This is a genomic window from Streptomyces sp. NPDC045021 (genome assembly GCF_056432645.1).
Genome location: NZ_JBWKIQ010000006.1, coordinates 7,410 through 232,848 on the forward strand (window position 1 = coordinate 7,410; position 225,439 = coordinate 232,848).

Sequence of the window (225,439 nt, forward strand, 5' to 3'; positions counted from 1 at the left end):
AGTGCGAGGCCGGCCATGGGGAGGGGCCAAGCTGCTGGTGCAGCGGCGGTCTGTGTTCTTCTGAGCCGAAGGCGGCCGCGGCCGGACGTTCCGACGGCCGGAGGCCGGCGCAGGCGACCGAAGCCTGGGAGGCCCCTCGGGCCGAGCAGTGCGAGGCCGGCCATGGGGAGGGGCCAAGCTGCTGGTGCAGCGGCGGTCTGTGTTCTTCTGAGCCGAAGGCGGCCGCGGCCGGACGTTCCGACGAGTTCTTCCCTGATGTGAATGGGGTGGGTCCCGGCCGATGGCCGGGACCCACCCCATTCGGGTGCACGACCGCCGACTACTCCTTGGCGTCCTCCGCCCCGAGGCCGAGGCCCGGGAGGAGCCCGGGGAGCAGCGGGGGCAGGTTGACCGAGGGCGGGGTGGATGCCGCCGGGTCGGACGGGTTCTCGCCGCCGGTTCCCGGTGACGGGGGGAGCAGGCCGTCCGTGCCGCCGAGCAGATGGTCCTTGTCGGCGCCGGCGCTCGGGCTGCTGGTGGTGCCCGGTGCGCCGCTGTGGCCGTCCGCGGTGGCGGTGGTGTGCGGCGTCGGGTCGGCTGTGCCGCTGCGGCCGGTACCGGCGGAGCCGGGTTTGCCGGCCTGACGGTGCGCGGGGCCTTCGCTGCCCTGGGGTTTCGGGAGCTTGCCGGCGAGCGGCGCGACATCGTGCTCTATGGCGTCGAAGACCGACGTGACCTGGTTGCTCACATCGCCGAGCTGGGTGGGCAGCCGGTCGCGCAGCTGGGTCCAGCCTTCGCGGTGCGTGGCGTTGAAATCGTTCAGCAGCTCCATCGGTTGGAGCGAGCCGTCGCGCTGGTACGCCCCGGTGAGCAGCCGGTGGCCTTCCGCGGCCTCCTGGTGCATACCGGAGAGCGCCCGGCGGACCTCGCCGACCGATTCGCTGTCGAGCTCGCCCGAGCGGCCGCGCTCCATGAGGCGCCGGGCCTCCTGCATGCGGGTCGCGGCCATGTCCAGGTAGACGCCTCCTCGGGAAGCGTCGTTGTTGGCCATGTCCAGCTTGAGATCCTCCATGCCCCGTTTGAGGCCGTAGAGGGTGTCACCTGGCAGTGCGTTCGTACTGGCCGCCGCGACGCCGCCGAGGGCCCCGGCCGCGACTCCCACAGAGAGCCCGCCGGCGGCGAGCCTGCGGGACCAGCGGGAACGTGGCCTGAGTTTCCCGAGCCCGGTGGCGCGGTGCGCGCCGCCGGTGCGTTGCTCGGGGACCTTGGGGGAGACCTCAAGGCTGCCATCGGCGAGCGCGGTCTCCATCGCGGCGATCAGTTGGGCACGTTGCACCGTCTTCGCCTCGGCGCTCAGCACCGGCGGCTGCCGGTTGCCGATGGCGCCGACCAGAGCCAGCAGCTGCCCCTGATCGGGGTCGGCGTGCCGGTCCGTGGCATGGGCGCCGTGTTCGCCGGCGGGCTCCTGGGGTGCGCTGTCGGCGTTCCGGGGTTCTTCCCCCGAAAAACCGGCAGTCTCAAGGGCCTGGGCGAAGGCGTTCGCCCGACGGTGTGCCGTTGCTTGTCCGATCATGGGCGGCACCTCCTCTCGTCATCCACACTCGACTCCCGAAGCCGCCCGGAAGGTTGCATTCCTTGTTTCTGTCCACCCAATCGAGTGACTGGAAGCGGCCAGAGCGCGGCAGAGAGGTGTCTGCATGTGGTGCAACGAGCGCCGCGCCAGTTGGGTTACGCGGTCATGATGATCGGACCGGAGCGGCCGGGAAAAAGGCCGGAGAGGGTGGGGAAAAAGGGACAACTCGGTCTCACCGGGCGTCTTCGGGGAGAAGCCTGGCCAGGGTTCGCACGGCGCGGTACTGAAGGGTCTTGATCGCCCCTTCGTTCTTGCCCATGATGCGCGCGGTCTCGGCGACCGACAGGCCCTGCAGGAAGCGCAGCGTCACGCACTCCTGCTGCTGCGGGTTGAGTTTCCGGACCGCGACGAGAAGCGCCTCGTTGGAGAGCGATTCCAGCACCGAGTCCTCGGGGCTGCGCTCGACCTCGTTGGCGTCGAGCATCTCGCCGGTGGTGACTTCGAGTCGGAAGCGGCTGGACTTGAAGTGGTCGGCGACCAGGTTGCGGGCGATGGTGACGAGCCATGCGCCGAAGTCGCGGCCCTGCCAGGTGAAGGTGCCGATCCGGCGCAGGGCGCGCAGGAACGTCTCGCTGGTCAGGTCCTCGGCGGTCGCCTTGCCACCGACGCGGTAGTAGATGTAGCGGTAGACGGTGTCGGAGTAGTGGTCGTAGAGCCGGCCGAAGGCCTCGGTCTCGCCGGCCTGGGCCCGCTCGACGAGGTCCATCATCCGGCCGCTGTCACTGTCCGCGGCGGGACGGCGAGCGGTCGGTCCCCCGGCGGCATTGCTGCCGGAGCCGCTCTGAGGGTTGTTCCGGGTGCGTCTGCCTGCGGCGGTGCTGACTTCGGCCAGTGCGTACGCGGGGCCGGCGGGAAAGGGCGTGGCGAGGGCGGGCTCGGCGAACGCGGGGACAACGCGCAGGCAGTCGTTCACCAAAGCGCGCAGCGTTGCCAGGCCGGAGGTGTCAACCCCGTCGTGTGGGTACACGGGACTCCCAGAGGCAGAACTTCCATCACGTGCAGTACGGGACCGTGCACCCGCCGTGGTCGACGTGTGGGTTCCGATTGCGTCTGAGGAGAATAACGCTTCGTACAGGCGGCGCTACACCGTGTTGCCTAAATCGCCGGTTACGTCGGTTCCTTGGCGCATTGGTGATCGATCAATTATCGAACAATGAACCGAAGTTGACCGCATCTGTTCGTGAATTGCTCGCGGGGAGTGCGTGTTGTGGCTGTGTGGCAGTGCTGCGACTGCCGTGGGCCCAGAGGGGGTACGACGGACCACCGGAACGCGGTGACGTGGCCGCATGTGTCCGGACCGGCGACACGACCTAGCGGCGGCGTCGGTGTATCGCGACCGCGGCGACCGCTCCGCCCGCGACGGCGCCCACGCCGGCGGCGGCCGGGATGCCGATCTTCGCGGCCTTGCGGCCGGTGCGGTAGTCGCGCAGCCGCCAGCCCTGCGCGCGGGCGTGCTTGCGCAGCCGGGCGTCGGGGTTGATCGCGTACGGATGTCCGACCAGCGACAGCATCGGGATGTCGTTAGCCGAGTCGCTGTACGCGGCGCAGCGTGACAACTGCAGTCCCTCGGTGCTGGCGAGTGCCCGGACCGCCTCGGCCTTGGACGGGCCGTGCAGCGGTTCGCCGACGAGGCGGCCGGTGTAGACGCCGCCGACGGATTCGGCGACGGTGCCCAGCGCGCCGGTCAGGCCGAGCCGGCGGGCGATGATCGTCGCGGTCTCCACGGGCGCGGCCGTGACCAGCCAGACCCGCTGGCCGGCGTCGAGGTGGGCCTGGGCCAGTGCCCGGGTGCCCGGCCAGATCTTCTCGGCCATGTACTCGTCGTAGATCTCCTCGCCGATCGACATGAGCTCCTCGACGCGGTGCCCCTTGACGATCGACAGCGCGCTGTCCCGCGCGTCCTGCATGTGTTCGGGGTCCTCGGACCCGGCGAGCCGGAACCAGGCCTGCTGCCAGGCGAAGCGGACCAGCTCGCGCTTGTGGAAGAACTTCCGCTTGTACAGGCCGCGGCCGAAGTGGAAGATCGCGGCGCCCTGCATCACGGTGTTGTCGAGGTCGAAGAAGGCGGCGGCGTGCGGGTCCCCCACGACGGGGAACTCCGGAGCGGTGCCGTTCTTTTCCGGCTTTCCCGGTTTGCCGTTCTTTCCGGGCCCGGCGTCCGCCGTGGAAGCGTCGGTCTCCTGGGGCTGGGTGGGTCCGGCCGGCGCCGCGAGCGCGGCCTCGGCCGCGGCGGCCGCGGCCTCGCCTGCCAGGACGCTGCGCGCGGTGGCGGAGCGCCTACGGGGGGTGAGCCATTGCAAAGCGGCCATGCGGCGAGCATAGCCAGTTTGTTCGGCGCGTCCTGGCCGCGGAAGGAGCGATGGCGTGAACTCCTCGCGACGTACGTGTTACCCGCCGGCCGGGTCCGCCGCGGGGCACCCGGGGGCACAATGTCTCGGATGAGTCCTCTCCTGCGCCGTGGCGCCCGCAAGGATCCCGCCGATCGCACCGTGACGCTGATCGGCAAGCCCGGCTGCCATCTGTGCGACGACGCCCGCGCGGTGATCGAGAAAGTCGCGGGCGAGCTCGGCTCCCGGGTCGAGGAACGGGACATCACCCAGGACGAGGAGCTGTACCGCAAGTACTGGGAGCAGATTCCGGTGGTGCTGGTGGACGGCGAGCAGCACGACTTCTGGCGAGTGGACGAGCAGCGGCTGCGTAAGGCCCTCACCGGCTGAACCGCAGGTGGGGGGCGTGCTCGTCCGGCGGGTGATTTGAGCGCGTTACTCGTGGTGCGCGTATTCGATTACCATCGAGTTCGTTTTGTACACCCGGGGGCTAGGCGTGAGGAGTGTGGGCGCGTGCTCTCCGGACGGTTCCAGGGGTCTGGCGGCTATGCCGTCGTGGACCTGGAGGCCACCGGGTCCAGCTCACGGCGGCACCGGGTGATCGAGGTGGCGGTCGTGCTGCTCGACCGGGAGTGCGTCCCGCAGGGCGAGTTCAGTACCTTGATCGACCCCGAAGGGCCGGTCGGCCCGACCCACATCCATGGCATCGAGGGGCAGGACCTCGGCGGTGCGCCCACGTTCGCGGGGATCGCTCCGAGACTGCTGGGGCTGTTGCGCGGCAGGGTGCTGGTGGGGCACAACGTGGGCTGCGACCGGGCGTTCCTGGTCGCCGAGTACGCGCGGCTGGGTGTGACGCTGCCGGCCGTGCCGGAGCTGTGCACGATGCGGATGGCCACCTCGCGGGTGCCCGCCCCGCGCGGATTCTCGCTGGGGGCTTGCGTAGCGGACGCCGGACTGGGTGACTGGACGGCGCACACGGCGCTGGGTGACGCGCGGGCCACCGCGCGGCTGTTCGCCCATTACGCCGCGGAGTCACCGGACCGGGCCGACGTTCCCGGAGCGGTGGACGCGGCGCTGGGAGTGGAGTGGCCGGTGATCGCGCATCTGCCGGGGGCGGAGGCGCTCTGGCTGGGGCGACGTTCCGTCGATCGTCCTGCGGGTGGTTCGGCGGAAATACCGAACGACCCGAAGGGTTGGAACGATTCGGCGCAGCAAATGGTTCCTAATGTCCGGAATGGGAGTGCGTGATGCCGGTCACTTCTCCTGGACAAATCGGACACTATCTTTGTGCACGCGTTCACAAAGACATAGCCTGGCATGCACGGGGCGGCCCCAGGGACTGTGGTCGTCCGCCGCCCAGCTCTACCCGCAGGAGCATCGTGGCAACTGGCCGTTCTCACCGACCGGCGACCCGCAGCCGAGGTATCCCCGAGGCCACCGTCGCCAGGCTTCCGCTGTACCTGCGGGCTCTCACCACGCTCTCCGAGCGTTCGGTGCCCACGGTGTCGTCGGAGGAACTCGCGACCGCCGCGGGGGTCAACTCCGCGAAGCTGCGCAAGGACTTCTCCTACCTCGGCTCGTACGGGACCCGCGGCGTCGGCTACGACGTCGAGTACCTCGTCTACCAGATCTCCCGCGAACTGGGCCTGACCCAGGACTGGCCGGTAGTGATCGTCGGTATCGGTAACCTCGGCGCCGCGCTCGCCAACTACGGCGGCTTCGCCTCCCGCGGTTTCCGCGTCGCGGCCCTGATGGACGCCGACGCGGCCCTCGCCGGGAAGCTGGTGGCCGGACTCCCGGTCCGGCACATCGACGAGCTCGAAGCGATCGTCGAGGACAACCAGGTGTCGATCGGTGTCATCGCCACCCCGGCCGGCGCCGCGCAGGAAGTCTGCGACCGCCTCGTCACCGCGGGTGTCACCTCCATCCTGAACTTCGCGCCCACCGTGCTGCAGGTCCCCGAAGGCGTGGACGTCCGCAAGGTCGACCTCTCCATCGAGCTGCAGATCCTCGCGTTCCACGAGCAGCGCAAGGCCGGCGAGCAGGGCCAGGGCCCGGACGGGGACGTGCCCGCCGTGATGCCGGCATGAGTGTTCTCGTTGTCGGCCTGAGCCACCGCAGCGCACCGGTCAGCGTGCTGGAGCGGGCGGCGCTCACCGATGAGGCCAAGGCCAAGCTGCTGCAGGACGCGCTGGCCGCCGAGCCCGCGACCGAGGCGGCGGTGCTCGCCACCTGCAACCGCATCGAGCTCTACGCCGACGTGGACAAGTTCCACGCGGGCGTCGCCGAGCTGTCGATGCTGCTCTCGCTGCACAGCGGCGTCGGTCTCGAAGAGCTCACTCCGTATCTTTACGTGCACTACGAGGACCGGGCCGTCCACCACCTGTTCTCGGTCGCCTGCGGCCTGGACTCCATGGTGATCGGCGAGGGCCAGATCCTCGGCCAGATCAAGGACGCCCTCGCCCTCGGCCAGGAGCTGCACACCGCCGGCCGGCTCCTCAACGACCTGTTCCAGCAGGCCCTGCGGGTCGGCAAGCGCGCCCACAGCGAGACCGGCATCGACCGGGCCGGACAGTCGCTCGTCACCTTCGGCCTCGACCAGCTGGCCGCCACCACCGGCCCACTGGCCGGCAAGCGCGTACTGGTCGTCGGTGCGGGCTCCATGTCCTCGCTCGCCGCCGCGACCCTGGCCCGCGCGGGCGTCACCGAGCTCGTCATCGCCAACCGCACCGCGGACCGCGCGGAGCGGCTCGCCGCCTCGCTCGGCGGCCGGGCCGCCGACTTCGACGCCGTCGCCGGCGAACTGGCCTCGGCCGACCTCGTCGTGTCCTGTACCGGGGCGACCGGACTGGTCCTGGACCACGCCACCGTCGCCGCCGCGGTCGCCTCCCGCACCGCGACCGGCGCCGGCTCCGCACCGCTGGCCCTGCTCGACCTGGCCATGCCGCGCGACATCGACGCCGCCGTGCACGGCCTCGAAGGCGCCCACCTGGTCGACATAGAGTCGCTCGCCGAGGCCTCCGCGGACGCCCCGATGGCCGCCGACGTCGACGAGGTCCGCAAGATCGTCGCCGCCGAGGTCGGTGCCTTCGGCGCCGCCCAGCGCGCCGCCCGCATCACCCCCACCGTCGTCGCGCTGCGCGCGATGGCCGCCGACGTCGTCACCGGTGAACTCACCCGGCTCGACGGCCGGCTCCCCGACCTGGACGACAAGCTGCGCGCGGAGATCACCCAGACCGTGCGCCGCGTCGTCGACAAGCTCCTGCACGCGCCCACCGTGCGGGTCAAGCAGCTCGCGGGCGAACCCGGCGGCGCCGGGTACGCCGACGCGCTGCGTGAACTCTTCGACCTCGACCCGCAGGCGGTCGCCGCCGTCAGCAGGGCCGACGACCCGAATCGAGGGCGGCCATGAACGGCCCCACCGCATTGAAACTGGGCACCCGGCGCAGCAAGCTCGCCATGGCGCAGTCCGGCATGGTGGCGGAGCAGGTGCGCCAACTGACCGGCCGACCCGTCGAGCTCGTCGAGATCACCACGTTCGGGGATGTCTCGCGCGAGCACCTCGCGCAGATCGGCGGTACCGGAGTCTTCGTCTCCGCACTGCGGGACGCGCTGCTCACCGGCGAGATCGACTTCGCCGTGCACTCGCTCAAGGACCTGCCGACAGCTCCCCCCGAGGGGCTCACGCTCGCCGCGATCCCGGTCCGCGAGGACCCTCGTGACGCGCTCGTGGCCCGCGACGGACTGACGTTCGAGCAGCTCGTGGCGTCCGCCGCCGCACTGGGCCGGCCGGCCCGGGTCGGTACCGGATCGCCGCGCAGGATGGCGCAGTTGAACGCCTGGGCCCGCAGCCTGGGCGGCGAGGTCGAGACGCTGCCCATCCGCGGCAACGTCGACACCCGCATCGGCTTCGTCACCTCCGGTGAACTCGACGCCGTCGTCCTGGCCGCCGCCGGGCTCAGCCGTCTCGGCCGCCTCGGTGAGGCGACCCAGCTGATCCCCGTCGAAGCCGTCCTGCCCGCCCCCGGACAGGGGGCGCTGGCCATCGAATGTGCCGCCGGTAACGCGGCGGGACTGGCACTGGCCGCACAGCTCGCGGAGCTCGACGACCCGTTCACCCGGGCCGCCGTCACCGCGGAACGATCACTGCTCGCCGCCCTTGAGGCCGGCTGCTCCGCCCCTGTGGGCGCGCTCGCCGACCTGGTGGCCGACGGGCAGATTTCCGAGCTGCGCCTGCGGGGGGTCGTCGGCACGACCGATGGCACCCAGCTGGTGCAGATGTCCATCACTGGTGCAACCCCTGAGTCCGCGGATGACGCCGCGGTTCTCGGTCGTGAACTCGCGGCCGAGATGCTCGCCAAGGGCGCAGCCGGTCTTATGGGGGAGCGCGAACTTTGAGCCCCACCGCCGTCAATCACTCCGGCCTCGGCCACGTCACCTTCCTCGGTGCCGGGCCCGGTGATCCCGGGCTGTTGACTCTGCGCGCCGTCGAGGCGCTGGCCCATGCCGACCTGCTGGTCGGCGAGCCGAACGTGCTGGAGGTCGTGCGTACGCACGCCCGAGCAGATGTGGGCACGGCTGAACCTGCGGCAGGCGAGGGCGCGTTGGACGCTTCCGCTGCCGCCACCCAGCTTGTCATGGCGTCCGCGCGCACCGGCAAGCGGGTCGTCCGTGCGGTAGCGGGTGATCCCGGCCTGGACAATTGCACGGCGAGCGAGATGCTCGCCTGCGCGGCGGCCGGTATTCCCTTCGAGGTCGTCCCGGGCGTCTCCGCCGCCATGGGCGTACCCGCCTACGCCGGGGTCCCGCTCAGCGCCGACGTCCGTTTCGTCGACGCCGCCACCGCCTCCGACCGGTGCTGGAGCGAGGTCGGCGCGAGTGACGCCACGCTGGTCCTCACCACCACGCTGCAGACCGTGGTCGCCACCGCCACCGAACTGATGGCGGCGGGCCGCAAGCCCGACACCCCGCTGTCGGTCACGGTCGCCGGTACGACGACCCGGCAGCGCACCTGGACAGCGACGCTGGCCACGATCGCCTCCGAGCTCAAGGCCACCAAGGCGCTGCCGACACCGGAGGGCCCGATCGCGGCGATAGCCGTGGTCGGCCAGCGCAGCCTGCAGCGCGCCCAGCTGTCCTGGTTCGAGACCAAGCCGCTCTTCGGCTGGCGCGTCCTGGTGCCGCGTACCAAGGAGCAGGCCGCCTCGCTCTCGGACCAGCTGCGCTCGTACGGCGCGGTCCCGCACGAGGTGCCGACGATCGCCGTCGAACCGCCGCGCACCCCGCAGCAGATGGAGCGGGCCGTGAAGGGCCTGGTCACCGGACGCTACGAATGGATCGCCTTCACCTCCGTGAACGCGGTCAAGGCGGTCCGGGAGAAGTTCGAGGAGTACGGCCTCGACGCCCGTGCCTTCGCGGGGATCAAGGTCGCCGCGGTCGGCGAGCAGACCGCCCAGTCGCTGGTCGAGTTCGGCGTGAAGCCGGATCTCGTGCCGAGCGGTGAGCAGTCCGCGGCCGGACTGCTGGAGGACTGGCCGCCGTACGATCCGGTCTTCGACCCGATCGACCGCGTCTTCCTGCCGCGCGCCGACATCGCCACCGAGACGCTGGTCGCCGGGCTCGTCGAGCTGGGCTGGGAGGTCGATGACGTCACCGCCTACCGGACGGTGCGCGCCTCGCCTCCACCTGCCGACACGCGTGAGGCGATCAAGGGCGGCGGCTTCGACGCGGTGCTCTTCACGTCGTCGAGCACGGTCCGGAACCTGGTCGGCATCGCCGGCAAGCCGCACAACGTCACGGTGATCGCGTGCATCGGTCCCGCGACGGCGAAGACGGCGGAGGAGCACGGGTTGCGGGTCGATGTGATGTCGCCGGAGCCGTCCGTGCACGCGCTGGCGCAGGCTTTGGCCGACTTCGGCACGGCCCGCCGCGTGGCGGCGGAGGAAGCGGGCGATCCTGTGACGCGGCCGAGTGAGCGGCGGCCGGGGTCGCGGCGCCGGGCGCGCGTCTGACGCGTTTTTTGAGACGAGGGGTACGGTGCGGTCCGCTCTGATGAGGCGGGGCCGCGCCGGGGTGACTCCTCGGACAGCAAACGCTCGTGCCTGCTGCAAGGTGCCAGCCGGATTCGTTCGTCGTCCTGCGGGGACACCCCGCCACGTCCCCTCCGGTCGAGTGTGGGCACCGCCAGGGTTGTGCGCTCATCCGGCCCGCCATACCCCCCTCAGTTCGCTCCGGCCGACTTGTAGTCGGGAAGAGCATGCTGGGACCGGGCGTAGCGTGGACGTCTGGAACGTCTCCGGTGTTGGAGGAAGGCTCGGACATGACTGGCTACGGTGAATTCCCCGGAGCGCGCCCCCGCAGGCTGCGCACCAGCCCTGCGATGCGGCGCCTGGTCGCCGAGACCCGGCTGAACCCGGCCGAGCTGATCCTGCCGATGTTCGTGCGGGAAGGGCTCAGCGAGCCGGTGCCGGTCTCCTCCATGCCCGGCGTGTTCCAGCACACCCGCGACACGCTCCGTAAGGCGGCCCTGGAGGCGGCCGAGGCGGGGGTCGGCGGGATCATGCTCTTCGGGGTGCCGGCGGTGAAGGACGCGCTCGGCACGCAGGGCACCGAGCCGGACGGCATTCTGCAGGTCGCCATCCGCGATGTGGTCTCCGAGGTCGGCGACTCCGTCGTCGTCATGTCGGACCTGTGCCTGGACGAGTTCACCGACCACGGTCACTGCGGAGTGCTCGACGCGCAGGGCCGTGTCGACAACGACGCGACGCTGGAGCGCTACGCCGAGATGGCGCAGGTGCAGGCCGACGCGGGCGTTCATGTGGTGGGGCCGTCCGGGATGATGGACGGTCAGGTCGGCATCGTGCGCGACGCGTTGGACGCCGTCGGGTTCGAGGACGTGTCCATCCTGGCGTACACCGCGAAGTACGCGTCGGCCTTCTTCGGGCCCTTCCGCGAGGCCGTCGACTCCTCCCTGACCGGCGATCGCAAGACCTACCAGCAGGACCCGGCGAACTTCCGCGAGTCGCTGCGCGAGCTGGCGCTCGACCTCGCCGAAGGCGCCGACATGGTGATGGTCAAGCCCGCGCTTCCGTACCTGGACGTGCTGCGGAAGGTCGCCGACACGGTCGACGTACCGGTGGCGGCCTACCAGGTGAGTGGTGAGTTCGCGATGGTCGAGGCGGCCGCCGCGAACGGCTGGATCGACCGCGACCGCACCATCATGGAGACGCTGACCTGCGTCCGGCGGGCGGGCGCGAACATGATCCTCACGTACTGGGCGACCGAGGTCGCGCAGCGGCTGGGCCGCGAGGGCTGAGCTTCCTGACGCACTGAGGGCCCGTGTCGATCCGAGTGGATCGGCACGGGCCCCTTTCGTGCGGTGCGTCAGAGCTGCTCGGGGGTGCGGATGCCCAGCAGCGTCATTCCCTGCCGCAGGGTGCGGCCGGTCAGGGTGCAGAGGAAGAGCCGGTTCTCGCGGACGTCCGCGGGGGTCTCGGGCTTGAGGACCGGGCACTGCTCGTAGAACGTCGCGAAGGCCGAGGAGACCGTGTAGAGGTACGAGGCCAGCTTGTGCGGCTCGTAGGTGTCCGCGACGCCTGCGAGGGCGTCACCGAACTCGTCCAGCAGCAGGCCGAGCGCGCGCTCCGCGGGGGCCAGCGGCAGCTCCGGACGGGCGACGGCCTGGGCTTCTCCGGCCTTGCGGAGGATGGACTGGGTCCGGGCGAACGCGTACTGCACGTACACGCTGGTGTCGCCGGTCAGGGACACCATCCGGTCCAGGTCGAAGACGTAGTCGCGGCCCAGGGACGTCGACAGGTCCGCGTACTTGACCGCGCCGATGCCGACCTCGGTGCCGCGTTCCGCGACCTCCTCGTCGGAGAGCTCCTCGTTCTTCTCCCGGACGACGACGGTGGCCCGCTCGACGGCCTCGTCGAGCAGGTCGACCAGCCGGACCGTCTCGCCCTCACGGGTCTTGAACGGCTTGCCGTCCTTGCCCAGCACCGTGCCGAACGGCAGGTGCTTGACGGTGACCTCGTCGGTGAGCCAGCCGGCCCGCCGGGCGGTCTCGAAGACCATCCGGAAGTGCAGCGCCTGCCGGGCGTCGACGACGTACAGCAGGGTGTCGGCCTTCAGGTTGCCGGTCCGGTCGCGGATCGCCGACAGGTCGGTGGCCGCGTAGCCGAAGCCGCCGTCCGCCTTCTGCACGATGAGCGGGACCGGCTCGCCGTCCTTGCCCTTGATGTCGTCGAAGAAGACGCAGAGCGCGCCGTTGGAGCGCACCGCGACGCCCGTGTCCTCAAGGATCCGGCACGTCTCGACGAGCATGTCGTTGTACGCGGATTCGCCGACGATGTCCTCGTCCTGGATCGCGATGTCCAGCTTGTTGTAGACCGAGTAGAAGTAGATCTTCGACTCGTCCACGAACCGCTGCCAGAGCGCCAGCGTCTCCGGCTCCCCGGCCTGCAGGTCCACGACCCGCTTCCGGGCCCGGTCCTTGAAGGCCTCGTCGGCGTCGAAGAGCGTCCGGGCCGCCTTGTACGTCCGGTTGAGGCGGGACATCGACGCCTCGCCGTCCGTGTCGGACTCCGAGTGGTCCAGCTCGTGCGGGTGCTCGATCAGGTACTGGATGAGCATGCCGAACTGGGTGCCCCAGTCCCCGATGTGGTGCCGCCGGACCACCGTCTCGCCCTCGAACTCCAGGATCTTGGCGATCGCGTCACCGATCACGGACGACCGCAGATGGCCGACGTGCATCTCCTTGGCCACGTTCGGCTGGGCGTAGTCGATCACCGTGGTGCCGGGGTTCGCGGTCAGCGGCACGCCGAGCCGGTCGTCGGCGGCGCGGGCGGCCAGCGTCGAGGTGATCGCCGTGTCGGAGATGGTGATGTTGAGGAAGCCGGGGCCCGACACCTCGATCTCGGAGATCAGATCGTCGGAGGGCAGGCCGGCGACGACCTGGGCCGCGAGCTCCCGCGGGTTGGCCTTGTTCTTCTTCGCCAGGCCCAGCACGCCGTTGGCCTGGAAATCGGCCCGGTCGCTTCGGCGCAGCAGCGGGTCGGCGTCGGCGGCCGACGGCACGGCGGCCGCCAGGGCGGCCGAGACACGCTGCTGGACAGAGGCGGAAAGGGATGCGACCGAGGCCATGGGGTGGGTGCCATTCCGGTTGGGGGAGTGGGAAACCCTTCGAGTATCCCACGGGAGCGCATCCCCTTTTCGGTCTGTGAGAATGGGTGCGACATGCTGTCGAGGAAGGAAGTGCCGATCGTGGCTCAGAGCCCCGAGACCGACTGGGTCTCCCGTTTCGCGGACGAGGTCATTGCCGAGGCGGACCGTCGCGCCCCCGGCAAACCGATCGTCTGCGCATCGGGTCTCAGCCCGTCCGGCCCGATCCACCTCGGCAACCTGCGCGAGGTGATGACGCCGCACCTCGTGGCCGACGAGATCCGCCGTCGCGGCCGGGAGTGCGTCCACATCATCTCGTGGGACGACTACGACCGCTTCCGCAAGGTGCCCAACGGCATCGACCCGTCCTGGGCCGAGCACATCGGCAAGCCGCTGACCTCGGTCCCGGCGCCGGCGGGCAGCGAGTACGGCAGCTGGGCCGAGCACTTCAAGGCGCCGATGATCGCCGCGCTCGCCGAGCTCGGCATCGAGTTCCACGGCATCAGCCAGACCGAGCAGTACACGGCCGGCGCGTACCGCGAGCAGATCCTCTTCGCCATGCGCGAGCGCGCCGCCATCGACGCGATCCTCGACCGCTACCGGACGAAGGACAAGCCGGGCGCCGGCAAGAAGCCGCAGCAGAAGCAGCAGAAGCCGCTCGACGAGGCCGAGGTCGAGGCCGCCGCGGGCTCCGGCGCGGCCGACGAGGACGACGGCACCGGCGGCGCGGGCTACTACCCGTACAAGCCGTACTGCTCGGTCTGCAACAAGGACCTCACGACCGTCACCTCGTACGACGACGAGACCACCGAGCTCTCCTACACCTGCGCGTGCGGCCACGCCGAGACGGTGAAGCTCTCCGAGCACAACCGCGGCAAGCTGGTCTGGAAGGTCGACTGGCCGATGCGCTGGGCCTACGAAGGCGTGATCTTCGAGCCCTCGGGCGTCGACCACTCCTCGCCCGGCTCCTCCTTCGTCGTCGGCGGCCAGATCGTCCGCGAGATCTTCGGCGGCGAGCAGCCCATCGGCCCGATGTACGCCTTCGTCGGCATCAGCGGCATGGCCAAGATGAGCAGCTCGGCCGGCGGCGTTCCCACGCCGTCCGACGCGCTGGAGATCATGGAAGCGCCGCTGGTGCGCTGGCTCTACGCCCGCCGCCGCCCCAACCAGTCGTTCAAGATCGCCTTCGACCAGGAGATCCAGCGCACCTACGACGAGTGGGACGCCCTGGAGCGCAAGATCGCCGACGGCTCGGTGCAGGCCGCCGACGCCGCCGCGTACAGCCGCGCCATCCGCACCGCCGCCGGCGAGTTGCCGACTACACCGCACCCGCTGCCGTACCGGACGCTCGCCTCCGTCGTCGACATCACCACCGGTCACGACGAGCAGACCCTGCGCATCCTGCGCGATCTCGACCCCGCCAACCCGGTCACCACCCTCGACGAGACCCGGCCGCGGCTGGACCGCGCGCAGGCGTGGATCACCACCCACGTCCCGGCCGACCAGCGCACCCGGGTCCGCACCGAGCCCGACACCGAGACCCTCGGCAGCCTCCCGGCCACCGACCGGGCCGCGCTCGACCTGCTCATCGACGGACTCGACGACCACTGGTCGCTGGACGGCCTGACGACCCTCGTCTACGCCGTGCCCAAGCTCCAGGCCGGACTGGACGCCGACGCCAAGCCCACGCCCGAACTCAAGGTCGCGCAGCGGTCGTTCTTCGCGCTGCTCTACCAACTGCTCGTCGGCCGGGACACCGGCCCCCGGCTGCCCACCCTGCTGCTCGCGGTCGGCGCGGACCGCGTCCGTACGCTGCTGGGCGCAAGCTGACGATCACGACGATCCCCCGGTTGCCGAATTCTCCGGCGGCCGGGGGATCCCGCGTTTACGGGACCTGCTCGGTGTCCCATTCCGTCCGGTACTGGGACTCGAACTCCGTCAGATACCGGCGCAGCGTCCCCTCGCTGAGCGGGCCGCCGCTGCGGCCCGTGACGCCGTGGTTCTCCAGCAGATAACGGCCGAACTGGCGGGGGTTGGGGAACTCACCGAACTCGACGACGTAGCGGCGGAACGCCCCGTAGTACTGCTCCTCGCGCGGGACATCGGGCTCGATGTGCGGCGGGCGGCGGAGGGCGGGTTCCGCTTCCGGTTCGGCGTCGGGCGGCTCGGGGGTGTAGCTGCTGCTGACGGTCGCGGAGCCGTAGCCGTTGGCGAGGGTACGGACGCGGCCGGGGGCTACGGGGACCGTGGGGCGGCCGTCGGAACCCGGTATCGGTGCGGGCTCGGGCAGGGGAGCGGGTGCGGATGCGGGTGCGGGCGCCGGTATTCGGGCGCGGGCGGGCTCCGGAACCGGTTCGGGGCGGACCGCGGGCTCGGGCTGCGGCTCGGGCTGCGGTTGTGGCTGCGGCCGTGGTTCGGGCTGCGGCTCAGGGTGCACCGACTCCAGGGCCAGGGCTGCTACAGGTGCGGGCGCCGCTTCGTGGATGGTGATGCCGGCGGCGGCGAGGCCGAGGGCGGCGGTTTCGGCGAGGGGGATGCCGTAGCGCGCCAGTCGCAGTGGCATGAGGGCTTCGACGGGTGCTTTGCGGCGCCAGGCCCGGCCGTAGCGGGCTTGCAGGCGGGCCTGGTAGACGAGGCGGTCCTGCTCCAGGCGGATGACCTGGTCGTAGGAGCGCAGCTCCCACAGTTTCATGCGGCGCCACAGCTTGAAGGTGGGGAAGGGGGCCAGCAGCCAGCGGGTGAGGCGGACCGATTCCATGTGCTTGTCGGCCGTCAGGTCCGCGACCCGGCCCACCGCGTGGCGGGCCGCCTCGACGCAGACGACGAAGAGCACCGGGATGATGCCGTGCATGCCGACCCCGACCGGGTCGGGCCAGGCGGCAGCCCCGTTGAAGGCGATGGTGGCCGCGGTCAGCAGCCAGGCGGTCTGGCGCAGCAGCGGGAACGGGATCCGCATCCACGTCAGCAGCAGGTCCAGCGCCAGCAGCACCACGATGCCGGCGTCCACACCGATCGGGAAGACGTTCGCGAACCAGCCGAAGCCCTTGTTCTGCGCGAGCTCCCGCACCGCGGCATACGATCCCGCGAAGCCGATCGCGGCGATCACCACCGCACCCGCGACGACCACACCGACAAGAATCCGGTGCGTCCGGGTCATGCGTATCGCGGGCACCCGCGACCCCTCCCACCCTCGGCAACTGGACGGCCCAGCCTGTCATATGGGGGCGCGGCCAGGTCGTACAAAGGTGCTGAAACCGGTGCAGGTGCGACCGGAGTTGTTACGTGTTCGCCGCCGCGTTCGCCGCCGCGACCGAAGCCACGGCCTCCTTCGCCGCCGCGACCGCGTCCTTCTGCAGCTGATCGGCCGCCGGAGTCTTCGCGTCCTCGAAGCCCGCCCCGTTGTGCGACAGGATCACGATGACGTTCCCGGTCCGCGCGACGACCGTCTCGTCCTGGTACTGCCGCTTGTCCTTCTCCACCAGCGCGCTGACCACGGTCGCCTCGTCGCCGACGCCGTCCGCCTTCGTGGACGTGGAGCCCTTGATCTGGGCCGCCGCGGCGACCTGCTCCGTGAAGCGCTTCTTCGCCTGCTCCTCGCCGCTGCCGATGCCGTTCGCCGAGTCGAAGCGCTGCAGCGCCACATCCAGCCAGCGGAACTGGAAGCCGTCGAGACCGTTCCACGAGCAGCCACCCCGCGCGCCCGCGTCCGACGACTTCGCCGCCGTGCCCGCCGCGATCTTCACCTTGGGGACGAGCCGCGCCACCGTCGCCTGCGTGATCGACTTGCACGGGTCCGGCAGCTTCGCGAACTTCGCCGCGGCGGGCGTCGCGGAAGTGGACGACTTGGCCGAGCCGGTGCTGTCCGACTTCTTGGACGAGTCCGACCCCGAGGAGCAGCCGGCGATGAGCAGTACCGGCACGGCGGCACAGGCGAGAACTCGGGCGATTCGCGGTGCTGAACGGTGCATGGGTCCTTCGCTCACTTCGTTGCTCGGCTCGGCTGGGGCCGGCCGGGGGGCCGGGAAACGGACAGCCTACGGGGCGTCCCTTATCGGACGATCCGCTGTCACTTGATCGTCTTGACGAGGACGTCCGCCACTTGCTCCGCGCCCTGCTGCAGGTCAGCGCTCTGCGGGGCGGTGGCCTTGTCCGCCGACCACTGCGCGTACGAGACCGTCACCAGGACATTCGCCGTTCGGAAAACGAGAGTGATGTCACGGTGGATCCCCGAGTCGCGGGTCATCAGCTCGTCATCGATGAAGGCCGCGTTGCCGACATCGGGGAGCAGCCGCGGCGCGAGATCGGGGGAGGTCGTGGGAGAGGTGGCCGCCGTGGTGGTGGGCACCAGGCCCGGCACGCCGGCCGGGCTGCCGGGAGGCGCCACGGGCGCCGTCGTCCCGGGAGCGCCCGGCGTCGTCTGGATACCGGCCTGCAGCGCCTTGGCCTCGTAGTCCGACTCCGCCTGCGCCTCGTCGCTCACCCCGGGGTCGTACGACACGACCCGCTCGAAGTCGATCTGCAGATAGCGGTTGCCCTGCGACGTCTCACCGGTCCAGGTGCAGCCGACCCGACGGTTGGTGTCGTAGGTGAGCTCGGCATCACCCGCGTAGTCCGGCGCGTTCGGCACCAGCTTCTTGAGCGTGTCCGGGTCGAGCGAGCCGCACGGCTCCGGCAGCTTGCGGTACTTGCCGGGCGGCGCGGGGACGATCGACTGGTCGCCGGCGGCGGACTTGGGGTCCAGCGCCGCCGGGTCCGTATCGCCGTCCGCGGTGCAGGCGCTCAGCCCCGTGACGGCCAGTACAGCCGCGCAGACGATGCCCAGCAGTCCTCGCGATGGCTGCACTGGCCAGGCTCCTTCCGCCGGGGCTACCCGAAATCCCTTGGCGCGCGCGTACGCGCCGTGGACACAATGTCTATCGCACCTGCTGACGCGGCTGCGTGGCCGCATGCGGTTATCGGGCGTTTCGTCCACATTATTGATGTCGTCACGGCGCGATTCGTTGTGCCATTTTGTCCGTTCGAGAAGGGGGATGGAGATGTCCTACACCGAGGTGCCCGGCGTCCGGGTGCCGATCCGCATGTGGACCGACCCGGCCTCCGTCGAGGACGGCGCGATGCAGCAGCTCCGCAACGTCTCGTCGCTGCCCTGGATCAAGGGCCTCGCCGTGATGCCGGACGTCCACTACGGCAAGGGCGCGACGGTCGGCTCCGTCATCGCCATGCACGGCGCGGTCTGCCCCGCGGCGGTCGGTGTCGACATCGGCTGCGGCATGAGCGCGGTGAAGACCTCCCTCACCGCCAACGACCTGCCGGGCGATCTGTCCCGGCTCCGCTCGAAGATCGAGCAGGCGATCCCGGTCGGGCGTGGCATGCACAAGGAGATGGTCGACCCGCGCCGCATGCACGGCTTCCCGACGGCGGGGTGGGACGAGTTCTGGGCGGGGTTCGACGGTCTGGCGAAAGAGGTCAAATTCCGTCATGAACGGGCCACAAAGCAGATGGGAACGCTCGGCGGGGGCAACCACTTCTGCGAGGTAACGATCGCCGATGACAACTCTGTGTGGCTCATGTTGCACTCCGGCTCCCGCAACATCGGCAAGGAGCTCGCCGAGTACCACATCGGCGAGGCCCAGAAGCTGCCGCACAACCAGGATCTGGCCGACCGCGACCTCGCCGTCTTCATCTCCGACACTCCGCAGATGGCGGCCTACCGGCGCGACCTGTTCTGGGCGCAGGAGTACGCCAAGCGCAACCGCGCGATCATGATGGCGCTCTTCCAGGACGTGGTCCGCAAGGAGTTCAAGAAGGCCAAGCCGACCTTCGACGACGTGATCAGCTGCCACCACAACTACGTCGCGGAAGAGCGCTACGACGGAATGGACCTGCTCGTCACCCGTAAGGGCGCGATCCGGGCGGGCTCCGGTGAGTTCGGCATCATCCCGGGCTCCATGGGCACCGGCTCGTACATCGTGAAGGGCCTCGGAAACGCCGACGCGTTCAACTCCGCCTCGCACGGCGCCGGCCGCCGGATGAGCCGTTCCGCGGCGAAGAAGCGGTTCACGACCCGTGACCTGGAGGATCAGACGCGGGGTGTGGAGTGCCGCAAGGACTCCGGCGTCGTGGATGAGATCCCGGGTGCTTACAAGCCGATCGAGAAGGTCATCGAGCAGCAGCGGGACCTGGTCCAGGTCGTGGCCAAGCTGAAGCAGGTCGTCTGCGTCAAGGGCTGAGATACGTCAGTGCGGCAGTGGGGGCGGGTGTGATCACCCGCCCCCACTGGCATGTCCCGGGTCAGCCGGCGCGGTGGACCTTGTAGTTGGAGGCCTGGGCTCGGGGGCGGACGACCAGGAGGTCGATGTTGACGTGCGCGGGGCGGGTGACGGCCCAGGTGACGGTGTCGGCGACGTCGTCGGCGGAGAGGGGTTCGGCGACGCCCGCGTAGACCTTGGCGGCCTTGTCGGTGTCGCCGCCGAAGCGGGTGACGGCGAACTCGTCGGTCTTCACCATGCCGGGCGCGATCTCGATGACGCGGACCGGGTCGCCGCACAGTTCGAGGCGGAGGGTCTCGGCGATGACGTGCGCGCCGTGCTTGGCGGCCACGTAGCCGCCGCCGCCCTCGTAGCTGGCCAGGCCCGCGGTGGAGGAGAGCACGACGACCGTGCCGTCGCCGCTCGAGGTGAGGGCCGGGAGCAGGGCCTGGGTGATGTTGAGGACGCCGAGCACGTTCACCTCGTACATCGCGCGCCAGTCGGCGGGGTCGGAGGTGGCGATGGTGTCGGCGCCGAGGGCGCCGCCCGCGTTGGCGACGAGGACGTCGCAGCGGTCGAGGGACGCGGCGAAGGCGTCCACCGCGGCGCGGTCGGTGACGTCCAGGGCGTGCGCGGCGGCCGAGTGGCCGGCGGCGGTGAGCTCCTTGGCGAGCGCTTCGAGGCGGTCGACGCGGCGGGCCGTGAGCAGCACGTGGTAGCCGGCGGCGGCGAGCTTGCGGGCGGTCGCGGCACCGATGCCGCTGCTCGCTCCGGTGACCACTGCGGTACGGATGCTCATGTCACGGCGCCTTTCGACTGCGGGTTGGCTTGCCCACCGAGCATAAGTGGCGGGTCGGTGGCGTCCGCCGTCCGGATCGGATCTTCATTAGCATCGTGGTGCCCGGGTGTTCTGGCCGGGCCGGATCGTTCATGGAGGAATCAGTTCAGTGGTCAGCACAGGCACGGACGCCGCTTCGGCGCACGTGGCGGAAGCGGGAGCGCGCCCGTCGCGGCGGTTGCTGTGGCCGGTGGCCGTCTGGCTGCTGACGCGGCTGGTGCTGGTGACCGCGGCGCTGCGCCTCGGGCCGTTCAGCAGCAAGGACGGCCCCGACGTGTCGGTGTCGAAGGTGTACCGCGGGTGGTACGACGTGCTGAGTTCCGGCACCTTCCCGCACGACGACGTGTCCTGGCAGTACCCGCCGGGCGCCGCGCTGCCGATTCTCGCTCCGCGGCTGGTGCCGTTCCTGGACTACTCGCACGCGTTCATCGTGCTGTGCGCGGTGTGCGACGCGGCGGTGCTGGCGGCGCTGGTGTACGCGGCCCGGTACGCCGACGGGCGGCGCGGTGTCGCCGGGGCGTGGATGTGGGTGGCGGGGCTGCCGCTGCTGAGCACGGTGCCGTGGAGCCGGTTCGATGTGATGGTGACGGCGGTGGCGGTGGGTGCGCTGCTGGCGGCCGGTACGCGGCGGGTGTGGGCGGACCGGGTGTTCGGGGTGCTGGTCGGGATCGGCGCGGTGGTGAAGGTGTGGCCGGTGCTGCTGCTCGTGGGCACGGCGCGCGGGCGGCGTACCCGGCTGTCGTGGGTGGCGGCGGTGTTGTCGGCGGTGCTGGTGACGGCGGTCTTCCTGCTGGCGATGCCGGGCGCCCTGTCGTTTCTGACGTATCAGGGGGACCGCGGCATCGAGGTGGAGTCGCTCGGCGCGCTGCCGTTCCATCTGGCACGGCACCTCGGCTGGTCGGGGCACTGGGCGCCGCACGACGGGTCGATGGAGTTCATCGGCCCGTATGTGCGGGTGGTGGGGCGGGTGAGTGCGGCCCTGACGGTCGTCGCGTTCGGCTGGCTCGTGCTGTGGCGGGTGCGGTCGCGGGCGGGGCGTACGGGGGCCTGGGTGCTGCCGGACGCGGCGCTGACGGCCGTCCTGCTGTTCGTGGTGACGAGCCGGGTGATCAGCCCGCAGTACATGGTGTGGCTGGTGGGTCTGGCGGCGGTGTGCCTGCTGCACCGGGCGACGACGCAGCGGCCGGTGGCGTGGTTGGTGCTGGGCGCGTGCGTGCTGACGACGGCGGTCTTCCCGTACCTGTTCCGCGATCTGCTCGGCGGTTCGGTTCTGGCGGCGCTGCTGCTGGCGGCGCGGGATCTGATCCTGCTGGCGGCGGCGCTGCTGTCCGCGGCGCGGCTGTGGCGGGGGACGGTGCCGGGCGCCACGGGGGGACGCCCGGCACCTGCGGGGCGGGCCGGCTGACGTTGGTCCGCCGGTCCGCCCCGGGATCAGCGGGCCTTGAAGCCCTGTTCGGTGAGCCAGCGGAAGACGTCGGGGACCTGGGACTTCCAGACGGCGGTGCCGTGGCCGCCGGCGCCGGCCGCGATCTGGACCACCTTGACCTTCGTCGGTGCCTTCGCCGCCTTCCGCAGGGCCAGGCCGTCCTGGTAGCCGTCGCCCGAGGCGCCGGAGATGTAGAGGGACGTGTGCGGCGGGTGCGCGGCATGCTGCAGCATGAACAGCGGGTTGGCCTTCGTGCGCAGTACCGGGTCCTTGGCGGTGAGGGATTCCGTCTCGGCGGCGGGGTTGTTGTACCCCGACAGGCTGACACCGGCCGCGTAGCGGTCGGGGTGCTCGATGGCGAGGCGGGCGGCGCAGTGGGCGCCGGCGGAGTATCCGATGACGGCCCAGCCGGCGGCGTCGTCCTGGACGCGGAGGTTGTCGGTCACCATGCGGCGGACGTCGACGCTCAACCAGGTGTCGGCGTTGACCTTGCCGGGGATGTTGGCGCAGCCGGTGTCCTGGCCGCCGAGCAGTGTGGTGCGCGGTGAGATGAGGATGAAGGGGGCGATCTTGCCGCTCTGCATCAGCGGCTTGAGCTGCGACTGGACCTTGAGGGTGCCGTACCAGGCCTTGGCGGAGCCGGGGTAGCCGGGGAGCATCTCGACGACCGGGAACTTCTTGTCCTTGTAGGCGGGGTCGTTGTACTGCGGCGGGAGCCAGACGAAGACCTCGCCCTCGACGCCGGACACCCGGCCCTTCAGGTCGGCCTCCTGGACGTCGCCCATGTTCGGGCCCTTGGCCTGTTTGAACTTCTGCTCGATCTTCGGTTCGCGCTTGGCCTGCGCCGCGCCTCCGTCGGGACCGAGGTCCGCGGTGACCTGGACGTGGTTGCCGGTGCCGAGGAGGTCTTCCCAGTTGTCGTACAGGCTGTTGGCGTTGTTCACGATCACGAAGACCATGAGCACCGACGTCACCTGACACAGCAGCAGCATGCCGAACCTGGCCGCGTACCGTACGGCCCGCGGTCCGCGCAGCCGGCTCCACAGGGTGAGCGGCAGCGCCAGAGCGACCAGCACGAGCAGGATCGTGCACAGGAAGAAGGGGGTCCCCGTCAGGCTCATCAGACTCTCGATTCCCAATCTTGGGCGCAGTGCCCCGGCCCAGCGTTCCGCCCGCGTGTGAGCCTCTCGCCAAGACGAGACGGAAATCGGGCTGTCTGGGTTGCCCGGCTTCTCCCCGGTTCTGCTGGGACGAGGATCACGCCGGGCACAGGCAACTGCGGCGATGTGATCCACGGCACCTTGGCGGGCCGGAACGGTGGGTAGAGATCCGGGATCACAACAGGCGTAAGCGTTTTTGCGCCCTGTCGGGCCGGATGTAGAGGGGAACGACCCCGTGAAGCGTTGGCCCTTGGCAGTGGCCGCCGTCCTGGTGATGCTCCTCTTCGTGGGCTACGGCTCCCGGCCTGTCGTGTTCATCGGAAAGGGCGGCCCGGAGTTCCCGCACTCTTCGGCGGGGCCGGCCGCGTCGATCCTGAACGGCGGCTCGCACGCGCCGTTCACGGAGCAGCGGACGACGCTGGCGGGTGGCACCAAGATCGGTATGACGACGTACCGGGGGAAGAAGTCCGGCTTCACGGGCAAGGTCTGGGTGTGGGCGCCGCCGCAGTACTACGACGCGAAGTACGCGAAGAGCGAGTTCCCGGTGCTGATCGCGCTGCCGGGCAGCTACGGCTATCCGTACAACTACTGGATCCGCGGGGATCTGGGGCTGCAGGAGGATGTGGCGCGGTGGACGGCGCAGGGCAGCAGCCTGCCGTTCATCGTGGTCATGCCGGTGATGAATCCGGGGCCGCACTACCACGACTGCAGTGACATACCGGGGCAGCAGAAGATGGGCACCTGGCTGACGAGCGACGTCCCGGATCTGGTCCGGCAGAATTTCCGTACGTTCAAGGACCGCGACGGGTGGGCCTTCATGGGTTCGTCCTCGGGCGGTTTCTGCGCGCTGAAGAGCGTGCTCCAGCACCCGGAGACGTTCAAGGCGGCCATAGTGAGCGGCCCCGACATCGTGCCGGACTCCTCGCTGTGGCGCGGTCATCTCCAGGAGAAGCAGGCGAACAACCCGCAGGTGCTGGCGCAGCGGCTGATCGACCGGCGCGGGCCGGCGGTCTATCTCGCCTTCCAGGTCGGGACGGAGGAGAGCCGCGGGGAGATGGCGAAGGTCAAGCAGTTCATCGCGGGGTACGGGCACGGCCCGGTCAACACCCGCCTTCAGACCATCGTGGGCGGCCGTCACGACGGGCTCTCCTACCTGCGGGGCATGGGGCAGGGCTCCATGAAGTGGATCAGCGACCATCTGCGGGGCCCGACGCCGTCGGCGTGACGACGGCCCTCCCGGTGACGACGGCCCTCCCGCGGCGCGGCGTGGGCCTTCCGTCCGGCTAGCGCCGGAAGGCGAGGATGCGCCGGATCAGTGCGGTGGCCCGCCAGTACGCGTCCAGGGCGTATCCGACGGCGGCGGCGAGCATCAGCACGGGCGGGGCGAAGGGCTTGGCGGTGAGCTGACGGCCGGTCGCCATCGTGCTGGATGTCGGAAATGTTGCCATATTTCGGAACGGTAGCGACTGGTCCGGCCCATGTCCTGCCAGACGCACCCGAACGTCGTCAATGCATTCCGATGGACGTTACTCGCTGCGTGAGGCCAGATATGCCTTCGCTTTCACCAGCGCGGCCGCACGGGCGCCGAACGTCACGGATTCCCCGGGCCCGGAGATGTTCACCCGCATTCCGCCGTCCGGGTTCCGTTCCAGCGAGACGACGTCCTTGGGCGCGAAGGTCCACCCGTCGATCTCCAGCTCGGAAACGCCCGTGAACGACAGGAACATCTCGAATGCGTTGAGCCCTTTCTCCGTCCATTCGGGCAGCGGCCGGTCGGGCAGCCGGTCCAGTTCGAACCCGAGCGTGACGCCGGCATCCCGTTCGTCGATGTGGAGATAGAACAGGCCGCAGTCCGCCAGATCCGGGGCCGACGCGAAGAGATCCGTGACGGGACCGGGATCGGTGAGGAGCTCGGGCCAGTCAGACGCGCTCATAGAAAGTCTTCTCCCAGACGTCGGGGACGGTGGTCCAGCGGAACTGGTCGGTCCTGCCGACGAAATGCTGCTTCGCCGCGTCCACTCCGTCGTCGGACCGGCGGAACGCGCTCAGGTGCCCCACCGTGAGGGAATCGCTGCTGGTGAACGCCAACTCCGCGCCGTCGCCGCGCAGCCCGACCCGGATCCGCCGATTCTCCCGCTCCTCGATCACCACGTTCGCGGTCACCGGAGGGCGCCAGCCGTGCATGACGACATCCGCCACGGCGAGGAACCGCAGCTGGCACTGGAAGGTGTCGCATCCGGCGGCCACCCACTCGGGCAGCGGGGTGTGCGCAAACTCCGGCAGATCGAAGCGCAGCGTCAGCGTCGGCCCCCGCCGGTTCAGGTGCACCGAACGCACCGCGATGGATTCCAGCGGGGGGACCGGAGCGTAGAACGCCTCCAGCGCCGGCCTATTCACCAGGAGGCTTTCCCAGGCTCGGGTCATAGTAGTAATGCTCCTCACATCCGGGAAGCTGCCCGTTCCGTGGTTCGTCGGCGGGCCTGACGTGTACGTGCGGCTCCTGGCGGCCGGGATCGCCCGGCTCCCGGTGACCGGTGTGGTGGTCCTGGAATGTGATCAGGTCACCGGATTCGGTGAGGTGGTCCTCTTCCCTGAAGTAGATCGCGTTGTGTTCCGCGTCGAACAGTTGCGGACTGCCCTGCCATTCCGGGCCCGTCGAGGGTACCCATTCCCGCACTTCCCAGGGTTCCTGACCCTCGGGAACTCCCGCATCCCGCAATGCCTTGGCCTTCACCTCGGCATAGCTGGGCACCGGATCGCCGCACTGGAGGCCGAGCGGGTCGATCCAGGTCAGCGGATTGCTGATGTAGGCGTGGTGGTTCGGGGCGGGGGCCAGACCCAGCGGGTCGGGGCTCAGATAGGCGGCGGTCTCGGGGGAGTAGTACCGGAAGAGGTTGTAGTGCAACCCCGTCTCGTCGTCGTGGTACTGCCCCGGAAAGCGCAGCGGGCAGTCCGCCGCGGCACCGGAGTCGGAGACCGGCGCACCCCACAGGGTCGTGCGGTGCCGCCAGGCGATGGAGCCGTCGGGGTCGACGAGCTCGGTGGGCGTACCGACCACATCGGTGACGATGGCGTAGAAGCGCGCGTCGATGTCCGACTGGGGAGCGTCCGCGGCATCCGCCGGCAGCGAGCGCTCCGTCTGCGAGAGGACCCGGTGGGAGCCCGGGGCCCAGTCCCAGGTCGTCGTCCGGCCGTCCTGCGTCCGTTCGGCCAGCCGGCTGCCGTCCCAGCAGAAGTCGGTCTGCTCCAGGACGGTGCCGTCCGCCCCGAGCCGCTGCTTGGCGATCCGGCGGCCGAGCGCGTCGTACAGGTAGTGCCAGTGGCTGCCGTCGGGTGTGACGACATCGGTGAGCCGGTCGTCGGCCGACCAGGTGTAGTGCCAGTCGCGGCCGCCGCCGGACAGCAGCTTGACCCGGCGGCGGACGACGCGTCCCTGGTCGTCGTAGGCGTAGTGGGTGCGGCCGGCGCGCCGGATCAGGGTGCCGGTGACGGCGCGTTCTCCCGAGCTGTCCGGGGTGGCGGTGTCGTCGAGCCCGGCGTGGGTGACGTTGCCCGAACTGTCGTACGCGTAGCTCTCCGTCCAGCTGTCGGACCGTACGGCCGTCACCCGGCCGACCGCGTCCAGCTCGTACCGGCTGTCGCCCGAGTGGAGATCCTCCACCGCGGTGACGTAGCCGTCGGCCCGGTAGCTGTAGACCCGGCGCTGGAGCACCTGGGCCGGGTCGTGGACGTCGGAGCCGCCGATCCCCGCAACGCCGGTCGTGACCGTCTGCTCCGCCAGCCGGCGATTGCCGTCCCAGCTCTGGACGAGGGTGGCGGAGCCGCCCAGCCGGCGTTCGACCTCATGGCCTTCGGCGTCGTAGGTGAAGTCGAGCGTGCGCCCGGCGGTGCTCAGCGCGGTGGGCCGGCCGTCGGGCCGCCAGCTCCAGCTGCTGTCCAGGCCGGACGGCGTCCGGCGGCCGGTGCGGCGGCCCAGCGCGTCGTACGTGTTCGCCAGCGTCCGGCCGTTGCAGGACTCGGCGAGCAGCCGGCCTGCCGCGTCCCGCTCCATCGTGACGTCGGCGTCGGCGTTTACGGCCCGCAGGACCCGCCCGGCGGCGTCGTAGGCGAAGGACGTGACGGAGCCGCCGTGCTCCCGGCCCACGACGCGGCCCATGACGTCCCTGGTGAAGCGGATGGTCTGGCCGGAACCGTTGGTGCGCTCGACCAGCTGCCCCGCCTCGTCGTGGCGGTAGCTGAGCGTGCGGCCGTTGAAGTCGTTCTCACGGACGAGCCGGCCCGCCGGGTCGTACTCGTAGTCCCACGTCAGACCCTCCGCGTTCGCGACGGAGAGCAGCCGGAGCTCGGTGTCGTAGGCGAACCGCAGGGTGGTGCCGTCCGGGGCGGTGCGGGCCGAACGCAGCGCGAAGTGGGTGGAGTCGAAGCGCGTGATGCCGCCCGAGGCGTCACGGTGCTCGATCAGCTGCCCCTCCTCGTCGTACGTCCAGCTCTCGTCGGCACCGTCGGGGAAGGTGCGCCAGGACGGCTTCCCGTCGGCGGTCCAGCCGATCCGGGTGACGGCCTCTCCGGTGGCCCCGGCGGTCCGGTTGCCCGCGGTGGTCCCCGTGGTCTCGGCCACCTCGATCACCCGGCCGCAGAAGTCACGGGTGAAGCGCGTGACGGCACCGGCCGGATCCGCCAGCTCCACGACCAGGCCCGTCGCGTCGGCCCTGCTGTACCGGGTGTTGCCCGCCGGATCGGTCACCGCCGTCAGATGGCCGCGCGCGTCGTAGTCGTAGCGCTGGACGCCGCCCTGCGGATCGGTGGTCGTCAGCAGATTCCCGCGGTCGTCCCAGGTGTGCTCCCAGCGGGCACCGCCGGGGTAGAGGCTCGCGACCGGGCGGTTCAGCTCGTTGTAGCGGAACGAGACGGAGGTCCCGTCGGCGCGGACGACCGAGGTCAGATTGCCGATCTCGTCGTACGTGCGCCGGTTGGTGCGGCCGAGCGGGTCGGTACTGGCCAGCAGGCGGTTGTGCGCGTCCCATTCGCTGTGCGTGGCGCGGCCGAGCGGATCGGTCCTCGACGTGAGCTGGAGACGTTCGTTGTAGCGGTAGACGGTGGTCCGGCCGAGGGAGTCCGTGTAGGAGGTGGCACGAGCCTCGGGATCGTAGGCGATCGTGCAGTCGAGGAAGCCGTCCGCTCCCTCACCGCGGACGCAGCGGTCGGCCTCGTCGTACTCGAAGCGGTACCAGCTGTCGTTGCGGTCGATCCACCGGGTGATGCGGTGACCGGAGTCGTACTCCAGGTGCAGGGAACGGCCGGATGCGTTGACGACCTCGGTGAGGTCGCCCGCCGTGCTGTACCGGAAGCTGCGCAGCGGCGGATCCGACGCGGCGGGCCCCTGTTCCGTGCCGCTCCCGTCGGCGTCCTGGTCCATCCCGCCGTGCGGGCCGACCGGGTTCGCGGGGCGCAGCGCGGTGATGCGGCCCTGACTGGTGTCGATGGTCAGGTGGTAGCCGCCGGAGTGGCGGATCGCGGTGGGGGTGCCGTCGTCGGCGCGGTCGAACTCGATGCGATGGCCGTTGCGGTCGGATATGGCGCGCAGTGGCAGGGTGAAGCGGGCTTCGGGGGCGGGGGTCGCGACGGGGGCGAAGTGGCGCGTGTGGCCGGCCACCGGATCGGTGATGCGGATGGCGGATCCGGGTGTGCCGTCCCACTCCAGCGGCCAGCGCGGTCCCTGGGTGGGGAGCACGGCGACACCGGGCCCGGGGACGGGGTAGACCAGGATCATGCCGTCCTCGGCGGCGAACGTGATGCCCGTGCCGTCCGCTTCCAGCCGCTGGTCGATCGTCGAGGCCCAACTGGGCCCGAACCAACCGCCGGACCGGTAGCTGGACAGGTGGGTCCGCTTGAGGCTGAGCGGCAGCAGGCCCGGCAGCTCGACGTCCCGCTCCTGCCGGAGCATCTCACCGGTGATCATGTCGATCGGGTCACCGTTCAGGCACTTGCCGTCGGCCTGCCGGCCCGCCTTGGCCTCGTCCGCCGCGCCCTTGCGCAGCGAGGCGAAGCCGTCCTTGAGGTCCTTCCCGGCCTGCCGTATCGCACCCGCGCCCTTGCGGACGCCGTTGGCGAGGTTCTCCAGCGCCTTGCCGCTCTTGAGGAGCGCGGGCAGGCTCTTGGCCATCTTGAGCAGGCCGCCGGCGGTGGTCAGGCCCTTGAAGCCGGGTATGCAGTCCATCGCGGCGAACAGCACGTCCCACAACGACGCTTTGCCCTGGGCGTATTTGACGAGGGTGTCGGCGAGGACGACGAGGGCGGCGGCCAGCACGATCCAGGCCAGCGGCCCGCCGATGATCATCACCAGGATGCCGAGGACGGCGACGATGACCTTGCAGACCGCGACGATCTCGTCCCAGTGGTCGGCGACCCAGTCGACCGCCTTCTCCCACCAGTGCTTGTTCTTGATCCCCGCGTCCGACGCTTCGTGCAGGGCGTGTTCGGCGGTGCTCGCGGCGGTGTCCCGCAGGTGAGCTGCCTGCGCGGCCAGTTCCTTGGCCGCGTCCAAGCGCTGCTGCGCGTCGTGGACGGCGGTGTTCGCGGACCTCTGCGCGTTCGAGGCGTCCAACGCGTTACGGGTCGCGGTCCGGACCTCCTCGGCGGACGGCGGCTCCGCGCCGGGCTTGGGGTCGGCCTGGTACTCCTTGGACTTGTCCCCGGCCCGCTTCACCCAGTCGTTCGCGTTCGTCTGGGTCGTCTTGGCGGCATCCAGGTCCTGCCGGGCGGTGCGGCCCTGGGCCAGCGCCCGGTCCGCGTCCGACTGCGCCGTCTCCAACTTCGGCCAGTACGTGCCCAACGCCCCCGAGGCCAGCCGGTAGGACTTCTCCAACTTCTCCAGCTCGCCCGGCAGATCACCGAACTGCTCCCGGTAGGCGTCACCCGACAGACCCGCCCAGTCCTGCACCGCGTTGTTGCCGCTCAGCCCGCGCACCGAGCGCAGTGCGGAGGACACGTCGTCGGCGAAATCGCCCAGCTTGCGGGCGAGTTCCTTCACCTCGTACGGATCGCCCGGAACCGGATCGCGGTCCAGATCCAGGACGTGCCAATCCGTCGGACGATTCGTCATTCCGTGCCCCCCGTGCGTTGCCGACTCCCCGTGATTCTTTCACTTCGGTCACTTGCGTCACGGAGGGCCTCAGTGTTCACAGCAGGTAGGGACGCCGTCGGGCTCCGGCCGGTTGCGGGGTGTTACGCGGCGGGCGGGGTGAGGAGGGTGCGCAGATCGACGATCTCGTAGCCGCGGGCGCGGACGGCGTCGATGATCAGCGGGAGGGCCTGGGCGTCGAGGATGGTGCTGCGGCCGTTGGGGTCGCCGACGTGCATCTGGACGATCTCGCCCGGTGTCAGGGCGTCCAACGCGCGGGTGACGGCCTTCTGCACGGTCATCCCGCCCGCGGTCCCGAGGTAGCCGTTGGTGTCGGCGGCCCACTCGATGTCCGCGAAGCCCTCCGCGTTGACCTCGGCGACCTGCTGCGAGGTGGTCTCGCCGTAGGGGAACCGGAAGAACGGCAGCGGCGCCGTCCCGATCGCCTTGCGAAGGGCCTGGTCGGCGAGTTGCACCTCGCGCTCCCGCCCCTGGCACGTCAGATCGCCGAAGTGCGGGTGGCTGTAGCTGTGGCTGGCGACGCCGTGCCCGGCCGCCACCATCGACCGGGCCGCGGCCGGGTGCTGTTCGGCGAACTGCCCGGTCAGGAAGAACGTGGCCGGCGCCTTGTAGTCGCTCAGCACCTTCAGGACCGTGTCCAGCCCCGTCTCGTCCCAGGCCGCGTTGAACGTCAGCGCGACCACCTGGCGCTGGGTGGGCATCGTGCGGATCGCCTGACCGAGGACGTTCGCCGGCAGCGCGGTCGTCGCGGTCGCGGCCGACGGGCATACGGCCGCGGGCGCAGCGGCCGCCGCGACGGCTGCCACGATGCCGGGCGGGTCGGGCCGCTCGGAGGGAGCCAGCCCGGTTGCGGGGACGGCGGCCGACGCGACGATCGCCGCCATGGCGGCGATCGTGGTCAGCACTCGACCGATGATCCGGGGCGGCTGAAAGCTCGGGGGAGCGGTGCGCTGGTTCATATCGCGGCAGCGTAGGAGCGCCCGGCGCCGCGAGCGGGGCGGCGCGAGCCACGTGGTCCGTCGTTCGCCGGGGTGGCCCATCCCGGGCGCACAGGACCGATACCGAGACGGCAGATCGGCAACGATGTCGCCGATTACGCCCTACTTGTGACCTGGTGGGCGGAAACCTGCAGTGGCACGAACACGCATCTGCACATTGGGGAAGCTCTGCGCAAAGCGGGCAGCCCGACCCGGTTCGGCGCCCGACCGGAACGCGGAGCTCTCCCGGCATCTCGCCTTCGACCAGCGCTTCCGCCGCCGACGGCGGCCTGCGCGGAACCCGCCCGGGCGGGCATATTCACCGCGAAGGTGCCCCTTCGGGCCTCTTGGCGACACCGGGTGAAGCGGGAGGGTCAGGGCCAGACCAGGCAGTACAGCTGGTGGCCGGCCTCGTGGCAGCGAGAGGCGAAACCCTGCCATTCATGGAGCATCTGGTAGATGACGAAGGCATCTCGGGGGCCGCGGCGGTCCGGGACGGTGGACCAGATGAAGGCGGCGGCGCCGAGTTCTTCTTCGCCGGCCTTGCGGAGGGGTTCCACCACGCTCATGGGGAGCTTGACGACGGCGTAGTCGGGGTGGAGGACGACGAGTTCCAGCGGCGGGACCTTGGCCGGGGGTATGCCCTCGATGCCGGTGAGCACCATGGCGGCCATGGTCTCCGGCTTGACCTTGGTGTACATGCCGTTGCCGAGCTCATCGCCGCCGAGCTCCTCGGGGCGCATGGAGATCGGGACCCGGGCGGCTGTGGCGCCATCGGGTGCCCCGAAGTACTTGTAGGTCACCCCCACTCGGCCACCCCTGCTCCCACTCTCCGCGGCTGCTCTGCGATCGCGATCGGCGGACCGACGACGCCTGCCGGTAGGCCGGGCGTGTTGGGGCTCGTGGTCGCCCGTTCCCTCGCCCAGTTCGCCACCGCGCTGCATTTCACTACCCGACCATTCACAGACCCAACCGCGCAACCCGATCATCGTCTCAGATGCCGGGTCGAGACCTTCGCTCGCAACGCCCGGCGTTTGAGAGCATGTGCCTGTGAGCTATCCGTACGAAGCCCCAGTTTCGCAGGTTCTGTTCGACCGAGCTGCCGCCGTGACGCCCGGAGGTGTGAACTCCCCGGTCCGCGCCTTCCGCGCCGTGGGCGGTACGCCCCGGTTCATGGTGTCCGGGAAGGGTCCGTACCTGACGGACGCCGACGGCAGGGAGTATGTCGACCTCGTGTGCTCGTGGGGTCCGATGATCCTCGGCCACGCACATCCGGAGGTGATCGGCGCCGTCCAGGAGGCGGTGACGCGCGGTACGTCCTTCGGCACGCCCGGTGAGGGGGAGGTGCTGCTGGGCGAGGAGATCGTGGCGCGGATCGGCCCGGTGGAGCAGGTGCGCCTGGTGTCGTCCGGGACCGAGGCGACGATGTCCGCGATCCGCCTGGCGCGCGGCTTCACGGGCCGCGCCAAGGTGGTGAAGTTCGCCGGTTGCTACCACGGTCATGTGGACGCGCTGCTGGCCTCGGCCGGTTCCGGGGTCGCCACGTTCGGGTTGCCGGACACGCCCGGGGTGACGGGCGCGCAGGCCGGCGACACGATCGTGCTGCCGTACAACGATCTTGAGGCCGTGCGAGCGGCGTTCGCCGCGCACCCGGGCGAGATCGCCTGTGTGATCACCGAGGCGTCGCCCGGCAACATGGGCGTGGTGCCGCCGGCGGCGGGCTTCAACGCCGGGCTGAAGAGCCTGTGCGCGGAGAACGGCGCGCTGTACATCTCCGACGAGGTGATGACGGGCTTCCGCGTCTCGAAGGCCGGCTGGTACGGGCTCGACGGTGTCGAGCCGGACCTGATGACCTTCGGCAAGGTCATGGGCGGCGGCTTCCCGGCCGCCGCGTTCGGTGGCCGCGCGGACGTCATGGGCCACCTCGCACCGGCCGGCCCGGTCTACCAGGCGGGCACCCTGTCGGGTAACCCGGTGGCCACGGCGGCCGGCCTGGCGCAGCTGCGGCTCTGCGACGACGCGGTGTACGCGACGGTGGACGCGGTGTCCGAGCGGGTGTCGTCGCTGGTCAGCGAGGCGCTCACCAAGGAGGGCGTCGCGCACCGGCTGCAGAAGGCCGGGAACATGTTCTCGGTGTTCTTCACCGACGAGCAGGTGACCAACTACGACGAGGCGAAGCGGCAGCAGGCATTCCGCTTCACCGGGTTCTTCCACTCGATGCTGGCGCAGGGCGTCTACCTGCCGCCGTCGGCCTTCGAGTCCTGGTTCGTGTCGGCGGCGCACGACGACGCGGCGATCGAGCGCATCGCCGCGGCGCTGCCCGCCGCGGCGCGCGCCGCGGCCGAGGCGACGGAATGAACCGGGACGACGGAATGATGAGCGGCATGACTGACGACACAGAGATCACCGTTGTCCACCTGATGCGGCACGGCGAGGTGGAGAACCCGTCCGGCGTGCTCTACGGGCGGCTGCCCGGCTACCACCTGTCCGAGCTGGGCCGGAAGATGGCCGACCGGGTCGGCGAGCACCTGGCGGGCCGCGACATCACCCATGTGGTGTCGTCCCCGCTGGAGCGGGCGCAGGAGACGGCGGTGCCGATCGCGGCGCCGCACGGGCTGGAGATCGTGTCGGACCCGCGGCTGATCGAGGCGGAGAACGTCTTCCAGGGAAAGACCTTCGGGGTCGGCGACGGGGCGTTGAAGAACCCGTCGAACTGGAAGCACCTCACCAACCCGTTCAAGCCGAGCTGGGGCGAGCCGTACGTCGACCAGGTCGTGCGGATGATGGCGGCGCTCGGCGCGGCCCGGGACGCGGCGCGCGGGCACGAGGCGGTCTGCGTCAGCCACCAGTTGCCGATCTGGATCACCCGCAGCTTCGTCGAACGGCGCCGGCTGTGGCACGACCCGCGCAAGCGGCAGTGCACTCTCGCCAGTGTGACGAGTTTCACGTACCAGGGCGACAAGATCGTGTCGGTCGGGTACGCGGAACCGGCCCGCGATCTGGTGCCCTCGCATCTGCTGGCGGGCGCGAAGCCCGTGAAGGGCGGATCGAAGGGCTTCGGAGCCTAGGTCGCGTCGTCAACGTCGGGTCCGGCCGATGACGCTCCCTCGGTCGAGGGTCTGGTCATCCGCCGGGTCGGCCTGTTGGATTGACCGGAAGGGTCGGTCCAATGGGTCAATCCGGTGCTCCTTGGGGTCCTTGCGTGCGCCAATTGAGTTAACGGGCGGGATTTTTCTGACTTTTCGGTAACCGTACGGCTGTGACAGCCGTCCTGGATGGTGACCACTTTTTTCGTCATCGCCATCCATGAGGCCCGAGAAATGGGGATGTACATGCGCGCCATGACCCGCAGGAGTCTGCTCACCGCCACCGCCGGCGTCGCGGCCGGTGCGGCTGCCGGATGCTCCTCCGGGGGCGACGGTGGCAACACCGGTGGCGCGACCAAGCCGGGGACGGCCACCGGCCAGAAGGAGCCCGAGAAAACGGTTCAGCTGATCGGGGACGGCTCCACCGCCAACACCGGACCCCAGCCGGGCCAGCCGAAGGCGGAGCGCCTGGAGCCGGGGCAGACGCCGCCCCAATTCGTGATCTTCTCGTGGGACGGCGCGGGCGAGGTCGGTAACGGCCTGTTCCCGCGCTTCCGCAAGCTCGCCAAGGACCACGGCGCGTCGATGACGTTCTTCCTGTCCGGGCTGTACCTGCTGCCGGAGTCGAAGAAGCGGCTCTACGACCCGCCCAACAACAACCTGGGCGCGTCGGACATCGGCTACCTCACCGACGAGCACGTCAAGATGACGCTGGACAACATCCGTGAGGCCTGGAGCGAGGGCCACGAGATCGGCACGCACTTCAACGGGCACTTCTGCTCGGGCCACGGCACGGTCGGGAACTGGACGCCCACCCAGTGGCAGAGCGAGATCGACCAGGCCAAGTCGTTCGTCAAGAACTGGAAGACCAACACCGGGCTCAAGGACGAGGCCCCGCTGCCGTTCGACTACGACAAGGAACTCATCGGCGCCCGCACGCCGTGCCTGCTCGGCCAGGACAACCTGCTGCCGACCGCCCGCAAGCTCGGTTGGCGCTACGACGCGAGCTCGCCGGGCGGGCGGCAGGTGTGGCCCGTCAAGCGTGGCGGGCTCTGGGACCTGCCGCTGCAGCTCATCCCGTTCCCCGGCCACTCCTTCGAGGTCCTCTCAATGGACTACAACATGCTCGCGAACCAGTCGAAGAACGCCACGCAGAGCGACCCGAGCAACTACCCGGGCTGGCAGCGGCAGGCCACCGCCTCGTACATCGCGGGCTTCCAGCGGGCCTACGAGACCAACCGCGCGCCCTTCTACGTCGGCAACCACTTCGAGAAGTGGAACGGCGGGATCTACATGAACGCCGTCGAGGAGGCGTTCAAGCACATCGCGGGCCAGGAGAAGAAGGACGTCCGGCTGGTCTCCTTCCGGCAGTACGTGGACTGGCTCGACGCGCAGGACCCGAAGGTGCTGGGGAAGCTGCGCCGGCTGGACGTCGGCCAGAAGCCGACGGGCGGCTGGGCGTCGTACCTGGCGGCGGACGCGCCCGGTTCCCCGGCCACCGCGACGACGACGTCCGCCCTGTAGGCCGGCCCGGTCGAGGGCGACCGCTTCCGCTACCTGATCCTTACTTGGGGCAATTGCCGCTTTTGGCGTCGGTGTCGGGGGCGCGAAAGATCGCCGGACGACGCATGCGAAACTTTTCACATGAGTCCTACGCGCGCTCTCCGACGCCGCCCGCTCCGCAGTGCCGTGGCACTGGCCGGGGTCGCCGTGTCGGCGCTGGCGCTCTCGGCCTGCTCCGGCAGCGGCACGGCCTCCGGCGGCAGCGGCACCAACTTCGTCGGCGGCTCGGGTGAGATCTCCAGGGTGGCCAAGGCCGACCGGCTCGCCGCCCCCGCCATCTCCGGGGAGTCGGTCGACGGCAAGCCGCTGAACCTCGCCGACTACAAGGGCAAGGTGGTCGTCCTCAACGTCTGGGGCTCCTGGTGCGACCCCTGCCGGGCCGAGGCTCCGCACCTGGTCAAGGTGGCCAACGCCACCAAGGCCGAGGGCGTCGAGTTCCTCGGGATCAACACGCGCGAGTCCGCGAAGGTCAACGCGAACGGGTTCGAGACGCAGTTCGACGTCCCGTACCCGAGCTTCTACGACCCGAACGGGAAGCTCATGCTGAAGTTCCCCAAGGGCAGCCTCAACCCGCAGGGCATTCCGAACACCCTGATCATCGACCGGGACGGCAAGATCGCCGTGCGGATCCTCAAGGCCGTCGGCGAGGACAGCCTGCGCCAGGCGCTGGACCCGATCGTCGCGGAGAAGTGACGTGACCGAAACGGTCTCCTCCGGGGCGCTGCTCCTCGCGATCCCGATCGCGATGCTCGGCGGCCTGGTCTCGTTCTTCTCGCCGTGCGTCCTTCCGCTGGTGCCCGGCTACCTCTCCTACGTGACCGGCACCTCCGGCGCGGACCTCGCGGAGGCCAGGCGCGGTCGGATGGTCGCCGGCGCCTCGCTGTTCGTCCTCGGCTTCACCGCGGTCTTCGTCTCCGGCGGGGCGCTCTTCGGCTACTTCGGGCTGCGGCTGCAGGAGCACAAGGAGATCATTTCCCAGGTCCTCGGCGTCGCCACGATCCTCATGGGCCTCGCGTTCATGGGGATACTGGGCGGCCTGACGCAGCGTGACTTCCGCTTCCACCGCAAGCCCACGATGGGGCTGGTCGGCGCGCCCCTGCTCGGCGTGCTCTTCGGCGTCGGCTGGGCGCCGTGCGTCGGCCCGACGCTGGGCGCCGTCCAGGCGCTGGCGTTCAACGAGGCGAGCGCGGGGCGCGGGGCGCTGCTCACCGTCTTCTACTGCGTGGGCCTCGGCCTGCCGTTCATCGTCGCCGCGGTGGCGTTCCGCCGCGTACTGGGCGCGTTCGGCTGGGTCAAGCGCCACTATGTGTGGGTCATGCGGATCGGCGGCGGCATGCTCGTCGCGGTCGGCCTGCTGCTGCTCACCGGCGTGTGGGACGACATGGTCTTCTCCATGCAGAGCTGGTCCGCCAACTTCACCCCTGGGGTCTGATTCATGAGTACGGAATCCGGGCCGAAGGCCGCCCGCGACGCCGAGGAACGCGCCGACACGGAACGCGCCGCAGCCGAGCGTGTCGCCGCCGATCGTGTCGCCGAGGACCGTGCGACCGACGCGCGCGAGACCGGCAGCGGCGCCGACGGCGATCTCGGTTCCGCGGGCGCGCAGCTGTCGACGGCGCCGGTCGAGGAGCTCGGCCAGGTGGTGCCCGGCTCCTTCGGCGGTGTGCGCAGGCCCGGCTGGCGCGGCACGGTCGGCTGGACGCTGCGCGAGTGCGCCGGCTGGGTGCGCTGGATGTGGCGGCAGCTCACGTCGATGCGGATCGCGCTGATCCTGCTCTTCCTGCTCTCCATGGCCGCGATCCCCGGCTCGCTGGTCCCGCAGACCAGCGTCGACGAGGTCAAGGCGCAGGCGTGGAAGGACGTGCACCCCAACGCCACACCGATCTACGAGACGCTCGGGCTGTTCCACGTCTACAGCTCGCCCTGGTTCTCGGCGATCTACATCCTGCTGTTCATCTCGCTGGCCGGCTGCATCCTGCCGCGCAGCTGGCAGTTTGTCGGCCAGCTGCGCTCCCGGCCGCCGGCCGCGCCGCGCAACCTGACCCGGCTGCCGGCGTACGCGACCTGGCGCACCGCGGCGGGTGCGGACGAGGTGCTGGACGCCGCGCAGAAGCTGATGCGCGGGCGCCGGTTCCGTACCCACCGGGTCGGCGGCGCGGTCGCCTCCGAGAAGGGCTTCCTGCGCGAGGCCGGCAACCTGATGTTCCACCTGGCGCTCTTCGGGCTGCTGATCTCCTTCGCGGTCGGATCGCTGTGGAAGGGCGAGGGCGGCAAGCTGATCGTCGAGGGCGGCGGCTTCTCCAACAACCTCACGCAGTACGACGACTTCAAGCCCGGCACGTTCTACACCGCCGACGACCTGGACCCCTTCGGCTTCTCGCTCGACAGCTTCGAGGCCACGTACGCGCGGACCGGCCCGCAGAAGGGCACCCCGCGGACGTTCCGCGCCAACATCCACTACTGGAAGGGCGCGGACGGCAAGCCGGTCAAGTCCTCGATCGAGGTCAACAAGCCGCTGGAGATCGACGGCGAGACGGTCTACCTGATCGGGCACGGCTACGCGCCGGTCGTCACGGTGAAGGACGCCCGCGGCACGGTCGTCTACCAGGGGCCGACGCCGTTCCTGCCGAGTGACGGCAGCCTCACCTCGCGCGGCGTCGTCAAGGTCACCGACAACTACCGGAACAAGGCGGGCGGCAAGGACCAGCTGGCGTTCAGCGGGATCTTCGCGCCGACGATGGTGATCGACAACATCCAGGGACCGCACTCGGTCTTCCCCGCGCTCGACCGCCCCGCGCTGATCCTGACCGCCTACCACGGCGACCTGGGCATGGACAGCGGCCTGCCGCAGAACGTGTACCAGCTCAACGACAAGAAGATGAAGCAGTACAAGGCCGCCGACGGCCAGCCGCTCCGCCAGGTGCTGGCCGTCGGGGAGTCACTGCAACTGCCGGACGGCGGCGGCTCCATCACCTTCGACGGCGTCAAGACCTGGGCCAGCTTCCAGGTCTCCCACCAGGTCGGCAACGGCTGGGCGCTCGGCAGTGCGGTCGCCGCGATCCTGGGCCTGGCCGGCTCGCTGTTCATCCAGCGCCGCCGGGTGTGGATCCGCGCTACGGCGGGCGCGGACGGGGTGACCGTCGTGGAGCTGGCCGGACTCGGCCGCAGCGAGTCCGCGAAGATCGCCGACGAGATCGGTGACCTCGCCTACAAGCTCCTGCCGGACGCGCCCCAGCTAACGGACCCCAGCGGCCCCGGTGACGGCACCGCCACAGACCCCTCGGAAGAACCTCTCCTGCCAGACGAAGGAGCGCGCGCGTGACTATCGCGGCCGCGGTCAATGAGAACTTCGCGAACTACAGCAACTACCTGATCTACTCGGCCATGACGGTCTACACGCTCGCCTTCCTCGCGCATATGGCCGAGTGGGTGTTCGGCAGCCGCAGCCGGGTCGCCATCACGGCGGCGGCGCTCACCGCACCCGCGGCGGCTCCCGCGATCGAGGTCGTCCAGCGCGGCGGCGGCACCGCCACCCTGGAGCGTCCCAAGGTCGTCACCCGCTCCACGACGAGCGACCGCGGCATCCCGGACGGCCCCGGCGCCGCCGGTACCGACGCGGACGGCGACAAGTACGGCCGGATCGCGGTCTCGCTGACCGTGCTCGCGTTCGTGTTCCACCTGGCCGCCGTCGCGTGCCGCGCCGCCTCCGTGCAGCGCGTGCCGTGGGGCAACATGTACGAGTTCTCGACGACCTTCGGCATGGTCGCGGTCGGCATGTACCTGGCCCTGCTGGCGCTGAAGAAGCGGGTCCGCTGGATCGGGCTCTTCCTCGTGACCTCGGTGCTGCTGGACCTCGGCCTGGCCGTCGCGGTGCTCTACACCGACAGCGACCAGCTGGTCCCGGCGCTGCACTCGTACTGGCTGTGGATCCACGTCTCGTGCGCGATCATCTCCGGCGCGGTCTTCTACCTCGCGGCGGTCGGCACGTTCCTGTTCCTCTTCCGCGACTACTACGAAGCCGCGCTGACCGCCGGCCGCAGGGTGAACCCCACCTGGGCCAACATCATGGACCGGCTGCCGTCCGCGGCGACGCTCGACAAGTTCGCCTACCGGATGAACGCGCTGGTCTTCCCGCTCTACACGTTCACCGTCATCGCGGGCTCGATCTGGGCGCAGGCCGCCTGGGGCCGGTACTGGGGCTGGGACCCCAAGGAGACCTGGTCGTTCATCACCTGGGTCGCGTACGCCTGCTACCTGCACGCCCGCGCGACCGCCGGCTGGAAGGGCCGCAAGGCCGCCGCGCTGGCTCTCGTCGCCTTCGCGTGCTTCATCTTCAACTACTACGGCGTGAACATCTTCATCACCGGCAAGCACTCCTACGCCGGAGTCTGATCCCGAGTCTGATCCGAGCCGGAGTCCGAGTCCGAGCCTGAGCCTTGGCGGCCGCTCCCCCCCGGGGGCGGCCGCCGGGCGTTTCAGCTGCCGGACGGCGGTACGTCGTCCCGGCCGGACTCGCGGCGGCGCAGTTCCTCCTCACGGCGCCGGAGGTCGGCCTCCCAGTCCTTGAGGACCGCCTCGTCCTTCTTGTTCTCCTCTTTCAGCCCCTTGAGGAAGTCGGGATTGTCGTCCGGCGCGACCCACTCCTGCCGGGAGCGGTGCCACTGCGAGGGCGTGCTGCCGCCCGCCGGAGCCGGCCGGCGGTTGCGGCCCGCGACGAGCCAGGCGATGGGTCCGACGAGGACCTCGCCGAAGAGCAGGATGATGATCACCCACACCACCTTCGGCAGTCCGCGGACCTCCTCCTCCGGAGTGTTCAGGCAGTCGATGAACGCGTAGATCCACAGCGCGAGCACCAGAAGGAACGGCAGATACCTGATCATGGTGGAAGAGCCCCCCTGAGCCGGAAGACGGGCCGCGACAGGGGCCCGGTGACGGGTACAGGGTAGTGCGTGGCGGATACTGGACGGCATGGCTTACGACGATCTTCGATCCTTCCTGAGGGCCCTGGAGAAGGACGGCGACCTCAAGCGGATCAAGGCCGAGGTCGACCCGTATCTGGAGGTCGGCGAGATCACCGACCGCGTCAACAAGGCGGGCGGTCCCGCGCTGCTCTTCGAGAACGTGCGCGGGTCGTCGATGCCGCTCGCGATGAACGTGTTCGGGACCGACCGGCGGATGCTGAAGTCGCTCGGGCTGCAGGCGTACAGCGACATCAGCGACAAGATCGCCGGGCTGCTGAAGCCGGAACTGCCGCACGGCTTCACCGGCATGCGCGAGGCGTTCGGCAAGCTCGCCGGGATGACGCACGTGCCGCCGAAGAAGGTGAAGTCCGGCGACGCGCCCGTGCAGGAGGTCGTGCTGCGCGGCGATGACGTCGACCTGGACGCGCTGCCCGCGCTGTTCACCTGGCCGGAGGACGGCGGCTCGTTCTTCAACCTCGGGCTGACGCACACCAAGGACCCGGAGTCCGGGGTGCGCAACCTGGGGCTGTACCGGTTGCAGCGGCACGACCGGAACACCATCGGGATGCACTGGCAGATCCACAAGGACAGCCGCAACCACTACAAGGTGGCCGAGCGGCGCGGCGAGCGGCTGCCGGTCGCCATCGCCTTCGGCTGCCCGCCCGCCGTGACGTACGCCTCGACCGCGCCGCTGCCCGGCGACATCGACGAGTACCTCTTCGCGGGCTTCGTGCAGGGCAAGCGGGTGGAGATGGTGGACTGCAAGACCGTCCCTCTCCAGGTCCCGGCCAATGCCGAGGTGGTGCTGGAGGGCTGGCTGGAGCCCGGGAAGACGCTTCCCGAGGGCCCGTTCGGCGACCACACGGGCTTCTACACCCCGCAGGAGCCGTTCCCGGCGCTGACCATCGACTGTGTGACGATGCGCAAGCGCCCGCTGCTGCAGTCGATCGTGGTGGGCCGGCCGCCGACGGAGGACGGCCCGCTGGGCCGGGCCACCGAGCGGTTCTTCCTGCCGCTGCTGAAGATCATCGTGCCGGACATCGTGGACTACCACCTGCCGGAGGCGGGCGGCTTCCACAACTGCGCGATCGTCTCGATCGACAAGAAGTACCCGAAGCACGCCCAGAAGACGATGCACGCGATCTGGGGCGCGCACATGATGTCGCTGACGAAGCTGATCATCATCGTGGACGCCGACTGCGATGTGCACGACCTGCACGAGGTCGCCTGGCGCGCGCTCGGCAACACCGACTACGCCCGCGACCTGACCGTTGTCGAAGGGCCGGTCGACCACCTCGATCACGCCTCCTACCAGCAGTTCTGGGGTGGCAAGGCGGGCATCGACGCGACCCGCAAGCTCCCCGAGGAGGGGTACACGCGCGACGGCGGCTGGCCGGAGATGGTGGTCTCCGATCCGGAGACGGCCGCGAAGGTCGACCGGCGCTGGAAGGAGTACGGCCTCTCGTGACCACGGATTCCGCAACCCCGGACCTCTTCGCGCCGGAGCCCGCGCCGCCCGGCAGGATCAGGGCGTTCCTGCGGCTCGTCATGATCGAGCACTCGGTCTTCGCGCTGCCCTTCGCCTACATCGCCGCGCTCAGCGCGATGTTCGCCCTGGACGGCTCCGTCCACTGGTGGCGGCTGCTCCTCATCACCGTGGCGATGGTGGGTCTGCGGACCTTCGCGATGGCGTGCAACCGGATCATCGACCGCGAGATCGACGCCCGCAATCCGCGGACCGCCCAGCGTGAACTGGTCACCGGTGCGGTGTCGGTGCGCTCCGCGTGGACCGGCGCGCTGGTGGCCGTGGTCCTCTTCCTGGGCGCGGCGGCGCTGCTCAACCCGCTGTGCCTGGCGCTGGCGCCGATCGCCGTCATCCCGATGGTGGTCTATCCGTACGGCAAGCGGTTCACGAACTTCCCGCACGCGATCCTCGGCCTCGCGCAGGCGATGGGCCCGGTCGGCGCGTGGCTCGCGGTCACCGGTGAGTGGTCGTGGGACGCGGTGATCCTCGGGCTGGCCGTGGGTGTGTGGATCGGCGGCTTCGACCTGATCTTCGGTTCGCAGGATGTCGCGGCCGACCGCGCGGACGGCATCAAGTCCGTGCCGGCCCGCTTCGGCGTCGCCGCCGCCCTGTACGGCGCGCGCGGCTGCCATGCCGTCACGACGGTCCTGCTGGCCTGGTACGGGGTCGCCACCGGCGCGGGCGCGTTCTGGTGGGTGGGTCTGACGATCGTCGCGGGTGCGTTCCTGTACGAGCACTCGATCGTGCGGCCGCATGACCTGAGCCGGCTCAACCGGGCGTTCTTCCAGGTGAACGGGTTCATCGGCATCGCGCTGTTCCTGTGCGCGCTGCTCGACCTCGCGGTCCGCGGCCTCGGTATCTGATCCGCGGCCTCGGTATCCGGGAGCGGATACCGAGGCCGGGCGGCGCCTGTCGGGCGTTACGCGCCGAGGTCCTTCAGGTCCAGGTCCTTCATGTCCAGGCCCTTCAGATCAAGGTCCTTCATGTTCATGGCACCGAACATGAACAGGCCCATGAGGTCCTGCGGGTTGAGCGCCTTCGCGCCGGCCGGGGCCGTGACCGGGTCGCTGCCGCCCTGGAGGCCGATGGTCAGCGGGAGCTTTCCCTGGGGCTTGTCGTCGAACTGGGCGACGTCCAGGCTGATCCCGGAGAGCATGCCGTCCTTGATCGACAGGTCCACGGTGAGGTCCTTGGCCGGGACCTTGCTGACGTCCGGCGCCTTGAAGCCCGGGATCTGCTTCTCCAGCGGGGCGAAGCCCTTGGCGAGATCCTTCGCCGCCTGACCCGCCGGGACCGACATCGTGACGTGGTCCGCGCCGTTGCTGCTGCCCTTGTCGGTGAACTTCGCGTTCTGCGCGACCGCGCTCTTGACGGCGTCGATCAGCTGCTGCTGGGTCTTGGCGTCGAAGGACGGAACGCCCGGCACCGGCAGCGGCGACTTGCCCAGGCCCTTGTCACCGCCGAGGGTCTTGCCGAAATCGGTGAACGCCGCCGGGTCGATCGAGATCCACTTGCCGGCCAGCGCGTCCTTCACGACACCGAGCGAGGCCGGCAGCTCGTCGGCCTCGGGGAGGAACTGGTCGAGCGGCGGGCGGCCGCCCCCCTTGGCGGCGCCGTCGAGCGCGACCAGCGCCTTGATGTCGGCCCGGAGGTAGAGCTTCTTGCCGATGGACCGGACCTCGATCAGGTTCTGCTTGCCCTCGGCGTCCGAGGACAGCTGGAAGGAGATCGAGGACGTGTCGCTGCCGGCGTCCTTCGCGTCCTTGGTCGCCGTGGTGTCCTTGAGCGGCTTGTCCGAGCTGAGCCCGAGACGGGCGTGCAGACCCGCGAGCATCTTCGCGTTGTCCTTGGTGAAGCCGTCCGAGCCCTTCATCGCGGTCCAGATCTGGTCCGCGGTGGCGTCGAAGGCGACAGTCGCGGTGACGGCCTTCTGCTCGCCGAGCTTGTCCACGGCGTTCTTGACCTTCACCGCCGCGCCGACCTGCTGGACGGTGCCGCAGGCGGCGGAGGCGCTGGCTATGAGGGCGACGCAGCCGATGGCGGCCAGGCCCTTGTGTGCGGTGGTGATGTGGTGACTCCCGTAGAACAAGCGGCCTTCGGCCGGTGGCCTTCGACGCCGGGTGAGATCTTGAGACCTGAAGATTAGCTGTGGATGCCGCTCGGCCCGAACGGGATTTCCGGCGGGCCTGTCAGCCCGTCAGTCCACCCTTCTGGCAATCCGTCATCGCATCAATCCGTCGGGCGTGCGCGCGCGGAAGAAGAAGGCGGAGGCGACGCCGCCGAGGAGCCCGAAGAGGTGCCCCTGCCAGGAGACGCCCTGGGCGGTGGGGAGTACGCCCCACAGGATCGAGCCGTAGAGCACCGCGACACCCAGGCCTACGGCTATGTCCAGCAGCCGCCGGTCGACGAATCCGCGCACCAGCAGATAGCCGAAGAGACCGAAGACGACTCCGGAGGCGCCCGCCGTGTTGGTGTGGGCAGGTGCGACGAGCCAGACGCCGAGGCCGCTGGCCAGGATGATGACGAAGGAGACGCTGAGGAAGCGGCGGATTCCGCGCAGCGCGGCGATGAACCCCAGCACGAGCAGCGGCAGGCTGTTGGCCGCGACATGGGCGAAGCCGAAGTGCATGAAGGCGGCCGGGATGATGTCGCGCAGCTCGCCGGTCTCGCGCGGCACGATGCCGAAGGTGTCGAGCGAGTGGTTCGTCGCCACGTCGATGGCTTCGAGCAGCCACAGCAGCCCCACCCACGCCAGCATCAGTGCGGCCGCGGCCGTGACCCTCACTCCGCCGCGCAGCGGAGCCAGACCGACACTCGCCTGCGCGGAACGGTCCGCGATCGGTTCGTAGCTGTGACCCACCGAGGCCCCCCTCAGATCCGTGTGTCCCTACCGTAGACAACGCCGCCGACATGCGGGGTGGTTCCCGGCGAGAGGCCTCTCACGCCGCAGCCGCGCAGCCCTCTCCCGCCGCGGTCCTGGAGCCCTCTCCCGCCGCCGGCCGTCCCCGGGCGCCGGATAGGCTCGCCAGGTGGACACGAGCATGCGCAAGCCCTGGATCGTGGGGGTCTCCGGAGCATCCGGGACGCCCTATGCCTCCGCAGTGCTCCGGGGGCTGCTGAGGGCGGGCGAGGCGGTGGACCTGGTGGTCAGCCGGGCCGCCCGGCTGACACTGCTCGACGAGACGGGGCACGCGTTCCGGGACGCGCACTGGCGCGAGGACCTGCTCACCTGGCTGGCCCTCGGCGCCGACGGCAAGGACGGGCAGTTCGAACTGGAGCCGGCTGACCTGGCGGACGTGCGGTTCTGGTCCGCCGGGGATCTCGCGGCCGGACCGTCCTCCGGTTCGTACCCGGTCAAGGGGATGCTGATCGTGCCGGCCAGTACCGCCTGTGTGGCGGGGGTCGCGCTCGGACTGTCGAAGGACCTGCTGCAGCGGGCGGCGAGCGTCACGCTCAAGGAGCGCAGGCCCCTGGTGGTCGCGGTCCGCGAGACACCGTTGAACGGCCAGACCCTCAAGCACCTGGTGGCGCTCGACGAGGCGGGCGCGGTCGTACTGCCCGCGTCACCCGGTTTCTACGCGGGCGCCCGGCACATCCAGGACCTGGTGGACTTCGTGGCCGGGCGGGCGCTGGACGCGGCGGGAGTGCCGCACCAGCTGTACCGCAGATGGGAAGGCGAACTCGGCGCGGCCGGCTCCGGCTGACCGCCGTGGCAGGCGGGTGGCGGCATGGCCGGAAGCAGCGGACCAGCTGTCATCTGTGGCTCCTGTGACACCTGTGCGGGTGGTGTTTCCCGGCCGTTCGGCGGAGCCCGGCGGACCCTCAGCGGCTGATCCACAGCGGATTCACAGCCGCTGTGCGCGGGCTTCCCAGCTGATGCGCAGGCCGCAGGGTCGCGGATGCCTTAGATTCTTGTTCGCACGGCGCAATCGATGCATGAACGGGAGGGTCCAGGCATATGGACGCGGTGGACAGGCAGCTCATCCAGGCGCTGCGCGAGAACGGGCGGGCCTCGTACGCGGAGCTGGGCCGGCTGGTGGGGCTCTCCGGGCCCAGCGTCACCGACCGGATCAACCGGCTGGAGCAGGCCGGGGTGATCACCGGTTACCGGGCCACCGTCGCGCCCGTGGCGCTCGGCCTCGGCGTGACCGCCCTGGTCGGACTGCAACTCAGCGACGCGGCCGACCACGAGGACGTGGCACACCGGCTGCGCGACCTGGACGAGATCGAGGACTGCTGGTTCATCGCCGGCGACGACTCGTACATGCTCAAGGTCCGGGTCGGCGATGTGGACGGCCTGGAGCGGACGATCCGCCGGCTGTCCGGCACGAAGGGCGTGGCCCGTACCCGGACCACGATCGTGCTCTCCACGAAGTGGGAGAACCGGGTCGGGGCCCTGCCCGACGAGGCATAGGCGGGAACGGGGGCCCCTCCCGGCCGAAGGCTGGGGGAGTGAGTAGGCTCGATCGGGTCGATTCGGTCATACAGGAGGCGGCAGGAATGGGCATGGACGCTGGACTCAAGCGTGAGCTGGAGGAGAAGGTCTACGCGGGTGAGCGGCTGACCCGTGAGGACGGAATCGCCCTCTACGAGTCCGACGACCTTGCGTGGCTGGGTGGTCTCGCGCACCACGTGCGGACGGTGAAGAACGGCGATGTCGTCCACTTCAACGTCAACCGCCACCTCAACATGACGAACGTGTGCACCGCGTCGTGCGCCTACTGCTCGTTCCAGCGCAAGCCGGGCGAGAAGGACGCGTACACGATGCGCATCGAGGAGGCCGTCCGTCTCGCGAAGACGATGGAGGGCGAGAACCTCACCGAGCTGCACATCGTCAACGGCCTGCACCCGACGCTGCCGTGGCGGTACTACCCGCGCTCGCTGAAGGCCCTCAAGGAGGCGCTGCCGGACGTCTCGCTGAAGGCGTTCACGGCGACCGAGATCCACCACTTCGAGACCATCTCCGGTCTGTCCGCCTCCGACATCCTGGACGAGCTGATCGACGCGGGCCTGGAGTCGCTGACCGGCGGCGGCGCCGAGATCTTCGACTGGGAGGTCCGGCAGCACATCGTGGACCACCGCACCCACTGGGAGGACTGGTCCCGGATCCACCGCCTCGCGCACTCGAAGGGTCTCAAGACCCCCTCGACGATGCTCTACGGGCACATCGAGGAGCCGAAGCACCGGGTGGACCACGTGCTGCGGCTGCGTGAACTGCAGGACGAGACCGGCGGTTTCCAGGTCTTCATCCCGCTGCGGTACCAGCACGACTTCGTGGACATGAAGGACGGCAAGATCCGCAACACGCTGCAGGCCCGCACCACCATGGCCAGCGGCGCCGACGCGCTCAAGACGTTCGCCGTCTCCCGGCTGCTCTTCGACAACGTGCCGCACGTCAAGGTCTTCTGGGTGATGCACGGCCTGGCCACCGCGCAGCTGGCGCTGAACCACGGTGCGGACGACATGGACGGCTCGGTCGTCGAGTACAAGATCACGCACGACGCTGACGCGTACGGGACGCCGAACAAGCTGAACCGCGACGACATCCTGGACCTGATCCGCGACGCCGGGTTCCGGCCGGTCGAGCGCAACACGCGCTACGAGATCATCCGCGAGTACCCGGGGCCGAACGCCGACCGGCGCGAGTCCCCGCAGCCGATGCGCCTCTGACTTCCCGCAGTCCGACTGCCTGCCGGCTTGCTCAAGGCCCCGGCGACGCGCACATGCGCGTCGCCGGGGCCTTCGCGTTCTCCGTAACCCGTATACCGTTGCCGGGCGGCCGGGGTAATAGCTACTATCGCTCTATGACCCTTACCTTTACGCGCGACCCCGAGCTGTCCACCGGCCTCCGCGAAGAGATCCTCCGGATCTGGACCGACGCCTCCAACGCCGGCGGTGCGGTCGGCTTCGTCCCGCCGGTCACGGCCGAGGACGTACGCCCGGTCGCCGACGGGCAGTTCGAGGCGGTCGACGCGGGGACCCAGCGGCTGCTCGTCGCCCACGAGGGCGGGCGGGCGATCGGCACGGTCTTCCTGAAGCTCAACACCCACCGGCTGATGCGGCACTGGTGCACCATGGTCACCGTCATGGTCGACCCGGCCCTGCAGGGCGGCGGGCGCGGCCAGCGGATGCTGCGCGAAGGCATCGACTTCGCCCGCGACCTGGGCTTCGACGCGATCCGGCTCGGGGTGCGCGGCGGCACCGGCGTGGACGGCTTCTACGCCACCTGCGGCTTCAAGGAAGTCGGCCGCGTACCGGACGCGATCCGCGTCTCCGCCGACGACTTCCGCGACGACATCACTATGTGGCTCCCCCTGCACTGATCGTCGGGGGGCCGTGCTTCACTGGAACCATGTTCCGTTACACCGCCATGCGTTTTGGCCTCTTCGTCGGCTGCTTCGCGGTCATCTGGGGTCTGGTCTCCCTGCGGATCCTGCCGGCCGGACTCGGGGGCTCCAACCTCCTGTGGGTCGCGCTGCTCGCGCTCGTCATCTCCGCGCCGCTGAGCTTCGTGCTGCTGCGCGGCGCCCGCGATGCCGCGTCCGCGCAGGTCTCCGCGCGCGTCGAGCGCAGCCGGGCGAACTTCGCCAAGAGCCAGAGCGCGGAGGACGCGGCGGACGACGCCGCGCGCACCGCGTAGCACCGCTCGGCACACTCGGGCCGCAGGACCGCCGGGGGTCGGTGAGTAACCCTCGTCACACGCTTCGCCATGCCCTGCCGGGAACACCCTGTTCCCGGCGGGGCTTTGTGCTGTCCGCGCGCGGATCGGGCCGGTTCCGTTCATCGGAACCCAAAGAATGACTTTGGGTTTCTCAAAGCCCTGATGTTAGCGTCAGGAACATGCCTCATACATCCAGTCGCGTACGCATACCCAAGATCCCGTTCTGGGCCCAGATCCTCGGCGGTCTGGTCCTCGGTGTGTGTCTCGGCTGGATCGCCCGCAGCGGCGACATCGCCTGGCTCGGCAAGACCCTCGACGAGATCGGCTCGATCTTCGTCCAACTGCTCAAGCTCGCGGTCGCCCCGCTGGTCTTCTTCGCCATCGTGGTCTCCATCACCAACCTGCGGAACGTCTCCAACGCCGCCCGGCTGGCCACCCGCACACTGCTCTGGTTCATGATCACGTCGCTGATCGCGGTCTCCATCGGCCTCGCGATCGGCCTGCTCACCAACCCCGGCTCCGGCAGCGGCCTCACCCCGGCCGACGGCTCCAAGCCCAAGCACACCGGCTCCTGGCTGGACTTCCTCACCGGCATCATCCCGACCGACGTCATCTCGCCGTTCACCGAACTGAACGTGCTGCAGATCGTCTTCATGGCCGCCGTCGTCGGTATCGCGCTGCTCCAGCTCGGCGAGAAGGCCGAGCCGATCCTCACCCTCAGCTCCTCGGTCCTCGAACTGCTGCAGAAGGCGCTGTGGTGGGTCATCAAGCTCGCCCCGCTCGGCACGCTGGGCCTGATCGGCAACGCCATCAACACCTACGGCTGGGACCTGATCAAGCAGTACGCGACCTTCACCGCGGACGTCTACGTCGGCTGCGCCCTCGTCATGTTCGGCGTCTACCCGCTGCTGCTCGCCACCGTCGCCAAGGTCAGCCCGCTGCAGTTCTTCCGCGGCGCCTGGCCCGCCATCCAGCTCGCCTTCGTCTCGCGCTCCTCGGTCGGCACCATGCCGGTCACCCAGCGCGTCACTGAACGCCTCGGCGTCCCGCGCGAATACGCCTCCTTCGCCGTCCCGTTCGGCGCCACAACCAAGATGGACGGCTGCGCCGCGATCTACCCGGCCCTGGCCGCCATCTTCATCGCCGAGGTCTTCGGCGTGCATCTGGGCATCGGCGACTACCTGCTGATCGCCTTCGTCTCGGTCATCGGCTCCGCCGCCACCGCGGGCCTCACCGGCGCCACGGTCATGCTGACCCTGACCCTCTCCACCCTGGGCCTCCCCCTCGAAGGCGTCGGCCTCCTCCTGGCGATCGACCCCATCCTCGACATGATGCGCACCGCCACGAACGTCGCCGGCCAGTCCGTCGTCCCCGTCATCGTCGCGGCCCGCGAGAACATCCTCGACCGCGCCAAGTACGCCACGGCGCACGGCGCGGACATCGACAGCCTGATGGACGACGACGTGGACGCGGAGAACGAAGCGCGCGTCCCGGTAGCGGCGTAGCACCGTACACAGCAGTGCCCCCGATCCCTGGGCGAATTCCAGGGATCGGGGGCACTTTCATGTGCTCCGGAAAGGACACCGGCCCCCGGACGGATCAGCCCGAGGCGAGGCGGAAGTTGAGGCTGCCGAAGGCCACGTGGTCGCCGGGGTGGACGCGGACGGTGCCGGTGATGCGGAGGCCGTTGACGTGGGTTCCGTTGAGGGAACCGAGGTCGGAGAGGAGCCAGGCGTCGTCCTGGTAGCGGAGCTCGGCGTGGGTGCGGGAGACCGAGTCGTGGCCGAGGCGGAGGTCGCACACCGGGGCGCGGCCGATGCGCAGCGGCTGCGGTCCGGGCTCCGGCAGCCGCAGGCCCGGGAGTTGCTCGGTGCGCCAACTGCCGCGCAGCCGTACCGAGAGCGCCGAGACGCGGGCGACGGCGCGCAGCAGGAAGAGCTGGGGGGCGCGGCCGCGCGAGGGGAGGTCGGCGAGGGCTCCGTCGATCTCTGCGCGGCTGCGGGCGGTGAGCACGATGTGCATGCGGTGCATGAAGGTGTCGTGGGAGAGCCGGCCGTCGCCGGTCCCGGCACGCAGCACTTCGAGGGCGTGGTCCCGCTCGGTCTCCGACGGCCGTACGCCCGGGGCGCGGAACTCGGGGGACGTCATGGTGGGATTGTCGGCCCGTGAGTGGGGTCGTGTCCAGATTCACGGGAGGTGGCCGGTTCTCCCGGTCGCTCGGTCCGGTGCCCCCAGGTCGCCGGACCGGGGGAGACCCGCCCCGTAGGCTTACTTGCGGGTAGCGCTACGCGAGAGGTGGCACAGGGGTGGGCGGGAAGACCAAGCGGGTGCCGCGGCAGGTGCGCGAGCAGCAGATGCTCGACGCGGCGGTGGCGACGTTCGCGCGGCGGGGGTACCGGGCGGCCTCGATGGATGAGATCGCCGAGACGGCGGGGGTGTCAAAACCGCTCGTCTATCTGTATCTGAATTCGAAGGAAGAGCTGTTCACCGCGTGCATCCGGCGGGAGGCGGCGGCGCTCACCGCGGCGGTGCGGGCCGGCGTGGAGCCGGGGGGGGCGCCGGACCGGCAACTGTGGTGCGGGCTACGGGCTTTCTTCACGCACACGACGGAGCGCCCGGACGGCTGGACCGTGCTGTATCAGCAGGCGCGGACCCAGGGGGAGCCGTTCGCGGACGAGGTCGCGCTGATGCGCGCGGAGATCGCCGAGTTCGTACGGGAGCTGATCGCGGCCGCGGCCCGGGAGGCGAACTGCGAGGGTGAGCTCGCCGAGCGGGAGATCGCGGGGCTGGCGCACGCGCTGGTGGGCGCGGCGGAGTCGCTGGCGGGCTGGGGGTGCGGGCAGCCCGGCCAGTCGGGCAAGGACACCGCGGCGACGCTGATGAACTTCGCCTGGGCCGGCCTGGACAACCTCATGAACGGCCGGCGCTGGGAACCACCTCGCCCGTGAGGTGGACGCGGTCGCCGCTGCGCAGCTCGAAGGCACCAGGAGCGGCGTCGGCCGCGTAGGTCACCTGGCCCGGGAGCAGCACCGGTGCTTTGAACTGGGCTCGCACGGTGACCTGTTCGGCGTCCAAGGGGACCGCCTCGGCCGCGCAGCGGGCCACGGTCCACATGCCGTGGGCGATGGCGCGGGGGAAGCCGAGGGGTCTCGCGGTCCAGGGGTGGAGGTGGATCGGGTTGTAGTCGCCCGACACCCGGGCATGGCGGCGGCCGAGATCCGCCGTGAGCTGCCAGGTGGCGACGGCGGGGAGCGGGGTTCCCGCGGGCTGCGCCGCGTCATCGGGGCGCGGGCCGGTGGCGCCGCTGTGCCGGGCGAGGTACGTACTGCTGTCGGACCAGACGAGTTCACCGCCGAGGCGGGACTCGGTCACGATCACGGCTTCGGTGCCGCGGTGGTGCGGGCGGAGTGCTGACGTGTGGACGGTCAGTTCGGGACGGTCGGTCGCGTGCAGGGCGCGCCGCTGGGTGATCTCGATGGAGGTGTGCACCAGTCCGAGCAGGGGCAGCGGGAACGCGCGGTCCGCCATCAGCTGCGCGGCGAGCGGGAATCCGAGGATGTGCGGGTAGGTCAGCGGTACCGGGCCCGCGGTCTGGGTGAAGCCGCAGACCCGTGCGTATGCGGCGAGCCGACCCGGGTCGATGCGGGCGGCGGGCAGGACCAACCGGTCGGTGGGCGCCGCGGTGTCGCGCGGACGCCCGCGCTTGTGGCGCGAGCCGAGCGCGCCCCGGGCCAGGACGAGGGGCAGCCGCGGTGGCGCGGCGAGAGTGCGGGTGGGCACGTCGGGTCGTCCCTTCGATGCGGACTGCGGACTGCGGACTGCGGACTGCGGACTGCGGACTGCGGACTGCGGACTGCGGACCGCGGAATGTGGGATGCGGACTGCGGGCTACGTGATGCGGGGGGTGGGTCGGCGCGGGTTACGCGCCCAGCAGGCTCTGGCCGCAGACGCGCACGACCTGCCCCGTGACACCGCCCGACCCGGGATCCGCGAACCAGGCGATGGTCTCGGCCACGTCGACGGGAAGCCCGCCCTGGCCGAGGGAGTTCATCCGGCGCCCCGCCTCGCGGATGAACAGCGGGACGGCCGCGGTCATCTTCGTCTCGATGAAGCCGGGAGCGACGGCGTTCACGGTGATGCCGTGGCCGGCCGTGCGCGGATCCGCCGCGAGCGCGCGGACGAAGCCGATGACGCCCGCCTTCGAGGCGGCGTAGTTGGTCTGGCCGGCGTTGCCCGCGATGCCGCTGATCGAGGCGGTGGCGACGATCCGGCCGCCGTCCCGCAGGGTGCCGGACTTCAGCAGGTGGTCGGTGGTGCGGATGACGCTGCCGAGGTTGACGTCGAGGACGGAGTCCCAGCGGTCGGCGGCCATGTTGGCGAGCTTGCGGTCACGGGTGATCCCGGCGTTGTGGACGAGCACGTCCAGACCTCCGGGGAGTGCGGCGGCGATGCGTTCCCCGGCGTCCGGAGCGGTGATGTCCAGGGCGAGTGCGGTGCCGCCCAGCCGTCGCGCGACGTCGGCCAGGGCCTCCTCGGCCTGCGGGACGTCGAGGCAGACGACGTGGTGGCCGTCGCGGGCGAGCGTGGCGGCGACGGACTCGCCGATGCCACGCGCGGCGCCGGTGACCAGGGCGATCCGGGTGCCAGGGGCGGAATCCGCGGCAGCGGTGGCGGCAGCGGTGGCGGCAGCGGGAACAGCCGAAACGGCGTCGGCCGGGCCGATCTCGATGACCTGGCCGCTCACGTACGCGGACTTGGGGGAGAGGAGGAAGCGCAGCGTCGACCCGGAGTCCGCGCCGGGTGCCAGGCGCAGCAGTTGGACAGTTCGGCCGCGGCCGATCTCCTTGCCCAGGGAACGGACGAACCCTTCGAGCGCCTGCTGGGCGGCGGCCTGGTGGGGGTCGGCCGGATCCGGGACGGCGCCGAGGATGATCAGCCGGCCGCAGGGCGCGAGCGAGCGGACGACGGGGTGCAGCGCCGCGTACACGTCGTGCAGCGCGGCCGGTTCGCAGACGCCGGTGGCGTCCAGCACAACAGCGGCGGGCGCGGGCTCCGCGGCGGGCGTGTCCTCCGTACGCGGGGCACGCGCAGCCAGGCGCAGGACCGGTCCTTCCAGGTCGGGGTATTCCGGTGACCAGCGGCGCAGCGTGGTCGGTTGGGGGAGGCCGAGGCGGCCGGAGAGGAAGCGGCCGGGAGCCGTACCCGTGAAGCGGAGATAGCGATCGGCCATTGGCCTTCTCCTTACTCTGCAGTAAGTTTACCGCCGGTAAGGCTACTGGTGAGTCAGCACCCAGCCAAGGGAGAGCCCGCCGATGATCGATCGCAAGGACAGCCCGCGCCGGGTCGCGGTGGTGGCGGGCAACCGCATACCGTTCGCCCGCTCCGACGGGCCGTACGCCACCGCGTCCAACCAGGACATGCTGGGCGCGGCGCTGGCGGGCCTGGTGGGACGGACCGGGCTGGGCGGTGAGCGCGTGGGGGAGTTCGTGGCCGGGGCCGTCCTCAAGCACAGCCGCGACTTCAACCTCGCCCGCGAGGTCCTGCTGGGCAGCACCCTCGACCCCGCCACGCCCGCCTACGACATCCAACAGGCGTGCGGCACCGGGCTGCAGGCGATCATCGCCGTCGCCAACAAGATCGCGCTCGGCCAGATCGACTGCGGCATCGCGGGCGGCGCCGACACCGCGAGTGACGCGCCGCTCGGCGTCAACGAAGAGTTGCGGCGGATCCTGCTGGAGGTGCGCCGCGCGAAGTCCGCGGGTGCGCGCGCCAAGGCGCTGGCACGCGTCCGGCCACGTCATCTCGTACCGGAGATCCCGCGCAACGCCGAGCCGCGCACCGGTCTGTCGATGGGCGAGCACGCGGCGCTCACCGCCAAGCGGTGGGAGATCGCCCGCGAGGCGCAGGACGAACTGGCCTCCGCCAGCCACCAGCGGCTCGCCGCGGCGTACGAACGCGGCCTGTTCGACGACCTGGTGACCCCCTTCCGGGGACTGGACCGCGACCAGAACCTGCGCCCGGACTCGACGGCCGAGCGGCTCGCCCGGCTGCGGCCGGTCTTCGGCGTGCTGGACGGCGGCGCCACCATGACGGCCGGGAACTCGACACCCCTCACGGACGGCGCGGCCGTCGTCCTGCTGGCCGGCGAGGAGTGGGCGGCCGACCACGGGCTCGAGCCGCTCGCCTTCCTCACCGCGTACGAGACGGCCGCCGTCGACTTCGTCGGCAACCCCATGGGTGACGAGGAAGGTCTGCTGATGGCGCCCGCGTTCGCCGTGCCGCGCATGCTGGAACGGGCCGGGCTCGCCCTCGACGACTTCGACCTCTACGAGATCCATGAGGCGTTCGCCTCGCAGGTCCTGGCCACCCTCGCCGCCTGGGAGGACAAGGAGTTCTGCACCGGACGGCTGGGCCTGGCGGGCCCGTTGGGAACGGTGGACCGGGAGCGGCTGAACGTGGCCGGCTCGTCGCTCGCCACCGGGCACCCCTTCGCGGCGACCGGCGCCCGCATCGTCGCGACCCTCGCCGCGCTGCTCGCCGAACGCGGCGGGCCGGGGCGCGGGCTCCTCTCCATCTGCGCCGCGGGCGGCCAGGGGGTCACCGCCGTACTCGAACGTCCCTGAACCGCCGTCGGACGCTGAACGCCGCTGATCCGCCTAGCGAGAGCCGCCGTACGATTCCGCGAACCAGGAGAGCCCTGATGTCCCGTAAGAGCCCGATCGCGTCCCAACTCGTCGCTGTGGAACCGGATCTCGTCGTGTCGGGCGGTGCGGTCCGGCAGGCCTCCGTGCCGGCGCTCGTGCCGCCCGAGAGCTCAGGGAGCCTTGCGGACATCCCGTTCCGCAACGCCGCGGAGGCCCCGCAGGAGGCTGTTCTCAGCCGCAAGGACGAGCGCGGGCAGTGGCGCGACATCACGGCCGCGGCGTTCCGCGACGAGGTCGTCGCCGTGGGGAAGGGGCTGATCGCCGCCGGGCTGCGCCCCGGCGACCGGCTCGCGATCATGGCGCGCACGACGTACGAGTGGACGCTGCTGGACTTCGCGGCCTGGGCCGCGGGCCTGATCACCGTCCCCATCTACCCGACGTCCTCCGCCTCGCAGGCCGCCTGGATCCTCTCCGACTCGGGCGCGGTGGCCTGCGCGGTGGAGAGCGTCGAGCAGGCCCGGCTCATCAGCGGGCAGCGCCGCGCGCTGACCGGGCTGCGGCATCTGTGGCAGCTGGACGCGGGCGCCGTCTCCCAGCTGATCGCCGAAGGGCGGGAGCTGCCGGACATCCTCATCGAGGGCCGGCGCGGCGGCCTCGGACCCGACAGCGTCGCCACGCTCATCTACACGTCGGGCACCACCGGCCGCCCGAAGGGCTGCATCCTCACCCACGGCAACTTCTTCGCCGAGGTCGACAACTCCATCGAGCTGCTCCATCCGGTCTTCAAGTCGGTGAGCGCCGAGCCCGCCTCGACGCTGCTCTTCCTGCCGCTGTCGCACGTCTTCGGCCGGATGGTCGCCGTCGGCTGCCTGCGGGCCCGGGTCAAGCTCGGCCACGCCCCCAGCATCGCCACCGAGGATCTGCTGTCCGACCTCGCCGGCTTCCGGCCGACCTTCCTGCTCGCGATCCCGTACGTGCTGGAGAAGGTCTACAACACCGGCCGCGCCACGGCCGAGTCGATGGGCCGGGCCGCCTCCTTCGACCGGGCCGCCACGATCGCGCGGCGGTACGGCGAGGCCCTGGAGGCGCAGCAGTCCGGCACCGGTCGCGGGCCCTCGCTCGGGCTGCGGGCCGCCCACGCGCTCTACGACCCGCTCGTCTACCGGCGTATCCGCGCCGCCCTCGGCGGCAAGGTCCGCTACGCGATCTGCGGCGGCTCCCCGCTCGGCCGCCGCCTCGCCGCCTTCTACGCGGGCGCGGGCGTCGTGGTCTTCGAGGGCTACGGGCTGACGGAGACCACGGCCGCCGCCACCGTCACCCCGCCGCTGCGCCCGCGGCTCGGCACCGTCGGCTGGCCGCTGCCCGGCGCCGCCGTCCGGATCGCCGACGACGGAGAGGTGCTGCTCAGCGGTGGCATGGTGTTCGGCGGCTACTGGAACGGCCGGGTCGGCGCTTACCACCCGGTGAACGGCGGCTGGTTGGCCACCGGTGACATCGGTGAACTCGACGCCGAGGGCTATCTGACCATCACCGGCCGCAAGAAGGAGATCATCATCACCGCGGGTGGCAAGAACGTCGCCCCGGCTCCGCTGGAGGACCGTCTCCGGGCGCATCCCCTCGTGGGGCAGTGCATGGTGGTCGGCGAGAACCGTCCCTACGTGGCCGCCCTCATCACCCTCGAACCCGACGGCATCAGCCACTGGCGCCGTATGCACCACCGCGACGGCGTCCGTCCGGCGCAGCTGGCCGAGGACCCGGAGCTCCTCGCGGAGATCCAGCGCGCCGTCGACGACGCGAACGAGACGGTGTCGCGGGCGGAGTCGATACGCCGCTTCCGGGTGCTGCCGGTGGAGTTCACCGAGGCCTCGGGCCATCTGACGCCCTCGATGAAACTCAAGCGGGCCGCTGTCGCGAGGGACTTCTCGAAGGAGATCGACGAGCTCTACCGCGGGCGGTGACGGACGAGGAGAGACGTGCCGACGCCGGCCCGGACCGGGGAACCGGCCCGGTCGGCGACAGCGTCGCTGATCAGGGTCAGCAGTTGGCCGCGGTGGGGCGGCCGGCGAAGCGGTCGGCGAGCCACGCCATGGCGAACGGCGATCCCGCGATGGCGCCCGTGATGTGGCCGAGCGGCATGGACTGCCACTGGACGTTTACGCCCTTCGCGCACCAGTCGGTGCGCAGTTGCTGCCCCACGGTGTAGGGGATCAGCTCGTCGATGACGCCGTGGTAGAGGTAGACCGGCGCGTCGGGCGCGTGCGTGCCCAGCGCGTCGGCGCGCAGCGCGCTCTGCCAGTCGGCCTGGTAGAGCGGGTTGCTGACGGTGACCTGGTCGATGCGCTGGAAGAGACCGGCGATGGCGTCGATGGCGACGCACTGCGTCTTGACGATGTCCACCACCGACCGGCCCCTGTCGTTCAGGTACTTGGCGAGGTCGAGCGCCGGGTACGCGGCGTCGTGGCCGACGGCCGCGGCGAGGATCAGACCCGCGCCGACGCCTCCGTCGTTGAAGTCGGCGACCTTGAGGAGATCGGCCGGGACGCCACCGGTGGCGGTGCCCCTGACGTTCAGGTCGGGTGCGTAGGAGTCATGGATCTCGGCGGCCCAGCTGGAGGCCTGGCCGCCCTGCGAGTAGCCCATGATGCCGACGGGCGTGGCGGCGTTCAGACCGGTGCCGGGCAGCCGTTCGGCGGCGCGGGCCGCGTCGAGGACGGCCTGCCCCTCGGCCCGGCCGACGGTGTACGTGTGGGTACCGGGGGTGCCGAGCCCCTCGTAGTCCGTGACGGCGACGGCCCAGCCGCGTAGCAGCGCCTGCCAGATGAGGCTGCCCTCGGCGGTGGTCCCGGTCGGGAAGCCGCGGGAGGGCGCACAGCTGTCGGCGAGGCCGACGGTGCCGACGGCGTACGTGACGAGGGGGCGCTGTCCGGTGCGGCCGTCGTTGGGCACGAGGACGGTGCCGGAGACGGTGTTGGGCGCGCCGGTGGCGGTGGTGGACCGGTAGAGGATCTTCCAGGCCCTGGTGTCGGTGAGGACGAGGGGGTTGGGCATGAAGCGGCTCGGCTGGGCGCTGACGATGTCGCCGGGCTGTCCGGCGGAGGCGGCGCCGGCCGGGGAGTGAGCCGGGGCCTGGGCCGTGGCCGAAGCCTCGGCCGGGGCCGCGGCGGCGGTCAGCGCGGTCGTCAGGGCCAGGGCGGCCAGGGCCGCCAGGACGGTGTGCCGGATGCGTCGTACGGTGCTCTGCACTGCGGCTCTCCCATCAATACGGTGGAAGGTTGTGGGGTACAGGGACCGTAGTGACTCGCGGGTAGGCCCGGCGTTGACCACGCCGCTCACCTTTGCTGACCCGGGGCAGCATTCACTCCAAGGGGTTCAGCTCACCGTGTCCACGCCGGGAGATTCACTCCGACGGATGCGCCCCGGAGGCCGCATGGCGGTACGCGCCGGGGGTGGTCCCGGTCCAGCGGCGGAACGCCCGGTGGAAGGCGGTGTCCTCGGAGAAGCCGAGCCGCGCCGCCAGTTGGGCGATCGGTTCGTGCCCCTCGCTGAGCCCGGCGATGGCCGCGTCCCTGCGGACCGAGTCCTTGAGCCGCTGGAAGGACGTGCCCTCGGCCGTCAGCCGGCGCCGCAGCGTCGCGGGGCTGACCGCGAGCCGGGCCGCGATCTCCGGTGCCTCCGGCAGCCGGGCGCGGGTGGTCAGGGCGCGGGCCATCGTGCGGCGGATCTGTTCGGTGACGGTGGTGCCGTAGTCGCGCCGGCTGAGCAGGTCGGCGGGGGCCCGGCGCAGCAGTTCGCCGAGCGCCGACTCGTCCTGGATGAGCGGGGCGTCGAGCCAGTGCGCGTCGAAGGCGGCGCCGGTGCGCTCCGCGCCGAAGCGGACCGGACAGCCGAAGAGCAGATCGTACTCGGCCCGGTGCGGCGGCGCCGGATAGGCGAAGTCGGCGCGCAGCAGCGGTATGCGGCTGCCGACGAGCCAGCTGGAGAGCCGGTGCCAGATGACGAGCAGGCACTCGGCGAGGAAGTGGTCCGGGTCGTCGGTGAGCTCGCCGCGCACGGTGAAGCGTGCGACCTCGTCCGACGCCCGGACGGAGAGGTCGGGCCCGCTCGGGAAGAGCCCGTAGAACCGCACCGCCCGGTCCAGCGCGGCGCCGAGGTCACGGCCGCCCAGCGCCGTGCAGCACATCATGGCGAAGGTGCCGCGCGGGCTGGGCGCGGGGCCGAGGCCGAGGAACTCGTCGTTCGTGGCCCGGTGCAGTTCCTTGACGAGGCAGGTGAACTGGGCGTCGGTCACCCGGGCCCGGTCGTCGCCGAGCAACAGGGGTGCGATCTGGGCTCGTTGGAGCAACGGGGCGGTGTCGATGCCGAGCCGCTGGGCACCGCGTAACGCCGCTCTGACCCGGTGCACCGTGATCGTATGCGTGCCCATGACACTCAACGGTGCTCCTGCTGAGCGGCAGGGTCAACCCGCCTGACGGTTCGTGTCATCTTCGTGGGGCCCGGTGCTTCATAGCGTCATGGCTACACGACCAAGGGAGGCGCGCGATGGGCACCATGGCACCGCAGACCGATCGGCCAAGGACGCTGGCGTCGACAGCGGAATGGGCGGCGGCACGGCACGGCGACATCCCCGCACTGCGCTTCCGCGCCGGCGACGGCTGGCGCGACATCACCTACACGGAACTGCGCGACACCGTACGGCGGGCCGGCTGCGGGATCGTCGCGCTCGGCGTCGAGCCCGGTGACCGGGTGGCGATCCTGTCCGAGACCCGCCCGGAGTGGACCTACGCGCACCTTGCCGCGCTGACAGCGGGCGCCGTCATCGTGCCGGTCTATCCGACGGCCGGTGACGAGGAGGTCGCCTGGGTGCTGGGCGACTCCGGCACCTCCCTGATCCTCTGCGAGGACGACCGGCAGGCCGCCAAGGTGGAGCGGCTGCGGGACCGGCTGCCGCAACTGCGGCACGTGGTGGTGCTGAACGTGCTCGACGGGCTCGACGGGCTCGGGGCGGACGGCGCGTCCGGGACGACGGCTGCTCCGCCCGACGCCGACGCGCTCGCCGAACTGCTCGCCCGCGCCGAGGCACGCAAGCCCGAGGACCTGGCGTCCATCGTCTACACCTCGGGCACCACCGGGATGCCGAAGGGTTGCCGGCTCACCCACGGCAACTTCGGCGCCGTGCAGGACGCCACCGTGCCGCACATCGAGGGCGGCCTGCCCGGCGACACCACGTATCTGTATCTGCCGCTCGCCCACATGCTGGCCCAGCTGATCCAGTTCACGACGCTGCTGGTCGGCGGGGCGCTGTGCTTCTTCGGCGGGCGGATCGAGAACATCGTCGCGGAGCTCGCCGAGGTCAGGCCCACCCATCTGCCCTCCGTGCCGCGGCTGTTCGAGAAGGTGCACTCCCAGGTGCTGTCGCTCGCGGAGTCGCAGGAGGGTGGCAGGGAACGGTTCGAGGCGGCCGTCGCGCTCGGCGTGCGGGCGGCCGAGCTGCGGGACCGCGGCGAGGAGCTGCCGCCGGAGCTGCGGGAGGCCTACGACGCCGCGGACGCCGCGCTGTTCAGCCTGGTCCGCGCCGTCTTCGGCGGCCGGCTGCGCTGGGCGACCACCGGAGCCGCGCCGATAGCCCCGCAGACCATGGCCTTCCTGCGGGCCTGCGGCCTCGGCGTCCTGGAGGGGTACGGCATGACGGAATCCGGTGGGCTCATCGCCGTCAACCACGCCGACGACTTCCGGCACGGCACGGTCGGCCGGCCGATCGACGGCTGCGAGGTGCGGATCGCGGACGACGGGGAGGTGCTCGTCAGGGGCGCCAACGTCTTCCCCGGCTACCACGGGGACCCGGCGGCCACCTCCGAGGCGCTGGACTCCGACGGCTGGCTGCACACCGGGGACCTCGGCGCGTTCGACGCCGACGGCTATCTGACGATCACCGGCCGCAAGAAGGACATCGTGATCACGTCGAGCGGCAAGAACCTCACCCCGACACAGATCGAGTTCGCCGTCCAGCAGTCCCGCTACGTGTCCCGGGCGGTGATGATCGGCGACCGCCGCCCGTACCCGGTCGCGGTGCTCACCCTGGACCCTGACGAGATCATCGGCTGGGCGTCGCGCCACAAGAAGGTCCTGGGCGCCCGCCCGACCCGGCACCCGGCGGTGCACGCCCTGGTGCAGGAGGCCGTGGACGCGGCCAACGAGCTGGTCGCCCGGCCGGCGCGGATCCGGGGGTTCGTGATCCTCGACGAGGACCTGTCGGTGGAGTCGGGCGAACTCACCCCGACGCTGAAGATCCGCCGCTCGGTCGTCGCGGACCGGTACCGCGACCGGATCGACGCGCTCTACGCGGAACTGGCGGAACGCCCGGAGTAGCCGAGCAGGCAGGGGCCGCCGGGAAGGCCGCCGGGAAGGTCTCGGGAAAGGCAGGAGCCCCGCACCAGTGGTGCGGGGCTCCTTGGTCGTGCTTTTTAGGCGATCCCGTCGATCAGACCGGGGTTACGTTCTCCGCCTGGGGGCCCTTCGGGCCCTGGGTGACGTCGAAGTTGACCTGCTGGTTCTCCTCGAGGGAGCGGAACCCAGCGGCGTTGATCGCGGAGTAGTGAACGAAGACGTCGGGGCCCCCGCCGTCCTGGGCGATAAAGCCGAAGCCCTTTTCAGCGTTGAACCACTTCACGGTTCCGGTAGCCATAAAGCCCTCCTTGGGCCCAAAGGGTTGCCCTGCTCCAGAACCTGCAACTGCGAAGTCTGAAAACTACAAAAGCCTACGGGGTCACATGCTCCGCAGGCTCTGTACTGCAAGGGAAACCAAACTGCAACTTGCGAGGAGAGTAGCACGCAGGTTCAGGGGTGGGGAAGGGTCTCAAGATCGGCCTTTTGAGGCCCTTCCAGGGGCGGTTCCGCCGCCCGCCCGCAAGATCCGCAAGGACCAGGACTAGCCTCCTGATGTGGACAAATCTGCACCTCATGCCGAAAGCGGCCGGACCCGTCCGAGGGTCGGCCACATCCAGTTCCTGAACTGCGTGCCCCTGTACTGGGGCCTTGCCAGGACAGGGGCCCTCCTCGACCTGGAACTCACCAAGGACACCCCCGAGAAGCTCAGCGCCCAGCTGGTGCGCGGGGACCTGGACGTCGCTCCCGTCACGCTCATGGAGTACCTGCGGCACGCCGACGAACTGGTGGCGCTCCCCGACATCGCGGTCGGCTGCGACGGCCCCGTCATGTCCTGCGTCATCGTGAGCCAGCTGCCGCTCGACCGGCTCGACGGCCAGCGGGTCGCCCTCGGCTCCACGAGCCGGACCTCCGTGCGCCTCGCCGAGCTGCTGCTCACCGAGCGGTACGGGGTGAGCCCGGACTACTACAGCTGCCCGCCCGACCTGTCGCTGATGATGCAGGAGGCGCAGGCCGCCGTCCTCATCGGTGACGCGGCCCTGCGGGCCTCCCTGCACGACGCGCCCCGGCTCGGCCTGCAGGTGCACGACCTGGGCCAGATGTGGAAGGAGTGGACGGGGCTGCCGTTCGTCTTCGCCGTCTGGGCCACCCGCCGCGACTACCTCGCCCGCGAGCCCGAGGCCGTCCGCGAGGTGCACCGCGCGTTCCTCGCCTCCCGTGACCTGTCGCTGGAAGAGGTCGACAAGGTCGCCGAGCAGGCCGCCCGCTGGGAGGCCTTCGACGCCGAGCTGCTGAGCAGGTACTTCACCACGCTCGACTTCTCGCTCGGGTCCGGGCAGCTCAACGGCATCGCCGAGTTCGCCCGCCGGGTCGGCTTCCCCGAGGAGGCGCGCGTCGAACTGCTGTGACGGCGCGCGCCTCCCGGGTCCGGAGCGACTGCTGTGACGACCGGGTCGCTACAGCGCGGTCAACGGGACCTGGACGGTGCGGACCTCGCCGTCGCCCAGGTGCAGCAGGCCGCGGCCGGGCTGGATGGCCTGGCCGATGGAGCCGCGCTGCAGCCGGACGCCGACCAGGTCGCCGTCCGACATGTTCTGCGGGGACAGGAGAAGGCCGCGGCGGGCCTTCTTCATCTCGACCTGCCAGCCGTTGAACCCGCCGCAGATGTCGTCCGCGTCGCCCGCGATGACCAGGCCGATCTCCTTGCCCGTCGCGTTGCGGACCACGGACTGGAAGACCTCCCCCGCCTCGCAGTTACGCAGCAGCTCCGCATCGTCCACGATGATCACTCCGGGGCCGCTGAAGCGGGACAGCGCCTCCTGCAGCTCCGCCGTGGTGATCTCGTCGGTGCCGAAGAAGCCCACGACGCCCGGGGCGTGCTTGAGGCGGCGCAGCGGCGACTGACGGCGCGGGGTGGCCAGGATGATCTGGGTGCCGGCGGTCAGGAACGAGCGCGTCATCGTCAGCAGCGCGGTGCTGCGCCCGGAGCGGGCGGGGCCCCCGATGACGAAGCAGGGAGTGCCCTCGGCGAGGTTCGGGCCCAGCACGGTGAGCTGGTCGCCGCCGATGGCCGCCATGGACCAGAGCCGGCCGCCACCGCGCATCGCCTGCATCTCGTGCGGGTCGCGCATCTCCCACGCCTCCTCGAACTCGATCCGGGAGGGCAGCACATCGACCCGGAACGGCCGGCGGGCGCGGGGTACGGCGCTGTCCCGCTCCTTGGCCGCGGCGCCGATGGCGTGCAGGGCCGCGGACTGGGCCTGGCCGCTGGGGTCCTCGGTGAGCAGTGCCACATGGGTCTCGGTGGCGCCCTGGGCGCGGAACGCCCGGCCCGGCGGGATCTTCGCGGGGATCTTGCGCGGGTTGAGGCCGATGAGGGACAGGTCGCCCGAGTCGCTGAGCTGCAGCGCGATCTTGTTCTCGGTCAGGGTGGAGATCCGGCCGAGCAGCAGTGACCGGTCGCCCGTCATGATCACGTGGATGCCGACGGACGCGCCCTCGCGCATCAGCTGGAAGATCGTGTCGGTCAGCGAGCCGTTGTTCAGATCGCCGAGCGAGGGGGTGAAGCCCTCCCAGCGGTCGAGCAGCAGCACGATGTGCGGCAGTCGGTCCTGCTCGGCGACGCCCGTGCGCTGCTCGTTGATGTCGGTGAAGCCGCCCTCGCCGAGCAGGGCCATCCGGCGCTGCACCTCGGCGGCGAGCTTGCCGACCAGCCGGACCGCGCGGTCCGCCTCGTTGGAGCGGACCACCGCGCCGCAGTGCGGCAGCGCGGACAGCGCGAGGAGCGCGCCGTTTCCGCAGTCCAGCGCGTACAGGTGCACATCGGCGCAGGAGTTGGAGCGGGCCAGCGAGCCCGCGATGGTGCGCAGCGTCTGGGAGCGGCCCATGCGCGGGGCACCGGCGATCATCAGATGCCCGAAGGTGGTCAGGTCGATGGAGGCGGTGCGCCGCGCCTGCTCGCTCGGCAGGTCGTCGACCGCGTACGGGGCCGGCAGCAGGCCGTCGCGGGAGACGTTGACCGGGGTCTCCAACTCGTCGATGACCATGCGCTCGGTGAGCGCGGGCAGCCACGGGCTGTGCTGCGGTGGCAGCCCCAGCTGCTCGTTGGCGCCTTGGATGGCCTCGACGAGGACGGCGAGGTCGGTCAGCAGGTCGTCGTCGTTGGTGCGGGGACCGGCCGGCCGCTCGGGGACCGGGCGGCCGAGGCCGTCCCAACCGATCTGCACGGTCCACGGCGCGGGGGCCTTGGTGGCGACCTGGCCGGGCCGCCGGCCGCCGACGCGGCCGGACTGGAACGGCAGCAGCGACGAGGCGCCGAGCCGCACATAGGCCCGGCCCGGCGTGGACTTGGCGATGTATCCGGCGTCCGGGGCGTCGATGACGTCGGAGGATTCGCTGGCGTCGGTGACGCGCAGGGCGATGCGGAGGTTGGTGTTGGCGCGGATCTCGGGCGAGACCACACCCGAGGGGCGCTGGGTGGCGAGGATGAGGTGGATGCCGAGCGAACGGCCTCGCTGGGCGATGTTGACCAGGCCGGTGACGAAGTCGGGCAGCTCACGGGCCATCGAGGCGAACTCGTCGATGACGATGAGCAGCCGGGGCATCGCCGCGAGGCCCGGGTTGGTGCGCATCGCGATGATGTAGTCCTCGAGGTCCTTGGCGCCGGCGGCCGCGAGGGTGTGCTCGCGGCGGCGCAGCTCGGCGCCGAGCGACTCCAGGGCCCGCTCCACCAGGTGCGTGTCGAGGTCGGTGACCATACCCACGGTGTGCGGCAGCTTCACGCAGTCCTTGAAGGCCGCGCCGCCCTTGTAGTCGACGAGGACGAACGTCATCGCGTCCGGCCGGTTGGCGACCGCCAGCGAGGCCACGATGGTCTGCAACAGCTCGGACTTGCCGGAGCCGGTGGTGCCGGCGACCAGGCCGTGCGGCCCGTCGCGGACCAGGTCGATGGCGAACGCGCCGTCGAAGGACGAGCCGACCACGGCCTGGGTGGAGCGGCCGCCCATGCTCCAGCGGGCGGCGATCCCGCCGACGGTGGGCGGCTCCATCTCGATCACGTCCAGCAGCCGGCAGGCGTCCGGCAGGGCCGCGCCCTCGTCACCGCTGACGTCGCGGATCGGGGCCATCGCGCGGGCCATCTGCTCGCCCCACGCGGCGGTCACGCAGTCGGGCCGTACCGCGGAGACCGGCTCGACACCGGCCATCGAGACCTGCAGCAGCCCGTAGTAGTCCTCCTCGACGAGCGCGCGGCACTCCTCCGGGAGCAGTCGGCGGTCGGCGTCGAGGCAGATGAGGTGGATGCCGACGCGGGGGCCGTCGCGCAGCACCTGGGTGAGTCCGGGCAGCGCGCGCAGCCGCCGGGAGCCGTCGAGGACGACGAGGATCGTGGGGCCGCCCCAGGCCTGGTTGGGCTGGGAGCCGGCCTCGCGGGCCGCGTCCTGGCGGGAGGTGACCTGGGCGAGCAGCTCGCTGATCCGGCGGGCGACGCTGTCGGCGTCGGTGCCGATCAGGGCCAGCGCGGACTGGCCCTCGCGGGCCCTGGCGTGCGGCAGCCAGCGCACCCACTCCCAGCCCTCGCGGCCGCTGGGGTCGGTGAGCACGCAGATCTGCAGGTCGGCGGGGGAGTGCAGGGCGGCGGCCTGGGCCACCAGCCAGCGGCCGATGGCCCGCGGCAGTTCACCGCGCCCGGCGACGCCGAGTACGCCGTGCTGCTGCATGGGGACGGTCACCGGGACGTCGGACAGCTTCCGGGCCTCGTTGCGCTTGTGCTCCTCCTGGGCCGGGTCCGAGACCTGGACCTCGGTGGGGAGGGTTCCGGTGCCGACGCGCAGCATCCCGTAGTCCGGGTCGGAGCGCCGCCGTTCCCACAGCCGCTGGCTGGGCCCGGTCGCGGCGACCAGCACCTCGGCCGGGTCCGGGGCCTGGGTGCGGCGGGCGGCGGTGTCGGCGGCCATGGCCTTGCGGGCCTGCCGCTCGATCGACTCCTTGTGCGTCTCGTAGTCGGCGTTGGTCTGGCGGAACGACTTCTTGCCGTGCTTCTTGTCGTTCACGTAGTTGCCGACCATGGCGATCGGGCTGAGCACCGCCATGAACAGGAAGCGCGGCTGGTGCATCATCATCGCCATGACGACGGCGCCGAACAGCGGCACGACCGCCATCAGCCAGGGCATCGGCCGGTTCTCGGACTGCTTGGGCTTGCTCGGCAGCTGGAAGTTGGTGGGCCGCGGCGGCGGGGTGATGCGCGGCGGCCGGTTGTAGTCGAGACCGGTGCCGTCCTCGGAGGGCTTGAGGGCGGTGTCCGGGAAGCTGGGCAGGCTCAGTTCCAGCAGGGTCTGTCCGGCGGCGACGACGCTGCGCGGCCGCCACGGGCTCGCGTCGGTGAGCGGCTTGCCGTCGATGGTGGCGGAGCTGCCGAAGGACGGGTGGACGGTGACGGTCCCGTCGACCGCGACATCCACCTCCACCGCGGAGTGCGGCAGCGCCGGGTCGTTGAGCCGGATCCACGCGTCGGGTCCGCTGCCGACGACGGCGACGCCCGGGCCGAGCCGGTGCACGCCGCCCGCGTCGGGGCCACCCACGATCCGAACTTCCACGGTGCCCTGGGCGTCCGGCACCGGGCAGGCGTCGGGAGCGGACACGCTGACCACCGCGCCGTCGCGCACCGGCGAGGCGTCCAGGCTCAGATCGGGGTCGATCTGGAAGCCGTTGATGTGCAGGGCCGGCGGGCCCTGTCCGTCCTCCGGACGTCCGAGCAGCCGGCCGATCTCCGCCGCGAGCGCCCCGACGGGCGCCGCGGGGTCGGCGTCGACCAGCATGTCCGCACGGTCGTCACGGACCGGGTCGATCACGCTGAGCTGGAGTTCCACTGCCGTCCCCCTGCACCACTGAGCACTACTGGTATTTGCTGTTGACCATCATGCAACAGGTCGATGACAACGCACCGGCCGGACCGGCCGGAACCGGGCCCGCGGCGACAGGTGTCCCTGACGGTGGGAGGGTCAAGAGTGAGAGAATTGACGGGCATTGGACGCGGAAGCCGCGCGCGTGGGCGGCCGCAGAACCGACGGGGGAAGAATGGGTAATCCTGACCGATTGAAGGTGGATCTGGGCGGTTTGGAGGATTTTGCCTCCAACCTCGAGTCCGTACGGACCACGATGAACGGGACGCGCAAGCTCTTCGAGTCCTACGAGGCGAAGCTCGGCTCCGGGAAGGTCGCGGACGCGCTGGAGAGCTTCGAGCACAACTGGAAGGACGGCCGGAAGGAGATCGACGGGCACCTGGAGGGTCTGGCCAAGATGGCCAACACCGCGGTGCGCGAGATCCGGAAGGCGGACAAGCAACTCGCCGACGACTTGGCGAAAGCGGCAAAGGGTGAGGGCGACAAGTAGTGAGTGCGACTCCGCGGGTGATGCCGGTCGAGCGGGAGGGCTTCTCGCTCACCGTGCCGATGACATGGTGGGAATTCGACCTGCACCCGGCCAGCCGGGACGAGAGCATCCGCCGGCTGATGGCGCAGCGCGTGCAGGAGAACCCGGCGATCGGCGAACACCGCGACGTTCTGGCCAAGTTCCTGCGCAGGGCGGCGCGTGAGGCGTACGACAGCGGGGCGGTGTACGTCGGTTGCATGGCGCAGAACTTCGGCGGGGTGCCGCTGACCGCCTCCGTCACCGTGTCGCTGGTGGGGGCGCGGACGCCCGAAGGGCAGTTGCTGGCCACGGATCCGGCGTCGATCGTGGCGGGGCTGCGCGAGAAGCCGGCCCGGCGCGAGGGCGACGCGTGGCGGAAGGTGACCACGGTGGAGATCCCGGAGACCGGCGCCGCCGCCCGTACGTACGGGATCGAGGACATCGAGATCCCCGGTGACACCAAGACCGTGCGCACCGTGCTGATGCAGACGTTCATCCCGCTGCCGGGCAGCGCGGACCGGGTCGCACTGGTCGCCTGCAGCAGTCCGGTGCTCGATCTCGCGGACTCGTTCTTCGACGTGTTCGACGCCGTGACCTCGACGTTCCGCTACCGGGAACCGCAGGCTGCACCCGCGCCGTCCTCACCCGTAAGCTGAGACTTCTGCAGACCATCACATCAATCTGCGACCCAAAGGCCACGGGGGTCGGCCCTGCGGCAAGGCCAATGGAAGGTATTTCTCTATGTCTAATGTGAACGTTACATACCAGGACATGCGTGACGCGGCCACCAAGCTCAAGACGGGCCAGGCCGAGATCACGGAGAAGCTGAACACGCTGCACAAGTTCGTTCAGGGTCTGGTGAACGGCGGCTACGTGACGGACCGCTCCTCGAAGCAGTTCGACCAGTCGTACACCGAGTTCAACACCGGTGCCACCAAGACCATTGAGGGCCTTGAGGGCATGGGCAAGTTCCTCGAGAGTGCCGCGCAGGCGTTCCAGTCCGCGGACGAGGAGCTCGCCAAGGGCCTCGGCCACTGATCGAGCAGCAACGGATGCGCCGCAGCGGATCATCGCTGCGGCGCATCGTGCGTCACGGGCGCGGCCGGGGGGCACACTCCGCTCAGAGGAGGCTCTGATGCAGCCGTTGGCTACGACAGATCCGTCGTCGATCGGCCCGTACCGTCTGCTCGGCCGGCTGGGAGCCGGTGGGATGGGCCGGGTGTATCTCGGCCGCAGTCCCGGCGGGCGCACGGTCGCGGTGAAGGTGGTCCGTTCCGAGTTGGCCGAGGACACCGAGTTCCGTACCCGCTTCCGCCGTGAGGTGGACGCGGCCCGGCTGGTGGGCGCGGCGTGGAGCGCGCCGGTGCTGGACGCGGACACCGAATCGCCGGTGCCGTGGATCGCCACCGGGTACATCGCGGGACCCACGCTCGCCGACGCCGTCAGCGAGTTCGGACCGCTGCCGCCGAGCGGAGTACGGACGTTGGGCGCCGGGCTCGCCGAGGCACTGGACGCGGTGCACCGGCTCGGCCTGCTGCACCGCGACATCAAACCGTCCAACGTGATGCTCTCGCTCGACGGCCCGGTCCTCATCGACTTCGGTGTCGCCCGCGCCATGGACGCCTCCGGCGCGTCCGTCACCGGCAGCGGTGTGGTCGTCGGCTCACCGGGCTACATGTCGCCCGAGCAGGTGCTCGCCCGGCCGCTCGGCGCGGCCTCCGACGTCTTTGCCCTCGGCTCCGTGCTCGCCTTCGCGGCGACCGGGCACGGCCCGTTCAGCGGCGACAGCGCCGCCTCGCTGCTCTACAAGGTCGCCCACGAGGAGCCGGAACTCGACGGTGTACCGGCCGAGTTACGGGATGTGGTGGAGTCCTGCCTCGCCAAGGCGCCGGCCGTCCGTCCCACTCCCGCCGAGGTCGCGGCGCGGCTCTCGCCCGACGGCGCCGCAGCCCTCGTGCGCCAGGGCTGGCTCTCCCGGCCGCTGATGGCGCAGCTCGGCCGCCATATGGTCGAACTGCTGGACCTGGAGGCGGCTCCGCTGTCCGCGCGCTCCGAGGTGACGCCCGCCGGCGCGCCCCTGGGGTCGGCGTACGGCTCGTTCGGTCCGCCGCCCGCGCTGTCGCACTCCCTGGGCACGGAACGGACGGACGGGCCGCGCGACGCCGTCCCGGGAACCGTGGATCCCGGTGCGGGAGCCGCACCGGAACCTCCTGTACGGCGCGGGCGCCGCAGGCTGTTCGCCGCGGTGGCCGTGGTGCTGGCCGCCGCTCTCGCCGCGACCGCCGTCGTCCTGCTCCGGTCGGAGGACAAGCCGGCCGGCACCACCGACGGCGGGCCCGGGAGCGGCGCCCCGTCCACCGGCGCCGTCACCGGAACGGTCACCGGGTCGGTGCCCGCCGCGTTCATCGGCACCTGGCAGGGCAGCACCGTCTCCACGAACGGCGTGCCCAACGGGGTTCTGACGGTGACCGTCAAGGCGGGGCGGATCGGCGAGAACGTCGGCGACAGCAACGTGGACCTGCTGGGCGTGCTCAACTGCGCAGGCACGTGGAAGCTGGTCTCCGCGACCACCACAGTGCTGGTCTTCGACTCGACGGCCGGTGACCCGGGCGCGACGAGCGGCTGTTCCAAGGGCGCCACCGCGGAGCGGCTGACCCTCAAGGACGCCGCGACGGTGATCTACACCACCAACGACGCCGGGGCCGGCCGCCCCAGCGGTGACCTGAAGAAGATCAAGTAGCCCGAGGGAGCGGCCGGGTGGTGGTCAGCCGGTCGTCTTGCACAGCTCCTTGGACGGTGCGAACTGGAACTTGCCGTCCACCGAGATGACCGCGTTGACGGTGTAGCACGTGTCGGCCGTCACCGACCCGGCCGTGAACACCACCGCGGGCTCATTGCCGTTCGGCGTCTTCTGCAGCGGCTCGCCGCCACCCGGCACCACGGCCCGCACGACGTAGCCGGCGACCTGCGCGGCCTGCGTCGGAGGCTTCCACGTGATCTGCACATTTCCGTTGGCCTTCACGGCCTGCACGTTCTGCGGCATCAGCCCCGCCAGCTTGTCCGCCGGCACCTGCACCGGGGCGGCGCTCGACGTCGGGCCGGGAGCCGTGGAGGCGCTGGAGGACGCCTTCGGCTTGGGCTTCGAGCCCTTGTCGCGCAGTACCAGCGTGGCCGTGGTCGCCGCCGCGGCGAAGACCACCAGCGCGGTGGCCGCCGCGATGAGCCGCTTGCGCGACTGCCGCTTGGCCTCGTCCTGCGCCCGCGCGCCCGCCTGTTCGACGGCCGCCTGCTCCTCCGGCGTCAGATCGTCCGCCGGGTCCCAGCCCGGCAGCGGCGACTCCATCGCGGGCTCCGGCTCCAGCGCGGGCACCCTCGTCGCGGACGCGGGCGACAGCAGCGCCCGCAGGGAGCGGTGCACCTCCGTCAGCGGCGGCCGCCCCTCCGGGTTCGCCGACATCATCCGGCGCACGAGGATGAGCAGCGGGTCCGGTATGTCGTGGCGGTGTGCCGGGTACGGCAGCTCGCCGCGCAGCACCTCCGCGTAGAGCGCGGACCAGGACGTGCGGCCCGCGTCCGCGTACGCCGGTTCGCCGTTGAGCAGCGCGTACAGGGTCGCGCCGAGGCTGTACACGTCGGCCGCCGGGCCCGGCTTCTCCCAGCCGAACAGCTCGCGCGGCACGAACATCGGGTCGAAGACCGCACCCAGCTGCGGCGCGGAGCGCTGCAGGACGCGCGCGAGACCGTGGTCCGCGAGGAGCGCGTCGCCGTTCTCGTCGAAGAGGATGTTGGCCGGCCGGACGTCCAGGTGCAGCACTCCGCGGCGGTGCGCGGAGTGCAGCGCCAGCGCCAGGCGGGTGCCGATGACGATCGTGTCGTCGACGGGGAACGGGCCGGAGTTCGCGAGCTTCGCCTGCGCGTTGCCGCCGCGGCAGAACTGCTCCACCAGGTACGGGCGGTGGTCGGCGGTGAAACCGGCGTCCTCCACCGTCACCGAGCAGGGATGCCGGGCCGCGGCGCCCGCCGACAGGAGTTCGGAGTGCGCGGCCAGCCGGGTGCTCTCGTCGTCGACCGTGACGGCGAGCAGCTTGACGGCCACCTCGGCGCCGGTCGCCTCCTCGGCGCACAGCAGAACGGCACTGTGCCGCCCGGTGCCGACCTGCCGGAGCAGCTTGTACCCCGGCGGGAGACGGTATCCCTCCGACGAGGTCTGCTGGGGTACGGCGACGGAACCCTCGGCACTCTCCGAGTTCTCCGTCGTGCCCTGCCCGCGCCTTCCCGGCGTCCGGTCCACCGATGTCCTCCCGTGCCTCACGCGTCTCACGACAACCTACCGCCTCGGGCGGTCGGCCGGTTCGGCGCCCGTGCCCTGTGGTTTATGCCCCGTCCCGCCGCAGCCGCAGTGCGCGAGTGACCCGGTCGCGTCTGGGGATGGCGCGGATCACGACGCGTTCGATGGCGTCGCAGTGTGCCCAGGCGGCGTCGGCCGACGCCTGGTCGGGGGTGCGGCCGGCGTAGCCGACCTCGTTCACGAGGCGGGCGAGATCGGGGAGATGCTCGCCGGCGGCGCCGCCCACCCGGGTCGCCCCGAACGCGGCGACCTCCTCCGCGGTGTGCGCCCCGGTGGCGGGCAGCCCGATCTCGGTGAGCCGGTCGACGATCTGCTGCCAGGCGCCGAGCACCCGCTGCCGTACGTCGGCGGCGCCGCGCCGTCTGGCCCGCCGCCGCCAGGGCAGCCAGGCCGCGTAGAGCAGATAGCCGAGGACGAGGAGCAGCACGCCTGCCGCGGCGTAGATCCACCAGGGGGTGCCGGCGGCCGGTGCGGCCGTGGGCCGCGGTGTGGCGGCGGCCTTGGGTGGTGCGGACGGCCGCGGCTGGTCGGTGATCTGCTGGTCGACCGTCTTGCGGTCCTTGGTCTGGCCGGCCGGGGCGACCGAGGTGCCGTCCTTCGACGTGGTGCCCGGCGTCGGGTAGAAGGGGACCCAGCCGATGCCCTTGAACTCCACCTCGGGCCAGGCCAGTACGTCCTTGCCCGTCACCTGCCAGGTGTCGGCACCGGTCTTCGTGCCGGGCCGGAAGCCGACCACCACCCGGGAGGGCAGCCCCAGGGTGCGGGCGAGCACGGCGAACGAGGCGGCGAACTGCTCGGAGGTGCCGCGCTTGCCCTCGGTGAGGAAGAACTCCAGACCGCGGTAGGTGTGCCCGGGGATGGCCCGCGGGTCGAACTGGTAGGACTCGCGCAGCCAGTCGGCGAGCTTCACGGCCTGCTCGTACGGGAAGGAGCTGCCCTCGGTGGCCTTCGCGGCGATCTTCGTGAAGGACGCGACGGACGGGATGGGCTGGTCGGCCGCGTCCGTGCGCGGGAGTTCGACGAGCGCCGGGTCGTCGGCGGCCGGGGCGTACTGCAGCCGCTGGACGTCGTAGACCGGCAGCCGGGACACGGCGGTGTAGCTGAAGCCGCTGGGCGCCGTCCGGTCGGTGGCCAGCACGCCGGCCGCCGGGTCCACCGACAGGTCGGTGCGGTCCGGCAGCGTCACGGCCGAGGGCCGGTCGGCCGCCGGCAGCCAGATGCCGGGCAGCGACTGGACGGTGAAGCGCTGGGTGACGTCCTGCCGCTTGCCCGGGTCGACGCCGCGTTCCGCGGGGACCCGGCCGCCGGTGCGGGTCAGCTTCGCGGTGCTGGACCACGTGGTGCCGTTGTACGCGTCCAGCACGGCCAGCCGGTAGTTGGTCTCGGCGGCGGTGCGGACGATGAAGACCTTGGCGTCGCCGTTGCGCATCAGCGCCGCGACCTGGTCCAGCGGACTGATGGACTCCGGACGGACGGTGGGCGGGGTGATCGCGTCCCGTGGGTCGTACGAGGCGCCGAGCCCCGGCAGGTTGGGCCCGGTCAGCGCGGCGACGAGGGTGAGGCCGAGGACGATCGGCAGCCCGAGCGCCAGCCCGCGCAACGACAGGCTCACCCGCGAGCGGACCAGCGCCAAGAGCGCGGTGAGCGCGGCCAGCGCGGCGACCACCGGGTGGTTGGAGCCGGGGCCGTCCACGCCGAGCACCAGCGGGAAGCCGAAGGCGAGCACCGCGGGCAGCGCCGGGAGCAGCGGGGTGCGGGTGCGCAGCGCCAGTTCGGCGGAGGCGAAGGCGGCGAGCCACAGCACCGCGTGCGGCAGCACCAGCAGCCGCGCCTCACCGGGGACGGGAAGGATGGTGGTCAGGATGGCGTGCGGGGCGTCGAGCAGCGCGGGCCACATCGCGCGCGGCCCGCCGTCCCGGAACATCGTGAACCAGACCGTCCCGGTCCAGGCCGCGACGGTCAGCACGATCGACGGCCAGAGCGGGCCGGTGCGGCCCTTGCGGGACAGGGCACCCGACAGCACCGCGGACAGCGCGATCGGCGCGAGGACGGAGGTCGCGAGGACGGGGAGCAGGTCGCGGGTGTCGAACACCCGGTGCCAGCCCAGGCCGGAGGCGGCGAGCAGCGCGGCGACGGGCAGCAGCGACCACAGGCGACGGGCGCGCCCGAGGCCGTCGCCCCGGGTCGCGACCGGGGTCGTCGGACGTTCGGCGCGCGGCCCGGTGGGCGCGGGCGCGGCCCAGTCCCAGTTCGGGCCGCCGCCCTGCGGCGGCAGCGGCGCGGTGCGCGCGGGACGTGTGGTGGCGCTCAACGGACCGCCTCCCAGCGCCAGCCGGCCAGCAGCGCGTCCAGGGACGCGATGTGCAGTTGCGGAACGTCGACGGTGGCGCTGGACACGCCCTGCGCGTCGGGCGCGGCCATGTCCTGGCCGGCCCGCAGCATCGTGACGCGGTCGAAGCGCCGCCGGACCCGGCCGAGCGCCGTCAGCCCGTCGGTGTCGCCGGTGCCGGTGACGACGACCAGCGAGCCGCCGCCCCGGTGGTGCTCCAGACCGTCGAAGGCGGACGCGGCCGAGCGCAGGTCGGAGCGGCCGATGAGGGCGAGCCGGTCCAGCAGCGCGTCGGCGTCGTTGCCGGAACCGTCGGTGTGCAGGATCGGGCCCGCCTCGCTCACCACGTGCACGGGGAAGTTGGAGCGGGCGGCGGCGTACGCGATGGACGCGGCTGCGTCGACGGCCAGCTCGAAGTCGTCGTCCGAGACGTACGCGCCGGGCCGGGTGTCCAGCACGAGCGTGGTGTGCGGCAGCGACACGTCGACCATCTGCCGGACCATGAGGGTGCCGGTCCGGGCGGTGGACCGCCAGTGCACCCGGCGCAGATCGTCGCCGAGCACGTACTCGCGCAGGGCGTGGAAGGTCAGCGACCCGTCGTCTGCGGTGTCGGAGGTCGGGCCCTCGACATGGTGCGCCTTGCCGGACGGCAGCACCGGCAGCAGACAGATGCGCGGCCGTACGACGAGGGTGTCGGCGGAGCCGTAGGAACGGATCCGGCGCGCCAGACCGAGCGGGTCGGTGCGCTCCAGCCGCAGCGGGCCGACGGTGATGCGGCCGCGCCGGGCGGTCGGCAGCGCGTAGTGCAGTTCCTGCGAGCCGCCCGCGCGCAGCACCGGCACATCCATGGTGAGCGGCTGGTCGCCGCACATGTCGGTGGCTCGCAGCCCGCGCCGGGTGCGGGTACCGGTGTTGGTGAGCGTGACGATGCCGTCCGCCGGGTCGCCCCGGCCGACCTTGCGCGGCGCGATCCGGCGCTCCGCGGCCAGTTGCGGCCTGGGCACCGTCCAGACGACGGCCGCGACGACCGCGACCAGGCAGGTCAGCCCGAGCGCGGCGGCCTCTCCGTACCCGTACCCGTAACCGGCGCCCAGCAGGGCGGCGCCGGCCAGCAACGTGCCCCAGCCGGTGGCGGACAGCGGGCCGGCGCCCGAACGGCGGGTGGCGTCGGCCCCGGCCATCAGATCCGCGCCCCGCCGGCCGCCTGCGGCACCGGCACCGTCGCCAGGACCTCGGCGATGACGTCCGCGCCCGTACGGCCGCTCAACTCGGCCTCCGGGGTGAGGATCAGGCGGTGTGCGAGGACGTGCACGGCGAGCGCCTTGACGTCCTCGGGCAGCGCGTAGCCACGCGACTGCGAGGCGGCCCGCACCCGGATGGCGCGCAGCAGCGCGACGGATCCGCGCGGGGACGCGCCCAGCCGGACGTCGGGCAGCGAGCGGGTCGCCGCGACGATCCGCACGATGTAGTCGTAGAGCTGCTCGGCGACCTGCACCTGCGTCGCGACCTGGATGAACTCCGCGATGTGGTGCGAGGAGGCGATCGTCGAGAGGGAGTCGGGCGAGGTGTTGGCGGCGGAGCCGGTGAGGACCGCGACCTCCGAGGCGTGGTCCGGGTAGCCGACCGTGACGCGCATCAGGAAGCGGTCGAGCTGCGCCTCGGGCAGCGCGTACGTGCCGCCCATGTCCACGGAGTTCTGCGTGGCGAGCACCATGAAGGGGCGCGGCACCGGGTGGGTCTTGCCGTCGGCGGTGACCCGGCGCTCCTCCATGACCTCCAGCATCGCGGACTGCGTCTTGGGCGAGGCGCGGTTGATCTCGTCACCGAGCACGATGTTCGCGAAGACCGGACCCGGCAGGAAGTCGAACGTCCCGGTGTTCTGCCGGTAGATCGTCACGCCGGTGATGTCGGACGGCAGCAGGTCGGGCGTGAACTGCACCCGTGCGAAGTTCGCCTCGATCGACGCGGCCAGGCAGCGCGCCAGCGTCGTCTTGCCCGTCCCCGGCACATCCTCGATGAGCAGGTGCCCCTCCGCGAACAGGCAGGTCAGCGCCAGCTCGACGGTGTCGCGCTTGCCCTTGACCACACGCTCGATGTTGTCCCCGAGCGCGTGGAAACACTGGGCGAAGAGCGCGACGGCGTCGTTCTGCTGGTACTGCGGGGGAACGCTCATGACGTGCTCGCACTTCGGTTGTCGGTGAGGGGGAGAGGGGTCACTTGCATTCCCAGACGGCGGAGTTGTAGCGCGAGTCCAGGTAGATGTCGGCGACGTAGCCGCTGATGCTGCCGTACGTGATCTTGCCCCAGACGTCGCTGGTGACCTTGTCGTACGGGTGGTATTCCGAACTGCCCGTCGTCCGGCAGTGCACGGTCACCGCGCCCTGGTAGTTCGGACTGAACAGGCCGGCCCGTCCGCCGCTCTTGGTGCTGGGCACGGTGCGGATCGCCAGCGGATCCGGGTCGTCGTCGTTGTGCGTGATGTTCATCGTCTGGTCCGGCGGCGTCAGGTCGATCGTGCCGCTCGTGGACGCGCCCGAGCCCGCCGCGTTGCTGGTGCTCACCGAGACGTTGTACTGCTGGCTGTTCTCCAGGCCGGTCACCGACTGGCTGGTGCTCTGCGTCGACTGGCTGCCGCCGGGCCAGGTCACCTGGTACGTGACACCGGACGCGCCCGAGGGCGCCTTCCAACTGACCTTCGCGCCGTGGCCGCCCGAGTTGTTGCTGACCTTGAGACTCTGCGGGGCGCCGGGGGCGACACAGGGGCGGACCGGCGCCGAGGACTTCGACTCCTTGCTCGCCGCTCCGGCCGCGTACTCCGCGACGACCGTGTAGCTGTACTCCGTACCGCAGGCGCCGCCGTCGACCTGGAAGGTGAACGGGCCGTTCGGGCCGACCTCGGTGGGCGTCGCCGTCTGGCCGCTGCCCAGCCCCTTGAGCAGGTACCGCTTGGGGGTGAGCCCGGAGGCCGGCTGGAAGGTCAGCGTGATCGAGCCGTCGCCGGACTGGGCCTGCGGGGTGCCGGGGGTCTGCGGTTCCGGGCAGCCCGCTTCCCAGTTGATGGCGCAGTTCTTCGTCGGGGTGGTCGGCGGCGCCTGGGTCGGTGGCGGTGTGGTGGCCGGGGCGTGCGTGGGTGGCCGGGTGTTGCCGCCCTGGCCCTTGCCCGGGCGGGACGGCGGCTGCCCCTGGTGGGTCGGCCGGGAGGTCGGGACGTTGTCCTCGACGGGCTTGTCGTTCTTCTTCCGGGCCGTCGGCACCTTGTCCGTGTACTTGCCGATGGTGTGGACGTCGCCGCCCGCGTTGATGACGGCGGCGGAGCTGTTGTTCTGGTCGTTGACCCACAGCAGGCCGTTGCGGACGAAGAGTTCCAGGTTGCCCGGCTTCTTCGTCACGTTCACCGAGTCCTGGAACGCCGAGGTCGCGGTGTCGTAGACGAGCAGGCTGCCGGTGGTCCCGTCCGGGATGTACACCTTCTTGCCGAGCACCTGCGGCGCGCCCAGCGCGTGCCCCTGGATCGGGACCTTCGCGTTGATGGACTGGCCGCTTTTGACGTCGACGAGCGCGAGCGCGCCGCTGTCGGAGGCGAGGATCGGCACCATGGGGCTGTCGGTGGTGGCGGGCACCAGGATCTTCACCGGGGCGGAGTCGTTGATGCCGCCCTGCAGGTTGAAGGTCTGCTGGGTGCCGGCGACGGTCAGCACCTTGGTGACGGCGTCCGTGCGGTCGGTCACGACCGGCTGCCCCTGCGCCAGGGTGAGGACGAGGTCGTGATGGGGGGCGGCGACCTTGACCTCGGCGCTCTTCGCGCCGTTCACGAACGGGACGACGGTGCCCTTGCCGGGCTGCGGAACCCAGAGCGTGCCCTGGGAGTCGACGGCCGCGGCGCCGAGCCCCGGGCCCAGCTGGACCTTCTCGCCCGCCGGGGTCGTCAGCGCCGGGTCGATCCGCTGGACGGTGCCCTTGGCGGCGTCCACGACATACGCGTACGTGCCGCCGGAGACGAGCTGCAGGCCGCTGGTGCCGTAGTTCGTCGACTGCTCGGCGGTGAGCTGCGAGGGGTCGATCCTGACGACCTTGCCGGTCTTCTTGTCGAGGACGAGGACGGTCCTGCCGTCCTGCGCGATCGTCACCGCGTGGCCGTTCATGCCCGGCAGCTTGACCTTGCCGTCCACGTCACCCGTCAGGCCGTTGGCGTGCGAGGCCTCGCCCGTGCCGCTGCTGCCCAGCCAGGCGCCGATGTCCGAGAGCTGCGGGATCGAGCCCGCAGCGCCGACACCGACCGCGACGGAGGTGGCGATGAGGGCGCCGACCGCGCCGATCGCCAGATAGCCGGTGCTGCGGTTGCGGGTGGGGCGCATCGTCGCCCAGAGCGCGCTGGCGGCGGAGCCCGCGCGCTGCTTCAGCACCGCCCCGCGACCCGGTACCGGCGCCGTGGCAAGTGTCTCTTCGCTGAGCCTGCGCGGACGCAGTCCCCTCGTCGATCCGGCCCCCGCCATATCCAACCCCGTCCCGCACCACAAGCTGTTGCCACCGAGCACTTGTCTTGAGACTGCAGATTATCCGCCCCGCGAGGGATGTGTCAGGGGCGCAGGGCGCCCCGTGACAAGCATGTGACGCGACACACGGCGACTGTTCACCTGTCCCTCGATCGGCCCCCGCGGCCCCGCCCGGGGCCTGTCCGCGGCTTGTCGGTGGCCTGGCGTACGCTGAGCTGGTCCGTCTTGTACCCCTTCGGAAGGGACAGCCCCGGTGAGCGATTACGCAGCCGTCCTCGATCGCGCCGCCGCCGGCGGCCGCATCACCCCGGAGGAGGCGCTGGACCTGTATCGCTCCGCCCCGCTGCATGCCCTCGGGTCGGCCGCCGACGCCGCGCGCCGCCTGCGGTACGCGGGTACCGAGCACATCGCGACGTACATCATCGAGCGGAACATCAACTACACGAACTCGTGCGTCACCGCGTGCAAGTTCTGCGCGTTCTACGCCGCGCCGCAGAGCGACAAGGTCTGGACGCGCGACATCGCGGACATCCTGCGCCGCTGCGCGGAGACCGTCGAGCTGGGCGGCACCCAGATCATGTTCCAGGGCGGCCACCACCCGGACTACGGCGTCGAGTACTACGAGGAGCACTTCGCCGCGATCAAGAAGGCGTACCCGCAGCTGGTCATCCACTCGCTGGGCGCCTCCGAGATCGAGCACATGTCCCGCATCTCCGGGGTGACGGCCGAGGAAGCGATCCGGCGGATCCACGCCGCGGGCCTCGACTCCTTCGCGGGCGCCGGTGCCGAGCTGCTTCCGGCCCGGCCGCGTACCGCCATCGCGCCGCTCAAGGAGTCGGGCGAGCGGTGGCTGGAGATCATGGAGATCGCGCACAACCTGGGTGTCGAGTCGACGTCCACGATGCTGATGGGCACCGGCGAGACGAACGCCGAGCGCATCGAGCACCTGCGCATGATCCGTGATGTGCAGGACCGTACGGGCGGCTTCCGCGCCTTCATCCCGTACACCTACCAGCCGGAGAACAACAAGCTGAAGGGCCAGACGCAGGCCACCATCTTCGAGTACCTGCGGCTGATCGCCGTCTCCCGGCTCTTCCTGGACAACGTCGCCCACATCCAGGGCTCCTGGCTCACCGTCGGCAAGGAGGTCGGCCAGCTCTCCCTGCACTACGGGGCGGACGACCTCGGCTCGATCATGCTGGAGGAGAACGTGGTCTCCTCGGCCGGTGCCAAGCACCGCTCGAACCGGATGGAGATCATCCAGCTGATCCGCTCCGCGGGCCGGGTGCCCGCGCAGCGCGCCACCACGTACGAGCACCTCGTCGTGCACGACGACCCGGCGAACGACCCGGTCAACGACCACGCGGTCTCGCACCTGTCGTCGACGGCGATCGAGGGCGGCACGGCGCACCCCGAGCTGAAGCTGCTCGCCGCCAACTGAATGCTCACGATCCATATCGGCGACAGCGGCACCGGACGGGCGGTCGCCGTCTCCGGAGACCGGATCGTGGCGGTCGGCACGGCCGACGAGCTGCGCGCGGGGTATCCGCAGGCGCGGGTGCGGGAATGGCACGGGGTCCTGGGTCCGGCACTGGTGCACGCGGCGCCGGTGCCGGAGGCGCCGAGCCCGCGCGAGCGGATTCACGCCCTCTTGCGGCTCGGGGCGACGGCGGTCGTGGACGGGTATCTGACGGATCCCGCCCTGCGGGCCGCCGCTGCCCGCGGCGGTCTGACCCGGGTGCCGGCCGGGTCCGAGCCGCCCGCGCTGGTGCCCGGCGGCCGGGCGGACCTGGCGGTGTTCGACGCCGGCGGCGCCTGCGTGGCCACGGTGGTCGGCGGACGGCTCGTGCACCGGCGGGCATGACCGCCGCGGGCGTGGTGCACCAGCGCGATGAGGCTGAGCTGCAGCCGTGAGACGCCGCCGAGCTTGAAGCGCAAGCTCGCCACGTGCAGTTTCACCGTGCGTTCGGTGATGCCGAGTTCACCGGCGAGCTCCCGGTTCGAGGCGCCGTCCCGCAGGCTCATCAGCACCTCGTGCTCGCGGCCCGTCAGATCGGAGATCAGGCGCAGCCCCGCGAGCACCGCGCTGCCGTGGGGGTGCGGATCGTCCCGCAGTCCGGTCCCGCAGACCTCGCACACCGGGCAGAGCAGATGCACGGTTTCCCCCCGGAAGCCTGGACTTGAGCAACGGAAGGCTATATCAGCCCGACTCACCCGGACAGCGAATCGGCCAGGCGCATTCTCGCCTGCTGCTGATCCTTGAAGTTCTTGAGGACTTCCGCGTTCTTCTCGATCAGCACCTTCTGGTACGCGGACTCGACGGCGCACCAGACCCCGACGAGGTTCACCTTCTGCTTGCAGGCGATGTCGGCGGTGGCGGCGGTGACCGCCTGCGGACCCGACAGATCGGTCAGACCCAGCGCCGCCGGCACGCCCAGCGGCGACGGTACGCGGTAGCCGTGCCCAGCCATGCACGTCGACCAGTCGCGGATCACCCGCACCACCCGGGAGTCCTGGCGCGAGCGCTCGTTGGCCTCGGCGTTGAGGTTCTGCGGGAAGGTGATGTCGACGGCGGCGGCGTCCGGCGCGTAGAGCCTGAGCCCCGACTCGCCCGTGCAGCCCGCGACGGGGATCTTGATGCCGTTGACGACGCCGGTGTTCTTCTCCGAGGTCCTGGCCTTCTCCGCCTCCTCCAGGTTGCCGGGGAGGGACTTGGGGTCCAGATCGGGCGGGCCGTCGAGGACGAGGGACTCGTTGGTCCCCCTGGCCGGGCGCGGGGCGCGGACCGGAGTCTGCTGCGGCGGGTCGCCGTAGCCGTACCGGGCCGCCAGAGCCGGGCTGGACAGGCCGTAGCGGCGGCCGTTCTCGCCGTAGACATCGGCGCTGACGGTGGATTCCGGTGCGGTGTAGCGGAATCCGTAGCGCCGCATGCACTGGTCGATGAGGACGTTCTGGGCCTTCTGCAGCTCCTGCCGCTGCTCCGCGGGAACGAGGTAGTCGTCCATGGGGAACGTCAGCCCGTTGCTGTCGAGCAGCGCGGGCGTCGCGCCGACGGCCGGCTCCGCCCGGCCCCCGGGCGCACCGGACTTCCCTCCGCCGGAAGCCGCGTCGGAATCCGCACCGGAAGCGGACCCGCAGCCCGTCAGGCCCGTCAGGAGTACGGCGAGCAGGGCGAGGCTGGCGGCGGGGGCGGCGGCACGGCGGCTGGGCATCGGCGGACTCCGGGGGACGCGGGGGTGCGGGGCGGCGGCGCTGTGGATCAGCCGGGGTTGGCGGACGAGATCTTGTTCTTGAAGTTGGTGCTGGCGTTGCTCCAGGTGTACGCCGGGATCCACCCGTGGACCCCGGCGCGATACGCGTCCGTCCAGACGCTCCACGTCTGCGCGTCCCGGTTCCAGTACGACTCGGTGTTGTCGTTGGGCGAGATGCTGGGGTTCGCGGCGTACCGGTCGTAGGCGAAGTTGTTGCCCGCGTAGTACAGGTCGAACAGCAGGTTGGTGCGGTTCTGGGCGTAGTAGAGGCCCAGTTCGCCCGGCTCCAGGATGCCGTCCTTGCCCAGCGCGCCGGCGGGCGCCGCGCAGACGAGCGAGGCGGTGCCGAGCGCGGCCAGGGCCAGGGTCGTGGCGAGAGTCCGGCGGAGAGTGGTGCGGTTGACGTGCGTCATGCGGCGTTCCTCCCTGATGCGTGGTGCGTGCGTGGTGCCGCGACGGCGGCGCACTATGCGACCAGAGGGAAATGCGTTGTATCTACTGTCCTTTGGGACAGTAGAGCTGCTGTTCGACCGCGGCTACGCTGATCGATCGTGCACAGCGCAGACCGGACCTCGTCCAGGACCTCCCACCACCCGATCCTTCTGCTCGTGCCCGCGCTGCTGACCATGGCGCTGGGTGCCGGCGGCTGTTCCACGGGCTCCGGGAGCCCCGGAGATTCCGGCGGGAGCGAGCAGGGCAAGAAGAGAACCACCACGGTCGACCCGGTTCCCGCGGCGTTCCTGGAAGCGATGCGTCAGGAGACGAAGTGCATGCGTGAGCACGGGATCGCGGACTATCCGGACCCCAGCCCGGCGACCGGCGAGTTCCAGTACCCGGCCGAGCTGGGGAAGCGTCTGAAGCAGGATCCGTCGACCGCCGCCATCTGGCACACCTGCCAGGCGAAGTCCGGCGGCGACGGGATCCAGGGTGGGTGACGCACCGGTCCTCGCACGGCGCCGGATCTGGGTGATCGGCGTCGCCGTGGGCGCGTTGGCGCTGTCGGGTACGGCCGCCGGGGCGTCTTTGGTCATCAAGTCGCCCGCCCAGGCCGCCGCGGAGCGTGCGGCGCCGGCTCCCGACCTGCTGACGGCGCCGGTGGAGCGCCGGGTCCTCAAGGACTCGGTGATCCTGCGCGGCACGGTGCGGGCCGGGCAGTCGGTGGACGTCTCGCCCTCCGTCGCGGCGGGGGAGGGCACCGGTACGCCGGTCGTGACGAAGCTGCTGGTGGCGCCCCGGGCGACGGTGACCGACGGAAAGGTGCTGCTGGAGGTTTCCGGGCGGCCGGTGTTCGCGCTGCGGGGCGCGCTGCCGGTGTACCGGGATCTGAAACCGGGCGCGACGGGCGACGACGTCGCCCAACTGCAGCGTTCGCTCGGGGAACTGGGCCATCGCGCGGGCGACGATCCGTCCGGGACCTTCGGGCCCGGGACGAAGGCGGCGCTGACGGAGTTCTACGCGTCGATCGGCTACGACCCGCTGCCGGCCCACGCGGACGGCGGCGCGGCGCTGAAGTCGGCCCGGGACGCGGTGACCTCGGCCCAACGAGCCCTCCAGGACGCGCAGGACGCGCAGGAGGAACTGGACGGCGTGGACGAGGTGGACGAGCCGTTCGTGTCGGGGACCGGGAAGCCCGGCACCGGAAGTCCCGGCACCGGAAATCCGTCGGCGGGAAAACCTGTCACCTCCAAAGCCGCCAAGCGCGCCGTGCAGCGGGCTCGGGAGGACCTCGGCAGCGCGCGGACCGACCTCGACGCGGTCCTCGCCACCGACGGACCGATGCTGCCTGCGGGCGAAGTGGTCTACCTGGACGGCTTTCCGGCCCGGGTGGACTCCGTTCCGGCCCACGTCGGAACGAAGGTGTCCGGGACCCCGGTCATGACGGTGTCGGCCGGTGCGCTGGTGGTGCGGGGCATGTTGCAGGAGTACCAGAAGGGCCTGGTGCGGGCGGGGCAGCGGGTCGAGATCCTGTCGGAGGTCAGCGGAGTGACCGCGGCGGCGACGGTGGCCTCGGTCGCCACGACCGCCGACAGCGGGCAGACACCGGGGCAGACGTCACAGGGCCGGCAGGATCAGCAGGACCAGGGACAGGATCAGGGACAGAGCCAGGATCAGGGCGGGTCCTCCGTGCCGCGTGGATATCCCCTGGTGGTCCGCCCCGACACGCCGTTGGATCCCCGACTCGCGGGCCAGGACGTCCGGTTGACCGTGGAGGCGGCCTCCACCGACGGGGTGGCGCTCGTCGTCCCCGTCACCGCGATCTCGGCGGGCGCGGACGGCCGTACGGTGGTCACCGTCGTCGCGAAAGGTGGCGCGCAGCGCCGGGTGGAAGTGCGGCCCGGCACCACCGGGGACGGCTTCGTTGAGGTCGTCCCGGTGGGCGGCGGCACGCTCGCGGAAGGCGACCGGGTCATCACCGGAGTCAGGGACACCGCCGCCAAGAGCCCGTCCGCGGACACCTCCGACACCTCCGGAGACACTCCCAAGGGCGCCTCCGGTGGTCGCTGAGGTCCCCGCGGTCATCGAACTGCGGCAGGCCGGACTCACCTATCCGGGCCCGCCGCCGGTCACCGCCCTGACCGACTGCGAACTGACCGTCGGAGCGGGTGAGTTCGTCACCGTCGTCGGCCCCTCCGGCTCCGGCAAGTCCACGTTCCTGAACATCGTCGGGCTGCTCGACGTGCCCACCACCGGCAGCTATCTCCTCGACGGCATCGACACCGGCGCCCTCAAGGACGCCGACCGCACCGCGTTGCGCGGCCGGCGGATCGGATTCGTCTTCCAGTCCTTCCACCTCCTGCCGTACCGCAGCGCCGCGGAGAACGTCCGGCTCGCCCTGCTCTACGGCGCGGTGCCGCGCGCCGAGTCCCACGAGCGGGCCCGTGAGGCGCTGGTGAGGGTGGGTCTCGGCCACCGGCTGGACGCCGTGCCCACCCGGCTCTCCGGCGGCGAGCAGCAGCGGGTGGCCATCGCGCGGGCGCTGGTCTCCCGGCCGTCGCTGCTGCTCTGCGACGAGCCGACCGGCAACCTCGACACGGCCACCGCGGGCGCGATCCTGGGCCTGCTCGACGAGTTGCACGCCGACGGCATGACGATCCTGGTGATCACCCACGACCCGCTGGTCGCCGACCGCGGCGCGCGCACCGTCTCGATCCGCGACGGCGTACTGACCGAACGGGCGCCGGTGTGAGGTTCCGGGACGGGACGAGATTCCGCTCCGGTGGGGGACCCCGCTCCGATGGCGGACTCCGCTCCGGTGGGGGACTCCGGTGGCGCTGGGCGCGCGGGCGCAGGCCCGTCGAGCCCTCCGTCCTCCCGCTGCGCGAGCTGCTCTCCGAGTCGCTCGCCGGGATGCTGCAACGCCCCGGCCGCTCCGCGCTCACCGCGCTCGGCACCGTCCTCGGCGTCGGTACGTTCGTGGCGATCCTCGGGCTGACCGCCACCACGTCCTCGCAGATCGACTCCCGGTTCGACCTGCTCACCGCGACCGAGGTGACGGTCGAGGACACCAGCCTCCAGCAGAACGCCTTCGCCGGCCCGGTCTTCCCGGCCGACGCCGACGACCGCGTGGGCCGGCTCGGCGGCGTGGAGCACGCGGGGGTCTACTGGACGGTGCACCCCGCCGGCAGCGCCACCGTCCGCTCCTCGCCGGTGGGCGCCGGCGCCGGCGGTGAGGAGATCGGCATCGTCGCCGCGTCGCCCGGCGCCCTGCTGGCGGCGGACCCGCATCTCGCGCAGGGCAGGCTCTACGACGCCTACCTGTCCCGGACCGCGCAGCCGGTCGTCGTCATCGGCTCGGGCATCGCCGCCCGCCTCGGCATCACCACCCTGGAGACGTATCCGGCGGTCTTCATCGGCGACCAGCCGTTCACCGTGGTCGGGATCATCGACGACGCGCGCCGCAAAGCCGACTTCCTGCTGTCGGTGATCGTGCCGCGCACCACCGCCGAGCGGGTCTGGGGTCCGCCGAAGGGCGGCGACGCCAGGATGCTGATCGCCACCCGGATCGGCGCCGCGGTACAGATCGCCCACGAGGCCCCGACCGCGCTGCGCCCCGACCACCCCGAATACCTCAAGGCCGTCCCACCGCCGGACCCCCGCACGCTGCGCGGCACCGTGAACGGCGACCTCAACCAGCTGTTCCTCCTCCTGGCGGCGATCTGCCTGGTCATCGGCGCCGTCGGCATCGCCAACACCACGCTGGTCGCCGTCCTGGAACGCTCCGGGGAGATCGGGCTGCGCCGCGCCCTCGGAGCGCGGGGCCGGCACATCACCGCCCAGTTCCTGGCGGAGTCCGGCGCCCTGGGGGCGCTGGGCGGGCTGGTGGGCACCGGTCTCGGCGGTCTCACGGTCGTGATCGTGGCCGTCGTGCGGGACTGGACGCCGGTCGTCCATCCGGCGACGGTCGTCGTCGCCCCGGTGATCGGGCTGCTCACGGGCCTGCTCGCCGGTTTCTACCCGGCCCTGCGGGCCTCGCGCATCCAGCCCGCCGAGGCCCTCCGCCGCTGATCCGCGGCCGGCCGTCAGCCGACCCGCCGGTGACCCCCGGCCGGGCCGCCGGGCGCGGGGTGGAGAATGGGCCCGTGACCCGAGCCTCCCTGGAAAAGCAGCCGCACGAAGTCGCCGCGATGTTCGACGACGTAGCCGCCAAGTACGACCTGACGAACGACGTGCTGTCGCTCGGCCAGGCCCGGCTGTGGCGCAAGGCCGTCGCGCAGGCCCTTGACGTCCGGTCCGGCGAGCGCGTGCTCGACCTCGGTGCCGGTACCGGCACCTCCTCGCTGCCCTTCGTGGCGGCGGGCGCCCAGGTCGTCCCGTGCGACTTCTCGGTCGGCATGCTGCGCGAGGGCAAGAAGCGCCACCCGTCGCTGCCGCTCACGGCCGGTGACGCGACGAAGCTGCCGTTCGCCGACGGAGTCTTCGACGCGGTCACCATCTCCTTCGCGCTCCGCAACGTGCACAACACGGAGGCCGCGCTGCGCGAGATGCTGCGCGTCACCAAGCCGGGCGGCCGCGTCGTGATCTGCGAGTTCAGCAGCCCGACGTTCAAGCCCTTCCGCACCGTCTACACCGAGTACCTGATGCGGGCCCTGCCGCCGGTCGCGACCGCGGTGAGCAGCAACCCGGACGCGTACGTCTACCTCGCCGAGTCCATCCGCGCCTGGCCCGACCAGGCGGCGCTCGCCACCCGGCTCCAGGAGGCCGGCTGGTCCAAGGTCGCCTGGCGCAACCTCACCGGCGGGGTCGTCGCGCTGCACCGGGCAGCGAAGATCGGTCAATAGCCGGGCAGTTGTGAGGGGCGTGACAATAAACTCCGGTGTCTCAACGAGGACAGCCGTTCCCGACACCCGGAGTACCCCATGCCGTTCTGCCCCGCCTGCGGCAACGCGTCGTCGGAAGATGCGCGTTTCTGCATGAAATGCGGCCGTGAACTGGCGCCGCCCCCGATACCGGAGCAGCCGCCGGCAACCGGTCAGTCGCCGGCCGAGGGGCAGGAGCCACCGGTCCCGGGGCCGCCGCCGCTCCCGCCGACCGCGCTGCCCGGCTACGCCCAGCCCCCCGGCCACGCCCAGCCGCCGTCCGGGCCGCCCGCGTCCGGGCCGCCCGTCTACGCGCCGCCCGTCTACGCGCCACCGCCGTACGCCCCGACCGCGTACGTTCCCGTGCCGCAGGGACCCTCGCCCGCGGGACTCTTCCTGCGCCGTACCTTCTCCGGCAACTGGACGGGAGCGCTCAAGGCGGGTCTTTGGCCGACCGCGGTACTGCTGGCGTTCGCCGCGGTGATGGCGACGCAGACCAACCGGCAGACCGACGCGGCCGACCTCGGCTACGGCGACCGGCTTCGCAGCTACCTCGCCATGGCCCTCCAGGGGGTCGGCGGCATCTTCGGCGTCAAGATCACGCCGGGCGACGGCGGTTCGTCCTACGACGACTACGACTCCTCCACCGCCGCCCCCTTCCTGAGCTCGTCGACCCAGGACACCGCCACCCTGTCGGTCGTGCCGCTGGTGGTCACCGTCCTGTGGGGCCTCGCCCTCGTCCTCGCCCTGCGCCACCTGCGCCGCACCCAGGCCGGCGCCGAGGCGGCGATCCGGGTGGCGGTGGTGTGCACGGCCGGCGCGCTCGTCCTGGCGCTTGTCGCCCAGCCGACTCTCAAGGTGACGTCCGAAGAGTCCGGGGACCGGATCGACATCACATCCGGCCCCTTCACCGTGATCCTGTGGACCTTCGTGCTCAGCCTGCTGGTGGGTCTGTTCGTGCTGTGCCGCGACCGGCTGGACGGACACCTGGCGACCAACCCGGGACTGGCCGCCGCGACCCGCGCCCTGCGGGCCGCGATGCTGGCGCTCGCCATCGGGGTGGGCGTGTGCGCGTTCATCGTCCTGATCGTCCTGTCCGACCACTCCGAGGAGATGGACGGCGGGAGCTGGTTGGGCGTCGGGCTGCTGATCGCGAACGCGGGCGTCTCGGCCCTGGGCCTCGCCTGGGGAGTGCCGGTCGAGGCGACCCGGTCCGGATCGGGCTACGACAGCGAGCGGTTCGGCCTCTCCGACCTGGGGCAGTTCGGTGACGGCTGGGCCATTCCCGGAGCGCTCGCCGCGGGCGTGGTCTGCGCGCTGATCCTCGGCGCGGTGGCAGTCCGCCGCTGCGCCGACCGGCGCGAGCAGTGGCTGGCGGCCGGCTTCTACGCCGGGCTCTTCGTCCTGCTGATCGCGATCGGCGGCCTGAAGGCGGAGTACTCGGAGGGCAGCAGGTCCGCGAGTGTGGAGGCCGCCTCCAGCGTGCCGGAAGCGCTGCTCTTCGGCCTGCTGTGGGCCTTCGGCGGGGTCCTCGCCGTGACGTTCATCCGCAGCGTGCGCGCGGGAGGGCCCGGCGGCCAGGTCGGCCAGGTCGGCCAGGTCGGTTCGCCCGCCTACCCGCCGGGGTACGCGCAGCCGTACGACGCGCCGTCGGCCGGCGGCTCCGCGGAGCCGGAACTCCTCCTGCACCTCAACGCGCCGCCCGACAAGCCCGCCCCCGCCGGCCGCAGCCGGCTGCTCCTGGTCGGGTTGATCATGCTCGGCGCCTTCGCGATCGGGGGCGTGGCCGCGGCGGGAGTGATCATGTTCAACCGCCACGACGACAAGCCGGCCGAACCCGGCCCCTCGTCGTCCTCGCCCGCCGTTCCCGGCGACGACACCCCGTCCGACGAGCCGAGCCCGTCCGACAGTGCGACCGACACCCCGTTCGACAACCCGACGGACGATCCTTTCGGCACCCCGTCCGAGGACCCTTTCGGTACCACGTCCGATGCCCCGTCCGACCTCCCGAGCGGTTCGGTATAGCGCACACCGAGAGCCGCCGCCCGGACACGGGCGGCGGCCTCATAGACTCGGTCGGAGCCAAGACCCCTCGCCGAGACCGGAGAGCCCACCGTGACCGACACCGCCCTGTCCGAGAACAGCGCCGATGTGATCGTCGTCGGCGCCGGGCCCGCCGGTTCGACGACCGCGTACTACCTGGCCAAGGCGGGACTCGACGTCCTCCTTCTGGAGAAGACCGCGTTCCCGCGCGAGAAGGTCTGCGGCGACGGGCTCACCCCGCGCGCCACCAAGCAGCTCGTCGGCATGGGCATCGACATCTCCGAAGAGGCCGGCTGGCTCCGCAACAAGGGCCTGCGCATCATCGGCGGCGGCGTCCGCCTCCAGCTCGACTGGCCGGACCTGGCCTCGTACCCGGACTACGGACTCGTCCGCAGGCGCGAGGACTTCGACGAGCTGCTCGCCCGCCAGGCGCAGAAGGCCGGCGCCCGGCTGCACGAGCGCTGCAACGTCGGCGCCCCGATCCGTGACGAGCGCACCGGCCACATCATCGGCGTCGAGGCCAAGCTCGGCGAGGAGAAGACCCCGGTCACCTTCCACGCGCCGCTGGTCGTGGCCGCCGACGGCAACTCGACGCGGCTCTCCCTGCACATGGGCCTGCACCGCCGCGAGGACCGTCCGATGGGTGTCGCGGTCCGTACGTACTTCACCTCGCCCCGCCACGACGACGACTACCTCGAATCCTGGCTGGAGCTCTGGGACAAGCGCGGCACCGACCACCGGCTGCTGCCCGGCTACGGCTGGATCTTCGGCATGGGCGACGGTACGAGCAACGTCGGTCTCGGCATCCTCAACTCGTCGAAGGCCTTCAGGGAGCTGGACTGGCGCGAGGTCCTCAAGACGTGGTGCGCCTCGATGCCCGCCGACTGGGGCTACACCGAGGAGAACCAGGTCGGCCCCATCCGCGGCGCCGCTCTCCCGATGGCCTTCAACCGCCAGCCGCACTACACCAAGGGCCTGCTGCTCGTCGGCGACGCCGGCGGCCTCGTCAACCCGTTCAACGGCGAGGGCATCGCCTATGCGATGGAATCCGGCCAGATCGCCGCCGACGTCATCGTCCAGGCCAACGCCCGCCAGACCCCCGCCCAGCGCGAACTGGCGCTGCAGAACTACCCGCGCATCCTCAAGGAGACGTACGGCGGTTACTACACGCTGGGCCGCGCCTTTGTGAAGCTCATCGGCAACCCGCGGGTCATGAAGGTCATCACCGAGCGCGGACTGACCCACCCGGTCCTGATGAAGTTCACGCTCAAGATGCTCGCCAACCTCACGGACCCGACCGGCGGCGACGCGATGGACCGCATCATCAACGGCCTCAGCAAGGTAGCTCCCAACTCCTAGCCGCCGATTCCCGGCCTCGATTCCCGACCGTCGATTCCCAGCCGCCGTTCCCAGCCCCCGTTCCCTGCCTCCAACGGGTCAGGTCAGCGGGTACGACGTCCGGCCGGATGTCGCGTCGATCTCGTCGTGTGCCTTGGTCAACAACTTCATCGCGAGTTCGTTGAGCGCTCTGGCTCCCGCGACCTCCTCGCCGACCCTCGGCTGGTCCGTGTCGATCGGGTGCCGGCTGGCGTATCCGTGCGCCCGCACCTCGCTCCCGTCGGGCAGCCGCACAAGGGCGGCCGCGCGGGTGTGCTGGGTGTCCTCCTGGAACTCCAGCTCGACATGCCATCCGACAGCGGTGTGCGCCATGATCATCACCCCTTGGCTCCGGAACCCCTCCTACCAGGGTGCACCCCCTCCTCCACTCGCGCTCGGCGCGCCGCCCCGGGCGGCCCTAGGACTCCCCAAGCAGCCCCGGGCGTCCTAGGCGCGTGGCGAGGTGGCGTATCTCGCGGGGGTGGTGCCCACGTGCCGTCGGAAGTGCCGGTTCAGGTGCGCCTGGTCGTAGAACCCCACCTCGGTGGCGACCTCGGCCGGGCGCCCGCCCGCGAGCAGCAGCGTGCGCGCCCGCTCGATGCGCAGCCCGGTCAGATAGACGTGCGGCGGCAGGCCGTACGTCTGCTTGAAGCAGCGGATCAGATGGGTGGGGTGCGAGCGCAGCAGCGCGCTCGCCTCGTGCAGGGTGATGCCCTGCGACACCCGGGCGTCCAGCAGTTCGCGCAGCGCCGCCGCGAGCCGGGCCGCCTCCCGGCCGGGCCGGCGGGTGCGGGCGGCGGCCAGGTGGACGTTGAGCCGCTCCCGTACGAAGGCCAGCCGCGACTCGCCCTCGAAGGCGTCGCCGGCGTGGCCGAGAGCGTCGTGCAGCTGTCCGATGCGGCGGCGCAGCAGCCCGTCGGCGAGAACCGGGTGGTCGACGGCGGTCCCGGTCAGGGTCTCGGGCAGCACGCTCCGGTCGAGGTACAGCACCCGCTTGCGGAATCCGGCGGGAGTCGCCGTCCGGCCGTCGTGGAAGACCCCGGGCGGCAGTAGCAGCGCCGCGGTGTCGGTCCAGGAGACGCCGTGCCGGTGCCGGTCGAGGCCGAAGTCGACCGACCCGTCGTCGACGATCATCAGCGTCCAGGTGTCATGCGTGTGCGCGGGATAGGCGTGGTCCAGGAAACGCGCGTGGAAGACCTCGGCGATGCCAGGAACCGCCGGCCGCCAAGCGGTGATGCGCGAGTCCGTTCGCTCTCCGCCCATGCGAGGAACGTACAAGACCGCGGGCCGCGCGCCGCGGCACCCTCATGAGGACCAGTCGGCCGCACCCAGGAAGGCCCCACCTCATGACCGTTCCCACGACCGCCCCCGTCCCCGCTCCTGTGCCCGCCGTTCTGCCCGGTCCCGTGAACATCGCCCACTCGCTTGCCCGGTTCAGCGAGCACTGGGCGCAGCGCACGATCGCCGGGATCAACGACTACGAAGTCAAGATCGCCAAGATCCAGGGCGAGTTCGTCTGGCACACCCACGAGGACACCGACGAGTTCTTCCTCGTCATCAGCGGCCGGCTGACCGTCCGCTTCAGGGCGGGTGACGTCGTCCTCGATCCGGGCGAACTCCTCGTGGTGCCGCGCGGTGTGGAGCACTGCACGGCGGCCGAGGAGGAGACGGCGATCCTGCTGGTGGAGCCCACAGGGGTCGTCAACACCGGCGACGCGGGAGGAGACCTGACGAAGGCGGCTCGCGCGCTGGAGGACCCGAGCTGACCGACCGCCCACGGGCGAGGAACGAGATTTCTATTGACACTAGCTTCCATTTGTTAGTTACTTCTTTTAGGAACTAGCCACCGTGGAGGTTGTCGTGCCAACTCCCGTACTCTCGCCGCGTCGTTGGTGGGCGCTGGGCGCCCTGACGCTCAGCGTCCTGATCATCGGTCTCGATGGAACGATCATCAACGTCGCCTTCCCGACCCTGGCGAACGACCTGGGCGCCACCAGCGCCCAGCTGCAGTGGATCGGCGGCGGCTACCTGCTCGCGCTCTCCGTGGCGATGCTCCCGATCGGCCTGCTCGGCGACCGGTACGGCCACAAGCGGCTGCTGGTCACCGGCATCGGACTCTTCGGCGCCGCCTCTCTGGTCGGCGCGTCCGCCGGTTCGCCCGGCGCGGTCATCGCGGTCCGGGCGGTCCTCGGACTCGGCGCCGCGATGATCATGCCGCTCTCCATGGCGATCCTGCCCAGGATCTTCGCCAAGGAGGAGCTCCCCAAGGCCGTCGCCACCTGGACCGCGGCCACCGCTCTGGGCATGCCGGTCGGCCCGATCGTCGGCGGCTGGCTGCTCAACCACTTCTGGTGGGGCTCGATCTTCCTGTTCAACGTCCCGGTCGCCGCTCTCGCCCTCGTCGCGAGCGTGTGGCTGCTGCCGGGCGACCGGACCCGGGAGAAGGCCGACGGCGCCGCGCCCACCCCGTTCGACGCCCTCGGCACGGCGCTCAGCGCCATCGGCATCACCTCGCTCGTCTACGGCACCATCCAGGTGCCGGGCGAAGGCTGGGGCAGCCCGCTGGTGTTCGGCACGATCGCCGGGGGCGTCGCGCTCCTCGCCGCCTTCGTCATCCGCGAGCGCCGCACCGCCCACCCCCTGGTGGACCTCGGGCTCTTCTCCGACCGCCGCTTCCTGTGGGGCTCGCTGATCGCGGTCTTCGTCAACTTCGCCGTCATGGGCATCCTGTTCGTCGTCCCGCAGTACCTGCAGTCGGTCCTCGGGAACGACGCCTTCGGCACCGGACTGCGACTGCTGCCGCTGATCGGCGGCCTGATGGTCTCCGCCATGCTGAGCGAGACCCTCGTCCCCAGGCTCGGCGCCCGCACCGTCGTCCCCGCGGGCCTGGCGCTGCTCGCGGCCGGGGCGCTGCTCGGCTCGACGGTCGGCGGCGGTGACGGGTACGGCTTCACCGCCGTGTGGCTCTCGCTCACCGGCCTCGGCTTCGGGCTCGCCGTGGTCCCCGCCACCAGCCTGGTGATGTCCTCGCTGCCCACCGGCAACACCGGCTCGGGCACCAGCCTCCTGGAAACCGTCCAGCAGCTCGGCGGCGTCCTCGGCGTGGCCGGCCTCGGCAGCCTGCTCAGCGCCGGCTACCTCGCCCGGCTCTCGGTCACCGGCCTCCCGGCCCCGGCCGCCGACGCCGCCCGCGACTCGGTGACGGGCGCGGACGCGGTGGCCGCACAACTGCGGGATGCCGAGCTGCTGACTTCCGCGCACGGCGCTTTCCTGCACGGCATGAGCCTGGTCCTGGTGGCCTGCGGCGCCATCGCGATCCTGGGCGCCGTGCTTGCGGCGGTCTACCTGCCGGCCCGGTCCAAGGAGGCGGCGACCGGCCAGGGGCCGGGATCCGAGGCGTCGGATGTGGTCATCCCGGCGGCCGACCCGCGAGAATTGCTCGTATGACCGATACGGAGACCTCGACCGCCCCCGGTACGGCCGGCCTCAGCCTGCGAGAGCGCAAGAAGCAGAAGACCCGGCAGAGCATCCGGCGCGAGGCCTACCGGCTCTTCACCGAGCAGGGTTACGAGGCGACGACGATCGACCAGATCGTCGCCGCGGCCGAGGTCTCCCACAGCACGTTCTTCCGGTACTTCCCCGCCAAGGAGGACGTCGTCCTCACCGACGAGTACGACCCGATGCTCGCCGAGACGCTGAGCGCCCGGCCCGCCGACGAGCCGATCGTCGACGCCATCCGGCACTCGCTGATCGATTCGCTGGCGGCGGTCCTCGTCGCGGACCGCGAGGAACTGCTCTTCAAGACCCGTCTCATCTTCAACGTCCCGGCGGTCCGGGCCCGCGCGATGGACGAGCAGCTGCGCAACCAGGACGCCATCGCGGAACTGATCTGCGCCCGCACCGGGCGCGAGCCCGGCGACCTGGAGGTGAACTGCGCGGCCGCCGCGATCATCGCCATCTCCATGACCGTCATCCGGCACTGGGTGGACGGCGACGGCAAGGAGGACCTGGCGGCCCTGTACGACCACCACCTCGACCTGCTCTCGCGGGGGCTGCGCTTCTGACGCACGGCTTCTGACGCCCGGCTTGCGGCGTGGGGCTTGCGGCGTGGGGCTTGCCACGCGGCGGTTTGCGAGGTGCGACTTGTGACGCGCGCGTTGTGGCGTGCGCCTTGCGACGTGCGCCTTGCGACGTGCGCCTTGCGACGCGCGCCTTGCGACGCGCGCCTTGCGACGCGCGCCGGGGGCGGGTCCCGCCGCCCGGCGCGTCCGTCACGCAGGTCAGGCGCCGACGACGCCGGAGTCGGAGATGGTGACCTTGGCGGAGGTCTTCCCGCTCCGCGAGCCGTAGCCCTCGATCTTCGTGACCAGGTCCAGGCCGGCCTGGTCGGCGACCTCGCCGAACACGACGTGCTTGCCGTCCAGGTGCGGCGTCGCCACGGTGGTGATGAAGAACTGCGAGCCGTTGGTGTTCGGCCCCGCGTTCGCCATCGACAGCAGACCCGGCTTGGAGTGCTTGCGGGTGAAGTTCTCGTCCGCGAACTTCGCTCCGTAGATGCTCTTGCCGCCGGTGCCGTCGCCGCGGGTGAAGTCGCCACCCTGGAGCATGAAGCCCGGGATGACCCGGTGGAACGAGGAGCCCTTGTACCCGAAGCCCTGCTCGCCGGTGGCCAGCGCGCGGAAGTTCTCCACGGTCTTGGGGGCCACGTCGTCGTAGAGGTTGAAGGTGATGCGCCCGGCGGGCGCGTCGTCGATGGTGATGTCGAAGAACACGTTGATCGTCATGGCACCATCCTGACACCCCGAGCCGCTACCGGCCGCTTCCTGGGGGTCCGGCGCGCACGCCGACCGCTCTGACCTGGCCTTTCACAGCTCGAACCACACGGACTTGCCCGGCCCCGTGTCGGTCGGCCGCACCCCCCAGTCGGTGGCACAGTCCCCGATGAGCGCCAGCCCCCGCCCCGACTCGTCACCCCCCTCGGCCGCCCGCCCGGTGGGCAGCCCCGGCGCCGAGTCGTGCACGAGGACGCGCAGCGTCTCGCTGGTGTCGCGCCCGGTCCACTCGGCCGAAAGGGTGACCGGTATCGAACAGCCGCTGCTGTGACGCGCGTTGACCGCGTTGGTCACGGCCTCGGACGTCAACAGCAGCGCCGTATCGGTGAGATCGTCCCGCCGCGCACTGGTCAGGAGCGCACGAACGGCTTCACGGGCGGACCGCACCCAGACGGGGTCGGGCGGGAAGATCAAGGAGAAGTCAGGTCCTGGCATGACGTGATGCCTCCGGGTGTCCGGTTGCCCTCAATGTATTGACGCAGGGTCAATTCACCCTGGAGAAGCGGTACTTCCGTTTCGCAAGGGGTGGGCTGGTCATTCTTGACGGTAGAGAGCAAGGGTTCGTACATGCAACCTGAACAGAAGAATTGCCACTAACGAGTGGACCGCCCCCGGCCCGGCCGGGCAGACTGCGCGTGATCCAGGGGAGGTGGCTCCGATGGGGCTTCGCGCGAATCCGACACAACGGCAACGGCGCTTGGGGGCTGAACTCCGCAGACTTCGCGAGTCGAGCGGCATGTCCGCCGCCGAGGCCGGATCCTTCGCCGACCTGGGCCAAGCCCACATGAGCCACATCGAGACAGGCCGCACAGCCATCCCCGAGGCCAAGCTGCGCGCTTTGACGACCGCTTACGGTTGCATGGACGAGCCATTGGTGGACGCACTGGTGGCGATGGGGCAGGCGTCGGGCAAGGGCTGGTGGCTGGATTTCCGCGAGTCCCTCGACGCGTCGGCCATCGATCTGGCCGAGCTGGAAGCGACAGCCTCCGCCCACCGGACCTTTCAATGGGTCTACGTGCCGGGTCTGCTGCAGACGCCGGAGTACATGTACGCGCTGATGCGAGCGGGCGAACCCGACGCCAGCCCTGTCGAGCTGGACCGGGGTGTCGAGTTCCGGCAGCGGCGGCAGGCTGTGCTCGTGGGCGACTCGCCACCGATCTACCACGCGGTGATCCACGAGGCGGCGCTGCACATGCAGTTCGTCGGCGCGCAGGTCATGCGGCGGCAGATCGAGCATCTCGTCGAGATGGCCCGGCATCCGCATGTCCGGATCCAGATCCTCCCCTTCGCCGCACCGGCGTATCCGGCCAGGTTCGGCACGCCCTTCGTCTTCTTCGAGTCGCCCGTCCCCGCACTGGGCACGGTCTATGTCGAGCACCCGGTCTCTTCGCCGTTCCTCGCGGACCAGGAGCACCTGACCCAGTTCGCCGAGGCCCTCGACCGGCTGGGTACGGTGGCGCTGCCCCCGCTCGAACCTCAGCCCGAGTCCAAGTTCTCCGCACAGAAGGACTCGCTGGGACTGGTCCAGCATCTGCTGTACATCCTGTGAAGGAATCACCATGACGGAACTCGCCTGGCAGAAGTCGACCTTCAGCGGGGGAGGGACGTCGGGCGAGTGCGTAGAAGTGGCAGGCGCCACCGGCCGCATCCACCTCCGTGAAAGCGACCGCCCCGGCGAGGTCCTCACCACCACCCCCGCCCACTGGGCGGCGTTCCTCCGCGCGATCAAGGCCGACGAGGCCGGCCGGCTGTAGCCGTACCGGGTGCGTGGTGGGCTGGGGTTAGGGCGGTGTGGAGTGGTTTTCTGCGTCGCTTCGCGCCTTGACCGGGCGGAGGGGAGGGGTGCGGCGCTGCGCGCCTGCCAGTGGGGTCGGGCTCGCTTCGCGCCCCGAGCGAAGGGAGGCCGGTCCGCTGCGCTCCCCTGGCCGGGTGGCGGGTGGGTTGCGCCCGGGGGTGCGCTGCGGGTGGTGCTGTCGGGAGGGGCGGAAATCCGGCCCACCTTCCTCGTCGGGAAGTGGGGCGAGTGTGACGGGGGATGCCCTGTGGGCCCTGAGAGGCGGTCTTTTGGAGATGTGGATCACTAAGGACGGTCAAAAGACCGCTTGGCGGACGTCCGGGCACGCGGGCTGATCCTTTGAGGGCCGGGCGGAGTTCGAGAGCCGAGGCGCTCCACACCCGAGCCGCCCCGCCCGCGGGCCGCCTCGCCCCCCGAGGTGCTCAGCCCCCGAGGTGCTCCGCCCGCGAGCGGCCTCGCCGCCCGAGCCGCCCCGCCCGCGGGCCGCCTCGCCGCCCGGGGTGCTCAGCCCCCGAGGTGCTCCGCCCGCGAGCGGCCTCGCCGCCCGGGGTGCTCAGCCCCCGGGGTGCTCCGCCCGCGAGCTGCTCCGTACCGAGGCACTGTGCCCCCGCCGATCCGCCCCACCTGCTGATCCCCGAACCGCGCTGCCTCACCGGCCGCGTCCAACCCCCCACCTCGCCCGGGGAGCGAAGGGGAGCGGTCAGCTTGGGTGGGCCGCGCAGCGGGTCGCGATCACTGGCAGGCGCGCAGCGCCGTAGCCCTCCCCTCCGCCCGGTCAAGGCGCGCAGCGACGCAGAAGAACACTCCGCGATCCCTGACCGCAGCAACCCACCGCGCCGAACCCCGCGATCCCTCGCGCTGCCGCCACCGGCCGTGCCGCTTGATCGGTGGGTTCTGACCGCACCGCCCAGCCGAACCGCAGGGCGGTGCGCAGCGTTCCCCTCCCCGGGAGAACCGCGAGGGCGCGGTCTACGTCTAGTCGGAGTGAACGCGGGCACAACCGCTCGAGCGCACGCGTGAGCGGAAAGCGGTTCGCGTACCGCGTCTTTTGAGGGAGCGTGCTCGCTGTGAACGCATCGGACTCCGCCGGTCACCTCACTCTGCACTTCGACGCGGTGCTGCCCGCAGGCGTTCGTGAAGGGCGCGCCGTGATCGCCGTGACTCCCCCGGCCGATCCCGACTCCGGCCCCGCGCCGGCCTACACGCTGCAGGTGCGGCGGTACGCCTGCCCCGTCACCTCGATGCGGCTCCGTACCGCCTGCGCGGAGGAGGACGTCCACGCCCTGGTGCTGCCGGACGAACCCCGCGAGCACCGCTTCCCGCTGCCCCGGCCCGCCGCGGGCGCGCTGGAGTACCACCTCACCTGGGCACAGGACCCGCAGGGACCCGCGGTCGGAGACGAGCGGGAGGAACGGGTGCTCTTTCTCGTCCGACTCCTCGCCGAGGACCACCACGGCGACACACGGGTCCTGGAGTACGGGCGCATCACGGTCACCTGGGTCGAGCCCGCGGCTCCCGGTCCCCGCCCGCTCGCCCGCCCCGACGACGGACGCACCCGGCCCTCGCCGCTGCAGGAGGCCATCGACGACCTCGTACGAGCCGACGCGGAGCCGGTGCCGGGCTGCGAGCACTGCGCGATGCTCTGGGAACTGCGCCTGCTCGACCAGGCCCAGCGGCTCAGGGAACTGGCCGAGGAGCACAACGACCCCGCGGTCTGTGCGTGGCTGACGCGCTGGGTGCCGGACCCGGACGACGACTTCCGCGAGTTCATCCACCCCTGCCGGTGCGTTCGTACCCGGCTGGGAGCGCGCCCGGACCCCACCGACACGTGGTGGTCGGCGGACCCGGCCACCCGGCAGCTTCTCGACGCCGAGCTGCAGGAGCACCTCGTCGCCGCCCGCCGCCGCCATCTCGTCCACCTTCTGCGCACCTTCGGCGAGGCCCCGCCGGCCCCATGACGGCCGGCACCCCTCCCGGCCGAACCCCGCCCGGCCGAACCCCTCCCTGCGGAACCCCGCCCATACGGAAGGGCCGCCGGCCCGAGCGGGGGGACGGCGGCCCTACGTGGGGGGAATCGGGGGAGCTGGGGATCAGACCACGCGGGTGGCGAAGTCCGGGGTGGACCAGCTCATGTCGTGGACGCCGATGCCCGTGCTCGGGTTGGCGGCGTCGAGGTACTGGTCGCCGCCGATGTAGACGCCGACGTGGTACGCGCTGCCCTGGCCGCCCCAGAAGACCAGGTCGCCGACCTGGAGGGAGCTGATGGAGACCGGGGTGCCGGTGTTCGACTGCTCCTGGGAGGTGCGCGGGAGGTCGATGCCGATGGTGGCGAACGCCGCCTGGGTCAGGCCGGAGCAGTCGTACGAGGACGGGCCGGAGGCGCCCATGACGTAGGGCTTGCCGACCTGGGCCTGCAGGAAACTGATGAGGCTCGCGATGCTGCCGCTTGCCTTCGAGGCGGTGGAGGACACCTTCGAGGACGAGGAGCTGCCGGCGGAGGACACGGAGAGCTTGGCGCGCTCCGAGGAGCGGGAGGCGGCCTGGGCGGCGGCCTCACGCTCGGCCGCGGCCTTGTCGGCGGCAGCCTTCGCGTCGGCGGCCTTCTTCTCCGCGGCTTGCTTGGTCGCGGCTGCGGCCTTCTTGGCCGCGGCGGTCGCGCTGTCCTCGGCGGCCTGCAGCTTCAGCTGGACGACCGTCTGGTCGATGGCTGCGGCGGCCTGCGCGGCGGAAGCGCTGGTGCTGAGAGCGGGCGTCTGCTCGGCGGTCGTCGCGGTTTCGACCGGAGCGGACGTGTGGTTCGAGTGGTCGGCCATGGCCGGAGCGGCCGCGCCACTGAGAGCGAGAGCACCGACGACGCCGCCGACGATTCCGGCCCGGCGGACCCAGTTCGGGTTGGCGGGAGCGGCGTGCCGTCGGCGGCGTGTATGCGATTCGGACGGCGTCGTCCGTATGAGGTTTGGGGACATGTGGTCCTGGCTATCAGGATGCGCTGGTTCCGTTCAACAAAGGTGGGATGCGACACAGTTGTCGTGTGCACGGCCGAATGTCCTTATTTGGATCATGCTCACCATGACCATATGTCCGAGTCGTTCCCGAGCGGCCTCCGAGCGCTCGTGAGCCGGTTCACGTGCGTCAGCGGGACCTTCGTCCCGTTCACCCCTAGGGGGACCGCAGTCGCTATCACGCCATTCGGTCCAGGGCGAATTTGCCTCTCGCGAGGAGCGCTTGATAATGCGCGCGCCGCTGTGACCAGGGGTAACGCGCGTGAATGTGACGTCAAGTGATTGTTTGTGCCGCATGCGGTGCAAGATCACCGCTCATCATCCTTCATGATCATTCGTCAGGTGGTGGAGATCACAAAGCCGTTGACCCACCCCGTGTCGCAGATCACAGACCGCCGGGCATAAGATGCAGGCGGCTTGGGCTTGTGAACTGCCTCACATAGACGCGATCTTCGTGAGCCGGACACGACCCGAGCGCACGGTCCCTCCCCCGGCGGGGGGACCCCCACGCAGTCATCGGCGACTGGAAGGAGCGGGGGACGGTGAACGCCTATGCGCCCATCCTCGTCTTGGGCGGCCTCGGGGCCGGCTTCGCGATCTTCTCCGTGATTACGGCCTCGATCGTCGGACCAAAACGGTATAACCGGGCCAAACTGGAAGCCTATGAGTGCGGCATCGAGCCCACTCCGCAGCCGATCGGCGGCGGGCGCTTCCCGATCAAGTACTACCTCACGGCGATGCTCTTCATCGTCTTCGACATCGAGATCGTCTTCCTCTATCCCTGGGCCGTCACGTTCGACTCACTGGGGATTTTCGGGCTCGTGGAGATGCTCCTCTTCGTGCTCACCGTCTTCGTCGCCTACGCATACGTGTGGCGGCGCGGCGGCCTGGAATGGGACTAGGGGACAAGGGGCCAACGCATGGGTATCGAAGAGAAACTGCCGAGTGGATTCCTGCTGACCACGGTGGAGTCCGCCGCGGGCTGGGTGCGTAAGGCGTCGGTCTTCCCGGCCACCTTCGGCCTGGCCTGCTGCGCCATCGAGATGATGACCACCGGGGCCGGGCGCTATGACCTGGCCCGTTTCGGTATGGAGGTCTTCCGCGGCTCGCCGCGGCAGGCGGACCTGATGATCGTGGCCGGCCGGGTCAGCCAGAAGATGGCGCCGGTGCTGCGGCAGGTCTATGACCAGATGCCGAATCCCAAGTGGGTCATCTCCATGGGGGTCTGTGCTTCTTCGGGTGGAATGTTCAACAATTACGCCATTGTGCAAGGTGTTGACCACATTGTCCCCGTTGATATCTATCTGCCCGGCTGTCCGCCCCGGCCCGAGATGCTCATGGACGCCATCCTCAAGCTCCACCAGAAGATCCAGGGCGAGAAGCTCGGCGTGAACCGTGAGGAGGCGGCCCGCGAAGCGGAGTCCGCCGCCCTCAACGCGCTCCCGCTGATCGAGATGAAGGGGCTGCTGCGGTGACAGACGCCAACGGCACCAACCCCGACCGCGACCTGCAGACCGACAACCTCCCCGGCCAGCGCGACGACGCCGGCGAGGTCATCGGTCACCGCAAGGGCATGTTCGGTGCCAACAACGGTGGCGACACCTCCGGCTACGGCGGCCTCGTCAGGACCGTCCGGCTGCCCGGCCCGGCCCACCGCCCCTACGGCGGCTGGTTCGACGAGGTCGCCGACGAGCTGGAGGGCGCGCTGGAGGAGCAGGGACTGCTCCCCTCCAACGCGATCGACAAGGCGGTCGTCGACCGTGACGAGCTGACCTTCCACATCGCCCGCGAACACCTCCTGCAGGTCGCCAAGGTCTGCCGGGACGACCCGGCGCTGCGCTTCGAGCTCTGTACGGGCGTGAGCGGGGTGAACTACCCCGAGGACAAGGGCCGCGAGCTGCACGCCGTTTACCACCTGCGCTCGATCACTCACAACCGGTTGATCCGGCTGGAGGTGAGCGCTCCTGACAGCGACCCGCACATCCCGTCGATCGTCTCGGTGTACCCGACGAACGACTGGCACGAGCGTGAGGCGTACGACTTCTTCGGCATCGTCTTCGACGGCCACCCGGCCCTCACGCGGATCATGATGCCGGACGACTGGCCCGGCCACCCGCAGCGCAAGGACTACCCGCTCGGCGGCATCCCCGTCGAGTACAAGGGTGCCCAGATCCCGGCTCCCGACCAGCGGAGGTCGTACTCCTGATGAGCACCCACCACGCACCCGCTCAGGCGGAAGAACGCGAGACCACCGAAGGCCGGGTCTTCACCGTCACCGGTGGCGACTGGGACGAGCTGGCCGAGACCGTCGGCCGGTCCGACGACGAGCGCATCATCGTCAACATGGGACCTCAGCACCCGTCCACCCACGGTGTGCTCCGGCTGATCCTGGAGATCGACGGCGAGACGGTCACCGAGGCCCGGTCGGGCATCGGCTACCTGCACACCGGCATCGAGAAGAACATGGAGTACCGGACGTGGACCCAGGGGTCCACCTTCGTGACGCGCATGGACTACCTCACGCCGTTCTTCAACGAGACGGCGTACTGCCTCGCGGTCGAGAAGCTGCTCGGTGTCACCGAGCAGGTGCCGGACCGGGCGAGCGTCATCCGCGTGCTGCTGATGGAGCTGAACCGGCTCTCCTCGCACCTGGTGTGCATCGCCACCGGCGGCATGGAACTCGGTGCCACGACGATCATGATCTACGGGTTCCGCGACCGTGAACTGATCCTGGACGTCTTCGAGCTCATCACCGGCCTGCGCATGAACCACGCGTACATCCGGCCGGGCGGCCTCGCCCAGGACCTGCCGCCGGGCGCGGTGGACCAGATCCGCGAGCTCGTGAAGAAGATGCGCAAGAACCTTCCCGAGTACGACAAGCTCGCCACCGGCAACCCGATCTTCAAGGCCCGGATGGAGGAGGTCGGCTACCTGGACCTGGCCGGCTGCATGGCACTCGGCGCCACCGGCCCGATCCTGCGCGCCGCCGGCCTGCCGCACGACCTGCGCAAGGCGCAGCCGTACTGCGGATACGAGAACTACGACTTCGAGATCCCGACGGCCGACACCGCGGACTCCTACGGCCGCTTCCTGGTCCGCCTGGAGGAGATGCGGCAGTCGCTGCGCATCGTCGAGCAGGCCCTGGACAAGCTGGCCCCGGGACCGGTGATGGTCGAGGACAAGAAGATCGCCTGGCCCGCGCAGCTCGCGCTCGGTCCGGACGGCCTCGGCAACTCCCTGGACCACATCAAGAAGATCATGGGCACCTCGATGGAGTCCCTGATCCACCACTTCAAGCTGGTGACCGAGGGCTTCCGGGTTCCGCCGGGCCAGGCGTACACCGCGGTGGAGTCGCCCAAGGGCGAGCTGGGCGTGCATGTCGTCAGCGACGGCGGCACCCGCCCCTTCCGGGTCCACTTCCGCGACCCGTCCTTCACCAACCTGCAGTCCATGGCGGCGATGTGCGAGGGCGGCCAGGTCGCCGACGTCATCGTGGCCGTGGCGTCCATCGACCCCGTGATGGGAGGCGTCGACCGATGACCGACGTGTCTTTGGGCATCCCGCAGATGCCCGCGCCCGACTATCCGGCCGATGTACGCGCCAGGCTGGAGGCGGACGCGAAGGAGATCATCGCCCGCTATCCCGGCAGCCGCAGCGCGCTCCTGCCGCTGCTGCACCTCACGCAGTCCGAGGACGGGTACGTCACCCGCACCGGCGTCCGGTTCTGCGCTGAGCAGCTCGACCTCACCACCGCGGAGGTCACCGCGGTCGCGACCTTCTACTCCATGTACCGGCGCAAGCCCAGTGGGGATTACCAGGTCGGGGTCTGCACCAACACGCTCTGCGCGGTGATGGGCGGCGACGCCATCTTCGACGAGCTGAAGGAGCACCTCGGGGTCGGCAACAACGAGACCACCGAGGACGGCAAGGTCACGCTGGAGCACATCGAGTGCAACGCGGCCTGCGACTTCGCACCGGTGGTGATGGTGAACTGGGAGTTCTTCGACAACCAGACGCCCAGCTCCGCCAAGCAGCTGGTCGACGACCTCATCGCCGGCCGCGAGGTGCGGCCGACCCGTGGCGCGCCGCTGTGCACGTACAAGGAGACCGCCCGCATCCTCGCCGGCTTCCCCGACGAGCGACCCGGTGCCGTCGAGGCCACCGGCGGAGCCGGCCGCGCCTCGCTCGCGGGACTGCGGCTGTCGCGCGGCGAGGCACTGCCCGTCGCCGAAACCGGCCGGCCGGCCCGCCGGTCGTCGGTACCGCCGCAGGGCGACACGGCGGCCGCGCCGTCGGGCACCCCCGGGCAGCCCAGCCCCGCCGAGCACGCCAGCTCGCACGACGCACCGCAGGAGACCGCCGTGTCGGACCCCGCCAACCCGGCCGGACCTGAGAGCGAGGAGGGCAAATGATGACCGTGTCGCCCGAGAAGCTGCTCACCCCCGTTCTGTCGGCCTTCTGGGACGACCCGCAGTCGTGGACGCTGGACACCTACCGCCGTCACGAGGGCTACGAGGGCCTGCGCAAGGCCCTCGCGATGCCGCCGGACGACGTCATCGCGTATGTGAAGGACTCGGGGCTGCGCGGCCGTGGCGGCGCCGGCTTCCCGACCGGTATGAAGTGGCAGTTCATCCCGCAGGGTGACGGCAAGCCGCACTACCTGGTCGTCAACGCGGACGAGTCGGAGCCGGGTACCTGCAAGGACATCCCGCTGATGTTCGCGAACCCGCACTCGCTCATCGAGGGCATGGTGATCGCCTGCCACGCGATCCGCTCCAACCACGCCTTCATCTACCTGCGCGGCGAGGTCGTCCCCGTGCTGCGCCGGCTGCACGAGGCCGTGCGCGAGGCGTACGAGGCCGGCTACCTCGGCAAGAACATCCAGGGCAGCGGCTTCGATCTGGAGCTGACCGTCCACGCCGGGGCCGGCGCGTACATCTGCGGCGAGGAGACGGCGCTGCTGGACTCGCTCGAAGGGCGCCGCGGCCAGCCGCGGCTGCGCCCGCCGTTCCCGGCGGTCGAGGGCCTGTACGCCTGCCCGACCGTCGTCAACAACGTCGAGTCCATCGCCTCGGTGCCCGCGATCATGCAGCGCGGCAAGGAGTGGTTCAAGTCGATGGGCAGCGAGAAGTCCCCGGGCTTCACGCTCTACTCGCTCTCCGGGCACGTCGTCAGCCCCGGCCAGTACGAGGCCCCGCTCGGCATCACGCTGCGCCAGCTGCTCGACATGAGCGGCGGCATCCGGCCGGGCCACCGGCTGAAGTTCTGGACCCCCGGCGGCTCGTCGACCCCGATGTTCACCGACGAGCACCTGGACGTACCGCTCGACTACGAGGGCGTGGGCGCCGCCGGCTCCATGCTCGGCACCAAGGCGCTGCAGTGCTTCGACGAGACGACGTGCGTGGTGCGGGCGGTGACGCGCTGGACGGAGTTCTACGCCCACGAGTCCTGCGGCAAGTGCACGCCGTGCCGTGAGGGCACGTACTGGCTGGTCCAGCTGTTGCGCGACATCGAGGCCGGCAAGGGCAGGCTCTCCGACCTCGACAAGCTCAACGACATCGCCGACAACATCAACGGCAAGTCCTTCTGCGCGCTCGGCGACGGCGCCGCCAGCCCGATCTTCTCCTCCCTCAAGTACTTCCGCGAGGAGTACGAGGAGCACATCGAGCTCAAGGGCTGCCCCTTCGACCCGGCCGCCTCGACCGTATGGGCCGACGCCGGAACGTCTCACCTGGAGGTGAACGCATGACAGTCACCACGTCTGCCCCCTCCGGAGGGGGAGAGGCGGCGGTTCCGCCGGAGGATCTCGTCGCCGTCACGATCGACGGCGTCGCGCTCTCGGTCCCCAAGGGGACCCTGGTGATCCGTGCGGCGGAGCTGCTGGGCATCGAGATCCCGCGGTTCTGCGACCACCCGCTCCTCGACCCGGCCGGCGCCTGCCGGCAGTGCATCGTCGAGGTCGAGGGCCAGCGCAAGCCGATGGCGTCCTGCACGATCACGTGCACCGACGGCATGGTCGTCAAGACCCATCTCACCTCGCCGGTCGCCGAGAAGGCGCAGCGCGGGGTGATGGAGCTGCTGCTCATCAACCACCCGCTGGACTGCCCGGTCTGCGACAAGGGCGGCGAGTGCCCGCTGCAGAACCAGGCGATGAGCACCGGCCAGTCGGACACCCGCTTCGAAGGCAGGAAGCGCACGTACGAGAAGCCGGTGCCGATCTCCACGCAGGTGCTGCTGGACCGGGAACGCTGCGTGCTGTGTGCGCGCTGCACCCGGTTCTCGGAGCAGATCGCGGGCGACCCGTTCATCGAGCTCATCGAGCGCGGTGCGCTCCAGCAGGTCGGAATCGGTGAGGGCGACCCGTTCGCCTCGTACTTCTCCGGCAACACCATCCAGATCTGCCCGGTGGGCGCGCTGACCTCGGCGGCGTACCGCTTCCGGTCCCGGCCGTTCGACCTGGTGTCGTCGCCGTCGGTCTGCGAGCACTGCGCGGGCGGCTGCGCGACGCGCACCGACCACCGGCGCGGGAAGGTCATGCGGCGGCTGGCCGCCGACGACCCCGAGGTCAACGAGGAATGGGTGTGCGACAAGGGGCGCTTCGGCTTCCGCTACGCCCAGCGCCCGGACCGCCTCAAGCACCCGCTGCTCCGTAACAAGGAGACCGGCGAGCTGGAGCCGGCGAGCTGGCCCGAGGCACTGGCGGCCGCGGCCGCCGGGATCGCGGCGGCCGGCGGCCGCACCGCGGTACTGGCCGGCGGCCGGCTGACCGTCGAGGACGCCTACGCGTACGCCAAGTTCGCGCGGGTCGCCCTCGACACCAACGACGTCGACTTCCGGGCCCGGGTGCACAGCGCCGAGGAGGCCGACTTTCTGGCCTCGCAGGTGGCGGGACGCGGCCGGGACCTGGACGGCGAAGGCATCACGTACACGACGCTGGAGAAGGCGCCGGCCGTGCTGCTCGTCGGCCTCGAGGCCGAGGAGGAGGCTCCGGGGATCTTCCTCCGGCTTCGCAAGGCAAACCAGAAGCGGCGCCAGCGGACCTTCGCACTGGCGCCGTTCGCGACCCGCGGCCTGACGAAGGCGGGCGGCACGCTGCTGCCCGCCGCACCCGGCACCGAGCCCGAGTGGCTGGACGCGCTCGCCGGTGGTGTCGGTCTCGACGAGGCGGGCGAGAAGGCCGCCGAGGCGCTGCGTGCCGAGGGTTCGGTGATCCTGGTCGGCGAACGGCTGGCCGCCGTACCCGGCGCGCTGACCGCGGCGATCCGCTTCGCTGCGGCGAGCGGCGCGAAGCTCGCGTGGATCCCGCGCCGTGCCGGTGAGCGCGGAGCGGTCGAGGCGGGCGCGCTGCCGGGGCTGCTGCCCGGTGGCCGGCCGGTCACCGACCCGCGGGCCCGCGAGGAGGTCGCCCGGGTCTGGGGTCTGGCCGAACTCCCGCACCGCTTCGGGCGCGACACCGGCCAGATCGTCGAGGCGGCCCTCAGCGGCGAGCTGGCGGCACTGATCGTGGGCGGCGTCGAGGTCGCGGACCTGCCGGACCCGGCTCGCGCCCGGCTCGCGCTGGACGCGGTCGGCTTCGTCGTCAGCCTGGAACTGCGGCCCTCCGAGGTCACCGACCGGGCCGATGTCGTCCTGCCGGTGGCCGCGGTCGCGGAGAAGGCCGGCACCTTCCTCAACTGGGAGGGCCGGGCGCGCCTGTTCGACGCGGCCATCAAGCCCGACCAGGTCGTCAACCGGCACCAGCTGCCGGACGCCCGGGTCCTGACGATGCTCGCCGACGCGCTCGGCGTCGGCCTCGGACTGGGCGATGTACGCGCCGCCCGCACCGAGCTGAACCGGCTCGCCCCGTGGGACGGGGCGCACGCGTCCCAGCCGCTGGAGACGTCGCGGACGCTGCCCGTGCCCGCCGCGGGCGAGGCGGTACTCGCCGGCCACCGGCTGCTGCTCGACCAGGGCAAGCTCCAGGAGGGCGACGAGGCGCTGGCCGGCACCCGGCACGAGGCGGTGGTGCGGCTGTCGGCCGCGACCGCCGGCGAGGCCGGGCTCGCCGACGGCGTGCTCACCGAGGTCTCGGGACCCGCCGGTTCGGTACGGCTGCCGCTGCGCATCACTCCGATGCCCGACCGGGTGGTGTGGCTGCCGCTGAACTCCACGGGCGGGGGCGTCGCCAGTGACACCGGCGCGCTGCCCGGCCAGGTCGTCAAGGTCGGCGCCGCTGCCACGGAGGTGGCCCAGTGAAGAACCTCTCCGCCGAAGATCTGTCGATGTTCGGCACCGATCCGTGGTGGCTGATCCTCCTCAAGGCGGTCTTCTGCTTCGCCTTCGCCATGCTGACCGTGCTCTTCTCGATCGTCTGGGAGCGCAAGGTCGTGGCGTGGATGCAGCTGCGCATCGGCCCCAACCGGCACGGCCCGTGGGGCATGCTCCAGTCGCTCGCCGACGGCATCAAGCTGATGCTGAAGGAAGACATCATCGTCAAGCGCGCGGACAAGGTGGTGTACATCCTCGCGCCGATCGTCGCGGCGATCCCCGCCTTCATGTCCTTCGCGGTGATCCCCTTCGGCCCGGCCGACAACGAGGTGTCCATCTTCGGCACCCGCACCGCGCTGCAGCTCACCGATCTCCCGATCGGCGTGCTGTACATCCTGGCCACCGCGTCCGTCGGCATCTACGGCATCGTGCTCGCGGGCTGGTCCTCCGGCTCGACGTACCCGCTGCTCGGCGGGTTGCGCGCCTCGGCCCAGATGATCTCCTACGAGATCGCGATGGGGCTCTCCTTCGCGGCGGTGTTCCTCTACTCCGGGTCGATGTCCACCTCGGCGATCGTCGAGGCTCAGCACGACCGCTGGTTCGCGGTCCTGCTGCCGGTCTCGCTGCTGATCTACATCGTGGCGATGGTCGGTGAGACCAACCGCGCCCCGTTCGACATGCCGGAGTCCGAGGGCGACCTGGTCGGCGGCTTCAACACCGAGTACTCGTCGATCAAGTTCGCGCTCTTCATGCTCGCCGAGTACGTGAACATGGTGACGGTCTCGGCGGTGGCGACCACCCTCTTCCTGGGCGGCTGGCGGGCCCCGTGGCCGATCAGCTCCTTCTGGGAGGGCGCGAACCACGGCTGGTGGCCGATGCTCTGGTTCACGATCAAGGTCCAGTTGTTGCTGTTCTTCTTCATCTGGCTGCGCGGCACGCTTCCCCGCGTGCGCTACGACCAGTTCATGAAGCTGGGCTGGAAGGTCCTCATCCCGGTCTCGATGGTCTGGCTGATGCTGGTCGCGACCGTCCGGGCGATGCGGAACGAGAACTACGGCCTGCGCGACATCGTGCTGTACGTCGGCGGGGCCGTCGTCGCCCTGCTGCTGCTCTCCCTCGTGGTCGATGTGTTCCGCGACCGCGGGCGGAAGAAGGAGGACGCGGCAGCCGCCGCGGCACCGCCCGAACCGTTCGATCCGATGGCGGGCGGCTTCCCCGTACCGCCGTTGCCGGGGCAGACGCTGCCACCGGTGCCGCGCCGTCGCAGCCGCAGCCAGGGCGAGCCGCAGCTCGTCGGCGGCCCGGACGCCCCGGACAATGAGAAGGAGGCCGACGATGCCTGAGTTCCTGGGCCCGGTCGCGGGCTTCGGCGTGACCTTCAAGGCCATGTTCAAGAAGCGGCTGACCGAGCAGTACCCCGAGGAGAAGAAGCCGACCGCGCCGCGTTTCCACGGCCGGCACCAGCTCAACCGGCACCCGGACGGGCTGGAGAAGTGCGTCGGCTGCGAACTGTGCGCGTGGGCCTGTCCGGCCGACGCGATCTACGTGGAGGGCGCGGACAACACCGAGGAGGAGCGCTACTCCCCGGGTGAGCGCTACGGCCGCGTCTACCAGATCAACTACGCCCGCTGCATCCTGTGCGGTCTGTGTATCGAGGCGTGCCCCACCCGGGCGCTGACGATGACGAACGAGTACGAACTCGCCGACAGCAGCCGCGAGTCCCTGATCTTCACCAAGGAGCAGCTGCTCGCCGGCCTGGAGGAGGGCATGGTCGAGGCACCGCACTCGATCTTCCCCGGCACCGACGAGCAGGACTACTACCGGGGACTGGTCACCGAGGCCGCACCCGGCACAGTCACCCAGCAGCGCACCCCGGCGGACAAGGAGGCGGACGCGTGAGTACGTTCGCCGCCGCCGCTTCCACCACGTCGACCGGTGAGGCGTTCCAGTTCTGGGTGCTCGCCGTGGTCGCCGTGCTGGGCGCGCTGGGCACGGTTCTCAGCAAGAAGACGGTGCACAGCGCGCTCTGCCTGGCCGGCACCATGATCATCCTGGCTGTCTTCTACATGGCGCAGGGCGCGTACTTCCTCGGCGTCGTCCAGATCGTCGTCTACACCGGCGCGATCATGATGCTCTTCCTCTTCGTCGTCATGCTGGTCGGCATCACCGCCGCCGACTCGCTGAAGGAGACGCTGAAGGGGCAGCGCTGGATGGCCGCGGGGTGCGGTCTCGGCTTCGGGATCCTGCTGATCGCGGGCATCGGCAACGCCTCGCTCGACACGTTCGCCGGCCTCGGCCAGGCGAACGCGGGCGGCAACGTCGAGGGCCTGGCGCGGCTGATCTTCACCAAGTACGTGTGGGCCTTCGAGATCACCGGCGCGCTGCTGATCACCGCGGCCGTCGGCGCGATGGTGCTGACGCACCGCGAGCGGACCGAGCAGCGCAGCACGCAGCGCGAACTCTCCGAGCAGCGCGTCCGCGAGGGCACCCAGGTTCCGCCGCTGCCCGCGCCTGGCGTGTACGCCCGGCACAACGCGGTGGACGTCCCCGGCCTGCTGCCGGACGGCACCACCTCGGACCTGTCGGTCAGCGCCACGCTCCGCGAGCGCGGCCAGATCCGTGATGTGTCGAACGAGGCCCGCGCCGATCTCGCCGAGCTGGAACAGCGCTCGGAGAACTGGCTGGAACGGTCCGCCCCCGCGGCGCCCGAGGAGGCGAGCAAGTGAATCCGGTCAACTACCTGTACCTGGCCGCGCTGCTGTTCACCATCGGCGCCTCCGGGGTGCTGATCCGGCGCAACGCGATCATCGTCTTCATGTGCGTCGAGCTGATGCTGAACGCCTGCAACCTGGCGTTCGTCACCTTCTCCCGCATGCACGGCAACCTCGACGGCCAGATCATCGCCTTCTTCACGATGGTGGTCGCCGCGGCCGAGGTCGTGGTCGGGCTCGCGATCATCGTGACGATGTTCCGCTCCCGGCACTCGGCCTCGGTCGACGACGCCAACCTGATGAAGCTGTAAGGGGTAGCGACAGTGGAGAACCTCATCGGATTGCTCGTCGTGGCACCACTGCTGGGCGCGGCGATCCTGCTGACCGGCGGCCGCCGGCTGGACCGTATCGGCCACTGGCTCGGCACGCTCCTCTCGGCGGTGTCCTTCGGTCTCGGCGCCGTGCTCTTCTTCGACATGCTCAGCAGGAGCGGCGAAGACCGCACGATGTACTCGCACTGGTACACCTGGGTGCCGGTCGGCAGCTTCCAGGCCGACGTCGGATTCCAGCTCGACCAGTTGTCGATGACCTTCGTGCTGCTGATCACCGGTGTGGGCACGTTGATCCACATCTACTCGATCGGGTACATGGAGCACGACGAGCGGCGCCGCCGCTTCTTCGGCTATCTGAACCTGTTCGTGGCGGCGATGCTGCTGCTGGTCATCGCCGACAACTACTTCCTGCTGTACGTCGGCTGGGAGGGCGTCGGCCTCGCCTCGTACCTGCTGATCGGCTTCTGGCAGCACAAGCCGAGCGCGGCCACGGCGGCGAAGAAGGCGTTCCTCGTCAACCGCGTCGGTGACGTCGGTCTGTCCATCGCGATCATGCTGATGTTCACGACCTTCGGAACGTTCACCTTCCAGCCGGTGCTGGCGCACGCGGGCGACGCGGGCGAGGGCAAGCTGACGGCCATCGGGCTGATGCTGCTGCTCGCCGCGTGCGGCAAGTCCGCCCAGGTGCCGCTGCAGTCCTGGCTCGGCGACGCGATGGAGGGCCCGACCCCGGTCTCGGCCCTGATCCACGCGGCGACGATGGTGACGGCGGGCGTGTATCTGATCACCCGGTCCGGCGCGATCTTCAACGGTGCCCCGGACGCGCAGGTGGCGGTGGTCACGGTCGGCGCGGTCACGCTGCTCTTCGGTGCGATCGTCGGTTGCGCGAAGGACGACATCAAGAAGGCCCTGGCGGGCTCGACGATGTCGCAGATCGGCTACATGATCATGGCGGCCGGGCTCGGCCCGATCGGCTATGTCTTCGCGATCATGCACCTGGTCACCCACGGCTTCTTCAAGGCCGGGCTCTTCCTCGGCGCCGGTTCGGTCATGCACGGCATGAACGACGAGGTCGACATGCGGAAGTACGGGGGCCTGCGCAAGTACATGCCGGTCACGTTCGTCACGTTCGGCCTCGGCTATCTGGCGATCATCGGCTTCCCGGGTCTGTCCGGCTTCTTCTCCAAGGACAAGATCATCGAGGCGGCTTTCGCCAAGGGCGGCACCGAGGGCTGGATCCTCGGCGGCGTGGCCCTGCTGGGTGCGGCGATCACCGCGTTCTACATGACGCGCGTGATGCTGATGACGTTCTTCGGCGAGAAGCGCTGGGAGACGGACGCGGAGGGCCACGAGCCGCACCCGCACGAGTCGCCCAGGTCCATGACGATCCCCATGATCGTGCTGGCCTTCGGATCGGTCTTCGCGGGCGCGCTGTTCACCCTGAACAGCTCCTTCCTGAAGTGGCTTGAGCCGGTCACCGGGCACGAGGAGGGGAACTCGCCCGTCAGCGCTGCGACGGTGACGGCGGCCACGATGGTCGTCCTGGTCATCGGTGTCGCCCTGGCCTGGCTGGTGTACGGGCGCAAGCCCGTGCCGGCCGTCGCTCCGCGCGGCTCGCTGCTGACCCGCGCCGCCCGGCGCGACCTGCTCCAGGACGACTTCAACCACGTCGTGCTGGTCCGAGGCGGCGAACACCTCACCCGCAGCCTGGTCTACCTGGACCACTCCCTGGTGGACGGTGCGGTCAACGGCACCGCCGCCGGGGTCGGCGGCCTCTCCGGCCGCATGCGCAAGCTGCAGAACGGCTACGTCCGCTCGTACGCGGTGTCGATGCTGGGTGGCACGGCGGTCCTGGTCGCCGCGACTCTCCTGATGAGGGCGGTCTGATAACTCATGTCCTTTCCCCTCCTTACCGTCACGGCCGCCCTTCCGGCGGTCGGCGCGATCGCCACCGCCGCCGTACCGGCCGCGAAGCGCACCGTCGCCAAGTGGTCGGCGCTGGGCTTCTCGGTCGCGACGCTCGTCCTGGCCGCGATCGTCCTCGTCCGGTTCGAACCGGGCGGTGAGCGCTACCAGCTCACCGAGTCCCACGCGTGGATCAAGGACTTCGGGGTCCGCTACGAACTCGGCGTGGACGGCATCGGCGTCTCGCTGGTCGCACTGACCGCGCTGCTGATCCCGTTCATCATCGCGGCCGGCTGGCACGACGCCGACCCCCTCGAAGACAGGAACCCCAACCGCCGCTGGCGGCCGACCCAGGGCTTCTTCGCGCTGATCCTGGCCGTCGAGGCGATGGTGGTGGTCTCCTTCGAGGCCACCGATGTCTTCCTCTTCTACATCTTCTTCGAAGCCATGCTCATCCCGATGTACTTCCTCATCGGCGGCTTCGGTGACCGGGCGCACGAGCACGGCGAGGACGAGGCGTCCAAGCAGCGCTCGTACGCCGCCGTGAAGTTCCTGCTCTACAACCTGGTCGGCGGCCTCGTCATGCTGGCCGCCGTCATCGGGCTGTACGCGGCCAGCGCCGACCAGCTCGGCCACGGCACGTTCTCGCTCCAGGAGATCCTGCGGGCCCGCGCGGACGGCAAGTTCGAGCTGGGCACCTCCACCGAGCGGTGGCTCTTCCTCGGCTTCTTCTTCGCCTTCGCGGTGAAGGCGCCGCTGTGGCCGCTGCACACCTGGCTGCCGAACGCGATGGGGGAGTCGACCGCACCGGTCGCCGTCCTGATCACCGCGGTCGTCGACAAGGTCGGCACCTTCGCGATGCTGCGCTACTGCCTCCAGCTCTTCCCGGAGGCCAGCAAGTGGGCGACGCCGGTGATCCTGGTGCTGGCGGTGATCGGCATCATCTACGGCGCCCTGCTCGCCGTCGGCCAGCGCGACATCAAGCGGCTGATCGCCTACGCGTCCATCTCGCACTTCGGCTTCATCATCCTGGGCATCTTCGCGATGACCACCCAGGGGCAGAGCGGCGCCGCGCTCTACATGGTCAACCACGGGATCTCGACCGCCGCGCTGATGCTGGTGGCGGGCTTCCTGATCAGCCGGCGCGGCTCGCGGCTCATCGCCGACTTCGGCGGTGTGCAGAAGGTGGCGCCGGTGCTCGCGGGTACCTTCCTGATCGGCGGACTGGCGACCCTGTCGCTGCCGGGGCTCGCTCCGTTCGTCTCCGAGTTCCTGGTGCTCGTCGGCACGTTCAGCCGCTACCCGGCGCTCGGCATCATCGCGACCGTCGGCATCGTGCTCGCCGCGCTCTACGTCCTCGTCCTGTACCAGCGGACGATGACCGGGCCGGTGAAGCCGGGCATCGAGGGGATGAAGGACCTCAGGGTCCGTGAGATCGCCGTGGTGGCGCCGCTGATCGCGCTGCTGCTCTTCCTCGGCGTGTACCCGAAGCCGGTCACGGACATCGTCAATCCGGCGGTCGGCCAGACGCTCTCCGACGTGCACAAGACCGACCCCAAGCCCGCGCTGGAGGCGACCAAGTGAGCGGAACAGCCGTCCACAGCCTGTGGACAATGGCGGCCCCCGCCGCAGACAAGATCCCCGCCCCGAAGATCGAGTACACCCAGCTGTCGCCGGTCCTGATCGTCTTCGGGGCAGCGATCGTCGGGATCCTCGTCGAGGCGTTCCTGCCCCGCCGGTTCCGGTACCTGGGGCAGATCGCGGTGAGCGTCGTCGGCCTCGCCGCCGCCTTCGCCGCGGTCGTGGCACTGGCGGCCAGGGGCTACGGCACCACCAAGGCGCATGTCGCGGCCATGGGAGCGGTGGCCGTCGACGGCCCCGCGCTCTTCCTCCAGGGCACGATCCTGCTGGTCGGGCTGGTCGCGGTCTTCACCTTCGCCGAGCGCCGGCTCGACCCGAAGGCGCACGGCCGCAAGGTCGACTCCTTCGCCGCCCAGGGCTCCGCCGTTCCCGGCGGCGACGCCGAGAAGGCCGCGGTCAAGGCCGGGTTCACCACCACCGAGGTCTTCCCGCTGCTGCTCTTCGCGGTCGGCGGCATGCTGATCTTCCCGGCCGCGTCCGACCTGCTGACGCTCTTCGTCGCGCTGGAGGTCTTCTCGCTGCCGCTGTACCTGCTGTGCGCGCTGGCCCGCCGCCGCCGCTTCATGTCGCAGGAAGCCGCGATGAAGTACTTCCTGCTGGGAGCCTTCTCGTCGGCCTTCCTGCTGTTCGGTATCGCGCTGCTCTACGGCTACGCGGGCACCGTCTCGTACTCCGGGATCGCCGCCGTCGTCGACGGCACCGCCAAGATGACCCCTGCGCTCGCCGCCACCACCGGCAATGACGCGCTGCTGCTCATCGGCACCGCGATGGTCGCGATGGGGCTGCTGTTCAAGGTCGGCGCCGTGCCGTTCCACATGTGGACCCCGGACGTCTACCAGGGCGCCCCGACCCCGGTGACCGGCTTCATGGCCGCCGCCACCAAGGTCGCCGCCTTCGGCGCGCTGCTGCGGCTGCTGTACGTGGTCCTGCCGGGCATGCGCTGGGACTGGCGGCCGGTGATGTGGGGCGTCGCGATCCTGACGATGCTGGTCGGCGCGATCGTCGCCGTCACCCAGACCGATGTGAAGCGGCTGCTGGCGTACTCGTCCATCGCGCACGCCGGGTTCATCCTCGCGGGTGTCATCGCCACCACGCCGGACGGCGTCTCGTCGGTGCTCTTCTACCTCGCGGCGTACTCCTTCGTGACGCTCGGCGCCTTCGCCGTCGTCACCCTGGTCCGCGACGCGGGCGGCGAAGCCACCCACCTGTCGCACTGGGCCGGCCTCGGCCGCCGCTCGCCGCTGGTCGCGGCGGTCTTCGCGGTCTTCCTGCTGGCCTTCGCGGGCATCCCGCTGACCTCCGGCTTCGCCGGAAAGTTCGCGGTCTTCAAGGCAGCCGCCCAGGGCGGCGCGATGCCGCTGGTCATCGTGGGTGTGCTCTCCTCGGCCATCGCCGCGTTCTTCTACATCCGCGTCATCGTCCTGATGTTCTTCAGCGAACCGAAGCCCGACGGCCCCACCGTCGCCGTTCCGAGCGCCTGGACCTCCACGGCCATCGGCATCGGTGTGGCGGTGACGCTCGCGCTGGGTGTCATGCCGCAGTACTTCCTCGACCTCGCCGACAAGGCGGGTGTGTTCGTCCGCTGAACAGCACCGTGGGGAACGGCCGTCGAACGCTTCACGCGTCCGGCGGCCGTTCTCGCGTTCAGCCCGCCGTACGGGGGATGCGCCGGTCCCAGGTGCGGTGGAAGACGGTCTCCTCGCCGGAGCGGCAGGTCACCTCGTTGAGGGTGATGAAGTGCGTCGCGTCCGCGTGGATCTCGGATCTGGTGTCGACGCTGACGTCCCAGCCGAGCTCCGGGCGGCGCAGCCGGACGTGCCACAGGGAGCGGGTGGCGGCGGAGAGCGGGTCGCCGGATTCGATGCGGTAGGTCTCCAGGGCGTCCTCGGTGAATTCGAGACCGTCGGGGTAGATTCGGGTGCCGCCGTAGCGCGGGTCGACGTCCAACTGCCAGGCGCCGGTGGCCACATCGCGGGTGACGAGGCGTTCGGGGCGGGGCTCGCCCGCGCCGGGGAAGACGACCGGGAGCGCCGTGGCCTGTTCCGGTTCCTCGAAGTGCAGCGGGATCGCGGAGGGGGAGAGGGTCCTGACCGGCAGGTCGAGCGCGCTGTCGGCGGCCTCGACGGTGAAACCGGAGGCGTTCGCGGGCTGCCCGTGCGGCCAGATCCACGGCCAGTAGGCGGAGGACAGGGCGAGCCGGATGCGGTGGCCGTGCGGGAACGCGTGGCCGATGCCGTTGAGCTCGAAGGTGACGTCCTCGGTGTGGCCGGGGGTCCACTCCACCGCCCGGTCCCGGCCGTGCCGGGCCAGGAGGTTGAGGGCACCGCGGGTGACGAGCGTGGAGGAGCCGTCCGGCGCCACGTCGCAGACCCGGGCGACGACCTGGCCGCGCGGCGCGTCGCAGCGCAGCCGCAGCCGGACCCGGGGGCGGCCGAGGACCTCGACACGGTCGGTGAGCGGGGCGGAGTCGAAGCAGACCGATCGGCCGTCCTCCTCGCGCTGCTCGGGCGGCAGGTCGGCGTCGTTGCCGAACGGGAAGAAGCGGCCGGCGTCGACCCCGGTGTGGTGCGGTGAGTCGACCCGCACCGGGCCGCCGGGCAGCGCGTACGGCGTGTAGGCGACGGCGGGTGACGGCCAGCTCTCCTCGGCGACCCAGCGGCCCGGCAGCTCGTCGTAGACGGTGGCCGGCGGGTGCGACTCGCTGATCCAGGCGCGCAGCAGGGGATCGTCCATCACCCCCGTGGGCTTGCCCTTGAGCCAGTGGTCCCACCAGCGCAGCGTCTCCTGGAGGAAGCCGATGGCAGGCCCCGGCGGCAGTCCCCGATCCGGGTACTGGTGCGACCAGGGGCCGATCAACCCCCTTACGGGCGAGTCGAGATGCTCGATGAGGCGCAGCACCGTGTCCCGGTACGGGTCGTGCCAGCCGCCGACGGCGAGGACGGGCGCCTTGATGGCGGAGTACTGCTCGCACACGCTTCCGTGCCGCCAGTAGGCGTCACGGGTCTGGTGGTTGAGCCACGTATGGATGAACGGGTCCACGGCATGGAGACGTTCGAGCCACATCGTCATCCAGTTCTCGCCGACCGCGGTGGGATCGGGCGGCCGGCAGGCGAAGGCGAGCATCGTCGCGGCCCAGGCGTGCATGTCCACGGCGAGGACGGAACCGCCCATGTAGTGCACGTCGTTGTCGTAGCGGTCGTCGGTGGAGCAGACGGTGACGACGGCCTGGAGGGCCGGTGGCGCGAGCGCGGCGATCTGCAGGCTGTTGAAGCCGCCCCAGGAGATGCCGAACATCCCGACCCGGCCCGTACACCAGGGCTGCGCTGCCAGCCATTCGACGACCGCGACGCCGTCCGCCAGCTCGGTGGCGTCGTACTCGTCGCCCGGCAGTCCCTCGGAGTTGCCGTGGCCGCGCACATCCACCCGCACGGAGGCGTAGCCGTGGCCCGCGTACCAGGGGTGCCGCTGGGAGTCGCGCGGCGCCGTCCAGTCGTAGAGCCGGAACGGGAGGTACTCCAGCAGGGCGGGCACCGGTTCGTCGGCGTACGGCCGCCAGATGCGCGCGTACAGCCGGGTGCCGTCGGGCAGCGGGATCCGGACGTCCTCGACGAAGGTCGTGTAGGGAAATTCGGTACGGATGCGCATCTGCGGGGCTCCCTACGACGTCGATGGCGGGTCGATGGACGGGGTTCAGGCCGAATGTCATGACGGTCGCGGTGGCGCCGGATCGGCCGCTTCGGCGGTCAGCGTGTCGGGCACCGGCGATATGCCTCCCGGTCGGTCGGTATAAAGGGCATCAATACGGATCATATGAGGCAGGATCCCGTGCGGCCTGATGTGTATGACCCGTCACGGCCATATAGGGGCGATGCCCCGGCAAAGATCGAGAGAGGACCGGCTACGCTGCCCGTGTAAGCAGTGCCACCCCTCAGACGCCATCTCAGCGAATGGAGTACCCCTCGTGAACGTCGTCGGGCCGTTCGGGTTGAGCGTGCGGGACGAGGCTCTCGAAGCCGACGTCCGGGCCGGGCTGTTTGCCGTGGAGGAGGGCCTCCTGGAGGCCACCAAGAGCGACGTCCCGTTCATCGCCGGCGCCGCGCGCCATCTGCTGCGGGCGGGCGGCAAGCGATTCCGGCCGCTGCTGGTCATGCTGGGCGCCCAGTTCGGCGACCCGCACGCTCCCGGCATCGTCCCGTCCGCGGTGGTCGTGGAGCTGACCCACCTCGCGACGCTCTACCACGACGACGTGATGGACGAGGCCGACGTACGCCGCGGTGTACCGAGCGCCAACGCCCGCTGGGGCAACTCGGTGGCCGTCCTCACCGGAGACTTCCTGTTCGCCCGCGCCTCGCACATACTGGCCGACCTCGGCCCCGAGGCCGTCCGCGTCCAGTCCGAAGCCTTCGAGCGGCTGGTGACCGGCCAGATCCTGGAGACCGCGGGCCCGGCCGACGGGCGTGACCCCGTCGACCACTACCTCGACGTCATCAGCGGCAAGAGCGGCTCGCTCGTCGCCGTCTCCTGCCGCTTCGGCGCCATGATGGCCGGCGCCGACGAGTCCGTCGTCGACATCCTCACCCAGTACGGCGAGCGCATCGGTACCGCCTTCCAGCTCGCCGACGACATTCTCGACATCGCCAGCGACAGCCACGAGTCGGGCAAGACCCCCGGCACCGACCTGCGCGAAGGCATCCCCACCCTCCCGGTGCTCCACCTGCGCACCCGGGTCGCCGCGGCCAACGGCTCGGCCTCCCCGGCCGACCGGCACCTCTTCGACCTCCTCGAGAGCGACCTCACCGACGACCACCGGCACGCCGAGGCGCTGCGCCTGCTGCGCGCCCACCCCGCGCTGGAGCAGGCCCGCCGCGACACCGTCCGCTACGCCGACGAGGCGCGCGCCACGCTCGCACCGCTCCCGGACTGCGCCGCGAAGCAGGCCCTGGAGGGGCTCTGCGACGCGGTGGTGCACCGCGCGGGCTGAGACGGACCCGGTTGGCGGGCCCTGATCCGGCCCGCCGGTGCCGGACGGCCTACGCCGGTACGTCCACCAGCGGCTTTCCGTCCAGCGTCCGCACCTCGTAGTGGTCGACCTCGTTCGGCTGCATGGCCGCTCCGCCGTGCATGTAGAGCGGTGCCCGCGCCGACTCGTGCGGACTGTCCTGGATGCCGTACCCCCAGGCGCCCACCGCCCAGGTGGTGACGGTCTGCCGCTCCCCGTTCCTGCCGACCGCGATGAGGCTGCAGCGCAGCGGCCCCTTCACGTTCCCCAGCTGGAGGACGACATGGCTGCCCCAGGCCTTCTTCTCCACGCCGATCGTGGCGGTGACCTTGGTGGTGGGATCGGTGGCGGAGACCTTGTCGGCGGCCGGTATCAGCTGGAAGGCGGCCTCGGCGGGCCCGCCGTGGACATGTTCGGCCACCGGCGGGCTCTTGTCGCCGGAGCCGGCCTGGACGGCGACGAGCGGCCCGCCGATGATCAGCACGGCGGCGGCCGCGACCAGGAACATCCGGCGCCGCCGCGTCCTGGCGCGGACGTCGGCGACCTCGTCGAGCAGCCGGCCGAGCATCGCGTCGCCGGAACCGTCGGCGCCGCCGGACGCGGCAGGCGCGAGGAAGGCGGCAGGGTCGGGGTTGGCCGCCGCGTACTCGGCGAGCATCGGTTCGAGCCCCGCGAGCGAGTCGAGTTCCACCATGCAGAACTCGCAGCCGGCCAGATGCGTCTCGAACCGGGTCGCGTCCGCGTCGTCGAGGAGGCCGAGGGCGTAGGCCCCCACATCGGCGTGCTGCTCCTGCGGCGACGTCATGATGTCGTCACTCCTCGTTCCTCGAGCGCGAGTTTGAGCGAGCGCAGCGCGTAGAAGATCCGCGACCGCACCGTTCCCGCGGGTATGCCGAGCACGGCGGCCGCGTCCTCGACCGTGCGTCCGCGCAGGTAGGTCTCGGCGAGCACCTGCCGGTGGGCGGTGGTCAGGTCGGCCATCGCTTCGGAGATGGTCATGAGCCGGAGCACCTTGTCCATCTCGTCCTGCGCGGGCAGCAGTTCCAGGGGGCCCGGATCGACCTCCTGGGGGCGGGCCTGCCGGCTGCGATGGCCGTCGATGACCAGCCGGCGCGCCACCGTCACCAGCCAGGGACGGACGGATCCGGTGGCGCGCTCCAACTGGTCGCTGTTGCGCCAGGCGCGCAGCAGCGTCTCCTGTACGACGTCCTCGGCCCGGTGCCGGTCCCCCGCGACCAGCCGTAGTACGTAGGCGAGCAGGGGTCCTGCGTGCTCTTTGTAGAGCGTCCGCATCAGCTCTTCGCTCGGTTCCGTGGCCACGGGCGAATCCTTCCGCACCCGATCCTCCAGGTCGAGACCGTCTGGGGACAGATCACAGCGGCTGTTCAGTATCCGGACGTGTCGCCGCCGGTGCTCGTACCGGCGCTGCTCGTCGCCTTCTTGCCCTGCGGGCTGCTCACGAACCACGTTCCGCCGACGCCCTGGCCGCGGGTGTCGCCGGCCTTGGTGTCCTTGGCGAAACGGTAGAGCGGCCAGCCGCCGAGGGTCAGTTGCCTGCTGCCGTCGGCGCGGGTGATGGTGGAGACCAGGCTCTTGTCGATGCCGGTCACGCTCACGCTGTCCTTGGCGATGGCCGGCGGCCACTTCGCGGCGCAGTCACCCGAGCAGTTCGACGCCGAGGGGTGCGCGGTGTCCTTGTCGAAGCGGTAGAGCGTACGGCCCTGGTCGTCGGTGACCATCGCGTCGAAGGCCGGGCTCTTCGCGGCGATCAGGGCGCCGGTGGCCGCGGGCTGTTGGGCGGCGGGCTGCTGCGCTGTGGGCTGCGACGAGGCCGGCGGCGTCGAGGGGGCCTGCGGGTCCTTCGCGTCGGAGTCGGTCGGGCCGCAGGCGGTGACGGTCAGTGCGAGTACCGCGATTCCGGAGGCGGTGAGGAGACGGATACGGCTGGTGCGCATGGCGTTGGGCATGACTGTTCCCCCTGGTGGCAGTGCGTGGATTGTTCGACGTTCGCCTCCATCCATACGCAGCGCCCGCGTCGGCCCACTCAACGATCCGCAAAAAAGTTTTGGGATATTCGCTCAACAAGCCACCCTGGCCGGGCAATTGTGCGGTATACGCAAACGGCGCCGGTCCGACTCAATGCCGGAGCCGTGATTCTCACCGCAGTTCGCCGTTGAGCGGTGGCCGTCGGCGAGTGCGTATGAACCCCCGAGACGCCGGGGCGTGGGGCACCGGCCACAGGGGAGGACTCTTTTCATGAACGGCATCAGGAACCGCATCGGGAACCGTCGTACCGTGGTCGCGCTCGCCGTCACCGCCGCCGCGGTCGCGGGCGGCGTCACGCTGGCCGTGCTGCCCGCAGCCGCGGACGGGAACGCGGCCGGGAACGGGAACGGGAACGCGGGCCACGACATGAGCAGCATGGCGTCGATGGCGATGCCCGGGCCGGCCGGGTGGGGCGACGACAGCATCAGCACGCAGAGCGGCAGCGGCGGCGGGAGCGGCAGCGATGACCGTGGCAAGGCCGTCTACTTCGCGGCGAGCCTGACCGGCGCCAACGAGGTGCCGGTGGCGAACGGTCCCGCGGTGGGCGACAAGGACGGCAGGGCCGTCGAGTTCCTGAAGATCCAGGGCAACCAGGTCTCGTTCGCCATGAAGTGGAAAGGCATCGCCCCGCCCACCGCCGCGCACATCCATCAGGGTGCCGCCGGCAGCAACGGCGGTGTGAAGATCCCGTTCTTCGCCGAGAAGCTGCCCGGCAGCGTCTACTCGGTGACCGGCTCGGTCACCGTCGACGACGCGAAGCTCCTCTCAGACCTGCGCACCAACCCGGGCGGCTTCTACGCCAATCTGCACACCGCCGAGTTCCCGGGCGGCGCCGTGCGCGGCCAGCTGCACCGGCTCAGCTCGTCGATCGACTTCTCCAAGGCGCTCTCCGACCTGCAGGCGTCCGTCGTCAAGGGTCAGCAGATCTACGCGTGCACGAAGCAGCCGGGCGGCGGTTACGCGTTCACCCAGGACAACGTCAAGGCCCACCTCGGCGCCGGTATCGAACACTCCTTCGTGCGGCCGGCGGCCGGCCCGCCGCAGTGGATCGCCCCCGACGGCAGCGCCGTCACCGGGACGGTCCTCACCAAGACGCCGAACGGTCAGGGCAACATCCCCGAACTGGACCTGCGCGCCACCCAGTCCGGCCGGCACGAGGGCCTGCTCTCCGACACCCAGGAGATCCTGCGGCTGAACACGGTCGGCGGTGTGGCCCCGGCCGGCAGCTGCGACCCGTACAAGACGCCCAGGGTCGGGGTGGACTATCGGGCCGACTACCTCTTCGTCGGCAAGTGAGGGCCGCACCGGTAAGTGCGGGCCCGCATCGGTGAGTGGGGCCGCGTCGGCGGGTGAGGGTCGCCCCTGACGGCGGCGGGCCCGGCTGAACCCGGCCGAATGGGTCCGAATGCCTGCGAATCAAGCGTTTCGTGGCCACCGGCCTTCCACCGACCCGTGTACGCCCTCGGGGTTCGTCATCCCGGGGGCGTACACAGGGTTGCTCCCGGCGGCTGATGTGCCGAGGCTGCCGGTTTGGTGGGATTGGTATCACCACCTCAGGGGCGGATCGGGTGACAATGGACCCGAGAGGTGGACGAGTGCACGGCATCGTGGCCGCCGCTGACGACGGAGGTAGGAACGCAATGGCACGGATCCAACCGACGCAGGTCCCGGAAGCGGGAGACACCGGAGACACCCGGGGAGAGGGCAGCGGGCCAGGTCGTCGCAAGGCGATGCGGTACGCGGTCCCTGTCGCGGTGGCGGGGGTGGCTGCGGCGACCATCAGCCTTGTCCCGGCGCTCGCCGACTCCGGTAACCCCGATCTGCCGAAGATCACGGCAGAGCAGTTGCTGACGAAGATAGCCGCGTCCGACACCCAGACGGTCTCGGGCTCGGTCAAGATCACCACAGACCTCGGGCTGCCGTCCTTCCTCGGCGGCGCCACCGGCGGCGGCAGCCCCTTCGGCGGCTCGGGCGGGGACGACAGCGGCAAGGGTCGCAAGGGCAGCGGTTCCGCCGCCGACCCCAAGGCGCAGCTCACCCAGCTGCTGGCCGGCAGCCACACGCTGCACATCGCGGCCGACGGACCGGACAAGCAGCGCGTCTCGATCGTCGAGAAGGCCGCCGAGTACAGCCTCATCCACAACGGCGACCAGGTCTGGGCGTACGACAGCCAGTCCAACCAGGCGTACCACTCGACGCTGCCGAAGTCCGCCGGCAAGAGCGCCACGGACCACGCCAAGCAGCTGCCCGACGACTTCCCGAGCACCCCGCAGGCCGCGGCCCAGCAGGCGCTCAAGGCGGCGGGCCCCAACACGTCCGTCTCCGTCGACGGCACGGCGAAGGTCGCCGGGCGCAACGCGTACCAGCTGCTCGTCCAGCCCAAGGGTGGTGATTCCACGGTCGGCACGATCCGGGTCGCGGTGGACTCGTCGACCGGGGTGCCGCTGAAGTTCACGCTGACGCCGAAGACCGGCGGCAAAGCCGCGATCGACATCGGCTTCACGAAGGTGAACTTCGACAAGCCCGCGGCCAGTACCTTCCAGTTCACCCCGCCCAAGGGCGCCAAGGTGACGGAGGACAAGGCCGACGGGAAGGCCGCGCTGAACGACAAGGCGCCGGGCAAGCAGGGGCTGGACAGCCTCGAAGGCCTGAACGTCCTGGGTGCGGATTGGAATTCGGTCGCCGAGATCAAGGTGCCCAAGGGCGCCCTGCCCGGCTCCGACGCCGGATCGAACTCCGAGCCGCGGGGCCGGATGGACAAGAGCATGCAGGGGCTGATCGACAGCTTCGGCCAGCACGTCACCGGGAAGTTCGGTTCCGGCACGGTCTTCTCCACCCGTCTCGTCAATGCCCTGGTCACCGACAACGGCACTGTGTACGTCGGCGCGGTCAACCAGGACGCGCTGATCAAGGCCGCCAACTCGGCAGCCAAGTAAGCCCCTCCGTCCGCCCGGCCGTGTCACCGGCCGGGCGGGCTCTTTGTCCTCCTGCAGAGGAAGTGCGATGGAAGAGCCGTCCGCCGCGGCGGATGCCGAGGCCGTGATCGAGACCCGCGGTCTGACGAAGCAGTACCGGGGGACGCTCGCCGTGGACGGCCTGGACCTCAGGGTGCCGCGCGGCAGCGTCTTCGGCTTTCTCGGGCCCAACGGCTCGGGCAAGACCACCACCATCCGGATGCTGATGGGCCTGATCGAGCCGACGGCCGGGACGGCCAGGGTGCTGGGGCGCCCGATGCCGCGCGCGAGCCGCACGGTGCTCCCGAAGGTCGGCGCGCTGATCGAGGGACCGGCGCTCTACGGCTTCCTGTCCGGCCGGGACAACCTGGTGCGCTACGACTCCGCCGATCCCACGGCGGATCCCCGTACGCGCGCCGCCCGGGTCGGGGAGGCGCTCGACCGGGTCGGTCTGGCGGCCGCCGCCGGCAAGAAGGCGCGGGCGTACTCGCTCGGGATGAAGCAGCGGCTCGGGCTGGCGTCCGCGCTGCTCCAGCCGCGCGAGCTGCTGGTGCTGGACGAGCCGACGAACGGTCTCGACCCGCAGGGCATGCGCGAGATCCGCTCCCTGATCAGGGAGTTGGCGGCAGACGGCACGACCGTGTTCCTCTCCTCGCACCTGCTCGACGAGATCGAGCAGGTGTGCTCGCACGTCGCTGTGATGGCGCGCGGCCGACTCATCACCCAGGGGACCGTCGCGGAACTGGCGGCCGGCACGCGCGGCCGGCTCGCCGTGACGACCCCCGATCCGGCGGACGCCGTACGGATTCTCAAGGAGCACGGCGTGACGGATCTGATCGTCCTGGACGACAAGGTCACCGGCGAACTGCCGGCCGACCCAACCGAACCGGCCGAACCGACCGAACCGGTGGACCTCGCGGATCTCAACGCGGCCCTGGTGACCGCCGGGGTCCGGGTCCGCGGCTTCGGGGTCGAACGGGCCTCGCTGGAGGACGCGTTCGTGGCACTGACCGGGGAGGGCTTCGATGTCGCGGGCTGAGGCCGGAGCGGTCACCCTCGACCGTCCCCGGAGCAGCGCCCTGTGGTCGCTGGGGCTGTTCCGCAGCGAGTTGACGATCGTCTTCCGCCGCTGGCGGACCGTGGCGCTGCTGGCGGTGCTCGCGGCCGTGCCCCTCCTGGTCGGGATCGCGGTGAAGATCGAGACCCGGAACGGCGGTTCGGCCGGCGGCGGCAACGGGGGAGAGGGCGCCGGTCCGGCGTTCATCTCGCAGGTCAGCAACAACGGCCTGTTCCTGAGCTTCGCCTCGCTCGCCGCGACCCTCCCGGTCTTCCTCCCCATGGCGGTCGGCGTGATCGCCGGCGACTCGGTCGCGGGCGAGGCGAACTCCGGCACCCTGCGCTATCTGCTGGTGGCCCCGGCCGGCCGGACCCGGCTGCTGCTCGCCAAGTTCACCGCCGTGGTCGTCTTCTGCGCGGTGGCGACCCTGGTCGTGGCGGGCGCGGCACTGGCGGTCGGTGCGGCGCTCTTCCCGCTGGGGGACGTGACGCTGCTGTCGGGCACGACGATCTCGTTCTCCGACGGCCTGGTGCGCGCCCTGATGATCGCCGGGCTGGTCGCGCTCTCGCTGGTGGGCGTCGGCGCGATCGGGCTGTTCATCTCGACGCTCACCAACAGCGGCATCGGCGCGATGGCGGCGACGGTGGGCCTGGTGATCACCGTGCAGATCGTGGACACGATCCCGCAGTTGCACGTCGTCCAGCCGTACCTCTTCCCGCACTACTGGCTGAGCTTCGCGGATGTCCTGCGTGCCCCGGTCTACTGGGACGACATCGTCAAGAATCTCGGCCTGCAGGCGCTGTACGCGGCCGTGTTCGGCTCGGCGGCGTGGGCGCGCTTCACATCGCGGGACATCAGCGCCTGAAGCGCGGTCATCCCGCGAAGAACTCCTTCGCCCGGGTCAGGGCCGCGGTGTCCTGCAGTACGTCGCCGGGGCGGGTGCCGTTGCCCAGCAGGACGCCGCCCCACTCCATCCGCAGATAGTTCGCCGTCTTCTGCAACGTGCCCGCCAGCGCGTCGGCGTCGGCGGTGTCGCGCCCCGACAGGGCCGTGATGCCCCAGAGCTTGCGGCCGGCCATCCGGGGCTTGAAGTCCACGCCCGGTACGCGCATCCAGCCCGACCAGTGGTCGAGGTACCGCTTGGTGGACGTCGAGACGCTGTACCAGTAGAGCGGTGAGGCGATCACGAGGTCGGTCGCGTCGAGGGTGGCGTCCAGCAGGAGCTTGGCGTGGCCGGTGGGCGCGGGGTAGCGGCCGTCGCCCTCGTGGCGGCAGTCCTCGAAGTCCGGAAGCGGCAGATCCGCCAGCCGCAGCCACTGCTGCTCGGCGCCGGGGGGCAGTTGTTCCGCGGCGTGGTGCGCCAGGATCTCGGTGTTGCCGTCCGCGCGGGGGCTGCCGAGCAGGAAAAGGAACTTCCGGTGAGTGTGCATACGCATTTATTGCACGCGCATGTAATTCTCGTCAAGGCCGGGCGGTGCGCGGCGAGCCGGGGTGGGGGAGGGCGGGAGTGGGCGAGCGAGGTGGTGGGCTGCGGCCCGCAGATGCTGACATCTGCGGGCCGCTGAACGTGACCCTGCCGCTGAGAGTGCGGTGGTCTTCGTGGCGACCCGGAGTCGGCGGACTGGACAGGTTGTGATCAATCGCCCGGTGGGCGCATCCATTCCTTCACATGCTAGTGGGATGTACCAGACATTTGTAACCAATCGCCATGTCGCTGACGACGGTATCCGGTTGATGGCCACTCGGTCGGCTCAGCACGCCGAAAGTGCCGGAAACCGGTGGGAAGGATCAGCGGTCAGGCGGGCTTCCGCGCTTCGATCAGGAAGCGGGTGGTGTGGGCGACGAACGGGCCGTCCGTCCGGATCCGGTCGTCGAGGGCCTTGAGCTCGGTCCGGTACCCATGGACGGTGAAGCCGGGGACCATCCAGATCACCTTGCGGAGGAAGTAGATCACCGCGCCGATGTCGTGGAACTCGGTGCGCAGCGTCTCCATCCGCAGATCCAGGATCTTCAGCCCGGCGGCCTCGGCCGCCGTACGGGCATCGTCCGGGTGGCGTCCCCTGCGGGACTCGTCCGGCAACGGGCCGAGGAAGTACTCGACGAGCTCGAAGACGCTCGCGGGGCCGACCTGTTGGGAGAAGTACGTCCCGCCGGGACGCAGCACGCGCGCGATCTCGTTCCACCACGTGGTCACCGGGTGCCGGCTCACCACGAGGTCGAACGCCGCGTCGCCGAACGGCAGCGGCGGCTCGTCCTCGTCGGCGACGACGGCCACCCCGAGCGGATGCAGCAGCGCGGTGGCCTTGGCGATGTTCGGCGGCCAGGACTCCGTGGCGACGGTCAGCGCCGGAAGCCGCTCGACCCCGGCGAGGACCTCCCCGCCACCGGTCTGGATGTCCAGCGCCGCGGTGGCCCGCGCCATCCGCTCACCCATGGCCCGCGCGTACCCCCAGGAGGGCCGTTCCTCGCTCGCCCGCCCGTCGAGCCAGGAGAAGTCCCAGCCCTCCACGGAGACGGTCTCGGCCTCGCCGACCAGTTCCTCGAAGCTGCGATTCATGCCTTCAACCCTGACGCCGCTCCCCATCACGGGCCAGCGGGTTTCCGGGGCCGCCGGGCCGTCGGACGGGTTACGCCGCGGCCGAGGCCTTCGCGGCCATCGCGATCGCGGCGTCGCGGGCGGCGGTGCGGGTGCGGTGGGCGTTGTGCAGGGCGTCCCAGGTGAGAAGGGCGAGGGCGGCCCAGACGAGGGCGAAGCCGACCCAGCGCTCGGGGGGCATGGCCTCGTGGAAGTAGACCAGCCCGAGGAGGAACTGGAAGACCGGGGCGAGGTACTGCAGCAGCCCGATGGTGCTGAGGGGCAGCCGGATGGCGGCGGCGCCGAAGGCGATGAGGGGGCCGGCGGTGACGAGCCCGCAGGTCATGAGGAGGGCGGCGTGGCCGGGGCCCTCGGTGGTGAACGTGGCGTGGCCCTGGGCGCCGAGGAAGGCCAGGTAGCCGAGGGCGGGGAGGAACTGTACGGAGGTCTCGGCGGCCAGCGACTCCAACCCGCCCATGCCGACCTTCTTCTTGATGAAGCCGTAGGTGGCGAACGAGAAGGCGAGCGTGAGGGCGATCCACGGCAGCCGTCCGTAGCCGATGGCCAGGACGAGCACGGCGGCGACGCCGATGCCGACCGCGGCCCACTGCAGGGGCCGCAGGCGTTCGCGCAGGACCAGGACGCCGATGGCGATGGTGACCAGCGGGTTGATGAAGTAGCCGAGCGACGTCTCGACGACGTGGCCGGAGTTGACGCCCCAGATGTACAGGCCCCAGTTGACGGAGACGACGGTGGCGGCGACCGCGAGCAGGCCGAGCCGCTTGGGCTGCCGCAGCAGCTCCGGTATCCAGGCCCAGCGGCGCATGAACAGCAGGATCACCGAGACGACGGCGAGCGACCAGACCATCCGGTGGGCGAGGATCTCCAGCGCTCCGGCGGGTTCGAGAAGCGGCCAGAAGAGCGGGAAGGTGCCCCAGAGTCCATAGGCGCCGAATCCGTACGCAAGGCCCGCGCGGTGCTCGTTCACTGGTTGCGACAACGGATGCTCCTCCGGCAGATGCCAATGCGTCGAAGGTAGCGAAGAGAAGCCCTGCCTGTCATGGCCGTCTTGCTTAACGGTCATGACAGGCAGGGCTTAACAGATGCCGGACCAGAATCCGCAGGTCAGAGTGGTCCGGCGGGCGGGTCAGACTTTCAGGGCCTCGGCGAGCGTCACCGTGAACGGGGTGGTCGGGCGGCCGATCAGCCGGGCCAGGTCACCGGTGGCGATGGCGAGCCGGCCGCGCGAGATCGCGTCGTCCACGTCGGCGAAGATCTCGGCGAAGTCCGCGGGCATTCCCGTGCCGGCCAGCAGCGCGCGGAAGTCCTCGGTGGGCAGGTCGGTGTAGACGACCTCCTTGCCGGAGTGCTTCGCGACCTCGGCGGCGTACTCGGAGAGGGTCCAGGCGACGTCGCCGCTCAGCTCGTAGGCGGTGTTCTCGTGACCGTCCCCGGCCAGCACGGCGGCGGCCGCGGCCGCGTAGTCCTGGCGGGCCGCACTGGCGACCCGGCCCTCGCGGGCGCTGCCGACGACGGCGCCGTGCTCCAGCACCGTGTCGAGCCGGCTCGTGTAGTTCTCGGTGTACCAGCCGTTGCGCAGGAACGTGTACGGCACCCCCGACGCGAGGATCAGTTCCTCCGTCTCGCGGTGGGCGGAGGCGAGCAGGAAGTCCGCCTCCGGCCCGCCGAGTATGCCGGTGTAGGCGAGCCGCGCCACCCCGGCCTCCTTGGCGGCGTCGATCACCGCGGTGTGCTGCGCCACCCGGCCGTGCAGATCGTTGCTGGAGATCAGCAGCACGGTGTCACCGGCGTGGAAGGCGGCCTTGAGCGTCTCCGGGGTGCTGTAGTCGGCGATCCGCAGCTCCACGCCGCGGGCGGCGAGGTCGGCTGCCTTGTCCGCGTCACGGACCACAGCGGCGACACGGTCGGCGGGCACGCGCTCCAGCAGCTCGTCGATGACGAGGCGGCCGAGCTGTCCGGTGGCTCCGGTGACAACGATGCTCATGGTGAGTGCTCCCTGTAATGACGACTTGGCCGGTGACTGCGCCGGATTGGCTTGTGCACTCACCTTAGGACCAGCACTAACCATTCGTAAGTACCAACTTTGAGGTAAGGTACTGGTATGAGCGTAAGTATCGAGCCCACCGCACTGGAGCAGCTGGTCGCCAGTGGCCCCCCACGGGACGTTCCCGACGTCTTCTCGGCGGACTGCCCCTCGCGTGTGGTCCTGGAGCACGTCACCAGCCGCTGGGGCGTGCTCGTCCTCGCCGCGCTGATCGACGGGACGCACCGGTTCAGCGCGCTGCGCCGGCAGGTCGGCGGGGTGAGCGAGAAGATGCTCGCCCAGACGCTCCAGGCGCTGGAGCGTGACGGCTTCGTGCACCGCGAGGCGTACCCCGTGATCCCGCCGCGCGTCGAGTACTCCCTCACCCCGCTCGGCGAGGGCGCCGCGCAGCGCGTCTGGGAGCTCGCCTGCTGGATCGGCGGCTCACTGCCGGATGTGTCCGAGGCGCGAGCGACGTACGACGCCGCTCACTGAACGACCGGCCCGCTGAACGGCGATGCCCGCCGGGGGAGTTGTCGAACTCCCCCGGGCGGGCATCCGCGTGGACCGGCGTGGACCGGCGTGGACCGGCGTGGACCGGCGTGCCGATGTGCCGGCGTGCCGGTCGTCAGCCGACGACCGTCCAGGTGTCCTGGCCGGCGAGCAGTGCGGCGAGGTCGCCCTTGCCCTTCTCCTCGACGGCCCGCTCCAGTTGGTCGGACATGTCGGCGTCGTAGACCGGCCGGTCGACGCTGCGCAGCACCCCGATGGGGGTGTGGTGCAGCGTGTCCGCGTCGGCGAGGCGGGACAGGGCGAATGCGGTGGTGGGCGACGCGGCGTGGGAGTCGTGGACGAGCACCCCTGCCGTCCCTTCCACGGTCACGTCGATCACCTTGAGTTCGCCGGTGGCGATGTCCCTGACGACGCCCTTGGAGCCCAGACCGTCCTCGGCCGGAGCGCCGAACCGGATCGGCTGCCCGTGCTCCAGCCGGATCAGGGCGTCCTGTGCGGTCTGCTGGTCCTTGAGGGCGTCGAAGGCGCCGTCGTTGAAGATGTTGCAGTTCTGGTAGATCTCCACCAGCGCGGTGCCCGGGTGGGCGGCGGCCTCGCGCAGCACCGACTGCAGGTGCTTGCGGTCCGAGTCGATGGTGCGCGCCACGAAGCTGGCCTCGGCGCCGATGGCGAGCGAGACCGGGTTGAACGGCGCGTCCAGCGAACCCATCGGGGTCGACTTGGTGATCTTGCCGACCTCGGAGGTGGGCGAGTACTGACCCTTTGTCAGGCCGTAGATCCGGTTGTTGAACAGCAGGATCTTGAGGTTGACGTTGCGGCGCAGCGCGTGGATGAGGTGGTTGCCCCCGATGGAGAGCGCGTCGCCGTCGCCGGTGACCACCCAGACGCTCAAGTCCCGCCGGGAGGAGGCGAGTCCGGTGGCGATGGCCGGGGCGCGGCCGTGGATGGAGTGCATCCCGTAGGTGTTCATGTAATAGGGGAAGCGCGACGAGCAGCCGATGCCCGACACGAACACCACGTTCTCGCGGGCGAGTCCCAGCTCGGGCATGAAGGACTGGACGGCGGCCAGGACCGCGTAATCACCGCAGCCGGGGCACCAGCGCACCTCCTGGTCCGTCTTGAAGTCCTTCATCGACTGCTTGGTGTCGGACTTCGGGACCAGCGACAGCGCCGGAAGCCCCGGCGTGGGGTGGTCGGCGATGGTTGCCTCAGACATCTGCGCCCTCCTCCATGATGGCGTGAGCGAGCTGTTCGGCCTTGAACGGCAGGCCGGTGACCTGGGTGTAGGAGCGGGCATCCACCAGGTACTTCGCCCGCAGCAGGTGGGCGAGCTGTCCGAGGTTCATTTCGGGCACCACCACCTTGTCATAACGCTTCAGAACCTCTCCGAGATTCCTCGGGAACGGGTTGAGGTGGCGCAGATGGGCCTGCGCGACCTGGCCGCCCCCGGCCCGGATCCGCCGTACCGCGGCGGTGATCGGGCCGTACGTCGAGCCCCAGCCGATCACCAGGGTGCGGGCGTGCGGCTGTCCGTCGACGACGCTCGGGTCGTCGACCGCCAGGTCCGGGACGTCGATGCCGTCGATCTTCGCCTGGCGGATCCGGACCATGAAGTCGTGGTTGGCCGGGTCGTAGGAGATGTTGCCCGTGCCGTCCTGCTTCTCGATGCCGCCGATGCGGTGTTCGAGACCGGGCGTGCCGGGCACCGCCCAGGGGCGGGCCAGCGTCTGCGGGTCGCGCTTGTACGGCCAGAAGACCTCGTCGCCGTTGTCCAGCGTGTGGTTCGGGCCGGAGGCGAACTGCACCCGCAGGTCCGGCAGTTCGTCGACGTCGGGGATCCGCCACGGCTCGCTGCCGTTGGCCAGGTAGCCGTCGGAGAGCAGGAACACCGGGGTGCGGTAGGTCAGGGCGATCCGGGCCGCCTCGATGGCGGCGTCGAAGCAGTCGGCGGCGGTGGCCGGGGCCACGATCGGCACGGGTGCCTCACCGTTGCGCCCGTACATCGCCTGCAGCAGGTCGGCCTGCTCGGTCTTGGTCGGCAGCCCGGTCGACGGGCCACCGCGCTGGATCGCCACCACCAGCAGCGGCAGCTCCAGCGACACCGCCAGTCCGATGGTCTCCGACTTCAGCGCCACGCCGGGTCCCGAGGTCGTGGTGACCGCCAGCGCCCCGCCGAACGCCGCGCCGAGCGCGGCTCCGACGGCCGCGATCTCGTCCTCGGCCTGGAACGTCCGCACGCCGAAGTTCTTGTGCTTCGACAGCTCGTGCAGGATGTCGGAGGCCGGGGTGATCGGGTACGAGCCCAGGTACAGCGGCAGGTCGGCCTGCTTGCTCGCGGCGATCAGGCCGTACGACAGCGCCAGGTTCCCCGAGATGTTGCGGTACGTACCGGCCGGGAAGGCCGCGGACGCCGGGGCGATCTCGTAGGAGACCGCGAAGTCCTCGGTGGTCTCCCCGAAGTTCCAGCCGGCCCGGAACGCCAGGACGTTCGCCTCGGCGATGTCGGGCTTCGTCGCGAACTTCTTCCGCAGGAACTTCTCGGTTCCCTCGGTCGGCCGGTGGTACATCCACGACAGCAGGCCCAGCGCGAACATGTTCTTCGCCCGCTCCGCGTCCTTGCGCGCCAGCCCCGAGTCCTTCAGGGCCTCCACGGTCAGGCTCGTCAGCGGCACCGGGTGGATCGCGTACGCCTCCAGCGAGCCGTCCTCCAGCGGGCTGGCCGCGTAGCCGACCTTCGCCATCGCCCGCTTGGTGAACTCGTCCGTGTTCACGATGATCTCCGCGCCGCGCGGCAGGTCGTCGATGTTCGCCTTCAGCGCGGCCGGATTCATCGCGACGAGCACGTTGGGCGCGTCGCCCGGCGTGAGGATGTCGTGGTCGGCGAAATGGAGCTGGAAACTGGACACACCCGGCAGCGTTCCCGCGGGCGCCCGGATCTCGGCGGGGAAGTTCGGCAGCGTGGAAAGGTCGTTCCCGAACGACGCCGTTTCCGAGGTGAACCGGTCACCCGTGAGCTGCATTCCGTCACCCGAGTCCCCTGCGAACCGGATGATCACCCGGTCCAGCCGTTGGACTTCCTTGGCCGGTTTGCGCTGTTCACCGAGCAGCGGCTGTCCTACGGCTGGGCTGCTGACCTGGCTGGTCACTGAATCGGACCTCCTTCGAGGCGGCGGCTCACGGACACGGTCATGACCGTTGATCCCACGTACATCGTACGGGGGTAAGGGTCACCTTCCTGGGTATTACCGCATCCTGGACGTCGCGCTGAGCTTCCTGGTTGCCGCTTTCTGTCACGGTTCAATCGCCCCCCGAAGCCCTCACTCGTGAAGACGCTGTCGCGTGGTGCTTCAGTTCTACGACCGCGCGCATGAGTGGGACTCAATGCCAGTAGTACTGCTCCCCGTCAGTGGGTGGTGCTCAAGGTCGGTGCTTGGTGCTCAAGGTCCTGCGTGGTGCTCCATGGCCTGATCTGACACTCTGTCAGAGGATCATGAATTGAGGTAGGTGAGTACGGCCAGCACCCGCCGGTGGTCCCCACCACTGGGTGCCAGCCCCAGTTTCAGGAAGATATTGCTCACGTGCTTCTCCACCGCGCCGTCGCTCACCACGAGCTGAGCGGCCACCGCGGAGTTGGTCCGGCCCTCGGCCATCAGGCCCAGCACCTCGCGCTCGCGGGGCGTGAGCCCGGCCAGCACGTCCTGCTTCCGGCTCCGGCCCAGCAGCTGCGCCACGACCTCGGGGTCCAGCGCGGTACCGCCCTGGGCCACCCGGACGACGGCGTCCACGAATTCCCGGACCTCCGCCACCCGGTCCTTGAGCAGATATCCGACACCGCGGCTGCTGCCGGCCAGCAGCTCCGTGGCGTACTGCTCCTCCACGTACTGCGACAGCACCAGCACGCCCACCCCGGGGTGCTCCCGGCGCAGCTGGACGGCGGCCCGCACGCCTTCGTCCGTATGGGTGGGCGGCATCCTGACGTCCGCCACCACCACATCCGGCAGATTGCCCTCGTCCGCCATCTCTCCGATGACCTTGATCAGCGCCACCGCGTCGCCGACTCCCGCGACGACATCGTGGCCCCGGTCGGTCAGCAACCGGGTCAGGCCCTCCCGAAGCAGTACCGAATCCTCGGCGATGACGACCCGCACCCTGTCTCCCACGGTTTCCAGCCCCCCACTTTCGATATGACCACCCCAGCATCCCAGCATCGGCACCCGGGGTGGGGAGCACGCCGCCCCTAATCGCCGGCGGACCCGGTTTTTCGGGGCCGGCCCGGCAATCAGGGGGGGGGTGGGGACGGGTCCGGCCGTCGGAGCGGGCGCGGAATCGGGGGAGTCTCTGGGGTGTCGGGCGGTGATCGGCGGGTGCCTGGTGGTGACCGGCGGGGAGCCGGCGGTGCTGGTGGTGACCGGCGGGTGTCACACCCGCCAGGGGAGCTCGGCGGTGATGCGGGTCGGGCCGCCGGCCGGGGAATCGACCGCCAGCACACCGTCCACGGCGTCGAGCCGCTCCATCAGCCCGGCCAGCCCCGAGCCGGCCGAGGTGTCGACGCCACCGACGCCGTTGTCGAACACGTACAGCATCATCCGGTCCGCGGACCGCCAGATGTCGACCTGGGCCTTCGAGGCCCCGCTGTGCTTGCTGATGTTCTGCAGCAGCTCGGAGACGGTGAAGTACGCGATGCCCTCGATCGCGGGCACCGGGCGCGCCGGCAGGTCCACGGTCACGCTCACCGGCACCGTGCAGCGGGTGGCGACCGCCGACAGGGCCGGGCCGAGCCCGCGGTCGGTGAGGATCGCGGGGTGGATGCCGCGGGCCAGGTCGCGCAGCTCCTGCAGGGCGATCTTCACCTCGCCGTGCGCCTCGCCGACCATGACGGCGGCGGCCTGCGGGTCCTCCAGCAGCTTCTCCTTGGCCAGACCGAGGTCCATCGCCAGCGCGACGAGCCGGGCCTGCGCGCCGTCGTGCAGATCGCGCTCGATCCGCCGCAGGTCGGCCGCCGCGTGGTCGACGACGACCCCGCGGTCCGACTCCAGCTCGGTGACCCGGGTGGCCAGCTTCGACGGGCCGAGCAGCCCCGACACCATCAGCCGGTCGACGTGCGCCATGCCGCGGATCGTCCACGGAGTGACGAGGACGAAGGCCAGGCCCACGGCGGAGGCGAGCATCAGGTCGCCGGCGGTGTGCAGGTACCAGCCGCCGCCGTTCTTGTCGCCGTACAGCTGCAGTCCCGGCTGGTCGGCGTAGGTGGGGAAGACCCACCGCCACAGCGGGTAGGTCAGGAAGCCCCAGCCGTAGAAGAAGAACGTGATCGAGACGCAGAAGCTGAAGACCGCCCACGGGAAGTGCAGGAAGCAGTAGAGGGCGTGCCGCCAGGAGACACCGCTCTTGAGCTGGGCGCCCAGCCACCCCATGAAGCCGCCCTTGGCGGCGCGGACCGGGCCCGGCTCGGGCACATGGTGACGCAGCAGCGCGCGCGACCGGGCCCGCTCGATCATTCCGATGCCCCGGCAGCCCGCGAGGCCCGCGGCCAGGACCGGCAGGCCGAGGAAGGTGATGAGGAGGCCGGCACCGACCGACAGCATCGTCACGACGTAGACGAAGCCGAAGATGCCCATGGGCAGGTTCAGCAGCAGGTATGCCAACTCACGCCAGGTCCTCGCCTCGAACGGCGCACGAAGCACCGCTGGGACGCGGTGTTCGCGCGGTGCCGGCGAAAAGTCGTAGGCCATGGTTCCGTCCGTCCTCTGGATTCTGCTCCCTTATGACATACAGCCTGGTCGAACGGCGCTTTCCCGCCCATGGTGCGGATCGGCGTGTTCAGGAGGGGGATATCCCTACCTCGCGCGGTGGTCCTGACGGGGGTGCCCGTTCCGGGACGGTGCCTGCTCGCGGTCGCGCCAGGGGAGTTCGGCCGTGATCGTCGTCGGGCCGCCGACGGGGGAGTCCACGACGAGCAGGCCGTCGACGGAGTCGAGCCGCTCGGTCAGCCCGGCCAGCCCCGTACCGCCGGTGGTACCGGCGCCACCGTTCCCGTCGTCCCTGACCTGGATCATCAGCCGCTCCTGCGAACGCCACAGATCGACGCTGGCGGTGCGCGCCCCGCTGTGCTTGCTGATGTTCTGCAGCAGCTCGGAGACGGTGAAGTACGCGATGCCCTCGATCGCCGCCGCGGGCCGGGCCGCCAGGTCCACACCGACCTGGACCGGCACCGTGCAGCGCGCGGCGACCGACGACAGCGCCGCGTTCAGACCGCGGTCGGTGAGGATCGCTGGATGGATGCCGCGGGCCAGGTCGCGCAGCTCCTGCAGGGCGATCTTCACCTCGCCGTGCGCCTCGCCCACCATCTTGGCCGCCGCCTCCGGGTCCTCCAGCAGCTTCTCCTTGGCCAGGCCGAGGTCCATCGCCAGCGCGACGAGCCGGGCCTGCGCCCCGTCGTGCAGATCGCGTTCGATGCGCCGCAGATCGGCGGCCGCGTGGTCCACGACCACCCCGCGGTCGGACTCCAGCTCGGCGATCCGCCGCTCCAGCTCGTCCGACGGCTGCAGCAGCCCCCGCACCATCAGCCGGTCCACGGTGCTCAGCCCGCGCGCGATGTAGCCGAGCGCGGGCCAGGCGACGAAGAGCGAGACGAGGGTGACCGTGAAGGTGAGGATGCCCCAGGGCAGCCGGATGGCGAAGTACAGCGCGTGCCGCCAGGCGACCGGGTCCTTCAACGTCGCCCACAGCCACGGCAGGAAGCCGAAGGTGCCCGGCCGCATCGGCCGGGGATCGTCGATCACCACACCCAACAGCTCGCGGGCGCGCGCCCGCTCGAGTTTGCCGAGCAGCCGGCAGCCGATCAGCCCGCTCGCCAGCAGGGGCAGCCCGACCACCGTGACCGACATTCCGATACCGATCGCCAGCATCGTGACGACAAAGACGAAGCCGATGATCACGATCGGCAGATTCAGCAGCAGATACCCGACTTCCTTCCAGGTCACCGCGGCGAACGCGAGCCGCGGTGGCGGCAGCGGGGCGGGTTCGGCGGAGGGCGGGACAGCAGGACTCGGGCTCATGGTCCCAGCCTGCCGGTACGGGTGGCCGGAGCGCCATGGGGTTCGTAGGGCGGGACAAGGTGGGGTTAACCCCCCTGACGAGCGCACGGCCGCTTCCCGCGCTCAAGCCAGGGCCTAGACTCCCTCCGTATAGATCGTCTAAAGATCCACTGGGATCGCTGGACAACGATGGAACGAGGGGCGGACGGACGTGGACTACTTCCACGGCTACTCGGTCGTCGGCCTGGTCGCTGTGGTCGGGGTGCTCTTCGTGGCCGTGGCCTTCGGCGCCGGGCGGCTTTTGCGGCCGGTCGTGCCGACGCAGGAAAAGATGCTCACGTACGAGTGCGGGGTCGACCCCGTCGGCGAGGGCTGGGCCCACACCCAGATCCGCTACTACGTGTACTCCTTCCTCTACGTGATCTTCGCGGTGGACACGATCTTCCTGTTCCCGTGGGCGACGGTCTTCGCCGCCCCCGGATTCGGCGGTACCACCCTGGTGGAGATGTTCGTCTTCATCGGGTTCCTGGCCGTCGGCCTGCTCTACGCCTGGAAGAAGGGCGTCCTCGAATGGACGTGACCCCTGTGACCTCCACGCCGGCCGCTTCGGACGCTTCCGGGCGGGATGCCTCCGGGCCGGGCGCTTCCGCGTCGGACGGGAGCGAGATCCAGTACCTGCCGGAACCGCGCCGTCTGGGCACCCTCGCCCGGCTCGCGCCGGAACCGATGAAGGTGATCCTGAACTGGGGTCGCCGCTACAGCCTGTGGGTCTTCAACTTCGGGCTCGCCTGCTGCGCGATCGAGTTCATCGCGGCGTCGATGGCCCGGCACGACTTCATCCGCCTCGGCGTCATCCCGTTCGCCCCCGGTCCCCGGCAGGCCGACCTGATGATCGTCTCCGGCACCGTCACGGACAAGATGGCCCCGGCCGTCCGGCGGCTCTACGAGCAGATGCCCGAGCCGAAGTACGTCATCTCCTTCGGTGCCTGCTCCAACTGCGGCGGCCCGTACTGGGACTCCTACTCCGTCACCAAGGGCGTCGACCAGATCATCCCTGTCGACGTCTACGTCCCCGGCTGCCCGCCGCGTCCCGAGGCGCTGCTGCAGGGGATCCTCAAGCTCCAGGAGAAGATCGCCCGCGAGTCCCTCGCCGAACGGTACGCCGACGGCCCGGTGGCCCGCCCCTCCGCGGCGGCCCTGAGCAGCAAGTTGATCGCCGCCCCGCCGACTCCGGGGGAGGAGAAGCGATGACGACCCCGGAACCGGGCGCGGAGCCGGCGGCAGAGCCGGGCGCTGCTGAGCCGACCGCCGTTCCGCCGGTTGTCGCCGAACCGGCCGTCGGGTGGCTGCCCGGCGCCGCGGCGGAGATCTTCGGCGCCGAGGCCACGGCCGTGGAGGCGTTCGGTCTGCTGACCGTGGACGTCCCCGTCGGCTCGTGGATCGCCGCGTTGGAGATCGCCCGCGACAAGCTCGGCTGCACGTACTTCGACTGGCTGAGCGCCGTCGACGAGGCCGCCGCCGGATTCCGGGTCTGCGCGCACCTGGTGTCGCTGCCCGGCGCCGCGGCCGACGGCCGCATGGTGCGGCGGCTGCTCGTACGTACCACCGTGCCGCACTCCGCGGCCGTGCTGCCCACCGCCACCGACGTCTTCGCGGGCGCGGGCTGGCACGAGCGCGAGACCCACGAGATGTTCGGCATCGACTTCACCGGCCACCCGCATCTGGTGCCGCTGCTGCTCCCCGACGAGTTCGAGGGCCATCCGCTGCGCAAGGACTTCGTCCTCGCCGCCCGCGTCGCCAAGGCGTGGCCCGGCGCCAAGGAGCCGGGCGAATCGGAGCACGGCGGGCCCAAGCGCCGGACGATGCTCCCGCCGGGCGTCCCCGACCCGAACGAATGGGGCCCGCTCAAGGGCCAGCTCCCGCCGGCTCCGGCCCGTCCGGCCCGTACCCCGCGTGCGGCGGGCGCGGCGGGTGCCGCACGCGCTGCCGGTGCGGGTGCGGGTGCGGGTGCCGGTGCCGGTGCCGCCGCCGAGCGGCCGGCCCGCCGGCCCCGCCCGGCGAGCGACCAGCCCGACGCCCCCTGGCAGCAGGCCGCGAAGGCGGAACCCGCCGCCCCGCCTGTGGAACCCGCCCCGCCGGCTGAGCCCGCAGCACCCGCTCCGCCTGCTGAGCCCGCCGCACCTGCTGCACCCGCCGCGCCTGCTGAGCCCGCACCGCCCGCTGAACCTCCGGCTGCCGCGCCGGAGACCCCCGACCCCGAGGGAGGCCCGACTCCGTGAACGACATCCTCGATGTCGCGCTGCGGCTCGTCGCCGTTCTCGTCGTCTTCCTGACGCTGCCGCTCATCGTCGGCCAGACCGAGCACAAGGTGATGGCCCATATGCAGGGCCGCCTCGGCCCGATGTACGCGGGTGGCTTCCACGGATGGGCCCAGCTGGTCGCCGACGGGGTGAAGTTCGCGCAGAAGGAGGACATCGTCCCGGCCGACGCGGACCGGCGGATCTTCCAGCTGGCGCCGGCCGTCGCGCTGCTCCCCTATCTCCTGGTGCTGATCGCCATTCCGATCGGCCCGAACGGCTTCGTGGGGCAGGCCATCGACGCGGGGCTGTTCTTCGTGCTCGCGGTGATGGGCGTCGGAGTCCTGGGCTCGCTGATGGCCGGCTGGGCGTCGGCCAACAAGTTCTCGCTGCTCGGCGGGTTGCGTACGGCCGCCCAGCTGATGGCATACGAACTGCCGATGCTGCTCGCGGCGGCCTCCGTCGCGATGGCGGCGGGCACGCTCTCGCTCCCCGGGATCGTCGAGGCGTACCAGTGGTGGTGGACGCCGTGGCAGATCGTCGGCGCCCTCGTCTTCTTCACCGCGGGCCTGGCCGAACTGCAGCGCCCGCCGTTCGACATGCCGGTCGCCGACTCGGAGATCATCTTCGGCGCGTACACCGAGTACACGGGCCTGCGCTTCGCGCTGTTCCTGCTCGCCGAGTACGCGGGCATCGTCGTGCTGTGCGGGCTGACCACCGTCCTGTTCCTCGGCGGATGGCACGGCCCGTGGGCCGACAGCGTCGGCTGGGTGTGGACGCTGCTCAAGACCGCTGTGCTCGCCTTCCTCGTCATCTGGCTCCGGGTCACCTACCCGCGCCTGCGCGAGGACCAGCTGCAGAAGCTCGCCTGGACCGTCCTCATTCCGCTCGCCCTGGCGCAGATCGCGCTCACCGGCGTCGTCAAGGTGGTGATCTCGTAGATGTCCATTCCCGGCCACGGCCTGGCCAAGGGGCTCGCCGTCACCCTCAAGGCGATGACGCGCCGTTCCGTCACCGCGCAGTACCCCGACGCGCAGCCCGACCTGCCGCCGCGCAGCCGCGGCGTCATCGCGCTGTTCGAGGAGAACTGCACGGTCTGCATGCTGTGCGCGCGCGAGTGCCCCGACTGGTGCATCTACATCGACTCCCACAAGGAGACGTCGCCCGCCACCGCGCCCGGCGGGCGCGAGCGCAGCCGTAACGTGCTCGACCGCTTCGCCATCGACTTCTCGCTCTGCATGTACTGCGGGATCTGCATCGAGGTGTGCCCCTTCGACGCGCTCTTCTGGACGCCGGAGTTCGAGTACGCCGAGACCGACATCCTCGAACTGACCCATGAGCGCGACAAGCTCCGCGACTGGATGTGGACGGTGCCCGCTCCGCCCGCGCTCGACCCCGGTGCCGAGGAGCCCAAGGAGATCGCCGCCGCCCGCAAGGCGGCGGACAAGCTCATCGCCGCGCAGCAGGCAGAGCAGGCCCAGTCGGCCGCGCAGGCCGAACAGGCCGCGCAGGCCGAGCAGGCACCGCCGGAGAGCAGCGCATGAGCCTCGCAGCCGCCGCCGCGGCCCCTTCCGGATTCCTGTCCCCGACCGGGGTGGAGATCGCCTTCGCCCTCGTCGGTGTCGCCACCCTCGGCGCCGCCCTGGTCTCCGTCACCACCAAGCAGCTGGTGCACGCGGCACTGTGGCTGGTGGTCGCGCTCGGCGGGCTCGCCGTCGAGTACCTGCTGCTGACCGCGGAGTTCATCGCCTGGGTGCAGGTGCTGATCTACGTCGGCTCCGTCGTCGTCCTGATCCTGTTCGGGCTGATGCTCACCCGGGCGCCCATCGGCCGCTCCCCGGACGCGGACTCCGACAACCGCTGGATCGCGGTCACCGTGGCGGCCGCCTCCGCGATCACCCTGGTCTGGGTGGTCATCGACGCCTTCCGCACCACCTGGATCGATCTCGACGGCCCGATCCAGGGCTCCACCAAGGTCACCGGGCAGAGCCTCTTCCAGCACTGGGTGCTGCCGTTCGAAGCGCTGTCGGTGCTGCTGCTGGCCGCCCTGGTCGGTGCCATCGTCCTGTCCCGCAAGAACCAGGACCAGGGCCAGAGCCCGAGCCCGGGTCGGAGCCAGAGCCCGAGCCGGGGCCAGAGCCCGTCGGCTCCGGAGAAGGGCAAGGAGAGCTGATGCACCTCGCTTATCCCGCCGTGCTCGCCGTCCTCCTCTTCTCCATCGGGCTGTACGGCGTCCTCGGCCGCCGCAACGCGATCCTCGTCCTGATGTCCGTCGAGCTGATGCTGAACGCGGTCAACCTCAACCTCGTCGCGTTCGACGTCTGGCTCCGCGACACCCTGCACGCCGGCCAGGCGCTGACGCTCTTCACGATCACCATCGCCGCCGCCGAGATCGGCATCGGCCTGGCGATCGTGCTGCTCGTCTACCGCAACCGCGGCAGCTCCGACGTCGACAGGCTCACCGACCTTGCCGAGAACGGCCTCGCCGGAACCGGCCGGGCCGGCGCGGGCAGCACGCCGGACGCGGCGGCAGACGAGAAGGCAGAGGCCACCGCGTGACCCTCACGACCCTTGCCGCGCTGGTCCCCCTGCTCCCGTTCCTCGGCGCGGCCGCCGGACTGCTGCTGGGCAGGAGCGCCCCCGGATTCGTCCGGCCGCTCGCCGTACTGCCGACCGCGGCGGCCTTCGTGCTGGCCGCGATCGTCGCCGTGCGCCAGGGCAGCGGCGCCCCCACCGACGCGGCGACCCGGCTCACCCCGACCGGCTCGGTCCCCATCGACCTGGCCCTGCACCTGGACGGCTTCGCCGTCCTGATCGCCGTGCTCGTCGGCCTGGTGGCGACCTGCGTTCAGCTCTACTCGACTGCGTACCTGCGGGACGATCCCCGATACCCCTCCTACGCCGCCCTGGTCTCCCTCTTCACCGCCGCCATGTTCCTGGTCGTCTACTCCGGCGACCTGATGGTGCTGCTGGTCGGCTGGGAGATCATGGGCATCTGCTCGTACTTCCTGGTCGGCCACTACTGGGAGACCGAGGTCGCCCGCGCGGCGTCCATGAAGGCGTTCCTCGTCACCAAACTCGGCGACGTCCCCTTCATCATCGGCGTCTTCGCGCTCGCCACCGACGCGGGCACCTTCCGCATCAACGGGATCCTCACCGCCGCCACCCACGGGCAGCTCCAGCACCCGACGCTCATCGCGCTGCTGCTGCTCGCCGGAGTCGCCGGCAAGTCGGCCCAGTTCCCGCTGCACACCTGGTTGCCCGACGCGATGGCCGGCCCGACCCCGGTCTCCGCGCTGATCCACGCCGCCACCATGGTCGCGGCCGGTATCTACCTCGTCGCCCGGCTGCTGCCCGTCTTCACCTCCAGCGCGGCCGCGCTGTCGGTCCTCGCCGCCATGGCCGCCATCACCATGATCGGCTCCGGTCTGGCCGCCCTCGCCCAGGACGACATCAAACGGGTGCTGGCCTACTCGACGATCGGCCAGCTCGGCTACATGGCCGGCGCGCTCGCCGTGGGCGACCGCAGTGCCGCCGTCTTCCACCTCCTGTCCCACGGCGCCTTCAAGGCGCTGCTCTTCCTCGGCGCGGGCGTGGTCATCCACGCCGCCGGCACCAACTCGCTCTCCGCGATGTCCCGCATGGGCGACCTGGGCAAGCGCGCCCCGGATGCCATGTGGACCATGGGCATCGCCCTGGCAGCCCTCGCCGCCCTGCCCCCCTTCTCCGGCTTCTTCTCCAAGGAATCGGTGCTCCGCGCCGCCGAGCACGCCTCCGGCGGCCACACCGCCGGCGTCCCGTCGGCGGTCGGCTGGACCGTGCTGGCCGCCGGGCTGATCACCGCCGTGCTCACCGCCGGCTATGCCACCCGGCTCTTCCTGCTCGCCTTCCGGGGCCGCGGCCCCCGAGCCGCGGACCACGGCCGCGAGCCCGCGATCATGAACGCCGTGCTGTGGGTGCTCGCCGTCCCCAGCGTCGCCTTCGGCATGATCGCGCTCGTCCCGAAGATCTTCGACCTCCCGCAGTGGTTCGACGGCACCGAGCTCACCCCGACCCTCCTCACCTCCGTCCTCAGCATCGGACTCGCCCTCGTCGGCGTCCTCGTCACCTACGGCGCCTGGACGGCCGGTGCCGCCCGCCGGTCCGCCGCCCCGCTCGGCGCGGTCGGCGCCGACGCGGCCGCCGAGCCGGCCGAGGCCGAGGCGACCGCCATCGCCGCCCACACCGCCGTCTACGGCGACATCGCGTCGGCCGACGATCCGGCCGACCCCGGACGGCTGCTCCTCGGCCGCCTGCACCGCCACGCGGCGAGCGGCTTCCACCTCGACGCCGTCTACTCGGCGCTCTTCGTCCGGCCGGTGCTCGCCGCCGCGAGCCTCGTCCGCTTCCTCGACCGCGAGGTCGTCGAGACCTACGTACGGGGAGCGGGCGCGGTACCGCGCCTGCTCGGCGCGGCCGTCCGGCGCGCCCAGACCGGAAATGTCCAGACCTATCTCAGCGCGCTGCTGGCCGGTGCCGTCGTACTCGCCGTCCTCGTCGCCGTCGGAGCGTGAGCCGTGAACGACACCGCCCTCCAGTACGTGCTCGCAGGCATCGTCGTCCTGCCCCTGCTCGGTGCCGTCGGGGCCCTGCTCCCCGCGCCGCCCGGCCTCAAGGGGCGTGACCCCGACCAGGCCGTGCTCCGCCACGGCGTCACCGTCACCGGCGCCGTCCTGATCCTCGCGATCGTCCTCGCGGCCGGCTTCGACCACGACCACCCGGCGACGATGCAGGCCACCACCGACCTCAAGTGGATCCCCGCCCTCAACATCCACATCCACATCGGTGTCGACGGCATCTCGCTCCCCCTTCTCGTCCTGACCGCGCTGCTGACCTTCCTCTGCGCGCTCTACAGCTACTTCAAAATGCCCGCGGGCCCGTCCCCCAAGGCCTTCGTCGGCCTTCTCCTCGTCCTCGAAGCGGGCACCCTCGGCACCTTCGCCGTGCTGGACCTGATGCTCTTCTTCCTGGCCTTCGAGACGGTCCTCATCCCGATGTACTTCCTCATCGCCCGCTGGGGCGGCGCCGGCCGCGAGGCAGCCTCGCTGCGCTTCATCCTCTACACCCTCCTCGGCTCCGTGATCATGCTGCTGGGCCTGCTGCTCATCGGGGTGAAAGCGGGCACATTCGACATGGTGGCACTCGCCACTGACAACGGGTCGTCGCTCAGTCACTCCACGCAGTTGCTCGCGGTCCTCGCCATCGGCATCGGCTTCGCGATCAAGGCCCCGATGTGGCCGCTGCACAGCTGGCTCCCGGACGCCCACACCGCCGCGCCGACCGTCGGCTCGGTGCTGCTGGCCGGCGTCATGCTCAAGATGGGCACCTACGGATTCGTCCGTATCGCGCTGCCCGTCGCCCCGGACGGCATGCAAACCTTCGCGCCCTACCTGGCCGCGTTCGCCGTCGTCGGCATCGTCTACGGTTCGCTCGCCTGCCTCGCGCTGGCCCGCAAGGGCGCCGGCGGCGACCTCAAGCGCCTCATCGCCTACTCCTCCGTCGGCCACATGGGCTTCGTGCTGCTCGGCATCGCCTCCCTCACCCCCACCGGCGTGAACGGCGCGCTCTTCGCGAACGTCGCCCACGGCCTCATCACCGGCCTGCTCTTCTTCCTGGTGGGCGCCATCAAGGACCGCTACGGAACGAGCGACCTCGACCGCCTCACCGGGGAGAACGGCGCGGCCCTGTACGGCAGGGCCCCCCGCCTCGGCGGGCTGCTCGCCTTCGCCGCCGTCGCCTCCCTCGGCCTGCCGGGGCTGGCCGGATTCTGGGGCGAGATGCTCGCCATGTTCGGCTCCTTCGAACCCGCCGACGGGCTCAGCCGCCCCACCTACCTGGTGTTCACGGCGGTCGCCGCATTCGGCACGCTGCTCACCGCCGCGTACCTGCTGGCCGTCGTGCGCCGCGTCTGCATGGGGGACCGGAGCACCGCGGAGTCCGGGCAGCCGGTCCTGTCCGACGTCCACGGCTACGAGTTCGCCGCCTGGACGCCGCTGGCCGCCCTCACCGTCCTCGCCGGCCTGTGGCCCGCGGCCCTCCTCGGCCTCACCGACCCGGCCGTGCGCTCGCTCCTCGGAGGCAGTTGATGAGCATCCCCGTCACCGCCTTCCCCGGCACCGGATTCCGCGCCACCGGATCCCACACCGGCGGTCTCCACACCACCGGATCCCTCGCCGCGGATCCTGTCGGCTCCCTCGTGCAGTCCGTGGACTGGATCGCCATCGCCCCGGCGGCGATCCCCGCGGCCGTCGCGCTCGTCGTCCTGGTCGCCGACCTCTTCCTCCCCAAGGAGAGGAAGGCGCTGTTGGGCTGGGTCACCATCGGCGGCCTCGCCCTGGCCGCGCTCGCCCTGGGCCCGCTCCGGGCCGGCCACCGCAAGACGTTCTGCCTGACCGCCGACGCCGGTGAATGTTCCTACGTGGTCGACCACTTCACGGTCGTCATCCAACTCCTCGTCATCGGCGGCGCGCTGCTGACGGCGTTGCTGTCCATGCACGACATGGAGAAGTACCCGGCCGGCGAGTACTGGTTCCTGCTGCTGTCCTCGGCCGCCGGAGCCGCGCTGCTGCCCGCCTCCCGGGATCTGGCGACCCTGGTCGTCGCCCTCGAAGTCGCCACGCTGCCCGCCTTCGCGCTCGTCGGCATCAAACGCGGTGACCGGCTCTCGTCCGAGGCCGCGCTCAAGTTCTTCCTCTCCTCCGTGGCCGCGACCGCCGTCACGCTGCTCGGCGTCAGCTTCGTGTACGCCGCGACCGGCACCCTCCATCTGGCCGCCATCGCGGACGGCCTGGGCGACGTACAGCCGCAACTCGCGACGCTCGCCAAGGTCGGCGCGGTCCTCACCCTCGTGGGCTTCGCCTTCAAACTCGCCGCCGCGCCCTTCCACTTCTGGGTGCCCGACACCTACGTGGGCGCGCCGCTGCCGATCGCCGCGTACCTCTCCGTCGTCGGAAAGGCCGTGGGCTTCTCCGGCCTCATCCTCGTCACCGTGATCGCGTTCGAGCCGTACGCCGACGTCTGGGGCCCGGTCGTCGCCGTACTGGCCGCCCTGACGATGACGGTCGGCAACGTCGCCGCGCTGCGCCAGCGCGCGCAGTACGCGCACAGCGCGGTCCGGCTGCTGGCCTGGTCCTCGATCGGCCAGGCGGGCTATCTGCTGGTGCCGATCGCGGCCGCCGCGTACTCCGACGACCCGGAGCACCAGATCGGCACCACCGTCGCGTACGCCCTGATGTACGCGGCCGTGAACCTCGGCGCCTTCGCCGTCGCCGCCCTCGTCGCCCGAACGGCCCCCGCCAACCGCCTGACCGACTACCGGGGGCTCTACGCGAGCCGCCCGCTGACGGCCCTCGCCCTGGCGTTCTTCCTGCTCTGCCTGGCCGGGCTGCCGCCCGGCATCATCGGACTCTTCGCCAAGGTCGCGGTCTTCTCGTCGATCGTCGGTACCGGACCGGCCTGGCTGGCCGTCGTCATGGCCGTCAACGTGGTCATCGCGCTCGTCTACTACCTGCGCTGGACGGCGATCCTGTTCGCGAAGCCGGAGCCGGTCGCGGCGGTGGCTGAAGCGGGCACCACCGAGGGCGCGGGAACGCTCTCCGGAGCGGTCGCCGTGGCGGTCCCCGCCGCCCGGACGCCGGTCCCCCTCACCGCCGCCATCGCCCTCACCGCGGTCCTCGGGATCGTCCTCTCCGGCGTCCCCCAGCTGGTCCTGCGGTACGCCTCGGGGGCGCTGCTCTGACCCCGCCCAGGGCGTGTGCACAAGGGAACTAGCGGCCTTCCGGTGGCGTTGACCAGTACAGGAGGTTCTCCTAAGAGGGGAGAAGGTTCCCCCGCCGCACACCTTGGAGGGCGCACCGTGCACCGCCGGCACAATGGGCTGAGGACCGCCGTACTCCTCGGCGGTCTGTCCGCACTCATCCTCGTCATCGGCAGCTTCTTCGGCCGGATGGGGCTCATCGTCGCGCTCGTCATCGCGATCGGCACCAACGCCTACGCGTACTGGAACAGCGACAAGCTCGCTCTACGCGCGATGCGTGCCCGCCCGGTCAGCGAATTCGAGGCCCCCGCCCTCTACCGCATGGTCCGCGAGCTCTCCACGGCCGCGCGCCAGCCCATGCCGCGGCTGTACATCTCACCCACCGAAGCGCCCAACGCCTTCGCCACCGGACGCAATCCGCGCAACGCGGCGGTCTGCTGCACCGACGGCATCCTGCAGATCCTCGACGAACGCGAGCTGCGCGGCGTGATCGGCCATGAGCTGAGCCATGTCTACAACCGCGACATCCTCATCTCGTCCGTCGCCGGCGCGCTCGCCTCGGTCGTCATGTTCCTCGTCAACTTCGCCTGGCTGATCCCCGTCGGCCGCTCCAACGACGACGAGGGCCCCGGCATCCTCGGCATGCTGCTGCTGATGATCCTCGGCCCGCTGGCCGCCTCCGTCATCCAGCTCGCCGTCAGCCGGTCCCGCGAGTACGAGGCCGATGCCTCCGGCGCCCGACTCACCGGCGACCCGCTCGCCCTCGCCAGCGCGCTGCGCAAGCTGGACGCGGGCACCAAGCAGCTGCCGCTGCCGCCCGAGCCCCGCCTGGAGACCGCCAGCCATATGATGATCGCGAACCCGTTCCGGCCCGGCACCACGTCGAAACTGTTCTCCACCCACCCCCCGATGGCCGAGCGCATCGCGCGCCTCGAACAGATGGCAGGACACCGCCCATGAAGACGATCCTGAACATCATCTGGCTCGTGCTCTGCGGTATCTGGATGGCGATGGCCTATGCCATCGCCGGCCTGATCTGCTGCATCCTCATCATCACGTTCCCGTGGGGCGTGGCCTCCTTCCGTATCGCCAACTACGCCCTGTGGCCCTTCGGCCGCACCACCGTCGAACGCCGCGACGCGGGCGCGGGCTCCCTCATCGGGAACATCATCTGGATCGTCCTCGCCGGCTGGTGGCTGGCGCTGGGCCACATCGTGACCGGGATCGCCCTCTGCCTGACGATCATCGGCATCCCGTTCGGCATCGCGAACTTCAAGATGATCCCGCTCTCGCTGGTCCCCCTCGGCCGTGAGATCGTCCCGACCGACCGGCCGTTCGCCACGCGCTGAGCGATCGCCTCACTGCCTCAATTGCCGCAACTGCTTCACCTGGCGGTGTCGACGAGCCTCTCGAAGAGGAACTCGTGCTTGAGGAACGACGTGTCGTACTCGTGCCCCGGATACGGCGGGATCAGCTGGGCCGCCTGGATCAGCCGCCAGCCGTCGCAGAGCGCGGCCACCCCCGTCTCGTACGGCGGTTCGTCGTTGTCCCCGGTGGTCGGCGACGTGGCCCCGGTCCCGTCGTAGGCGGACCACCCCACGACCTGGGAGTCCAGCGCCGACGTGGTCAGGTACAGCACCAGGACCCGCTGCCGCAGCGTGCTCAGTGGGCTCAAGGTGGTCACGGTGCTCATGCCTCGCTCCTCATTCATGGTGCTCATGCCCCGCTCCCCAGGTGCGCGGGGACGACGCGCTGCGGCCGGTTGGCGACCCGCGTCATCCAGTGGTCCATGTCGTAGGTGCTGTCGCCGGTCAGCGCCCGCCACAGCCTGATCCGGTTGTGGAACTCCAGCCGGGCGGCGGCCGCTTCGTACCAGGGGAAGTGCGTGCCCAGCTCGGCTGCGACCGCCGGGTCGGCGAGGTCGCCGGTGTCCCACAGCCGCAGTTGGCGCACCGCCGGATTGAACCGGATCTTGAACATGTACCGCTCGGCGTCGCTGTCGTTGCGCCGTCCGCCGTGCCAGATCCCGTGGTGCAGGAACACCACGGTCCCGGCCGGGCACACCAGCCGCGTCTGCCCGCGCAGATTCTGGTAGCGGCCGGTGTCGCTCTCGTTCGTGCGCCGCAGATGGCTGCCGGGCACGCTCAGCGTGCCGCCCATCTCCAGCGTCACCGCCTGCGGGTAGTACATGAGCTGCACGTCGAACGCGTCCGGCCGTACGTCGATGATCGCGTCGGCGTGCAGCGGTTGCGCGTGTCCCTCACGGGGCCGCCGGATGTGCACCGCGTGATGGTCGACGGTCGGCCCGGGGCCCACGAGGCTGCGCAACGCGCCTGCCACCACCGGGAGTTCGACGAGATCCCGGGCGAAGGACCCCGGCTCGTACGCCTCCTCCAACGGCGTCCCGTACGGCACGTCCGGTACCCCGGCGGCCAGGACGCCCATCGCCCGCTCGTTCATCTCCTCCGGTACCACCGCGTCCATACGCAGCGAGCCGTGCGCCACGAAGCGCGCCATCTGGACGGAGCTCAACAAGCTCCCGGTCCTACTGGATCTGTTGCTGGTTGCCATGCGCCAACGGTAGGGAGGAAACCCCTGGCAGCGCGTGGGTCAGACTCACCACTACTGGTACGTTTTCACCATGGATGCCGTCACCCTCCATCTGGACGAGCCACCCCTGGTGGTGAACCTCGGCGTCGGTGTCCACGGCCCCGCCGGCCACACCGACGTCTTCCGGCTCCCCGACCTGTGGCAGCTGCACCTCTACCGGTACACGGCCGACCTCACCGTCGACGGCACCCCGCACGCCATCCGCCCCGGCCGCGTCAGCCTCGTCCCGCCCGGTGCGACCGTCAGATACCGCTACCGCGGCCGTTCGGAACACCTCTACGCCCATCTGCGCATCCCCGAGGCGGGCGAGCCCCGCAGCGTCCCCGTCATCCAGGACGCGGGCGCCCAACTGCCCATGCTCTCCGCCCTGATGCTGCAGGCCGTGGCCTCCCAGCCCGGTGCACCCGCCAGGACGGCGGCCGAGATCTGGGCCGTCCTGTGGCGCGTCGCCCACCTCACGGCCCCCGCCGCGTCCGACGGTCCGCACCCCGCCGTGGCCGCGGCCGTCGCGCACATCGAATCGCACCTCGCCGACCCGCTGACGGTCCCCGGTATCGCCTGCGCGGCCGGTGTCTCGCACAACCACCTCACCCGGCTGTTCCGCGCCGCGACCGGCGACACCGTCGTCACCTACATCCGGCGCCGCCGCCTGGAACGCGCCCGCCACCTGCTCGTCGAGTCGACGCTCTCCATCCCCGCCGTCGCCGCCTCGGTCGGCATCGCGGACCTCCAGGCCTTCAACAAGGCCTGCCGCCGCGAACTCGGCGCCTCCCCGCGCGCGGTCAGGCAGCACCCCTGAAAGCGGTGAGGGCGGCAACCAAGGTTTCCCCGGCAGCCGCCCTCATCCACTTCACCACTTCACTACCTCACCGCTTCACCGTTTCGCTCAAACGGTCAGCGGTAGTTCACGTACTGCAGTGCGAAGTCGAAGTCCTTGCCCTTGAGCAGCGCCTGAACGGCCTGCAGGTCGTCCCGGCTCTTCGAGCTGACCCGCAGCTCGTCGCCCTGGACCTGCGCCTTGATGCCCTTCGGGCCCTCATCGCGGATGATCTTCGCGACCTTCTTGGCGTTGTCCTGCGAAATCCCCTCCTCGATCGAGGCGAAGATCTTGTACTCCTTGCCGGAGAGCTGCGGCTCGCCGGCGTCCAGCGACTTGAGCGAGATCCCGCGCTTGACCAGCTTGGTCTCGAAAACGTCGAGGATCGCCTTGACGCGCTCCTCCGAGTTCGCCTGCATCAGAATCTTCTCGCCCGACCAGTCGATCGAGGCCCCGACGTTCTTGAAGTCGTAGCGCTGCGAGATTTCCTTCGCGGCCTGGTTGAGGGCGTTGTCGACCTCCTGCCGCTCGACCTTCGAGACGATGTCGAAACTGGAGTCGGCCATCTTGAGTTGGCTCCTTGGCTGTGATCCGTCAGTACCGCGGCCCGTCGCCGGACCGCCCTCCCAGCCTAGCCACCGCACCCGCCCCGAACACTGATCAATCAGGTGGCGAACCACCCCCGCGCATCAGGTATCGTTTACGTCGTTGCCACAGACCACCCTCAAAAGTGATCTACGGCGGCTTCCCTGGCGGTGTGCCCGAGTGGCCAAAGGGAGCAGACTGTAAATCTGCCGGCTCAGCCTACCCAGGTTCGAACCCTGGCGCCGCCACGGTATTGAGGAGAATGGTCCCCCGGACTGCGGAAACGCAGACCGGGGGACCATTTTTCGTTGGGTGGTGGGTGGCCTCGGGGGTGGGGTTTCAGTTGCCGGAGATGTTCTTCACGGCTACGGGGACCGGGGTGGGGCCCGCGATGAGTTCCAGGGTGAGGCCGGCCGTGGACGGGGTGTCGAGGAGTTCGGCCAGGACGGCGGCCACGTCGTCGCGGGGGATGGGGCCGCGGCCGGTTTTGGCGGTGAGCTGGATGCGGCCGGTGCCGGGGTCGTCGGTGAGGGCGCCGGGGCGCAGGATCGTCCAGTCGAGGTCCGCGCGGGCGCTCACGTCGGCGTCGGCCGCGGTCTTGGCGCGCAGGTACTCGGCGAAGACGGGGTCGGTGCCGGGGGGCGGTTCGGCGCCCGCTCCCATCGACGAGACGATGATGTAGCGGCGGGCTCCGGCCCGCTCGGCCGCGTCGGCGAAGAGCACGGCCGCGCCATGGTCGACGGAGTGTTTGCGCTCCGCGCCGCTGCCCGGACCCGCGCCCGCCGCGAAGACGACCGCGTCCGCGCCGCGCAGGGCCGCCGCGACATCGTCCAGGGACGCCGATTCCAGGTCGCAGACGATCGGCTCGGCGCCGGCGGCCCGCAGGTCGTCGGCCTGCTCGGGTTTGCGGATGATGCCCGCCACGTCGTCTCCGCGCGCGGCGAGCAGTCGCTCCAGCCGCAACGCGATCTGTCCATGTCCACCTGCGATCACAATGCGCATGATTGCGACGCTACGCCCGCCGGGCGTCCCGCGCGCGTGCACCACGACAACGGCCCACCATCGGGTCACCGATCGGGCCACCCATCAGGTCACCCGTCGGGAGGTCTAGGTGTAACCGCGACCGGCCGCGAGCGGGGCCGTCCCGGTGGGGCTGGCGCACCGTCAGAAGCCGTCAGGCGAGGCCGCTGCCGTCGCTCCGCGACTGGCGGGGGAGGTCGAGGGCGGCGGTGGTCGCCGAGTCGCAGTACTCGCGGACGGCGCTGGTGCGGGAGACCACCCGGCCGCGGTGGATGACGATGCGGCTGTACGCGAGGGAGAGCACCCCTTCGATCCTTTCCCCGCGCACCGCGAGGAGTTCGGCGGGGAAGCCCGCCTCCACCCGGATCTCGGGCAACCCCAGGACCGCCCGCGCCTGGCCGCTGATCGTGTCGTAGGCGTCCGCCGCGCCGCATTCGCCGTACGAGGTGAGGAGGAACGCGGCTTCCAGGGGGTCGCCGCGTCCGACGGGGTTGGCGAGGTCGCGCAGCGACCCGCTGCCGGCGGCGACGCGGACGCCGGCCGCGCGCAGTTCGCGTACGGGGGTGAGCAGGCCGGCGGCGCCGCGCCGGGAGGACTCCAGCCCGCCGCAGCCGCCCTGCGGCAGGGAGACCACCGAGACGCCGGCCGCGGAGAGCTGGCCCGCGGCGCGGGTGGCGGCGGCCTGCGGGAGCCGGGCGAGGCCGTTGCAGGGGCCGATGACGACGCCGGGGCGCAGCCCGCCGGCCATGGCGGCGAGCCGGGCCAGCCGGGCCGGATCGTCACCCTGCGTATGCAGGTCCACGGGGAGGCCGAACTCGGCCGCGACCGCGAGGACGGCCTCGGCGTAGCCGCTCGGGTCCGGGTCGAGGTCGGGGCAGCCGCCGACGACGCCGGCGCCCATCTTGAGCGCGTCGCGGAGCGCCGAGAGCCCGTCGGCGCCGGCCACGCCGGTGAGGAGGCGGGGGACGGCGACGGCGTGCAGGTCGACGAGTCCGCGCAGCGCGCGGCGGGCCTGGAGGACGGCGGCGAGGGTGCCCAGCCCCTGGATGTCGCCGATCCGGACATGGGTGCGGATGGCGGTTGCGCCGTGCCCGAGTTGGAGGAGCGCGGCCTCGGTGACGCGGCGCTGCACGTCATCGGGTTCGTACGACGGCGGGCCCGAGGACGCACTCGCGTCGGCGGTCAGGGCGGCGTCGAGATGGGCGTGCGGTTCTGCGGGTGCGGGCAGCAGGAGGTAGCCGCGCAGGTCGATACGGGTCCCGTCGGCGTCGCCCTGGTCGGGGGCGACGGTGAGGCTGCCGGCGGTGCCGACGGCTTCGATGCGCTTGCCGCTCAGCCGCACGTCCACGGTGCGGCCGTCGGTGAGATGGGCACCGCACAACAGCAGCGTGGTGGTCTCGGCGGCGGTGCCGCGTTGGTTCTCGGTCATCGCGCTCCTCCGGTACTGCGGCTCTCGGGTGGGAGGCAAGATCACGCAGGGACGGAACGAGCCTATGGGGCAGCTCACGCAGGGTCCGGGAGGAGGTCAATAGTCGTACTGGCGTGGTCGATCGAGGCTGTCCGGCGGCGTCCTCGGGGGAGCCTCGCGGAGTGCTCGCAGGACGCTCGGAGGGCTCTCGCGGGGCGCCCGGACGGCTACGGAAGAGCCCGAAGTGTGTCGTGAGATATGGATTTCACCTTCGGCTGCGGACCGTGTAATGTCTTCCTCGCTCGCCCCAATAGCTCAGTCGGTAGAGCGTCTCCATGGTAAGGAGAAGGTCTGCGGTTCGATTCCGCATTGGGGCTCTGATGGATCGACCACCCGCCGCCAGGTGGGGGTCAGTTCATCGCAGCGGTGTAGCTCAGTTGGTAGAGCAAGCGGCTCATAATCGCTGTGTCACCGGTTCAAGTCCGGTCACCGCTACCCTGCGTAGGCGTAGTCGATTGTGGGTTTAGTCCTTCAATCGGCTACTCTCGTTGTGTTCATATACCCATCCGTTCGTCAAGGAGCACTCACGTGGCCGCCACCGACGTCCGCCCGAAGATCACGCTGGCCTGCGTGGAGTGCAAGGAGCGGAACTACATCACCAAGAAGAACCGGCGTAACGACCCGGACCGTCTTGAGATGAAGAAGCACTGCCCGCGCTGCAACGCGCACACCGCGCACCGCGAAACGCGCTAACAACAGGCCGTAACACACCACGAGGCCGTCCCCATTCATGGGGGCGGCCTTGTGGCGTTGATCAGCACGCCCGCAGGCGGCATGATCACCTCGAACGCCACCACCATCGTGATGGGCACCATCGCGATGTCCCCGTCATGATGACGGTCGTCGCGATGCCCTCATCATGATCAGCATCCCGTAGCCGGAGGTACCGATGGCGCTGGACCAGTCCTTCGTCGGGCGGAGCTATCCGCCCACCGCCCCCTATGAGGTGGGCCGGGAGAAGATTCGCGAGTTCGCCGAAGCGGTGGGCGATCTCAACCCCGCCTACATCGATCCCGACGCCGCCAGGGCGCTCGGGCATCCGGACGTGATCGCGCCGCCGACCTTCGCGTTCTCGATCACGTTCAAGGCGGCCGGTCTGGTCGTGCAGGACCCCGAGTTGGGCCTGGACTACAGCCGGGTGGTCCACGGCGACCAGCGGTTCGTCCACTCGCGCCCGGTGCGTGCCGGGGACCGGCTCACCGTCGTCTCGCACATCGACTCGATCAAGTCCCTCGCGGGGAACGACGTCCTGTCGGTCCGCGGCGAGGTGCACGACGAGAGCGGTGAGCATGTCGTGACGGCGTACACGATGCTCGTGGCCCGCGCCCAAGAAGGGGTGTGACCCAGATGACAGCGAAGATCTCCTACGACGAGGTCGAGGTCGGCACCGAGCTGCCGGCGCAGAGTTTCCCCGTGAGCCGCGCCACGCTCGTGCGGTACGCGGGTGCGTCGGGTGACTTCAACCCGATTCACTGGAACGAGCGGTTCGCGAAGGAGGTCGGGCTGCCGGACGTCATCGCGCACGGCATGTTCACGATGGCCGCCGCGATCCGTGTGGTCACCGACTGGGTGGGCGACCCGGGTGCGGTCGCCGAGTACGGCGTGCGGTTCACCAAGCCCGTCGTGGTCCCGGACGACGACAAGGGCGCCGTGATCGAGGTCTCCGCCAAGGTCGCGGCCAAGCTGGACGACGAGGCCCGCACGGTCCGGGTGGATCTGGTGGCGACCGCCGACGGTCAGAAGGTGCTGGGCATGTCCCGCGCCGTCGTCCGGCTGGCCTGAGAGCCGGAGCGGCTCCGGCCACTCGCCGCGGCCCGTCCTGTACGTCATATACGTCATATCGGTGGGGGGAGGACTTCCTCGGAAGTTCCTCCCCGCCGCCGCTTGACGAAGTTAGTTAGTGGTCACTACCTTAGAGACATGGCGAAGACGAGCATGCGGATGAGCGCGGAGGACCGGCGCGAGAGTGTCACCCGAGCCGCGATGACCGAGTTCGCCAAGGGTGGTTATTTCGGTACGTCCACGGAATCGATCGCCCGCCGTGTCGGAGTCTCGCAGCCGTATCTGTTCCGGCTGTTCCCCACCAAGGTGGATCTGTTCAAGGCCGCCGCGAACCGCTGCTTCGACCGCACCATCTCCACCTTCGAGCAGGCCGCCGAGGGCCTGGAGGGCGAGGATGCGCTGCAGGCCATGGGGGCGGCCTACGGCGAGATGATCGAGGAGGACCGTGATGTCCTGCTCATGCAGATGCAGCTCTACGTCGCCGCCGCGGCGTCGGGTGACGGCGAAGTGGCCGAGCTGGTCCGCCGCCGGTGGCTCGAGATGTGGGAGATGGTGCGCTCCCGCACCGGTCTCGACGAAGAGTGGATGAACAAGTTCTTCTCGACCGGGATGCTGATCAACACGCTGGTGTCGCTGGGGATCCCCTCGGACGACCGCTGCTGGTTGGGCTTCCCGTTCGAAGAGCCGGTAGAGCCGGCCCCCTGACGCCCGGTCCTCCGGGCCCGAGGTGGACGGGTTGACGGCAGATTGGCGCACTCGTGTATCCGCAGAAGTTAGTGACTGATAACTAATCCCCGGGAGGGGTCATGCAGGAGCAGAAGCAGGCGCAGCAGCAACAAGGGGCCGGGCAGGAGAAGGGGGCCGGGCAGGAGAACGGGATCGGGCTGGAGAAGGGGGCCGGGCAGGAGAAGGGAATCCGGCGCGGCACCGCCGTATGGGCCCTGATCATCACCAGCCTCGCCGGCTTCATGGCGAGCCTCGACAACCTCGTTGTCACCACCGCGCTGCCCTCCATCCGCAAGGACCTCGGCGGGGCGCTGGAAGACCTCGAATGGACGGTGAGCGCCTACACCCTCACCTTCGCGGTCCTGCTGATGTTCGGCGCCGCGCTCGGCGACCGATTCGGCCGCCGCAGGCTCTTCACCGTCGGCCTCGGCCTGTTCACCGCGGCCTCCGCCGCCGCCGCGCTCGCCCCCGGCATGGGGGAGCTCATCGCCGCCCGCGCCGCCCAGGGCGTCGGCGCCGCGATCATGATGCCGCTGACCCTCACCCTGCTCTCCGCCACCGTCGCGCCGGAGCGCCGCGGGATGGCGTTCGGCATCTGGAGCGCGGTCAACGGTCTCGCCGTCGCCACCGGCCCGCTCATCGGCGGCACCCTCACCGAGCACTTCTCCTGGCAGTGGATCTTCTGGCTGAACGTGCCGATCGGACTGCTCCTGCTGCCCCTCGCCCGGCTCCGCCTGAACGAGAGCCACGGCCCGAACTCCCGGCTCGACGTCCCCGGTACCGCACTCGCCAGCGCCGGCCTCTTCGGCATCGTCTACGCCCTCATCCGCGGCAACGCCGACGGCTGGACCAGCCCCGCCGTCCTGACCGGGCTGATCGCCGGCGCCGCGCTCATAGTGGGCTTCGTCGCCTACGAGAACCGTGCCGCGCACCCCATCCTGCCGATGCGGCTCTTCCGCAACCGCGCCTTCAGCGCGGTGAACGCGGCCAGCCTGCTGATGTTCCTGGGCATGTTCGGCTCGATCTTCCTGCTCAGCCAGTTCATGCAGAACGTGTCCGGCTACTCGCCGATGGAAGCCGGCGTCCGGATGCTCCCCTGGACGGCCATGCCGATGATCGTCTCGCCGATCGCGGGCATCCTCTCCGACCGCATCGGCGGCCGCCCGATCATCGCCGCCGGGCTGGCGCTCCAGGCCACTGGCCTCGCGCTCTTCGCCCTCGTGGTCACGACGGACGTCTCCTACGCGGCCCAGCTGCCCGCGCTGATCATCAGCGGTATCGGGATGGCGATGTACTTCGGGCCCACCGCCAACGTCGTGATGTCCAGCGTCCGTCCCGAGGAACAGGGCATCGCCTCCGGCGCCAACAACGCGTTCCGTGAGCTCGGCGGCGCCCTCGGCGTCGCGATCCTCGCCTCCGTCTTCTCCTCCCAGGGCGGCTACGAGTCCGCCACCCGCTACGTGGACGGCCTCGTGCCCGCACTGTGGGTCGGCGCGGTCGCGGTCGGCCTCGCGGCGGTCGCCGCGGTGGCCATCCCGAGGCGGCGCAAGGCGACGGCCACCCCGGCCGACGCCGAGCCGCAGCGCATCCTGGAGCCGGTCGCCTGACCGGCGAAGAGCCCGCTCGTCGCCCGACCGCCGAGGAGACCCGTCGCCTCACCGGCGAGGAGCCCGCTGGTCGCCCGACAGGCGAAGAGCCCACTGCGAGGACACCCCCTGGGGACCGGCCGACCGGTCCCCAGGGGGTGTCCCCGTAGGGTGGACGGCGTGCACGTAACCCACGACACCCCCCTCGCGCCCCTGACGACCTTCCGGCTCGGCGGCCCCGCGGCCCGCCTCGTGACGGCCACCACCGACGCGGAAGTCGTCGAGGTGGTCCGCGAGGCCGACCGCGCCGGCACGCCGCTCCTGGTGATCGGCGGCGGCAGCAACCTCGTCATCGCGGACGCCGGCTTCGACGGCACCGCGCTGCGCATCGCCACCGCCGGGTTCACCCTGGACGGCACGGACCTGGAGTTGGCCGCCGGCGAGGTGTGGAGCGACGCGGTCACCAGGACCGTCGAGGCGGGCCTGGCGGGCATCGAGTGCCTCGCCGGGATCCCCGGATCCGCCGGGGCGACGCCGATCCAGAACGTGGGGGCGTACGGACAGGACGTGTCGGCGACGGTCACCGAGGTCGTCGCGTACGACCGCCGCAGCGGCGAGACGGTGACGATCCCCGCCGCCGACTGCGGCTTCGCCTACCGCGACAGCCGCTTCAAGGCCGATCCGGAGCGGTACATCGTGCTGCGGGTGCGGTTCGGACTCGAGGACGCCGGCGGTCTGTCGGCGCCGGTGAAGTACGCGGAAGTCGCCCGCGCCCTGGGCGTGGAGGCCGGCGACCGGGTCCCGGTGGCCACCGCCAGGACGACGGTGCTGGCGCTGCGCGCCGGCAAGGGGATGGTGCTGGACGCGGCCGACCACGACACCTGGTCGGCGGGCTCGTTCTTCACCAATCCGATCCTGACGGACCGGGAGTTCGCGGAGTTCGTCAGCCGGGTGCACGACCGGCTCGGCGCGGACACCGAACCGCCCGCCTACCCCGCGGGGGACGGGCTGCGGAAGACGTCGGCCGCCTGGCTGATCGACCGGGCCGGGTTCGCCAAGGGGTACGGGGACGGCCCGGCACGCATCTCCGGGAAGCACACCCTGGCGCTGACCAACCGCGGCCAGGCCAAGACGGAGGACCTGCTGGCCCTCGCCCGCGAGGTCCGCGACGGAGTGCGGTCCGCCTTCGGAGTCACGCTCGTGAATGAACCGGTCATGGTCGGAACCCGTCTGTGAAGCAGGGCAGAGTCTCGGAGAGACCTCCCGGCGGTTTCCGGGAAGTCTTCCGGCGAGATCGACGAGGTCTTTGACAGGGAATTGCCGCCCCAGCGAACGGTAGTTGACGGAAGCTGACGGTAAGGGCGGATTTGTGCGGAGCGCGGGGACGACCAGGGCCGCGACCGGGGACACGGCCGAAGCGGCGACGGCGTGGATCGGCCGGTGGCCCGTCAGATGGCACACCGCGACCCTCACGCTCTGGACGGTCTGCTGGTTCGTGGTCACGTCCCGCAACGGTGGCGTCTCCTGGCACTACCTGAGAACCGGCGGCGAGCTGCTGACCGGAGGCGGGCCGGGCGGCGGGCTCGGGATCTATGCCAACCACCCGGAGCTGCAGATCGGCCCGGTCAGCTTTCTGACCGCCGCGCTCTTCGAGCCCTTCCCGCCGGGAGTGGGGGAGCGGCTCGCCGAGGCGTTCATGTCGGGCCTGGGCCTGTACATGCTGGTCGTGGTGGGCCGCACCGCCGCGGACTTCTACGCCGGGACCGGGATCAACCACCGCCGCCTGCAGCAGCGGGTCCTCATAGCCGGGCTGGCCTTCATCCCGATGTGGGTGGAGGTCTCGGTGCGGTTCGCGCACCTGGACGACGTACTGGCGCTGTTCTTCACCGCGCTGGCGGTGCGCGCCCTGGTACGGGGCCGCCCGGCCGCCGTCGGCATCCTGCTGGCGCTGGCCGTGGACTCCAAACCCTGGGCGCTGTCCTTCCTCCCGCTGCTGCTGGCGCTGCCCCGCGTGCACTGGCGCCGCGCTGCCTGCTGGCTGGTGGCCCTCGTCGCGGTGGCCTGGCTGCCGTTCTACGTAACCCACCTCGGCTCGGCCGCTGCGGCGCAGTTCGCCATCCCGAACCAGCCCGCCTCCGCGCTGCGCTGGTTCGGCGTCGCCGACGCCGTCACCCCCGGCTGGGACCGCCCCGCGCAGGCCCTGCTCGGCCTCGGGCTCGGTACGGTCGCGGTGCTGCGCGGCCGCTGGCCCGCCGTCGTGCTGCTCGGCGCGGACGCCAGGATCGCCCTCGACCCGAGCGTCTACACGTACTACAGCGCGTCGATCCTGCTCGGAACGCTGCTGTGGGACGCGGTCGGGCAGCGGCGTCTGGTGCCCTGGTGGAGCTGGATCGCGCTGCTCTCGCTGTACGGCAGCGCGCTGCTGGTCCCCTCGGAGTCGGCACAGGGGCTGATCAGGCTCTCCTTCGCGGCCGTCTCCGCCGCGTACGTCCTGCTGTGGCCCATGAAGACGAAGAAGAGACCGCGGGCCGGAGGCCGCCGCGCCGCCGCTACAGGGAGCCGACGCGCCGCACCCGCTCCCATTCGAGGACGTTCAGGGCCGCTATAAGCAGCGCGAGCAGCCCGAGCGCGCCCACCGCGGGCAGCCTCGCCGCGACCGGGAGCACCGCGAGGACGACGGCGGAGGCCGCCAGCCGGGTCGTCGACCACAGCCGGAACATCCGCCACCGGGTGTAGCCGAAGACGGCCAGGAAGAGCGCGCAGCCGCCGAAGAGCAGCCCGGCCACGCCCGTGCCGAGCCGGGCCGACGGGTGCGCCACCGCGTCGTGCATGCCGACGGCCACCGCGATCACCCCGCCGAGGAAGCCGACGTGGGCGTAGGACAGCACCTCGCGGATGGTGTCGACCTGCCGGTCGGAGGTGGCGAGGGCGTGCTGGATCGCGCTCGCGGCGAAAGCGAAGTAGACCCACCACAGGCCGGCCGCGAGGGTGAAGGCCGCCGCGACGGCGGTGAGCTCGGCCGCGTCCAGGTGCGCGGCCGCGGACGCCGGGGCGCCGATCGCCACGATCGACTCGCCGAGCGCGACGATCAGGAACAGCCCGAAACGTTCCGGCAGATGCCCGGCGTGGAATCGCACCCGGGACAGCCGGCGGCGCAGCAGGAACGGCATCGACAGGTCGATCAGCGCGGCGGACCCCCACAGCGCGGTGCGCGCCGGCCCGTCGAGGAAGCCGCCGGCCACCAGCATCGGGCCGGTCAGGCAGGCCCCCACGGCGAAGGCGCTGAACCGTACGTCCTGCCAGCGCAGCACCAGCGCCCAGAGCACCAGCCGGGCCGCCCAGTACGAGGCCCCGTAGAGCACTCCGCGCCCGTCGTAGGCCAGCGGCAGCGCCAGCCCCATGAACAGGGCGCTCAGCCCGACGGCGAAGATCCCGATCCGGTCCAGCGGATTGTCGACGTCCTGCCGGTTGGCGTGCAGCGACATCCCCACCCAGGCCCAGTAGGGCGGCACGAACGCGATGAGCGCCCGCCCGACACCCGCCCAGGAGTGGTCCTCGTGCAGCAGTGCGCTCACCTGCGTGATCGCGAACACGAACACCAGGTCGAAGAACAACTCCGCCCAGGTGACCCGCTTATCGGCCTCAGCCATCCCCGCCCCCGTACTCCCCCGGCCGGGGGTGCCCCAGGCACCCCCAAGGTCCCAACGGCGCCCGACTGTACTGCGGCGTTCGGGGCGGTGGACGGACGGGGCGGCGGAACGTCAGGCGGGCAGGGCCAGCCACTCCTCGATGCCGGTCAGCAGCCGCTCCCGTACCTCCGGCGGCGCCGCGGATCCCCGTACCGACTGCCGGGCCAGCTCCGCCAGCTCCTCGTCGGTGAAGGCGTGCGAGTCCCGGGCGATCTCGTACTGGGCGGCGAGCCGGGAGCCGAAGAGCAGCGGGTCGTCGGCGCCCAGCGCCATCGGTACGCCCGCGTCGAAGAGCGTGCGCAGCGGCACGTCCTCCGGCTTCTCGTAGACGCCCAGCGCGACATTGGACGCCGGGCAGACCTCGCAGGTGATCTGCCGCTCGGCGAGCCGCTTCAGCAGTCGGGGGTCCTCGGCGGCCCGTACGCCGTGCCCCACGCGCCCCGCGTGCAGGTCGTCGAGGCAGTCGCGGACGCTGCTGGGCCCGGCGAGCTCGCCGCCGTGCGGCGCGGCGAGCAGCCCGCCGTCCCGGGCGATGGCGAAGGCGCGGTCGAAGTCGCGGGCGAGGCCGCGCCGCTCGTCGTTGGACAGGCCGAAGCCGACGACGCCCCGGTCGGCGTAGCGCACCGCGAGCCGGGCCAGGGTGCGGGCGTCGAGCGGGTGCTTCATGCGGTTGGCCGCGACGATGACGGCCATGCCGACGCCGGTGTCCCGGGAGGCGCTCGCCACCGCGTCCAGGATGATCTCCATGGTCGGGATGAGGCCGCCGAGCCGCGGTGCGTACGAGGTCGGGTCGACCTGGATCTCCAGCCACCCGGAGCCGTCCCTGGCATCCTCCTCGGCGGCCTCGTGGACCAGCCGCTGGATGTCCTCCGCGGTGCGCAGACAGGAGCGCGCGCTGTCGTAGAGCCGCTGGAAGCGGAACCAGCCCCGCTCGTCGGTGGCCCGTAGTTTCGGCGGTTCGCCCGAGGTGAGCGCCTCGGGGAGGTGCACGCCGTGCAGGTCCGCGAGCTCCAGCAGGGTCTCGGACCGCATGGAGCCGGTGAAGTGCAGATGGAGATGGGCCTTGGGGAGCAGACGGACATCACGTGCCATCTGAAGATCCTGCCGTACGGGTGACGCTGTCCGGTACCGGTTTCACCGAACGGGGGCTTGCCCGAAAACAAGAACGGGCCCCCGGCGGTTGCCGGGGGCCCGTCAGGCAGAGCGGTCAGCTGCGGGCCTCGCCGAGCAGCTTCTGCACCCGGGAGACGCCCTCGATCAGGTCCTCGTCGCCCAGTGCGTAGGAAAGCCGCAGGTAGCCGGGGGTGCCAAAGGCCTCGCCCGGGACGACGGCGACCTCGACCTCGTCCAGGATGAGGGCCGCCAGCTCGACCGAGGACGCCGGGCGCTTGCCGCGGATCTCCTTGCCGAGCAGCTCCTTCACCGACGGGTAGACGTAGAACGCGCCTTCGGGAGTGGGGCAGACCACACCGTCGATCTCGTTCAGCATCCGCACGATGGTCTGCCGCCGCCGGTCGAAGGCGACGCGCATCTCGGCGACCGCGTCCAGGTTCCCGGAGACCGCGGCCAGCGCGGCGATCTGGGCGACGTTGCTGACGTTGGAGGTGGCGTGCGACTGCAGGTTCGTCGCGGCCTTGATGACGTCCTTGGGGGCGATCATCCACCCGACGCGCCAGCCGGTCATGGCGTACGTCTTGGCGACACCGTTCACCACGATGCACTTGTCGCGCAGCTCGGGGAGGACCGCCGGGAGCGAGGTGAAGGTGGCGTCGCCGTAGACGAGGTGCTCGTAGATCTCGTCGGTGAGCACCCACAGGCCGTGCTCGACGGCCCAGCGGCCGATCGCCTCGGCGTCACGCTCGCTGTAGACGGCGCCGGTCGGGTTGGACGGCGAGACGAAGAGAACGACCTTCGTGCGCTCGGTGCGGGCCGCCTCCAGCTGCTCGACCGAGACCCGGTAGCCGGTCGTCTCGTCCGCGACGACGTCGACGGGCACGCCGCCCGCGAGCCGGATCGACTCCGGGTACGTGGTCCAGTACGGCGCCGGGACGATGACCTCGTCGCCCGGGTCGAGGATGGCGGCGAAGGCCTCGTAGATGGCCTGCTTGCCGCCGTTGGTGACCAGCACCTGGGAGGCGTCGATCTCGTAGCCGGAGTCGCGCAGCGTCTTGGCGGCGATGGCGGCCTTGAGCTCCGGCAGCCCGCCGGCCGGGGTGTAGCGGTGGAACTTCGGGTTGCGGCACGCCTCCACCGCGGCCTCGACGATGTAGTCGGGGGTCGGGAAGTCGGGCTCGCCGGCACCGAAGCCGATGACCGGACGCCCGGCGGCCTTGAGGGCCTTCGCCTTGGCGTCCACAGCGAGTGTCGCGGACTCGGAGATCGACCCGACGCGGGCCGACACCCGACGGTCGGAGGGGGACTGTACGGGGGGAGTGGCAGCGGTCATGAGTGCATGCTCCCAGACCGCGTAGCGCCCCGGCACCGCGGTTTGCGGAGTGGACACCCCGGTGTTTGCGGAGTGGACGGGGGGCCTGCGGCGGAGCCGTTCGACGACCGGCCTGTGAACACGTACACTCATCCGTCGATGGCCCTCTCGCGAACTGCGGTACGTTGAGGGGCGTCTTCAAAGGGTCGTAGCTCAATTGGTAGAGCACTGGTCTCCAAAACCAGCGGTTGGGGGTTCAAGTCCCTCCGGCCCTGCTACACGCGTCCTCACCAGGATGCGGGCAGGTAATTGCACTCGCCGTACCGCGCGACGGGCGCGGTATGGCCACGACCCGGAGTCAGGTGAAGACGAGTGACTGAAATCACGGACTCCATCGAGGTCCCTGAGCCTGACGCATCGCAGGACAAGAAGGCCCGCCGCGGAGGTAAGCGCGGAAAGAAGGGCCCCCTGGCCCGTCTCGGCCTCTTCTACCGGCAGATCGTCGCCGAGCTCCGCAAGGTCGTCTGGCCTTCGCGTAACGACCTCACGACGTACACGAGCGTCGTAATTGTCTTCGTTGTCGTCGTCATCGGGCTTGTGTCCGTGATTGACTTTGGCTTCGCGAAGCTCGTCTCGTACGTCTTCGGATGATCCTGCGGACGACGCCCCTCGGGCGCCTTTCCGCATGTTCCACCCCTTGAAGTCAGGAAGAAGCAGTCACCGTGTCTGACCCGAACGTGCACGACGCCGACGAGTCCGTCGAGGGCGACGACACTGCGCTCGACATCGTCGAGGCAGCCGACGGCGACATCGACCAGGCCGAAGCTGCCGATGAAGCCGCGGGCGAAGCCGCCGAGAAGGCCGCCGTCCACGTCATCGACGAGACCGAAGAGGCCGTCTCCGAGGACGCCCAGGACGAGACCGAGGCCGTCGCCGACGAAGAGGCCGACGCCGTGCTCGCCGAGGCCGACGCCGAGCTGGCCGCTGAGGATGCCGAGCCCGTCGAGGAGCCGGAGCCGGTCGACCCCGTCGCCGCCTTCCGCGAGGAACTCCGCACTCTGCCCGGCGAGTGGTACGTCATCCACACGTACGCCGGCTACGAGAACCGCGTGAAGTCCAACCTGGAGCAGCGCGCCGTCTCGCTCAACGTCGAGGACTACATCTACCAGGCAGAAGTGCCGCAGGAAGAAGTAGCCCAGATCAAGAACGGCGAGCGCAAGACCGTCAAGCAGAACAAGCTTCCCGGCTACGTGCTGGTGCGGATGGACCTGACGAACGAGTCGTGGGGCGTCGTCCGCAACACGCCGGGCGTCACCGGCTTCGTCGGCAACGCGTACGACCCGTACCCGCTGACGCTGGACGAGATCCTCAAGATGCTCGCTCCCGAGGTCGAGGCGGCCGCCGAGGCCGCCGCGGCGGCGGACGGCACGGGTCCGGCCCGCAAGATCGAGGTCCAGGTGCTGGACTTCGAGGTCGGCGACTCGGTCACCGTCACCGACGGCCCGTTCGCGACGCTGCAGGCGACGATCAACGAGATCAACCCGGATTCGAAGAAGATCAAGGGCCTCGTCGAGATCTTCGGCCGTGAGACCCCGGTCGAGCTCAGCTTCGACCAGATCCAGAAGAACTGAGTTTTTTACACGTCCGACCAGGTCAGACCGACTTTCACCGTCGGTCTGGCCTGTTCGGTTTCAGGCCTCGCCCCGATACCCGTTATCGTGGTGCGGTATGCCTGCTCGCAGGCGAAACAACTCTCACTAGGACCCGGAGAGAGCAATGCCTCCCAAGAAGAAGAAGATCACGGGGCTTATCAAGCTCCAGATCAACGCGGGCGCGGCCAACCCCGCCCCGCCCGTCGGCCCCGCACTGGGCCAGCACGGCGTCAACATCATGGAGTTCTGCAAGGCCTACAACGCCGCGACCGAGTCGCAGCGTGGCATGGTCGTGCCGGTGGAGATCACGGTCTACGACGACCGCTCCTTCACCTTCATCACCAAGACTCCGCCGGCCGCGAAGCTGATCCTCAAGGCCGCGGGCGTGGAGAAGGGCTCCGGCGAGCCGCACGTCAAGAAGGTCGCGAAGCTCACCGCCGCTCAGGTGCGTGACATCGCCACCGTCAAGATGCCGGACCTGAACGCCAACGACCTGGACGCCGCGTCGAAGATCATCGCCGGCACCGCCCGTTCCATGGGCGTCACGGTCGAGGGCTGACACCCACCCCGAAGCACGTCTGTGGAAGGACCGCGCGCGGTCCGTACCACGACTCCACTCACCATTGAGGAGCAGCAGTGAAGCGCAGCAAGACTCTCCGCGCTGCGGACGCGAAGATCGACCGGGAGAAGCTCTACGCCCCGCTCGAGGCCGTCCGTCTCGCCAAGGACACCGCAGCGACGAAGTTCGACTCGACCGTCGAGGTCGCCATGCGTCTGGGCGTTGACCCGCGCAAGGCCGACCAGATGGTCCGCGGCACCGTCAACCTTCCGCACGGCACCGGCAAGACCGCCCGGGTCCTGGTCTTCGCGACCGGTGACCGTGCAGCGGCCGCGGAAGCCGCGGGCGCCGACATCGTCGGCTCCGACGAACTCATCGAAGAGGTGGCCAAGGGCCGTCTGGACTTCGACGCCGTCGTCGCCACCCCGGACCTCATGGGCAAGGTCGGCCGCCTCGGCCGCGTGCTCGGTCCCCGTGGCCTGATGCCGAACCCGAAGACCGGCACCGTGACCCCGGACGTGGCCAAGGCCGTGACCGAGATCAAGGGCGGCAAGATCGAGTTCCGCGTCGACAAGCACTCGAACCTGCACTTCATCATCGGCAAGGTGTCGTTCGATGACGCGCAGCTGGTCGAGAACTACGGCGCGGCCCTGGACGAGATCCTTCGTCTGAAGCCGTCGGCCGCCAAGGGCCGCTACATCAGGAAGGCCGCCATCAGCACCACGATGGGCCCGGGCATCCTGGTGGACCAGAACCGCACCCGCAACCTCCTCGTCGAGGAGGACCCGGCCGCCGTCTGATTCTGACGACGCCGCGTACGCGACTCGGGCCGGCCCCCGCTCCTTTCCGGAGCGGGGGCCGGCCTGTCGGGTTTCCCGGCCCTGTACGCCGCTGTCCGGTCCGGACGCGGACGCCCGGTGCCAAGGGCGCTCGGGCCCGAACACGGCCGCTGAGCGGCCCGTTGAGGCGATTTGCCGGATCGCGACCCGTTCGCGTACGCTACCGAAGAAGCCAAAGACCGCTGGTCGCTGCTGTGCCCTCGTTGAGGAGCGCGGCGGCCGAAGGATCCGCTAGCTGCGGACGACCCGCTCAGGTTGCTGTGGAAGAACTCCTGGAATTCATTCTGGTTGAGTAACGCCCCGTGCGCCTGCGCCGGGGCGTTCGTGTTGCCCAGCCCCTTCCGTGCGGTCCGAATCACCCGGAAGGAGGCCGAGACTCATGGCGAGGCCCGATAAGGCTGCTGCGGTTGCCGAGCTGACGGACAAGTTCCGCAGCTCCAATGCCGCAATGCTGACCGAGTACCGCGGTCTCACCGTGGCGCAGCTCAAGACGCTGCGCCGTTCGCTCGGTGAGAACGCTCAGTACGCCGTGGTGAAGAACACGCTGACCAAGATCGCGGCCAACGAGGCCGGGATCAGCACGCTGGACGACCTGTTCGCAGGTCCGACGGCGGTTGCCTTCGTCACCGGTGACCCGGTGGAGTCGGCGAAGAGTCTGCGTGACTTCGCCAAGGACAACCCCAACCTCATCATCAAGGGCGGTGTCCTTGACGGTAAGGCGCTGACCGCTGATGAGATCAAGAAGCTCGCGGACCTCGAGTCCCGCGAGGTTCTGCTCGCCAAGGTGGCCGGTGGCATCAAGGCGTCGATGGCCAAGGCCGCGGCGACTTTCCAGGCCCCGCTCACGGAGTTCGTCCGCACTGCGGACGCGCTTCGCGCCAAGGTCGAGCAGGGCGGTGCCGGTACGCCGGCTCCCGCCGAGGCCGAGGTGGCGGAGTAACTCTCCGCCCCTGGTCGCAGCGGGCGCCTCACGCCCGCCTTCATGTACACCCGGCACCTGCCGAATAGTGGAAGGACGCCAATCATGGCGAAGCTGTCCCAGGAAGAGCTGCTCGCGCAGTTCGAGACCCTGACCCTCATCGAGCTCTCCGAGTTCGTCAAGGCGTTCGAAGAGAAGTTCGACGTCAAGGCTGCCGCCCCGGTCGCCGTCGCCGCCGGTGGCGCTGCCGCCGTCGCCGACGCCCCGGAGGAGCAGGACGAGTTCGACGTCGTCCTCACCGGCGCCGGCGAGAAGAAGATCCAGGTCATCAAGGTTGTGCGTGAGCTCACCTCGCTGGGTCTGAAGGAGGCCAAGGACCTCGTCGACGGCGCTCCGAAGCCGGTCCTCGAGAAGGTCGCCAAGGACGTTGCCGAGAAGGCTGCGGACTCCCTCAAGGCCGCTGGCGCGTCCGTCGAGGTCAAGTAAGTCCCAGCCCCTCACAAGGGGCTGAACAGCCGCAGGGCGGCCACCCGAAAGGGTGGCCGCCCTCGGTCGTTCCCGGGGTCCTCCAGGGGGCCTGTAGCCGCCCGGGGGTAAGGTGATCATCCCCGCCGGGCCAGGGGGGCCGTGCGGATCTCCGGGGGGCTGGGGCCTTGACGAACCGCACGCGGCGCGCAATTCTCAGGACGCGTCGTAAGTTCGATCCGGGGTCCGAGGCATGGATCGACCGCGATGCGGGAATGCCTAGCGTCAAGCACAGATCCGGTGCCGAGACCGGGTCGACAACAGTGGCGAGGGGGCAATGATTCGGTACTCCGAATCTCTGCCTGGACATCAGTGTGCCGAGTGGCTACACTGACCCTTTGCGCTGCCTGTTAGCTGTAGCCTGGCCCGTCACCAGGGACAGCCCCAAGCCTGAGCACTGAAATGAAGAGATGTCCCGCTTTGCGGACATCCCTGTGTGCTCGGGGGCGGACACCGGTATGCGCGTAGTGAGTCCGAGCCCTCGGAAGGACCCCCTCTTGGCCGCCTCGCGCAACGCCTCGACTGCCAATACGAACAACGGTGCCAGCACTTCACCGCTGCGCATCTCTTTTGCGAAGATCAAGGAACCCCTCGAGGTACCGAACCTCCTCGCGCTGCAGACCGAGAGCTTTGACTGGCTGCTCGGCAACGCCGCGTGGAAGGCTCGTGTCGAGGCGGCTCTGGAAAGTGGCCAGGACGTCCCCAGGAAGTCGGGTCTGGAAGAGATCTTCGAGGAGATCTCTCCGATCGAAGACTTCTCCGGGTCGATGTCGCTCACCTTCCGCGACCACCGTTTTGAGCCTCCGAAGAACTCGATCGACGAGTGCAAGGAGCGCGACTTCACGTACGGCGCTCCGCTCTTCGTCACCGCCGAGTTCACCAACAACGAGACCGGCGAGATCAAGTCGCAGACGGTCTTCATGGGCGACTTCCCGCTCATGACCAACAAGGGCACCTTCTGCATCAACGGCACCGAGCGTGTCGTCGTGTCGCAGCTGGTCCGCTCGCCGGGCGTCTACTTCGACTCCTCGATCGACAAGACGTCCGACAAGGACATCTTCTCCGCGAAGGTCATCCCGTCCCGCGGTGCCTGGCTCGAGCTCGAGATCGACAAGCGCGACATGGTCGGTGTCCGCATCGACCGCAAGCGCAAGCAGTCGGTCACCGTGCTCCTGAAGGCTCTCGGTTGGACGACCGAGCAGATCCTGGAGGAGTTCGGCGAGTACGAGTCGATGCGCGCCACCCTGGAGAAGGACCACACCCAGGGCCAGGACGACGCGCTGCTCGACATCTACCGCAAGCTGCGTCCGGGCGAACCGCCGACCCGCGAGGCCGCGCAGACGCTGCTCGAGAACCTCTACTTCAACCCGAAGCGCTACGACCTCGCGAAGGTCGGCCGCTACAAGGTGAACAAGAAGCTCGGCAGCGACAAGCCGCTCGACGCCGGCGTGCTGACCACGGCCGACGTTCTCGCGACCATCAAGTACCTGGTCAAGCTGCACGCCGGTGAGACCGAGACCGTGGGCGAGGACGGCCGCAACATCGTCGTCGAGACCGACGACATCGACCACTTCGGCAACCGTCGTCTGCGCAACGTCGGCGAGCTCATCCAGAACCAGGTCCGTACCGGCCTGGCTCGTATGGAGCGCGTCGTCCGCGAGCGGATGACCACCCAGGACGTCGAGGCGATCACGCCGCAGACCCTGATCAACATCCGGCCGGTCGTCGCCTCCATCAAGGAGTTCTTCGGCACCAGCCAGCTGTCCCAGTTCATGGACCAGACGAACCCGCTGTCGGGCCTGACCCACAAGCGTCGTCTGTCCGCGCTGGGCCCGGGCGGTCTGTCCCGTGAGCGCGCCGGCTTCGAGGTCCGTGACGTTCACCCGTCGCACTACGGCCGCATGTGTCCGATCGAGACCCCGGAAGGCCCGAACATCGGCCTGATCGGCTCGCTCGCCTCCTACGGCCGGGTCAACGCCTTCGGCTTCGTGGAGACCCCGTACCGCAAGGTCGTCGAGGGCATCGTCACCGATGACGTCGACTACCTGACGGCCGACGAGGAGGACCGCTTCGTCATCGCGCAGGCAAACGCGCCGCTGACGGACGACAACCACTTCGAAGAGGCCCGAGTCCTGGTCCGCCGCCGTGGCGGCGAGATCGACTACATCCCCGGCGCCGACGTCGACTACATGGACGTCTCGCCGCGCCAGATGGTGTCGGTCGCGACCGCGATGATCCCGTTCCTCGAGCACGACGACGCCAACCGCGCGCTCATGGGATCGAACATGATGCGCCAGGCGGTGCCGCTCATCAAGAGCGAGGCCCCGCTGGTCGGCACCGGCATGGAGTACCGCTGCGCGGTCGACGCCGGTGACGTCATCAAGGCCGAGAAGGACGGTGTGGTCCAGGAGGTATCCGCGGACTACGTCACGGTCGCCAACGACGACGGCACCTACACCACGTACCGGGTGGCGAAGTTCAGCCGCTCGAACCAGGGCACGTCCTTCAACCAGAAGGTCGTCGTCGACGAGGGCGCTCGCGTCGTCGCCAACCAGGTCCTGGCCGACGGCCCCTCCACCGACGAGGGCGAGATGGCCCTCGGCAAGAACCTCCTCGTGGCATTCATGCCGTGGGAGGGCCACAACTACGAAGACGCGATCATCCTCAGCCAGCGGCTGGTCCAGGACGACGTCCTCTCCTCGATCCACATCGAGGAGCACGAGGTCGACGCCCGTGACACCAAGCTCGGCCCGGAGGAGATCACCCGGGACATCCCGAACGTCTCCGAGGAGGTCCTCGCGGACCTCGACGAGCGCGGGATCATCCGCATCGGTGCCGACGTCGTCGCCGGCGACATCCTGGTCGGAAAGGTCACGCCCAAGGGCGAGACCGAGCTGACCCCGGAGGAGCGCCTGCTCCGCGCGATCTTCGGCGAGAAGGCGCGCGAAGTGCGCGACACCTCGCTGAAGGTGCCGCACGGCGAGACCGGCAAGGTCATCGGCGTCCGCGTCTTCGACCGCGAAGAGGGCGACGAGCTGCCGCCGGGCGTGAACCAGCTGGTCCGCGTCTACGTCGCGCAGAAGCGCAAGATCAACAACGGTGACAAGCTCGCCGGCCGTCACGGCAACAAGGGCGTCATCTCGAAGATCCTGCCGGTCGAGGACATGCCGTTCCTGGAGGACGGCACCCCGGTCGACATCATCCTCAACCCGCTGGGTGTCCCGTCCCGAATGAACCCGGGACAGGTCCTGGAGATCCACCTCGGCTGGCTCGCCCAGCAGGGTTGGGACACCTCCGGGATCAGCACCGAGTGGGCCCGCCGGCTGGAGTCCATCGGCGCCGACAAGGTGCCCGCGGGCTCCAACGTCGCCACCCCGGTGTTCGACGGTGCGCGCGAGGACGAGATCACCGGCCTCTTCGAGGCCACGATCCCGAACCGCGACGGCGACCGGATGGTGCTGCCCTCGGGCAAGGCCCGGATGTTCGACGGCCGCTCCGGCGAGCCGTTCCCGGACCCGATCTCGGTCGGCTACATGTACATCCTGAAGCTCCACCACCTGGTGGACGACAAGCTCCACGCCCGCTCCACCGGCCCGTACTCCATGATCACGCAGCAGCCGCTGGGTGGTAAGGCGCAGTTCGGTGGACAGCGATTCGGTGAAATGGAGGTGTGGGCCCTTGAGGCATACGGTGCCGCCTACGCGCTCCAGGAGCTGCTCACGATCAAGTCCGACGACGTTCTCGGCCGTGTGAAGGTCTACGAGGCCATCGTCAAGGGCGAGAACATCCCCGAACCCGGCATTCCCGAGTCCTTCAAGGTGCTCATCAAGGAAATGCAGTCGCTCTGCCTCAACGTGGAGGTGCTGTCCTCGGACGGTATGTCCATCGAGATGCGCGACACGGACGAGGATGTCTTCCGCGCTGCGGAAGAGCTCGGTATCGACCTGTCCCGGCGTGAGCCGAGCAGCGTCGAAGAGGTCTGACGGGCCTGGTCGGGGCTCCTTCACAGGAGTCCCGGCCGCCCCGGACCGTTCAGACCATGTTTGACACTCGACCCTGAAAGAGGGATTGACGACAAGTGCTCGACGTCAACTTCTTCGACGAGCTGCGGATCGGCCTCGCCACCGCGGACGACATCCGGACCTGGTCGCACGGCGAAGTAAAGAAGCCGGAGACCATCAACTACCGCACGCTCAAGCCGGAAAAGGACGGGCTCTTCTGCGAGAAGATCTTCGGCCCGACCCGGGACTGGGAGTGCTACTGCGGTAAGTACAAGCGTGTCCGCTTCAAGGGCATCATCTGCGAGCGCTGCGGCGTCGAGGTAACTCGCGCCAAGGTGCGTCGTGAGCGGATGGGCCACATTGAGCTGGCCGCTCCCGTGACCCACATCTGGTACTTCAAGGGCGTTCCGTCGCGGCTGGGCTACCTGCTCGACCTCGCCCCGAAGGACCTCGAGAAGGTCATCTACTTCGCCGCCTACATGATCACGTGGGTCGACGACGAGCGCCGGACGCGCGATCTGCCCTCCCTCGAGGCGCAGGTCTCCGTCGAGCGTCAGCAGGTCGAGAACCGCCGGGATTCCGATGTCGAGAACCGACAGAAGAAGCTCGAGGCGGACCTCGGCGAGCTGGAGGCCGAGGGCGCCAAGGCCGACGTGCGCCGCAAGGTGCGCGAAGGTGCCGAGCGTGAGATGAAGCAGCTCCGTGACCGCGCCCAGCGCGAGATCGACCGCCTCGACGAGGTGTGGGCCCGCTTCAAGAACCTCAAGGTCCAGGACCTCGAGGGCGACGAGCTGCTCTACCGCGAGCTGCGCGAGCGCTTCGGTACGTACTTCTCCGGATCGATGGGTGCCGCGGCGCTGCAGAAGCGCCTCGAGACCTTCGACCTCGAGGAGGAGGCCGAGCGTCTCCGCGAGATCATCCGTACCGGCAAGGGCCAGAAGAAGACCCGTGCGCTCAAGCGCCTCAAGGTCGTCTCGGCGTTCCTGCAGACCACCAACAAGCCCAACGGCATGGTGCTGGACTGCGTCCCGGTCATCCCGCCGGACCTGCGTCCGATGGTGCAGCTGGACGGTGGCCGCTTCGCGACCTCCGACCTGAACGACCTGTACCGCCGCGTGATCAACCGCAACAACCGCCTCAAGCGTCTCCTTGACCTCGGTGCCCCCGAGATCATCGTGAACAACGAGAAGCGGATGCTGCAGGAGGCCGTCGACGCGCTGTTCGACAACGGCCGCCGTGGTCGCCCGGTCACCGGTCCCGGTAACCGCCCGCTGAAGTCCCTGAGCGACATGCTCAAGGGCAAGCAGGGTCGTTTCCGTCAGAACCTGCTCGGCAAGCGAGTCGACTACTCGGCCCGTTCGGTCATCGTCGTCGGCCCGCAGCTCAAGCTGCACCAGTGCGGTCTGCCGAAGGCCATGGCGCTGGAGCTCTTCAAGCCGTTCGTGATGAAGCGCCTGGTGGACCTGAACCACGCGCAGAACATCAAGTCGGCCAAGCGCATGGTCGAGCGCGGCCGCACCGTCGTCTACGACGTCCTCGAAGAGGTCATCGCAGAGCACCCGGTGCTGCTGAACCGTGCACCGACCCTGCACCGCCTCGGCATCCAGGCCTTCGAGCCCCAGCTGGTCGAGGGCAAGGCCATCCAGATCCACCCGCTCGTCTGCACCGCGTTCAACGCGGACTTCGACGGTGACCAGATGGCCGTGCACCTGCCGCTGTCGGCAGAGGCGCAGGCCGAGGCCCGCATCCTGATGCTGTCCTCGAACAACATCCTGAAGCCGGCCGACGGTCGTCCCGTCACCATGCCGACCCAGGACATGGTGCTGGGTCTGTTCTTCCTCACCACCGAGCCGGAAGAGCGCGTGCTCATCGGCGAGGGCCGGGCGTTCGGTTCCACCGCCGAAGCGATCATGGCGTTCGACAACCGCGAGCTGTCGCTCCAGTCGAAGGTCGACATCCGCTTCCCGGTCGGCACCGTCCCGCCGCGTGGCTGGACCCCGCCCGCCCAGGAAGAGGGCGAGCAGGGCTACCAGGTCGGCGACACGTTCCGGCTGCGGACGTCCCTGGGACGCGCGCTCTTCAACGAGCTGCTGCCCGAGGACTACCCGTTCGTCGACTACGCGGTCGGCAAGAAGCAGCTCTCCGAGATCGTCAACGACCTCGCCGAGCGGTACCCGAAGGTCATCGTGGCGGCGACGCTCGACAACCTGAAGGCGGCCGGCTTCCACTGGGCCACCCGTTCCGGCGTCACCGTGGCCGTCACGGACATCGTCGTCCCCGAGGCCAAGAAGGCCATCGTCAAGGGGTACGAGGAGCAGGACGAGAAGGTCCAGAAGCAGTACGAGCGCGGCCTGATCACCAAGGACGAGCGCACGCAGGAGCTCATCGCGATCTGGACCAAGGCGACCAACGAGGTTGCCGAGGCGATGAACGCGAACTTCCCCAAGACGAACCCCATCTTCATGATGGTTGACTCGGGTGCCCGAGGAAACATGATGCAGATGCGTCAGATCGCCGGTATGCGTGGTCTGGTGTCGAACGCGAAGAACGAGACCATCCCGCGTCCCATCAAGGCCTCGTTCCGTGAGGGCCTGTCCGTGCTGGAGTACTTCATCTCCACCCACGGTGCCCGTAAGGGTCTCGCGGACACCGCCCTGCGTACCGCCGACTCGGGTTACCTGACCCGTCGTCTGGTGGACGTCTCGCAGGACGTCATCATCCGCGAGGAGGACTGCGGTACCGAGCGCGGCCTCAAGCTGCAGATCGGTGCGCGCGGCGAGGACGGCGTCCTTCGTAAGACGGACGACGTCGAGACCAGCGTCTACGCCCGCATGCTCGCCGAGGACGTCGTCATCGACGGCAAGGTGATCGCGCCGGCCAACGTCGACCTGGGCGACGTGCTCATCGACCAGCTGATCCAGCACGGTGTCGAGCAGGTCAAGACCCGCTCGATCCTCACCTGCGAGTCCACTGTCGGCACCTGTGCCTTCTGCTACGGACGCTCGCTGGCCACCGGCAAGCTGGTGGACATCGGTGAGGCCGTCGGTATCATCGCGGCCCAGTCGATCGGTGAGCCCGGTACCCAGCTGACGATGCGTACCTTCCACACCGGTGGTGTGGCGGGTGACGACATCACGCAGGGTCTGCCGCGTGTCGTCGAGCTCTTCGAGGCCCGTGTCCCCAAGGGTGTCGCCCCGATCTCCGAGGCTGTCGGTCGGGTCCGCATCGAGGAGACCGAGAAGACGAAGAAGCTCGTCGTCACCCCGGACGACGGCAGCGAGGAGATCGCTTACCCGATCTCCAAGCGGTCCCGTCTACTGGTGGGCGAGGGCGACCACGTCGAGGTCGGCCAGAAGCTGACCGTGGGTGCAACCAACCCGCACGACGTGCTGCGCATCCTCGGCCAGCGCCAGGTTCAGATCCACCTGGTGGCCGAAGTGCAGAAGGTCTACAACAACCAGGGCGTGTCGATCCACGACAAGCACATCGAGATCATCATCCGGCAGATGCTGCGCCGTGTGACGATCATCGAGTCCGGCGACGCCGAGCTGCTGCCCGGCGAGCTGGTCGAGCGTGGTCGCTTCGAGACCGAGAACCGTCGTGTGGTCTCCGAGGGCGGTCACCCCGCCTCCGGTCGTCCGCAGCTGATGGGTATCACCAAGGCCTCGCTGGCGACCGAGTCCTGGCTGTCGGCCGCCTCCTTCCAGGAGACGACCCGAGTGCTGACCGACGCGGCGATCCACGCCAAGTCGGACTCGCTGCTCGGCCTGAAGGAGAACGTCATCATCGGTAAGCTCATCCCGGCCGGTACGGGTCTGGCCCGTTACCGGAACATCCGGGTGGAGCCCACCGAGGAGGCGAAGGCAGCGATGTACTCGGCCGTCGGTTACGACGACATCGACTACTCGCCCTTCGGCACCGGCTCCGGCCAGGCCGTTCCCCTGGAGGACTACGACTACGGCCCCTACAACGGCTGAGTCGTGTCCCACAGAGTCTGATCCGCAAGGCGGCCGTCCCCTCCCGGGATGGCCGCCTTGCGGCTTTTCGCGGAACTTCGCACGGGCGCCGCGCGTCCGTCACTATGGAGAGACCATTCCTAGGCGGGGAGGTGTCGCGCGTGTCACTCGATCCGTGGGGCAACGGGCGGCTGCCGCAGTCCGGCCAGGTACCTGGCATGCTGGCGGCCGACGCCGACCGGGAGCGCACGGTGGACGTCCTGAAGGCCGCGTTCGCGGAGGGGCGTCTGCAGCAGCAGGAGTACGAGCACCGGATGTCCACCGCCTACCAGGCGCGTACCTACGGTGAGTTGCAGCTGCTGGTGCGCGACCTCCCGCAGGGGCCGTCGCCGATGTCCGTGCAGATGTCCCCACCGATGGGATACGTGCCGCGGACCTTCCTGCCGGCCCCGCCGCGCACGAACACCTCCGCCATCGCCTCGTTCGTCTGCGGTCTGGCGGGCACTTTCACCCTCGTGACGGCGATCCCGGCGGTGGTCCTCGGGCACAAGGCCCGCAAGGAGATCCGCAGCACCGGCGAGGCGGGGGACGGATTCGCCGTCGCCGGCCTGGTGTTGGGCTGGATCGTGTCCGGTTTCCTCGGTCTCATCATGCTCTTCGTGATGATCGGGATCGTCTTCGGTTCCGGCTGAGAGTTCGAGCCCGACGGGCGGCGTGTCCTGCGCTGATGCATTTGTTTTGACCGGAGCCGATGCGATAGGTACGATCTGACCTTGTGCCTGGGGTGTGCCCGGGTCCTTGCGCGTGCCCCCAGCCTCTGGCTGGGAGGTTACCGATATCGCGTGGGGATACCGAGGCCGCGACACCCGACATACGTACGTTCCCTGCTCCACGGGGACGTGCGGGGTCCGCGACACACCCGACCGCGTGGGTCGGTGCCCCAGGTTAGTTTTATCGAGATCGGCACACAGAAACCGGAGAAACGGTGCCTACGATCCAGCAGCTGGTCCGGAACGGCCGGCAGGACAAGGTCAAGAAGAATATGACACCCGCGCTGAAGGGTTCCCCTCAGCGCCGCGGTGTTTGCACGCGTGTGTACACGACCACCCCGAAGAAGCCGAACTCGGCGCTTCGCAAGGTGGCCCGTGTGCGTCTGACCAGTGGGATTGAGGTCACCGCCTACATTCCGGGCGAGGGCCACAACCTCCAGGAGCACTCCATCGTGCTCGTGCGTGGCGGTCGTGTGAAGGACCTGCCGGGTGTTCGCTACAAGATCATCCGCGGCTCCCTGGACACCCAGGGCGTCAAGAACCGCAAGCAGGCCCGCAGCCGCTACGGCGCCAAGAAGGAGAAGTAAGCATGCCTCGTAAGGGTCCTGCCCCGAAGCGCCCGGTCATCATCGACCCGGTCTACGGATCTCCTCTGGTGACCTCGCTGGTCAACAAGATCCTCCTGCACGGCAAGCGTTCCACCGCCGAGCGGATCGTTTACGGCGCCCTCGAGGGCCTCAAGGAGAAGACCGGTACCGACCCGGTCATCACCCTGAAGCGCGCTCTTGAGAACATCAAGCCGACTCTGGAGGTCAAGTCCCGCCGCGTCGGCGGTGCGACCTACCAGGTGCCGGTCGAGGTTCGCCCCGCCCGTGCCTCCACGCTCGCGCTGCGCTGGCTCGTGGGTTACTCCCGCGCCCGCCGTGAGAAGACCATGACCGAGCGCCTGATGAACGAGCTGCTGGACGCCAGCAACGGTCTCGGCGCCTCTGTCAAGCGTCGCGAGGACACGCACAAGATGGCCGAGTCGAACAAGGCCTTCGCGCACTACCGCTGGTAGTCACTACCCACATCGAAACCGAGAGAAGACTGAGCCTAATGGCCACCACTTCGCTTGACCTGGCCAAGGTCCGCAACATTGGGATCATGGCCCACATCGACGCGGGCAAGACGACGACCACCGAGCGGATCCTGTTCTACACCGGTGTCTCTTACAAGATCGGTGAAGTCCACGATGGCGCAGCCACCATGGACTGGATGGAGCAGGAGCAGGAGCGCGGCATCACGATCACGTCGGCCGCGACGACCTGCCACTGGCCGCTGAACGATGTCGATCACACGATCAACATCATTGACACCCCGGGGCACGTCGACTTCACGGTCGAGGTGGAGCGTTCGCTCCGCGTCCTCGACGGTGCCGTCACGGTGTTCGACGGTGTTGCCGGTGTTGAGCCGCAGTCCGAGACCGTTTGGCGTCAGGCGGACCGCTACGGCGTTCCGCGCATCTGCTTCGTCAACAAGCTCGACCGGACCGGTGCCGAGTTCCACCGCTGCGTCGACATGATCGTGGACCGCCTCGGTGCGGTTCCGCTGGTCATGCAGCTGCCCATCGGCACTGAGATGGACTTCAAGGGCGTTGTCGACCTCGTCGCCATGAAGGCCCTGGTGTGGTCCGCCGAGGCCACCAAGGGCGAGATGTACGACACCGTCGACATCCCCAGCACTCACGTCGAAGCCGCCCAGGAATGGCGTGGCAAGCTCCTCGAGACCATCGCGGAGCACGACGACGAGATGATGGAGCTGTTCCTCGAGGGCGAAGAGCCCACCGAAGAGCAGCTGATGGCCGCGATCCGTCGCGCCACCATCGCCTCGACCGACTCCGAGCACCAGGGCAAGCCGACCTTCACGCCGGTGTTCTGCGGTACCGCGTTCAAGAACAAGGGCGTTCAGCCCCTGCTCGACGCCGTGGTCCGTTACCTGCCCTCCCCCCTGGACATCGAGGCCATCGAAGGCCACGACGTCAAGGACCCGGAGCTGGTAGTGAAGCGTCAGCCGTCCGACGACGAGCCGTTCTCCGGTCTTGCTTTCAAGATCATGAGCGACCCGCACCTCGGCAAGCTCACCTTCGTCCGGGTTTACTCGGGCCGCCTCGAGACCGGCACCTCGGTGCTGAACTCGGTGAAGGGCAAGAAGGAGCGCATCGGCAAGATCTACCGCATGCACGCGAACAAGCGTGAGGAGATCGCGTCGGTGGGCGCCGGCGACATCATCGCCGTCATGGGCCTGAAGCAGACCACCACCGGTGAGACGCTGTGCGACGAGAAGAAGCCGGTCATCCTGGAGTCCATGGACTTCCCGGCCCCGGTCATTCAGGTCGCGATCGAGCCCAAGTCCAAGGGTGACCAGGAGAAGCTGGGTGTCGCCATCCAGCGGCTCTCGGAGGAGGACCCCTCCTTCCAGGTTCACTCCGACGAGGAGACCGGCCAGACCATCATCGGTGGTATGGGCGAGCTTCACCTCGAGGTGCTGGTCGACCGCATGCGTCGCGAGTTCCGCGTCGAGGCGAACGTCGGCAAGCCCCAGGTCGCGTACCGCGAGACGATCCGCAAGGCCGTCGAGCGTATCGACTACACGCACAAGAAGCAGACTGGTGGTACCGGCCAGTTCGCGAAGGTGCAGATCGCGATGGAGCCCATCGAGGGCGGCGACGCGTCGTACGAATTCGTGAACAAGGTCACCGGTGGCCGCATCCCCCGCGAGTACATCCCGTCGGTGGACGCAGGCGCACAGGAAGCCATGAAGTTCGGCATCCTGGCCGGCTACGAGATGGTGGGTGTTCGCATCACCCTTCTCGACGGTGGCTACCACGAGGTTGACTCCTCCGAGCTCGCCTTCAAGATCGCCGGTTCGCAGGCGTTCAAGGAGGGTGCTCGTAAGGCGAGCCCCGTACTGCTCGAGCCGATGATGGCCGTTGAGGTCACCACGCCCGAGGACTACATGGGCGACGTCATCGGCGACCTGAACTCCCGCCGTGGCCAGATTCAGGCCATGGAGGAGCGCAGCGGCGCCCGTGTCGTCAAGGGTCTCGTGCCCCTGTCGGAGATGTTCGGCTACGTCGGAGACCTCCGCAGCAAGACCTCGGGTCGCGCAAGCTACTCGATGCAGTTCGACTCCTACGCCGAGGTTCCGCGGAACGTCGCTGAGGAGATCATCGCGAAGGCCAAGGGCGAGTAGCGCTCAATTCGCAGTGTTGCTCAACCCTTAGGCTTGACAGCAGGCATCGGGGCATTCGCCGCAATCCAGAGGGGCCTTTGGCCCTGAGAAGCGTGGCGGATGCCCCGGCAGCCCGCATTCCAGCAAAGATCACCTGGCGCCGATGAAGCAAGGCGTACAGAACCACTCCCAGGAGGACCCCAGTGGCGAAGGCGAAGTTCGAGCGGACTAAGCCGCACGTCAACATCGGCACCATCGGTCACATTGACCACGGTAAGACGACGCTGACCGCGGCGATTACCAAGGTGCTGCATGACGCGTACCCGGACCTGAACGAGGCCTCGGCCTTCGACCAGATCGACAAGGCTCCTGAGGAGCGCCAGCGCGGTATCACGATCTCGATCGCGCACGTCGAGTACCAGACCGAGTCGCGTCACTACGCGCACGTCGACTGCCCCGGTCACGCGGACTACATCAAGAACATGATCACGGGTGCGGCGCAGATGGACGGCGCCATCCTCGTTGTCGCCGCGACCGACGGCCCGATGCCGCAGACCAAGGAGCACGTGCTCCTGGCCCGCCAGGTCGGCGTTCCGTACATCGTTGTCGCCCTGAACAAGGCCGACATGGTGGACGACGAGGAGATCCTGGAGCTCGTCGAGCTCGAGGTTCGTGAGCTCCTCTCCGAGTACGAGTTCCCGGGCGACGACCTTCCGGTCGTGCGTGTCTCGGCGCTCAAGGCTCTTGAGGGCGACAAGGAGTGGGGCGAGAAGCTCCTCGGCCTCATGGCGGCCGTCGACGAGTCGATCCCGACTCCGGCACGTGACGTCGAGAAGCCGTTCCTGATGCCGATCGAGGACGTCTTCACGATCACCGGTCGTGGCACCGTCGTCACCGGTCGTATCGAGCGTGGCATCCTCAAGGTCAACGAGACTGTCGACATCATCGGCATCAAGGAGACCAAGACCACCACCACGGTCACCGGTATCGAGATGTTCCGCAAGCTGCTCGACGAGGGCCAGGCGGGCGAGAACGTCGGTCTGCTCCTCCGTGGCATCAAGCGCGAGGACGTCGAGCGCGGCCAGGTCATCATCAAGCCGGGTTCGGTCACGCCGCACACCGAGTTTGAGGCCCAGGCCTACATCCTGTCGAAGGACGAGGGTGGCCGTCACACCCCCTTCTTCAACAACTACCGTCCGCAGTTCTACTTCCGGACGACCGACGTGACCGGCGTTGTGACCCTCCCCGAGGGCACCGAGATGGTCATGCCGGGCGACAACACCGCCATGACGGTCGCGCTGATCCAGCCGATCGCCATGGAAGAGGGCCTGAAGTTCGCCATCCGCGAGGGTGGCCGTACCGTGGGCGCCGGCCAGGTCGTCAAGATCACCAAGTGATCTGACGTTCTAGCAAGCATCACACCGAGGGCCCTGTCCCACCGTTCGCGGTGGGGCAGGGCCCTCGGCCTTTTCCGGAGGCGTTCTCGCGGCTACGCCGTGGACTGCGTCTCGGCGCGCCACACCCAGGGGGTCGCGGAGAAGTCCAGGCCGACCACGTACGCCCGTCCGTCGGGGCCGTGCAGCAGCGTGGGCGTGCCGACCGGCAGCGCGAAGGGCGGCCGCTTGAGCGGCCGGGCGGGCTGCGTGGTGTCCAGGAGCTTGACGGTGCCGTCGAGCTCCTTGCCGAGCAGCAGCAGCCCGCCGTGCCCGGAACGGGCCGGCGCGGCGCCGACCGCGACATCGGCGTAGCCGCCGTAGGCGCTCAGCTGCGCGGGGGTCAGCACGCCTTCCCGGGAGGTGGCGCCGTCGACCGTCCGCAGGACCAGCTCTCCGGTCACCGGATGCCGGTAGGCGACCGCGACGGAGCCGTCGGGGGAGAGCGTGGCGGACGGTGGCTCGCCGGGCTGCGGCATGCCGCTCACCGGCTGGAGGGCCATCGGCCGGCCGGGAGCGGGCTGGGTCCAGTGGTGCACGGTGTCGCGGCCGGCGGCGAAGACATGGATCCGCGCCTGGCGGTCGAGCACCACCGCCAGGCCGTCCTGTACCTCGTCGCCGCCGAGGTCGCGCCAGTCGCCCCACTTGCCGCCGGGCTCCCTGACCTTGGTCCAGACGCCCTTGGCGGCGCTGCGGACGAAGAGGTGGACGCGCCCGTCGGGAGTGGCTGTCGCGACCGGGCAGCCGATCCGGCGGCCGTGGTCCTCGGTGCGTTCCGGGTTGCCCATCCCGGTCCAGGCCCGGAACGGGCCGTCGGGGGAGCTCTGCTCCAGCAGCACGATCTCGCGTGAGTTGTGCCCGCCCTGGCCCTGCAGGGAGGAGAACCGCAGGGCGAACAGCAGCCGGCGGCCCGTGGAGTCCTTCACCGCGGCCAGCGCGGGGGCCAGCGGGCCGCCGCCGAGGTCCTGCGGGTCGCTCCACCGGCCGCTGCCGGGCGCGCTCTCCTGCCAGCGCACGGCCCGGGTGCCCAGCACGCTGAACGCCTCCAGCCGGCCGTCGGCGCCGGCGAACGTCGCGGGGCGGGCGCCGGGGTAGCGGTAGTGGGTGGAGCGGACCCAGCCCTTGGGGTTGGTGAGCGGGGTGTTCTGGCCGACGCCGTAGTCCCCGCAGCCGGCGGCGTTGCCGCAGTCCCAGTCCGGATCGCCGCCGTACGGCAGGAGGTACTCGTTCTTCTCCCGGACCACGGACTGCGGGAGATTACGGGGCCAGCGCTGGTTGTAGTAGCCGCGGTACGCGGTGGTCACGAACCGCGGTACTTCGCCGTCGTCCGCCTCGGCGCTGTCGGCCACCCACTGGGCGAGCGCCTTCCAGGCGAAGAGCGCCGCGGGGGTGTGGTCGCGGTGGTCGGAGTAGCCGTTCTGGTCGCTGTTCTGGTGGTGGGCCGCGTCGTGCACCTGGATGTCCGGATCGGGGTCCAGGGTCTGGACCAGCGTCGGCTGGTAGCGCTCCAGCAGCGCCGCCAGCGAGTCCACCAGGGTCTGGTGGCCGACCTTGGTGGACTTTCTGACGGGGGATCCGGTGGCCACCACGGTGTCCAGCGTGATGCCGGGGACGGCCCACAGGTGGGGGAGTCCCATCAGGTTCGGGTTGCCCTCGCCCATGGACAGGTTGATGAAGACCAGGTCGGCCCGGCGCTCGCCGTTCGCCAACTGGTCGAGCTCGACGGTGAGCCCGCCCGTCAGCCGCAGCGCGGAATGGCGCCACGGAGTGAACTTGTCGAGGCCGAGCATGGTCGCGTACGCCTGGCGCAGCCCCTGGTGGCGGGCGGAGGAGTACGCCTGCCGGTCGGGCTTCGGGGTGGGCGTGCGCGGTGCGTGGTTCACGCCCACGGACTCGCCGGCCGTCACATAGACCGAGACCACCGGTACCCCGCCCCGCACGGCGTGCAGGGTGTCGGGGTTCATGAAGTACAGGTCGTCGTCCGGGTGGGCGAGGACCTGGAAGAGCAGCGGTTTCGCGCCGGGCCGGTAGGCCTGGACCGCGTTCGGATCGGAACCGGTGACCGGTTTCGCGGCGGACGGCGTGCTGGTGCAACCGACCGCTGCGGCCGTCGTGGACATGGCTGTGGCGACAAGGAGTTCCCTGCGGGACAACCTTCGCCTCGTAGAGACGCTCACAACAGGTAGGAGCGTGAAGACGGCCCCGAGGTTGCGTGCGAGAACACGTACGCCCGCTGACCTAGGGTGGTCCGTCGGGTGTCCAGGGCGTTAAGGGAGCGATGCGTGTATCTGTCGGAGACCCGGGCGAGTGACAAGGCCCGGTCCCAGGGCGAACAACCCGCCCGCCGCCGCCGGCTGCGCGGGCTGGTGTCGGCGAACGTGTTCGCGCTCGGGATGACGAGCCTGATCACCGACATCTCCTCGGAGATGGTCACCGCGGTCCTTCCCGTGTATCTGGTCACCGGACTCGGCCTGAGCATGCTGCAGTTCGGCTTCCTGGACGGCGTGTACTCGGGCTCGACGGCCCTGCTGCGGATCGTCGGGGGCTACCTCGCCGACAAGTTCACCGCACGCAAGGCCGTGGCGGGCTCCGGCTACCTCATGTCGGCGGTGACGAAGCTGGGATTCCCCCTGGTGGGCTCCTCGGTGCCGGGCATCGGGATGATGATGGCGGTCGACCGGGCGGGCAAGGGGATCAGAACCGCCCCGCGCGACGCGCTGATCTCGCTGTCCACGCCGCCGGAGTCGCAGGGCCGGGCGTTCGGCGTGCACCGGGCGATGGACACCGTCGGCGCCTTCATCGGCCCGGTCATCGCCTTCGCCCTGATGTCGATGATGAGCACCTCGCTGGGCACCGCGTACGACGCCGTGTTCGTGGTGAGCTTCTGCATCGGCGCGGTCGGCGTGGTGGCCCTCGCGCTGTTCGTACGGGACCCGTTCACGCGGAAGAAGACGGCCCGGGTCGCGGTCTCGCTGCGCGCCGGGCTGGGGATGCTCGGCAACGCGGCGTTCCGGCGGGCCTGCATCGGGGCCTGCCTGCTGGGCCTGGCGACGGTCTCCGACGCCTTCGTCTACCTGGCGCTGCAGAACCGCACCGACCTGGCGATCTCCTGGTTCCCGCTGCTGCCGCTGGGCACCACGGGCGTGTACCTGCTGGCTGCGGTGCCGCTGGGCGGGCTGGCCGACCGGATCGGCCGCTGGAAGATCTTCCTGGCCGGACACGCCTGCCTGATCGGCGCCTACCTGCTGATCGGCGGTGTCCTCGACCTGCGGGGCACGGCGCTGATCCTCGTCGTCCTGGCCCTGCACGGGCTGTTCTACGCGGCGACCGACGGCGTCCTGATGGCGCACGCCGGGCCGCTGATCCCCGAGGAGCTGCGCACCAGCGGACTGTCCGTGCTGCAGACCACCCAGACCCTGGGCCGTTCCGTCTCCTCCGTGGCGTTCGGCGCCGCCTGGATGCGCTGGGGCCCGGAGAACACCATTCAAGGATTCACCGTCGCTCTGACGGCCGCCGTGCTGCTGTGCATGGTGCTGCTGCGGCCGGGTGCCGCCCACGGCCCCGAGGTGGCCGACGTATGAAGAACCGGATCATAATCTTCGCGGTGTGCGTGGCCGTGCTGGCCTCGGTGGCCGTCGGTTACACCGTGTACGCCCTGCAGCGCGACAAGGCGCGCGCCGAGGGCGGTGAGGGAGTGCGCCCGGTCGCCGGGGCCGTCGACCTCACGCCGGGCGGCAGCGCCCGCCTGATATTCCGCGACACCGCCAAGGGCCCCGGCTTCGGCCGGCTGGCCGAGGTGCCGATGGGCAGCCCCGGCGGCGGCCGGAAGATCGACACGCAGGCCTGCGAGCGCAGTTACGCGGCGGCCGGCCGGCTGCTCTGCCTGGCCGGGCAGAACGGCCTGGTGGTGCACCACTACGCGGAGCTGCGCGACAGCAACATGAAGCTGCTCAAGCGGATCCAGCTGCCCGGCCTGCCCAGCCGCGCCCGGCTCTCCGCCGACGGCCGGATGGCGGCCTGGACGGCCTTCGTCTACGGGGACTCCTACACCTCGGCCGGATTCTCGACCCGCACCGGCATCTACGACGCGCGCACCGACACGCTGGTGCCGACCCTGGAGACGTTCACGGTCCACCGGGACGGCAAGGACTTCACGCCACCGGACCGGAACTTCTGGGGGGTGTCGTTCCAGAAGGACGACAACACCTTCTACGCGACGCTGGGCAGCGCCTCCAGCGGCGGCACCTTCCTGGTCCGCGGGGACTTCGCGGCCCGCACGATGACCGTGCTGCGGCAGAACGTGGAGTGCCCGTCGCTCTCGCCCGACGGCACCCGGCTGGTCTTCAAGAAGAAGGTCTCCGACGACCCGTCCAAGCCCTGGCGGCTGTACGTGCTGGACCTGGCCACCATGCGGGAGACCGCGCTCGCCGAGACCCGCAGCGTGGACGACCAGGGCGACTGGCTGGACAACCGCACCATCGCCTACTCCCTGCCGACCGGCAGCAGCGCCTTCGACGTGTGGCGCCAGCCCGCGGACGGCTCGGGCCGGCCGGTGCTGATGGTGGCGGGCGCCTACGGGCCGAGCGTGCTGCGCTGAGCGCTCGCCGCCCGGCCCGGCGGCCTCAGTGCGCGAAGGACATCTTGCTGGGCGGTGAGACGTACCGGGCGTAGTTGTCCTGCGCCGGGTACGTACGGCCGGCCGGTCCGGCGGCGAAGGCCCGCAGGATGTTCTCGGAGACCTGGCGGGCGAACTCCGCGGACGCCTCGGGCACCCGCTCCTCGCCGGACTGCTCGCGGCAGCCGGTGTTGCCGTAGACGCTGCAGGCCCAGCTCATGGTGCCGGTGGCGAAGACCCCGGCGCCCGAAGGCACCGTGTAGTAGGCCGCGTTGGCCCGGGTGCTGGCGCCGCGGCAGGTCAGCGGGGAGTCCCCGACGACCTGGATCGGGCGCGGCACCGGGACGCCGGCCATCAGCCGGTCCGACTCCACGCCGACCAGGCCGATGTACTTGCTGCCGGCCTTGGCGCCGGTGCCGCGGAACATCCACGCGTCCGGGTCGGTGACGACGAACGGCGCGTAGACCGGGTTGCACTCGTAGAGCACGCCGGTGAGGATGCTCTCCGGGCGCGGGTCGGGCGGCAGCCGCCACTGCTGGGTGGCCTGGCTGGGGTCCTTGAGGATCATCGGGTCCTCGGCGGGGTCCTTGTAGACCACCACCACGCGGTCCTTGCCGAGCGAGCTGGGCTCCAGCCGGATGTGCCGGTAGGCGGCGTTGGAGGAGAAGAAGGCGATGTTCACCCCCGAGTCGCGGATCTTGAGGGTGTTGTCGCGCATGCCGGCCGACCAGTACTCGTCGTGCCCGGAGAAGATCACCGAGCGGGCGCCGCGGAACAGCTCCGCCGAGTTGTCGAGGTCGGTGTCGGTCTCGTAGGCGAGCGGTATGCCCATCCGCTCGGCGATGCTGAGCATCGGCAGCTCGTACCAGTTGAAGGGCGAGCCCTTGCCGTCGTACGGCCGGTCGAAGCTGGCCTTGCGCGAGCGCTTGGCGTAGCCGGGTCCCGAGGTGCCGCGCGAGTCGCCGTAGACGTTGGTGCCGCCGCCCCACTTGTTGTACGCGGCCCAGGTGGTGACCGCGTTCACGAAGACGGTGCGCCCGACGGTGGAGGGGGAGCGGATCGTCAACGTCACCCAGCGGTCGTGGCCCTGGCTGGAGACGAGCTTGAGCAGATAGCTGCCCTGCGGCCAGTTCTTGGTGTTCACCGTCAGGGACGGCTTCCAGGGGGCGCTTATCAGGTATATGCCGGGCACCGTCTTGGGGCCCGCCTGCCGCTCACCGCGCTGGTCGGCCGAGGACCAGACCTTGCGGCCCTGCTTCCCCTGGTACCAGCCCATCCGGTAGGCCTCGACGTGGAAGCTCCTGGCGGTGGTGGAGACAAACAGGCGAAAGGTTTCTCCTGAGGTGACGCTGACATGGTCGGCGAAGCCCTCGATCGCCTCGGACGGCCCCGGGTCGCGCAGCCGCCAGCCGGTGCTGCCGGGCCGCCGGTTCTCGTCCGTCACCGACCAGCTGTCCATGTCGAGCGGCGGAGCGGCCTTGGGGGTTCGCGCGGGCGGTGTCACCGGACCGCCGCCGGGGGTGCCACAGGCGCCGGCGAACAGCGCGAGGACGACCGTGAGCAGTACCAGACGGGGCAGCCTCTTCAACGAATACTCTTCCTCGGCCTACGTGTCCCCGCCATGTCAGGGAACTCCGCAGATGAGGACCGTCCGGGGGAGTCTTTGGTTGCTCCGCCGGCCCAGGTGGTACTGTCACCGGCTCGATTGGCGTGGAGTGTGCCCCATATGGCACACTAGCCAAGTTGCTCGGTCGAGCGCCGATGCTGCGCGCCTCCCGTCGGGAGGACCGGAAGCGAGTCCCACAGTACTCGTCGTCATGATCCGCCTCTTGGTGGCATGGCGGACGTACGGGAATCTTCCGGGAAGCGTTAGTGCGGTTCCGGCCAGGCACCCGGTGGGAGTCTTCCCCACATCCTGCGGTCAGAGCGCCGCGCTTCCTTCTCCGAGGGATTTCCGCTTGCGGAAATTTATGAGAAGGGGTGCGACACGCCCGACCGCGTGGGTCGGCGGAGAGTCAGTACCGACCGGGTTCCAGAGCGTTACGAGACAAAGGACTACGGAGTAGCCATGGCGGGACAGAAGATCCGCATCCGGCTCAAGGCGTACGACCACGAGGTCATCGACTCCTCGGCGAAGAAGATCGTCGAGACGGTGACGCGTACTGGTGCGCACGTCGCAGGCCCGGTGCCGCTGCCCACTGAGAAGAACGTGTACTGCGTCATCAAGTCGCCGCACAAGTACAAGGATGCGCGCGAGCACTTCGAGATGCGCACCCACAAGCGGCTCATCGACATTCTCGACCCCACGCCGAAGACGGTTGACTCGCTGATGCGTCTCGACCTCCCGGCTGGCGTCGACATCGAGATCAAGCTCTGAGGTGACGCGCGAGATGGCTAAGAGCATTAAGGGCGTCCTGGGCGAGAAGCTCGGCATGACGCAGGTCTGGGACGAGAACAACCGCATTGTGCCGGTGACCGTCATCAAGGCCGGCCCGTGTGTCGTGACCCAGGTCCGCACCAACGACGTCGACGGCTACGAGTCGGTTCAGATCGCCTTCGGCGAGATTGACCCGCGCAAGGTGAACAAGCCCCTCAAGGGTCACTTCGCCAAGGCCGACGTAACCCCGCGCCGCCACCTGGTGGAGCTTCGTACGCCTGACGCCGGCGAGTACACGCTGGGCCAGGAGATCACCGCTGCGACCTTCGAGTCCGGTGTCAAGGTCGATGTGACCGGCACCAGCAAGGGCAAGGGTTTCGCCGGTGTCATGAAGCGTCACAACTTCAAGGGTCTCGGCGCCGGTCACGGCGTTCAGCGCAAGCACCGTTCCCCCGGCTCCATCGGTGGCTGCGCCACCCCGGGTCGTGTCTTCAAGGGCATGAAGATGGCCGGCCGGATGGGTGGAGAGCGTGTGACCACACAGAATCTGACCGTCCACGCCGTTGACGCGGAGAAGGGCCTGCTCCTCATCAAGGGAGCGGTACCTGGTCCGAACGGCGGCCTCATCCTGGTCCGTACCGCGGCCAAGGGGGCTTGAGGATATGAGCACCATTGACATCCTGTCGCCCGCGGGCGACAAGACCGGCAGCCTCGAGCTTCCCGCCGAGATCTTCGACGCCAAGGTCAGCATTCCGCTGATCCACCAGGTCGTCGTGGCGCAGCTCGCTGCCGCCCGCCAGGGCACGCACAAGACCAAGACCCGCGCCGAGGTCCGCGGTGGTGGGCGCAAGCCTTACCGCCAGAAGGGCACCGGCCGCGCCCGTCAGGGTTCGACCCGCGCTCCGCAGTTCGCAGGCGGTGGCGTCGTCCACGGCCCGCAGCCGCGTGACTACTCCCAGCGGACGCCGAAGAAGATGATCCGGGCCGCCCTCCGTGGCGCCCTGACCGACCGGGCGCGTCACGACCGCATTCACGTCATCTCCGGCGTGATCGAGGGCGCGACGCCTTCCACCAAGGCCGCCAAGGCACTGCTGGGCAAGATCAGCGAGCGACGTCACGTGCTCCTGGTCGTCGAGCGTGCCGACGAGGCCGCGTGGCTGTCCGCCCGCAACCTGCCCCAGGTACACATCCTGGAAGCCGGTCAGCTGAACACCTACGACGTGCTCGTCTCCGACGACGTGGTCTTCACGCAGGACGCCTTCGAGCGTTTCGTGGCGGGTCCCGCCGCGTCCGCCAAGGCCGTTGCCTCCGAGGATGAGCTCGAAGGGAACGACGCCTGATGAGTGAGACCAAGACCGCCGCGGTCGTCACCAGCAAGACCTTCACGGACCCCCGTGACATCCTGGTCAAGCCGGTGGTTTCCGAGAAGAGCTACGCGCTCCTGGACGAGAACAAGTACACGTTCATCGTCGCGCCGGGCAGCAACAAGACCCAGATCAAGCAGGCCGTCGAGGCGGTCTTCTCGGTCAAGGTCACCGGGGTCAACACGATCAACCGGCAGGGTAAGCGCAAGCGCACCAAGACCGGTTTCGGCAAGCGCAAGGACACCAAGCGCGCCATCGTGACCCTCGCTGAGGGCGACCGAATCGACATCTTCGGCGGCCCGGTCTCCTAACGGAGTCCGAGTCGTCCGATATCGGACGAGGACTGAGAAATGGGTATCCGCAAGTACAAGCCGACGACGCCGGGCCGTCGTGGCTCCAGCGTCGCCGACTTCGTCGAGATCACGCGGTCCACGCCGGAGAAGTCGCTGGTCCGCCCTTTGCACAGCAAGGGTGGGCGTAACAGCTCGGGTCGCATCACTGTTCGCCACCAGGGTGGCGGTCACAAGCGTGCTTACCGAGTCATCGACTTCCGTCGTCATGACAAGGACGGCGTTCCGGCGAAGGTCGCTCACATCGAGTACGACCCGAACCGCACCGCACGCATCGCGCTGCTGCACTACGCAGACGGCGAGAAGCGCTACATCATTGCCCCGGCCAAGTTGAGCCAGGGCGACCGGGTTGAGAACGGCCCCACGGCCGACATCAAGCCGGGCAACAACCTCCCGCTGCGCAACATCCCGGTGGGTACGACCATCCACGCTATCGAGCTGCGTCCCGGCGGCGGCGCGAAGATCTCCCGTTCCGCGGGTGCTTCGGTCCAGCTGCTGGCGAAGGAGGGCTCTATGGCCACCCTTCGTATGCCGTCCGGTGAGGTCCGCCTGGTCGACGTCCGCTGCCGCGCCACTGTTGGCGAGGTCGGCAACGCCGAGCAGTCGAACATCAACTGGGGCAAGGCCGGCCGTATGCGCTGGAAGGGCGTCCGCCCGACCGTCCGCGGTGTCGCGATGAACCCTGTCGACCACCCGCACGGTGGTGGTGAGGGTAAGACCTCCGGTGGTCGCCACCCGGTCTCCCCGTGGGGTCAGAAGGAGGGTCGTACTCGCTCGCCGAAGAAGGCAAGCAGCAAGTACATCGTCCGCCGCCGCAAGACGAACAAGAAGCGCTAGGAGCAGGTTTAGATGCCGCGCAGTCTCAAGAAGGGGCCCTTCGTCGACGACCACCTCATCAAGAAGGTGGACGTACAGAACGAGGCAGGCACCCACAACGTCATCAAGACCTGGTCCCGCCGCTCCATGATCATTCCGGCGATGCTGGGCCACACGATCGCGGTGCACAACGGCAAGATCCACGTCCCGGTGTTCGTCACCGAGTCCATGGTCGGCCACAAGCTCGGCGAGTTCTCGCCGACCCGCACGTTCCGCGGCCACGTCAAGGACGACCGCAAGACGAAGCGTCGCTGATCGGCGGAGTGCGAAGACTATGACTGACACCGAAGGGACAACCATGGAAGCCAGGGCCCAGGCGCGGTACATCCGCGTCACGCCCATGAAGGCCCGCCGCGTGGTGGACCTCATCCGTGGCATGAATGCCACGGAGGCTCAGGCGGTCCTGCGTTTCGCCCCGCAGGCCGCGAGCGTGCCGGTGGGCAAGGTGCTTGACAGCGCCATTGCCAACGCCGCGCACAACTACGACCACTCCGATGCCGAGTCTCTCGTCATCACTGAGGCGTATGTCGACGAAGGTCCGACCCTGAAGCGGTTCCGTCCGCGTGCCCAGGGCCGTGCCTACCGGATCCGCAAGCGGACCAGCCACATCACCGTGGTCGTCAGCAGCAAGGAAGGGACCCGGTAATGGGCCAGAAGGTTAACCCGTACGGGTTCCGGCTCGGAATTACCACGGACTTCAAGTCTCGTTGGTACGCCGACAAGCTGTACAAGGACTACGTCAAGGAAGACGTCGCCATCCGCAAGATGATGACGCAGGGCATGGAGCGCGCCGGCATCTCGAAGGTTGAGATCGAGCGCACCCGTGACCGCGTGCGTGTGGACATCCACACCGCGCGTCCCGGCATCGTCATCGGCCGTCGTGGTGCCGAGGCCGACCGCATCCGCGGCGACCTGGAGAAGCTGACCGGCAAGCAGGTGCAGCTGAACATCCTCGAGGTCAAGAACCCCGAGATGGACGCTCAGCTGGTGGCCCAGGCCGTCGCCGAGCAGCTCTCCTCGCGTGTCTCCTTCCGTCGTGCCATGCGTAAGAGCATGCAGGGCACGATGAAGGCCGGCGCCAAGGGCATCAAGATCCAGTGTGGTGGCCGTCTCGGCGGCGCCGAGATGTCCCGCTCCGAGTTCTACCGCGAAGGCCGTGTGCCGCTGCACACCCTGCGCGCCAATGTGGACTACGGCTTCTTCGAGGCCAAGACCACCTTCGGCCGCATCGGTGTGAAGGTGTGGATCTACAAGGGCAACGTCAAGAACATCGCAGAGGTTCGCGCCGACAACGCCGCGGCCCGTGCGGGCAACCGCCCGTCGCGTGGTCCCGGCGCCGGTGGAACCGACCGTCCGCAGCGCCGCGGTGGCGAGCGCGGCGGCCGCGGCCGCAAGCCCCAGACGGACGGCGGTTCGGCTCCCAAGGCCGAGGCCCCCGCCGCTGTCGAGGCTCCGGCTGCGGACACTCCCGGAACGGAGGCCTGACCCAATGCTGATCCCCCGCAGGGTCAAGCACCGCAAGCAGCACCACCCGAAGCGCTCGGGCATGGCCAAGGGCGGCACCGAACTCGCGTTCGGTGAGTACGGCCTGCAGGCCGTCACCCCGGCCTATGTGACGAACCGGCAGATCGAGTCCGCTCGTATCTCCATCACCCGTCACATCAAGCGCGGCGGCAAGGTCTGGATCAACATCTACCCGGACCGTCCGCTGACCAAGAAGCCTGCTGAGACCCGCATGGGTTCCGGTAAGGGTTCGCCGGAGTGGTGGATCGCGAACGTCAAGCCCGGTCGGGTGATGTTCGAGCTGTCCTTCCCGAACGAGAAGGTTGCCAAGGAGGCGCTCACCCGCGCCGCCCACAAGCTTCCGATGAAGTGCCGCATTGTGCGGCGCGAGGCAGGTGAATCGTGATGGCGGCCGGCACCACTAAGGCCACCGAGCTGCGCACGCTTGGCGACGAGGAACTCCTCGCCAAGCTGAGCGAAGCCAAGGAGGAGCTGTTCAACCTCCGCTTCCAAGCGGCCACGGGACAGCTCGAGAACAACAACCGGCTCAAGGTCGTCCGCAAGGACATCGCCCGGATCTACACCTTGATGCGCGAGCGCGAGCTGGGCATCGAGACGGTGGAGAGCGCCTGATGAGCGAGAAGAATGTGACTGAGACCTCCGAGCAGCGCGGCTTCCGCAAGACCCGTGAGGGCCTTGTGGTCAGCGACAAGATGGACAAGACCGTAGTGGTCGCCGTCGAGGACCGTGTGAAGCACGCCCTGTACGGCAAGGTCATCCGGCGCACCAACAAGCTCAAGGCGCACGACGAGCAGAACGCTGCCGGCATCGGCGACCGTGTCCTCCTCATGGAGACCCGGCCGACCTCTGCCACCAAGCGTTGGCGCGTCGTGGAGATCCTCGAGAAGGCCAAGTAATCCCTGAAGGCCCCAAAAAAATAAGGGGCCTTCAGGACCGTTCCGTCAGGCTCGGTAGGGGCGGGGCAACCCGCCCCTACCGGGAACCGACGCGACAAACAGGAGATAGACGTGATCCAGCAGGAGTCGCGACTGCGGATCGCCGACAACACTGGTGCGAAGGAAATCCTTTGCATCCGTGTTCTCGGTGGTTCGGGTCGCCGCTACGCGGGAATCGGTGACGTCATCGTTGCCACCGTCAAGGACGCGATCCCCGGTGGCAACGTGAAGAAGGGCGAGGTCGTCAAGGCGGTCATCGTCCGGACCGTCAAGGAGCGCCGTCGCGCAGACGGCTCGTACATCCGGTTCGACGAGAACGCCGCCGTCATTCTGAAGAACGACGGCGACCCCCGCGGCACCCGTATCTTCGGCCCGGTGGGCCGTGAGCTGCGCGAGAAGAAGTTCATGAAGATCGTTTCTCTCGCGCCGGAGGTGCTGTAACCGATGAAGATCAAGAAGGGCGACCTGGTCCAGGTCATCACCGGTAAGGACCGCGGCAAGCAGGGCAAGGTCATTGTGGCCTACCCCACTGAGAGCCGTGTCCTCGTCGAGGGTGTCAACCGGGTCAAGAAGCACACCAAGGCCGGCCAGTCCGACCGCGGTAGCAAGACCGGTGGGATCATCACGACCGAGGCCCCCATCCACATCAGCAACGTTCAGCTGATCGTGGAGAAGGACGGCAAGAAGGTCGTTACCCGCGTCGGTTACCGCTTCGACGACGAAGGCAACAAGATCCGCGTTGCCAAGCGGACGGGTGAGGACATCTGATGACTGCCACCACCACGCCGCGTCTGAAGACGCGCTACCGCGAGGAAATCTCGGGCAAGCTGCACGAGGAGTTCTCTTTCGAGAACGTCATGCAGATCCCGGGTCTGACCAAGATCGTGGTCAACATGGGTGTGGGCGACGCCGCCCGCGACTCCAAGCTGATCGAGGGCGCGATTCGCGACCTCGCCACGATCACCGGCCAGAAGCCGCAGGTCACCAAGGCTCGCAAGTCCATCGCGCAGTTCAAGCTGCGTGAGGGCCAGCCGATCGGCGCCCACGTCACCCTCCGTGGTGACCGCATGTGGGAGTTCCTGGACCGCGTGCTGTCACTCGCACTGCCGCGTATCCGTGACTTCCGCGGCCTGTCGCCGAAGCAGTTCGACGGCCGGGGCAACTACACCTTCGGTCTCACGGAGCAGGTCATGTTCCACGAGATCGACCAGGACAAGATCGACCGGGTCCGGGGCATGGACATCACCGTGGTTACCACGGCGACCAACGACGACGAGGGTCGTGCCCTGCTTCGTCACCTCGGCTTCCCGTTCAAGGAGATGTGACCGTGGCGAAGAAGGCTCTGATCGCTAAGGCCGCTCGCAAGCCCAAGTTTGCTGTGCGCGGTTACAACCGCTGCCAGCGCTGTGGCCGGCCGCACTCTGTCTACCGCAAGTTCGGCCTCTGCCGCGTGTGCCTTCGTGAGATGGCTCACCGTGGCGAGCTGCCGGGCGTGACCAAGAGCTCCTGGTAAATCCGGTTCCCTTCGGGGAATCCGGTTTCCAGGAACTCTCGGTAAGCATCTGGACGGCAGGAGCCTGTCCCCGTCTGCCGTAAGGTAGAGGGGTTGGGCGCCTGCCGCCCATGACCGACTTACTACGCCGTAGGTCCCCGCGCCGCACCCGTCCCGACTTTGCTCGGGGAGAAGGATGGCGCAATGGAAACCCCGGCGAGAGAGGCCTAGGGCCAACTCATGACCATGACCGACCCCATCGCAGACATGCTGACCCGTCTGCGTAATGCGAACTCGGCGTATCACGATGACGTCGTGATGCCGTTCAGCAAGATCAAGTCGCACATCGCGGAGATCCTCCAGCAGGAGGGTTACATCACCGGCTGGAAGGTCGAGGATGCCGAGGTTGGCAAGAACCTCATCCTCGAGCTGAAGTTCGGTCCGAGCCGTGAGCGCTCGATCGCCGGCATCAAGCGCATCAGCAAGCCGGGCCTTCGGGTCTACGCAAAGTCCACCAATCTGCCCAAGGTGCTCGGCGGCCTGGGCGTGGCGATCATCTCCACGTCCCACGGTCTCCTCACCGGCCAGCAGGCCAGCAAGAAGGGCGTAGGTGGGGAAGTCCTCGCCTACGTCTGGTAATCGGGAACAGGAGGCATTGCAATGTCGCGCATCGGCAAGCTGCCCATCCCGGTTCCCGCCGGCGTGGACGTCACCATCGACGGCCGTACGGTCTCGGTGAAGGGCCCCAAGGGTTCCCTCTCCCACACCGTCGCTGCCCCGATCGATGTCGCCAAGGACGAGACCGGCACGCTCATCGTGTCGCGTCCTAACGACGAGCGTGTTTCGAAGGCCCTGCACGGCCTGTCCCGCACGCTGGTGGCGAACATGATCACTGGCGTGACCGCGGGTTACAGCAAGGCGCTCGAGATCAACGGCGTCGGCTACCGCGTCCAGGCGAAGGGCTCCAATCTGGAGTTCGCCCTGGGCTTCAGCCACCCCGTCGTGATCGAGCCGCCGGAGGGCATCTCGTTCAAGGTGGAGTCTCCGACCAAGCTGAGTGTCGAGGGTATCGACAAGCAGAAGGTCGGCGAGGTAGCCGCGAACATCCGCAAGCTGCGGAAGCCCGACCCGTACAAGGGCAAGGGTGTCAAGTACGCGGGCGAAGTCATCCGCCGCAAGGTCGGAAAGGCTGGTAAGTAGCCATGGCATACGGTGTGAAGATCGCCAAGGGCAAGGCTTACAAGGGCGCGGCTCTCAAGCGTCGCCACATCCGCGTCCGCAAGCGGATCTCGGGCACCGAGGCGCGTCCGCGTCTCGTCGTGACCAGGTCCAACCGTGGCATCGTGGCGCAGGTCATCGACGACCTCGCGGGGCACACCCTCGCGTCGGCGTCGACCCTCGACCCGTCCATCCGTGGCGGCGAAGGCGACAAGTCCTCCAAGGCGAAGCAGGTCGGCCAGCTCGTGGCCGAGCGTGCCAAGGCCGCGGGTATTGAGACTGTCGTATTCGACCGTGGCGGCAATCAGTACGCAGGGCGCATTGCCGCCCTCGCGGACGCCGCCCGCGAAGCCGGACTCGAGTTCTGAGTTCGTCCCGCAGCTAGCGGATCAACGAAGAGAGGTAATTCCAATGGCTGGACCCCAGCGCCGCGGCAGCGGTGCCGGTGGCGGCGAGCGGCGTGACCGTAAGTCTGGGCGGGACGGCCAGCAGGCCGAGAAGACCGCCTACGTCGAGCGTGTTGTCGCGATCAACCGCGTCGCCAAGGTAGTCAAGGGTGGTCGTCGCTTCAGCTTCACCGCGCTGGTCGTGGTGGGCGATGGTGACGGCACCGTCGGTGTCGGTTATGGCAAGGCCAAGGAAGTTCCGGCCGCCATCGCCAAGGGTGTCGAGGAAGCGAAGAAGAACTTCTTCAAGGTTCCCCGCATCCAGGGCACCATTCCGCACCCGATCCAGGGCGAGAAGGCCGCGGGCGTTGTCCTGCTCAAGCCTGCTTCCCCCGGTACCGGTGTTATCGCCGGTGGCCCGGTGCGCGCGGTTCTCGAGTGCGCCGGTATCCACGACGTTCTGTCCAAGAGCCTCGGCTCGGACAACGCGATCAACATCGTGCACGCCACGGTGGCCGCGCTTCAGGGCCTTCAGCGCCCCGAGGAGATCGCCGCCCGTCGTGGCCTGCCGCTGGAGGACGTCGCGCCCGCAGCTCTGCTGCGTGCACGTGCCGGGGTGGGTGCCTGATGGCTCGCCTCAAGGTCACGCAGATCAAGTCCTACATCGGTAGCAAGCAGAACCACCGTGACACCCTGCGTTCGCTCGGGCTCAAGCGCCTGAACGACGTGGTGGTCAAGGAGGACCGTCCGGAGATTCGCGGAATGGTCCAGACCGTCCGCCACCTCGTCACGGTCGAGGAGGTTGACTGACATGGGTGCTGAGAACCCGCAGAACCCCCTGAAGGTCCACAACCTGCGTCCCGCCCCGGGTGCCAAGACCGCCAAGACCCGCGTGGGTCGTGGCGAGGCGTCCAAGGGTAAGACCGCTGGTCGTGGTACCAAGGGCACCAAGGCCCGTTACCAGGTTCCGGCTCGCTTTGAGGGTGGGCAGATGCCCCTCCACATGCGCCTGCCGAAGCTCAAGGGCTTCAAGAACCCGTTCCGCGTCGAGTTCCAGGTCGTGAACCTGGACAAGCTCACCGCCCTCTACCCCGAGGGTGGAGAGGTCACGGTGGCCGATCTGGTCGCCAAGGGCGCGGTCCGTAAGAACCAGCTCGTCAAGGTGCTCGGCACCGGCGAGATCACCGTGGCGCTGCAGGTTTCGGTTGACGCCGTCTCCAGCTCCGCCAAGGAGAAGATCGCTGCTGCCGGCGGCACCGTCACCGAGCTCATCTGAGCCTCGGCGACTGCTGCTGACAGCGACTGAACCGGGCCCGTTCCTCTTCTGAGGGACGGGCCCGATTCGGTATCACGCACCAAGGGACAAACCGCGCATGTACGACTCCACCGAGTGGCGATCGCCAACTGGGGGAGACACGCGCTTCATACGGACCGCCACGCGCTGTTAGAGTCCGTTGGGTCCACTGGCGAAACTGCCCGCAGACTGTCCTCGCGCCATCCCGGCCGGTGATCCGCCGTCCGTGACAGACCATCTCGACCGACCCTTCCGCCCTGCTGCGCGGAAGGTGCAGGAGGCACCGTGCTCACCGCGTTCGCCCGGGCGTTCAAAACGCCCGACCTGCGCAAGAAGCTGCTGTTCACGCTGGGCATCGTGGTGCTGTTCCGGCTCGGGGCGCACGTCCCGGTGCCAGGGGTGGACTACAAGGTCGTCAACGCGTGCATCAAGGACGCGGGCGGCGGGCAGGGCCTCTTCAGCCTGGTCAACCTCTTCAGCGGTGGTGCACTGCTCCAGCTGACCATCTTCGCGCTCGGGATCATGCCGTACATCACGGCGAGCATCATCCTCCAGCTGCTGACCGTGGTGATTCCACGCCTCGAAGCCCTCAAGAAGGAGGGTCAGTCGGGCACTGCGAAGATCACGCAGTACACCCGTTACCTGACGGTGGCGCTGGCGATCCTGCAGGGCACCGGCCTGGTGGCCACCGCCCGCGGCGGCAGCCTCTTCTCCAGCTGCACCCAGCGCTACGACATCATCTCCAGCAAGTCGATCTTCACCACCATCACGATGGTGGTCACCATGACCGCCGGTACCGTGATGATCATGTGGCTCGGTGAGCTGATCACCGACCGCGGCATCGGCAACGGCATGTCGATCCTGATGTTCGTCTCCATCGCGGCCGGCTTCCCGGGCGCGCTGTGGTCCATCAAGAGCTCCGGCAAGATCATGGGCGGCTGGTTCGAGTTCTTCGTCGTCATCCTGATCGGCCTGGTGATGGTGGCCCTTGTGGTCTTCGTCGAACAGGCGCAACGCCGCATTCCAGTGCAGTACGCGAAGCGCATGATCGGCCGGCGGTCCTACGGCGGAACGTCCACGTATATCCCCCTCAAGGTGAACCAGGCGGGTGTGATTCCCGTCATCTTCGCCTCGTCGTTGCTCTACATTCCGGCCCTCGTCGTTCAGTTCAGCGGGTCGACGGCGGGCTGGGCGCAGTGGGTCAGCGTCAACCTGACCAAGGGCGATCACCCGTTTTACCTGGTCACGTACTTCCTGTTGATCGTCTTCTTCGCCTTCTTCTACGTCGCGATCTCGTTCAACCCCGAGGAAGTCGCCGACAATATGAAGAAGTATGGTGGCTTCATCCCGGGTATCCGGGCCGGTCGACCTACTGCTGAATACCTGAGCTACGTGCTGAACAGGATCACGTGGCCGGGATCGCTGTACCTGGGGCTCATCGCTCTCGTTCCCACCGTTGCCATCGCGTTGTTCAACGGCAGCACCAACTTCCCGTTCGGCGGGACCAGCATCCTGATCATCGTGGGTGTCGGCCTGGAGACCGTGAAGCAGATCGAGAGCCAGCTCCAGCAGCGCAACTACGAAGGGTTCCTCCGCTGATGCGAATCGTCCTCGTCGGGCCGCCTGGGGCCGGCAAGGGTACGCAGGCTGCGTTCCTCGCCAAGAACCTGTCGATCCCGCACATCTCGACGGGCGACCTCTTCCGCGCGAACATCAGCCAGGGCACCGCCCTGGGCAAGCAGGCGAAGTCCTACATGGACGCCGGCAACCTGGTCCCCGACGAAGTGACCATCGGGATGGCGAAGGACCGACTGGACGAGCCGGACACCGAGGGCGGCTTCCTGCTCGACGGCTTCCCGCGCAACGTCCACCAGGCCGAGGCGCTCGACGCCTACCTGGTCGACCGCGGCATCGCGCTCGACGGGGTCCTGGACCTGGAGGTCCCGGAGGACGAGGTCGTCAAGCGCATCGCGGGCCGGCGCACCTGCCGGAACGACACGGCGCACACGTTCCACATCACGTACAAGCAGCCCAAGGTCGAGGGCGTGTGCGACGAGTGCGGCGGCGAGCTCTACCAGCGTGACGACGACTCCGAGGCGACCGTGCGCAACCGCCTCGCCGTCTATCACCGCGAGACCGAGCCGATCATCGACTACTACAAGCAGCAGGACCTTGTGGCGACGATCTCGGCGCTCGGCCCGGTGGCGGAGATCACCCAGCGGGCGATGGACGCACTGAAGAGCAACAAGAGCGCGTAGTACCCACACGTACACAGGTCGGCCGCGGTGCCCAGGTGGCACCGCGGCCGTACTGTTTGAGTGACGACTTTTCCAGAGAGGGCCACAGGCATGGTCGAGATCAAGACCCCGGAGCAGATCGCCAAGATGCGCGAGGCGGGGTTGGTCGTCGCGGCCATCCACCGGGCGTGCGGCGAGGCCGCGGTACCGGGCGTGAGCACCAAGGAGCTCGACGAGATCGCCGCGAAGGTGATCGCCGAGCACGGTGCCAAGCCGAACTTCCTCGGTTACGGCGGCTTCACCGGCAACATCTGCACGTCGGTCAACGATGTCGTGGTGCACGGCATCCCGGACCGGGAGACCGTCCTGAAGGACGGCGACCTCATCTCCATCGACGCGGGCGCCATCATCGACGGCTGGCACGGTGACGCCGCGTTCACGGCCTTCGTGGGCACCGGTCACGCTCCGGAGCTCATCGAGCTGAGCCGGGTGACCGAGGAGTCCATGTGGGCCGGCATCGCCGCGATGAAGAAGGGCAACCGGCTCTCCGACGTCTCGCAGGCGATCGAGGGGTACATCCGCCGCCAGCCGCGGCCGGCCTCCGGCAAGTACGGCATCGTCGAGGAGTACGGCGGCCACGGCATCGGCTCCGAGATGCACATGGACCCGCACCTGCTGAACTACGTCAACAAGAAGCGCGGCCGGGGCATCAAGCTGGTGCCGGGTGTCTGCCTGGCCATCGAGCCGATGGTGACCCTGGGCACCCCGCACACCCACGTCCTCGAGGACGAGTGGACGGTCAAGAGCGACGACGGGTCCTGGTCCAGTCACTGGGAGCACTCGATCGCGCTGACCGAGCAGGGCCCGCTGGTGCTCACCGCCGTCGACGGCGGCAAGGCGAAGCTCGCGGAGTACGGGATCACGGCGGCGCCCGACCCGCTGGGGTGAGCGTTGGGCGGTGGCCCGGAAGCTGTGGGGCCGGGTGGAGTAACGATCACCCATCGTGGGCATCTACCCCGGATTCGTCATTCCGGGGTGCCTGCCGTAGACTGACACGTCGGCTCATGTATACCCGCATGTCTGCGTGATTTACGTGAGCCGATCAAGGTAGCCGATTCGAAGGGCGAAGCGTGGCCAAGAAGCAAGGTGCCATCGAAATCGAGGGCACCGTGATCGAGTCTCTCCCGAACGCGATGTTCCGGGTAGAGCTCCAGAACGGTCACAAGGTCCTCGCGCACATCAGCGGCAAGATGCGTATGCACTACATCCGCATCCTGCCCGATGACAGGGTCGTTGTGGAGCTGTCTCCCTACGACTTGACGCGCGGACGGATCGTCTACCGCTACAAGTAGATCTCGCTACTGCCCCGCTCCCGTGGGGCGATGGCACGACCCGGAGAACCTGACATCACATGAAGGTCAAGCCGAGCGTCAAGAAGATCTGCGACAAGTGCAAGGTGATCCGCCGTCACGGTCGGGTCATGGTCATCTGCGACAACCTGCGCCACAAGCAGCGCCAGGGCTGACGCACGACCTGCAACTCGCAGTTCTTCCCGCGACGCACACAAAGTAATTACGCAGTCACCCGTCCCGGCTCGCCGGGACGACACCTTCGGCGGGGGCCGAGGACCCGGAACGTACCTCGTACGGCGGCCGGGAACGGTACTGCGGAAGACCTCCGAATCAACAGGAGCCATGAATGGCACGCCTTTCCGGCGTTGACCTCCCGCGTGAGAAGCGCGTGGAGATCGCCCTCACCTACGTCTTCGGCATCGGTCGCACCCGTGCCCAGGAGACCCTGAAGAACACTGGTGTGAACCCCGACATCCGCGTTCGCGACCTTGCCGAGGAAGACCTCGTCAAGCTCCGCGACTACGTGGACGCCAACTTCAAGACCGAGGGTGACCTCCGTCGCGAGGTGCAGGCCGACATCCGCCGCAAGGTGGAGATCGGCTGCTACCAGGGTCTGCGTCACCGTCGTGGCCTTCCGGTCCACGGTCAGCGCACCCACACCAACGCTCGTACCCGCAAGGGTCCGCGTCGCGCCATCGCCGGTAAGAAGAAGCCGGGCAAGAAGTAGTCCTAGCGGACGCACTGCGGTGCTGATGGGGGGAGACCCCCGGATCTCCGCAGAAGAAAGCGGTCCCCGCTGTAGGACCGACCACCTCCACGGGAGTAATACATGCCTCCGAAGGGCCGTCAGGGCGCAGTCAAGAAGGTGCGCCGCAAGGAAAAGAAGAACGTTGCTCATGGGCACGCCCATATCAAGAGCACGTTCAACAACACGATCGTCTCGATCACGGACCCCTCGGGCAACGTGATCGCTTGGGCCTCTGCCGGCCACGTCGGCTTCAAGGGCTCGCGCAAGTCGACTCCGTTCGCCGCGCAGATGGCCGCCGAATCGGCTGCCCGTCGCGCGCAGGAGCACGGCATGCGCAAGGTCGACGTCTTCGTCAAGGGTCCCGGCTCCGGCCGTGAGACCGCGATCCGCTCCCTCCAGGCCACTGGCCTCGAGGTCGGCTCGATCCAGGACGTCACCCCCACCCCGCACAACGGATGCCGCCCGCCCAAGCGCCGCCGCGTCTGACCACCTGAAGTAGGAGACAAGACAATATGGCGCGTTACACCGGGGCCGACTGCAAGCGTTGCCGTCGGGAGAAGCAGAAGCTGTTCCTCAAGGGCAGCAAGTGCGAGAGCGCAAAGTGCCCGATCGAGATCCGTCCTTACCCCCCGGGTGAGCACGGCCGCGGGCGCACCAAGGACAGCGAGTACCTCCTTCAGCTTCGCGAGAAGCAGAAGTGTGCCCGTATCTACGGTGTACTCGAGAAGCAGTTCGTGAACTACTACAAGGAAGCGAACCAGAAGTCCGGCAAGACCGGTGAGAACCTTCTGCGCATCCTTGAGATCCGTCTCGACAACGTGGTCTACCGGGCCGGCTTTGCCAAGTCCCGCGACCACGCCCGTCAGCTGGTTCGTCACGGACACATCACCGTGAACGGCCGCAAGACCGACATCCCGTCGGCTCGCGTGGCTGTGAACGACATTGTCGAGGTTCGTGAGTCCTCGCGTCAGATGACCCCGTTCGTGGTCGCTGCCGCCGAGGCCGGCGAGAAGACCGTGCCCGCGTGGCTCGAGTCGATCCCGTCGAAGCTCCGGATCCTCGTGCACTCCCTGCCCGAGCGTCCTGTGATCGACACGCAGGTCCAGGAGCAGCTGATCGTGGAGCTCTACTCCAAGTAGTAGTGGCTCAGCGATACGGGCGGCAGGACCTCATACGGGTCCTGTCGCCCGTACCCTTGCAGTACCCCTCGGCATCAAATAGCGGATGCCGATGACTGGAGGAACATCATGCTTATCGCTCAGCGTCCGTCGCTGACCGAAGAGGTCGTCGACGAATTCCGCTCCCGGTTCGTGATCGAGCCGCTGGAGCCGGGCTTCGGCTACACCCTCGGAAACTCCCTTCGCCGCACGCTTCTCTCCTCGATCCCCGGTGCCGCTGTCACCAGCATCCGGGTCGACGGCGTTCTGCACGAGTTCACCACCGTGCCGGGCGTCAAGGAGGACGTGACCGACGTCATCCTCAACATCAAGCAGCTCGTCGTCTCCTCGGAGCACGACGAGCCCGTCGTGATGTACCTGCGCAAGCAGGGCCCGGGTGTCGTCACCGCCGCCGACATCGCGCCCCCGGCCGGTGTCGAGGTGCACAACCCCGACCTGGTTCTGGCCACCCTGAACGCCAAGGGCAAGCTGGAGATGGAGCTGACCGTCGAGCGCGGTCGCGGCTACGTCTCCGCCGTCCAGAACAAGCAGCAGGGCCAGGAGATCGGCCGTATCCCGGTCGACTCCATCTACAGCCCGGTGCTCAAGGTCACGTACAAGGTCGAGGCGACCCGTGTCGAGCAGCGCACCGACTTCGACAAGCTGATCGTCGACGTCGAGACCAAGCAGGCCATGCGCCCGCGCGACGCCATGGCGTCGGCCGGTAAGACCCTGGTCGAGCTCTTCGGCCTGGCCCGCGAGCTCAACGTCGACGCCGAAGGCATCGACATGGGCCCGTCCCCGACGGACGCCGCTCTGGCCGCCGATCTGGCACTGCCGATCGAGGAGCTCGAGCTCACCGTTCGTTCGTACAACTGCCTCAAGCGCGAGGGCATCCACTCCGTGGGTGAGCTCGTCGCCCGCTCCGAGGCCGACCTGCTCGACATCCGCAACTTCGGTGCGAAGTCGATCGACGAGGTCAAGGCGAAGCTGGCCGGCATGGGCCTGGCCCTCAAGGACAGCCCGCCCGGATTCGACCCGACCGCCGCCGCCGACGCCTTCGGCGCCGACGACGACGTGGACGCCGGATTCGTGGAGACCGAGCAGTACTGATCCGACTCCGTCGCGGAGGCGGGACCGACCGCGGTTCACGCCGCGGGTCCCCGCCTCCGCGACGTTCGGCAGAGACTTCTGGCAGGCACACGCCCGTCGGACACTGACACCGGTACCTGATCCGGCCGGTGCAGAAAAGAAGGAGAAAGACCATGCCTCAGCCCGCCAAGGGTGCCCGTCTGGGCGGCAGCGCCGCGCACGAGCGTCACCTGCTCGCGAACCTTGCGAAGGCGCTGTTCGAGCACGGCCGTATCACCACCACCGAGGCCAAGGCGCGTCGTCTGCGTCCGGTCGCGGAGCGCCTCATCACCAAGGCGAAGAAGGGCGACATCCACAACCGTCGCCAGGTGCTGGCCACCATCACCGACAAGAGCATCGTGCACACGCTCTTCACGGAGATCGGCCCGCGCTACGAGAACCGCCCCGGTGGTTACACGCGTATCACCAAGATCGGCAACCGTCGTGGCGACAACGCCCCGATGGCGGTCATCGAGCTGGTCGAGGCCCTGACCGTGGCCCAGGCCGCCACCGGTGAGGCCGAGGCCGCGACGAAGCGCGCGGTGAAGGAAGACACCCTCAAGAAGGACGACGCCGTCGAGGCGAAGTCCGACGAGGTCGTCGAGGACGCCAAGCCGGCCGAGAAGGCCGACGAGGAGTCGAAGGACGCCTGATCCAGGCGTTCGGCGTACTACGGACGGGCCCGCACCCAGCTTCTGGGGGCGGGCCCGTTCCGCATGCACGGCATGATCAGCACGATCGGCACGAGAGGACCGCGCGGTGAGCGACGAGGTGGAGCCCGGTTTCGTACGGGTGCGGCTGGACCTGTCGTACGACGGGGCCGAATTCTCCGGCTGGGCGAAGCAGCGGACGCGGCGCACGGTGCAGGGCGACCTGGAGGCGGCGCTGCAGACGGTCATGCGGCTGCGGGAACCGGTCTCCCTGACGGTCGCCGGCCGTACGGACGCGGGCGTGCACGCGCGCGGCCAGGTCGCGCACCTGGACCTGGCGGAGGACGTCTGGGCCGAGCACGGCGAGAAGCTGCTCAGGCGGCTCGCGGGGAAGCTGCCGCAGGATGTGCGGGTGTGGCGGGTCGCCGTGGCGCCACGGGCCTTCAACGCGCGGTTCTCGGCGATCTGGCGACGTTACGCGTACCGGGTCGGCGACCAGCAGGCCGGCGTCGACCCGCTGCTGCGCGGGCACGTGCTGTGGCACGACCGGCCGCTGGACGTGGACCTGATGAACGAGGCGGCCGGGAAGCTCCTCGGCGAGCACGATTTCGCGGCGTACTGCAAGAAGCGCGAGGGTGCGACCACCATCCGCAAGCTGCTCGATCTGCACTGGGAGCGCACGCCCGACGGGCTGGCCGTCGCGACCGTGCGGGCCGACGCGTTCTGCCACAACATGGTGCGGGCGCTGGTCGGCTCCATGCTGCTGGTCGGGGACGGGCACCGGCCGGCCGATTTCCCCGGCGAGGTGCTGGCCGGGGGTGTGCGCAATTCCGCGGTCAATGTGGTGCGCCCCCACGGGCTGACCCTGGAAGAGGTCGGCTACCCCGCGGACGACGAGCTGGCCGCCCGCAACCTGCTGGCCCGCAATCTGCGGACGCTGCCCGGCTGCCTCTGAGCGGTCGGGTCCGGCGCCGGGACCCGATCTCAGGCCAGGCTCTAGTTGCCCGCGGCCGTGTCCCGCGCCGCCGCGTCCTTGCCGCGCTGGACGATGCGCTGGAACGCGAAGTTCGACGCGTCGGTCCCGGCCTGCTTGGAGGCGGTGTCGGAGGCGGTGGCGGTGGTGCCGTTCTTGGGCCCGGAGATCGTGAAGTAGGCGTAGCGGCCGACCGCGTTGGAGGTCGTCCAGCAGGAGACGTTGTGGCAGAACGTCGGGACTCCGCCGCCGGGCAGCGGCAGCAGGAACCGGAAGGTGCCCTTGGTCTTGTCCGCCGAGCCCTTGTCGTCGAAGACGGCGACGCCCACGGTGACCGCCGACCCGCCCAGCACGTAGGTCGCGCGGACCACCTGGCGGCAGTTGTTCTTCGGCAGCGCCGCCGCGAGCCCGTCGGTGGCCGCCGCGGCGCAGCTCGTCGTCGACGCGCCGCCGGTCCTGGTGTAGGTGCGGCCCGCGATCGTCATCAGCTTGCCGGGGAAGAGGGTCTCCGCGCTGATGGGGGCGGTGTCCTTCTTGGCCGTGGAGATGTAGTCCAGCGGGTTCTTCGGGGGCTGCGGGGCGACCGAGGAGAACGATGGCTCGGGCGGCAGCGGCTGGGAGGGCGCCGTGGTCGTGGGGCCCGCCTTCGGCTTGCCGTCGCTCTTGTTGGACGCGACGACGGCCGCCGCGACGATCCCCGCGACGGCCACCGCGGCGAGCGCTCCGCCGCCGACCATGAACAGCTTGCGGCGCTTGGCCGCGGCCTCGCGCTGCGCGGCGAGCGCGCCCCAGTCGGGGGCGTTGGACTGCGGGGCCTGCGGGAAGGCGCCGGGGCCGGCCGCCGGGCCCTGCGGCTGCTGGGGGAAGGACGGCGGGGAGCCGCCGGCGCCCAGGCCGCTCGTCGGCGGAGCCCAGGCGGGAGCCTGCGGTGCGCCGGGTGCAGGCTGCTCGGGTTGCTGCTGAGCCCGTGCCTGGGCGGGCTGCTGGGCGCCGGCCGGCGGCCAGGCCGGTGCCCCGGAGCCGTACGGGTCCGGCTGCGCCGGTGCCTGCGGAGCCGCGCCGTCGGGAGCCGTGCCCCCGGGTATCCGCGGTGCCTGCGGGGCCCCTGCCGCGGGCGGCCCGGCCTGGTAGGGGAGCGGCCGGGACGGGATGACCCGCCCCTCCAGCACCTCGCGCCGGCCGTCACCCTCGGACTCGGGCGGGGTGGGCGCCGTGAAGCCCTGGCGCGGGTCGTGGGGAGGCGTGGGCCCATCAGTCATGACGCGCATCATATTCGGCGAACGGGTGACACGGACGCCCGATCCGGGCGGTCCCGGGCACCGGCGTCCAGCAGCTGGAAATCGGTTTGGGCCGGGGCCGTGGCAGGGGCGAGAATCCAGGGCTATGGGACATGTAGAGGCGGCACACCTGGAGTACTACCTTCCGGATGGACGGGTGCTGCTCGGCGACGTCTCGTTCCGGGTGGGAGAAGGCGCCAAGGTCGCTCTGGTCGGGGCGAACGGCGCGGGCAAGACGACCTTGCTGCGGCTGATCTCGGGAGAGCTCAAGCCGGACGGCGGCTCGGTGACGATCAGCGGCGGGCTCGGCGTGATGCCACAGTTCGTGGGCTCGGTCCGGGACGACAGGACGGTGCGGGATCTGCTGGTCTCCGTGTCGCGGGCGCGGATCAGGGCGGCCGCGAAGGCCGTGGACGCGGCCGAGCTGGCGATCATGGCGCAGGACGACGAACCGGCCCAGATGGCCTACGCGCACGCGCTCAGCGACTGGGCCGAGGCGCACGGCTACGAGGCCGAGAACATGTGGGACATGTGCACCCTGTCCGCGCTGGGCGTCCCGTACGAGCGGGCGCAGTGGCGCGAGGTCAAGACGCTCTCCGGCGGTGAGCAGAAGCGCCTGGTGCTGGAGGCCCTGCTGCGCGGCAACGACGAGGTGCTGCTGCTCGACGAGCCGGACAACTACCTGGACGTGCCCGGCAAGCGCTGGCTGGAGGAACAGCTCGCGCAGACCAAGAAGACCGTGTTGTTCGTCTCCCACGACCGGGAGCTGCTGGCCCGCTCCGCCGAGCGCATCGTCAGCGTGGAGCCGGGCCCCGCGGGTTCCGACGTATGGGTGCACGGCGGCGGCTTCGGCACGTACCACCAGGCGCGCAAGGACCGCTTCGCGCGGTTCGAGGAGCTGCGGCGCCGGTGGGAGGAAGAACACACCAAGATCAAGCAGATGGTGTTCCGGCTGCGCCAGCAGGCCGCGATCAGTCCGGACATGGCGTCGCGCTACCACGCGGCCCAGACCCGGCTGAAGCGCTTCGAGGACGCGGGCGCCCCGCAGGAGCCGCCGCGCGAGCAGGACATCAAGATGCGGCTGCGCGGCGGGCGCACCGGGGTGCGGGCGGTGACCTGCGCCGGGCTGGAGCTCACGGGTCTGATGAAGCCGTTCGACCTGGAGGTCTACTACGGCGAGCGGGTGGCCGTGCTCGGCTCCAACGGGTCGGGTAAATCACACTTCCTGCGGCTGCTCGCCGGCCAGGACGTCGCGCACACCGGTTCCTGGAAGCTCGGCGCCCGGGTGGTGCCCGGTCACTTCGCGCAGACCCACGCGCATCCGGAGCTGGAGGGGCGCACACTGGTCGACATCCTGTGGACCGAGAACGCGCACGACCGCGGCCGGGCGATGGGCGTGCTGCGCCGCTACGAGCTGGAGCGCCAGGGCGACCAGAACTTCGGCAGCCTCTCCGGGGGGCAGCAGGCCCGCTTCCAGATCCTCCTCATGGAGCTGGCGGGCACCACGGCGCTCCTGCTGGACGAGCCGACGGACAACCTTGACCTGGAGAGCGCCGAGGCCCTCCAGGAGGGCCTGGAGGCCTACGACGGCACGGTGCTCGCGGTGACGCACGACCGCTGGTTCGCCCGGTCCTTCGACCGCTACCTGGTCTTCGGCTCGGACGGGATGGTCCGCGAGACGACGGAGCCGGTGTGGGACGAGCGGCGGGTGGAGCGCAAGCGGTGACCAACGGGTGACGGACGGGTTACGACAAGGGTGCTGACCAGGGCATTGGGCCGCGTTTTGACCCGTACGGTCGAAGGCGGGTATTCTGCGAGTTCGTTATGCGTATTGGCTTGCTCGTTCTCACGTGAGAGGCCCTTACGCCGGTCCGCCGGGCCGATGACCAGCGGCAGTACCGGGTTGCGTCCCCGAGTACCGCCAGGGCTGTCGTGATCGTCCGGGTGGCCTTGTCAGGACTCCACTCTCTGAAGAAGCGAAGGCTACGACCGTGCGTACGTTCAGCCCCAAGCCCGGCGATGTAACTCGCCAGTGGCACGTCATCGACGCGCAGGACGTTGTCCTGGGCCGTCTGGCCTCTCAGGCCGCGAACCTTCTCCGGGGCAAGCACAAGCCTGTGTACGCCCCGCACGTTGACACCGGTGACTTCGTCATCATCATCAACGCCGACAAGGTTCACCTGTCCGGCAACAAGAAGTCCCAGAAGATGGCCTACCGCCACTCTGGCTTCCCGGGTGGTCTGCGCTCCGTCCGTTACGACGAGCTGCTCGACAAGAACCCCGAGAAGGCCGTCGAGAAGGCCATCAAGGGCATGATCCCGAAGAACACCCTGGGCCGTCAGATGCTCTCGAAGCTCAAGGTCTACGCGGGTGCCGAGCACCCGCACGCTGCGCAGCAGCCGGTTCCGTTCGTGATCAGCCAGGTCTCGCAGTAGTCCCGGCCACCAGCTACCAGCAGAAAGCATCTGAGGAGAATCGTGGCTGAGACCACTACCGAGGCCCCCGTCGTCGAGGCTGACGACACCACCGAGACCGTGGCCTTCGGGTCCGAGGAGGCTCCTACGGAGTACACCTCGGAGTCCGAGGCTCCGGAGGAGTACACCTCCGAGTCTCTCGCGGGCCGCTTCGGCGACCCGCAGCCGGCAGCCGGCACCGGCCGCCGCAAGCAGTCCATCGCCCGTGTCCGCATTGTGCCGGGCTCTGGCAAGTGGAAGATCAACGGTCGCACCCTTGAGGGTTACTTCCCGAACAAGGTGCACCAGCAGGAAGTCAACGAGCCGTTCAAGCTCCTTGAGCTGGACAACCGCTACGACGTCATCGCGCGTATCGGTGGCGGCGGCATCTCCGGCCAGGCCGGTGCGCTGCGCCTGGGTGTTGCCCGTGCGCTGAACGAGGCGGACACGGACAACAACCGCGCCGCCCTCAAGAAGGCCGGATTCCTGACGCGTGACGACCGTGCGGTCGAGCGCAAGAAGGCCGGTCTGAAGAAGGCCCGTAAGGCGCCGCAGTTCAGCAAGCGCTAATCACGCTCGGCGTTCGCCCCGGAGGCACTTTGTGCGCCTCCGGGGCGTTCGCTATTTGGTGCCCAGGGCGTATACCTGTCGGTAACGCCCATGGCTCGCATACTCGGAGGAAAAACAGTGGGACGACTCTTCGGCACGGACGGCGTGCGCGGCGTCGCCAACGCGGACCTGACCGCCGAGCTGGCGCTCGGCCTGTCCGTCGCGGCGGCTCATGTGCTCGCTGAGGCAGGCTCGTTCCAGGGTCATCGGCCGGTGGCCGTGGTCGGGCGCGATCCGCGTGCTTCGGGGGAGTTTCTGGAGGCCGCCATCGTGGCGGGCCTCGCGAGCGCGGGCGTGGACGTCCTGCGGGTCGGTGTGCTGCCCACCCCCGCGGTGGCGTATCTCACCGGCGCGCTGGGTGCCGACCTCGGCGTCATGCTCTCCGCCAGCCACAACGCGATGCCGGACAACGGTGTCAAGTTCCTGGCCCGCGGCGGCCACAAGCTCGACGACGACCTCGAGGAACGCATCGAGAAGACGTACGAGGAGCACCGCGCCGGCGAGCCCTGGGACCGGCCGACCGGTTCCGGCGTCGGCCGGGTGAAGGACTACACCGAGGGCTTCGACCAGTACGTCGCGCACCTCATGGGCGTCCTGCCGAACCGCCTCGACGGCCTGAAGATCGTCCTGGACGAGGCGCACGGCGCCGCCGCCTGGGTCTCGCCCGAGGCGTTCTCCCGGGCCGGTGCCGAGATCGTCACGATCGGCGCCCAGCCCGACGGCCTCAACATCAACGACGGCTGCGGCTCCACGCACCTGGAACTGCTCAAGGCCGCCGTCGTCGAGCACGGCGCGGACTTCGGCATCGCCCATGACGGTGACGCGGACCGCTGCCTGGCCATCGACGCCGACGGCAACGAGGTCGACGGCGACCAGATCCTGGCCGTGCTGGCCCTGGACCTGCGCGAGCGGGGCGGGCTGCGGGAGAACACCGTGGTCGGCACCGTCATGTCCAACCTCGGCTTCAAGCTGGCGATGGAGCGCGAAGGCATCCACCTCGTGGAGACGGCGGTCGGCGACCGCTACGTCCTGGAGGCGATGAAGGAGCACGGCTACGCGCTGGGCGGAGAGCAGTCCGGCCACGTCATCATCCTGGACCACGCCACGACCGGCGACGGCACGCTGACCGGCCTCATGCTGGCCGCCCGCGTCGCCGCCACCGGCCGCACGCTGGCCGACCTGGCCGGCGTCATGCAGCGCCTCCCGCAGGTGCTGGTGAATGTTCCGGACGTCGACAAGAGCCGGGTCAACACCGCTCCCGAGCTGGCGGCCGCGGTCGCCGAGGCCGAGCGCGAACTGGGCACCACCGGACGGGTCCTGCTGCGTTCCTCCGGCACCGAGCCGCTGGTCCGCGTCATGGTCGAGGCCGCCGACATCGACCACGCCCGCGCGGTCGCGGGCCGGCTGGCCGACGTCGTGAAGTCCGTACTCGGCTAGTACCTGCCTGAAGCACTGAGCGCGCCGCCCGTACGGATTCCCGTGCGGGCGGCGCGTTTTCACGTTCCTGGGGCTGTGTCAGAGCTTGCGCAGCGACAGCCGCTGGACCTTGTGCTGCGGGCCCTTGCGGAGCACGAGCGTGGCGCGGCTGCGCGTCGGCAGCACATTCTGCTGCAGGTTGGGCTTGTTGACGGTCCGCCACATCAGCCGGGCGTACTCCATCGCCTCGGCCTCCGAGACCTGGGTGTACTTGCGGAAGTACGAGAACGGGTTCTGGAACGCCGTCTCGCGGAGCTTGCGGAACCGGCCGAGGTACCACTGCTCGATGTCCTCGGTGCGGGCATCGACGTAGACGCTGAAGTCGAAGTAGTCGGCGAGGCCGACGCGGGTGCGGCCGTCCTTGCCGGGCAGCGCCGGCTGCAGCACGTTCAGGCCCTCGACGATGAGGATGTCGGGCCGGCGCACCGTCAGGCGCTCGCCGGGGACGATGTCGTAGATCAGGTGCGAGTAGACGGGCGCGGTCACCTCGTCCTTGCCCGCCTTCACATCGGCGACGAAGCGGGTCAGCGCCCGCCGGTCGTAGGACTCGGGGAAGCCCTTGCGCGACATCAGGTCGCGGCGGTGCAGTTCGGCGTTGGGCAGCAGGAACCCGTCGGTGGTCACCAGCTCGACCCGCGGGTGCTCCGGCCAGCGGGCCAGCAGCGCCCGCAGGATACGGGCGGTGGTCGACTTCCCGACCGCGACGCTCCCCGCCACCCCGATGACGAAGGGGGTGCCCGCCTGCTCGCCCTGCCCGTTGCCCGCGTCGCCCAGGAAGGTGTTCAGGGCGCCCCGCAGGCCGCTGTGGGCGGCCACGTACAGATTGAGCAGCCGGGACAGCGGCAGATAGACGTCCACGACCTCGTCCAGGTCGATGACGTCGCCCAGGCCGCGCAGCCGCTCCACCTCGTCGGCGGTCAGCGGCAGGGGCGTCCGCTCCCGCAGCGCGCTCCACTCCGCGCGGCTGAGGTCCACGTACGGGCTGATCTCGGCGCGTCGGCGCTGCTGCTGATCGGTGGTCGGCACACGGCCCATTGTGCTGCCGCGCCGCGCCCGGTTCACCTCGGGGGGCATCAGGGCCTGTCAGGCATGCCTCCGGAGGGCCTCTGGGACGGCGGGGTGGTGCGGCCATAGGGTGGCGGGCATGTGCGGAATCGTTGGGTATGTGGGCGGCCGGTCCGCTCTCGAAGTCGTCGTCGCCGGGCTGCGGCGGCTGGAGTACCGGGGCTACGACTCGGCGGGTATCGCCGTGCTGGCCGACGGTGGTCTGGCCGCCGCCAAGAAAGCCGGCAAGCTCGCCAATCTGGAGGCGCTGCTGGAGCGGCAGCCGCTGCCGGCCGGCGGGACCGGCATCGGGCACACGCGGTGGGCCACCCACGGCGGCCCGACGGATGTGAACGCGCATCCGCACCTGGACAACGCGGGACGGGTCGCGGTGGTCCACAACGGCATCATCGAGAACTTCGCCGCGCTGCGGGCGGAGCTGGCCGAGCGCGGCCACGCGCTGGAGTCCGAGACCGACACCGAGGTCGTGGCGCATCTGCTCGCCGAGCACTTCTCCTCGTCGGCGGACCTGGCCGAGGCGATGCGGCAGGTGTGCCGGCAGCTGGACGGGGCGTTCACGCTGGTCGCCGTGCACGCGGACGAGCCGGACGTGGTGGTCGGGGCGCGCCGCAACTCGCCGCTGGTGGTGGGCGTCGGCGAGGGCGAGAACTTCCTGGCGTCGGATGTCGCCGCGTTCATCGCGTACACCCGCGAGGCGATCGAGCTGGGCCAGGACCAGGTCGTCGAGTTGCGCCGGGAGAGCGTGACCGTCACCGACTTCGAGGGCAAGCCGGCCGAGGTGCGGCCCTACCACGTGGACTGGGACGTCTCGGCCGCCGAGAAGGGCGGCTACGACTACTTCATGCTCAAGGAGATCGCCGAGCAGCCGAAGGCGGTCGCCGACACGCTGCTGGGCCGGATCGGCACGGACGGCCGGCTGACGCTCGACGAGCTGCGGATGCCGGACCGGATGCTGCGCGAGATCGACAAGGTCGTGATCGTCGCGTGCGGGACGGCATTCCACGCCGGGATGATCGCCAAGTACGCCATCGAGCACTGGACGCGGATGCCGTGCGAGGTCGAGCTCGCGAGCGAGTTCCGGTACCGGGACCCGATCCTGGACCAGCGCACGCTCGTCGTCGCGATCAGCCAGTCCGGCGAGACCATGGACACCCTGATGGCGCTGCGGCACGCCCGCGAGCAGGGCTCCAAGGTGCTCGCCATCTGCAACACCAACGGCTCGACGATCCCGCGTGAGTCCGACGCCGTGCTGTACACGCACGCCGGGCCCGAGGTCGCCGTCGCCTCGACGAAGGCGTTCCTGACGCAGGTCGTCGCCTGCTATCTGGTGGCGCTGTACCTGGGGCAGGTGCGCGGCACCAAGTGGGGCGACGAGATCACCGGGGTGATCCGCGAGCTGTCGGAGATCTCCACCCAGGTCGGGCAGGTCCTGGAGACGATGGAGCCGGTGCGGGCGCTCGCGCGCTCGCTGAAGGACAAGAACACCGTGCTGTTCCTGGGCCGGCACGTCGGCTACCCGGTCGCCCTGGAGGGCGCGCTCAAGCTCAAGGAGCTGGCGTACATGCACGCCGAGGGCTTCGCGGCGGGCGAGCTCAAGCACGGGCCGATCGCGCTCATCGAGAAGGACCTGCCGGTGGTCGTGGTGGTGCCGTCGCCGCGTGGCCGGTCGGTGCTCCACGACAAGATCGTTTCCAACATCCAGGAGATCCGGGCCCGCGGTGCCCGCACCATCGTCATCGCCGAGGAGGGCGACGAGGCGGTCGTCCCGTACGCCGACCACATCATCCGCATCCCGCGCACCCCGGTGCTGCTGCAGCCGCTGGTGGCCACCGTGCCGCTGCAGGTCTTCGCCTGCGAGCTGGCCACCGCCCGCGGCAACGAGGTCGACCAGCCGCGGAACCTCGCCAAGTCGGTGACCGTCGAATGATCATCGGAGTCGGGATCGACGTCGCCGAGATCGACCGGTTCGCCGCGTCCCTGGAGCGCACTCCGGGCCTCGCCGACCGGCTCTTCACCAAGAACGAGCGGCTGCTGTCCGGCGGCGAACCCCGTGGCATCGCTTCGCTCGCCGCCCGCTTCGCGGCCAAGGAGGCGCTGGCGAAGGCGCTTGGCGCTCCGGCGGGGCTGGTGTGGTTGGACGCCGAGGTGACGACGGAGGAGTCGGGCCGGCCGAGGCTTACCGTCACGGGCTCTGTGGCCCGGCGGGCGGCGGAGTTGGGGGTGCGGGGGTGGCATGTGTCGCTCAGCCATGACGCGGGGATCGCTTCGGCGGTGGTGATCGCCGAGGGGTGATCGGGTCGGTGCCCGGGTCCTCCGGTGGGGGGTTCGAAATCGACTATTTACGGGCCTGGCGGCCCACAAATAGCTCGGCAGCATTTCGAACCCCCCACCTGCGGCCCCGGCCCCCTCACGTCACAGCCGGCCGGAGTGCGGCCGGTGGTCAACGGCGCTGTCGCGGGTACGGCTCCTGGGGTACGGCCCGCAGCACGCGCGGGAGCAGCGGTTCATCGAGGGAGGACAACGTATGCGACACGCACACACCGTCGAGACCGTACGGGCGGCGGAGCGCGCCCTCATGGCGCGGCTGCCCGAGGGCGCGCTCATGCAGCGCGCCGCCGCCGGGCTCGCCGCCGCCTGCGCGGGGCTGCTCGGCCGGGTCTACGGCGCCCGCGTCGTCCTGCTCGTCGGCAGCGGTGACAACGGCGGCGACGCCCTGTACGCGGGAGCCCGGCTGGCCCGGCGCGGCGCCGCCGTCACCGCCGTGCTGCTTTCTCCGGACCGTACGCACGTCGGCGGGCTGGCGGCGCTGCGGGCCGCGGGCGGCCGTACGGTGACCGCCGACGCGGACGTGGCGCTGCCGCTGATCGGACGCGCCGACCTCGTCCTGGACGGGATCGTCGGCATCGGCGGGAAGGGCGGTCTGCGGCCGGCGGCCGTGCCGCTCGCGCGGGCCGCGCGCGACTCCCGCGCCACTGTCGTCGCCGTGGACCTGCCGAGCGGTGTCGACGCCGACACCGGCGAGGTCAACGGCCCGGTCGTGCACGCCGACGTCACCGTCACCTTCGGCACCTACAAGCCGGGCCTGCTGATCGACCCGGGGGCCGGCCACGCCGGCGCTCCGCGCCTGATCGACATCGGCCTCGGCCCCGATCTCCCGGCGCCGGCGCTGGAAGCCCTGCAGTTCGCGGAGGTCGCCGGGCTGCTGCCGGTGCCGGCCACCGAGAGCGACAAGTACCGGCGCGGTGTCGTCGGCGTGGTCGCCGGGTCGGACCGCTACCCGGGCGCGGCCGTCCTCGCGGTCGCGGGCGCGCTGCGCGGTGGCGCGGGAGCCGTGCGGTACGTCGGGCCTGGCGCGGAGGCCGTGCTGGCCCGCTTCCCCGAGACGCTCGTCACGACGGGCCCGCCGTCCGAGGCGGGCCGCGTCCAGGCGTGGGTGGTCGGGCCGGGACTCGGCGACGGCGCGGAGGCGCGGCGGTCCGTCGACGACGTGCTCGCGTCGGACGTGCCCGTCCTCGTCGACGCGGACGGGCTGCGCCTGATCACCTGCGAGCAGGTCGGGGCCCGCTCCGCGGCCACCGTGCTCACCCCGCACGCGGGGGAGGCGGCGGCGCTGCTGGGGCGCTCCCGCGAGGAGGTCGAGGCGACCCGGCTGGCGTCCGTGCGGGAGCTCGCCGGGCTGTACGGCGCCACGGTGCTCCTCAAGGGCTCGACGACGCTGGTGGCCGACCCCGACCGGGCCGTCCCGGTCCGCGTCAACCCGACCGGCACGTCCTGGCTCGCCACCGCCGGCAGCGGTGACGTCCTGTCCGGTCTCACCGGCTCCCTGCTGGCCGCGGGCCTGGCCCCCCGCGACGCCGCCTCCGTCGGCGCCCACCTGCACGGCCTGGCCGCCCGCCTGGCCTCCGGCCCGGGAGCCCCCATCTCCGCCCAGGACATCGCGGCCGCTCTTCCGGCCGCCTGGCGGCAGGCCGCCGGCGGCTGAGCTTCCCCGACGACGGGGGGCCGATGCCGCGCGGCGGGCGCGCCAGGCGGGGCGCGTCCGAAGCCGCGGCCATGCAACTCGCCACCGGCCCGCCCGTTCTCTCCTGGCGGGGCCGATGCCGCGCTGCGGCGCGTGGCGGGCATGGTTGCGTCCGGGGGCGCGTCAGGCAACTTGTCACCGGCCCGCCCGTTCTCTCCTGGCGGGGCCGATGCCGCGCTGCGGCGCGTGGCGGGCATGGTTGCGTCCGAGGGCGCGTCCGGGGCGGCGGGTCCGCGCACCGCGCGGCCTGCGCGTTGCTCCGTACGCGCGCGGTGCGTCCGTCGCTGATCGGCAGCCGAGGGCCGGTGGCAGAGGCCGCGCCTGCGGCGCTCAGTCCACTTGCCCCGCGGGCTGCGCGTTGCTGCGGACGCGCACGGTCCCGGTGTTTTGGAGGGCCGCGCCGGACTCATCGTCCGTACCCCCACGTCGCCGCCTGCGCAGGCCCCGGCACGGGCCTGAGACACTGGCCTGGATGGACAACACTGCGATGCGTGCCTGGGCCGAGATCGATCTGACCGCGCTCCGGGCGAATGTGACGGCGCTGCGGGCCTGTGCCCCCGGCGCCGGGCTGATGGCCGTGGTCAAGGCGGACGCCTACGGTCACGGCATGGTGCCGTGCGCGCGGGCCGCGCTGGAGGCCGGGGCGACGTGGCTCGGCGCCGCCACGCCCGAGGAGGCGCTGGCGTTGCGCGCGGCCGGCGTCGGCGGCCGGCTGCTGTGCTGGCTGTGGACACCCGGCGGCCCGTGGCGCGCCGCGGTCGAGGCCGACATCGACGTCACGGTGAGCGCCCTGTGGGCGCTGCGCGAGGTGTGCGCGGCGGCTCGGGACGCGGGCCGCACGGCCAGGGTGCAGCTGAAGGCGGACACCGGGCTGGGCCGCAACGGCTGCCAGCCGGCCGACTGGCCGGAGCTGACCGCCGCGGCGCGGGCGGCCGAGGCCGACGGGCTGATCAAGGTCACCGGGATCTGGTCGCACTTCTCGTGCGCCGACGAGCCGGGGCATCCGTCGATCGCCGCCGAACTGGCGGCGTTCCACACCGCCCTGGAGGGCGCGGCGGCCGCCGGCCTCGAACCCGAGGTGCGGCACATGGCGAACTCGCCGGGCACCCTGACCCTCCCCGAGTCGCACTTCGACCTGGTGCGTCCGGGCGTCGCGATGTACGGGATCTCACCGGTGCCGCAGGTCGGCGGCCCGGCCGACTTCGGGCTGCGGCCGGTGATGACTCTGACCGGGCGGCTGGCGTCGGTGAAGCGGGTGCCGGGCGGGCACGGGGTCAGCTACGGCCATCACTACATCACCCCGGGCGAGACGACCCTGGCGCTGGTTCCGCTGGGATACGCGGACGGCGTCCCCCGGCACGCGTCGGGTTCGGGGCCCGTCCTGGTCGCCGGCAAGTGGCGGACGGTCGCCGGCCGGGTCGCGATGGACCAGTTCGTCGTCGACCTCGGGGGCGACGCCGCCCAACCGGGCGACGAGGCAGTACTGTTCGGGCCGGGTGACCGGGGCGAGCCGACCGCGGAGGACTGGGCGCGGGCCGCGGGCACCATCGCCTACGAGATCGTCACGCGGATCGGGACCCGGGTACCGCGCGTCTATGTCGACAACGGGAGACGCGTACCAGGGGAGTAGCGGGACACGATGACCATGGACAGCGGAGCGAAGTGGGAGCGGGCCGGCAAGAGCGCCGGCTTCGTCGGTGCGGCGATCGGCGTGGTCGCGGCGGGTGCCGCCGCGGGCGTCGCGCTGGAGCGGCTCACGGTCGGCCGGGGCATCCGCAGGAGGGCGCGGCTCGCGCTGGACGCGGCCGGGCCGTACGGAGCGCTGCGCGGCACGCCGGGCACGGTCGCCGCCGAGGACGGCACCGAGCTGTACTACGAGCTCGAGGACGTCGCGGAGCAGCCGGTGACGGTGCAGCGGCGCGGCTGGTCAGGCATCTTCAAGCGGACCGGCGGGGCCGAACCGCAGCCGCTCACCGTCGTCTTCTGCCACGGCTACTGCCTCAACCAGGACGCCTGGCACTTCCAGCGCGCGGCCCTGCGCGGCAGCGTCCGGGCCGTCTACTGGGACCAGCGCAGCCACGGACGCTCCGAGCGCGGCCGCGACCAGCTCGCGGGCGAGCCCGCCACGATCGACCAGCTCGGCCGCGACCTCAAGGCGGTGCTCGACGCCGCCGCGCCGAGCGGCCCGCTGGTGCTCGTCGGGCACTCGATGGGCGGCATGACGATCATGGCGCTGGCCGACCAGTTCCCCGACCTGGTGACGGAACGGGTCGCCGGGGTCGCCTTCGTCGGCACCTCCGCGGGCAAGCTGGCGGCGATGACGATGGGGCTGCCGGCAGCCGGGGCGCGGGCGTTCCGGGTGCTGGCGCCGGGCGTGCTGCGGCTCCTCGGCACGCAGGTGGACCTGGTGGAGCGCGGGCGCCGGGCGACCGCGGACCTCTTCGCGGGCATCGTGAAGCGGTACTCGTTCGCCTCGGACGTCGATGTGTCGGTGGCCCGGTTCGCCGAGCGGCTGATCGAGGGGACGCCGATCGACGTCGTCGCCGAGTTCTACCCGGCGTTCGTCCAGCACGAGAAGGCGGACGCGCTGGCCGTCCTGGACGGCAAGCCCGCGCTCGTACTGGCCGGGGACAAGGACCTGCTCACACCGAGCGACCACAGCGCCGACATCGCGGAGCGGCTGCCCGCCGCGGAACTGGTGATCGTCGAGAACGCCGGCCACCTGGTGATGCTGGAGTATCCGGAACTGGTGAACGCCCGGCTGGCCGCGCTGCTGGCCCGCGCGGCGGACGCGGTCCAGGCCCCGCTGCCGCAGACGGTGCGGGAACTGGGGCTCGCCCCGGAGGAGCGGCAGACGGCGCAGGAGGCGTAGGGCCCGGCCGGCCGATCACGAGCGGCCCGTTCTCCCCCGGCTCCCGCTGGGAGGTGTCCCCCTGGCACGGCCCCTCGCTTCCGCCACTCCGCGTAGCATTCGCGGACATGGAACCGCTGCACGGTCAGCACACAGCTGACGACCCCGTATCCGTCCGTCTCACGGTCAGGACCCCCGACCGTATGCAGGAGTTGGGCCGGGCGCTCGCCGGTCTGCTGCTCCCTGGTGACCTGGTGCTGCTCAGTGGCGAACTGGGCGCGGGCAAGACGACGCTGACCCGCGGCCTGGGGGAGGGCCTCGGGGTGCGGGGGGCGGTGACCTCGCCGACCTTCGTGATCGCCCGGGTCCATCCGTCGCTGAGCGGCGGGCCCGCCCTGGTGCACGTGGACGCGTACCGGCTGGGCGGCGGGCTCGACGAGATGGAGGACCTGGACCTCGACGTGTCGCTGCCGGAATCGGTGGTCGTCGTCGAGTGGGGCGAGGGCAAGGTCGAGGAGCTCTCCGAGGCCCGGCTGCAGGTCGTCATCTCGCGGACGCTCGGCGCGGACGGGCAGTACCACGCCGGCACGGACGCCGAAAGCGCCGCCGACGACGTACGCGAGGTGACGGTCACCGGCATCGGCCCGCGCTGGGCCAACCAGGACCTCTCACCGCTCGGCGCCTAGCGACGCGGGTGTCCGTTCCGGCCGGGCGGCGGTGTGTTCCGACAACGTGTCGGGAAGATGTTGCGCGCGGGTGGCCCGGCGTGGTCGCATGGGAGTGCAGATGTTGGTCGAGGCTGCCTACATTCCCTCAGGAGGCACGCATGCCGGCTCATGGCACTTCGGACGCACCGAAGCCCGCCGCAGTCCCCGCGGTTCCGGCTGCCCCCGCGGTCCCCGGAGTTCCCGCGATCCCTGCACTGCCGTCGATGAGCGAGTTGCTGGCGGCCGGCGCGGCGGCAACGGCCGTGTCCACCCCGCCGGACGAGCACGACGGGGAACGCCGCGACGCCGCCTAGAGCCCGCCCGGACAGGCCCGGACTCACCCGAACGGTGGAATTTCCGCCCATGATCCGCCTCTGATCCGCGCCTGATCCGCCTCGGATCCGGCCTGATCCGTCCCTGGTCCGACCTGATCCGTCCCTGGTCCTCCCGGATCAGCGGACGACGACGACCTTCGTGTCCCGTACCGCCAGTTTCCACAGCTCGTCACCGTCGGCGGGCGTCTCCCGGATGCCGCCGGTCTTCTTCCGCGGGTCCGGGCTGGGCATCGAGGCGTCGACCGCCGCGCTGAAGCCGATGACGGTGGTGCCGACCGTCGCGAACCGCACGACGTGCTCGATCGCGATCCCGTCACCGCCGGTGCCGCGCGCGCTGCGCGAGACGACCTTGTACCGGCCGGGGGCGGGATCGACGGTGCCCGGCGCGACGACGAAGGTGCGCAGCACCTTGTTGCCGTCATCCACCAGCCAGACCCGCTTGGCCGCCAGCCCGTAGACCACGCGCTTGCCGGTGCCGGTGTTCGCGGGCAGCACCGGCACCTTCGTGACCGGCGGCACCTTGGCGGCGGGCGCGGTGGACGCCGGGTTCGAGGGACGGGCCGTCGCGGGATGGTCCGCCGCCGAACCGGAGGCCTGGACGGCCAGTACGGTGATGACGGCGAGCGCGGCAGCAGTGAGGCCTGTCACGAGGGTCCCCGACCCGATCCTTGGCACGGTTGGTTCGCTCCTCCGGAGGGGTTTGCAGGCTGTGGTCGACGTTAGCAGCCGGGGCCCGCCGCATGACCGCGCCGGCGGGCGCCGGGCGGCCGGTGTTGTGGCCCGGGCCCACCGTCGCCAGGGCCGGGCCGGGGGGTCGGGCGGGGCCGTAGGGTGTCACCGTGCTTCTGCTTGCTTTTGACACCGCTACTCCCGCTGTGACCGCCGCGCTCCACGACGGCCGGCGGGTGCTCGCGGAATCGACGGTCGTCGACGCCCGGCGGCACGGAGAACTGCTCATGCCGGCTGTCGACCGGGTCCTGGGCGAGGCCGGGGCGGCGATCGGCGACGTGACCGGCGTCGTCGTCGGGACCGGCCCGGGGCCGTACACGGGGTTGCGGGTGGGACTGGTGACCGCCGCCGCGTTCGGCGACGCCCTCGGGGTGCCGGTGCACGGCATCTGCACGCTCGACGGGATCGCCTACGCGGCCGGTCTGGCCGGGCTCGAAGGCCCCTTCGTCGTGGCCACCGACGCCCGCCGCAAAGAGGTCTACTGGGCCCGCTACGACAGCCCGCGCGACCGGGTGACCGAGCCCGCGGTCGACCGGCCGGCCGACATCGCGCAGACGGTCGCGGGGCTGCCCGCCGTCGGCGCCGGAGCGGCCCTGTACCCGGAGGTCTTCACGGACGTACGGGCCCCGGAACACCAGTCCGCCGCCGCGCTGGCCGCGCTCGCCGCCGTACGGCTCGGGGAGGGCGCGGAGTTCGCGCCCGCGCTGCCGCTGTACCTGCGGCGGCCCGACGCGCAGGTGCCGGCCGGCTACAAGGCGGTCCTGCCCAAGTGACGGTGACACTGCGCGAGATGCGCTGGTGGGACCTGGACCGGGTGATGGAGCTGGAACTGGCGCTCTTCCCCGAGGACGCCTGGTCGCGCGGCATGTTCTGGTCCGAACTGGCCGACGCGCGGCACCCGCTGGCTAGCCGGCACTACATCGTGGCCGAAGAAACAGCCGAAGAAACAGCCGAAGACGTGGCCGGCGATGGTGCCGGAGACACCGGCGGTGGGAGCCGACTGGTCGGGTACGCGGGACTGGCGGCGATCGCCGGGACCGGCGACGTGCAGACCATCGCCGCCGCCCGCGAGTACTGGGGCACCGGCCTGGGCGCCCGGCTGCTCGCCGACCTGATGCACCAGGCCACCGCCTTCGAGTGCCACGAGGTGCTGCTCGAGGTGCGGGTCGACAACCTCCGCGCCCAACGGCTCTACGAGCGCTTCGGCTTCGAGCCGATCGGCTTCCGCAAGGGCTACTACCAACCGGGCAACGTCGACGCCCTCGTGATGCGCATGACCGACCCTTCCTCCGTACAAGGAACCACTACTGATGGCTGACGAGCCGCTTGTCCTCGGTATCGAGACCTCCTGCGACGAGACCGGTGTCGGCATCGTCCGCGGGCACACCCTGCTCGCCGACGCGGTGGCGTCCAGCGTCGACGACCACGCGCGCTACGGCGGCGTGGTGCCCGAGATCGCCAGCCGGGCCCATCTGGAGGCGATGGTCCCCACGATCCGGCGCGCCCTGAAGGAGGCGGGGATCGCGGCGAGCGACCTCGACGGCATCGCCGTCACCGCCGGCCCTGGGCTCGCGGGTGCGCTGCTGGTGGGGGTGAGCGCCGCCAAGGCGTACGCGTACGCC

Annotated in this window: 213 protein-coding genes, 4 tRNA genes and 1 pseudogene (1 of these 218 running past the window's edge); 154 read left to right on the forward strand and 64 right to left on the reverse strand. The window is 70.1% G+C overall.

The window, feature by feature from the left end; translation table 11 throughout:
• Positions 1-319: 319 nt before the first annotated feature.
• From AC07DC_RS19210 to AC07DC_RS19220, 3 genes are all read right to left on the reverse strand, one after another.
• Positions 320-1,552 (reverse strand): DUF5667 domain-containing protein, encoded by a 1,233-nt coding sequence (locus AC07DC_RS19210; protein WP_478915619.1) that lies wholly within the window; start codon positions 1,550-1,552, stop codon positions 320-322.
• Between the two features lie 232 nt (positions 1,553-1,784).
• Positions 1,785-2,579 (reverse strand): ECF subfamily RNA polymerase sigma factor, BldN family, encoded by a 795-nt coding sequence (locus tag AC07DC_RS19215; protein ID WP_138355125.1) that lies wholly within the window; start codon positions 2,577-2,579, stop codon positions 1,785-1,787.
• A 343-nt stretch (positions 2,580-2,922) separates the two neighbouring features.
• Positions 2,923-3,921, reverse strand: a complete 999-nt coding sequence (locus AC07DC_RS19220; protein WP_478915620.1) for an HAD family hydrolase — start codon at positions 3,919-3,921, stop codon at positions 2,923-2,925.
• A gap of 129 nt (positions 3,922-4,050) precedes the next feature.
• Between AC07DC_RS19220 and AC07DC_RS19225 the strand changes: the two genes are divergently transcribed.
• From AC07DC_RS19225 to hemB, 7 genes are all read left to right on the forward strand, one after another.
• On the forward strand, positions 4,051-4,329 hold the full coding sequence (locus tag AC07DC_RS19225) for a glutaredoxin family protein (protein ID WP_478915621.1): 279 nt from the start codon (positions 4,051-4,053) through the stop codon (positions 4,327-4,329).
• 123 nt (positions 4,330-4,452) lie between these two features.
• Positions 4,453-5,187 (forward strand): 3'-5' exonuclease, encoded by a 735-nt coding sequence (locus AC07DC_RS19230; RefSeq protein ID WP_478915622.1) that lies wholly within the window; start codon positions 4,453-4,455, stop codon positions 5,185-5,187.
• Between the two features lie 131 nt (positions 5,188-5,318).
• Entirely contained in the window at positions 5,319-6,029 is a 711-nt protein-coding gene (locus tag AC07DC_RS19235; RefSeq protein ID WP_478915623.1) for a redox-sensing transcriptional repressor Rex, read from the forward strand.
• On the forward strand, positions 6,026-7,351 hold the full coding sequence (locus AC07DC_RS19240; protein WP_478915624.1) for a glutamyl-tRNA reductase: 1,326 nt from the start codon (positions 6,026-6,028) through the stop codon (positions 7,349-7,351). Before AC07DC_RS19235 ends, AC07DC_RS19240 begins: the two co-directional genes overlap by 4 nt.
• Complete coding sequence (gene hemC / locus AC07DC_RS19245; protein ID WP_478915625.1) at positions 7,348-8,337, forward strand: hydroxymethylbilane synthase; 990 nt, start codon at positions 7,348-7,350, stop codon at positions 8,335-8,337. The genes AC07DC_RS19240 and hemC overlap by 4 nt, the downstream gene beginning before the upstream one ends.
• A complete protein-coding gene (locus AC07DC_RS19250) occupies positions 8,334-9,950 on the forward strand; it encodes a bifunctional uroporphyrinogen-III C-methyltransferase/uroporphyrinogen-III synthase (RefSeq protein ID WP_478915626.1) in 1,617 nt (538 codons plus the stop codon). The genes hemC and AC07DC_RS19250 overlap by 4 nt, the downstream gene beginning before the upstream one ends.
• A gap of 308 nt (positions 9,951-10,258) precedes the next feature.
• Complete coding sequence (hemB, locus tag AC07DC_RS19255; RefSeq protein ID WP_478915627.1) at positions 10,259-11,254, forward strand: porphobilinogen synthase; 996 nt, start codon at positions 10,259-10,261, stop codon at positions 11,252-11,254.
• A gap of 68 nt (positions 11,255-11,322) precedes the next feature.
• Here the strand turns inward: hemB and argS are convergent, their stop codons facing one another.
• Complete coding sequence (argS, locus tag AC07DC_RS19260) at positions 11,323-13,083, reverse strand: arginine--tRNA ligase (protein ID WP_478915628.1); 1,761 nt, start codon at positions 13,081-13,083, stop codon at positions 11,323-11,325.
• A 93-nt stretch (positions 13,084-13,176) separates the two neighbouring features.
• Between argS and lysS the strand changes: the two genes are divergently transcribed.
• Positions 13,177-14,931: a lysine--tRNA ligase gene (gene lysS, locus AC07DC_RS19265; RefSeq protein WP_478915629.1), complete on the forward strand. Its 1,755-nt coding sequence runs from the start codon at positions 13,177-13,179 to the stop codon at positions 14,929-14,931.
• Positions 14,932-14,986: 55 nt separating this feature from the next.
• On the opposite strand, the gene AC07DC_RS19270 is transcribed toward lysS, so the two are convergent.
• From AC07DC_RS19270 to AC07DC_RS19280, 3 genes are all read right to left on the reverse strand, one after another.
• Positions 14,987-16,258 carry a DUF2637 domain-containing protein gene (locus AC07DC_RS19270; RefSeq protein ID WP_478915968.1) on the reverse strand — a complete coding sequence of 424 codons (1,272 nt, stop codon included), beginning with the start codon at positions 16,256-16,258 and terminating at the stop codon, positions 14,987-14,989.
• A 121-nt stretch (positions 16,259-16,379) separates the two neighbouring features.
• Positions 16,380-17,069, reverse strand: coding sequence for a DUF3558 family protein (locus tag AC07DC_RS19275; RefSeq protein ID WP_478915630.1), 690 nt, complete (start codon positions 17,067-17,069; stop codon positions 16,380-16,382).
• A gap of 98 nt (positions 17,070-17,167) precedes the next feature.
• Positions 17,168-17,944 carry a hypothetical protein gene (locus AC07DC_RS19280; protein ID WP_478915631.1) on the reverse strand — a complete coding sequence of 259 codons (777 nt, stop codon included), beginning with the start codon at positions 17,942-17,944 and terminating at the stop codon, positions 17,168-17,170.
• A 193-nt stretch (positions 17,945-18,137) separates the two neighbouring features.
• Here AC07DC_RS19280 and AC07DC_RS19285 point away from each other — a divergent pair, with 193 nt between their 5' ends.
• Entirely contained in the window at positions 18,138-19,331 is a 1,194-nt protein-coding gene (locus AC07DC_RS19285) for an RtcB family protein (protein WP_478915632.1), read from the forward strand.
• Between the two features lie 61 nt (positions 19,332-19,392).
• Here the strand turns inward: AC07DC_RS19285 and AC07DC_RS19290 are convergent, their stop codons facing one another.
• Positions 19,393-20,148 (reverse strand): SDR family NAD(P)-dependent oxidoreductase, encoded by a 756-nt coding sequence (locus AC07DC_RS19290; protein WP_478915633.1) that lies wholly within the window; start codon positions 20,146-20,148, stop codon positions 19,393-19,395.
• Between the two features lie 148 nt (positions 20,149-20,296).
• Here AC07DC_RS19290 and AC07DC_RS19295 point away from each other — a divergent pair, with 148 nt between their 5' ends.
• Positions 20,297-21,592 (forward strand): glycosyltransferase 87 family protein, encoded by a 1,296-nt coding sequence (locus AC07DC_RS19295; protein WP_478915634.1) that lies wholly within the window; start codon positions 20,297-20,299, stop codon positions 21,590-21,592.
• Between the two features lie 26 nt (positions 21,593-21,618).
• On the opposite strand, the gene AC07DC_RS19300 is transcribed toward AC07DC_RS19295, so the two are convergent.
• Positions 21,619-22,734 (reverse strand): alpha/beta hydrolase, encoded by a 1,116-nt coding sequence (locus AC07DC_RS19300; RefSeq protein WP_478915635.1) that lies wholly within the window; start codon positions 22,732-22,734, stop codon positions 21,619-21,621.
• Between the two features lie 274 nt (positions 22,735-23,008).
• On the opposite strand from AC07DC_RS19300, the gene AC07DC_RS19305 reads away from it, so the two are divergent.
• Positions 23,009-23,998, forward strand: coding sequence for an alpha/beta hydrolase (locus AC07DC_RS19305; RefSeq protein WP_478915636.1), 990 nt, complete (start codon positions 23,009-23,011; stop codon positions 23,996-23,998).
• Positions 23,999-24,056: 58 nt separating this feature from the next.
• Here AC07DC_RS19305 and AC07DC_RS19310 read toward each other — a convergent pair whose 3' ends face one another.
• From AC07DC_RS19310 to AC07DC_RS19335, 6 genes are all read right to left on the reverse strand, one after another.
• Positions 24,057-24,221 carry a hypothetical protein gene (locus tag AC07DC_RS19310; RefSeq protein ID WP_478915637.1) on the reverse strand — a complete coding sequence of 55 codons (165 nt, stop codon included), beginning with the start codon at positions 24,219-24,221 and terminating at the stop codon, positions 24,057-24,059.
• A gap of 78 nt (positions 24,222-24,299) precedes the next feature.
• Positions 24,300-24,707, reverse strand: coding sequence for an Imm50 family immunity protein (locus AC07DC_RS19315; RefSeq protein ID WP_478915638.1), 408 nt, complete (start codon positions 24,705-24,707; stop codon positions 24,300-24,302).
• On the reverse strand, positions 24,694-25,197 hold the full coding sequence (locus AC07DC_RS19320) for an Imm50 family immunity protein (RefSeq protein WP_478915639.1): 504 nt from the start codon (positions 25,195-25,197) through the stop codon (positions 24,694-24,696). Before AC07DC_RS19320 ends, AC07DC_RS19315 begins: the two co-directional genes overlap by 14 nt.
• Positions 25,163-29,875: a DUF6531 domain-containing protein gene (locus AC07DC_RS19325; RefSeq protein ID WP_478915640.1), complete on the reverse strand. Its 4,713-nt coding sequence runs from the start codon at positions 29,873-29,875 to the stop codon at positions 25,163-25,165. The genes AC07DC_RS19320 and AC07DC_RS19325 overlap by 35 nt, the downstream gene beginning before the upstream one ends.
• 122 nt (positions 29,876-29,997) lie before the next feature.
• Positions 29,998-30,873, reverse strand: coding sequence for a polysaccharide deacetylase family protein (locus AC07DC_RS19330; protein ID WP_478915641.1), 876 nt, complete (start codon positions 30,871-30,873; stop codon positions 29,998-30,000).
• 392 nt (positions 30,874-31,265) lie between these two features.
• Positions 31,266-31,835 carry a hypothetical protein gene (locus AC07DC_RS19335; protein WP_187144975.1) on the reverse strand — a complete coding sequence of 190 codons (570 nt, stop codon included), beginning with the start codon at positions 31,833-31,835 and terminating at the stop codon, positions 31,266-31,268.
• A gap of 106 nt (positions 31,836-31,941) precedes the next feature.
• Between AC07DC_RS19335 and hemL the strand changes: the two genes are divergently transcribed.
• The 7 genes from hemL to ccsB all read left to right on the forward strand — a co-directional run bounded on the left by hemL (position 31,942) and on the right by ccsB (position 39,932).
• The gene (hemL, locus tag AC07DC_RS19340; RefSeq protein WP_478915642.1) at positions 31,942-33,249 is read left to right on the forward strand and encodes a glutamate-1-semialdehyde 2,1-aminomutase; all 1,308 of its coding nucleotides are present in this window, start codon (positions 31,942-31,944) and stop codon (positions 33,247-33,249) included.
• 26 nt (positions 33,250-33,275) lie between these two features.
• Positions 33,276-33,959, forward strand: a complete 684-nt coding sequence (locus AC07DC_RS19345) for a histidine phosphatase family protein (RefSeq protein ID WP_478915643.1) — start codon at positions 33,276-33,278, stop codon at positions 33,957-33,959.
• Between the two features lie 264 nt (positions 33,960-34,223).
• The gene (locus AC07DC_RS19350) at positions 34,224-35,501 is read left to right on the forward strand and encodes a polysaccharide deacetylase family protein (RefSeq protein WP_478915969.1); all 1,278 of its coding nucleotides are present in this window, start codon (positions 34,224-34,226) and stop codon (positions 35,499-35,501) included.
• Between the two features lie 120 nt (positions 35,502-35,621).
• On the forward strand, positions 35,622-36,233 hold the full coding sequence (locus AC07DC_RS19355) for a TlpA family protein disulfide reductase (protein ID WP_478915644.1): 612 nt from the start codon (positions 35,622-35,624) through the stop codon (positions 36,231-36,233).
• A 1-nt stretch (position 36,234) separates the two neighbouring features.
• Complete coding sequence (locus AC07DC_RS19360; RefSeq protein ID WP_478915645.1) at positions 36,235-36,972, forward strand: cytochrome c biogenesis CcdA family protein; 738 nt, start codon at positions 36,235-36,237, stop codon at positions 36,970-36,972.
• A gap of 3 nt (positions 36,973-36,975) precedes the next feature.
• Entirely contained in the window at positions 36,976-38,862 is a 1,887-nt protein-coding gene (gene resB, locus AC07DC_RS19365) for a cytochrome c biogenesis protein ResB (RefSeq protein WP_478915646.1), read from the forward strand.
• Positions 38,859-39,932, forward strand: coding sequence for a c-type cytochrome biogenesis protein CcsB (gene ccsB, locus AC07DC_RS19370; protein WP_478915647.1), 1,074 nt, complete (start codon positions 38,859-38,861; stop codon positions 39,930-39,932). Before resB ends, ccsB begins: the two co-directional genes overlap by 4 nt.
• Positions 39,933-40,015: 83 nt before the next feature.
• Here ccsB and AC07DC_RS19375 read toward each other — a convergent pair whose 3' ends face one another.
• Positions 40,016-40,420 carry a PLD nuclease N-terminal domain-containing protein gene (locus tag AC07DC_RS19375; RefSeq protein ID WP_478915648.1) on the reverse strand — a complete coding sequence of 135 codons (405 nt, stop codon included), beginning with the start codon at positions 40,418-40,420 and terminating at the stop codon, positions 40,016-40,018.
• An 88-nt stretch (positions 40,421-40,508) separates the two neighbouring features.
• Here AC07DC_RS19375 and AC07DC_RS19380 point away from each other — a divergent pair, with 88 nt between their 5' ends.
• Together AC07DC_RS19380 and mqnP are read left to right on the forward strand one after the other, a co-directional pair.
• Positions 40,509-41,969 carry a menaquinone biosynthesis decarboxylase gene (locus AC07DC_RS19380; protein WP_478915649.1) on the forward strand — a complete coding sequence of 487 codons (1,461 nt, stop codon included), beginning with the start codon at positions 40,509-40,511 and terminating at the stop codon, positions 41,967-41,969.
• Entirely contained in the window at positions 41,966-42,889 is a 924-nt protein-coding gene (gene mqnP, locus AC07DC_RS19385; protein ID WP_478915650.1) for a menaquinone biosynthesis prenyltransferase MqnP, read from the forward strand. Before AC07DC_RS19380 ends, mqnP begins: the two co-directional genes overlap by 4 nt.
• Before the next feature lie 56 nt (positions 42,890-42,945).
• Here the strand turns inward: mqnP and AC07DC_RS19390 are convergent, their stop codons facing one another.
• On the reverse strand, positions 42,946-44,115 hold the full coding sequence (locus AC07DC_RS19390) for a hypothetical protein (RefSeq protein ID WP_478915651.1): 1,170 nt from the start codon (positions 44,113-44,115) through the stop codon (positions 42,946-42,948).
• Positions 44,116-44,247: 132 nt separating this feature from the next.
• Positions 44,248-44,784, reverse strand: coding sequence for a rhomboid family intramembrane serine protease (locus tag AC07DC_RS19395; protein ID WP_478915970.1), 537 nt, complete (start codon positions 44,782-44,784; stop codon positions 44,248-44,250).
• Positions 44,785-45,067: 283 nt separating this feature from the next.
• On the opposite strand from AC07DC_RS19395, the gene AC07DC_RS19400 reads away from it, so the two are divergent.
• From AC07DC_RS19400 to AC07DC_RS19425, 6 genes are all read left to right on the forward strand, one after another.
• Positions 45,068-45,730, forward strand: a complete 663-nt coding sequence (locus tag AC07DC_RS19400; RefSeq protein WP_478915971.1) for a UbiX family flavin prenyltransferase — start codon at positions 45,068-45,070, stop codon at positions 45,728-45,730.
• 254 nt (positions 45,731-45,984) lie between these two features.
• Positions 45,985-46,440, forward strand: a complete 456-nt coding sequence (locus AC07DC_RS19405; protein ID WP_478915652.1) for an Lrp/AsnC family transcriptional regulator — start codon at positions 45,985-45,987, stop codon at positions 46,438-46,440.
• A gap of 92 nt (positions 46,441-46,532) precedes the next feature.
• Positions 46,533-47,696, forward strand: a complete 1,164-nt coding sequence (mqnE, locus tag AC07DC_RS19410; RefSeq protein ID WP_478915653.1) for an aminofutalosine synthase MqnE — start codon at positions 46,533-46,535, stop codon at positions 47,694-47,696.
• A gap of 134 nt (positions 47,697-47,830) precedes the next feature.
• Positions 47,831-48,349, forward strand: a complete 519-nt coding sequence (locus tag AC07DC_RS19415) for an N-acetyltransferase family protein (protein ID WP_478915654.1) — start codon at positions 47,831-47,833, stop codon at positions 48,347-48,349.
• A gap of 29 nt (positions 48,350-48,378) precedes the next feature.
• A complete protein-coding gene (locus AC07DC_RS19420; RefSeq protein ID WP_138355162.1) occupies positions 48,379-48,666 on the forward strand; it encodes a DUF4229 domain-containing protein in 288 nt (95 codons plus the stop codon).
• Between the two features lie 200 nt (positions 48,667-48,866).
• Positions 48,867-50,192: a dicarboxylate/amino acid:cation symporter gene (locus AC07DC_RS19425; RefSeq protein ID WP_478915655.1), complete on the forward strand. Its 1,326-nt coding sequence runs from the start codon at positions 48,867-48,869 to the stop codon at positions 50,190-50,192.
• 94 nt (positions 50,193-50,286) lie between these two features.
• On the opposite strand, the gene AC07DC_RS19430 is transcribed toward AC07DC_RS19425, so the two are convergent.
• Positions 50,287-50,835: an FHA domain-containing protein gene (locus tag AC07DC_RS19430; RefSeq protein ID WP_478915656.1), complete on the reverse strand. Its 549-nt coding sequence runs from the start codon at positions 50,833-50,835 to the stop codon at positions 50,287-50,289.
• A gap of 179 nt (positions 50,836-51,014) precedes the next feature.
• Between AC07DC_RS19430 and AC07DC_RS19435 the strand changes: the two genes are divergently transcribed.
• Positions 51,015-51,635, forward strand: a complete 621-nt coding sequence (locus AC07DC_RS19435) for a TetR/AcrR family transcriptional regulator (protein WP_478915972.1) — start codon at positions 51,015-51,017, stop codon at positions 51,633-51,635.
• Here the strand turns inward: AC07DC_RS19435 and AC07DC_RS19440 are convergent.
• Both AC07DC_RS19440 and AC07DC_RS19445 read right to left on the reverse strand, forming a co-directional pair.
• Positions 51,598-52,467, reverse strand: a complete 870-nt coding sequence (locus tag AC07DC_RS19440; RefSeq protein WP_478915657.1) for a MaoC family dehydratase — start codon at positions 52,465-52,467, stop codon at positions 51,598-51,600. The two genes, AC07DC_RS19435 and AC07DC_RS19440, sit on opposite strands and share 38 nt — an antisense overlap.
• A 139-nt stretch (positions 52,468-52,606) precedes the next feature.
• A complete protein-coding gene (locus AC07DC_RS19445; protein ID WP_478915658.1) occupies positions 52,607-53,917 on the reverse strand; it encodes a 3-oxoacyl-ACP reductase in 1,311 nt (436 codons plus the stop codon).
• An 82-nt stretch (positions 53,918-53,999) separates the two neighbouring features.
• Between AC07DC_RS19445 and AC07DC_RS19450 the strand changes: the two genes are divergently transcribed.
• Positions 54,000-55,310, forward strand: coding sequence for an acetyl-CoA C-acetyltransferase (locus AC07DC_RS19450; RefSeq protein ID WP_478915659.1), 1,311 nt, complete (start codon positions 54,000-54,002; stop codon positions 55,308-55,310).
• A 77-nt stretch (positions 55,311-55,387) separates the two neighbouring features.
• Positions 55,388-57,289, forward strand: coding sequence for an AMP-dependent synthetase/ligase (locus AC07DC_RS19455; RefSeq protein WP_478915660.1), 1,902 nt, complete (start codon positions 55,388-55,390; stop codon positions 57,287-57,289).
• Between the two features lie 76 nt (positions 57,290-57,365).
• On the opposite strand, the gene AC07DC_RS19460 is transcribed toward AC07DC_RS19455, so the two are convergent.
• Positions 57,366-58,574: a lipase family protein gene (locus AC07DC_RS19460; RefSeq protein WP_478915661.1), complete on the reverse strand. Its 1,209-nt coding sequence runs from the start codon at positions 58,572-58,574 to the stop codon at positions 57,366-57,368.
• A gap of 154 nt (positions 58,575-58,728) precedes the next feature.
• Entirely contained in the window at positions 58,729-59,754 is a 1,026-nt protein-coding gene (locus AC07DC_RS19465; RefSeq protein ID WP_478915662.1) for an AraC family transcriptional regulator, read from the reverse strand.
• A 116-nt stretch (positions 59,755-59,870) separates the two neighbouring features.
• On the opposite strand from AC07DC_RS19465, the gene AC07DC_RS19470 reads away from it, so the two are divergent.
• A complete protein-coding gene (locus tag AC07DC_RS19470; protein ID WP_478915663.1) occupies positions 59,871-61,697 on the forward strand; it encodes an AMP-dependent synthetase/ligase in 1,827 nt (608 codons plus the stop codon).
• Between the two features lie 112 nt (positions 61,698-61,809).
• On the opposite strand, the gene AC07DC_RS19475 is transcribed toward AC07DC_RS19470, so the two are convergent.
• Positions 61,810-62,013 carry a cold-shock protein gene (locus tag AC07DC_RS19475; RefSeq protein WP_014144190.1) on the reverse strand — a complete coding sequence of 68 codons (204 nt, stop codon included), beginning with the start codon at positions 62,011-62,013 and terminating at the stop codon, positions 61,810-61,812.
• 256 nt (positions 62,014-62,269) lie between these two features.
• On the opposite strand from AC07DC_RS19475, the gene AC07DC_RS19480 reads away from it, so the two are divergent.
• Positions 62,270-63,121, forward strand: coding sequence for a menaquinone biosynthetic enzyme MqnA/MqnD family protein (locus tag AC07DC_RS19480; protein ID WP_478915664.1), 852 nt, complete (start codon positions 62,270-62,272; stop codon positions 63,119-63,121).
• 48 nt (positions 63,122-63,169) lie between these two features.
• On the opposite strand, the gene AC07DC_RS19485 is transcribed toward AC07DC_RS19480, so the two are convergent.
• Entirely contained in the window at positions 63,170-67,579 is a 4,410-nt protein-coding gene (locus AC07DC_RS19485; RefSeq protein ID WP_478915665.1) for an FtsK/SpoIIIE domain-containing protein, read from the reverse strand.
• Between the two features lie 247 nt (positions 67,580-67,826).
• On the opposite strand from AC07DC_RS19485, the gene AC07DC_RS19490 reads away from it, so the two are divergent.
• From AC07DC_RS19490 to AC07DC_RS19505, 4 genes are all read left to right on the forward strand, one after another.
• Positions 67,827-68,102 (forward strand): hypothetical protein, encoded by a 276-nt coding sequence (locus tag AC07DC_RS19490; RefSeq protein WP_478915666.1) that lies wholly within the window; start codon positions 67,827-67,829, stop codon positions 68,100-68,102.
• Positions 68,102-68,776, forward strand: coding sequence for a hypothetical protein (locus tag AC07DC_RS19495; RefSeq protein ID WP_478915668.1), 675 nt, complete (start codon positions 68,102-68,104; stop codon positions 68,774-68,776). The genes AC07DC_RS19490 and AC07DC_RS19495 overlap by 1 nt, the downstream gene beginning before the upstream one ends.
• Before the next feature lie 85 nt (positions 68,777-68,861).
• Complete coding sequence (locus tag AC07DC_RS19500; protein ID WP_478915669.1) at positions 68,862-69,158, forward strand: WXG100 family type VII secretion target; 297 nt, start codon at positions 68,862-68,864, stop codon at positions 69,156-69,158.
• A 97-nt stretch (positions 69,159-69,255) separates the two neighbouring features.
• Positions 69,256-70,860, forward strand: coding sequence for a serine/threonine-protein kinase (locus tag AC07DC_RS19505; protein ID WP_478915670.1), 1,605 nt, complete (start codon positions 69,256-69,258; stop codon positions 70,858-70,860).
• 24 nt (positions 70,861-70,884) lie between these two features.
• On the opposite strand, the gene AC07DC_RS19510 is transcribed toward AC07DC_RS19505, so the two are convergent.
• From AC07DC_RS19510 to AC07DC_RS19530, 5 genes are all read right to left on the reverse strand, one after another.
• Entirely contained in the window at positions 70,885-72,411 is a 1,527-nt protein-coding gene (locus tag AC07DC_RS19510) for a serine/threonine-protein kinase (RefSeq protein WP_478915671.1), read from the reverse strand.
• Between the two features lie 82 nt (positions 72,412-72,493).
• Positions 72,494-74,779 (reverse strand): transglutaminase TgpA family protein, encoded by a 2,286-nt coding sequence (locus AC07DC_RS19515; RefSeq protein WP_478915672.1) that lies wholly within the window; start codon positions 74,777-74,779, stop codon positions 72,494-72,496.
• On the reverse strand, positions 74,776-75,978 hold the full coding sequence (locus AC07DC_RS19520; RefSeq protein ID WP_478915673.1) for a DUF58 domain-containing protein: 1,203 nt from the start codon (positions 75,976-75,978) through the stop codon (positions 74,776-74,778). Before AC07DC_RS19520 ends, AC07DC_RS19515 begins: the two co-directional genes overlap by 4 nt.
• Positions 75,978-76,970 (reverse strand): AAA family ATPase, encoded by a 993-nt coding sequence (locus AC07DC_RS19525; protein WP_478915674.1) that lies wholly within the window; start codon positions 76,968-76,970, stop codon positions 75,978-75,980. Before AC07DC_RS19525 ends, AC07DC_RS19520 begins: the two co-directional genes overlap by 1 nt.
• A gap of 40 nt (positions 76,971-77,010) precedes the next feature.
• Entirely contained in the window at positions 77,011-79,200 is a 2,190-nt protein-coding gene (locus AC07DC_RS19530; RefSeq protein WP_478915675.1) for a fibronectin type III domain-containing protein, read from the reverse strand.
• Positions 79,201-79,543: 343 nt separating this feature from the next.
• Here AC07DC_RS19530 and mqnC point away from each other — a divergent pair, with 343 nt between their 5' ends.
• The gene (gene mqnC / locus AC07DC_RS19535) at positions 79,544-80,731 is read left to right on the forward strand and encodes a cyclic dehypoxanthinyl futalosine synthase (RefSeq protein WP_399644610.1); all 1,188 of its coding nucleotides are present in this window, start codon (positions 79,544-79,546) and stop codon (positions 80,729-80,731) included.
• The gene (locus AC07DC_RS19540) at positions 80,732-81,154 is read left to right on the forward strand and encodes an imidazolonepropionase-like domain-containing protein (RefSeq protein WP_478915676.1); all 423 of its coding nucleotides are present in this window, start codon (positions 80,732-80,734) and stop codon (positions 81,152-81,154) included.
• A gap of 41 nt (positions 81,155-81,195) precedes the next feature.
• Here AC07DC_RS19540 and AC07DC_RS19545 read toward each other — a convergent pair.
• From AC07DC_RS19545 to AC07DC_RS19555, 3 genes and pseudogenes are all read right to left on the reverse strand, one after another.
• Positions 81,196-81,618, reverse strand: a pseudogene (locus AC07DC_RS19545) (helix-turn-helix transcriptional regulator); the annotation flags it as partial.
• Positions 81,501-82,502 (reverse strand): hypothetical protein, encoded by a 1,002-nt coding sequence (locus AC07DC_RS19550; RefSeq protein ID WP_478915677.1) that lies wholly within the window; start codon positions 82,500-82,502, stop codon positions 81,501-81,503. The gene AC07DC_RS19550 and the pseudogene AC07DC_RS19545, both read right to left, overlap by 118 nt.
• A 47-nt stretch (positions 82,503-82,549) precedes the next feature.
• On the reverse strand, positions 82,550-82,954 hold the full coding sequence (locus AC07DC_RS19555) for a hypothetical protein (protein WP_478915678.1): 405 nt from the start codon (positions 82,952-82,954) through the stop codon (positions 82,550-82,552).
• A gap of 138 nt (positions 82,955-83,092) precedes the next feature.
• On the opposite strand from AC07DC_RS19555, the gene AC07DC_RS19560 reads away from it, so the two are divergent.
• From AC07DC_RS19560 to AC07DC_RS19590, 7 genes are all read left to right on the forward strand, one after another.
• Positions 83,093-83,476, forward strand: a complete 384-nt coding sequence (locus AC07DC_RS19560) for a hypothetical protein (RefSeq protein WP_478915679.1) — start codon at positions 83,093-83,095, stop codon at positions 83,474-83,476.
• Complete coding sequence (locus AC07DC_RS19565; RefSeq protein ID WP_478915680.1) at positions 83,469-85,046, forward strand: efflux RND transporter periplasmic adaptor subunit; 1,578 nt, start codon at positions 83,469-83,471, stop codon at positions 85,044-85,046. Before AC07DC_RS19560 ends, AC07DC_RS19565 begins: the two co-directional genes overlap by 8 nt.
• A complete protein-coding gene (locus tag AC07DC_RS19570; protein ID WP_478915681.1) occupies positions 85,036-85,728 on the forward strand; it encodes an ABC transporter ATP-binding protein in 693 nt (230 codons plus the stop codon). Before AC07DC_RS19565 ends, AC07DC_RS19570 begins: the two co-directional genes overlap by 11 nt.
• 128 nt (positions 85,729-85,856) lie before the next feature.
• On the forward strand, positions 85,857-87,047 hold the full coding sequence (locus AC07DC_RS19575; protein ID WP_478915973.1) for an ABC transporter permease: 1,191 nt from the start codon (positions 85,857-85,859) through the stop codon (positions 87,045-87,047).
• A gap of 74 nt (positions 87,048-87,121) precedes the next feature.
• Positions 87,122-87,820 carry a demethylmenaquinone methyltransferase gene (locus tag AC07DC_RS19580; protein WP_478915682.1) on the forward strand — a complete coding sequence of 233 codons (699 nt, stop codon included), beginning with the start codon at positions 87,122-87,124 and terminating at the stop codon, positions 87,818-87,820.
• Positions 87,821-87,898: 78 nt separating this feature from the next.
• Positions 87,899-89,863, forward strand: a complete 1,965-nt coding sequence (locus AC07DC_RS19585; RefSeq protein WP_478915683.1) for a zinc ribbon domain-containing protein — start codon at positions 87,899-87,901, stop codon at positions 89,861-89,863.
• 90 nt (positions 89,864-89,953) lie between these two features.
• Positions 89,954-91,240, forward strand: coding sequence for a geranylgeranyl reductase family protein (locus tag AC07DC_RS19590; RefSeq protein ID WP_478915684.1), 1,287 nt, complete (start codon positions 89,954-89,956; stop codon positions 91,238-91,240).
• A 78-nt stretch (positions 91,241-91,318) separates the two neighbouring features.
• Here the strand turns inward: AC07DC_RS19590 and AC07DC_RS19595 are convergent, their stop codons facing one another.
• Positions 91,319-91,591, reverse strand: coding sequence for a DUF1876 domain-containing protein (locus AC07DC_RS19595; protein ID WP_478915685.1), 273 nt, complete (start codon positions 91,589-91,591; stop codon positions 91,319-91,321).
• Positions 91,592-91,705: 114 nt separating this feature from the next.
• Entirely contained in the window at positions 91,706-92,521 is an 816-nt protein-coding gene (locus AC07DC_RS19600) for a helix-turn-helix transcriptional regulator (RefSeq protein ID WP_478915686.1), read from the reverse strand.
• Between the two features lie 83 nt (positions 92,522-92,604).
• Between AC07DC_RS19600 and AC07DC_RS19605 the strand changes: the two genes are divergently transcribed.
• The 3 genes from AC07DC_RS19605 (at position 92,605) to AC07DC_RS19615 (ending at position 95,322) form a co-directional block, all read left to right on the forward strand.
• A complete protein-coding gene (locus AC07DC_RS19605) occupies positions 92,605-93,024 on the forward strand; it encodes a cupin domain-containing protein (RefSeq protein WP_478915687.1) in 420 nt (139 codons plus the stop codon).
• 94 nt (positions 93,025-93,118) lie between these two features.
• A complete protein-coding gene (locus tag AC07DC_RS19610) occupies positions 93,119-94,705 on the forward strand; it encodes an MFS transporter (protein WP_478915688.1) in 1,587 nt (528 codons plus the stop codon).
• Positions 94,702-95,322, forward strand: coding sequence for an acyl-CoA-like ligand-binding transcription factor (locus AC07DC_RS19615; RefSeq protein ID WP_478915689.1), 621 nt, complete (start codon positions 94,702-94,704; stop codon positions 95,320-95,322). The genes AC07DC_RS19610 and AC07DC_RS19615 overlap by 4 nt, the downstream gene beginning before the upstream one ends.
• A 216-nt stretch (positions 95,323-95,538) precedes the next feature.
• Here AC07DC_RS19615 and AC07DC_RS19620 read toward each other — a convergent pair whose 3' ends face one another.
• Both AC07DC_RS19620 and AC07DC_RS19625 read right to left on the reverse strand, forming a co-directional pair.
• On the reverse strand, positions 95,539-96,042 hold the full coding sequence (locus AC07DC_RS19620) for a peptidylprolyl isomerase (RefSeq protein ID WP_478915690.1): 504 nt from the start codon (positions 96,040-96,042) through the stop codon (positions 95,539-95,541).
• Positions 96,043-96,123: 81 nt separating this feature from the next.
• The gene (locus tag AC07DC_RS19625; RefSeq protein ID WP_478915691.1) at positions 96,124-96,525 is read right to left on the reverse strand and encodes an ATP-binding protein; all 402 of its coding nucleotides are present in this window, start codon (positions 96,523-96,525) and stop codon (positions 96,124-96,126) included.
• Between the two features lie 223 nt (positions 96,526-96,748).
• Between AC07DC_RS19625 and AC07DC_RS19630 the strand changes: the two genes are divergently transcribed.
• The 3 genes from AC07DC_RS19630 (at position 96,749) to AC07DC_RS19640 (ending at position 99,843) form a co-directional block, all read left to right on the forward strand.
• The gene (locus AC07DC_RS19630; RefSeq protein WP_478915692.1) at positions 96,749-97,639 is read left to right on the forward strand and encodes a helix-turn-helix domain-containing protein; all 891 of its coding nucleotides are present in this window, start codon (positions 96,749-96,751) and stop codon (positions 97,637-97,639) included.
• Between the two features lie 10 nt (positions 97,640-97,649).
• Complete coding sequence (locus tag AC07DC_RS19635; protein WP_478915693.1) at positions 97,650-97,844, forward strand: DUF397 domain-containing protein; 195 nt, start codon at positions 97,650-97,652, stop codon at positions 97,842-97,844.
• A 1,108-nt stretch (positions 97,845-98,952) separates the two neighbouring features.
• Positions 98,953-99,843: a hypothetical protein gene (locus AC07DC_RS19640; protein WP_478915694.1), complete on the forward strand. Its 891-nt coding sequence runs from the start codon at positions 98,953-98,955 to the stop codon at positions 99,841-99,843.
• A 132-nt stretch (positions 99,844-99,975) separates the two neighbouring features.
• Here the strand turns inward: AC07DC_RS19640 and AC07DC_RS19645 are convergent, their stop codons facing one another.
• Complete coding sequence (locus AC07DC_RS19645; protein ID WP_478915695.1) at positions 99,976-100,851, reverse strand: C40 family peptidase; 876 nt, start codon at positions 100,849-100,851, stop codon at positions 99,976-99,978.
• Positions 100,852-101,429: 578 nt separating this feature from the next.
• On the opposite strand from AC07DC_RS19645, the gene AC07DC_RS19650 reads away from it, so the two are divergent.
• The 14 genes from AC07DC_RS19650 to nuoN are packed head-to-tail and all read left to right on the forward strand — an operon-like array spanning position 101,430 to position 117,309.
• Positions 101,430-101,789 carry an NADH-quinone oxidoreductase subunit A gene (locus AC07DC_RS19650; RefSeq protein WP_164296559.1) on the forward strand — a complete coding sequence of 120 codons (360 nt, stop codon included), beginning with the start codon at positions 101,430-101,432 and terminating at the stop codon, positions 101,787-101,789.
• Between the two features lie 18 nt (positions 101,790-101,807).
• Positions 101,808-102,362, forward strand: coding sequence for a NuoB/complex I 20 kDa subunit family protein (locus tag AC07DC_RS19655; RefSeq protein ID WP_138357562.1), 555 nt, complete (start codon positions 101,808-101,810; stop codon positions 102,360-102,362).
• On the forward strand, positions 102,359-103,093 hold the full coding sequence (locus tag AC07DC_RS19660) for an NADH-quinone oxidoreductase subunit C (protein ID WP_478915696.1): 735 nt from the start codon (positions 102,359-102,361) through the stop codon (positions 103,091-103,093). Before AC07DC_RS19655 ends, AC07DC_RS19660 begins: the two co-directional genes overlap by 4 nt.
• On the forward strand, positions 103,093-104,427 hold the full coding sequence (locus tag AC07DC_RS19665; RefSeq protein WP_478915697.1) for an NADH-quinone oxidoreductase subunit D: 1,335 nt from the start codon (positions 103,093-103,095) through the stop codon (positions 104,425-104,427). The genes AC07DC_RS19660 and AC07DC_RS19665 overlap by 1 nt, the downstream gene beginning before the upstream one ends.
• Complete coding sequence (gene nuoE, locus AC07DC_RS19670; RefSeq protein WP_478915698.1) at positions 104,424-105,299, forward strand: NADH-quinone oxidoreductase subunit NuoE; 876 nt, start codon at positions 104,424-104,426, stop codon at positions 105,297-105,299. The genes AC07DC_RS19665 and nuoE overlap by 4 nt, the downstream gene beginning before the upstream one ends.
• Positions 105,296-106,636, forward strand: coding sequence for an NADH-quinone oxidoreductase subunit NuoF (nuoF, locus tag AC07DC_RS19675; protein ID WP_478915699.1), 1,341 nt, complete (start codon positions 105,296-105,298; stop codon positions 106,634-106,636). The genes nuoE and nuoF overlap by 4 nt, the downstream gene beginning before the upstream one ends.
• On the forward strand, positions 106,633-109,122 hold the full coding sequence (locus AC07DC_RS19680) for an NADH-quinone oxidoreductase subunit G (RefSeq protein WP_478915700.1): 2,490 nt from the start codon (positions 106,633-106,635) through the stop codon (positions 109,120-109,122). Before nuoF ends, AC07DC_RS19680 begins: the two co-directional genes overlap by 4 nt.
• Positions 109,123-109,148: 26 nt before the next feature.
• Positions 109,149-110,477 carry an NADH-quinone oxidoreductase subunit NuoH gene (gene nuoH / locus AC07DC_RS19685; protein ID WP_478915974.1) on the forward strand — a complete coding sequence of 443 codons (1,329 nt, stop codon included), beginning with the start codon at positions 109,149-109,151 and terminating at the stop codon, positions 110,475-110,477.
• Positions 110,470-111,033: an NADH-quinone oxidoreductase subunit NuoI gene (gene nuoI / locus AC07DC_RS19690; protein WP_478915701.1), complete on the forward strand. Its 564-nt coding sequence runs from the start codon at positions 110,470-110,472 to the stop codon at positions 111,031-111,033. Before nuoH (AC07DC_RS19685) ends, nuoI begins: the two co-directional genes overlap by 8 nt.
• Positions 111,030-111,860, forward strand: a complete 831-nt coding sequence (locus AC07DC_RS19695) for an NADH-quinone oxidoreductase subunit J (protein WP_478915702.1) — start codon at positions 111,030-111,032, stop codon at positions 111,858-111,860. Before nuoI ends, AC07DC_RS19695 begins: the two co-directional genes overlap by 4 nt.
• Positions 111,857-112,156 carry an NADH-quinone oxidoreductase subunit NuoK gene (gene nuoK / locus AC07DC_RS19700; protein WP_269273374.1) on the forward strand — a complete coding sequence of 100 codons (300 nt, stop codon included), beginning with the start codon at positions 111,857-111,859 and terminating at the stop codon, positions 112,154-112,156. Before AC07DC_RS19695 ends, nuoK (AC07DC_RS19700) begins: the two co-directional genes overlap by 4 nt.
• 12 nt (positions 112,157-112,168) lie before the next feature.
• The gene (nuoL, locus tag AC07DC_RS19705; RefSeq protein ID WP_478915703.1) at positions 112,169-114,064 is read left to right on the forward strand and encodes an NADH-quinone oxidoreductase subunit L; all 1,896 of its coding nucleotides are present in this window, start codon (positions 112,169-112,171) and stop codon (positions 114,062-114,064) included.
• A gap of 6 nt (positions 114,065-114,070) precedes the next feature.
• Entirely contained in the window at positions 114,071-115,666 is a 1,596-nt protein-coding gene (locus AC07DC_RS19710; protein ID WP_478915704.1) for an NADH-quinone oxidoreductase subunit M, read from the forward strand.
• Positions 115,663-117,309, forward strand: coding sequence for an NADH-quinone oxidoreductase subunit NuoN (gene nuoN, locus AC07DC_RS19715; RefSeq protein WP_478915705.1), 1,647 nt, complete (start codon positions 115,663-115,665; stop codon positions 117,307-117,309). Before AC07DC_RS19710 ends, nuoN begins: the two co-directional genes overlap by 4 nt.
• 58 nt (positions 117,310-117,367) lie before the next feature.
• Here the strand turns inward: nuoN and AC07DC_RS19720 are convergent, their stop codons facing one another.
• The gene (locus AC07DC_RS19720) at positions 117,368-119,368 is read right to left on the reverse strand and encodes a CocE/NonD family hydrolase (protein ID WP_478915706.1); all 2,001 of its coding nucleotides are present in this window, start codon (positions 119,366-119,368) and stop codon (positions 117,368-117,370) included.
• A gap of 316 nt (positions 119,369-119,684) precedes the next feature.
• Here AC07DC_RS19720 and AC07DC_RS19725 point away from each other — a divergent pair, with 316 nt between their 5' ends.
• Complete coding sequence (locus AC07DC_RS19725; protein WP_478915707.1) at positions 119,685-120,704, forward strand: polyprenyl synthetase family protein; 1,020 nt, start codon at positions 119,685-119,687, stop codon at positions 120,702-120,704.
• A gap of 49 nt (positions 120,705-120,753) precedes the next feature.
• Here the strand turns inward: AC07DC_RS19725 and AC07DC_RS19730 are convergent, their stop codons facing one another.
• From AC07DC_RS19730 to AC07DC_RS19740, 3 genes are all read right to left on the reverse strand, one after another.
• Positions 120,754-121,527, reverse strand: coding sequence for a zf-HC2 domain-containing protein (locus AC07DC_RS19730; protein ID WP_478915708.1), 774 nt, complete (start codon positions 121,525-121,527; stop codon positions 120,754-120,756).
• Positions 121,524-122,015: a sigma-70 family RNA polymerase sigma factor gene (locus AC07DC_RS19735; protein ID WP_478915975.1), complete on the reverse strand. Its 492-nt coding sequence runs from the start codon at positions 122,013-122,015 to the stop codon at positions 121,524-121,526. Before AC07DC_RS19735 ends, AC07DC_RS19730 begins: the two co-directional genes overlap by 4 nt.
• Before the next feature lie 92 nt (positions 122,016-122,107).
• On the reverse strand, positions 122,108-122,689 hold the full coding sequence (locus tag AC07DC_RS19740; protein WP_478915709.1) for a hypothetical protein: 582 nt from the start codon (positions 122,687-122,689) through the stop codon (positions 122,108-122,110).
• 289 nt (positions 122,690-122,978) lie between these two features.
• On the opposite strand from AC07DC_RS19740, the gene AC07DC_RS19745 reads away from it, so the two are divergent.
• From AC07DC_RS19745 to AC07DC_RS19760, 4 genes are all read left to right on the forward strand, one after another.
• Entirely contained in the window at positions 122,979-124,064 is a 1,086-nt protein-coding gene (locus AC07DC_RS19745) for a CHRD domain-containing protein (RefSeq protein WP_478915710.1), read from the forward strand.
• Between the two features lie 344 nt (positions 124,065-124,408).
• The gene (locus tag AC07DC_RS19750) at positions 124,409-125,704 is read left to right on the forward strand and encodes a LolA family protein (RefSeq protein ID WP_478915711.1); all 1,296 of its coding nucleotides are present in this window, start codon (positions 124,409-124,411) and stop codon (positions 125,702-125,704) included.
• 67 nt (positions 125,705-125,771) lie between these two features.
• On the forward strand, positions 125,772-126,761 hold the full coding sequence (locus AC07DC_RS19755; protein WP_478915712.1) for an ABC transporter ATP-binding protein: 990 nt from the start codon (positions 125,772-125,774) through the stop codon (positions 126,759-126,761).
• Positions 126,748-127,644 carry an ABC transporter permease gene (locus AC07DC_RS19760; protein ID WP_478915713.1) on the forward strand — a complete coding sequence of 299 codons (897 nt, stop codon included), beginning with the start codon at positions 126,748-126,750 and terminating at the stop codon, positions 127,642-127,644. The genes AC07DC_RS19755 and AC07DC_RS19760 overlap by 14 nt, the downstream gene beginning before the upstream one ends.
• A gap of 7 nt (positions 127,645-127,651) precedes the next feature.
• On the opposite strand, the gene AC07DC_RS19765 is transcribed toward AC07DC_RS19760, so the two are convergent.
• From AC07DC_RS19765 to AC07DC_RS19780, 4 genes are all read right to left on the reverse strand, one after another.
• Positions 127,652-128,209: a flavodoxin family protein gene (locus AC07DC_RS19765; protein ID WP_478915714.1), complete on the reverse strand. Its 558-nt coding sequence runs from the start codon at positions 128,207-128,209 to the stop codon at positions 127,652-127,654.
• Between the two features lie 365 nt (positions 128,210-128,574).
• Positions 128,575-129,336 carry a class I SAM-dependent methyltransferase gene (locus tag AC07DC_RS19770; protein ID WP_478915715.1) on the reverse strand — a complete coding sequence of 254 codons (762 nt, stop codon included), beginning with the start codon at positions 129,334-129,336 and terminating at the stop codon, positions 128,575-128,577.
• Positions 129,337-129,406: 70 nt separating this feature from the next.
• The gene (gene rarD, locus AC07DC_RS19775) at positions 129,407-130,354 is read right to left on the reverse strand and encodes an EamA family transporter RarD (protein ID WP_478915716.1); all 948 of its coding nucleotides are present in this window, start codon (positions 130,352-130,354) and stop codon (positions 129,407-129,409) included.
• Between the two features lie 147 nt (positions 130,355-130,501).
• Positions 130,502-131,359, reverse strand: a complete 858-nt coding sequence (locus AC07DC_RS19780) for an SDR family oxidoreductase (RefSeq protein ID WP_478915717.1) — start codon at positions 131,357-131,359, stop codon at positions 130,502-130,504.
• Positions 131,360-131,476: 117 nt separating this feature from the next.
• On the opposite strand from AC07DC_RS19780, the gene AC07DC_RS19785 reads away from it, so the two are divergent.
• Positions 131,477-131,893, forward strand: a complete 417-nt coding sequence (locus tag AC07DC_RS19785; protein ID WP_478915718.1) for a winged helix-turn-helix transcriptional regulator — start codon at positions 131,477-131,479, stop codon at positions 131,891-131,893.
• Positions 131,894-132,026: 133 nt separating this feature from the next.
• Here the strand turns inward: AC07DC_RS19785 and AC07DC_RS19790 are convergent, their stop codons facing one another.
• From AC07DC_RS19790 to AC07DC_RS19810, 5 genes are all read right to left on the reverse strand, one after another.
• Positions 132,027-133,127, reverse strand: coding sequence for a 2-oxoacid:ferredoxin oxidoreductase subunit beta (locus AC07DC_RS19790; RefSeq protein WP_478915719.1), 1,101 nt, complete (start codon positions 133,125-133,127; stop codon positions 132,027-132,029).
• Entirely contained in the window at positions 133,120-135,057 is a 1,938-nt protein-coding gene (locus AC07DC_RS19795; RefSeq protein ID WP_478915720.1) for a 2-oxoacid:acceptor oxidoreductase subunit alpha, read from the reverse strand. The genes AC07DC_RS19790 and AC07DC_RS19795 overlap by 8 nt, the downstream gene beginning before the upstream one ends.
• Positions 135,058-135,399: 342 nt before the next feature.
• On the reverse strand, positions 135,400-136,059 hold the full coding sequence (locus AC07DC_RS19800; protein ID WP_275946681.1) for a response regulator transcription factor: 660 nt from the start codon (positions 136,057-136,059) through the stop codon (positions 135,400-135,402).
• 270 nt (positions 136,060-136,329) lie between these two features.
• Complete coding sequence (locus AC07DC_RS19805) at positions 136,330-137,643, reverse strand: sensor histidine kinase (protein WP_478915721.1); 1,314 nt, start codon at positions 137,641-137,643, stop codon at positions 136,330-136,332.
• Positions 137,644-137,748: 105 nt separating this feature from the next.
• Positions 137,749-138,969 (reverse strand): sensor histidine kinase, encoded by a 1,221-nt coding sequence (locus tag AC07DC_RS19810; protein ID WP_478915722.1) that lies wholly within the window; start codon positions 138,967-138,969, stop codon positions 137,749-137,751.
• A 190-nt stretch (positions 138,970-139,159) separates the two neighbouring features.
• On the opposite strand from AC07DC_RS19810, the gene AC07DC_RS19815 reads away from it, so the two are divergent.
• The 12 genes from AC07DC_RS19815 (at position 139,160) to AC07DC_RS19870 (ending at position 150,389) form a co-directional block, all read left to right on the forward strand.
• Positions 139,160-139,528, forward strand: coding sequence for an NADH-quinone oxidoreductase subunit A (locus tag AC07DC_RS19815; RefSeq protein ID WP_478915723.1), 369 nt, complete (start codon positions 139,160-139,162; stop codon positions 139,526-139,528).
• Positions 139,519-140,199 carry an NADH-quinone oxidoreductase subunit B gene (locus tag AC07DC_RS19820; RefSeq protein ID WP_478915724.1) on the forward strand — a complete coding sequence of 227 codons (681 nt, stop codon included), beginning with the start codon at positions 139,519-139,521 and terminating at the stop codon, positions 140,197-140,199. The genes AC07DC_RS19815 and AC07DC_RS19820 overlap by 10 nt, the downstream gene beginning before the upstream one ends.
• Positions 140,196-141,227: an NADH-quinone oxidoreductase subunit C gene (locus AC07DC_RS19825; protein ID WP_478915725.1), complete on the forward strand. Its 1,032-nt coding sequence runs from the start codon at positions 140,196-140,198 to the stop codon at positions 141,225-141,227. The genes AC07DC_RS19820 and AC07DC_RS19825 overlap by 4 nt, the downstream gene beginning before the upstream one ends.
• The gene (gene nuoH / locus AC07DC_RS19830; protein ID WP_478915726.1) at positions 141,224-142,186 is read left to right on the forward strand and encodes an NADH-quinone oxidoreductase subunit NuoH; all 963 of its coding nucleotides are present in this window, start codon (positions 141,224-141,226) and stop codon (positions 142,184-142,186) included. The genes AC07DC_RS19825 and nuoH (AC07DC_RS19830) overlap by 4 nt, the downstream gene beginning before the upstream one ends.
• Complete coding sequence (locus AC07DC_RS19835) at positions 142,187-142,789, forward strand: NuoI/complex I 23 kDa subunit family protein (RefSeq protein WP_478915727.1); 603 nt, start codon at positions 142,187-142,189, stop codon at positions 142,787-142,789. It begins immediately after the preceding gene.
• Entirely contained in the window at positions 142,786-143,418 is a 633-nt protein-coding gene (locus tag AC07DC_RS19840; RefSeq protein ID WP_478915728.1) for an NADH-quinone oxidoreductase subunit J family protein, read from the forward strand. The genes AC07DC_RS19835 and AC07DC_RS19840 overlap by 4 nt, the downstream gene beginning before the upstream one ends.
• Positions 143,418-143,804: an NADH-quinone oxidoreductase subunit NuoK gene (nuoK, locus tag AC07DC_RS19845; protein WP_478915729.1), complete on the forward strand. Its 387-nt coding sequence runs from the start codon at positions 143,418-143,420 to the stop codon at positions 143,802-143,804. Before AC07DC_RS19840 ends, nuoK (AC07DC_RS19845) begins: the two co-directional genes overlap by 1 nt.
• On the forward strand, positions 143,801-145,798 hold the full coding sequence (locus tag AC07DC_RS19850) for an NADH-quinone oxidoreductase subunit 5 family protein (protein ID WP_478915730.1): 1,998 nt from the start codon (positions 143,801-143,803) through the stop codon (positions 145,796-145,798). The genes nuoK (AC07DC_RS19845) and AC07DC_RS19850 overlap by 4 nt, the downstream gene beginning before the upstream one ends.
• A 3-nt stretch (positions 145,799-145,801) precedes the next feature.
• Positions 145,802-147,370 (forward strand): complex I subunit 4 family protein, encoded by a 1,569-nt coding sequence (locus AC07DC_RS19855; protein WP_478915731.1) that lies wholly within the window; start codon positions 145,802-145,804, stop codon positions 147,368-147,370.
• A complete protein-coding gene (locus tag AC07DC_RS19860; protein ID WP_478915732.1) occupies positions 147,370-149,022 on the forward strand; it encodes an NADH-quinone oxidoreductase subunit N in 1,653 nt (550 codons plus the stop codon). Before AC07DC_RS19855 ends, AC07DC_RS19860 begins: the two co-directional genes overlap by 1 nt.
• A gap of 117 nt (positions 149,023-149,139) precedes the next feature.
• Complete coding sequence (gene htpX / locus AC07DC_RS19865; protein WP_478915733.1) at positions 149,140-150,000, forward strand: zinc metalloprotease HtpX; 861 nt, start codon at positions 149,140-149,142, stop codon at positions 149,998-150,000.
• Complete coding sequence (locus AC07DC_RS19870) at positions 149,997-150,389, forward strand: YccF domain-containing protein (RefSeq protein WP_478915734.1); 393 nt, start codon at positions 149,997-149,999, stop codon at positions 150,387-150,389. Before htpX ends, AC07DC_RS19870 begins: the two co-directional genes overlap by 4 nt.
• Before the next feature lie 35 nt (positions 150,390-150,424).
• Here AC07DC_RS19870 and AC07DC_RS19875 read toward each other — a convergent pair whose 3' ends face one another.
• A complete protein-coding gene (locus AC07DC_RS19875) occupies positions 150,425-150,751 on the reverse strand; it encodes a hypothetical protein (protein WP_478915976.1) in 327 nt (108 codons plus the stop codon).
• 5 nt (positions 150,752-150,756) lie between these two features.
• A complete protein-coding gene (locus AC07DC_RS19880; RefSeq protein WP_478915735.1) occupies positions 150,757-151,611 on the reverse strand; it encodes a phytanoyl-CoA dioxygenase family protein in 855 nt (284 codons plus the stop codon).
• Between the two features lie 70 nt (positions 151,612-151,681).
• Between AC07DC_RS19880 and AC07DC_RS19885 the strand changes: the two genes are divergently transcribed.
• On the forward strand, positions 151,682-152,449 hold the full coding sequence (locus AC07DC_RS19885) for a helix-turn-helix transcriptional regulator (RefSeq protein WP_478915736.1): 768 nt from the start codon (positions 151,682-151,684) through the stop codon (positions 152,447-152,449).
• 95 nt (positions 152,450-152,544) lie between these two features.
• Here AC07DC_RS19885 and AC07DC_RS19890 read toward each other — a convergent pair whose 3' ends face one another.
• Positions 152,545-153,033 (reverse strand): YajQ family cyclic di-GMP-binding protein, encoded by a 489-nt coding sequence (locus AC07DC_RS19890; protein ID WP_138352869.1) that lies wholly within the window; start codon positions 153,031-153,033, stop codon positions 152,545-152,547.
• A 185-nt stretch (positions 153,034-153,218) separates the two neighbouring features.
• On the opposite strand from AC07DC_RS19890, the gene AC07DC_RS19895 reads away from it, so the two are divergent.
• A tRNA-Tyr gene (locus AC07DC_RS19895) sits at positions 153,219-153,300 on the forward strand.
• Between the two features lie 91 nt (positions 153,301-153,391).
• Here the strand turns inward: AC07DC_RS19895 and AC07DC_RS19900 are convergent.
• The gene (locus AC07DC_RS19900; protein ID WP_478915737.1) at positions 153,392-154,054 is read right to left on the reverse strand and encodes an SDR family oxidoreductase; all 663 of its coding nucleotides are present in this window, start codon (positions 154,052-154,054) and stop codon (positions 153,392-153,394) included.
• A gap of 172 nt (positions 154,055-154,226) precedes the next feature.
• On the reverse strand, positions 154,227-155,501 hold the full coding sequence (locus tag AC07DC_RS19905; protein WP_478915738.1) for an amidohydrolase family protein: 1,275 nt from the start codon (positions 155,499-155,501) through the stop codon (positions 154,227-154,229).
• Positions 155,502-155,784: 283 nt separating this feature from the next.
• Between AC07DC_RS19905 and AC07DC_RS19910 the strand changes: the two genes are divergently transcribed.
• From AC07DC_RS19910 to AC07DC_RS19950, 9 genes are all read left to right on the forward strand, one after another.
• A tRNA-Thr gene (locus AC07DC_RS19910) sits at positions 155,785-155,857 on the forward strand.
• A gap of 45 nt (positions 155,858-155,902) precedes the next feature.
• A tRNA-Met gene (locus AC07DC_RS19915) sits at positions 155,903-155,975 on the forward strand.
• A 93-nt stretch (positions 155,976-156,068) separates the two neighbouring features.
• A complete protein-coding gene (gene rpmG, locus AC07DC_RS19920; protein WP_004571794.1) occupies positions 156,069-156,233 on the forward strand; it encodes a 50S ribosomal protein L33 in 165 nt (54 codons plus the stop codon).
• A 196-nt stretch (positions 156,234-156,429) separates the two neighbouring features.
• Complete coding sequence (locus AC07DC_RS19925; protein WP_478915739.1) at positions 156,430-156,882, forward strand: FAS1-like dehydratase domain-containing protein; 453 nt, start codon at positions 156,430-156,432, stop codon at positions 156,880-156,882.
• 5 nt (positions 156,883-156,887) lie between these two features.
• Entirely contained in the window at positions 156,888-157,322 is a 435-nt protein-coding gene (locus tag AC07DC_RS19930; protein ID WP_478915977.1) for a MaoC family dehydratase, read from the forward strand.
• 138 nt (positions 157,323-157,460) lie between these two features.
• A complete protein-coding gene (locus tag AC07DC_RS19935) occupies positions 157,461-158,027 on the forward strand; it encodes a TetR/AcrR family transcriptional regulator (protein WP_478915740.1) in 567 nt (188 codons plus the stop codon).
• A gap of 263 nt (positions 158,028-158,290) precedes the next feature.
• The gene (locus AC07DC_RS19940; RefSeq protein ID WP_478915978.1) at positions 158,291-159,655 is read left to right on the forward strand and encodes an MFS transporter; all 1,365 of its coding nucleotides are present in this window, start codon (positions 158,291-158,293) and stop codon (positions 159,653-159,655) included.
• A gap of 159 nt (positions 159,656-159,814) precedes the next feature.
• Complete coding sequence (locus tag AC07DC_RS19945; RefSeq protein ID WP_478915741.1) at positions 159,815-160,870, forward strand: UDP-N-acetylmuramate dehydrogenase; 1,056 nt, start codon at positions 159,815-159,817, stop codon at positions 160,868-160,870.
• A gap of 103 nt (positions 160,871-160,973) precedes the next feature.
• Positions 160,974-162,242 carry a hypothetical protein gene (locus AC07DC_RS19950; RefSeq protein WP_478915742.1) on the forward strand — a complete coding sequence of 423 codons (1,269 nt, stop codon included), beginning with the start codon at positions 160,974-160,976 and terminating at the stop codon, positions 162,240-162,242.
• On the opposite strand, the gene AC07DC_RS19955 is transcribed toward AC07DC_RS19950, so the two are convergent.
• The 3 genes from AC07DC_RS19955 to AC07DC_RS19965 all read right to left on the reverse strand — a co-directional run bounded on the left by AC07DC_RS19955 (position 162,184) and on the right by AC07DC_RS19965 (position 165,769).
• A complete protein-coding gene (locus AC07DC_RS19955; protein ID WP_478915743.1) occupies positions 162,184-163,284 on the reverse strand; it encodes a low temperature requirement protein A in 1,101 nt (366 codons plus the stop codon). The genes AC07DC_RS19950 and AC07DC_RS19955 overlap by 59 nt on opposite strands.
• A 111-nt stretch (positions 163,285-163,395) precedes the next feature.
• Complete coding sequence (locus AC07DC_RS19960; protein WP_478915744.1) at positions 163,396-164,415, reverse strand: adenosine deaminase; 1,020 nt, start codon at positions 164,413-164,415, stop codon at positions 163,396-163,398.
• Positions 164,416-164,530: 115 nt separating this feature from the next.
• The gene (locus AC07DC_RS19965; RefSeq protein ID WP_478915745.1) at positions 164,531-165,769 is read right to left on the reverse strand and encodes a pyridoxal phosphate-dependent aminotransferase; all 1,239 of its coding nucleotides are present in this window, start codon (positions 165,767-165,769) and stop codon (positions 164,531-164,533) included.
• A 181-nt stretch (positions 165,770-165,950) separates the two neighbouring features.
• Between AC07DC_RS19965 and AC07DC_RS19970 the strand changes: the two genes are divergently transcribed.
• The 14 genes from AC07DC_RS19970 (at position 165,951) to tuf (ending at position 183,579) form a co-directional block, all read left to right on the forward strand.
• A tRNA-Trp gene (locus AC07DC_RS19970) sits at positions 165,951-166,023 on the forward strand.
• Positions 166,024-166,120: 97 nt separating this feature from the next.
• On the forward strand, positions 166,121-166,399 hold the full coding sequence (gene secE, locus AC07DC_RS19975; RefSeq protein WP_399644475.1) for a preprotein translocase subunit SecE: 279 nt from the start codon (positions 166,121-166,123) through the stop codon (positions 166,397-166,399).
• Between the two features lie 71 nt (positions 166,400-166,470).
• The gene (nusG, locus tag AC07DC_RS19980; RefSeq protein WP_478915746.1) at positions 166,471-167,379 is read left to right on the forward strand and encodes a transcription termination/antitermination protein NusG; all 909 of its coding nucleotides are present in this window, start codon (positions 166,471-166,473) and stop codon (positions 167,377-167,379) included.
• Positions 167,380-167,524: 145 nt separating this feature from the next.
• A complete protein-coding gene (gene rplK / locus AC07DC_RS19985; RefSeq protein WP_478915747.1) occupies positions 167,525-167,959 on the forward strand; it encodes a 50S ribosomal protein L11 in 435 nt (144 codons plus the stop codon).
• A 77-nt stretch (positions 167,960-168,036) separates the two neighbouring features.
• Positions 168,037-168,759 carry a 50S ribosomal protein L1 gene (rplA, locus tag AC07DC_RS19990; RefSeq protein WP_277439621.1) on the forward strand — a complete coding sequence of 241 codons (723 nt, stop codon included), beginning with the start codon at positions 168,037-168,039 and terminating at the stop codon, positions 168,757-168,759.
• Between the two features lie 418 nt (positions 168,760-169,177).
• Positions 169,178-169,738 (forward strand): 50S ribosomal protein L10, encoded by a 561-nt coding sequence (gene rplJ, locus AC07DC_RS19995; protein WP_138352884.1) that lies wholly within the window; start codon positions 169,178-169,180, stop codon positions 169,736-169,738.
• 84 nt (positions 169,739-169,822) lie between these two features.
• The gene (rplL, locus tag AC07DC_RS20000; protein ID WP_198357083.1) at positions 169,823-170,203 is read left to right on the forward strand and encodes a 50S ribosomal protein L7/L12; all 381 of its coding nucleotides are present in this window, start codon (positions 169,823-169,825) and stop codon (positions 170,201-170,203) included.
• A 536-nt stretch (positions 170,204-170,739) separates the two neighbouring features.
• The gene (gene rpoB / locus AC07DC_RS20005; RefSeq protein WP_164297309.1) at positions 170,740-174,225 is read left to right on the forward strand and encodes a DNA-directed RNA polymerase subunit beta; all 3,486 of its coding nucleotides are present in this window, start codon (positions 170,740-170,742) and stop codon (positions 174,223-174,225) included.
• A gap of 95 nt (positions 174,226-174,320) precedes the next feature.
• The gene (locus AC07DC_RS20010; RefSeq protein ID WP_138352887.1) at positions 174,321-178,220 is read left to right on the forward strand and encodes a DNA-directed RNA polymerase subunit beta'; all 3,900 of its coding nucleotides are present in this window, start codon (positions 174,321-174,323) and stop codon (positions 178,218-178,220) included.
• Between the two features lie 197 nt (positions 178,221-178,417).
• Positions 178,418-178,891 (forward strand): DUF1707 and DUF4190 domain-containing protein, encoded by a 474-nt coding sequence (locus AC07DC_RS20015; protein ID WP_478915979.1) that lies wholly within the window; start codon positions 178,418-178,420, stop codon positions 178,889-178,891.
• A gap of 293 nt (positions 178,892-179,184) precedes the next feature.
• Positions 179,185-179,556, forward strand: a complete 372-nt coding sequence (gene rpsL, locus AC07DC_RS20020) for a 30S ribosomal protein S12 (RefSeq protein WP_138352888.1) — start codon at positions 179,185-179,187, stop codon at positions 179,554-179,556.
• A gap of 2 nt (positions 179,557-179,558) precedes the next feature.
• Positions 179,559-180,029, forward strand: coding sequence for a 30S ribosomal protein S7 (gene rpsG / locus AC07DC_RS20025; protein WP_138352889.1), 471 nt, complete (start codon positions 179,559-179,561; stop codon positions 180,027-180,029).
• 38 nt (positions 180,030-180,067) lie between these two features.
• Positions 180,068-182,203, forward strand: coding sequence for an elongation factor G (gene fusA / locus AC07DC_RS20030; RefSeq protein WP_478915748.1), 2,136 nt, complete (start codon positions 180,068-180,070; stop codon positions 182,201-182,203).
• A 182-nt stretch (positions 182,204-182,385) separates the two neighbouring features.
• A complete protein-coding gene (gene tuf / locus AC07DC_RS20035) occupies positions 182,386-183,579 on the forward strand; it encodes an elongation factor Tu (RefSeq protein ID WP_399644461.1) in 1,194 nt (397 codons plus the stop codon).
• 92 nt (positions 183,580-183,671) lie between these two features.
• On the opposite strand, the gene AC07DC_RS20040 is transcribed toward tuf, so the two are convergent.
• On the reverse strand, positions 183,672-185,735 hold the full coding sequence (locus AC07DC_RS20040; protein WP_478915749.1) for a PIG-L family deacetylase: 2,064 nt from the start codon (positions 185,733-185,735) through the stop codon (positions 183,672-183,674).
• A 162-nt stretch (positions 185,736-185,897) separates the two neighbouring features.
• Here AC07DC_RS20040 and AC07DC_RS20045 point away from each other — a divergent pair, with 162 nt between their 5' ends.
• Positions 185,898-187,196, forward strand: coding sequence for an MFS transporter (locus AC07DC_RS20045; RefSeq protein WP_478915750.1), 1,299 nt, complete (start codon positions 185,898-185,900; stop codon positions 187,194-187,196).
• Positions 187,193-188,212, forward strand: coding sequence for a hypothetical protein (locus tag AC07DC_RS20050; protein ID WP_478915751.1), 1,020 nt, complete (start codon positions 187,193-187,195; stop codon positions 188,210-188,212). The genes AC07DC_RS20045 and AC07DC_RS20050 overlap by 4 nt, the downstream gene beginning before the upstream one ends.
• Before the next feature lie 25 nt (positions 188,213-188,237).
• Here the strand turns inward: AC07DC_RS20050 and AC07DC_RS20055 are convergent, their stop codons facing one another.
• Positions 188,238-189,818 (reverse strand): N,N-dimethylformamidase beta subunit family domain-containing protein, encoded by a 1,581-nt coding sequence (locus AC07DC_RS20055; protein WP_478915752.1) that lies wholly within the window; start codon positions 189,816-189,818, stop codon positions 188,238-188,240.
• 480 nt (positions 189,819-190,298) lie between these two features.
• Here AC07DC_RS20055 and rpsJ point away from each other — a divergent pair, with 480 nt between their 5' ends.
• From rpsJ to truA, 32 genes are all read left to right on the forward strand, one after another.
• A complete protein-coding gene (gene rpsJ / locus AC07DC_RS20060) occupies positions 190,299-190,607 on the forward strand; it encodes a 30S ribosomal protein S10 (protein ID WP_138352895.1) in 309 nt (102 codons plus the stop codon).
• Between the two features lie 13 nt (positions 190,608-190,620).
• Positions 190,621-191,265 carry a 50S ribosomal protein L3 gene (gene rplC, locus AC07DC_RS20065; RefSeq protein ID WP_138352896.1) on the forward strand — a complete coding sequence of 215 codons (645 nt, stop codon included), beginning with the start codon at positions 190,621-190,623 and terminating at the stop codon, positions 191,263-191,265.
• A 4-nt stretch (positions 191,266-191,269) separates the two neighbouring features.
• Positions 191,270-191,947, forward strand: coding sequence for a 50S ribosomal protein L4 (gene rplD, locus AC07DC_RS20070; protein ID WP_478915753.1), 678 nt, complete (start codon positions 191,270-191,272; stop codon positions 191,945-191,947).
• The gene (gene rplW / locus AC07DC_RS20075; protein ID WP_138352898.1) at positions 191,947-192,282 is read left to right on the forward strand and encodes a 50S ribosomal protein L23; all 336 of its coding nucleotides are present in this window, start codon (positions 191,947-191,949) and stop codon (positions 192,280-192,282) included. Before rplD ends, rplW begins: the two co-directional genes overlap by 1 nt.
• Positions 192,283-192,321: 39 nt before the next feature.
• Complete coding sequence (gene rplB, locus AC07DC_RS20080) at positions 192,322-193,158, forward strand: 50S ribosomal protein L2 (RefSeq protein ID WP_138352899.1); 837 nt, start codon at positions 192,322-192,324, stop codon at positions 193,156-193,158.
• Between the two features lie 12 nt (positions 193,159-193,170).
• Positions 193,171-193,452, forward strand: a complete 282-nt coding sequence (rpsS, locus tag AC07DC_RS20085) for a 30S ribosomal protein S19 (RefSeq protein WP_138352900.1) — start codon at positions 193,171-193,173, stop codon at positions 193,450-193,452.
• 43 nt (positions 193,453-193,495) lie between these two features.
• The gene (rplV, locus tag AC07DC_RS20090) at positions 193,496-193,843 is read left to right on the forward strand and encodes a 50S ribosomal protein L22 (protein ID WP_138352992.1); all 348 of its coding nucleotides are present in this window, start codon (positions 193,496-193,498) and stop codon (positions 193,841-193,843) included.
• Complete coding sequence (gene rpsC / locus AC07DC_RS20095; RefSeq protein ID WP_138352901.1) at positions 193,843-194,682, forward strand: 30S ribosomal protein S3; 840 nt, start codon at positions 193,843-193,845, stop codon at positions 194,680-194,682. Before rplV ends, rpsC begins: the two co-directional genes overlap by 1 nt.
• Positions 194,683-194,686: 4 nt before the next feature.
• On the forward strand, positions 194,687-195,106 hold the full coding sequence (gene rplP / locus AC07DC_RS20100) for a 50S ribosomal protein L16 (RefSeq protein ID WP_138352902.1): 420 nt from the start codon (positions 194,687-194,689) through the stop codon (positions 195,104-195,106).
• Complete coding sequence (gene rpmC / locus AC07DC_RS20105; RefSeq protein ID WP_138352903.1) at positions 195,106-195,333, forward strand: 50S ribosomal protein L29; 228 nt, start codon at positions 195,106-195,108, stop codon at positions 195,331-195,333. Before rplP ends, rpmC begins: the two co-directional genes overlap by 1 nt.
• The gene (gene rpsQ, locus AC07DC_RS20110) at positions 195,333-195,617 is read left to right on the forward strand and encodes a 30S ribosomal protein S17 (RefSeq protein ID WP_138352904.1); all 285 of its coding nucleotides are present in this window, start codon (positions 195,333-195,335) and stop codon (positions 195,615-195,617) included. The genes rpmC and rpsQ overlap by 1 nt, the downstream gene beginning before the upstream one ends.
• 111 nt (positions 195,618-195,728) lie before the next feature.
• Complete coding sequence (gene rplN / locus AC07DC_RS20115) at positions 195,729-196,097, forward strand: 50S ribosomal protein L14 (protein ID WP_073492414.1); 369 nt, start codon at positions 195,729-195,731, stop codon at positions 196,095-196,097.
• A 3-nt stretch (positions 196,098-196,100) separates the two neighbouring features.
• Positions 196,101-196,424 carry a 50S ribosomal protein L24 gene (gene rplX, locus AC07DC_RS20120; protein ID WP_138352905.1) on the forward strand — a complete coding sequence of 108 codons (324 nt, stop codon included), beginning with the start codon at positions 196,101-196,103 and terminating at the stop codon, positions 196,422-196,424.
• Entirely contained in the window at positions 196,424-196,981 is a 558-nt protein-coding gene (gene rplE, locus AC07DC_RS20125; RefSeq protein ID WP_138352906.1) for a 50S ribosomal protein L5, read from the forward strand. The genes rplX and rplE overlap by 1 nt, the downstream gene beginning before the upstream one ends.
• Positions 196,982-196,983: 2 nt before the next feature.
• The gene (locus tag AC07DC_RS20130) at positions 196,984-197,169 is read left to right on the forward strand and encodes a type Z 30S ribosomal protein S14 (RefSeq protein ID WP_073492416.1); all 186 of its coding nucleotides are present in this window, start codon (positions 196,984-196,986) and stop codon (positions 197,167-197,169) included.
• 219 nt (positions 197,170-197,388) lie between these two features.
• Positions 197,389-197,787, forward strand: a complete 399-nt coding sequence (gene rpsH, locus AC07DC_RS20135; protein ID WP_138352907.1) for a 30S ribosomal protein S8 — start codon at positions 197,389-197,391, stop codon at positions 197,785-197,787.
• Between the two features lie 21 nt (positions 197,788-197,808).
• Positions 197,809-198,348 carry a 50S ribosomal protein L6 gene (gene rplF, locus AC07DC_RS20140; RefSeq protein WP_478915754.1) on the forward strand — a complete coding sequence of 180 codons (540 nt, stop codon included), beginning with the start codon at positions 197,809-197,811 and terminating at the stop codon, positions 198,346-198,348.
• Positions 198,349-198,350: 2 nt separating this feature from the next.
• Positions 198,351-198,734: a 50S ribosomal protein L18 gene (gene rplR / locus AC07DC_RS20145; protein WP_138352909.1), complete on the forward strand. Its 384-nt coding sequence runs from the start codon at positions 198,351-198,353 to the stop codon at positions 198,732-198,734.
• A 43-nt stretch (positions 198,735-198,777) separates the two neighbouring features.
• Positions 198,778-199,380: a 30S ribosomal protein S5 gene (gene rpsE / locus AC07DC_RS20150; protein WP_138352910.1), complete on the forward strand. Its 603-nt coding sequence runs from the start codon at positions 198,778-198,780 to the stop codon at positions 199,378-199,380.
• Positions 199,380-199,562: a 50S ribosomal protein L30 gene (gene rpmD, locus AC07DC_RS20155; RefSeq protein ID WP_138352911.1), complete on the forward strand. Its 183-nt coding sequence runs from the start codon at positions 199,380-199,382 to the stop codon at positions 199,560-199,562. The genes rpsE and rpmD overlap by 1 nt, the downstream gene beginning before the upstream one ends.
• Before the next feature lies 1 nt (position 199,563).
• Positions 199,564-200,028 (forward strand): 50S ribosomal protein L15, encoded by a 465-nt coding sequence (rplO, locus tag AC07DC_RS20160; RefSeq protein WP_399644442.1) that lies wholly within the window; start codon positions 199,564-199,566, stop codon positions 200,026-200,028.
• A 303-nt stretch (positions 200,029-200,331) separates the two neighbouring features.
• The gene (gene secY, locus AC07DC_RS20165; RefSeq protein ID WP_478915755.1) at positions 200,332-201,645 is read left to right on the forward strand and encodes a preprotein translocase subunit SecY; all 1,314 of its coding nucleotides are present in this window, start codon (positions 200,332-200,334) and stop codon (positions 201,643-201,645) included.
• A complete protein-coding gene (locus AC07DC_RS20170) occupies positions 201,645-202,304 on the forward strand; it encodes an adenylate kinase (RefSeq protein WP_478915756.1) in 660 nt (219 codons plus the stop codon). The genes secY and AC07DC_RS20170 overlap by 1 nt, the downstream gene beginning before the upstream one ends.
• A 90-nt stretch (positions 202,305-202,394) precedes the next feature.
• Positions 202,395-203,231 carry a type I methionyl aminopeptidase gene (map, locus tag AC07DC_RS20175; protein WP_478915757.1) on the forward strand — a complete coding sequence of 279 codons (837 nt, stop codon included), beginning with the start codon at positions 202,395-202,397 and terminating at the stop codon, positions 203,229-203,231.
• 182 nt (positions 203,232-203,413) lie between these two features.
• Positions 203,414-203,635 (forward strand): translation initiation factor IF-1, encoded by a 222-nt coding sequence (gene infA / locus AC07DC_RS20180; RefSeq protein ID WP_014047798.1) that lies wholly within the window; start codon positions 203,414-203,416, stop codon positions 203,633-203,635.
• A gap of 59 nt (positions 203,636-203,694) precedes the next feature.
• Positions 203,695-203,808: a 50S ribosomal protein L36 gene (gene rpmJ / locus AC07DC_RS20185; protein WP_003956441.1), complete on the forward strand. Its 114-nt coding sequence runs from the start codon at positions 203,695-203,697 to the stop codon at positions 203,806-203,808.
• Positions 203,809-203,981: 173 nt separating this feature from the next.
• Positions 203,982-204,362, forward strand: coding sequence for a 30S ribosomal protein S13 (gene rpsM, locus AC07DC_RS20190; protein WP_138352916.1), 381 nt, complete (start codon positions 203,982-203,984; stop codon positions 204,360-204,362).
• A 102-nt stretch (positions 204,363-204,464) separates the two neighbouring features.
• The gene (gene rpsK / locus AC07DC_RS20195; RefSeq protein WP_138352917.1) at positions 204,465-204,869 is read left to right on the forward strand and encodes a 30S ribosomal protein S11; all 405 of its coding nucleotides are present in this window, start codon (positions 204,465-204,467) and stop codon (positions 204,867-204,869) included.
• Between the two features lie 26 nt (positions 204,870-204,895).
• The gene (rpsD, locus tag AC07DC_RS20200; RefSeq protein ID WP_138352918.1) at positions 204,896-205,522 is read left to right on the forward strand and encodes a 30S ribosomal protein S4; all 627 of its coding nucleotides are present in this window, start codon (positions 204,896-204,898) and stop codon (positions 205,520-205,522) included.
• Positions 205,523-205,630: 108 nt separating this feature from the next.
• A complete protein-coding gene (locus tag AC07DC_RS20205; protein WP_033177813.1) occupies positions 205,631-206,653 on the forward strand; it encodes a DNA-directed RNA polymerase subunit alpha in 1,023 nt (340 codons plus the stop codon).
• 152 nt (positions 206,654-206,805) lie between these two features.
• Positions 206,806-207,324, forward strand: coding sequence for a 50S ribosomal protein L17 (gene rplQ, locus AC07DC_RS20210; protein ID WP_138352919.1), 519 nt, complete (start codon positions 206,806-206,808; stop codon positions 207,322-207,324).
• 106 nt (positions 207,325-207,430) lie between these two features.
• Positions 207,431-208,276, forward strand: a complete 846-nt coding sequence (gene truA / locus AC07DC_RS20215; RefSeq protein WP_478915758.1) for a tRNA pseudouridine(38-40) synthase TruA — start codon at positions 207,431-207,433, stop codon at positions 208,274-208,276.
• A 41-nt stretch (positions 208,277-208,317) separates the two neighbouring features.
• On the opposite strand, the gene AC07DC_RS20220 is transcribed toward truA, so the two are convergent.
• On the reverse strand, positions 208,318-209,553 hold the full coding sequence (locus tag AC07DC_RS20220; protein ID WP_478915759.1) for a hypothetical protein: 1,236 nt from the start codon (positions 209,551-209,553) through the stop codon (positions 208,318-208,320).
• A gap of 124 nt (positions 209,554-209,677) precedes the next feature.
• Between AC07DC_RS20220 and AC07DC_RS20225 the strand changes: the two genes are divergently transcribed.
• The 4 genes from AC07DC_RS20225 (at position 209,678) to glmM (ending at position 214,070) form a co-directional block, all read left to right on the forward strand.
• The gene (locus AC07DC_RS20225; RefSeq protein ID WP_478915760.1) at positions 209,678-211,297 is read left to right on the forward strand and encodes an ABC-F family ATP-binding cassette domain-containing protein; all 1,620 of its coding nucleotides are present in this window, start codon (positions 209,678-209,680) and stop codon (positions 211,295-211,297) included.
• 265 nt (positions 211,298-211,562) lie between these two features.
• Complete coding sequence (gene rplM / locus AC07DC_RS20230; RefSeq protein ID WP_399644430.1) at positions 211,563-212,006, forward strand: 50S ribosomal protein L13; 444 nt, start codon at positions 211,563-211,565, stop codon at positions 212,004-212,006.
• 42 nt (positions 212,007-212,048) lie between these two features.
• Entirely contained in the window at positions 212,049-212,594 is a 546-nt protein-coding gene (gene rpsI, locus AC07DC_RS20235; RefSeq protein WP_478915761.1) for a 30S ribosomal protein S9, read from the forward strand.
• Positions 212,595-212,711: 117 nt separating this feature from the next.
• Positions 212,712-214,070, forward strand: a complete 1,359-nt coding sequence (gene glmM / locus AC07DC_RS20240; protein ID WP_478915762.1) for a phosphoglucosamine mutase — start codon at positions 212,712-212,714, stop codon at positions 214,068-214,070.
• A gap of 78 nt (positions 214,071-214,148) precedes the next feature.
• Here the strand turns inward: glmM and coaA are convergent, their stop codons facing one another.
• Positions 214,149-215,144, reverse strand: a complete 996-nt coding sequence (coaA, locus tag AC07DC_RS20245; RefSeq protein ID WP_478915980.1) for a type I pantothenate kinase — start codon at positions 215,142-215,144, stop codon at positions 214,149-214,151.
• Between the two features lie 109 nt (positions 215,145-215,253).
• Here coaA and glmS point away from each other — a divergent pair, with 109 nt between their 5' ends.
• The 6 genes from glmS to tsaE all read left to right on the forward strand — a co-directional run bounded on the left by glmS (position 215,254) and on the right by tsaE (position 222,732).
• The gene (gene glmS / locus AC07DC_RS20250) at positions 215,254-217,101 is read left to right on the forward strand and encodes a glutamine--fructose-6-phosphate transaminase (isomerizing) (protein WP_138352925.1); all 1,848 of its coding nucleotides are present in this window, start codon (positions 215,254-215,256) and stop codon (positions 217,099-217,101) included.
• Complete coding sequence (locus AC07DC_RS20255; RefSeq protein WP_478915763.1) at positions 217,098-217,466, forward strand: holo-ACP synthase; 369 nt, start codon at positions 217,098-217,100, stop codon at positions 217,464-217,466. Before glmS ends, AC07DC_RS20255 begins: the two co-directional genes overlap by 4 nt.
• Positions 217,467-217,698: 232 nt before the next feature.
• Complete coding sequence (locus AC07DC_RS20260; RefSeq protein WP_478915764.1) at positions 217,699-219,156, forward strand: NAD(P)H-hydrate dehydratase; 1,458 nt, start codon at positions 217,699-217,701, stop codon at positions 219,154-219,156.
• Positions 219,157-219,667: 511 nt separating this feature from the next.
• Complete coding sequence (alr, locus tag AC07DC_RS20265) at positions 219,668-220,825, forward strand: alanine racemase (RefSeq protein ID WP_478915765.1); 1,158 nt, start codon at positions 219,668-219,670, stop codon at positions 220,823-220,825.
• Positions 220,826-220,834: 9 nt separating this feature from the next.
• Entirely contained in the window at positions 220,835-222,067 is a 1,233-nt protein-coding gene (locus AC07DC_RS20270) for an alpha/beta fold hydrolase (protein ID WP_478915766.1), read from the forward strand.
• Between the two features lie 107 nt (positions 222,068-222,174).
• Positions 222,175-222,732 carry a tRNA (adenosine(37)-N6)-threonylcarbamoyltransferase complex ATPase subunit type 1 TsaE gene (gene tsaE, locus AC07DC_RS20275; RefSeq protein ID WP_478915767.1) on the forward strand — a complete coding sequence of 186 codons (558 nt, stop codon included), beginning with the start codon at positions 222,175-222,177 and terminating at the stop codon, positions 222,730-222,732.
• A gap of 473 nt (positions 222,733-223,205) precedes the next feature.
• On the opposite strand, the gene AC07DC_RS20280 is transcribed toward tsaE, so the two are convergent.
• Complete coding sequence (locus tag AC07DC_RS20280) at positions 223,206-223,736, reverse strand: hypothetical protein (protein ID WP_478915768.1); 531 nt, start codon at positions 223,734-223,736, stop codon at positions 223,206-223,208.
• A gap of 191 nt (positions 223,737-223,927) precedes the next feature.
• On the opposite strand from AC07DC_RS20280, the gene tsaB reads away from it, so the two are divergent.
• The 3 genes in view from tsaB to tsaD are tightly spaced (each overlapping or abutting the next) and all read left to right on the forward strand, a layout consistent with a single transcriptional unit that may run on beyond the window.
• A complete protein-coding gene (tsaB, locus tag AC07DC_RS20285; protein WP_478915769.1) occupies positions 223,928-224,590 on the forward strand; it encodes a tRNA (adenosine(37)-N6)-threonylcarbamoyltransferase complex dimerization subunit type 1 TsaB in 663 nt (220 codons plus the stop codon).
• On the forward strand, positions 224,587-225,135 hold the full coding sequence (rimI, locus tag AC07DC_RS20290) for a ribosomal protein S18-alanine N-acetyltransferase (protein ID WP_478915770.1): 549 nt from the start codon (positions 224,587-224,589) through the stop codon (positions 225,133-225,135). Before tsaB ends, rimI begins: the two co-directional genes overlap by 4 nt.
• Positions 225,128-225,439, forward strand: the beginning of a protein-coding gene (gene tsaD / locus AC07DC_RS20295) for a tRNA (adenosine(37)-N6)-threonylcarbamoyltransferase complex transferase subunit TsaD (RefSeq protein ID WP_478915771.1). It continues 825 nt past the right edge of the window; 312 of the gene's 1,137 nt are visible here — the first part of the coding sequence; the start codon lies at positions 225,128-225,130; the stop codon falls past the right edge of the window. Before rimI ends, tsaD begins: the two co-directional genes overlap by 8 nt.

Bases quoted from the DNA above. Each gene is read 5' to 3' on its own strand.
- rplW (WP_138352898.1), top strand. From the start codon at position 191,947: ATGAGTGAGACCAAGACCGCCGCGGTCGTCACCAGCAAGACCTTCACG.
- rpmJ (WP_003956441.1), top strand. From the start codon at position 203,695: ATGAAGGTCAAGCCGAGCGTCAAGAAGATCTGCGACAAGTGCAAGGTG.
- rplJ (WP_138352884.1), top strand. From the start codon at position 169,178: ATGGCGAGGCCCGATAAGGCTGCTGCGGTTGCCGAGCTGACGGACAAG.
- AC07DC_RS19275 (WP_478915630.1), bottom strand. From the start codon at position 17,069: ATGCACCGTTCAGCACCGCGAATCGCCCGAGTTCTCGCCTGTGCCGCC.
- AC07DC_RS19465 (WP_478915662.1), bottom strand. From the start codon at position 59,754: ATGGGCACGCATACGATCACGGTGCACCGGGTCAGAGCGGCGTTACGC.
- rpsK (WP_138352917.1), top strand. From the start codon at position 204,465: ATGCCTCCGAAGGGCCGTCAGGGCGCAGTCAAGAAGGTGCGCCGCAAG.
- AC07DC_RS19330 (WP_478915641.1), bottom strand. From the start codon at position 30,873: ATGAACCAGCGCACCGCTCCCCCGAGCTTTCAGCCGCCCCGGATCATC.
- AC07DC_RS19825 (WP_478915725.1), top strand. From the start codon at position 140,196: ATGACGACCCCGGAACCGGGCGCGGAGCCGGCGGCAGAGCCGGGCGCT.
- rplO (WP_399644442.1), top strand. From the start codon at position 199,564: ATGGGTGCTGAGAACCCGCAGAACCCCCTGAAGGTCCACAACCTGCGT.
- rplE (WP_138352906.1), top strand. From the start codon at position 196,424: ATGACTGCCACCACCACGCCGCGTCTGAAGACGCGCTACCGCGAGGAA.
- AC07DC_RS19270 (WP_478915968.1), bottom strand. From the start codon at position 16,258: ATGACCCGGACGCACCGGATTCTTGTCGGTGTGGTCGTCGCGGGTGCG.
- AC07DC_RS19540 (WP_478915676.1), top strand. From the start codon at position 80,732: ATGCTCACGATCCATATCGGCGACAGCGGCACCGGACGGGCGGTCGCC.
- nuoH (WP_478915974.1), top strand. From the start codon at position 109,149: ATGTTCGGCACCGATCCGTGGTGGCTGATCCTCCTCAAGGCGGTCTTC.
- rpmC (WP_138352903.1), top strand. From the start codon at position 195,106: ATGGCGGCCGGCACCACTAAGGCCACCGAGCTGCGCACGCTTGGCGAC.
- AC07DC_RS19810 (WP_478915722.1), bottom strand. From the start codon at position 138,969: ATGAGCCCGAGTCCTGCTGTCCCGCCCTCCGCCGAACCCGCCCCGCTG.
- AC07DC_RS19315 (WP_478915638.1), bottom strand. From the start codon at position 24,707: ATGAGCGCGTCTGACTGGCCCGAGCTCCTCACCGATCCCGGTCCCGTC.
- AC07DC_RS19750 (WP_478915711.1), top strand. From the start codon at position 124,409: ATGGCACGGATCCAACCGACGCAGGTCCCGGAAGCGGGAGACACCGGA.
- AC07DC_RS19765 (WP_478915714.1), bottom strand. From the start codon at position 128,209: ATGCACACTCACCGGAAGTTCCTTTTCCTGCTCGGCAGCCCCCGCGCG.
- AC07DC_RS19905 (WP_478915738.1), bottom strand. From the start codon at position 155,501: ATGACCGAGAACCAACGCGGCACCGCCGCCGAGACCACCACGCTGCTG.
- AC07DC_RS19770 (WP_478915715.1), bottom strand. From the start codon at position 129,336: ATGAATCGCAGCTTCGAGGAACTGGTCGGCGAGGCCGAGACCGTCTCC.
- mqnE (WP_478915653.1), top strand. From the start codon at position 46,533: ATGGACGCTGGACTCAAGCGTGAGCTGGAGGAGAAGGTCTACGCGGGT.
- alr (WP_478915765.1), top strand. From the start codon at position 219,668: ATGGACAACACTGCGATGCGTGCCTGGGCCGAGATCGATCTGACCGCG.
- AC07DC_RS19870 (WP_478915734.1), top strand. From the start codon at position 149,997: ATGAAGACGATCCTGAACATCATCTGGCTCGTGCTCTGCGGTATCTGG.
- tsaE (WP_478915767.1), top strand. From the start codon at position 222,175: ATGGAACCGCTGCACGGTCAGCACACAGCTGACGACCCCGTATCCGTC.
- rpsE (WP_138352910.1), top strand. From the start codon at position 198,778: ATGGCTGGACCCCAGCGCCGCGGCAGCGGTGCCGGTGGCGGCGAGCGG.
- glmS (WP_138352925.1), top strand. From the start codon at position 215,254: ATGTGCGGAATCGTTGGGTATGTGGGCGGCCGGTCCGCTCTCGAAGTC.
- AC07DC_RS19380 (WP_478915649.1), top strand. From the start codon at position 40,509: ATGGCTTACGACGATCTTCGATCCTTCCTGAGGGCCCTGGAGAAGGAC.
- nuoI (WP_478915701.1), top strand. From the start codon at position 110,470: ATGCCTGAGTTCCTGGGCCCGGTCGCGGGCTTCGGCGTGACCTTCAAG.
- fusA (WP_478915748.1), top strand. From the start codon at position 180,068: ATGGCCACCACTTCGCTTGACCTGGCCAAGGTCCGCAACATTGGGATC.
- AC07DC_RS19680 (WP_478915700.1), top strand. From the start codon at position 106,633: ATGACAGTCACCACGTCTGCCCCCTCCGGAGGGGGAGAGGCGGCGGTT.
- rplP (WP_138352902.1), top strand. From the start codon at position 194,687: ATGCTGATCCCCCGCAGGGTCAAGCACCGCAAGCAGCACCACCCGAAG.
- rpsD (WP_138352918.1), top strand. From the start codon at position 204,896: ATGGCGCGTTACACCGGGGCCGACTGCAAGCGTTGCCGTCGGGAGAAG.
- AC07DC_RS19890 (WP_138352869.1), bottom strand. From the start codon at position 153,033: ATGGCCGACTCCAGTTTCGACATCGTCTCGAAGGTCGAGCGGCAGGAG.
- AC07DC_RS19595 (WP_478915685.1), bottom strand. From the start codon at position 91,591: ATGGCGCACACCGCTGTCGGATGGCATGTCGAGCTGGAGTTCCAGGAG.
- AC07DC_RS19965 (WP_478915745.1), bottom strand. From the start codon at position 165,769: ATGACCGCTGCCACTCCCCCCGTACAGTCCCCCTCCGACCGTCGGGTG.
- AC07DC_RS19500 (WP_478915669.1), top strand. From the start codon at position 68,862: ATGTCTAATGTGAACGTTACATACCAGGACATGCGTGACGCGGCCACC.
- AC07DC_RS19900 (WP_478915737.1), bottom strand. From the start codon at position 154,054: ATGCGCATTGTGATCGCAGGTGGACATGGACAGATCGCGTTGCGGCTG.
- AC07DC_RS19420 (WP_138355162.1), top strand. From the start codon at position 48,379: ATGTTCCGTTACACCGCCATGCGTTTTGGCCTCTTCGTCGGCTGCTTC.
- rpmD (WP_138352911.1), top strand. From the start codon at position 199,380: ATGGCTCGCCTCAAGGTCACGCAGATCAAGTCCTACATCGGTAGCAAG.
- AC07DC_RS19840 (WP_478915728.1), top strand. From the start codon at position 142,786: ATGAGCCTCGCAGCCGCCGCCGCGGCCCCTTCCGGATTCCTGTCCCCG.
- nuoE (WP_478915698.1), top strand. From the start codon at position 104,424: ATGACCGACGTGTCTTTGGGCATCCCGCAGATGCCCGCGCCCGACTAT.
- map (WP_478915757.1), top strand. From the start codon at position 202,395: ATGGTCGAGATCAAGACCCCGGAGCAGATCGCCAAGATGCGCGAGGCG.
- AC07DC_RS19505 (WP_478915670.1), top strand. From the start codon at position 69,256: ATGCAGCCGTTGGCTACGACAGATCCGTCGTCGATCGGCCCGTACCGT.
- AC07DC_RS19940 (WP_478915978.1), top strand. From the start codon at position 158,291: ATGGCGAGCCTCGACAACCTCGTTGTCACCACCGCGCTGCCCTCCATC.
- hemB (WP_478915627.1), top strand. From the start codon at position 10,259: ATGACTGGCTACGGTGAATTCCCCGGAGCGCGCCCCCGCAGGCTGCGC.
- AC07DC_RS19210 (WP_478915619.1), bottom strand. From the start codon at position 1,552: ATGATCGGACAAGCAACGGCACACCGTCGGGCGAACGCCTTCGCCCAG.
- AC07DC_RS20255 (WP_478915763.1), top strand. From the start codon at position 217,098: ATGATCATCGGAGTCGGGATCGACGTCGCCGAGATCGACCGGTTCGCC.
- AC07DC_RS20225 (WP_478915760.1), top strand. From the start codon at position 209,678: ATGGGACATGTAGAGGCGGCACACCTGGAGTACTACCTTCCGGATGGA.
- AC07DC_RS19425 (WP_478915655.1), top strand. From the start codon at position 48,867: ATGCCTCATACATCCAGTCGCGTACGCATACCCAAGATCCCGTTCTGG.
- AC07DC_RS19780 (WP_478915717.1), bottom strand. From the start codon at position 131,359: ATGAGCATCGTTGTCACCGGAGCCACCGGACAGCTCGGCCGCCTCGTC.
- AC07DC_RS19645 (WP_478915695.1), bottom strand. From the start codon at position 100,851: ATGTCCCCAAACCTCATACGGACGACGCCGTCCGAATCGCATACACGC.
- AC07DC_RS19405 (WP_478915652.1), top strand. From the start codon at position 45,985: ATGGACGCGGTGGACAGGCAGCTCATCCAGGCGCTGCGCGAGAACGGG.
- AC07DC_RS19430 (WP_478915656.1), bottom strand. From the start codon at position 50,835: ATGACGTCCCCCGAGTTCCGCGCCCCGGGCGTACGGCCGTCGGAGACC.
- AC07DC_RS19635 (WP_478915693.1), top strand. From the start codon at position 97,650: ATGACGGAACTCGCCTGGCAGAAGTCGACCTTCAGCGGGGGAGGGACG.
- AC07DC_RS19955 (WP_478915743.1), bottom strand. From the start codon at position 163,284: ATGGCTGAGGCCGATAAGCGGGTCACCTGGGCGGAGTTGTTCTTCGAC.
- AC07DC_RS19740 (WP_478915709.1), bottom strand. From the start codon at position 122,689: ATGCCCAACGCCATGCGCACCAGCCGTATCCGTCTCCTCACCGCCTCC.
- AC07DC_RS19220 (WP_478915620.1), bottom strand. From the start codon at position 3,921: ATGGCCGCTTTGCAATGGCTCACCCCCCGTAGGCGCTCCGCCACCGCG.
- AC07DC_RS19820 (WP_478915724.1), top strand. From the start codon at position 139,519: ATGGACGTGACCCCTGTGACCTCCACGCCGGCCGCTTCGGACGCTTCC.
- AC07DC_RS19785 (WP_478915718.1), top strand. From the start codon at position 131,477: ATGAGCGTAAGTATCGAGCCCACCGCACTGGAGCAGCTGGTCGCCAGT.
- AC07DC_RS19285 (WP_478915632.1), top strand. From the start codon at position 18,138: ATGTCCTACACCGAGGTGCCCGGCGTCCGGGTGCCGATCCGCATGTGG.
- AC07DC_RS19790 (WP_478915719.1), bottom strand. From the start codon at position 133,127: ATGTCTGAGGCAACCATCGCCGACCACCCCACGCCGGGGCTTCCGGCG.
- AC07DC_RS19615 (WP_478915689.1), top strand. From the start codon at position 94,702: ATGACCGATACGGAGACCTCGACCGCCCCCGGTACGGCCGGCCTCAGC.
- AC07DC_RS20220 (WP_478915759.1), bottom strand. From the start codon at position 209,553: ATGACTGATGGGCCCACGCCTCCCCACGACCCGCGCCAGGGCTTCACG.
- rpsS (WP_138352900.1), top strand. From the start codon at position 193,171: ATGCCGCGCAGTCTCAAGAAGGGGCCCTTCGTCGACGACCACCTCATC.
- AC07DC_RS19450 (WP_478915659.1), top strand. From the start codon at position 54,000: ATGATCGATCGCAAGGACAGCCCGCGCCGGGTCGCGGTGGTGGCGGGC.
- AC07DC_RS19600 (WP_478915686.1), bottom strand. From the start codon at position 92,521: ATGGGCGGAGAGCGAACGGACTCGCGCATCACCGCTTGGCGGCCGGCG.
- coaA (WP_478915980.1), bottom strand. From the start codon at position 215,144: ATGGGCCGTGTGCCGACCACCGATCAGCAGCAGCGCCGACGCGCCGAG.
- AC07DC_RS20040 (WP_478915749.1), bottom strand. From the start codon at position 185,735: ATGTCCACGACGGCCGCAGCGGTCGGTTGCACCAGCACGCCGTCCGCC.
- AC07DC_RS20205 (WP_033177813.1), top strand. From the start codon at position 205,631: ATGCTTATCGCTCAGCGTCCGTCGCTGACCGAAGAGGTCGTCGACGAA.
- AC07DC_RS19665 (WP_478915697.1), top strand. From the start codon at position 103,093: ATGAGCACCCACCACGCACCCGCTCAGGCGGAAGAACGCGAGACCACC.
- rplK (WP_478915747.1), top strand. From the start codon at position 167,525: ATGCCTCCCAAGAAGAAGAAGATCACGGGGCTTATCAAGCTCCAGATC.
- rpsC (WP_138352901.1), top strand. From the start codon at position 193,843: ATGGGCCAGAAGGTTAACCCGTACGGGTTCCGGCTCGGAATTACCACG.
- AC07DC_RS19470 (WP_478915663.1), top strand. From the start codon at position 59,871: ATGGGCACCATGGCACCGCAGACCGATCGGCCAAGGACGCTGGCGTCG.
- AC07DC_RS19240 (WP_478915624.1), top strand. From the start codon at position 6,026: ATGAGTGTTCTCGTTGTCGGCCTGAGCCACCGCAGCGCACCGGTCAGC.
- AC07DC_RS19445 (WP_478915658.1), bottom strand. From the start codon at position 53,917: ATGGCCGATCGCTATCTCCGCTTCACGGGTACGGCTCCCGGCCGCTTC.
- AC07DC_RS19605 (WP_478915687.1), top strand. From the start codon at position 92,605: ATGACCGTTCCCACGACCGCCCCCGTCCCCGCTCCTGTGCCCGCCGTT.
- rpsJ (WP_138352895.1), top strand. From the start codon at position 190,299: ATGGCGGGACAGAAGATCCGCATCCGGCTCAAGGCGTACGACCACGAG.
- AC07DC_RS19860 (WP_478915732.1), top strand. From the start codon at position 147,370: ATGAGCATCCCCGTCACCGCCTTCCCCGGCACCGGATTCCGCGCCACC.
- AC07DC_RS19395 (WP_478915970.1), bottom strand. From the start codon at position 44,784: ATGCTGGCGTGGGTGGGGCTGCTGTGGCTGCTCGAAGCCATCGACGTG.
- AC07DC_RS19585 (WP_478915683.1), top strand. From the start codon at position 87,899: ATGCCGTTCTGCCCCGCCTGCGGCAACGCGTCGTCGGAAGATGCGCGT.
- AC07DC_RS19320 (WP_478915639.1), bottom strand. From the start codon at position 25,197: ATGACCCGAGCCTGGGAAAGCCTCCTGGTGAATAGGCCGGCGCTGGAG.
- AC07DC_RS19935 (WP_478915740.1), top strand. From the start codon at position 157,461: ATGGCGAAGACGAGCATGCGGATGAGCGCGGAGGACCGGCGCGAGAGT.
- AC07DC_RS19300 (WP_478915635.1), bottom strand. From the start codon at position 22,734: ATGAGCCTGACGGGGACCCCCTTCTTCCTGTGCACGATCCTGCTCGTG.
- AC07DC_RS19225 (WP_478915621.1), top strand. From the start codon at position 4,051: ATGAGTCCTCTCCTGCGCCGTGGCGCCCGCAAGGATCCCGCCGATCGC.
- AC07DC_RS19880 (WP_478915735.1), bottom strand. From the start codon at position 151,611: ATGGCAACCAGCAACAGATCCAGTAGGACCGGGAGCTTGTTGAGCTCC.
- AC07DC_RS19290 (WP_478915633.1), bottom strand. From the start codon at position 20,148: ATGAGCATCCGTACCGCAGTGGTCACCGGAGCGAGCAGCGGCATCGGT.
- rplR (WP_138352909.1), top strand. From the start codon at position 198,351: ATGGCATACGGTGTGAAGATCGCCAAGGGCAAGGCTTACAAGGGCGCG.
- AC07DC_RS19455 (WP_478915660.1), top strand. From the start codon at position 55,388: ATGTCCCGTAAGAGCCCGATCGCGTCCCAACTCGTCGCTGTGGAACCG.
- AC07DC_RS19310 (WP_478915637.1), bottom strand. From the start codon at position 24,221: ATGGCAACATTTCCGACATCCAGCACGATGGCGACCGGCCGTCAGCTC.
- AC07DC_RS19475 (WP_014144190.1), bottom strand. From the start codon at position 62,013: ATGGCTACCGGAACCGTGAAGTGGTTCAACGCTGAAAAGGGCTTCGGC.
- rpsG (WP_138352889.1), top strand. From the start codon at position 179,559: ATGCCTCGTAAGGGTCCTGCCCCGAAGCGCCCGGTCATCATCGACCCG.
- AC07DC_RS19335 (WP_187144975.1), bottom strand. From the start codon at position 31,835: ATGCAGCGCGGTGGCGAACTGGGCGAGGGAACGGGCGACCACGAGCCC.
- rpsM (WP_138352916.1), top strand. From the start codon at position 203,982: ATGGCACGCCTTTCCGGCGTTGACCTCCCGCGTGAGAAGCGCGTGGAG.
- AC07DC_RS19760 (WP_478915713.1), top strand. From the start codon at position 126,748: ATGTCGCGGGCTGAGGCCGGAGCGGTCACCCTCGACCGTCCCCGGAGC.
- AC07DC_RS19325 (WP_478915640.1), bottom strand. From the start codon at position 29,875: ATGACGAATCGTCCGACGGATTGGCACGTCCTGGATCTGGACCGCGAT.
- AC07DC_RS19720 (WP_478915706.1), bottom strand. From the start codon at position 119,368: ATGCGCATCCGTACCGAATTTCCCTACACGACCTTCGTCGAGGACGTC.
- AC07DC_RS19710 (WP_478915704.1), top strand. From the start codon at position 114,071: ATGTCCTTTCCCCTCCTTACCGTCACGGCCGCCCTTCCGGCGGTCGGC.
- AC07DC_RS19960 (WP_478915744.1), bottom strand. From the start codon at position 164,415: ATGGCACGTGATGTCCGTCTGCTCCCCAAGGCCCATCTCCATCTGCAC.
- rplL (WP_198357083.1), top strand. From the start codon at position 169,823: ATGGCGAAGCTGTCCCAGGAAGAGCTGCTCGCGCAGTTCGAGACCCTG.
- AC07DC_RS19745 (WP_478915710.1), top strand. From the start codon at position 122,979: ATGAACGGCATCAGGAACCGCATCGGGAACCGTCGTACCGTGGTCGCG.
- AC07DC_RS19350 (WP_478915969.1), top strand. From the start codon at position 34,224: ATGCGCGCCATGACCCGCAGGAGTCTGCTCACCGCCACCGCCGGCGTC.
- AC07DC_RS19835 (WP_478915727.1), top strand. From the start codon at position 142,187: ATGTCCATTCCCGGCCACGGCCTGGCCAAGGGGCTCGCCGTCACCCTC.
- AC07DC_RS19655 (WP_138357562.1), top strand. From the start codon at position 101,808: ATGGGTATCGAAGAGAAACTGCCGAGTGGATTCCTGCTGACCACGGTG.
- AC07DC_RS19355 (WP_478915644.1), top strand. From the start codon at position 35,622: ATGAGTCCTACGCGCGCTCTCCGACGCCGCCCGCTCCGCAGTGCCGTG.
- rplB (WP_138352899.1), top strand. From the start codon at position 192,322: ATGGGTATCCGCAAGTACAAGCCGACGACGCCGGGCCGTCGTGGCTCC.
- rplF (WP_478915754.1), top strand. From the start codon at position 197,809: ATGTCGCGCATCGGCAAGCTGCCCATCCCGGTTCCCGCCGGCGTGGAC.
- AC07DC_RS19550 (WP_478915677.1), bottom strand. From the start codon at position 82,502: ATGCCCAGCCGCCGTGCCGCCGCCCCCGCCGCCAGCCTCGCCCTGCTC.
- AC07DC_RS19885 (WP_478915736.1), top strand. From the start codon at position 151,682: ATGGATGCCGTCACCCTCCATCTGGACGAGCCACCCCTGGTGGTGAAC.
- AC07DC_RS20050 (WP_478915751.1), top strand. From the start codon at position 187,193: ATGAAGAACCGGATCATAATCTTCGCGGTGTGCGTGGCCGTGCTGGCC.
- AC07DC_RS20170 (WP_478915756.1), top strand. From the start codon at position 201,645: ATGCGAATCGTCCTCGTCGGGCCGCCTGGGGCCGGCAAGGGTACGCAG.
- hemC (WP_478915625.1), top strand. From the start codon at position 7,348: ATGAACGGCCCCACCGCATTGAAACTGGGCACCCGGCGCAGCAAGCTC.
- AC07DC_RS19625 (WP_478915691.1), bottom strand. From the start codon at position 96,525: ATGCCAGGACCTGACTTCTCCTTGATCTTCCCGCCCGACCCCGTCTGG.
- AC07DC_RS19735 (WP_478915975.1), bottom strand. From the start codon at position 122,015: ATGCGGACGCTCTACAAAGAGCACGCAGGACCCCTGCTCGCCTACGTA.
- AC07DC_RS19525 (WP_478915674.1), bottom strand. From the start codon at position 76,970: ATGAGCGTTCCCCCGCAGTACCAGCAGAACGACGCCGTCGCGCTCTTC.
- rplC (WP_138352896.1), top strand. From the start codon at position 190,621: ATGGCTAAGAGCATTAAGGGCGTCCTGGGCGAGAAGCTCGGCATGACG.
- AC07DC_RS19630 (WP_478915692.1), top strand. From the start codon at position 96,749: ATGGGGCTTCGCGCGAATCCGACACAACGGCAACGGCGCTTGGGGGCT.
- AC07DC_RS19400 (WP_478915971.1), top strand. From the start codon at position 45,068: ATGCGCAAGCCCTGGATCGTGGGGGTCTCCGGAGCATCCGGGACGCCC.
- AC07DC_RS19375 (WP_478915648.1), bottom strand. From the start codon at position 40,420: ATGATCAGGTATCTGCCGTTCCTTCTGGTGCTCGCGCTGTGGATCTAC.
- rplV (WP_138352992.1), top strand. From the start codon at position 193,496: ATGGAAGCCAGGGCCCAGGCGCGGTACATCCGCGTCACGCCCATGAAG.
- nuoK (WP_478915729.1), top strand. From the start codon at position 143,418: ATGCACCTCGCTTATCCCGCCGTGCTCGCCGTCCTCCTCTTCTCCATC.
- AC07DC_RS19415 (WP_478915654.1), top strand. From the start codon at position 47,831: ATGACCCTTACCTTTACGCGCGACCCCGAGCTGTCCACCGGCCTCCGC.
- AC07DC_RS19875 (WP_478915976.1), bottom strand. From the start codon at position 150,751: ATGAATGAGGAGCGAGGCATGAGCACCGTGACCACCTTGAGCCCACTG.
- AC07DC_RS20015 (WP_478915979.1), top strand. From the start codon at position 178,418: ATGCTGGCGGCCGACGCCGACCGGGAGCGCACGGTGGACGTCCTGAAG.
- rplD (WP_478915753.1), top strand. From the start codon at position 191,270: ATGAGCACCATTGACATCCTGTCGCCCGCGGGCGACAAGACCGGCAGC.
- rpsH (WP_138352907.1), top strand. From the start codon at position 197,389: ATGACCATGACCGACCCCATCGCAGACATGCTGACCCGTCTGCGTAAT.
- lysS (WP_478915629.1), top strand. From the start codon at position 13,177: ATGCTGTCGAGGAAGGAAGTGCCGATCGTGGCTCAGAGCCCCGAGACC.
- AC07DC_RS19345 (WP_478915643.1), top strand. From the start codon at position 33,276: ATGACTGACGACACAGAGATCACCGTTGTCCACCTGATGCGGCACGGC.
- rpsQ (WP_138352904.1), top strand. From the start codon at position 195,333: ATGAGCGAGAAGAATGTGACTGAGACCTCCGAGCAGCGCGGCTTCCGC.
- AC07DC_RS20260 (WP_478915764.1), top strand. From the start codon at position 217,699: ATGCGACACGCACACACCGTCGAGACCGTACGGGCGGCGGAGCGCGCC.
- AC07DC_RS19555 (WP_478915678.1), bottom strand. From the start codon at position 82,954: ATGACGCACGTCAACCGCACCACTCTCCGCCGGACTCTCGCCACGACC.
- AC07DC_RS19930 (WP_478915977.1), top strand. From the start codon at position 156,888: ATGACAGCGAAGATCTCCTACGACGAGGTCGAGGTCGGCACCGAGCTG.
- rplQ (WP_138352919.1), top strand. From the start codon at position 206,806: ATGCCTCAGCCCGCCAAGGGTGCCCGTCTGGGCGGCAGCGCCGCGCAC.
- argS (WP_478915628.1), bottom strand. From the start codon at position 13,083: ATGGCCTCGGTCGCATCCCTTTCCGCCTCTGTCCAGCAGCGTGTCTCG.
- resB (WP_478915646.1), top strand. From the start codon at position 36,976: ATGAGTACGGAATCCGGGCCGAAGGCCGCCCGCGACGCCGAGGAACGC.
- rplX (WP_138352905.1), top strand. From the start codon at position 196,101: ATGAAGATCAAGAAGGGCGACCTGGTCCAGGTCATCACCGGTAAGGAC.
- AC07DC_RS20270 (WP_478915766.1), top strand. From the start codon at position 220,835: ATGACCATGGACAGCGGAGCGAAGTGGGAGCGGGCCGGCAAGAGCGCC.
- AC07DC_RS19805 (WP_478915721.1), bottom strand. From the start codon at position 137,643: ATGGCCTACGACTTTTCGCCGGCACCGCGCGAACACCGCGTCCCAGCG.
- nuoF (WP_478915699.1), top strand. From the start codon at position 105,296: ATGATGACCGTGTCGCCCGAGAAGCTGCTCACCCCCGTTCTGTCGGCC.
- AC07DC_RS19755 (WP_478915712.1), top strand. From the start codon at position 125,772: ATGGAAGAGCCGTCCGCCGCGGCGGATGCCGAGGCCGTGATCGAGACC.
- AC07DC_RS19925 (WP_478915739.1), top strand. From the start codon at position 156,430: ATGGCGCTGGACCAGTCCTTCGTCGGGCGGAGCTATCCGCCCACCGCC.
- AC07DC_RS19730 (WP_478915708.1), bottom strand. From the start codon at position 121,527: ATGACGTCGCCGCAGGAGCAGCACGCCGATGTGGGGGCCTACGCCCTC.
- AC07DC_RS19620 (WP_478915690.1), bottom strand. From the start codon at position 96,042: ATGACGATCAACGTGTTCTTCGACATCACCATCGACGACGCGCCCGCC.
- AC07DC_RS19520 (WP_478915673.1), bottom strand. From the start codon at position 75,978: ATGGCCGGGGCCGACGCCACCCGCCGTTCGGGCGCCGGCCCGCTGTCC.